This window comes from Paenibacillus sp. RC84, from assembly GCF_041260495.1.
GTDB lineage: Bacteria > Bacillota > Bacilli > Paenibacillales > NBRC-103111 > Paenibacillus_F.
In genome coordinates, this window is sequence record NZ_JBGBYL010000002.1 from 519,042 (window position 1) to 729,889 (window position 210,848).

General features: G+C 55.2%; 207 protein-coding genes, 2 tRNA genes, 1 rRNA gene, 1 other RNA gene, 2 pseudogenes and 1 riboswitch (1 of these 214 only partly in view). Of the genes and pseudogenes, 130 read left to right on the forward strand and 83 right to left on the reverse strand.

The window, feature by feature from the left end; translation table 11 throughout:
- From ABH899_RS06085 to cysK, 4 genes are all read left to right on the forward strand, one after another.
- On the forward strand, nt 1-290 hold the 3' portion of the coding sequence (locus tag ABH899_RS06085; protein WP_369994822.1) for a DinB family protein. The gene continues 193 nt to the left of window position 1, outside the view; 290 of the gene's 483 nt are visible here — the last part of the coding sequence; its start codon lies off the left edge, out of view; the stop codon is at nt 288-290.
- A 25-nt stretch (nt 291-315) separates the two neighbouring features.
- Nucleotides 316-1,641, forward strand: coding sequence for an LLM class flavin-dependent oxidoreductase (locus ABH899_RS06090; RefSeq protein WP_369994824.1), 1,326 nt, complete (start codon nt 316-318; stop codon nt 1,639-1,641).
- A 151-nt stretch (nt 1,642-1,792) separates the two neighbouring features.
- On the forward strand, nt 1,793-2,356 hold the full coding sequence (locus ABH899_RS06095; RefSeq protein WP_218229407.1) for an OsmC family protein: 564 nt from the start codon (nt 1,793-1,795) through the stop codon (nt 2,354-2,356).
- A 37-nt stretch (nt 2,357-2,393) separates the two neighbouring features.
- Entirely contained in the window at nt 2,394-3,359 is a 966-nt protein-coding gene (gene cysK, locus ABH899_RS06100; RefSeq protein ID WP_369994827.1) for a cysteine synthase A, read from the forward strand.
- Between the two features lie 414 nt (nt 3,360-3,773).
- On the opposite strand, the gene ABH899_RS06105 is transcribed toward cysK, so the two are convergent.
- Nucleotides 3,774-5,120 carry an LLM class flavin-dependent oxidoreductase gene (locus ABH899_RS06105; protein ID WP_369994829.1) on the reverse strand — a complete coding sequence of 449 codons (1,347 nt, stop codon included), beginning with the start codon at nt 5,118-5,120 and terminating at the stop codon, nt 3,774-3,776.
- A gap of 277 nt (nt 5,121-5,397) precedes the next feature.
- Here ABH899_RS06105 and ABH899_RS06110 point away from each other — a divergent pair, with 277 nt between their 5' ends.
- The 5 genes from ABH899_RS06110 to ABH899_RS06130 all read left to right on the forward strand — a co-directional run bounded on the left by ABH899_RS06110 (nt 5,398) and on the right by ABH899_RS06130 (nt 9,719).
- Entirely contained in the window at nt 5,398-6,183 is a 786-nt protein-coding gene (locus ABH899_RS06110) for a methionine ABC transporter ATP-binding protein (RefSeq protein WP_369994830.1), read from the forward strand.
- Nucleotides 6,180-6,848, forward strand: coding sequence for a methionine ABC transporter permease (locus ABH899_RS06115; protein WP_218229411.1), 669 nt, complete (start codon nt 6,180-6,182; stop codon nt 6,846-6,848). The genes ABH899_RS06110 and ABH899_RS06115 overlap by 4 nt, the downstream gene beginning before the upstream one ends.
- A gap of 59 nt (nt 6,849-6,907) precedes the next feature.
- Nucleotides 6,908-7,774, forward strand: a complete 867-nt coding sequence (locus tag ABH899_RS06120) for a MetQ/NlpA family ABC transporter substrate-binding protein (RefSeq protein ID WP_369994833.1) — start codon at nt 6,908-6,910, stop codon at nt 7,772-7,774.
- Nucleotides 7,775-8,072: 298 nt separating this feature from the next.
- Nucleotides 8,073-8,543, forward strand: coding sequence for a hypothetical protein (locus tag ABH899_RS06125; protein ID WP_369994836.1), 471 nt, complete (start codon nt 8,073-8,075; stop codon nt 8,541-8,543).
- 120 nt (nt 8,544-8,663) lie between these two features.
- Nucleotides 8,664-9,719 (forward strand): CotH kinase family protein, encoded by a 1,056-nt coding sequence (locus tag ABH899_RS06130; RefSeq protein WP_369994838.1) that lies wholly within the window; start codon nt 8,664-8,666, stop codon nt 9,717-9,719.
- A 14-nt stretch (nt 9,720-9,733) separates the two neighbouring features.
- On the opposite strand, the gene ABH899_RS06135 is transcribed toward ABH899_RS06130, so the two are convergent.
- Nucleotides 9,734-10,744 carry a LacI family DNA-binding transcriptional regulator gene (locus ABH899_RS06135; RefSeq protein ID WP_009675293.1) on the reverse strand — a complete coding sequence of 337 codons (1,011 nt, stop codon included), beginning with the start codon at nt 10,742-10,744 and terminating at the stop codon, nt 9,734-9,736.
- A 132-nt stretch (nt 10,745-10,876) separates the two neighbouring features.
- Between ABH899_RS06135 and fucU the strand changes: the two genes are divergently transcribed.
- The 5 genes from fucU to ABH899_RS06160 all read left to right on the forward strand — a co-directional run bounded on the left by fucU (nt 10,877) and on the right by ABH899_RS06160 (nt 16,088).
- The gene (gene fucU, locus ABH899_RS06140) at nt 10,877-11,302 is read left to right on the forward strand and encodes an L-fucose mutarotase (protein ID WP_369994841.1); all 426 of its coding nucleotides are present in this window, start codon (nt 10,877-10,879) and stop codon (nt 11,300-11,302) included.
- A 64-nt stretch (nt 11,303-11,366) separates the two neighbouring features.
- The gene (locus ABH899_RS06145; RefSeq protein ID WP_369994843.1) at nt 11,367-13,157 is read left to right on the forward strand and encodes an L-fucose isomerase; all 1,791 of its coding nucleotides are present in this window, start codon (nt 11,367-11,369) and stop codon (nt 13,155-13,157) included.
- A 26-nt stretch (nt 13,158-13,183) separates the two neighbouring features.
- The gene (locus ABH899_RS06150; RefSeq protein ID WP_369994846.1) at nt 13,184-14,710 is read left to right on the forward strand and encodes a rhamnulokinase; all 1,527 of its coding nucleotides are present in this window, start codon (nt 13,184-13,186) and stop codon (nt 14,708-14,710) included.
- Nucleotides 14,703-15,365, forward strand: a complete 663-nt coding sequence (locus tag ABH899_RS06155) for a class II aldolase/adducin family protein (RefSeq protein ID WP_369994849.1) — start codon at nt 14,703-14,705, stop codon at nt 15,363-15,365. The genes ABH899_RS06150 and ABH899_RS06155 overlap by 8 nt, the downstream gene beginning before the upstream one ends.
- A gap of 192 nt (nt 15,366-15,557) precedes the next feature.
- Nucleotides 15,558-16,088 (forward strand): DinB family protein, encoded by a 531-nt coding sequence (locus ABH899_RS06160; RefSeq protein ID WP_369994851.1) that lies wholly within the window; start codon nt 15,558-15,560, stop codon nt 16,086-16,088.
- 238 nt (nt 16,089-16,326) lie between these two features.
- Here ABH899_RS06160 and ABH899_RS06165 read toward each other — a convergent pair whose 3' ends face one another.
- From ABH899_RS06165 to ABH899_RS06190, 6 genes are all read right to left on the reverse strand, one after another.
- A complete protein-coding gene (locus ABH899_RS06165; RefSeq protein WP_009671363.1) occupies nt 16,327-16,527 on the reverse strand; it encodes a hypothetical protein in 201 nt (66 codons plus the stop codon).
- Between the two features lies 1 nt (nt 16,528).
- Nucleotides 16,529-17,536 carry a TIR domain-containing protein gene (locus tag ABH899_RS06170; RefSeq protein WP_009671376.1) on the reverse strand — a complete coding sequence of 336 codons (1,008 nt, stop codon included), beginning with the start codon at nt 17,534-17,536 and terminating at the stop codon, nt 16,529-16,531.
- Nucleotides 17,537-17,661: 125 nt separating this feature from the next.
- Nucleotides 17,662-18,213 carry a GNAT family N-acetyltransferase gene (locus ABH899_RS06175; RefSeq protein ID WP_369994855.1) on the reverse strand — a complete coding sequence of 184 codons (552 nt, stop codon included), beginning with the start codon at nt 18,211-18,213 and terminating at the stop codon, nt 17,662-17,664.
- 186 nt (nt 18,214-18,399) lie between these two features.
- Entirely contained in the window at nt 18,400-19,323 is a 924-nt protein-coding gene (locus tag ABH899_RS06180) for a Gfo/Idh/MocA family protein (protein WP_369994858.1), read from the reverse strand.
- Nucleotides 19,324-19,490: 167 nt separating this feature from the next.
- Nucleotides 19,491-20,390 carry an oxygen-dependent tRNA uridine(34) hydroxylase TrhO gene (trhO, locus tag ABH899_RS06185; RefSeq protein WP_369994860.1) on the reverse strand — a complete coding sequence of 300 codons (900 nt, stop codon included), beginning with the start codon at nt 20,388-20,390 and terminating at the stop codon, nt 19,491-19,493.
- Nucleotides 20,391-20,719: 329 nt separating this feature from the next.
- Complete coding sequence (locus ABH899_RS06190) at nt 20,720-22,348, reverse strand: catalase (protein ID WP_369994862.1); 1,629 nt, start codon at nt 22,346-22,348, stop codon at nt 20,720-20,722.
- A gap of 308 nt (nt 22,349-22,656) precedes the next feature.
- Here ABH899_RS06190 and ABH899_RS06195 point away from each other — a divergent pair, with 308 nt between their 5' ends.
- From ABH899_RS06195 to ABH899_RS06205, 3 genes are all read left to right on the forward strand, one after another.
- Nucleotides 22,657-24,378, forward strand: coding sequence for a ribulokinase (locus tag ABH899_RS06195; RefSeq protein ID WP_369994865.1), 1,722 nt, complete (start codon nt 22,657-22,659; stop codon nt 24,376-24,378).
- 166 nt (nt 24,379-24,544) lie between these two features.
- Nucleotides 24,545-24,626, forward strand: a riboswitch (cyclic di-GMP riboswitch).
- A 129-nt stretch (nt 24,627-24,755) separates the two neighbouring features.
- Nucleotides 24,756-27,443 (forward strand): EAL domain-containing protein, encoded by a 2,688-nt coding sequence (locus tag ABH899_RS06200; RefSeq protein WP_369994867.1) that lies wholly within the window; start codon nt 24,756-24,758, stop codon nt 27,441-27,443.
- A 24-nt stretch (nt 27,444-27,467) separates the two neighbouring features.
- Nucleotides 27,468-28,796: an ABC transporter substrate-binding protein gene (locus tag ABH899_RS06205; RefSeq protein WP_369994870.1), complete on the forward strand. Its 1,329-nt coding sequence runs from the start codon at nt 27,468-27,470 to the stop codon at nt 28,794-28,796.
- A gap of 83 nt (nt 28,797-28,879) precedes the next feature.
- On the opposite strand, the gene ABH899_RS06210 is transcribed toward ABH899_RS06205, so the two are convergent.
- Together ABH899_RS06210 and ABH899_RS06215 are read right to left on the reverse strand one after the other, a co-directional pair.
- Entirely contained in the window at nt 28,880-32,863 is a 3,984-nt protein-coding gene (locus tag ABH899_RS06210) for a glycosyl hydrolase family 18 protein (protein ID WP_369994872.1), read from the reverse strand.
- Between the two features lie 520 nt (nt 32,864-33,383).
- On the reverse strand, nt 33,384-35,111 hold the full coding sequence (locus tag ABH899_RS06215) for a methyl-accepting chemotaxis protein (protein WP_369994874.1): 1,728 nt from the start codon (nt 35,109-35,111) through the stop codon (nt 33,384-33,386).
- Between the two features lie 276 nt (nt 35,112-35,387).
- Between ABH899_RS06215 and ABH899_RS06220 the strand changes: the two genes are divergently transcribed.
- The 5 genes from ABH899_RS06220 to phoU all read left to right on the forward strand — a co-directional run bounded on the left by ABH899_RS06220 (nt 35,388) and on the right by phoU (nt 39,743).
- The gene (locus ABH899_RS06220; RefSeq protein ID WP_369994877.1) at nt 35,388-36,284 is read left to right on the forward strand and encodes a phosphate ABC transporter substrate-binding protein; all 897 of its coding nucleotides are present in this window, start codon (nt 35,388-35,390) and stop codon (nt 36,282-36,284) included.
- A 277-nt stretch (nt 36,285-36,561) separates the two neighbouring features.
- Nucleotides 36,562-37,428: a phosphate ABC transporter permease subunit PstC gene (gene pstC / locus ABH899_RS06225; protein WP_009671360.1), complete on the forward strand. Its 867-nt coding sequence runs from the start codon at nt 36,562-36,564 to the stop codon at nt 37,426-37,428.
- Nucleotides 37,425-38,282, forward strand: a complete 858-nt coding sequence (gene pstA, locus ABH899_RS06230; protein WP_009671372.1) for a phosphate ABC transporter permease PstA — start codon at nt 37,425-37,427, stop codon at nt 38,280-38,282. Before pstC ends, pstA begins: the two co-directional genes overlap by 4 nt.
- A 17-nt stretch (nt 38,283-38,299) precedes the next feature.
- Nucleotides 38,300-39,067, forward strand: coding sequence for a phosphate ABC transporter ATP-binding protein PstB (pstB, locus tag ABH899_RS06235; RefSeq protein ID WP_036740494.1), 768 nt, complete (start codon nt 38,300-38,302; stop codon nt 39,065-39,067).
- Nucleotides 39,068-39,083: 16 nt separating this feature from the next.
- On the forward strand, nt 39,084-39,743 hold the full coding sequence (phoU, locus tag ABH899_RS06240) for a phosphate signaling complex protein PhoU (RefSeq protein ID WP_369994880.1): 660 nt from the start codon (nt 39,084-39,086) through the stop codon (nt 39,741-39,743).
- 436 nt (nt 39,744-40,179) lie between these two features.
- Here phoU and ABH899_RS06245 read toward each other — a convergent pair whose 3' ends face one another.
- Nucleotides 40,180-40,929: an HAD family hydrolase gene (locus ABH899_RS06245; protein WP_369994882.1), complete on the reverse strand. Its 750-nt coding sequence runs from the start codon at nt 40,927-40,929 to the stop codon at nt 40,180-40,182.
- Nucleotides 40,930-41,137: 208 nt separating this feature from the next.
- Here ABH899_RS06245 and polA point away from each other — a divergent pair, with 208 nt between their 5' ends.
- The 5 genes from polA to ABH899_RS06270 all read left to right on the forward strand — a co-directional run bounded on the left by polA (nt 41,138) and on the right by ABH899_RS06270 (nt 46,752).
- Nucleotides 41,138-43,804, forward strand: coding sequence for a DNA polymerase I (gene polA / locus ABH899_RS06250; protein WP_369994885.1), 2,667 nt, complete (start codon nt 41,138-41,140; stop codon nt 43,802-43,804).
- Nucleotides 43,805-43,844: 40 nt separating this feature from the next.
- Nucleotides 43,845-44,705, forward strand: coding sequence for a DNA-formamidopyrimidine glycosylase (gene mutM / locus ABH899_RS06255; RefSeq protein WP_009671479.1), 861 nt, complete (start codon nt 43,845-43,847; stop codon nt 44,703-44,705).
- A gap of 63 nt (nt 44,706-44,768) precedes the next feature.
- Nucleotides 44,769-45,536, forward strand: coding sequence for an MntP/YtaF family protein (locus ABH899_RS06260; protein ID WP_369994888.1), 768 nt, complete (start codon nt 44,769-44,771; stop codon nt 45,534-45,536).
- A gap of 44 nt (nt 45,537-45,580) precedes the next feature.
- Entirely contained in the window at nt 45,581-46,174 is a 594-nt protein-coding gene (gene coaE, locus ABH899_RS06265) for a dephospho-CoA kinase (RefSeq protein ID WP_369994890.1), read from the forward strand.
- Nucleotides 46,174-46,752 (forward strand): lytic transglycosylase domain-containing protein, encoded by a 579-nt coding sequence (locus ABH899_RS06270; RefSeq protein ID WP_009671476.1) that lies wholly within the window; start codon nt 46,174-46,176, stop codon nt 46,750-46,752. The genes coaE and ABH899_RS06270 overlap by 1 nt, the downstream gene beginning before the upstream one ends.
- A gap of 72 nt (nt 46,753-46,824) precedes the next feature.
- On the opposite strand, the gene ABH899_RS06275 is transcribed toward ABH899_RS06270, so the two are convergent.
- On the reverse strand, nt 46,825-47,055 hold the full coding sequence (locus ABH899_RS06275; protein ID WP_009671472.1) for an alpha/beta-type small acid-soluble spore protein: 231 nt from the start codon (nt 47,053-47,055) through the stop codon (nt 46,825-46,827).
- A 111-nt stretch (nt 47,056-47,166) separates the two neighbouring features.
- Here ABH899_RS06275 and nrdR point away from each other — a divergent pair, with 111 nt between their 5' ends.
- The 3 genes from nrdR to ABH899_RS06290 all read left to right on the forward strand — a co-directional run bounded on the left by nrdR (nt 47,167) and on the right by ABH899_RS06290 (nt 49,276).
- A complete protein-coding gene (gene nrdR / locus ABH899_RS06280; RefSeq protein ID WP_326056208.1) occupies nt 47,167-47,649 on the forward strand; it encodes a transcriptional regulator NrdR in 483 nt (160 codons plus the stop codon).
- A 187-nt stretch (nt 47,650-47,836) separates the two neighbouring features.
- On the forward strand, nt 47,837-48,448 hold the full coding sequence (locus ABH899_RS06285) for a YuzF family protein (protein ID WP_369994893.1): 612 nt from the start codon (nt 47,837-47,839) through the stop codon (nt 48,446-48,448).
- 180 nt (nt 48,449-48,628) lie between these two features.
- Nucleotides 48,629-49,276, forward strand: coding sequence for an FMN-dependent NADH-azoreductase (locus ABH899_RS06290; RefSeq protein WP_369994896.1), 648 nt, complete (start codon nt 48,629-48,631; stop codon nt 49,274-49,276).
- A 97-nt stretch (nt 49,277-49,373) separates the two neighbouring features.
- On the opposite strand, the gene ABH899_RS06295 is transcribed toward ABH899_RS06290, so the two are convergent.
- Nucleotides 49,374-49,826, reverse strand: a complete 453-nt coding sequence (locus ABH899_RS06295; RefSeq protein ID WP_369994897.1) for a DUF441 domain-containing protein — start codon at nt 49,824-49,826, stop codon at nt 49,374-49,376.
- A 193-nt stretch (nt 49,827-50,019) separates the two neighbouring features.
- Here ABH899_RS06295 and ABH899_RS06300 point away from each other — a divergent pair, with 193 nt between their 5' ends.
- Nucleotides 50,020-50,355, forward strand: a complete 336-nt coding sequence (locus ABH899_RS06300; RefSeq protein WP_369994899.1) for a ribosomal protein L7/L12 — start codon at nt 50,020-50,022, stop codon at nt 50,353-50,355.
- A 93-nt stretch (nt 50,356-50,448) separates the two neighbouring features.
- Here ABH899_RS06300 and ABH899_RS06305 read toward each other — a convergent pair whose 3' ends face one another.
- From ABH899_RS06305 to ABH899_RS06320, 4 genes are all read right to left on the reverse strand, one after another.
- Nucleotides 50,449-51,444 carry an ABC transporter substrate-binding protein gene (locus ABH899_RS06305; protein ID WP_369994902.1) on the reverse strand — a complete coding sequence of 332 codons (996 nt, stop codon included), beginning with the start codon at nt 51,442-51,444 and terminating at the stop codon, nt 50,449-50,451.
- A gap of 100 nt (nt 51,445-51,544) precedes the next feature.
- The gene (locus tag ABH899_RS06310) at nt 51,545-52,375 is read right to left on the reverse strand and encodes a helix-turn-helix domain-containing protein (protein WP_369994905.1); all 831 of its coding nucleotides are present in this window, start codon (nt 52,373-52,375) and stop codon (nt 51,545-51,547) included.
- A 286-nt stretch (nt 52,376-52,661) separates the two neighbouring features.
- Nucleotides 52,662-53,324, reverse strand: coding sequence for a FusB/FusC family EF-G-binding protein (locus ABH899_RS06315; RefSeq protein WP_369994907.1), 663 nt, complete (start codon nt 53,322-53,324; stop codon nt 52,662-52,664).
- 306 nt (nt 53,325-53,630) lie between these two features.
- Nucleotides 53,631-54,065, reverse strand: a complete 435-nt coding sequence (locus tag ABH899_RS06320) for an Lrp/AsnC family transcriptional regulator (protein ID WP_369994909.1) — start codon at nt 54,063-54,065, stop codon at nt 53,631-53,633.
- Nucleotides 54,066-54,211: 146 nt separating this feature from the next.
- Between ABH899_RS06320 and ABH899_RS06325 the strand changes: the two genes are divergently transcribed.
- Both ABH899_RS06325 and ABH899_RS06330 read left to right on the forward strand, forming a co-directional pair.
- Nucleotides 54,212-55,213 carry an oxidoreductase gene (locus ABH899_RS06325; protein ID WP_369994912.1) on the forward strand — a complete coding sequence of 334 codons (1,002 nt, stop codon included), beginning with the start codon at nt 54,212-54,214 and terminating at the stop codon, nt 55,211-55,213.
- Between the two features lie 91 nt (nt 55,214-55,304).
- A pseudogene (locus ABH899_RS06330) lies at nt 55,305-55,714 on the forward strand (Rpn family recombination-promoting nuclease/putative transposase); the annotation flags it as partial.
- A 218-nt stretch (nt 55,715-55,932) separates the two neighbouring features.
- On the opposite strand, the gene ABH899_RS06335 reads toward ABH899_RS06330, so the two are convergent.
- Together ABH899_RS06335 and ABH899_RS06340 are read right to left on the reverse strand one after the other, a co-directional pair.
- Nucleotides 55,933-56,652, reverse strand: a complete 720-nt coding sequence (locus ABH899_RS06335) for an SDR family NAD(P)-dependent oxidoreductase (RefSeq protein ID WP_369994914.1) — start codon at nt 56,650-56,652, stop codon at nt 55,933-55,935.
- Nucleotides 56,653-57,226: 574 nt separating this feature from the next.
- Nucleotides 57,227-57,299 (reverse strand) — tRNA-Ala (locus tag ABH899_RS06340).
- Between the two features lie 191 nt (nt 57,300-57,490).
- Between ABH899_RS06340 and ABH899_RS06345 the strand changes: the two genes are divergently transcribed.
- The 3 genes from ABH899_RS06345 (at nt 57,491) to ABH899_RS06355 (ending at nt 58,837) form a co-directional block, all read left to right on the forward strand.
- A complete protein-coding gene (locus tag ABH899_RS06345; RefSeq protein ID WP_231392164.1) occupies nt 57,491-57,838 on the forward strand; it encodes a hypothetical protein in 348 nt (115 codons plus the stop codon).
- A 66-nt stretch (nt 57,839-57,904) separates the two neighbouring features.
- Nucleotides 57,905-58,408, forward strand: coding sequence for a VanZ family protein (locus ABH899_RS06350; RefSeq protein WP_369994915.1), 504 nt, complete (start codon nt 57,905-57,907; stop codon nt 58,406-58,408).
- 63 nt (nt 58,409-58,471) lie between these two features.
- Entirely contained in the window at nt 58,472-58,837 is a 366-nt protein-coding gene (locus tag ABH899_RS06355) for a hypothetical protein (protein WP_369994917.1), read from the forward strand.
- A 333-nt stretch (nt 58,838-59,170) separates the two neighbouring features.
- On the opposite strand, the gene ABH899_RS06360 is transcribed toward ABH899_RS06355, so the two are convergent.
- A complete protein-coding gene (locus tag ABH899_RS06360) occupies nt 59,171-59,464 on the reverse strand; it encodes a hypothetical protein (RefSeq protein ID WP_009671468.1) in 294 nt (97 codons plus the stop codon).
- 204 nt (nt 59,465-59,668) lie between these two features.
- Here ABH899_RS06360 and ABH899_RS06365 point away from each other — a divergent pair, with 204 nt between their 5' ends.
- The 4 genes from ABH899_RS06365 to ABH899_RS06380 all read left to right on the forward strand — a co-directional run bounded on the left by ABH899_RS06365 (nt 59,669) and on the right by ABH899_RS06380 (nt 61,817).
- Complete coding sequence (locus ABH899_RS06365; protein ID WP_009671460.1) at nt 59,669-60,334, forward strand: tetratricopeptide repeat protein; 666 nt, start codon at nt 59,669-59,671, stop codon at nt 60,332-60,334.
- A 143-nt stretch (nt 60,335-60,477) separates the two neighbouring features.
- Complete coding sequence (locus ABH899_RS06370) at nt 60,478-60,630, forward strand: hypothetical protein (protein ID WP_217560172.1); 153 nt, start codon at nt 60,478-60,480, stop codon at nt 60,628-60,630.
- Between the two features lie 5 nt (nt 60,631-60,635).
- Nucleotides 60,636-61,067, forward strand: coding sequence for a DUF86 domain-containing protein (locus ABH899_RS06375; protein WP_009671461.1), 432 nt, complete (start codon nt 60,636-60,638; stop codon nt 61,065-61,067).
- Nucleotides 61,068-61,178: 111 nt separating this feature from the next.
- Nucleotides 61,179-61,817: a helix-turn-helix transcriptional regulator gene (locus ABH899_RS06380; RefSeq protein ID WP_009671457.1), complete on the forward strand. Its 639-nt coding sequence runs from the start codon at nt 61,179-61,181 to the stop codon at nt 61,815-61,817.
- Between the two features lie 307 nt (nt 61,818-62,124).
- On the opposite strand, the gene ABH899_RS06385 is transcribed toward ABH899_RS06380, so the two are convergent.
- Nucleotides 62,125-62,910, reverse strand: a complete 786-nt coding sequence (locus tag ABH899_RS06385; RefSeq protein ID WP_369994920.1) for an MBL fold metallo-hydrolase — start codon at nt 62,908-62,910, stop codon at nt 62,125-62,127.
- A complete protein-coding gene (locus ABH899_RS06390) occupies nt 62,898-63,557 on the reverse strand; it encodes a bifunctional 4-hydroxy-2-oxoglutarate aldolase/2-dehydro-3-deoxy-phosphogluconate aldolase (protein ID WP_369994921.1) in 660 nt (219 codons plus the stop codon). Before ABH899_RS06390 ends, ABH899_RS06385 begins: the two co-directional genes overlap by 13 nt.
- A 219-nt stretch (nt 63,558-63,776) precedes the next feature.
- Here ABH899_RS06390 and selD point away from each other — a divergent pair, with 219 nt between their 5' ends.
- From selD to ABH899_RS06410, 4 genes are all read left to right on the forward strand, one after another.
- The gene (gene selD, locus ABH899_RS06395; RefSeq protein WP_369994923.1) at nt 63,777-64,838 is read left to right on the forward strand and encodes a selenide, water dikinase SelD; all 1,062 of its coding nucleotides are present in this window, start codon (nt 63,777-63,779) and stop codon (nt 64,836-64,838) included.
- 39 nt (nt 64,839-64,877) lie between these two features.
- Nucleotides 64,878-65,948 (forward strand): tRNA 2-selenouridine(34) synthase MnmH, encoded by a 1,071-nt coding sequence (gene mnmH, locus ABH899_RS06400; RefSeq protein WP_369994926.1) that lies wholly within the window; start codon nt 64,878-64,880, stop codon nt 65,946-65,948.
- A 190-nt stretch (nt 65,949-66,138) separates the two neighbouring features.
- Nucleotides 66,139-66,660: a DUF948 domain-containing protein gene (locus ABH899_RS06405; RefSeq protein WP_369994928.1), complete on the forward strand. Its 522-nt coding sequence runs from the start codon at nt 66,139-66,141 to the stop codon at nt 66,658-66,660.
- A gap of 417 nt (nt 66,661-67,077) precedes the next feature.
- Entirely contained in the window at nt 67,078-67,419 is a 342-nt protein-coding gene (locus tag ABH899_RS06410; protein ID WP_369994930.1) for a YtxH domain-containing protein, read from the forward strand.
- A gap of 139 nt (nt 67,420-67,558) precedes the next feature.
- On the opposite strand, the gene ABH899_RS06415 is transcribed toward ABH899_RS06410, so the two are convergent.
- Nucleotides 67,559-69,184: a response regulator gene (locus ABH899_RS06415; protein ID WP_369994933.1), complete on the reverse strand. Its 1,626-nt coding sequence runs from the start codon at nt 69,182-69,184 to the stop codon at nt 67,559-67,561.
- Nucleotides 69,181-70,998 (reverse strand): cache domain-containing sensor histidine kinase, encoded by a 1,818-nt coding sequence (locus ABH899_RS06420; protein ID WP_369994935.1) that lies wholly within the window; start codon nt 70,996-70,998, stop codon nt 69,181-69,183. Before ABH899_RS06420 ends, ABH899_RS06415 begins: the two co-directional genes overlap by 4 nt.
- Nucleotides 70,999-71,236: 238 nt before the next feature.
- On the opposite strand from ABH899_RS06420, the gene ABH899_RS06425 reads away from it, so the two are divergent.
- The 3 genes from ABH899_RS06425 (at nt 71,237) to ABH899_RS06435 (ending at nt 74,443) form a co-directional block, all read left to right on the forward strand.
- Nucleotides 71,237-72,121: a carbohydrate ABC transporter permease gene (locus tag ABH899_RS06425; RefSeq protein WP_009676744.1), complete on the forward strand. Its 885-nt coding sequence runs from the start codon at nt 71,237-71,239 to the stop codon at nt 72,119-72,121.
- Nucleotides 72,118-72,954 carry a carbohydrate ABC transporter permease gene (locus tag ABH899_RS06430; RefSeq protein ID WP_009676734.1) on the forward strand — a complete coding sequence of 279 codons (837 nt, stop codon included), beginning with the start codon at nt 72,118-72,120 and terminating at the stop codon, nt 72,952-72,954. Before ABH899_RS06425 ends, ABH899_RS06430 begins: the two co-directional genes overlap by 4 nt.
- A 175-nt stretch (nt 72,955-73,129) precedes the next feature.
- Complete coding sequence (locus ABH899_RS06435; protein ID WP_369994939.1) at nt 73,130-74,443, forward strand: ABC transporter substrate-binding protein; 1,314 nt, start codon at nt 73,130-73,132, stop codon at nt 74,441-74,443.
- Nucleotides 74,444-74,688: 245 nt separating this feature from the next.
- Here ABH899_RS06435 and ABH899_RS06440 read toward each other — a convergent pair whose 3' ends face one another.
- Complete coding sequence (locus ABH899_RS06440) at nt 74,689-75,264, reverse strand: GNAT family N-acetyltransferase (RefSeq protein ID WP_369994942.1); 576 nt, start codon at nt 75,262-75,264, stop codon at nt 74,689-74,691.
- A 182-nt stretch (nt 75,265-75,446) separates the two neighbouring features.
- Here ABH899_RS06440 and ABH899_RS06445 point away from each other — a divergent pair, with 182 nt between their 5' ends.
- The gene (locus tag ABH899_RS06445; RefSeq protein ID WP_369994944.1) at nt 75,447-75,788 is read left to right on the forward strand and encodes a hypothetical protein; all 342 of its coding nucleotides are present in this window, start codon (nt 75,447-75,449) and stop codon (nt 75,786-75,788) included.
- On the opposite strand, the gene ABH899_RS06450 is transcribed toward ABH899_RS06445, so the two are convergent.
- Nucleotides 75,770-76,630, reverse strand: a complete 861-nt coding sequence (locus tag ABH899_RS06450) for an AraC family transcriptional regulator (RefSeq protein ID WP_369994947.1) — start codon at nt 76,628-76,630, stop codon at nt 75,770-75,772. The two genes, ABH899_RS06445 and ABH899_RS06450, sit on opposite strands and share 19 nt — an antisense overlap.
- 104 nt (nt 76,631-76,734) lie before the next feature.
- Here ABH899_RS06450 and ABH899_RS06455 point away from each other — a divergent pair, with 104 nt between their 5' ends.
- From ABH899_RS06455 to ABH899_RS06490, 8 genes are all read left to right on the forward strand, one after another.
- Nucleotides 76,735-77,169, forward strand: a complete 435-nt coding sequence (locus tag ABH899_RS06455; protein ID WP_009676729.1) for a disulfide oxidoreductase — start codon at nt 76,735-76,737, stop codon at nt 77,167-77,169.
- 145 nt (nt 77,170-77,314) lie between these two features.
- On the forward strand, nt 77,315-78,616 hold the full coding sequence (gene melA, locus ABH899_RS06460; protein ID WP_369994951.1) for an alpha-glucosidase/alpha-galactosidase: 1,302 nt from the start codon (nt 77,315-77,317) through the stop codon (nt 78,614-78,616).
- A gap of 362 nt (nt 78,617-78,978) precedes the next feature.
- On the forward strand, nt 78,979-80,244 hold the full coding sequence (locus ABH899_RS06465) for an ABC transporter substrate-binding protein (protein ID WP_369994954.1): 1,266 nt from the start codon (nt 78,979-78,981) through the stop codon (nt 80,242-80,244).
- Nucleotides 80,245-80,426: 182 nt separating this feature from the next.
- Nucleotides 80,427-81,371 carry a carbohydrate ABC transporter permease gene (locus ABH899_RS06470; RefSeq protein ID WP_369994957.1) on the forward strand — a complete coding sequence of 315 codons (945 nt, stop codon included), beginning with the start codon at nt 80,427-80,429 and terminating at the stop codon, nt 81,369-81,371.
- The gene (locus tag ABH899_RS06475) at nt 81,372-82,286 is read left to right on the forward strand and encodes a carbohydrate ABC transporter permease (RefSeq protein WP_369994959.1); all 915 of its coding nucleotides are present in this window, start codon (nt 81,372-81,374) and stop codon (nt 82,284-82,286) included.
- 77 nt (nt 82,287-82,363) lie between these two features.
- Entirely contained in the window at nt 82,364-83,212 is an 849-nt protein-coding gene (locus ABH899_RS06480; RefSeq protein WP_369994961.1) for a sugar phosphate isomerase/epimerase family protein, read from the forward strand.
- A gap of 415 nt (nt 83,213-83,627) precedes the next feature.
- The gene (locus tag ABH899_RS06485) at nt 83,628-84,674 is read left to right on the forward strand and encodes a Gfo/Idh/MocA family protein (RefSeq protein ID WP_369994964.1); all 1,047 of its coding nucleotides are present in this window, start codon (nt 83,628-83,630) and stop codon (nt 84,672-84,674) included.
- A 17-nt stretch (nt 84,675-84,691) separates the two neighbouring features.
- On the forward strand, nt 84,692-85,885 hold the full coding sequence (locus ABH899_RS06490) for an acyltransferase family protein (protein WP_369994966.1): 1,194 nt from the start codon (nt 84,692-84,694) through the stop codon (nt 85,883-85,885).
- Between the two features lie 244 nt (nt 85,886-86,129).
- On the opposite strand, the gene ABH899_RS06495 is transcribed toward ABH899_RS06490, so the two are convergent.
- Nucleotides 86,130-87,587, reverse strand: coding sequence for a YcdB/YcdC domain-containing protein (locus ABH899_RS06495; RefSeq protein ID WP_369994968.1), 1,458 nt, complete (start codon nt 87,585-87,587; stop codon nt 86,130-86,132).
- Nucleotides 87,588-87,746: 159 nt separating this feature from the next.
- Between ABH899_RS06495 and ABH899_RS06500 the strand changes: the two genes are divergently transcribed.
- From ABH899_RS06500 to ABH899_RS06520, 5 genes are all read left to right on the forward strand, one after another.
- A complete protein-coding gene (locus ABH899_RS06500; protein WP_369994970.1) occupies nt 87,747-88,790 on the forward strand; it encodes a delta-lactam-biosynthetic de-N-acetylase in 1,044 nt (347 codons plus the stop codon).
- Nucleotides 88,791-88,996: 206 nt separating this feature from the next.
- Nucleotides 88,997-89,806, forward strand: a complete 810-nt coding sequence (gene racE / locus ABH899_RS06505; RefSeq protein WP_009676736.1) for a glutamate racemase — start codon at nt 88,997-88,999, stop codon at nt 89,804-89,806.
- 209 nt (nt 89,807-90,015) lie between these two features.
- Nucleotides 90,016-91,218, forward strand: coding sequence for a M14 family zinc carboxypeptidase (locus tag ABH899_RS06510; protein WP_369994972.1), 1,203 nt, complete (start codon nt 90,016-90,018; stop codon nt 91,216-91,218).
- A 559-nt stretch (nt 91,219-91,777) separates the two neighbouring features.
- Complete coding sequence (locus tag ABH899_RS06515; RefSeq protein WP_009676709.1) at nt 91,778-92,293, forward strand: hypothetical protein; 516 nt, start codon at nt 91,778-91,780, stop codon at nt 92,291-92,293.
- Between the two features lie 210 nt (nt 92,294-92,503).
- Nucleotides 92,504-92,764 (forward strand): hypothetical protein, encoded by a 261-nt coding sequence (locus tag ABH899_RS06520; RefSeq protein ID WP_369994975.1) that lies wholly within the window; start codon nt 92,504-92,506, stop codon nt 92,762-92,764.
- A gap of 248 nt (nt 92,765-93,012) precedes the next feature.
- Here the strand turns inward: ABH899_RS06520 and ABH899_RS06525 are convergent, their stop codons facing one another.
- From ABH899_RS06525 to fosB, 6 genes are all read right to left on the reverse strand, one after another.
- Nucleotides 93,013-93,216 carry a hypothetical protein gene (locus ABH899_RS06525; RefSeq protein WP_042230916.1) on the reverse strand — a complete coding sequence of 68 codons (204 nt, stop codon included), beginning with the start codon at nt 93,214-93,216 and terminating at the stop codon, nt 93,013-93,015.
- 314 nt (nt 93,217-93,530) lie between these two features.
- Nucleotides 93,531-93,710, reverse strand: coding sequence for a hypothetical protein (locus tag ABH899_RS06530; protein ID WP_369994977.1), 180 nt, complete (start codon nt 93,708-93,710; stop codon nt 93,531-93,533).
- Nucleotides 93,711-93,920: 210 nt separating this feature from the next.
- The gene (gene lepB / locus ABH899_RS06535; protein WP_009676743.1) at nt 93,921-94,475 is read right to left on the reverse strand and encodes a signal peptidase I; all 555 of its coding nucleotides are present in this window, start codon (nt 94,473-94,475) and stop codon (nt 93,921-93,923) included.
- Between the two features lie 127 nt (nt 94,476-94,602).
- Nucleotides 94,603-95,709 carry a sporulation integral membrane protein YtvI gene (gene ytvI, locus ABH899_RS06540; protein ID WP_369994980.1) on the reverse strand — a complete coding sequence of 369 codons (1,107 nt, stop codon included), beginning with the start codon at nt 95,707-95,709 and terminating at the stop codon, nt 94,603-94,605.
- 177 nt (nt 95,710-95,886) lie between these two features.
- Nucleotides 95,887-96,633 carry a type I methionyl aminopeptidase gene (map, locus tag ABH899_RS06545; RefSeq protein ID WP_009676742.1) on the reverse strand — a complete coding sequence of 249 codons (747 nt, stop codon included), beginning with the start codon at nt 96,631-96,633 and terminating at the stop codon, nt 95,887-95,889.
- Nucleotides 96,634-96,951: 318 nt separating this feature from the next.
- Nucleotides 96,952-97,386 (reverse strand): metallothiol transferase FosB, encoded by a 435-nt coding sequence (gene fosB / locus ABH899_RS06550; RefSeq protein WP_369994982.1) that lies wholly within the window; start codon nt 97,384-97,386, stop codon nt 96,952-96,954.
- Nucleotides 97,387-97,494: 108 nt separating this feature from the next.
- On the opposite strand from fosB, the gene ABH899_RS06555 reads away from it, so the two are divergent.
- Nucleotides 97,495-97,797 carry a heme biosynthesis protein HemY gene (locus ABH899_RS06555; RefSeq protein ID WP_009676739.1) on the forward strand — a complete coding sequence of 101 codons (303 nt, stop codon included), beginning with the start codon at nt 97,495-97,497 and terminating at the stop codon, nt 97,795-97,797.
- On the forward strand, nt 97,797-98,018 hold the full coding sequence (locus ABH899_RS06560; RefSeq protein WP_009676710.1) for a YuzB family protein: 222 nt from the start codon (nt 97,797-97,799) through the stop codon (nt 98,016-98,018). The genes ABH899_RS06555 and ABH899_RS06560 overlap by 1 nt, the downstream gene beginning before the upstream one ends.
- 63 nt (nt 98,019-98,081) lie before the next feature.
- Here ABH899_RS06560 and ABH899_RS06565 read toward each other — a convergent pair whose 3' ends face one another.
- Nucleotides 98,082-98,987, reverse strand: a complete 906-nt coding sequence (locus ABH899_RS06565; RefSeq protein ID WP_369994984.1) for a TIGR01777 family oxidoreductase — start codon at nt 98,985-98,987, stop codon at nt 98,082-98,084.
- A gap of 235 nt (nt 98,988-99,222) precedes the next feature.
- Here ABH899_RS06565 and ABH899_RS06570 point away from each other — a divergent pair, with 235 nt between their 5' ends.
- From ABH899_RS06570 to ABH899_RS06580, 3 genes are all read left to right on the forward strand, one after another.
- Entirely contained in the window at nt 99,223-100,356 is a 1,134-nt protein-coding gene (locus tag ABH899_RS06570) for a GNAT family N-acetyltransferase (protein ID WP_369994986.1), read from the forward strand.
- A 133-nt stretch (nt 100,357-100,489) separates the two neighbouring features.
- Complete coding sequence (locus tag ABH899_RS06575) at nt 100,490-101,437, forward strand: aminopeptidase (protein WP_369995150.1); 948 nt, start codon at nt 100,490-100,492, stop codon at nt 101,435-101,437.
- Between the two features lie 316 nt (nt 101,438-101,753).
- A complete protein-coding gene (locus tag ABH899_RS06580) occupies nt 101,754-102,983 on the forward strand; it encodes an MDR family MFS transporter (protein ID WP_009674979.1) in 1,230 nt (409 codons plus the stop codon).
- Between the two features lie 154 nt (nt 102,984-103,137).
- Here the strand turns inward: ABH899_RS06580 and ABH899_RS06585 are convergent, their stop codons facing one another.
- Nucleotides 103,138-103,380: a hypothetical protein gene (locus tag ABH899_RS06585; protein ID WP_369994988.1), complete on the reverse strand. Its 243-nt coding sequence runs from the start codon at nt 103,378-103,380 to the stop codon at nt 103,138-103,140.
- 391 nt (nt 103,381-103,771) lie between these two features.
- Nucleotides 103,772-104,932 carry a THUMP domain-containing class I SAM-dependent RNA methyltransferase gene (locus ABH899_RS06590; RefSeq protein WP_369994991.1) on the reverse strand — a complete coding sequence of 387 codons (1,161 nt, stop codon included), beginning with the start codon at nt 104,930-104,932 and terminating at the stop codon, nt 103,772-103,774.
- 276 nt (nt 104,933-105,208) lie between these two features.
- Between ABH899_RS06590 and ABH899_RS06595 the strand changes: the two genes are divergently transcribed.
- Complete coding sequence (locus tag ABH899_RS06595; protein ID WP_369994993.1) at nt 105,209-105,883, forward strand: O-methyltransferase; 675 nt, start codon at nt 105,209-105,211, stop codon at nt 105,881-105,883.
- 233 nt (nt 105,884-106,116) lie between these two features.
- Here the strand turns inward: ABH899_RS06595 and ABH899_RS06600 are convergent, their stop codons facing one another.
- On the reverse strand, nt 106,117-107,328 hold the full coding sequence (locus tag ABH899_RS06600; protein WP_009675017.1) for an MFS transporter: 1,212 nt from the start codon (nt 107,326-107,328) through the stop codon (nt 106,117-106,119).
- A gap of 247 nt (nt 107,329-107,575) precedes the next feature.
- On the opposite strand from ABH899_RS06600, the gene ABH899_RS06605 reads away from it, so the two are divergent.
- The 3 genes from ABH899_RS06605 to ABH899_RS06615 all read left to right on the forward strand — a co-directional run bounded on the left by ABH899_RS06605 (nt 107,576) and on the right by ABH899_RS06615 (nt 110,968).
- Nucleotides 107,576-108,811, forward strand: coding sequence for a spore coat protein (locus tag ABH899_RS06605; RefSeq protein WP_369994997.1), 1,236 nt, complete (start codon nt 107,576-107,578; stop codon nt 108,809-108,811).
- Nucleotides 108,812-108,966: 155 nt separating this feature from the next.
- The gene (locus tag ABH899_RS06610; protein ID WP_369994999.1) at nt 108,967-109,593 is read left to right on the forward strand and encodes a fumarylacetoacetate hydrolase family protein; all 627 of its coding nucleotides are present in this window, start codon (nt 108,967-108,969) and stop codon (nt 109,591-109,593) included.
- Between the two features lie 46 nt (nt 109,594-109,639).
- On the forward strand, nt 109,640-110,968 hold the full coding sequence (locus ABH899_RS06615; protein ID WP_369995002.1) for a CapA family protein: 1,329 nt from the start codon (nt 109,640-109,642) through the stop codon (nt 110,966-110,968).
- Nucleotides 110,969-111,048: 80 nt separating this feature from the next.
- On the opposite strand, the gene ABH899_RS06620 is transcribed toward ABH899_RS06615, so the two are convergent.
- A complete protein-coding gene (locus ABH899_RS06620) occupies nt 111,049-111,381 on the reverse strand; it encodes a hypothetical protein (RefSeq protein WP_009675006.1) in 333 nt (110 codons plus the stop codon).
- Between the two features lie 164 nt (nt 111,382-111,545).
- Here ABH899_RS06620 and ABH899_RS06625 point away from each other — a divergent pair, with 164 nt between their 5' ends.
- Nucleotides 111,546-112,418 carry a DUF92 domain-containing protein gene (locus tag ABH899_RS06625; protein WP_483312615.1) on the forward strand — a complete coding sequence of 291 codons (873 nt, stop codon included), beginning with the start codon at nt 111,546-111,548 and terminating at the stop codon, nt 112,416-112,418.
- Nucleotides 112,419-112,548: 130 nt separating this feature from the next.
- Here the strand turns inward: ABH899_RS06625 and ABH899_RS06630 are convergent, their stop codons facing one another.
- The 5 genes from ABH899_RS06630 to ABH899_RS06650 all read right to left on the reverse strand — a co-directional run bounded on the left by ABH899_RS06630 (nt 112,549) and on the right by ABH899_RS06650 (nt 116,787).
- A complete protein-coding gene (locus ABH899_RS06630) occupies nt 112,549-112,938 on the reverse strand; it encodes a LapA family protein (protein WP_369995005.1) in 390 nt (129 codons plus the stop codon).
- A gap of 80 nt (nt 112,939-113,018) precedes the next feature.
- Nucleotides 113,019-114,809 (reverse strand): oligoendopeptidase F, encoded by a 1,791-nt coding sequence (gene pepF, locus ABH899_RS06635; protein WP_369995155.1) that lies wholly within the window; start codon nt 114,807-114,809, stop codon nt 113,019-113,021.
- A 236-nt stretch (nt 114,810-115,045) separates the two neighbouring features.
- Nucleotides 115,046-115,234 carry a hypothetical protein gene (locus tag ABH899_RS06640; RefSeq protein WP_009675025.1) on the reverse strand — a complete coding sequence of 63 codons (189 nt, stop codon included), beginning with the start codon at nt 115,232-115,234 and terminating at the stop codon, nt 115,046-115,048.
- A gap of 160 nt (nt 115,235-115,394) precedes the next feature.
- A complete protein-coding gene (locus ABH899_RS06645; RefSeq protein ID WP_369995008.1) occupies nt 115,395-116,231 on the reverse strand; it encodes a TerC family protein in 837 nt (278 codons plus the stop codon).
- A gap of 322 nt (nt 116,232-116,553) precedes the next feature.
- Nucleotides 116,554-116,787 (reverse strand): hypothetical protein, encoded by a 234-nt coding sequence (locus ABH899_RS06650; protein WP_036740500.1) that lies wholly within the window; start codon nt 116,785-116,787, stop codon nt 116,554-116,556.
- A 275-nt stretch (nt 116,788-117,062) separates the two neighbouring features.
- On the opposite strand from ABH899_RS06650, the gene ABH899_RS06655 reads away from it, so the two are divergent.
- Together ABH899_RS06655 and ABH899_RS06660 are read left to right on the forward strand one after the other, a co-directional pair.
- Complete coding sequence (locus tag ABH899_RS06655; RefSeq protein ID WP_369995010.1) at nt 117,063-117,779, forward strand: class I SAM-dependent methyltransferase; 717 nt, start codon at nt 117,063-117,065, stop codon at nt 117,777-117,779.
- An 88-nt stretch (nt 117,780-117,867) separates the two neighbouring features.
- Nucleotides 117,868-118,065 carry a cold shock domain-containing protein gene (locus tag ABH899_RS06660; RefSeq protein WP_009675016.1) on the forward strand — a complete coding sequence of 66 codons (198 nt, stop codon included), beginning with the start codon at nt 117,868-117,870 and terminating at the stop codon, nt 118,063-118,065.
- Between the two features lie 111 nt (nt 118,066-118,176).
- Here ABH899_RS06660 and ABH899_RS06665 read toward each other — a convergent pair whose 3' ends face one another.
- The gene (locus ABH899_RS06665) at nt 118,177-118,806 is read right to left on the reverse strand and encodes a TetR/AcrR family transcriptional regulator (protein ID WP_369995013.1); all 630 of its coding nucleotides are present in this window, start codon (nt 118,804-118,806) and stop codon (nt 118,177-118,179) included.
- A gap of 258 nt (nt 118,807-119,064) precedes the next feature.
- On the opposite strand from ABH899_RS06665, the gene ABH899_RS06670 reads away from it, so the two are divergent.
- On the forward strand, nt 119,065-121,308 hold the full coding sequence (locus ABH899_RS06670; RefSeq protein ID WP_369995015.1) for an MMPL family transporter: 2,244 nt from the start codon (nt 119,065-119,067) through the stop codon (nt 121,306-121,308).
- Between the two features lie 91 nt (nt 121,309-121,399).
- Here the strand turns inward: ABH899_RS06670 and ABH899_RS06675 are convergent, their stop codons facing one another.
- From ABH899_RS06675 to ABH899_RS06700, 6 genes are all read right to left on the reverse strand, one after another.
- Nucleotides 121,400-122,224 (reverse strand): GNAT family N-acetyltransferase, encoded by an 825-nt coding sequence (locus ABH899_RS06675; RefSeq protein WP_369995017.1) that lies wholly within the window; start codon nt 122,222-122,224, stop codon nt 121,400-121,402.
- Nucleotides 122,225-122,339: 115 nt separating this feature from the next.
- Nucleotides 122,340-122,987: a nitroreductase family protein gene (locus tag ABH899_RS06680; protein WP_009675022.1), complete on the reverse strand. Its 648-nt coding sequence runs from the start codon at nt 122,985-122,987 to the stop codon at nt 122,340-122,342.
- 143 nt (nt 122,988-123,130) lie between these two features.
- Entirely contained in the window at nt 123,131-124,228 is a 1,098-nt protein-coding gene (locus tag ABH899_RS06685) for an efflux RND transporter periplasmic adaptor subunit (RefSeq protein ID WP_009675005.1), read from the reverse strand.
- A 17-nt stretch (nt 124,229-124,245) separates the two neighbouring features.
- Nucleotides 124,246-125,643: an ABC transporter permease gene (locus ABH899_RS06690; RefSeq protein WP_009675023.1), complete on the reverse strand. Its 1,398-nt coding sequence runs from the start codon at nt 125,641-125,643 to the stop codon at nt 124,246-124,248.
- On the reverse strand, nt 125,640-126,422 hold the full coding sequence (locus ABH899_RS06695; RefSeq protein WP_218229516.1) for an ABC transporter ATP-binding protein: 783 nt from the start codon (nt 126,420-126,422) through the stop codon (nt 125,640-125,642). The genes ABH899_RS06690 and ABH899_RS06695 overlap by 4 nt, the downstream gene beginning before the upstream one ends.
- Nucleotides 126,415-127,617, reverse strand: coding sequence for an MFS transporter (locus tag ABH899_RS06700; protein ID WP_483312612.1), 1,203 nt, complete (start codon nt 127,615-127,617; stop codon nt 126,415-126,417). Before ABH899_RS06700 ends, ABH899_RS06695 begins: the two co-directional genes overlap by 8 nt.
- Nucleotides 127,618-128,029: 412 nt before the next feature.
- Here ABH899_RS06700 and ABH899_RS06705 point away from each other — a divergent pair, with 412 nt between their 5' ends.
- The 4 genes from ABH899_RS06705 to pfkA all read left to right on the forward strand — a co-directional run bounded on the left by ABH899_RS06705 (nt 128,030) and on the right by pfkA (nt 131,224).
- A complete protein-coding gene (locus ABH899_RS06705; protein ID WP_218229521.1) occupies nt 128,030-128,344 on the forward strand; it encodes a hypothetical protein in 315 nt (104 codons plus the stop codon).
- Between the two features lie 176 nt (nt 128,345-128,520).
- Nucleotides 128,521-129,150 (forward strand): hypothetical protein, encoded by a 630-nt coding sequence (locus ABH899_RS06710; protein ID WP_009674988.1) that lies wholly within the window; start codon nt 128,521-128,523, stop codon nt 129,148-129,150.
- A gap of 37 nt (nt 129,151-129,187) precedes the next feature.
- Nucleotides 129,188-130,213 (forward strand): tetraprenyl-beta-curcumene synthase family protein, encoded by a 1,026-nt coding sequence (locus tag ABH899_RS06715; protein WP_138918197.1) that lies wholly within the window; start codon nt 129,188-129,190, stop codon nt 130,211-130,213.
- 42 nt (nt 130,214-130,255) lie between these two features.
- Nucleotides 130,256-131,224, forward strand: coding sequence for a 6-phosphofructokinase (gene pfkA, locus ABH899_RS06720; protein WP_218229523.1), 969 nt, complete (start codon nt 130,256-130,258; stop codon nt 131,222-131,224).
- A gap of 163 nt (nt 131,225-131,387) precedes the next feature.
- Here the strand turns inward: pfkA and ABH899_RS06725 are convergent, their stop codons facing one another.
- Entirely contained in the window at nt 131,388-132,344 is a 957-nt protein-coding gene (locus ABH899_RS06725) for a D-2-hydroxyacid dehydrogenase (protein ID WP_369995022.1), read from the reverse strand.
- Nucleotides 132,345-132,499: 155 nt separating this feature from the next.
- On the opposite strand from ABH899_RS06725, the gene ABH899_RS06730 reads away from it, so the two are divergent.
- From ABH899_RS06730 to ABH899_RS06740, 3 genes are read left to right on the forward strand one after another with little or no spacing between them, the layout of a single operon-like run.
- Entirely contained in the window at nt 132,500-132,724 is a 225-nt protein-coding gene (locus tag ABH899_RS06730) for a DUF3906 family protein (protein WP_084706622.1), read from the forward strand.
- 19 nt (nt 132,725-132,743) lie between these two features.
- Nucleotides 132,744-133,283: an NADPH-dependent FMN reductase gene (locus tag ABH899_RS06735; protein ID WP_369995024.1), complete on the forward strand. Its 540-nt coding sequence runs from the start codon at nt 132,744-132,746 to the stop codon at nt 133,281-133,283.
- A gap of 20 nt (nt 133,284-133,303) precedes the next feature.
- The gene (locus tag ABH899_RS06740; RefSeq protein WP_369995025.1) at nt 133,304-134,200 is read left to right on the forward strand and encodes an aldo/keto reductase; all 897 of its coding nucleotides are present in this window, start codon (nt 133,304-133,306) and stop codon (nt 134,198-134,200) included.
- Between the two features lie 178 nt (nt 134,201-134,378).
- Here the strand turns inward: ABH899_RS06740 and tatA are convergent, their stop codons facing one another.
- The 6 genes from tatA to ABH899_RS06770 form a co-directional block, all read right to left on the reverse strand.
- Nucleotides 134,379-134,600, reverse strand: a complete 222-nt coding sequence (tatA, locus tag ABH899_RS06745; protein WP_103997610.1) for a twin-arginine translocase TatA/TatE family subunit — start codon at nt 134,598-134,600, stop codon at nt 134,379-134,381.
- A gap of 133 nt (nt 134,601-134,733) precedes the next feature.
- Nucleotides 134,734-134,922, reverse strand: coding sequence for a hypothetical protein (locus tag ABH899_RS06750; RefSeq protein WP_369995027.1), 189 nt, complete (start codon nt 134,920-134,922; stop codon nt 134,734-134,736).
- A gap of 157 nt (nt 134,923-135,079) precedes the next feature.
- Nucleotides 135,080-135,901: a YitT family protein gene (locus tag ABH899_RS06755; protein ID WP_009674995.1), complete on the reverse strand. Its 822-nt coding sequence runs from the start codon at nt 135,899-135,901 to the stop codon at nt 135,080-135,082.
- Nucleotides 135,902-136,059: 158 nt separating this feature from the next.
- Nucleotides 136,060-136,476, reverse strand: coding sequence for a DUF2188 domain-containing protein (locus ABH899_RS06760; protein ID WP_369995028.1), 417 nt, complete (start codon nt 136,474-136,476; stop codon nt 136,060-136,062).
- Nucleotides 136,477-136,676: 200 nt separating this feature from the next.
- Nucleotides 136,677-137,390 (reverse strand): DUF4247 domain-containing protein, encoded by a 714-nt coding sequence (locus ABH899_RS06765; RefSeq protein WP_369995031.1) that lies wholly within the window; start codon nt 137,388-137,390, stop codon nt 136,677-136,679.
- Nucleotides 137,391-137,542: 152 nt separating this feature from the next.
- Nucleotides 137,543-138,076 carry a DUF4178 domain-containing protein gene (locus tag ABH899_RS06770; protein ID WP_009674989.1) on the reverse strand — a complete coding sequence of 178 codons (534 nt, stop codon included), beginning with the start codon at nt 138,074-138,076 and terminating at the stop codon, nt 137,543-137,545.
- Between the two features lie 301 nt (nt 138,077-138,377).
- Here ABH899_RS06770 and cshA point away from each other — a divergent pair, with 301 nt between their 5' ends.
- Nucleotides 138,378-139,988 carry a degradosome RNA helicase CshA gene (gene cshA, locus ABH899_RS06775; RefSeq protein WP_369995033.1) on the forward strand — a complete coding sequence of 537 codons (1,611 nt, stop codon included), beginning with the start codon at nt 138,378-138,380 and terminating at the stop codon, nt 139,986-139,988.
- A gap of 92 nt (nt 139,989-140,080) precedes the next feature.
- On the opposite strand, the gene ABH899_RS06780 is transcribed toward cshA, so the two are convergent.
- The gene (locus ABH899_RS06780; protein WP_016423956.1) at nt 140,081-140,173 is read right to left on the reverse strand and encodes a hypothetical protein; all 93 of its coding nucleotides are present in this window, start codon (nt 140,171-140,173) and stop codon (nt 140,081-140,083) included.
- A gap of 140 nt (nt 140,174-140,313) precedes the next feature.
- Here ABH899_RS06780 and ABH899_RS06785 point away from each other — a divergent pair, with 140 nt between their 5' ends.
- The 4 genes from ABH899_RS06785 to ABH899_RS06800 all read left to right on the forward strand — a co-directional run bounded on the left by ABH899_RS06785 (nt 140,314) and on the right by ABH899_RS06800 (nt 142,915).
- Entirely contained in the window at nt 140,314-141,120 is an 807-nt protein-coding gene (locus ABH899_RS06785; protein ID WP_369995035.1) for a YesL family protein, read from the forward strand.
- Nucleotides 141,121-141,228: 108 nt separating this feature from the next.
- A non-coding RNA gene (gene ssrS / locus ABH899_RS06790) (6S RNA) lies at nt 141,229-141,409 on the forward strand.
- 205 nt (nt 141,410-141,614) lie between these two features.
- Complete coding sequence (fsa, locus tag ABH899_RS06795; RefSeq protein WP_009674996.1) at nt 141,615-142,271, forward strand: fructose-6-phosphate aldolase; 657 nt, start codon at nt 141,615-141,617, stop codon at nt 142,269-142,271.
- Nucleotides 142,272-142,504: 233 nt separating this feature from the next.
- Nucleotides 142,505-142,915, forward strand: coding sequence for a DUF1499 domain-containing protein (locus ABH899_RS06800; protein ID WP_009675019.1), 411 nt, complete (start codon nt 142,505-142,507; stop codon nt 142,913-142,915).
- Nucleotides 142,916-143,015: 100 nt separating this feature from the next.
- Here ABH899_RS06800 and tpx read toward each other — a convergent pair whose 3' ends face one another.
- Complete coding sequence (gene tpx, locus ABH899_RS06805; RefSeq protein ID WP_016423958.1) at nt 143,016-143,534, reverse strand: thiol peroxidase; 519 nt, start codon at nt 143,532-143,534, stop codon at nt 143,016-143,018.
- Nucleotides 143,535-143,716: 182 nt separating this feature from the next.
- Between tpx and gltC the strand changes: the two genes are divergently transcribed.
- Entirely contained in the window at nt 143,717-144,640 is a 924-nt protein-coding gene (gene gltC / locus ABH899_RS06810; RefSeq protein WP_369995038.1) for a glutamate biosynthesis transcriptional regulator GltC, read from the forward strand.
- 142 nt (nt 144,641-144,782) lie between these two features.
- On the opposite strand, the gene ABH899_RS06815 is transcribed toward gltC, so the two are convergent.
- Nucleotides 144,783-145,469 (reverse strand): zinc metallopeptidase, encoded by a 687-nt coding sequence (locus ABH899_RS06815; RefSeq protein WP_009674804.1) that lies wholly within the window; start codon nt 145,467-145,469, stop codon nt 144,783-144,785.
- 40 nt (nt 145,470-145,509) lie between these two features.
- Nucleotides 145,510-145,941, reverse strand: coding sequence for a helix-turn-helix domain-containing protein (locus tag ABH899_RS06820; protein WP_009674805.1), 432 nt, complete (start codon nt 145,939-145,941; stop codon nt 145,510-145,512).
- A gap of 307 nt (nt 145,942-146,248) precedes the next feature.
- On the opposite strand from ABH899_RS06820, the gene ABH899_RS06825 reads away from it, so the two are divergent.
- From ABH899_RS06825 to ABH899_RS06835, 3 genes are read left to right on the forward strand one after another with little or no spacing between them, the layout of a single operon-like run.
- Nucleotides 146,249-147,676 (forward strand): ammonium transporter, encoded by a 1,428-nt coding sequence (locus ABH899_RS06825; RefSeq protein ID WP_369995039.1) that lies wholly within the window; start codon nt 146,249-146,251, stop codon nt 147,674-147,676.
- Between the two features lie 38 nt (nt 147,677-147,714).
- Nucleotides 147,715-148,842, forward strand: a complete 1,128-nt coding sequence (locus ABH899_RS06830) for a DUF294 nucleotidyltransferase-like domain-containing protein (RefSeq protein ID WP_369995040.1) — start codon at nt 147,715-147,717, stop codon at nt 148,840-148,842.
- 20 nt (nt 148,843-148,862) lie between these two features.
- Entirely contained in the window at nt 148,863-149,591 is a 729-nt protein-coding gene (locus ABH899_RS06835; protein WP_369995042.1) for an exonuclease domain-containing protein, read from the forward strand.
- Between the two features lie 73 nt (nt 149,592-149,664).
- Here the strand turns inward: ABH899_RS06835 and ABH899_RS06840 are convergent, their stop codons facing one another.
- Nucleotides 149,665-150,330: a Mov34/MPN/PAD-1 family protein gene (locus ABH899_RS06840; RefSeq protein ID WP_369995043.1), complete on the reverse strand. Its 666-nt coding sequence runs from the start codon at nt 150,328-150,330 to the stop codon at nt 149,665-149,667.
- Between the two features lie 39 nt (nt 150,331-150,369).
- A complete protein-coding gene (locus ABH899_RS06845; protein WP_369995045.1) occupies nt 150,370-151,671 on the reverse strand; it encodes an MFS transporter in 1,302 nt (433 codons plus the stop codon).
- A 183-nt stretch (nt 151,672-151,854) separates the two neighbouring features.
- On the opposite strand from ABH899_RS06845, the gene ABH899_RS06850 reads away from it, so the two are divergent.
- Nucleotides 151,855-152,391, forward strand: a complete 537-nt coding sequence (locus tag ABH899_RS06850; protein ID WP_369995047.1) for a TlpA family protein disulfide reductase — start codon at nt 151,855-151,857, stop codon at nt 152,389-152,391.
- 134 nt (nt 152,392-152,525) lie between these two features.
- On the opposite strand, the gene cimA is transcribed toward ABH899_RS06850, so the two are convergent.
- Nucleotides 152,526-154,142: a citramalate synthase gene (gene cimA, locus ABH899_RS06855; protein ID WP_369995048.1), complete on the reverse strand. Its 1,617-nt coding sequence runs from the start codon at nt 154,140-154,142 to the stop codon at nt 152,526-152,528.
- A gap of 257 nt (nt 154,143-154,399) precedes the next feature.
- Between cimA and ABH899_RS06860 the strand changes: the two genes are divergently transcribed.
- The 7 genes from ABH899_RS06860 to ABH899_RS06890 all read left to right on the forward strand — a co-directional run bounded on the left by ABH899_RS06860 (nt 154,400) and on the right by ABH899_RS06890 (nt 161,047).
- Nucleotides 154,400-155,680, forward strand: a complete 1,281-nt coding sequence (locus ABH899_RS06860; RefSeq protein ID WP_369995050.1) for a DNA polymerase IV — start codon at nt 154,400-154,402, stop codon at nt 155,678-155,680.
- Between the two features lie 159 nt (nt 155,681-155,839).
- Nucleotides 155,840-156,076 carry a ferredoxin gene (locus ABH899_RS06865; RefSeq protein ID WP_009674781.1) on the forward strand — a complete coding sequence of 79 codons (237 nt, stop codon included), beginning with the start codon at nt 155,840-155,842 and terminating at the stop codon, nt 156,074-156,076.
- Nucleotides 156,077-156,287: 211 nt separating this feature from the next.
- A complete protein-coding gene (locus tag ABH899_RS06870) occupies nt 156,288-157,790 on the forward strand; it encodes a L,D-transpeptidase (RefSeq protein WP_369995052.1) in 1,503 nt (500 codons plus the stop codon).
- Between the two features lie 395 nt (nt 157,791-158,185).
- Nucleotides 158,186-159,289, forward strand: a complete 1,104-nt coding sequence (locus tag ABH899_RS06875) for a quinone-dependent dihydroorotate dehydrogenase (protein WP_369995054.1) — start codon at nt 158,186-158,188, stop codon at nt 159,287-159,289.
- A gap of 21 nt (nt 159,290-159,310) precedes the next feature.
- Nucleotides 159,311-160,114, forward strand: coding sequence for a GTP diphosphokinase (yjbM, locus tag ABH899_RS06880; protein ID WP_009674739.1), 804 nt, complete (start codon nt 159,311-159,313; stop codon nt 160,112-160,114).
- Between the two features lies 1 nt (nt 160,115).
- Complete coding sequence (locus ABH899_RS06885; RefSeq protein WP_369995057.1) at nt 160,116-160,526, forward strand: DUF309 domain-containing protein; 411 nt, start codon at nt 160,116-160,118, stop codon at nt 160,524-160,526.
- A 197-nt stretch (nt 160,527-160,723) separates the two neighbouring features.
- Nucleotides 160,724-161,047 carry a GNAT family N-acetyltransferase gene (locus tag ABH899_RS06890; RefSeq protein ID WP_369995059.1) on the forward strand — a complete coding sequence of 108 codons (324 nt, stop codon included), beginning with the start codon at nt 160,724-160,726 and terminating at the stop codon, nt 161,045-161,047.
- Between the two features lie 219 nt (nt 161,048-161,266).
- Here the strand turns inward: ABH899_RS06890 and ABH899_RS06895 are convergent, their stop codons facing one another.
- Entirely contained in the window at nt 161,267-162,211 is a 945-nt protein-coding gene (locus ABH899_RS06895; RefSeq protein WP_369995061.1) for a DMT family transporter, read from the reverse strand.
- Nucleotides 162,212-162,348: 137 nt separating this feature from the next.
- On the opposite strand from ABH899_RS06895, the gene ABH899_RS06900 reads away from it, so the two are divergent.
- From ABH899_RS06900 to ABH899_RS06915, 4 genes are all read left to right on the forward strand, one after another.
- Complete coding sequence (locus ABH899_RS06900; protein ID WP_369995062.1) at nt 162,349-163,707, forward strand: aminotransferase-like domain-containing protein; 1,359 nt, start codon at nt 162,349-162,351, stop codon at nt 163,705-163,707.
- Between the two features lie 152 nt (nt 163,708-163,859).
- Complete coding sequence (locus tag ABH899_RS06905) at nt 163,860-164,246, forward strand: GntR family transcriptional regulator (protein WP_009674777.1); 387 nt, start codon at nt 163,860-163,862, stop codon at nt 164,244-164,246.
- Nucleotides 164,243-165,118, forward strand: a complete 876-nt coding sequence (locus tag ABH899_RS06910) for an ABC transporter ATP-binding protein (protein ID WP_369995064.1) — start codon at nt 164,243-164,245, stop codon at nt 165,116-165,118. The genes ABH899_RS06905 and ABH899_RS06910 overlap by 4 nt, the downstream gene beginning before the upstream one ends.
- Nucleotides 165,102-165,725, forward strand: coding sequence for an ABC-2 transporter permease (locus tag ABH899_RS06915; protein WP_369995066.1), 624 nt, complete (start codon nt 165,102-165,104; stop codon nt 165,723-165,725). Before ABH899_RS06910 ends, ABH899_RS06915 begins: the two co-directional genes overlap by 17 nt.
- A 65-nt stretch (nt 165,726-165,790) precedes the next feature.
- On the opposite strand, the gene ABH899_RS06920 is transcribed toward ABH899_RS06915, so the two are convergent.
- Complete coding sequence (locus ABH899_RS06920) at nt 165,791-166,300, reverse strand: thioredoxin family protein (protein ID WP_369995067.1); 510 nt, start codon at nt 166,298-166,300, stop codon at nt 165,791-165,793.
- Between the two features lie 357 nt (nt 166,301-166,657).
- Here ABH899_RS06920 and ABH899_RS06925 point away from each other — a divergent pair, with 357 nt between their 5' ends.
- The 4 genes from ABH899_RS06925 (at nt 166,658) to ABH899_RS06940 (ending at nt 171,224) form a co-directional block, all read left to right on the forward strand.
- On the forward strand, nt 166,658-167,443 hold the full coding sequence (locus ABH899_RS06925; protein WP_369995158.1) for a pseudouridine synthase: 786 nt from the start codon (nt 166,658-166,660) through the stop codon (nt 167,441-167,443).
- 124 nt (nt 167,444-167,567) lie between these two features.
- A complete protein-coding gene (locus tag ABH899_RS06930; protein WP_218229565.1) occupies nt 167,568-168,383 on the forward strand; it encodes a Cof-type HAD-IIB family hydrolase in 816 nt (271 codons plus the stop codon).
- 57 nt (nt 168,384-168,440) lie between these two features.
- Nucleotides 168,441-169,961, forward strand: a complete 1,521-nt coding sequence (locus ABH899_RS06935) for an MDR family MFS transporter (RefSeq protein ID WP_369995070.1) — start codon at nt 168,441-168,443, stop codon at nt 169,959-169,961.
- A gap of 225 nt (nt 169,962-170,186) precedes the next feature.
- A complete protein-coding gene (locus ABH899_RS06940; RefSeq protein ID WP_369995071.1) occupies nt 170,187-171,224 on the forward strand; it encodes a hypothetical protein in 1,038 nt (345 codons plus the stop codon).
- Between the two features lie 135 nt (nt 171,225-171,359).
- On the opposite strand, the gene trxA is transcribed toward ABH899_RS06940, so the two are convergent.
- Both trxA and ABH899_RS06950 read right to left on the reverse strand, forming a co-directional pair.
- On the reverse strand, nt 171,360-171,677 hold the full coding sequence (gene trxA, locus ABH899_RS06945; RefSeq protein ID WP_009674789.1) for a thioredoxin: 318 nt from the start codon (nt 171,675-171,677) through the stop codon (nt 171,360-171,362).
- A gap of 40 nt (nt 171,678-171,717) precedes the next feature.
- Complete coding sequence (locus tag ABH899_RS06950) at nt 171,718-172,350, reverse strand: nitroreductase family protein (RefSeq protein WP_369995073.1); 633 nt, start codon at nt 172,348-172,350, stop codon at nt 171,718-171,720.
- Between the two features lie 357 nt (nt 172,351-172,707).
- On the opposite strand from ABH899_RS06950, the gene ABH899_RS06955 reads away from it, so the two are divergent.
- Entirely contained in the window at nt 172,708-172,977 is a 270-nt protein-coding gene (locus tag ABH899_RS06955) for a hypothetical protein (protein WP_009674730.1), read from the forward strand.
- A 111-nt stretch (nt 172,978-173,088) separates the two neighbouring features.
- Here the strand turns inward: ABH899_RS06955 and ABH899_RS06960 are convergent, their stop codons facing one another.
- Nucleotides 173,089-173,469 (reverse strand): helix-turn-helix domain-containing protein, encoded by a 381-nt coding sequence (locus ABH899_RS06960; RefSeq protein ID WP_369995074.1) that lies wholly within the window; start codon nt 173,467-173,469, stop codon nt 173,089-173,091.
- A 202-nt stretch (nt 173,470-173,671) separates the two neighbouring features.
- Nucleotides 173,672-174,052 carry a helix-turn-helix domain-containing protein gene (locus tag ABH899_RS06965; RefSeq protein WP_369995076.1) on the reverse strand — a complete coding sequence of 127 codons (381 nt, stop codon included), beginning with the start codon at nt 174,050-174,052 and terminating at the stop codon, nt 173,672-173,674.
- Nucleotides 174,053-174,236: 184 nt separating this feature from the next.
- Here ABH899_RS06965 and ABH899_RS06970 point away from each other — a divergent pair, with 184 nt between their 5' ends.
- Nucleotides 174,237-174,443 (forward strand): helix-turn-helix domain-containing protein, encoded by a 207-nt coding sequence (locus ABH899_RS06970; protein WP_009674753.1) that lies wholly within the window; start codon nt 174,237-174,239, stop codon nt 174,441-174,443.
- Between the two features lie 89 nt (nt 174,444-174,532).
- On the opposite strand, the gene ABH899_RS06975 is transcribed toward ABH899_RS06970, so the two are convergent.
- Nucleotides 174,533-175,669, reverse strand: a complete 1,137-nt coding sequence (locus tag ABH899_RS06975) for a GGDEF domain-containing protein (protein WP_369995077.1) — start codon at nt 175,667-175,669, stop codon at nt 174,533-174,535.
- A 268-nt stretch (nt 175,670-175,937) separates the two neighbouring features.
- Here ABH899_RS06975 and ABH899_RS06980 point away from each other — a divergent pair, with 268 nt between their 5' ends.
- Genes ABH899_RS06980 through ABH899_RS06990 form a run of 3 tightly spaced genes read left to right on the forward strand, consistent with a single transcriptional unit; the run spans nt 175,938 to nt 181,910 of the window.
- Entirely contained in the window at nt 175,938-177,062 is a 1,125-nt protein-coding gene (locus tag ABH899_RS06980; RefSeq protein ID WP_009674801.1) for a glycosyltransferase family 4 protein, read from the forward strand.
- Between the two features lie 40 nt (nt 177,063-177,102).
- Nucleotides 177,103-178,548 carry a metallophosphoesterase family protein gene (locus ABH899_RS06985; protein ID WP_369995080.1) on the forward strand — a complete coding sequence of 482 codons (1,446 nt, stop codon included), beginning with the start codon at nt 177,103-177,105 and terminating at the stop codon, nt 178,546-178,548.
- Complete coding sequence (locus ABH899_RS06990; protein WP_369995081.1) at nt 178,545-181,910, forward strand: AAA family ATPase; 3,366 nt, start codon at nt 178,545-178,547, stop codon at nt 181,908-181,910. Before ABH899_RS06985 ends, ABH899_RS06990 begins: the two co-directional genes overlap by 4 nt.
- A gap of 215 nt (nt 181,911-182,125) precedes the next feature.
- Here the strand turns inward: ABH899_RS06990 and pfkB are convergent, their stop codons facing one another.
- Together pfkB and fba are read right to left on the reverse strand one after the other, a co-directional pair.
- Nucleotides 182,126-183,055: a 1-phosphofructokinase gene (pfkB, locus tag ABH899_RS06995; RefSeq protein ID WP_369995082.1), complete on the reverse strand. Its 930-nt coding sequence runs from the start codon at nt 183,053-183,055 to the stop codon at nt 182,126-182,128.
- Nucleotides 183,056-183,080: 25 nt separating this feature from the next.
- Complete coding sequence (gene fba / locus ABH899_RS07000) at nt 183,081-183,950, reverse strand: class II fructose-1,6-bisphosphate aldolase (RefSeq protein WP_369995084.1); 870 nt, start codon at nt 183,948-183,950, stop codon at nt 183,081-183,083.
- Between the two features lie 90 nt (nt 183,951-184,040).
- On the opposite strand from fba, the gene ABH899_RS07005 reads away from it, so the two are divergent.
- The 5 genes from ABH899_RS07005 to ABH899_RS07025 all read left to right on the forward strand — a co-directional run bounded on the left by ABH899_RS07005 (nt 184,041) and on the right by ABH899_RS07025 (nt 188,077).
- Nucleotides 184,041-185,099, forward strand: a complete 1,059-nt coding sequence (locus ABH899_RS07005; RefSeq protein ID WP_369995085.1) for an SIS domain-containing protein — start codon at nt 184,041-184,043, stop codon at nt 185,097-185,099.
- A 24-nt stretch (nt 185,100-185,123) separates the two neighbouring features.
- Nucleotides 185,124-185,912 carry a DeoR/GlpR family DNA-binding transcription regulator gene (locus ABH899_RS07010; protein WP_009674761.1) on the forward strand — a complete coding sequence of 263 codons (789 nt, stop codon included), beginning with the start codon at nt 185,124-185,126 and terminating at the stop codon, nt 185,910-185,912.
- A gap of 18 nt (nt 185,913-185,930) precedes the next feature.
- Nucleotides 185,931-186,905, forward strand: a complete 975-nt coding sequence (locus ABH899_RS07015; RefSeq protein ID WP_009674768.1) for an ROK family protein — start codon at nt 185,931-185,933, stop codon at nt 186,903-186,905.
- 203 nt (nt 186,906-187,108) lie between these two features.
- A complete protein-coding gene (locus ABH899_RS07020) occupies nt 187,109-187,627 on the forward strand; it encodes a hypothetical protein (RefSeq protein WP_369995087.1) in 519 nt (172 codons plus the stop codon).
- Between the two features lie 135 nt (nt 187,628-187,762).
- The gene (locus tag ABH899_RS07025) at nt 187,763-188,077 is read left to right on the forward strand and encodes a hypothetical protein (protein WP_369995089.1); all 315 of its coding nucleotides are present in this window, start codon (nt 187,763-187,765) and stop codon (nt 188,075-188,077) included.
- Here the strand turns inward: ABH899_RS07025 and ABH899_RS07030 are convergent.
- Complete coding sequence (locus ABH899_RS07030; RefSeq protein ID WP_369995090.1) at nt 188,015-189,055, reverse strand: YkvI family membrane protein; 1,041 nt, start codon at nt 189,053-189,055, stop codon at nt 188,015-188,017. The two genes, ABH899_RS07025 and ABH899_RS07030, sit on opposite strands and share 63 nt — an antisense overlap.
- A 109-nt stretch (nt 189,056-189,164) precedes the next feature.
- Here ABH899_RS07030 and ABH899_RS07035 point away from each other — a divergent pair, with 109 nt between their 5' ends.
- Nucleotides 189,165-189,776, forward strand: coding sequence for a DedA family protein (locus tag ABH899_RS07035; RefSeq protein WP_369995093.1), 612 nt, complete (start codon nt 189,165-189,167; stop codon nt 189,774-189,776).
- Between the two features lie 51 nt (nt 189,777-189,827).
- On the opposite strand, the gene ABH899_RS07040 is transcribed toward ABH899_RS07035, so the two are convergent.
- Nucleotides 189,828-190,484: a hypothetical protein gene (locus ABH899_RS07040; RefSeq protein WP_369995094.1), complete on the reverse strand. Its 657-nt coding sequence runs from the start codon at nt 190,482-190,484 to the stop codon at nt 189,828-189,830.
- Between the two features lie 343 nt (nt 190,485-190,827).
- Between ABH899_RS07040 and ABH899_RS07045 the strand changes: the two genes are divergently transcribed.
- On the forward strand, nt 190,828-191,400 hold the full coding sequence (locus ABH899_RS07045) for a xanthine phosphoribosyltransferase (protein ID WP_009674748.1): 573 nt from the start codon (nt 190,828-190,830) through the stop codon (nt 191,398-191,400).
- 99 nt (nt 191,401-191,499) lie between these two features.
- Nucleotides 191,500-191,826, forward strand: a complete 327-nt coding sequence (locus tag ABH899_RS07050; RefSeq protein WP_009674785.1) for a hypothetical protein — start codon at nt 191,500-191,502, stop codon at nt 191,824-191,826.
- Between the two features lie 48 nt (nt 191,827-191,874).
- On the opposite strand, the gene ABH899_RS07055 is transcribed toward ABH899_RS07050, so the two are convergent.
- Nucleotides 191,875-192,186 (reverse strand): hypothetical protein, encoded by a 312-nt coding sequence (locus ABH899_RS07055; protein ID WP_369995095.1) that lies wholly within the window; start codon nt 192,184-192,186, stop codon nt 191,875-191,877.
- Nucleotides 192,187-192,474: 288 nt separating this feature from the next.
- Here ABH899_RS07055 and ABH899_RS07060 point away from each other — a divergent pair, with 288 nt between their 5' ends.
- The 5 genes from ABH899_RS07060 to ABH899_RS07080 all read left to right on the forward strand — a co-directional run bounded on the left by ABH899_RS07060 (nt 192,475) and on the right by ABH899_RS07080 (nt 196,059).
- Nucleotides 192,475-192,723 (forward strand): hypothetical protein, encoded by a 249-nt coding sequence (locus tag ABH899_RS07060; protein WP_369995097.1) that lies wholly within the window; start codon nt 192,475-192,477, stop codon nt 192,721-192,723.
- A 4-nt stretch (nt 192,724-192,727) separates the two neighbouring features.
- The gene (locus ABH899_RS07065; RefSeq protein ID WP_369995098.1) at nt 192,728-193,702 is read left to right on the forward strand and encodes an adenosylcobinamide amidohydrolase; all 975 of its coding nucleotides are present in this window, start codon (nt 192,728-192,730) and stop codon (nt 193,700-193,702) included.
- A gap of 602 nt (nt 193,703-194,304) precedes the next feature.
- Entirely contained in the window at nt 194,305-194,991 is a 687-nt protein-coding gene (locus ABH899_RS07070) for a YidC/Oxa1 family membrane protein insertase (RefSeq protein ID WP_369995100.1), read from the forward strand.
- Nucleotides 194,992-195,152: 161 nt separating this feature from the next.
- A tRNA-Leu gene (locus tag ABH899_RS07075) sits at nt 195,153-195,236 on the forward strand.
- 169 nt (nt 195,237-195,405) lie between these two features.
- Complete coding sequence (locus tag ABH899_RS07080; RefSeq protein WP_009674792.1) at nt 195,406-196,059, forward strand: Bax inhibitor-1/YccA family protein; 654 nt, start codon at nt 195,406-195,408, stop codon at nt 196,057-196,059.
- A 76-nt stretch (nt 196,060-196,135) separates the two neighbouring features.
- Here the strand turns inward: ABH899_RS07080 and ABH899_RS07085 are convergent, their stop codons facing one another.
- Nucleotides 196,136-196,546 (reverse strand): YjdF family protein, encoded by a 411-nt coding sequence (locus ABH899_RS07085; protein ID WP_369995101.1) that lies wholly within the window; start codon nt 196,544-196,546, stop codon nt 196,136-196,138.
- Between the two features lie 281 nt (nt 196,547-196,827).
- On the opposite strand from ABH899_RS07085, the gene ABH899_RS07090 reads away from it, so the two are divergent.
- Nucleotides 196,828-197,028, forward strand: a complete 201-nt coding sequence (locus ABH899_RS07090; protein ID WP_009674750.1) for a YqzE family protein — start codon at nt 196,828-196,830, stop codon at nt 197,026-197,028.
- Nucleotides 197,029-197,133: 105 nt separating this feature from the next.
- Here ABH899_RS07090 and ABH899_RS07095 read toward each other — a convergent pair whose 3' ends face one another.
- The 3 genes from ABH899_RS07095 to ABH899_RS07105 form a co-directional block, all read right to left on the reverse strand.
- On the reverse strand, nt 197,134-198,210 hold the full coding sequence (locus ABH899_RS07095; RefSeq protein WP_369995104.1) for a hypothetical protein: 1,077 nt from the start codon (nt 198,208-198,210) through the stop codon (nt 197,134-197,136).
- A gap of 115 nt (nt 198,211-198,325) precedes the next feature.
- Nucleotides 198,326-199,480: a YqhG family protein gene (locus tag ABH899_RS07100; protein ID WP_369995107.1), complete on the reverse strand. Its 1,155-nt coding sequence runs from the start codon at nt 199,478-199,480 to the stop codon at nt 198,326-198,328.
- On the reverse strand, nt 199,461-201,260 hold the full coding sequence (locus ABH899_RS07105; RefSeq protein ID WP_369995108.1) for a DEAD/DEAH box helicase: 1,800 nt from the start codon (nt 201,258-201,260) through the stop codon (nt 199,461-199,463). Before ABH899_RS07105 ends, ABH899_RS07100 begins: the two co-directional genes overlap by 20 nt.
- Nucleotides 201,261-201,584: 324 nt before the next feature.
- Between ABH899_RS07105 and ABH899_RS07110 the strand changes: the two genes are divergently transcribed.
- Both ABH899_RS07110 and ABH899_RS07115 read left to right on the forward strand, forming a co-directional pair.
- Complete coding sequence (locus ABH899_RS07110; protein WP_369995110.1) at nt 201,585-202,427, forward strand: lipoate--protein ligase family protein; 843 nt, start codon at nt 201,585-201,587, stop codon at nt 202,425-202,427.
- A 29-nt stretch (nt 202,428-202,456) separates the two neighbouring features.
- Nucleotides 202,457-203,275, forward strand: coding sequence for an AAC(3) family N-acetyltransferase (locus ABH899_RS07115; protein WP_369995113.1), 819 nt, complete (start codon nt 202,457-202,459; stop codon nt 203,273-203,275).
- 329 nt (nt 203,276-203,604) lie between these two features.
- Here the strand turns inward: ABH899_RS07115 and dat are convergent, their stop codons facing one another.
- Nucleotides 203,605-204,444, reverse strand: a complete 840-nt coding sequence (gene dat, locus ABH899_RS07120) for a D-amino-acid transaminase (RefSeq protein ID WP_369995114.1) — start codon at nt 204,442-204,444, stop codon at nt 203,605-203,607.
- A 545-nt stretch (nt 204,445-204,989) separates the two neighbouring features.
- Between dat and ABH899_RS07125 the strand changes: the two genes are divergently transcribed.
- A complete protein-coding gene (locus ABH899_RS07125) occupies nt 204,990-207,608 on the forward strand; it encodes an adenosylcobalamin-dependent ribonucleoside-diphosphate reductase (RefSeq protein ID WP_369995117.1) in 2,619 nt (872 codons plus the stop codon).
- A 235-nt stretch (nt 207,609-207,843) separates the two neighbouring features.
- Here the strand turns inward: ABH899_RS07125 and ABH899_RS07130 are convergent, their stop codons facing one another.
- The gene (locus ABH899_RS07130) at nt 207,844-209,166 is read right to left on the reverse strand and encodes a leucine-rich repeat domain-containing protein (protein WP_369995161.1); all 1,323 of its coding nucleotides are present in this window, start codon (nt 209,164-209,166) and stop codon (nt 207,844-207,846) included.
- A gap of 137 nt (nt 209,167-209,303) precedes the next feature.
- The gene (locus ABH899_RS07140) at nt 209,304-209,618 is read right to left on the reverse strand and encodes a hypothetical protein (RefSeq protein ID WP_369995118.1); all 315 of its coding nucleotides are present in this window, start codon (nt 209,616-209,618) and stop codon (nt 209,304-209,306) included.
- 75 nt (nt 209,619-209,693) lie between these two features.
- Here ABH899_RS07140 and ABH899_RS07145 point away from each other — a divergent pair.
- Both ABH899_RS07145 and ABH899_RS07150 read left to right on the forward strand, forming a co-directional pair.
- A pseudogene (locus ABH899_RS07145) lies at nt 209,694-209,957 on the forward strand (12-oxophytodienoate reductase); the annotation flags it as partial.
- A 593-nt stretch (nt 209,958-210,550) separates the two neighbouring features.
- Nucleotides 210,551-210,848 (forward strand): 16S ribosomal RNA (locus tag ABH899_RS07150); the annotation flags it as partial.

Consider the following 210,848-nt stretch of genomic DNA (forward strand, 5'->3'; position numbering starts at 1 on the left):
TTTTGGCGGGCTCGGATAAGACCCTGCCGGGATTCGCCCAGGACCCTTGGGTGGAAGGACAGCGGGCGAATGAAAGCGACGTTTCCGAACTGTTGGACGCTTATGCGGCACTGCTGCACTACAACGCGGTGTTGTTCCGGCGGCTTACGGAGGAAGACTGGAAGAAAACCGGCACCAATTTCAAAGGGGAGACCGTCACCCTGGCGTCTGTCGTGAATGCTTTTACGGCGCACGTGCAAACTCATCTGGCGCAAATCGAACGGATCAAATCACGGGTAGCGGCTGTATAAGAAAAGCGGAAGGGGAGGAACGATTATGAGTAAAAAAAGACAGTTAAAGCTGGGCGCGCTTCTGCATGGGGTCGGCGGTAACCCGGCGATGTGGAGACACCCGGATGCGCAGCCGGACGCGAGCGTGAATATCGAGTTGTACAAAAAATGGGTGCGGAAGGCGGAAGCGGGCAAGTTCGATCTGATCTTCATTGCCGACGGCTTGTATATCAACGAGAAGTCGATCCCGCATTTCCTGAACCGTTTTGAGCCGATTACGATTCTGAGTGCTCTGGCTGCCGTGAGTACACACATCGGCCTCGTCGGAACCCTGTCGACCTCGTACAGCGAACCGTTTACGGTCGCCCGGCAGTTCGCTTCCCTCGACGCCATCAGCGGCGGTCGCGCAGGGTGGAACGTCGTCACTTCACCGCTCGAAGGGTCCGCGTTAAATTATGGCAAATCGCATCCCGAACACGATCTGCGCTACAAAATCGCGGAAGAATACTTGGATGTGACGAAAGGATTGTGGGATTCCTGGGAAGACGACGCTTTCGTACGGGATAAGGAATCCGGCGTATTTTTCGATCCGGAGAAGCTGCACACCTTGAATCACCAGGGCGAATTTTTCTCCGTCCGGGGACCGTTGAACATTGCCCGTTCCAGACAGGGACAGCCGGTTATTTTCCAGGCGGGAGCCTCAGAAGTGGGCAAAAACTATGCGGCTAAAGTGGCGGACGCCATTTTCGCCGGGCACGAAAACCTGGAGGACGCCGTCCGTTTCTACAAGGAAGTGAAGGAGAGGGCCGCTTCGCACGGGCGTTCGCCGGACGAAGTACTTATTTTCCCGGGCATCGGGCCGATTATCGGATCGACCGAGGAGGAAGCGGAACGCAAGTACCAAGAGGTAGCGGACCTGGTGACGATCGAGACGGCGCTCGATTATTTGGGCCGTTTTTTCGAGCATCACGATTTCTCGCAGTATCCTCTGGATGAGCCGTTCCCGGATCTCGGCGATCTTGGCAAGAACAGCTTCCAAAGCGGGACCGACAAAATCAAGCAGGAAGCGAAGGAGAAGAACCTTACGCTTCGTCAGGTAGCTTTGCAGGCCGCAACGCCGAAAGGACGTTTCGTCGGAACGCCCGAGAAGGTCGCGGACCTTATTCAGGAGTATTTCGAAGCGGGCGCCGTGGACGGCTTTATGCTTTCCGCCGCCGTACCGAGCGGGCTGGAGGATTTCGTGGATCATGTGGTGCCGATCCTCCAGCAGCGCGGCATTTTCCGTACGGAGTACGAAAGCGATACGCTCCGGGGCAACCTCGGACTGCCGGTACCGGCCAACCGGTATACGAAACAGCCGGAGACAGTTTGAGCCGGGTTGATAGAGTTTGGCTGCGCTGCTGCGCTGTTGCGTAGAACATGCGCGTGTGGAATCAGTGCCCGTGGGCGGGGAGTCCGCTCGTCGGGCGGTCGGGGCTAGTTAAGGAACGGCAGTTCAATCCATGGGAACGGGAGTGAGCGTTATGAGCCAGTTAAACGATTATTTGGCCGCCAAAAAGAAGTCTCTGGAGGAGCGCGAGGAGGAGCGCAAACGAGTCGCGAATCAGCCGTCGGACGTGCTGAAGGCCAAGGTAAGAGCCAAGGACCGGAGCGGCGTAAGGGAAATCCGTATCCGGAATTTCCAGATTCTTAGCGACAGCCTGCCGGATTTCGCCGGATTCGACCTCGGGCCGAATTCGGCGGAGATTCAGCTGGGCGTTCTCGGAAGCTGCCTGACGCACATCACGCTGATTCAAGCCGCTCTGCGGGGAGTTCCGCTGGAATCGCTGGAAGTGGAGGTCGAAGGCGAGCTGCATAAGTTTGCCGGAAAAGACGGCTACGAGGAGATTCCTTTCTGGCCTCACAATATCCGCTACACCCTGCACATCGAGTCGGCCGCTTCCAAGGAAGAAATCGCCGAGCTTCACCGGGGAGTCGAGGAAGTCTGCCCTATCTTAAATCTGCTTCAAAGACCTCAGGAAATAACGGGCAAGGTCCTGCATTCTTCCGGCAGCGGAGAGGCGGGAGAAGTAACGATCGGAAGCTGACATCACGATCCGGGAGGCGGAGGAGGAGGCGGCTCTCATGTCTGCAAGAGACGGAGAGAAGGTTGAAGGTGCCGGACACGGTCCCGCAATGGCGGGCAGCGTACTGGAGCTGATCGGGGATACTCCGGTCGTCCGTATCCGGCGGCTGTCGGGTGAGAACGACGCCGAGCTTTACGTCAAGCTGGAGTCGTTCAACCCCGGCGGAAGCGTGAAAGATCGTGCGGCCCGGCACATGATCGGGCAGGCCGAACGGGACGGCAGGCTGCTCCCCGGCGGAACGATCATCGAAGTGACCAGCGGAAACACGGGCATCGGCATGGCGATGGTGGCGGCCGTCAAGGGATACAGGCTTATCGTAATCATGTCCGATAACATGTCGGCGGAGCGTACGGGAATTCTGCAAGCGTATGGGGCGGAAGTTGTCCTCTACCCGGCGGAAGAAAAGATCGAAGGCGGCCTCCGCAGGGCGAGGGAGCTGGAAAGGCGTATTCCCGGCAGCTTCGTTCCCGTCCAGTTCGAGAATGCCGGCAACGCCGACGTTCACCGGTTTACGACCGCTTCGGAAATATGGGAGCAGATGCAGGGAAGGCTGGACGCCTTCGTATGTACCTCGGGCACCGGAGGCACGATAACGGGCACGGGGGAGTCGCTTAAATCCAGACTGCCGGATTTGCGTATTTACGTCGTCGAATCGCGCTGTTCGCCTCTACTCTCCGGCGGCGAACCGGGGACTCACCGTATCCCGGGAATCAGTCCCAGCTTTATTCCGCCGGTCCTCAACACGCAGCTCTACGACGAGGTGCTGCAGATCGGGGACGACGACGCGCATGAGACGGCCAGGGAGCTTGCCCGCCGGGAAGGGCTGCTTCTCGGGCCTTCCTCGGGAGCGGCCGTGTGGGCGGGTATACGGATTGCCCGGCAGCTCGGAAGAGGGAAGAAGGTGCTCTGCATCGCTCCGGATACGGGGGAGCGATATTTAAGCACGGGGCTTTGCGATGTTTGAAGCCATGCTTCCGTTTACCTTAGCAGCTACTGCATCGCCGGAAAGCGGGGGCGTGAACGCAGCAAATGACATCACGCCGGGCGAAGCGCCCGGAGAAACACACACGCTCCACCGTAACAGCGAACCGTTTGCGTGCCGATGCGACGGTCATTCAGGCAGCGAATCGCGTACGCGGCAAAGCCGGCATCAAAAGCGTAGCAAAGCAAGCAGCATACGCCCAGCGGGCATAAAGAACACACAACAAGTGCGCACGCGTCAGCGCGAGTATACAAGATCGCAGCGAGCCTGCACGCGCCAAAAGGAGCCCGTGGAATCCGGGCTCCTTTTCTATGTGCTTTTGCGGCGGCACATACCCGCTGCAAAAGCCCGCCACGAAGCAAGCGGCCGCCTTCCGGCACGCTCGCGAGCGCCTGTTTACGGGCGGGATACTTCCTCCCGGGCATAGCGGTTCTCCGGCACGCGCAGACCGAGGTGCTCTCTGAGCGTATCGCCCGCATACTCCGTGCGGAAGAGTCCGCGCTGCTGGAGAAGCGGGACGACTTCCTCCACGAAATCGTGAAGTCCGTCCGGCAGCAGCGGGGCCATCAGCATAAAGCCGTCGGCTGCGTGCTCCGTAAACCACTCTTCGAGCGTATCCGCGATTTTCTCCGGGGTGCCGACCCAGTCTTCCCGGCTGAAGGAGCCCGTAAGAAGGGAGTAGACTTCACGGAGCGTCGGATTCTCCCGGGCAATGACAGACTGGTGCTTCCGGTAATCGGATTTGTCCAGCTCAAGGCGGTCCAGCCCCGCATCGGCGGCACGGGATTCCAGCGTTAAACCCGCGAAATCGACACCCGGGAAATAGTCTTGCAGGAAGCTGAAACCCGTTTCCTCGGAAATATACGACTCGAGCTGCCTGTATTTCTCGTCCGCTTCTTCCTGGGTTCGGCCGATTACCGGAAAAATTCCCTGCAAAATGACGACCTCGTCGGGTGAACGGCCGAAAGAGGCGACTTTGCTTTTGAACGTGTCGTAAAACTCCCTGGCTTCCTGTTTGCTGTACTTGATGGAGAAAATCACTTCCGCCCGCTTGGCGGCGAACTGCTGGCCGGATTCCGAGGTCCCCGCCTGCACCAGCACCGGATACCCCTGTGGGGAACGCGCGATATTCAGCGGCCCCTCGACGGAGAAGAATTCGCCCCGGTGGTTAAGGCGGTGCATTTTACCCGGATGGAAGAAAACACCGCTCTCCTTGTCCTGCACGAAGGCGTCGTCCTCCCAGGAATCCCAGAGCCCCGTCACGACCTCGACGAATTCCTCCGCCCTTTTGTAACGGAAGCCGTGCTCCAGATGATCCTGCGCTCCGAAATTCCGGGCCGTGCTGCCGGACAGATCGCGTGTCGTCACGATATTCCAGCCTGCCCGGCCTTTGCTGATCTGATCGACGGACAGCAGGGAACGCGCCAGATTGAACGGCTCGATGTAGGACGTGGAAGCGGTGGCGACGACGCCGATTTTGGATGTGGCGCCCGCAAGCGCGGTAATGAGCGTAAGCGGTTCGAAACGGTTCAGGATATTCGGATGGGAATCCTCATTGATGGCGAGACTGTCGGCGATAAAAGCGATATCGAACTTGCCGCGTTCGGCCGTTTGGGCGAGCGCTTTGTAATAATCGATGGAGATGCTGGCGCTTCGCTGCGCGTTCGGATGTTTCCACGAGGCGACATGCATTCCGGTGCCCACGAGGTAGGCGGATAGCTTGATTTGTCTGTTGGCTGCCAAGAGGGTTCCTCCTTATAACCTAGTTATTTCATAGGAATAATATGTTAAAGATTAACATCAAGCGCCGGAGGCCGTCAATCCTCGTTTTTTATTCTCAAAAGGCGGTTGACAAGAGGGGAAAGCTGATATAAATTAAACAAAAGACATTGGTTTAGTCGGAAATAACTTCATAAGTCGTTAGTTGACCAGATAGCTGGAAACTAAGCTCTTTACCGGACGGCCGGTAAGATGGGCTTGGTTTTTTTTATTGAAAAAATTTCCGGGCAGGTGTAGGCACATGATTCTCGTAGAAAATCTGACCAAGTCGTACAAAAGCGCCAGCGGTCCCGTAACGGCCCTGGAAAACATCAATCTGCGCATCCAAAAGGGGGATATTTTCGGCATCATCGGATTTAGCGGGGCGGGGAAATCCACATTAATCCGCTGCCTCAACCGGCTGGAGGAGCCCGATTCGGGCACGGTGGAAATCGAGGGGCTGCGCATCACCGATCTGGGCGAGAAGGAACTGCGGATGGCCCGGCGTAAAATCGGCATGATTTTTCAACAGTTTAATCTGCTCGATTCCAAAACCGTTTTCCAGAACGTGGCGTTCCCTCTTAAAGTGGCGGGAGTTCCCAAACCGCTTCTGGCCGAGAGAGTGAGAGAGATTCTGGATCTGGTGCAGCTGGGGGACAAAGAGAACGTCTACCCGTCCCAGCTCAGCGGAGGCCAGAAGCAGCGGGTCGGGATTGCCCGGGCGCTTGTGAACGAACCCGATGTGCTTCTGAGCGATGAAGCGACCTCGGCGCTCGATCCGCAAACGACTTATTCCACGCTGGAGCTGCTCAAAGACATTAACCGCCAGTTGAAATTGACGATTGTATTGATCACGCACGAGCTGGACGTCCTCCAGCACATCTGCCGCAATATGGCGGTCATAGAAAAAGGTAGAATTGTAGAGACCGGAACTGTGGATAAGTTCTTTCTCCAGCCGGAGAGCGATACCGCAAGAAGATTCGTCAGCATTATCGACCATTACCGCAGCAAGCGGACGGTTCTGGAAGGAGCGGGGGCAGGCATATGAGAGACGATTTGGTCGATTTGCTGGTCGAAGGGCTGCAGGAGACGCTTTTCATGGTCGTCTGGTCTTCCCTGTTCGCTTTCCTGCTGGGCAGCGCGCTCGGCATCACTCTGGTGGTTACGGAAAAAGGCGGCATTCTTGCGGCCCCGAAGCTGAATAAAGTGATCGGGGCCGCGATCAATGCGGTACGGTCCCTGCCGTTCATTATTCTGATCGTGCTGCTCCTCCCGCTTGCCAGGCTCATTGTCGGCACGACCCTCGGTCCGACGGCGGCGATTGTGTCCCTCTCGATCGGAGCCGCTCCATTTCTGGGACGGATTATCGAAAACTCGCTGAAAGAAGTCAGCTCCGGCAAAATCGAAGCGGCCAAATCGGTCGGCGCTTCGCCGTGGACCATCATCCTCCGCGTGCTGATTCCGGAGGCGCTTCCGGCCCTGATCCGGGCGGTCACGATCGGCGTCATCGCGATCACGGAATTTACGGCGGTAGCGGGCGCCATCGGCGCGGGAGGCCTCGGCAGCCTCGCCATCCGGTTCGGTTACCAGCGCTTCCGGGAAGATATCCTGATTGCCACCGTTATTCTTATTATTCTGATTGTCCAGATTATCCAGTGGTCCGGCGATTCCATCGCCAAATCGGTCATCCGCAAACGCTACAAGCTGGAATAAACGATCCGTCCGTTTTATCTGTTTTTTATTCATTACATAGAAGAAAGAAGGCGTATTCCATGACACCTACACGATTAAGCGCTATTGCGGCCATTCTGCTCGCTGTCACGTTGACGGCTGCCGGATGCGGAAGCCAAGGCAAAGGAGAGGTTACCGCTTCGGAGAAGACCGGCAGTACGCCGGGAGCGTCCAAAGAACCCGCCAAAGAGGTGAAACTTACCGTAGGAGCGGCGGCCGTTCCGCATGCGGAGATCCTGGAAGTCGTAAAACCGAAATTGAAAGAACAGGGAATCAACCTGGACATTAAAGTGTTCGATGACGAAGGCCAGTTGAATCCGGCTTTGAAAGACAAACAGATCGACGCGAACTACTTTCAGCACGTGCCGTACCTGGATTCGGTCAAGAAAGAGAAAGGCTTTGACTTTGCGGTGACTGCCAAGGTTCATGTGGAACCCATCGGATTTTATTCGAGCAAGCTGAAATCCAAGGACGAGATCAAAGACGGCGCGAAGATCGGTATTCCGAACAATCCCTCCAACGAATACCGGGCGCTGGTCCTCCTGCAGCAGCAGGGTCTTATCAAGCTGAAAGAGGGGCTAACCACCTACGAGGCTACGCCGAAGGATATCGCGGATAATCCGAAAAACCTGAAGTTTTTCGAAACGGACTCCGCCACTCTGCCGAGGGCGCTGCCGGATTTGGACGGTGCGATTATTAATACTAATCTCGTCCTTGAAGCCAAGCTCGATCCCAAATCGGCCTTATTCCGGGAGGATGCCAACTCTCCTTACGCGAATGTGATCGTAGTCCGCAAAGGCGATGAGAGCCGGGACGAAATCAAAAAACTCGATGCGGCGCTTACCGGCCCGGAAGTGAAGAAATTTATCCAGGACAAATACGGCGTTGCCGTTGTCCCGGCTTTTTGAACAAAGCTAAGTCTCCAATCGTATGTCCGAATAAAAGACGCACAGACCGAATTCCGGGCTGGGGCGTCTTTGTGTCTATTAGCTCGATTTTTAAGGCGGATATTTCAAAAACGAGATAAGAGTACACCAATGACCATACCAATCTGCAAGTTAGCTCATATGTATATACTATCTTGATAGCTGGAGGGTAGTTCAAATGAGCGAGTATCCCGATTTATTTGAAAGTTGGTGGGCAAAGGATGAACGAGCTCAGTCGGTTGAAGGTTTAAAAGAATCCCCCGGTTTTCAGGGGGATCGTTTGGACTGGCGTACAACAGGGAATCCGGCAAGGGACAACCGGACAAGGGGAAGCCGTTCCGCAGATCACCGGACTTCGGGTAACCGCACAGGCGGCAGTCGTACCTTAGGCCATCGTACAGCAGGTGGCCGGAGCGATGGAAACGGAAACGAAGGAAACCGCACGCGGGGTAACCGGACGGAAGGGCGGAGAGACCATTACGGCGGGCAGTACCCGCAAAACCTTCCCGGAGGAATCTGGTCGAATCCCTGGAACGCTCCTGCGGATCGACCGGAGGGGGAATTCGCGAGGGAAGATCGCACCGGGGACAGGCATACCGGAGGCAGTCGTACCGAAGGCAGCCGTACGAGAGGAAACCGAATCGAAGGGGGCCGTGCGGGAGGAAACCGCACGTCTGGCCGCCGGACGCACGGGCTCCCCGCACGCCTGGCCACTCCCGTATTCAAAGCGAAACCGACCAGAAAACGTTAGGTTGAACTTTGTCGGTCCGCATTGTGCCGCGGCGCCTGCATTTCGCATAAGGTAACGTAACAAGAACAGCCTATCTTGACGGATAGGCTGTTTTCTTATAGCGAAAGGCGGAGGAATCTGATGTCGCTTCCTCATTTTCAACTAGCAGTCGGCACTGGTGGGGACCGCAAACTGCGGCAAGACGTATGGAGCAGCCGCTTCGTACCGGCGATTTTATCGGACGGGAGCAGCAGCGTGCCTATCCGGATCGGATACCGGGGCGGGCATACCCGCGAATATGCGAAAAAATCGTATGAAATCCGGATGAAGGGAAGGACCTATCATCTGAATGCCGAATACGACGATCCTTCGCTGATCCGCAACGCGCTGTCGTTCCGGTTTTTCCGGATGATCGGCGTGCCGAGTCCGCATACCCGCCATGTCGTACTGACGATCGACGGCAGAAACGAAGGCGTGTATGTGCTGATCGAGGCGGTTAAGCGGTCTTTTTTCCGGCGGAGGGGGATTCTTATGAAGTCTCTCCTGTATGCAAGCAACGACCGTGCGAATTTTTCACTGAAAGATCCGGATACCCGCAGGCGAAAAAAGACCTTGTTTGCCGGCTACGATCTCATTATCGGAACGGGTCAGGACCGGGACAAGATGAAAGCGTTCATCCAATCCATGCATGCGCTTAAAGGAGACCGGCTGAAGGCTTTTCTGGGTAAGCACGTGGATCTCGACAATTATTTGCGGTGGCTGGCCGGGGCCGTGATGACGGGGAATTATGACGGTTTCGAGCATAACTATGCGATTTACGAACATAAACCGACCCGGAGGTACCGGATGATTCCGTGGGATTATGAAGGCACTTGGGGGCGGAATTGTTACGGGAAAAAAGTAACCAGTAATCTCGTGAGGATCACCGGGTATAACGACTTGACCGAAAAAGTACTGGAAAGCAAGGAGGCGCGGCAGCGGTACAAGGCTCTTCTGAAACATCTTACGGACACGGCGTTTACGAAGGACCGGATTATGCCCGTCGTGCATGAGATGCACGAACGCATTGCCCGGGATGTAGATAAGGACCCCGGCCGTCAAAAAAGTCTGTCCCAGTTCCGGTCGGAGCCTGAAGTGATCGAGCAGTATATCGAAGACCGCCGGAAAGACATCCAAGAAGGAATCCGGCTGTTATAAGTCAGTCCGGCGGCTTACCTGTCCCATGTGCGGGTCGAGGAACGGATGAGAAGTTCGGAGGGCAGCATGATTTTGCGGCTTTCGGAACCGGGGCCGCTCTCGATCCGTTCGATCAGAAGCTGCATGCCGAGGGCACCGAACTGATATGCGGGCTGGGAGGCTACGGTCAGAAAAGGATTGACGGTCTCGGCGGGACCGAAATCGTCGAAGCAGACAACCGATACATCTTCCGGAACGGACAAGCCTCTCTGACGGAGTGCCCCGATAATCCCCACGGCGAGCAGGTTGTTGGCCGCGAAAATCGCCGTCGGCGGGGAAGGAAGCGCCAGCAGCGTCTGCAGCGAGGCCTCGTCCTGAAACTCGCGGTAGTTCAGCGACACAACTAGGCTCTCGTCGAGAGGCAGTCCGCCGAGCAGGTGAGCTTCCCGGTAGCCGGTATACCGGAGCCGGGCCGTAGATACATCGGGCGAGCCGTTGACCAGAGCGATGCGCCGATGGCCGAGGCCGATCAGGTGCTCGACCAGTTTTCTCGCCCCTTCCTTGCTGTCGCCGAGGACGACATCCGTTTCGATGCCGGGCACTTCACGGTCCAGAATCACGAACGGAATCCCGTGCTTCTGCAGCTGCCGGAGCTGCTCAAGAGAGGCGTCTCCGGTAGGCGCGAACAGGACGCCGTCCACCCGTGTGGAGAGGATCATCTCCACGTAGTCTTTTTCCTTGCCGTAATCCTCGTCGCTGTTGCCGAAAAGAAGCTTGTAGCCGGAACGCTTCGCCGTATCCTCGGCTCCCCGCGCAATCGTGGTGTAAAAAGGATTCGTAATATCCGTGATCAACAGCGACAACAGCTTCGTTTTTTGCAGAACGAGGCCGCGGGCCATGGAGTTGGGGATATAATTCAGCTCTTCCATCACCTTGCGGACGCGCTTGCGGGTCGCCTCGCTGATTCTTCCGGAGTTATTGATAACTCTGGAAACGGTCATGGCGGAGACATTCGCTTTTTCGGCTATATCATAGATGGTAATCAATCGTTATCACCTTTTCATACTTCAGTGAGTTTATTGTATAAAAGAAAACCGTTGACAGCAAGAGAGGCAGCTGTTAATTTTGTGTTATCGGTAACTCTAACTCTACCTGAATTGCAGAGAGGAGACAAACGGATGCTGAAAGGAATTCCGTCTATTCTTTCGCCGGAGCTTCTGAAAGTGCTGATGGAAATGGGCCATGGGGACGAAATCGTCCTGGGGGACGGCAACTTTCCGGCGGCGAGCCATGCCAAACGTCTGGTTCGCTGCGACGGTCACGGCGTGCCCGAGCTTCTGGAGGCGGTTCTTGCCTTATTCCCGCTCGATACATACGGAGATCAGCCGGTTTCGCTTATGGCGGTCGTTCCGGGCGATCCGGTTCAGCCGGTGATTTGGGAGACGTATGGCGAATTGATCGGAAGGCATTTGCCTGGCGCCCCGATGGGACAACTGGAACGATTCGCTTTCTACGCACGGGCTAAAGAAGCTTATGCCATTGTCGCTACGAGTGAAAGCGCTTTATATGCCAACGTTATTTTGAGAAAAGGTGTCGTTACGTGACGTGTCTGTGAAGGATATTTTTTATGAAGAGGTTTATCGATAACTCAATGAGGAGGAAGATCAAATGAACAACCGTGAACACAGATGGAACCGGCCTTTTCCGAAAATCGGCATCCGTCCGACCATCGACGGACGCCGCAAAGGGGTGCGCGAATCGCTTGAAGAACAGACGATGAACATGGCGAAGGCGGCTGCCGCCCTGCTCAGCGGCAATTTGCGCTACCCCGACGGAACGCCGGTGGAATGCGTCATTGCCGACACCTGTATCGGCGGCGTAGCGGAAGCGGCTGCGGCTGCGGACAAATTCGCCCGGTCGGGCGTGGGCGTATCCGTCACCGTGACTCCTTGCTGGTGCTACGGAACCGAGACGATGGATATGAACGCCTCCATTCCGAATGCCATTTGGGGCTTTAACGGGACGGAACGTCCGGGCGCCGTTTACTTGGCCGCCGTGCTTTCGGCCCATGCGCAGAAAGGAATTCCGGCGTTCGGTATCTACGGCAAGGATGTGCAGGACGCGGGCACGGCCGGGATGCCCGAAGACGTGCGGGAGAAGCTGCTCCGTTTTGCAAGGGCGGCTCTGGCCGTGGCGGTGATGAAAGGAACGTCCTACTTATCGGTCGGCTCCGTTTCCATGGGGATTGCGGGTTCGATCGTCAGCGAGGAGCTGTTCCAGAATTACCTCGGCATGCGCAATGAATACGTGGATATGTCGGAGCTTGTCCGCCGGATGGAAGAAGAGATTTACGACAAGGAGGAGTTCGGGCTCGCTCTCGCCTGGGTGAAGGACAACTGCAAGGAGGGCCCCGACAACAATTCTGCGGCCATTCAAACGTCCCGGGAACGCAAGGACAAGGACTGGGAAACCGTCGTTAAAATGTCCCTGATCGTCCGCGACCTGATGACCGGGAATCCGAAGCTGGCTGAACTCGGTTTCGGCGAGGAAGCGCTGGGGCATAACGCGATTTTGTCCGGCTTCCAGGGGCAGCGCCACTGGACGGATCACTTCCCGAACGGGGATTTCATGGAAGCGATCCTGAACAGCTCCTTCGACTGGAACGGCAGAAGAGCGCCTTATCTCGTGGCGACCGAGAACGACAGCCTGAACGGCGTTGCGATGCTGATGGGATACCTTCTGACGCACACCGCCCAAATTTTCGCCGACGTCCGCACGTACTGGAGCCCCGAATCGGTGAAGCGGGTAACGGGTTATACGCTGGAAGGAGCCGCGGAGCACGGGATTCTCCATCTCATCAATTCCGGCTCGGCTGCACTGGACGGTACGGGGCAACAGTCCCGGGACGGCGCGCCCGCCATGAAGCCTTATTGGGAGATTACGGAGGAAGAGGTGGACAAATGCCTCGGCGAAACGTCCTGGCGGCCCGCGGCCGTGGAGTATTTCCGGGGCGGCGGCTACTCGTCGGATTTCCTGACGAAAGGCGGGATGCCCGTCACGATGACCCGGATCAACTTGGTGAAGGGCCTCGGTCCGGTGCTTCAGCTTGCCGAGGGCTACACCGTCGATCTGCCAGACCACGTGCACGACGCGCTGGATAAGCGGACCGATCCCACATGGCCGACGACCTGGTTCGCGCCGATCCTGACGGGAGAGGGCTCGTTCCGCGACGTGTATTCGGTGATGGACAACTGGGGCTCCAATCACGGCTCTATCAGCTACGGACACATCGGGGCCGACCTCATTACCCTGGCGGCTATGCTGAGAATTCCCGTTTCCATGCACAATGTCGATGACAAGAATCTATTCCGGCCGCGCGTATGGAGCTCTTTCGGGACCCGGGATGAAGAAGCGGCGGACTTCCGCGCGTGCGCAAACTTCGGCCCTTTGTATAAATAAAAGCCGGACAGGGAGGGGGACTTTTCATGGGAGTAGAGAAGAACGGCCTTCACATGCTTGCCGTGGACTTCGGAGCGAGCAGCGGGCGGACGGTGCTCGGCACTTACAACGGATCACGTCTGGCCGTTGAGGAAATCCACCGCTTCTCCAATGATCCCGTCAGACTAGGCGGCAATCTTCACTGGGATTTTCTGCGGCTGTTTCACGAGATGCTCCAGGGCATCCGGGCCTATAAGTCGTTTACGGCGGAGGCCCCCGCTTCGCTTGCCGTAGACACGTGGGGCGTGGATTACGGACTTGTGGACGGCAGGGGCAGGCTGCTCGGGAACCCTTACCACTACCGGGATTCACGGAACGAGCCCGCGATGCGGCGGGTGTTGAACCGGATACCGGAAGAAGAATTGTACCGGCGCACAGGCATCCAGACCCAGTCCATCAACACGCTGTTTCAGCTTGAAGCGGAAGGGGAGGCGGCCTCCCTGGCCGGCGGGGATGTGCGGATGCTGTTTATGCCCGATTTGTTCCGCTACTATCTATGCGGAGACATTTCGGCGGAATACACCATCGCCAGCACGTCCGGCCTGCTCCACCCGCAGCTGCGCGGCTGGGATGAAGAAGTGCTTGCCCTGCTTCCGCATCCGCGGGCGATGTTTCCTTCCATCGTGATGCCGGGAACCGCAGCAGGCAGTCTGCGCGCCGCATTGGCCGAGGAGCTGCAGATGCGCAGCTTCCCGGTCGTGGCGGCAGCTTCCCATGACACGGCCTCGGCCGTAGTGTCCGTCCCGGCGCAAGCCGGCGGCAGCTATGCGTTTATCAGCTGCGGCACCTGGTCGCTGATGGGGGTGGAGACGGAGCGGCCCGTCATCACCGAACAGAGCCGGATTCTCGCCTTCACGAATGAAGGCGGAGCGGACGGCCGCATCCGGCTGCAGAAGAACATCATGGGCCTGTGGCTTTTGCAGGAATGCCGCCGGTATTGGGAGCTGGAAGGCGAGACGCTTACCTATGGGGACATGCAGGCGATGGCGGCGGGAGAAGAAGCGGCTGCTGCCTATGTCGATCCGGAAGACCCCGTGTTCCTGGCGCCGGGGAACATGCCGCAGCGCATCCGCAGCTGGTGCAGGCAGACCGGCCAGCCCGTTCCGCAGACGAAGGCGCAGATGATCCGCTGCATCGTGGAAAGCCTGGCGATGAAATTCAGCCAGACCCTCCACGAAATCGAGGAGCTGCTGGGCCGGAGGCTGGACGCCGTCCATATGGTCGGCGGAGGCATCCGCAACCGGCTGCTCTGCCAGCTGACGGCGAACATCACCGGCCGGTGCGTCATCGCGGGGCCGGTAGAGGCGACCGCCGTCGGCAGCTTGCTTATGCAGGCGAAGGCTCGCGGCGAGCTTCATACCCGGGACGAAATGCGGCAGGTCGTGCTGGCCTCGTTCCCGCCGGATGTGTACTCTCCCGAGGATACCGGCCGGTGGCAGGAAGCTTATGCGCGTTACAGGAAGATCAACGCAAACGCCCATCATTCCGAAAGGAGCGTCAACGGAAATGATTGAACGGAAAATAAGAGAAGAATTGACGAAATACGCCGCCAAAAGCGTGGCGAAAGGTCTGGTAGTCGGCCCCGGAGGCAATATCAGCGCAAGATCCGGAGAGTTTATGTACCTGTCGCCCAGCGGATTTGCGCTGGAAGATATCGAGCCGCATCAGTGGGTGCCGGTCCACATTCCTACCGGTGAAATCGGGGATACCGCCTTCCGGCCTTCATCCGAAGTGCTGATGCATCTGTTCTGCTACCGGGTGAACCCTCTGCTTCAGGCTATCGTGCACACGCATCCCGCCTACTGCATTGCCTTGACGCTCGTGGACGACGAGCTGCCCATGCTTTTTCCGGATCAGGCGGCTCTCGTAGGGGATGTCGCGTTTATCCCTTATGTCGTGCCGACGACGGACAAACTCGCTCATCTGGTGGCGGAGAAGGCGGACCGTTACAGCTCCATGCTGCTTAAAAATCACGGTCTGGTGACCACGGGCAAAAACCTCCGGGAAGCGTATTACCGGACCGAAGTGATGGAAGAGAGCGCGAAAATTTATATGATCGCCAAATCGGTCGGGGAGCCCAGAAGGCTGACGGAAGAGGAATATAAAGAGATTCAGGGGCTGGAGAGCGAAGCTTACCGGGTTCAGCTGCTTCAAAATATGAAGGAGTAAAAGCGAACAGCCGCTTGAAATGCACCCCTTGTTGCGGATATCGGAAAACCACCCCGTGTGTATACCGATCCCTACTCTTGGCGGTGCATTTTTACGGAGATAAGTGAAACTCATTCATAAGAAGGTGAAGAAAACGCGGGAACGCGCTATGATGGAGGGAGAAGGACGTTTTTATACAAGGAGGCGGGACGCATGATTTTTTCCGAACTGGAACCCTTTCTGGATAAAAAAAGACGGGAGCTTCTGGCGGCGCTGGACGCTTTCGGATCGGAAGAACGGCACCTGAGCGAGTACGAAGGCGGCTGGAACCCGGTTCAGATCGTCGAGCACCTGAGCATTGTGGAGGAGCAGGTCATCGCCGAAATCGGAAGGCTGCTGAACGGCGAGGCTGTCCGGCCATCCGAGCCGGAGGAACGGAAGCTGGTGGACATCACGGCGCTGTTCGAGCAAAAAGGGCTGCTCGGCACGCCGAAAAAATCTCCGCCTTCCGCATTGCCTACCGGAAAAGTGGTGTATGAGGACGGGCTGGAACGGCTTGCGGAGGTCCGCGGCAAACTGAAAGCGTTTTTGCCTCGTTTGGCCGCAAGAGAGACGAACCGTCTGGTGTCTCGCCATCCCCTCGGCGTGGAACTGAATGCCTGCCAGTGGCTGCAATTCAGCGCTTTTCACGAGTGGAGTCATATTCACCAGCTGAAACGGATTCGCCGGGCTCATTCCGGTTAGCGGAATAAGGAGTGCCGGATGAGGGGACGGAAAGCCGGCTTCTACGTTTCCGTTTATCCAAACTCAGATGTATCCGTATGCCATCCTCCCATTCTCCGTCCTCCGTACCTCAAAAGCTTCCACACCTCCATACTGCCCGCCGCCCATAGCAGAACATCCGGATACCCGGATACCTGAACAGCAAAAACCCGCCCCTTTCTTGCGAAAGGAAGCGGGTTATTCTCATTCTGTATGGGCGTCAGCCTTGAAGATAGACGGGAGTTTCGTACACGGCTTCTTTCTCCAAAACGAGCTGGAAAGACTGCTCTTTCCCGTCTACGGAAGGACCGATGGAATAAATGGGACCCGAGGAATTCCGTTGGGTCAAGACTTTGCCAGCAGATTTGGCGGAACGACGACGCTTTAATCCGCTGTTCGATCTGTTTCTGACCGGTTTCATCTTATTCCCCTCCCAACAAATCGTTTACCGAACTGATCAGCTGACCGTTCAGGCCGGCTATCTTATTCAACTGCTCCGAACTCAATGTGTCCTGGCCGATCATATGCACGGTCAGCACGTACTTCTTAGCTAAAGGATAACATATCAAATATTCATTTTCAATGGAGGAAGAGTGCAGATTCATCGTGACTCTGTTGTTCAAATGAGCGTCCACCACGAGGATACGCTTGTCTCCGGGGCCCAGATTTTCATTGGCCGTCAAGGGATAAGTCCGGTTCATCGTGCCGATGTTCGAGGTGCCCGCGACCTGCTTGATCCACTCGTCCTGCTCCGCGCTGTGAATCGTGACGCCCTTAACCGTAAACTGGGCCGGACACGTGTAGGAGATCCGGATTCCTTCGCTTAGCGTCTGGAGGGCATTTTCCTCCTCCGGTTTGAAGGGAACCCCCTTTAACAGGGTACGAAAAAGGCGCAGAATGCGTGCGAGCTGGGAGATCGTCGGCTGCTCCGAAAGGCAGCCCAATTCGCGCATCTTTCTTTTGACGGTACTGCAGGCCGCGGCCGTCGCCTGAACCCACTCGTCGGCTTCGGAACGGATTTCGAACGTAAGGGCATTGACCCCGAACAGGTCCGAAGGTGTCCGCAGCCCGCCGACGGCCGTTTCGTTAACGCTTTCAGGAATATGATCCGGCATAAGAAAAAAGACGCGTTCCCTGCCCAGGCGGCTCATAAAAAGCCCCATTTCAAAAATGGTGTTATCCCTGGCCGAGGCATACTGCTTGCCGCGGATTTGAACGACGTCGTCCGTCGATAAGATGAAAAGGGCGAAATCGTTGTTTTGTACCTGTTTATCCAAATCTTCCATGGTATACCGCCCGGGATTGAAGGCGCCGGCAAACCAGGGGTTCACCTGCGCGGCCGGGGAGAGATTCTCCAGCACACCTTCCGCGATAGGAATCGCTTCCCTGGAAGAGCCGATAAACACTTTCGGTTTCCGTTGTTGGTCCATACGTACTCCTTTTTTCCAAAAGTCGCCTGCTTCTTTAAAAATAGCGCAAGGGAGCTCATTTGTCCATGCGGCAGAAGTAGGACGAGGCGGCAGGGAAGCAAAGGGCGGCGATCGACTTCCTTCGACTAGGTGCGCCGATAAGATCTTTGATGAAAATCGGTGATCGACTCAAAAAGAAGCCGGCCGTCGTCCACGAGCTTTCCTTCGGGGCTTAAATTCACATACATCGCCTGATAGCGCTCCGGCACCCAGCTGTATTCGTGGACGTAGTCCGTCCAATGAAACCCGCAGGCTTCCCAGAAACGCCGCCGGCTCCGATGGCCGGGTCCGTCGCCGGCTTCCGCTTCGATCAGTATGCCGCTGAGGCCGCGTTCCGCCCGGGTCCAATTTTTAAGCTCTTCTATAAAAAGCCGGCCGGTGCCTTGTCCGCGGCAGTCCTGACGGACGGCGATGTAGTCGATCAGAAGCGCCCGTATCGACGGGAGCTCTCCCGTAATCGCCATAACGGCGGCCGTATTTTCAACGATCCCGAGATGAAGGAAGCAGAGCTTCCTTTGGAACATCTGACGAATGATCCGGATAGGCTTTCTTCCGTGATCCGGAAAAGCCTCATTGTAGAGGGGCTCCGCTTCCCGCCAAAGCTTTTCATCCCACTGCGCGGTCGTGATGATTTTCATCGGTACCTCCGGTCTGGATTAGTTGGTTAACCTCAAATGCGACAAAAAAACAAAAAGAAAGAGGGCAGCCTCACGGAAACGTAAACGGGTACCCGTACGCGAAACACTTTTGTTGAAGTGTCCAGTGTACGGGTACCCGTTTAACGGGAGGCACTCTTTCTTAGTTTAAGCGAGAACGGGCATTCCTTATCCCCAGGCGGATACTCCGTTCTTTTCAAGCTCTTTCACGATCTCCTCGCAGACGCGGTGGGTTTCGAGGGCATCCCGCGTTGACTGCAGAGGCTGTCCGCCTTCTTTTACCGTTTGGATAAAATGATCGATGATGGCATGGAAACCCCGGCGGTGCAGGACGGGGTCCCAATCGTTGAATTTGTAATGCCGCTCGCCGCCGTCCGCCAGCTCTACCGCGGTATTGAGATCTTTCACCGACCATTTGCGGCCGCCGCCGATCGTTTCCACGGTCTCTTCGCTGCTGCCGCTGTCCCGGTTCATGATGCCGATGGCCGTATAGCCGTCGCCGCTGAGCTGAAGCATCACATGGTACAGCTTGCCGTCCTTCTGATGGGACGTGACGGTAACTTCCCGGACGTCTCCCGGCACAAGATAGCGCAGCGTATCGACGACATGGATGAAATCGTCGAGGATGAACCGGCGCGCAAAGTCGGGGGAGTGGGGGCGGTTTTTTTGCATCAGAATCAGGTTCGGTGATGATTTCTCTTTAACGGAAACGTAGAGAGGAGCGAAACGCCGGTTGAAGCCGACCATCAGAATGAGGCCGTTTTTTTCGGCAAGCTCCGTAAGCTCCAAGGACTCCTCGTATGTATAGGCAATAGGCTTGTCCACATAGACGTGAACGCCGTTTTGCAGAAGCTGCTTCGTTATTTCCGCGTGGGATTCCGTTGAAGAGTGGACGAATGCCGCCCGGATGCCCCGGCTGATCAGATCGCCGACCTCCGTAACGGTTTCGCTTATCCGGTAAGTGGCGGCAAGCTGCTCCAGGGTAGCGGTATTTCGCGTACAGAAGACAAGTTCCACGTCGTTTCTTGCGGTGATCACCGGCAGGTAAGCTTTGCGGGCGATGTCGCCGAGCCCGATAATACCAATGCGCATAAAGTCTCCTCCTCGAATGTTCTTCTTCCATTATAGCGGAACTCCGCGGCTCTTTCCCGCAAAAAGAAAAACCCCCGGCCCCTCCTTGTCGGAAGTAGGCCTGGGGTTCGCTGCGGCGGACGATCACAGCCGCTTTAAGTCAAGCACGCGCCGCCATGTGAAGCTGCTTAACGCGCGGAAAGAACGAGCTCCTCGCATTTGTCCGAGCAGCAGCCGCTGTGCTCCTCTTCGCATTCCGGACAGCAGATGTGCTGGAGATGGCAGAAGTCGTTCGCGCAGTTGATGAACGTGTCGGCAGGCTTGCCGCAGTGATGGCATTTACCCACGACGATATCTTCTTCGGTGTGATTAATCGGCACCGAAATCCGCTCGTCGAAGACATAGCATTTGCCGTCGAAAAGTCTACCTTTCACTTCCGGGTCCTGCCCGTAAGTGACGATGCCGCCTTCGAGCTGCGCGACATCCTTGAAGCCTTCCTTGATCAGGAAGCCGGTCAGCTTCTCGCAGCGGATACCGCCCGTACAGTACGTAAGGATCGTCTTATCCTTCAGATCCGCCATGTTTTCCCGGATCCATTCCGGAAATTCGCGGAACGCTTCCACGTCCGGACGGATCGCGTTGCGGAAATGGCCCAGATCGTACTCATAGTTGCTGCGTCCGTCGAGGACGATCACGTCTTCGTTTTGAAGCTGCTCGTGGAACTCGGCCGGAGACAATCTTTTTCCGCTGATCACGTTAGGGTCCAGCTCTTCGTCATAACGGAAAGTGACCAGCTCTTGTTTGAAGCGGACGAACATTTTTTTGAATGCATGCTCTTCGGCTGGATCGGTTTTGAATACCATATCGGCAAAAAGAGGGTTGGCATGCATGTCCGACATATACTGCTCCGTCTGCTCGACCGTACCGGATACGGTCCCGTTGATGCCTTCCGCGGCAATGAGAATGCGGCCTTTCAGGCCGAGATTTTTGCAGTATTCCCGGTGCTCGTCCGCGAATTCCTCGGGATTTGCGATCGGAACGAATTTATAGTAAAGCAAAATGCGGTAAGGCTGCTTCGTATCGTTCATGGCTAGTACCACCTGTCTGATCTAAGTTTTAGGAGAAAAGGCTGCGTTCAATCAACAACGGTAGAAAAGGGATCGCCCTTTCCTACCGTTATAGAGGAGTAACTTGAGGATTCATGCATCTATTATAGAAGATATCCCGGACTTAGTAAACATTTAGGCTTCCTAAATAGGGGATGGAAAGAGATAGGATATTTTGCGGCGGCGGATATCAGAAGCTTCTATATAATAGTTGTTAGCAAAAATGCAAAATGCAAAATGCAAAATGCAAAACGCAAAAACGGAAAACAGTTCCCTGTTCTCCGTTTTCGGGATGAGCCCGTCAGCCGCTATTAATAGCCGTCCGTTTTGCGGCCGGCTTGTTCCGCTTGCTCGGCGCCTTCCCGGTTTTGAACCGTCTCCATGTGCTCGGACGAGGCAATTGCCTTGCCCAGCTCTTCCGCTACGCGGCGTCCGTATTCCGCATCCGCCTGGGTGAAATAGTTCACCATCTTGTCGCGGATGACAGGCTTGCAGATCTTGAGGTTGTTGACGAGATTGGAGATCAGCTCGTCTTTCTCCCACGGCTCGAACTTCCGGTACGTGTCGCCCGCCTGTCCGAAATCGTTCGGCCGGTCGATTTTCTCGCGGACGAGCTTGGCGTTATAGGCCGGTTCGTGTTCCCGTCCGCGCGGCGGCGCTTCCTGCAGTCCGCCGAGCGAAGAAGGCTCGTAGTTGACGTGAGGATTTTGTCCGGGCGCCCGGTCCACGAAGTAAGTCATCTGGCCGTCGCGTTGGTTCGTCGCGACATGCTTCTTCGGAGCGTTGACGGGCAGCTGCAGGTAGTTGGTCCCGACCCGGTGGCGCTGCGTATCCGAGTAGGAGAAAGTGCGGCCCTGGAGAAGCTTGTCGTCCGAGAAATCCAGGCCGTCCACGAGGACGCCCGTACCGAAAGCCGCCTGTTCGACTTCCGCGAAGTAGTTCTCGGGGTTTTTGTTCAGGACCATTTTGCCGACCGGGAGGAACGGGAACTTCTCGTGGTCCCACAGCTTAGTCGGATCAAGCGGATCGAAATCCAGCTCGGGGTGCTCGTCGTCACTCAGAATCTGAACGCTGAGTTCCCATTCGGGATAGTCGCCGCGTTCGATCGCTTCGTACAGATCCTGGGTAGCGTGGCTGTAGTTTTTACCCTGGATTTCATCCGCTTCGCGCTGGACAAGGTTGCGGATGCCGTTATGGATCGGTTCCCAGTGGTACTTGATCAGCACTCCCACGCCGTCTGTATTGACCCATTTGTACGTATTGACGCCGGACCCCTGCATTTCCCTGTAATTGGCGGGAATCCCCCAAGGCGAGAACAGGAACGTAACCATATGCGTCGCTTCCGGAGAGTTGGAGAGGAAGTCGAACATTCTCTCCATATTTTGAACACCCGAAACCGGGTCCGGGCGGAAGGCGTGAACCATGTCCGGGAATTTGAGCGGATCGCGGATAAAAAAGATTTTCAGGTTGTTGCCGACGAGGTCCCAGTTCCCGTCTTCCGTATAAAATTTGACGGCAAAGCCGCGCGGGTCCCGAAGCGTTTCGGGCGAATGAACACCGTGCACGACTGTGGAGAACCGGACGAATACCGGCGTTTTTTTACCGGCCTCCTGAAAAAGCTTGGCACGGGTATACTTGGCGACCGGTTCATCGCCGACTTTACCGTACGCTTCAAAATAGCCGTGAGCGCCTGCGCCGCGGGCGTGTACAACGCGCTCGGGAATTTTCTCGCGGTCGAAATGGGAAATTTTTTCGAGAAAATGGTAATTTTCCAGGGTGGAAGGACCACGGTTTCCGACGGTGCGGATATTCTGATTATCGGTGATCGGATGCCCTTGCCGGTTGGTCAGCGTCGTTTCCTGCTCGCCTTCGGCGAGTCTTTGGTCGGCAGGGCCGCCGACTCCCGTTACGGCTGTACCGTTGTTAATCTCGTCTTTCATGACTCAATTCCTCCTGCTCTTGTCAGACTGTTTCCATTATTTTCAGAGAGGGCCGAAACTATGCATGAAACGGAAAGGCAGCGGGAGCAAGGAAACTTCCGGCGGATTACCAACCGGCATGCCGCAAAGAGAAATTTTCAGGATCAAACGGAAAAATAGCGGTAATCCTTGGAAATCTCTTATATAATAAAAAGAAAGTCCGACCCGTGAGGGGTAGGTCCGTTTTGTACAGATGAAATGTAAGCGATACCAAAATCATAGAGCTTCGGCAGCGGTTTCCGCGTTCACGCAGAGAGGAGCATCAAAAGATGAGCAAAACATACGCCATCGGCATCGATTACGGGACGGGATCCGGACGAGCCGTGCTCGTCGATCTGGCCGACGGGCGCGAAATCGCCGAGCATGTAACGGTTTATCCGCACGGGGTGATGTGCCGCAAGCTGCCGCACTCCGGAGTCCGGCTGGAACCGGACTGGGCTCTCCAGCATCCCGGAGACTACATGGCCGTGCTTACCGCTTCCGTTCCCGGGGTGATCCGAGCATCCGGCGTGAGTCCGGAGCGCGTGGTCGGGATCGGCGTCGATTTTACGGCCTGCACCATTTTGCCGGTCGACGATAGCGGCGTTCCCCTGTGCTTTCATCCGGAGCTGAAGGAACGTCCCCACGCCTGGGTCAAGCTGTGGAAGCATCACGCGGCGCAGGATGAAGCCGACCGGATAAACGAGATCGCCGCCCTGCGTGGTGAACCGTTCCTGCCGCGGTACGGGGGCAAGCTTTCGTCCGAATGGATGCTTGCGAAAGTCTGGCAAATACTGGGTGAAGCGCCGGACATTTACGAACGGGCCGACCGTTTTCTGGAAGCCGCCGATTGGGTCATTTATCAGATGACCGGGAAAATGACGCGCAGCAGCTGCATGGCCGGATACAAAGCCAACTGGCATAAGCGGGCTGGATATCCGGGCCCCGGGTTTTTAAAAGCCCTTGATCCGCGCCTGGAAAATCTGGCGGAAACGAAGCTGCGCGGCGAAGTATTTCCGCTCGGCACCAAAGCCGGAGAGCTTACCGCGGAGATGGCGGAGAAGATGGGCCTTGCGCCGGGAACGGCCGTCGCCGTCGGTATCATCGACGCCCATGCCGGAGTTCCGGCGCTCGGTGCCGTTACGCCGGGGAAGCTGGTCATGGCGATGGGCACCTCCATCTGCCATCTGCTTCTGGGCGCCGAGGAGAAGCCGGTGGAAGGGATGTGCGGCGTCGTGGAAGACGGCATCATCCCCGGCTGTTTCGGCTACGAAGCGGGGCAATCCGCCGGAGGCGACATCTTCGCCTGGTACGTGAACGAGGCGCTGCCCGGCTATGTCAAGGAAGCGGCCGCCGCGGAGAACACGGATGTTCACGGCTGGCTGGAGAACCGGGCGTCCGCGTACAAGCCGGGTGAAACCGGGCTGTTGGCGCTCGACTGGTGGAACGGGAACCGCTCCGTGCTCGTCGACGCGAATCTGTCCGGTCTGATCGTCGGACTCACGCTGGCTACCAAGCCGGAAGAGATTTACCGGGCCCTCCTTGAAGCGACCGCATTCGGCACGCGGAAAATCGTGGATACTTTTCAAAACAGCGGCCTTGAAGTAAACGAACTGTTTGCGTGCGGAGGGCTTCCGCAGAAAAACCGTCTGCTGATGCAGATTTATGCCGATGTGACGAACCGCGAGATCAAAGTTGCCGCGTCCAGGCAAACACCCGCTCTCGGAGCCGCCATGTTCGGAGCGGTTGCGGCCGGAGCCGACAGAGGCGGATACGCTACCATCGTGGAAGCCGCAGCGCGCATGGCCCGGGTCTCCGAAGATACGTATAAGCCGGATGCGGCGAACGCGGCCGTATACGATAAGCTGTACCGGGAATATACGAAGCTCCACGATTATTTCGGGAGGGATGCGGGCGGGACGATGAAAGAGCTCAAAGCGGTCAAGGAGCAAACGCTCCGGGAGAAAGGCACGGAACGTCACCGGGGGCAAAAGCAGGATCTCCTCCCCTAAGGAAAAGATGGTTTTTATCGGTTAAAAGGCTTAATTTTCCTCATCACTCGGCTAGTATTAAGCTTTTTTAAAAAAACTGCGACTTTTGCCCTATTTTATTCTTGTAAAAAAGAGGAGAAGGACCCAGTGCGTCGAAATTATTAACTAACGAATCTTTAGTTGAATAACTCGATAAAGGCAAACTATCGCGAAAGCATAGGACGCAAAGCCACGGGTCTAAAGCGCAGCTAGACAGCCGGGTTACCGAAGTTGGATGAGTGGAAGTGGAGGCTGCTGTTTTGTAAGCGGTCTTTTATTTTTGCCGGTATCCAGTAAGTAAGTTCGGACATGGGGCAGTGCTCACATTCGTACTTTTCGGCAGAAATGGAGGACAGCGTGTGAAAACTATTCAGTCCCTTTTACAAAATAAAGCCCGCCTAATGCTGGGATACCTGCTCTGTATCGCTTTGGCGCTTCTTTTCGAAGCTAGCAGGCTTCATCTTATCTACGGAATCGCCTTCTCGTTTTCCAGCATCTTTCTCCTGTTTGCCGTATCGTTGTTCGGCGTCCGTCTGGGCCTCCTGGCCGGCGTCATTACCCAACTCTTCTCCTTCTTCTTTCTACACCATCCTACATTCGAATGGATCGGCCTTCTTGAAATTGCCGGGGTCGGACTCCTTAACCGGAAAAAACCGGGGCAGCTGCTTGTCTGGGACAGTATTTACTGGCTGCTGATCGGGCTTCCGCTGATGATCGTCATTTACTACGGTTTCTACAAATTTGTATCGGACGAGCTGATTCTGATGCTCCTGATTGCGCTCTCGAACGGGCTGTTCAATGCGCTAATCGCCGATATTTTGCTGAAGTACCTGCCTCTTTTTCACTGGTTCGGCCTCGTCAAAGAGCGGGAAAGAACCTACTCCTACAGCAAGGTCCTGTTCCACCTGTCGATTATGGCCGTGGCGCTTCCGTCGCTCCTTTATATCGTGATGAACAGCTGGTATTCCGAGAAATTGTCCATCCAGAACTCCAGGCAGCTTGCGGTAAACACGGCCAACAGCATCAACCAGGAGCTAAACCAATGGGGAGCCGAGGATATTCTCGGCATCAGGCTCAAGGGGCGGATACAAGTGGGTTATCTGCAGGAACTGGTGAATAAATACACCTCGGAACAGTTGTTCCGGATCGTCATTACGGACAGGTCCAACAAAGTTTTGGCGGCCGACCGTCAGAGCTACACGCTTAACCAGGTTTACGACTGGAGGGGGGGCAATAATATAGTGGGTCTGGACGACAACTTTTACCAGGTCCTGCCCGCCCGGGAGAGTACGGCTCTGCCCGCTCAACAGTGGAGAGAGGGCAGCTACATCTACGACAATGCGGTCGCCAGGATGCCCCTGCACGTGTACATCGATATACCGATCCGCCATTATCAGATCAGTGTATTCTCGCAGTATTTGTCGCAGCTCTGGTACCTGCTTTTATTCGCGGCAGCCGCAGCCGCCACCGCCTTATATTTAAGCCGCGTTCTGGTCCACGGGCTGTCTAAACTGGCGACCTCCACAACGGACCTGCCGGAAAAATTAAAGCAGATGAAAGAAATCGAGTGGCCGAGCAGCCGTGTTTCGGAGATTACCTCGCTGACCTATAACTTCCGGCAGATGTCGCTGAACCTGCTTAGCATGTTCCATCAAGCGCAGAACATGAACCAGCGCCTGCAGGAGCAGACGGACAAGCTTCGTCTTTCGGAGGAAAAGCTTCATCAGCTCGCTTTTTACGATATCCTTACGGGGCTTCCCAACCGCCTGTATTTCACAACCTACCTGCAGAGCATGCTTTCGGAGGCGGCACACACGCCCAAGCAGGTGGCGGTGATGTTCGCCGATTTAAACCGCTTCAAGCAGATTAACGATACGCTGGGTCACGATATCGGCGATCTGCTGCTCAAAGAGATCGGCGAGAGATTTACCCGCAGCGTTACGGAATCGTGCAAGCTGTTCCGGATCGGCGGAGACGAGTTCGTCATCGTCATTGAAGATGCCGAAGACGCGAAAGCGACGGCCGTGGCGCACAGCATGTTCGCCGCTATGGAGGAACCGGTCCGGCTGATGGAATCGACCCTGTACAGTTCAGTCAGCATCGGCATCAGCATGTTTCCGCGAGACGGCGACACGATGGAGGCCATCGTCAAAAACGCGGATATGGCGATGTATTTCGCCAAATCCATGGGCTCCAGCAACAGCTATCAATTCTATGAAGAAGAGCTGAAAATCCGTTTTTCCGAAGAAATGATGATCGACAACGGTATTCAGGAAGCGCTTGCGAACAATCAGCTCGTTCTGCATTATCAGCCGAAGGTCGATACGGCTTCCGGCGCAATCAGCGGAATCGAGGCGCTGGTGCGCTGGGAGCATCCCGAGCTGGGGCGCATTTCGCCCGATAAATTTATTCCGCTGGCCGAAAGATCGGGAATCATCTACAAAATCGACGAATGGGTATTGAAGGAAGCCTGCCGTCAGAATAAAGCGTGGCAGGATGAGGGGCTTCCCAAAGTTCCGGTTGCCGTGAACATTTCGGCCCTGCATTTTTCCCAGACGAATCTGCTGGATATGATTCACAGCGCGCTGGAAGAATCGGGACTGGAAGAATCCTATCTGACTCTGGAAATTACGGAAGGAGTATTTATCGAGAATGTCGAACAGGTCATCGGAATCATTAGCCGGATCCGGGAGCGGGGTATCCATATTTCGATCGACGATTTCGGGACCGGATACTCTTCCCTTAACCAGCTTCAGCGGCTGCCGATTTCACATGTGAAGCTGGACCGCTCTTTTATCCGGGATATCGGCGGGGAACCCAAAAAAGCCGCCGTGGCCAAGGCGATCATCGAGCTGGCTCACAGCATGAATATGACCGTCGTGGCGGAGGGAGTCGAAACAGCCGAGGAATCGGACTATTTTACTCAGTGCCGGTGCGACGAACTTCAGGGCTACTATTTCAGCAGACCTTTGCCCGCCCTGGAATTTTCCAGACTTCTCCAAAGAGGAAACTATGCCGGACTTTTTGCCGGGGGACATACAGATTAGCTATACGATGGGAGGAAACGAGTTGTGGTCAAACTTACTAAAATCTTCGTGCTGCTGCTCCTGCTCACAGTAACCACCGCGGGCTGCTTCCGGTCCGAGCCGCTCATTCCCGCTTCAACCGCTCCCGCCGAAAAGCCGGCTCCCTCTACGGGCCAAGCGGCCGTTCCGAACCATTTGTCGATATGGACCCATTACGGCGGGATTGAGACCATGGCCGCCAAATTCAAAGAAAGCTACCCGGATCTAAGCGTAGATGTAAAGGTCATTCCTTACGCCGAATATGTGGGAGCTTATCTGCAGGCGCTGGCGGACGGGAAACCGCCGGACGTCATGATGGTCGACAGCAGCGATTTCGGCAATTTCTCCGCGATCGAAGGGCTGGAGGATCTGCTCAAGCCTCCTTATCAGGCGGGAAAATACCGGAACGACTTCAGCCCTTCCCTCTGGGATAGCGGCATGTCGGCGGACGGAATCGAGCTGATTGCCCTTCCGCTTTCCACGGCGCCTACCGTTACCTATTACCGGGAGGACATTATGAAGCAGTACGGGTTTCCTTCGGAGCCCGAGGAGCTTGCCAAGTATATGGAAGACCCCGCAAACTGGCTGAGTATGGCCAAAAAACTGCGCGAGCATAACATTTATTTGACGCAGTGGGTGAACGAAACGGTCCAGCTCTTCGAGCGTTCCGAAGGCATCTTCGACCGCAAACTGAATTTTATGCGGTATAATGAAGCGTTTCACAAAGCGGTGGACATTGCCAAAAAAGTCAACGATTTCGGCTTGGAGGCCCATCTGGACGTATGGGGCGATTTGGGCCGGAAGGCGGTCCAGGACGGAACGATCGCCATGATGTATTTTGGGACATGGGGAGTCGAACAGATTAAAGAATGGGCGCCCGAGACGGCCGGCAAATGGCGCGAAACGAGACTTCCTTTCGGCTTGTACGGCTGGCAGAACAGCACCAATTTCCTTCTCCCTTCGAACGGTGCCAACAAGGAGATGGGCTGGAAATTCATTGAATTCACCGTTACGGAATACAGCAAGGAAGGCCTCAGCGGAGCGGTTCCGGCCTATTTACCCGCCCGCGGCAATGCGAAGGAATTGGCGGCCACGAATCCGTTCCTGGGGGGACAGAAAACCTATGCGCTTCATGAGGATTTGATGACCCGGGTGAGAGAATTTCCTGCCACGCCGCTGGACGTCAAAGCCCAGGAGATCTGGGAGAATGAGATCGCAAGCGGCATTGAGAAAAGACTGTCTACCAAACAGATTATCGCGGACGCACGAGATAAAATCGAACAGTCCCTTTCGAAAGAAAAGCAGATTTTACTGGATACCATGAAGAAAAAATAAAAAACAGCAGCCCGCCCGTCAAAACGGGGCGGAGCTGCTGTTTTTCCGTTACGGTCCGATTAGCATGGCTGCCGAATCAGTTCTTATTTTTTAGTCCAGAGAGCCGGCACGTTGGAAGGCTCCCATCCCTGCAGGGAGGTGTGCGGCTGGCGGCAGATATACGTCGAGCCGTTGTAGGTGACTTCTTCATTAACCTTGTAGCTGACGCCGGCTGCCCATGCGGCAGGACCTCCGGGAGCTGCCGGGTCCGTCGTTGCCTGGATGGAAGCGGCTGCGGATACGTTGCCTGCCGCATCCTTGGCTTTTACGGTGAACGTATAGGCCGTGTTCGCGGTCAGCCCTGTGATGACGGCAGTCGTACCTGTGACGTCCACAGTACTGGTACCGTACGAAACGGTGTAGCCCGTTACGCCGACATTATCCGTTGAAGCGGTCCAGCTGAGGCTGACACTACTCGAAGATTTTGCCGTTACTTTCAGCGCCGTTGGCGCCGTAGGTGCCGAAGTGTCGCCGGAGCCGCCGCCGTTAGCGGTTGTGACGGCCAGCGGAGTGCTTGCCGCGGATACGTTGCCTGCCGCGTCTTTCGCTTTTACGGTAAACGTGTAGGAGGTGTTTGCCGTTAGATTGCCCACGTTAAAGGTCGTGCTTGCCGTATCGGCAATTTTGACCGATCCCTGATAGACTTCGTAGCCGGTTACGCCGATATTATCCGTGGATGCGTTCCACGTAAGCGTGACGCCTGTAGCCGTTACGTTGGAAGAACGGAGATTCCCCGGAACGGAAGGTGCCTGATTATCTCCTGGAGTTCCCGGGCCGAAGCTGTCCAGATAGGCGCGGTGGCTGTTCGAGAACTCGAAGTTGTTGAATTTGTCCCAGTTGATGGACCAGGTCATCAGACCTCTCAGTCCCGGTTGAACGGAACCGCGAAGGGTATAGGAGCCGAAAGCTTTGCCTTTCATCAGATAGTCCAGCGCTTTATGCACTTCGGAGACGCTTGTGAAGCCGCCGCCCGCGTTGCCGTTAGCCGGAAGTCCGACCACGACTTGATCCGGACGGAGCGCCGGGAAGAAGGAGTTCGGATTTTTGGCGATCGGGAAGCCCGTAAGCAGCATGTCGGTCATGGCCACGTGGAAATCGGCTACGCCCATCGTGTGGTACTGATCGTCCAGTCCCGTGATAGGGCCGGAGTTATAGAGCTGAACCTGCAGCCAGTCCAAAATATCGCGTACGCCGTAAATCACCGGCAGGTAAGCCCCGGCACGCGTATCGCAGCCGCTGCAAGTGCCGCCGTAGAAGGAGTAGCCGAGCTGGACGAAAAACGTTTCCGGAGCCATAGTCAGCATGAATTTGTCGCCAAAAGAATCATGCAGCTCGTGGATAGCGGAAATCAGGTTAGTAATGACCGGTGTGGTCGGATTTTTGAAATCGGCATCGCCCGGGTTCAGGTACAGGGAATGGCCCTCGAAATCAATATCCAGGCCGTCGAAGCCGTATTTGGAAATGATGGACTTCATGGAGCTTACAAAATTGCTGCGTGCGCCGGCCGTTGTAAGCTGGACCTGGCCGTTAGCGCCGCCGATGGAAATAATGACTTTCTTGCCTTGGCTTTGCAGATAAGCGACATCGGCTTTAAAATCCGCATCTGTGTAGTTGAAAGGTGTGAATCCGATCGTTCCAGTCGTCGATCCGCCTACAGGCTCGGCGAAGGAAACGTTAATGACATCGAACTTGGGGGAGATATCGCGCAGACGAATGAAACCGGAACCGTTGTCGAAGTTGTGCCAGTAGCCGACGAGCACCTTGGTGCTCGGAGCCAGGGCCGAAGATGTGCTTGCAGCGGAGCTGCCAGGAGCGATGGCGGGTAAAGCCGCGCCTGCGCCTGCGATCAGATTAGAAGCAAGTGCCGCGCCGGCGGAAGAAACAGAAGCGGGAGAACCCGCTCCCGCTCCGCAATCACTGACATATTTCCAGACGCCGTATTGACCGGAAAGATCCGGGCGTTCACCTTGCGTCCACCATTTTGCTTCATAGATTTTGCCGTTGTAGGAGACGCGTTGTGCCGCCGTATACGATTTGCTTGTGTCCCAAGCCGCCGGGCAAACAGCGCCGCCGGAGCCGCTGTCCGTCGTAGCCGACACGGTCGCCGCTGCGGAAAGGTTGCCCGCCGCGTCCTTCGCTTTTACGTTGAACGTATAAGCGGTGCCGGCCGTAAGGCCGCTGATCGTTGCGGTTGTACCGGTGACGTTGACGCTCGTGCTGCCGTAAGATACGGTGTAGCCGGTTACGCCTACGTTGTCGGTGGAAGCCGTCCAGCCGAGTGTTACGCTGGTCGATGTTTTGGCGGTTACGGCCAGATTAGCCGGAGCCGTCGGTGGCGTCGTATCCGTTCCGCCGCCCGAGTTTGCATCGGTGGTAACGGATACGGCGGAGCTTGCCGCGGATACGTTGCCCGCCGCATCCTTCGCTTTTACCGTGAAGGAGTAAGCCGTGCTTGGCGTGAGACCTGTGATTGTTGCGGTAGTCGCCGAAACGTCAATCGTCTTGGTGCCGTAAGTGACGGTGTAGCCGGTCACGCCGACATTGTCCGTCGAAGCGCTCCACGAAAGCGTAACGCTTGTGGACGTTTTAGCCGTCGATGTCAGGTTGGCCGGTACGGAAGGTGCAATCGTATCGCCGACCGGCGCGGAACCCGACAGGTCGGTTGTGACTTTCTTCAGAAGCGTCTTGTTGCGGTCGCCGCTGAATTCCCAGAGCATGCCGCCGCCAAGACCTTTGGACTTGATGAAGCTTGTTTTATACCCGATGGATTCGGCATCGTCGTAAGAGATGAACGTGCCGTTCGAAGCGTTGTACAGGAACGGAACTTTCGCCGTGTTGTTCCAGTAGCGGGTGTATCCGTTTTTGTTGATATAGTTGGCTTCCAGATCGTAGAAGTCGAAAGAGCCTTTCTCCCACGTTCCGGTAGTCGCCAGACCGGCGCACTGCTGGTATTCGCCGTTAGCCGTGTTCTTGCAGCCGCTCCAGCCGCGTCCGTAGAAAGCGAGGCCGAGAACGATTTTGCTTGCCGGTACGCCGGCGTCGAGGTGCCCTTGTACGCCTTTTTCCACATTGAACGTGTCCGCATTCGGTACGCCTGCGGCAATTGCGGCCGGATCGGTATAGAGTGGAGCGTTGTGAGCGCTGACCGTCTGCCAGCCGCCGTTAAAGTCGTACGTCATGATGTTGATCCAATCGAGATACTTGGCAATATTGCCGAGCTCGGTGTTGGCCGCGTAAGTCGGACCTGCGCCGGAAGCAATGGTCAAGAAATATTTTTTGTTGTCCGCCGTGCCTGCGGCATCCAGCTTCTCGCGGATCTTCTGAAGGAGCAGCGTATAGTTCTGCTTATCTTCCGGGCGAGCGGAGTTGCCTGCAAGGCCTCCTCCAACCGGATACTCCCAGTCGAGGTCGACGCCGTCAAACTGATATTTGCGGATAAAGTCGACCGCGGAGTTTGCGAATACTTCACGTGTCGCAGCGCTTGCCGCTACATCGGAGAAACGGTTGGACCAGGACCAGCCGCCTACGGAGATGATCGTCTTGAGGTTCGGGTTGGCCTGTTTCAGCTTGATCAGCTGTTTCAGGTTGCCGCGGACCGGCTCATCCCAAGTATCGCCGGGGAAGCTTTTCTGCGTGTCGATCCAAGGATCGCCCAGAACGACCGTGCCGTTCGGAACGTTAATGTTGGCGCCCGCAGCATCTTGGCAGGCCCACGTTTGCGGATTCGGACCGGTCGGGTCCGGGTTGCCGTGTTTGCCGTTCCAGCAGATATCGGCGAAAGCGTAGTTAATGTGCGTAACTTTCGAAGCATCGATGTCGGCGACGTTGTAATTGCGGCCGTAAGCCGCCCACGAAGGGTAGTAACCCACGATTTTATAAGATTCAGCCGCCGACGCTTTCTGCGCGCTTAAGCCCAGGAACGGGAATAAAGACACAATGAGGGTTACGATCAACAGGATGCGGAGCGCAACCCGGGCCGGTGAGTGGGAACGCCGGGTTTTGGCAGATTGCCGGGATTTCAGGTTCATTAAGTAATGCCTCCTTTTCGGATAGGGGAAATGGTAACGCTTTCATGAATAAGAGTCCACAGAACTTCAACAGCATCCGGATTGTTCCGCATGGGTTGCGGTTCCTGGCTGCATGCACCTCCTTTATGAGATAACCGTCTGAATGGGAGAAGAAGGGTGTAAGGTTGAACGACCGGCCTTGATAGGCTTGGATATAAGCGACAGGCGAACGAGCTTGAAACAGGCGAAAGCACAAGGTTCTTCTTCTCGCGATGAAACCGGTTAACTAATTTCAGTATCAAGGAAAATGGCGGGAAGCAAAAGGGATAACATTAGACGATAAGGGAGAAGTTTCTCTATTTTTCGCCCTTTTCTTACAAGGAACTGACATGAAAGATGAACAAAGGTCAATTAAAATGGAGTGTTTCATGAGCGATAACCGGTTGTCTTGAAAAAATCCGCGGGAGTCGCACAGAAACGTCTCCTCGACATGTAAAAAAGCACCGCCATGACGGGGTGCTCTTGCGATTATTTCCGGCGTTTACGAAGCTTCGCCGATCTTGAACTTGTTGATTTCGCGGTACAGGCTTTCCGCGAGTCCGTTCATCTCGTCGGCCTGCACGGCGATGCTCCGGATGGAGGCGTCGTTCTCGGTCGAAGCCGAGGTGACTTCCTGCACGCCCGCGGACGTCTGCTCGGCAATTTCCGCCATGTGGCGGATGGTGCCGACGAGCTGCGCGCTGCTGTGCAGGGAACGCTCGATGCGGCCGTTGACGAATTGAATCTGATTCGTCACGACTTCCATCGCGCGTTCGATCGCTTCGAACGAGCCGAGCGATTCGCGGACGGTCAGCTCCTGGGCGTCCGCATGGCGCCTCGCGTCCGTGACGCGGGCCTGCATCTCTAGCATCCGGCTCTCGACGGATGCGATCGTACCCGCGGCGCGGCGGGCTTCGTCGCTCGACTGCTGCGCGAGCTGACGCACTTCCGCGGCGATGACGGCGAAGCCGCGCCCGCTGGAGCCGGCGGCGGCCGCCTCGATGGCGGCGTTCAGCGCCAGCAGGTGGGTTCTGGACGCGATCTCGGTAATCGCGTCCAGGATGGTGCCGATGCGGCGGGAATCGCCTGCCAGCGTCGCCATCGCTTCCTGCACCTGCCCGAGCACCCGCCGCGTAGCGCCGCTGGCTTCCTCCAGCGAGTGCACGGAGCGGGAACCCTGCACGGTGACCTCCGCCGCTTCCCGGCTCGCCTGGCTCATCACCGCCGCATACTCGGCGATCTCGCGCGTCTCGCTTTCGAGCCCGGCGACGGAGGTCGACGCGTGCTCGGAATCCGCCGCCTGATCGGAAGCGCCGCGCGCAATGGCGGACATCGCCTGGACGATGTCCGCGTTGGCCGCCGCCGTGTCGGTGGACACCCGGCGGAACGTGACCGACTGCCCGGCCAGCGCCGTCGCGATGCCGCTCGTATGCTCGAGCATGCCGCGGACCTGGGCGGTCATCCGGTCGAAGCTGCGGCTGAGCTCGCCCAGCTCGTCCTGCGTGCGGCTTCCGATTTCATGCCGCAGATCGCCGGACGCCATGCGCGCGACCGCTTCCTGAAGCTTGCGCACCGGAATGAGGAAGGAGCGGATCAGCAGGACGGCGACAACCGCGGAAGCGAGAAGGACGAAGACGGCCGCGGCGACGGTGACGCTCACGGTCTGCGCGATGACTTTCTGGGAGTCGTCGACAGCCGCCTGCGCATCGGCCGAGAAGGCGATATAGAACTTATCGACCAGCTTAAAAATCGTTTCGCGCAGCGTCTGTCCTTCCCCGTAATAATGAAGCATGCTCAGCTCCATCTCTTTGGGGCTGACTTTCTTCTCCTGGACGAGCTTGGCGGCTGCGTCGAAATTGTTTATGTAATCCGCGGAAGCGACGATAAGTCCCCCGCGCCACGCTTTCTCCTCTTCGGTCCGGGCGGTTTCCTTGATGGCGTCGAGAAGACTGCTATACACCTTTCTCTTCTGCTCGTATCTCTCTATATAGGAAGGATCTTTCGAAAGCTCCAGGCCGGAAGCGATAATGCTGAGTTCCTGAACCGTTTCTTTCAGCTCCAGCGCAGTCGTTTTCATGGCGACCCGCTCGTTTTGCAGCGCGATCTGCGCGTTGATTTTACTGATTTGATGAACGAGGAAAAAGGCCATGGCCACAAACAGCAGAATCAGAACCCCGAAGCTGGCGATCAATTTGCGTTTCATTGTACTTAGATAGAAGAAATTCCCCATGTTCACCCTCCGATAGGTCTCTTTGTTTGAAAATTACCTTTATATAGGTCTATAGTCGCTTTAACTATAAGTCTTCAGTATTAGAGAACGTGAAGGATTTTGTAAAACGGGAGTAAAATAGGCTCATTTTGAAGGAGGTTGAGGGGATAGGGGCAGCCCCGTAAAAAGTTTTACATGAAATTTACGTTTGGACGACTTGCAGTTTACATTCGCTTGTTACGATGTCCTAGGAAACACAAAACAAAGAAAGAAACGTCAAAGGAGGACATGTACAACATGTTGAAGTTCATGTCGAAAAAAGGGTTATCCATCTCGCTAGCTGCAGTGCTTACTCTGGGGGTATTGGCTGGCTGCGGAAAGACAGACACAAACGCAGGCGGCGCAGCAACATCGAACAAGCCTGCCGAAACAACGGCGGCTCAAGAAATTTCCGGAACGGTTACGGCTTCCGGTTCCAGCGCTCTTCTCCCGCTCGTGAAAGAAGCGGCGAAGCTGTTCATGGAAAAGAATCCGAAAGTTACGATCAACCCGACGGCCGGCGGTTCCGGCAAAGGTCTTAAAGACGTAGCGGACGGCATTTCGAATATCGGGAACTCCGACGTTGCCGCCGGCGACGAATACAAAGACAAGAACCTGAAAGAACACGTGGTTGCGATCGCTCCGTTCGCACTGATCGTAAATCCTGACGTAGGTATCGAGGGCTTGACGAAACAGCAGGCAGCCGATATTTTCATGGGTAAAATCAAAAACTGGAAAGAAGTAGGCGGCAAAGACGCTCCGATTAACGTCGTTCATCGTCCGGACTCTTCCGGTTCCCGGAAGCTAGTGCAGCAAATCGTCCTTGACGGCAAAGACTTTACTAAAGACGGCGTCGTTCAAGAAAGCACGGGTGCCGTTAAAACAGCCGTAGGCAGCCAATCCGGCTCCGTTGGTTACATTGATACGCCGTACCTGGACAACACCGTTAAAGCTCTGAAATTCGACAACGTCGCTTTCTCCAAAGAAACGATCAAAGACGGCAGCTACAAGCTGTTCGGAACCGAGCGCATGTATACGAAAGGCGAGCCTACCGGCGCGACCAAAGCTTTCCTTGACTACATCATGAGCCCTGATTTCCAAACGAAAAAAGTCGAAGAATTGAAGTTCCTTCCGGCTGACCTTCTGAAAAAATAAAATGATTTACTTCCGTGGGATGTCCTGAAGCTTATCAACTTCGGGGCATCTTTTTTTTTGCCGCAAAATTTACACGGGCTTTACAATTGATTAATTTTGTATTTACAAACAGGGCCTATGATTAAGAAGAATCATTTAGTACTTTGTGCTTACCGACTATGCACGCATTCCGATTGAAGGGGGCTTCCCGTTTGTGAACACTTACGCTCAGCAAACAACGAAGACGAAGGAGCAGAGCCGACAAAACCGCCAAAGCCAGAAAGGACCCACGCGCTGGATGAAACTGCAAAAACGGCAGGACAGCGTGATGAAGCTGCTGTTTGTCGGCAGTGCGGCACTCGTCTCGATTGTCATATTTTCGATTATTTTGTTTGTCGGTGTACAAGGCATGCGCACCTTCTCGGGCGTCAGCCCGATTGAATTCTTCTTTTCGACAGACTGGACGCCAAGCGCGGACAAATACGGAGCGTTTCCGTTCCTGTTCAGTACTTTTCTGTTAACGATGCTCGCCATTGTACTTGCGGTCCCTCTCGCCGTAGCGGGAGCCGTCTTCATGGCGAAGATCGCACCGAAATGGGTGAGAGAGATCATGCGTCCGGCCACGGACCTGTTCGTGGGCATTCCGTCGGTCGTATACGGCCTGATCGGCCTTACGGTCATTGTGCCTTTTATCGGAAAAGTGGTGAACGGGACAGGATACGGTATTTTGCCGGCGGGAATCATCCTCGCGATTATGATTCTGCCGACCATCCTGTCCATCTCGGAGGACGCGATCCGCGCACTGCCTCCGCGGCTGGAAGAAGCGTCGCTGGCGCTCGGAGCCACCCGCTGGCAGACGATTTGGCGCGTGCTGCTTCCCGCGGCCCGGCCGGGGATTTTGACCGGCGTGGTGCTTGGAATCGGAAGGGCCATCGGAGAGACGATGGCGGTATTCATGGTTATCGGGAACTCGCCGCAGATGCCCAAATCGCTGATTGACTCGACCACGGTTCTGACGACGGCAATCGTCAAGGATATGGGGAACACGAACTACGGATCGACCTGGAACAACGCGCTTTATTTGATGGCCTTTGTTCTGTTGATCACTTCGCTGCTGCTGATTCTCATCATCCGTGTCGTATCAAGAAGGAGTGAAGTGAAATGAACAGTAAAACGACTGACCGGATCGCCACGCTGTTCTTCTGGGCAACCGGCATCTTTATCCTGTTGATCCTGGCTTGGTTCCTGATCCGGATTCTCGGTGCGGGACTGCCGCATCTTACATGGGATTTCATCACGGGTAAGCCGGAAGATATCGTGGCCGGCGGGGGCGTCGGACCCCAGCTCTTCAACTCGTTCTATATCTTGTTCCTCTCTCTGCTGTTCTCGCTGCCGATCGGGTTGGGAGCCGGTATCTACCTGGCGGTGTATGCCAAAAAATCACGTTTTACCGAAATTGTCCGCATGTCCGTCGAGACGCTGTCTTCCGTGCCATCCATCGTATTCGGCTTGTTCGGATTTCTCCTCTTCGTGGACTTGATGAATTTTAAAATTTCGATTTTGAGCGGTTCCCTGGCTTTGGCGCTTCTGAATCTGCCGGTTCTTGTCCGGGTCACGGAGGAATCGATCCGTACCGTGCCCGAATCGTACTGGGAAGCGAGTCTTGCGCTCGGTTCGACCAAATGGCAGGCGATCCGCAAAGTGCTGATTCCTTCCGCACTGCCGAGCCTGATCACAGGCATTACGCTCGTAGCCGGACGCGCACTGGGTGAATCGGCCATCCTGATTTATACGTCGGGGCTTTCCGTTTCCCGGCATTTCCCGGATTTCAATCCGCTGACGATGGGCGAGACGCTCTCCACGCACTTATGGTACATCCAGGCGGAAGCCATCGTGCCGGATGCGAAGAAAATCGCGGAAGGCAGCGCGGCGCTCCTTCTTGTAGTCGTTCTGATCTTCAACCTGCTTATCGGCATTCCTAGCCGAATCATCCAAAAAAGACTTACGGGAGGGAAATAACCTTGACAGCTCCTGCCATGACTATTGCGACCGATACAAAAATAAAAGTAAACGGGCTGGATCTTTTTTACGGAGACAACCAGGCCCTTCACAGCATTGATCTGGACATCGCGCCGAATACCGTGTCCGCCCTGATCGGGCCTTCCGGCTGCGGGAAATCGACCTTTCTGCGCACGCTCAACCGGATGAACGATCTGATCGACAGCGTGAGGATTAACGGGACCATTAAGGTGGACGGCCAAGATATTTATTCGCCGGAAAGCGATATCGTGTCTCTGCGCAAACGCGTGGGTATGGTTTTCCAGCGTCCGAATCCGTTCCCGATGAGCATTTACGACAACATTGCTTACGGACCGCGCATCCACGGCCAGAAAAAACGCGCCGTTCTCGACGAAATCGTGGAACGCAGCCTGCGTCAGGCGGCCCTTTGGGACGAAGTGAAGGACCGCCTGAACAAGTCGGCTCTGGGCCTGTCCGGCGGTCAGCAGCAGCGTCTGTGCATCGCCCGCCTGCTGGCGGTCGAGCCGGAAGTGCTGCTGATGGACGAACCGACCTCGGCGCTCGATCCGATTTCCACCTTGAAGGTGGAGGAGCTCACGCAGACGCTGAAGGAGCGTTACACGATCATTATCGTGACGCACAACATGCAGCAGGCCGCGCGTATCTCCGACCGCACGTCTTTCTTCCTCAACGGAATTCTCGTTGAGACCGATCAGACCGACAAGATTTTCACAAATCCGAACGACCAGCGCACCGAAGATTACATCACCGGCCGTTTCGGTTAACTCTAAGGGGGCTTCAATGAATAATCGCCTTAATTTTCAGCATTCGATTGACGATCTGCAGAACGAACTGCTCGATTTAGGCTCCATGGTTGAAAATTCCATTCACCAGGCTGTAGAAGCGCTGACCCGGCTGGATACGGATCTCGCGCGGCGCACGGTCGAGGATGACGACGCGGTAGACGAACTGACGCTTCGCATCGAAGAAATGTGCCTGAAGCTGATCGCGCTGCAGCAGCCTATGGCGGGCGATCTGCGGATTATCGGCACGGCGCTCAGCATAGCGACGGATCTCGAGCGGATCGCCGACCATGCCGTGGACATCGCGAAGATTACGATCCGCCTGTCCGGAGAGACGCTGGCCAAGGAATTGATCGACATTCCCCAGATGGCCGAAATCTCCAAAGAGATGCTCCGCGAGAGCCTGGTCGCTTATATGAACCGCAACATTCATATGGCCGCTTCGCTGGCGGAGAAGGACGATCAGGTGGACAAAATATTCAGCCGCATCATGACCGACGTGATCGGGATGATGAATGCGGATTTCACCCGCAACCGTCAGCTGACGCACCTGATCATGGTAGCCCATTACCTGGAGCGGGTGGCCGACCATGTGACGAACATCGGCGAGAGCGTAATTTACATGGTCACGGGTAAACGAAAAGACTTGAACGTGTAGAACGGCTTCAATGCCGCCTGATACCGGGCCGTACGTATCGGAGAACCCGGCTTGGTAGGTAAGCATGACAAGGATGTAAGAATGCAAGGATGTAAGAATGCAAGGATGTAAACCTGTAAGGATGGCGACGGTGCATTGAAAGTTGCCGTATTCAGCCTGGCGCTACAAAGAAGCGAGAACGGAAAACAGCTTGTCGGGAACTTCCCGGCAGGCTGTTTTTTTGTGATAGGAGTGCAGACGAACAGGCGAAGCGGCACAAGATCAAGAGCAGAAGCAAGCTCCTTAACCCGTAAGATCTTCTCTTGTCCGGACGCGTACGCAAACGTCGTCCGTGCTTGCAAGGCCCATTAAGAAACCGCCCCTCGGGGCGGCTGTGCGCATGATTTTATGAAATTGTTCCTGCCGTTAGTCGAGGGCCGGGCATAATAAGCCGCGGCTAAAGCACATGCACCAGCTGCTTGACGGACCGCACGATAACGACTTTCTGACGACCGACTTTCCGCTGGGAAATCTTTTTCACATGGGGCGGGTAAATCCAGACGGCATCCAGACCGCAGCGGGTGGAGCCGATGATGTCGTTTTTCCACGAGTTGCCGACCATGACGCCCTGGCCCGGGGCTATGCCGGTTTCTTTCAGGGCGGTCCGGTACAAACCCGGATGCGGCTTGCGCGGCCCGTCTTTCGTGGAGCTGAAGAGCAGTTCCTCGGGGAAAAAGGAGGACAGCCGGAGCCGCCCGATGTCCCTCTCCAGTCTTTTGCGGCTGCCGTTGCTGATGACCGCCAGCTTGTAGCGCTCGCCCAGAGACGCCAGCGTTTCTTCGACGCCGGGAAAAAGCCGGACGTAGTTTCCTTCGGTTTCTTCAATTTGCTCAAAAAAACCTTTGGCAAACGTTTCGTTCACCGATATGGGAAAAGCGTCCAGCGCCTTTTCCAGGCAGGCTATCCGCATTTCTTCGCTGGGACGGTGGCCCCGGGGGCGCAGCTTCCGCAGTTTTTGCCACTCCTGCTTATAAATCTGAAGCGCACCTTCGGGGGAAGCCGCCCCGTCTTCCTGTTCCCATCTTCCGGTGTAGTCTCCCAGTACCTCCGTGAATGCCGAATCGAAGCACTGCCTGCGGTCGACCAATGTATTGTTCATATCGAAAAAAACCAATTTCTTGGGAGCCGGAAAAAAAAAGGGACTCATCTCGGTCCTCCTTCCCTCGCCGGACGAAATCCAGCTGAAAACACCGGACGCGCCGGCTTTGCATCGTACTATCAGTCTATGTGCGGAAAGCGGAGAACATCACCGCAAGCCCGGGAGGATAGGCTCAAAAATTACCGGGCTGAAACTTTTTCATATTCGTCCAGCCTGTGCTATCATGAACGTATATGTCCAAAATTCGGGGTGTAAGATGGAAAAATTGATCGTTATTGATGGAAACAGTATTGCGAGCCGCGCCTTTTACGCGCTGCCTCTGCTGAGCAATTCCGCCGGTCTTCATACGAACGCCGTTTACGGATTCACGACCATGCTCCTCAGACTGATTGAAGAAGAAAAACCGACTCATTTTCTCGTGGCTTTCGACGCGGGCAAAGTGACGTTCCGACATAAAGATTACACGGAATACAAAGGCGGACGAGCCAAAACCCCGCCGGAGCTGTCCGAGCAGTTTCCACTTATTAAAGAATTGATGAGCGCTTTCGGCATCCGCCAGTTCGAGCTGGAAGGCTACGAAGCGGACGATATCATCGGCACGCTGACCAAATCGGCGGAGCAGGAAGGCAAGGACGTGCTGGTCGTTACCGGCGACAAGGATATGCTGCAGCTCGTATCGGACCGTGTGACGGTTGCCCTGACCCGCAAAGGCATCAGTGAAGTGGACCGTTACGATCCGGCCGAGATCCAAGCGAAGTACGGCCTCGTTCCGGCCCAGATTATCGATCTCAAGGGTCTGATGGGCGACTCTTCCGACAATATTCCGGGCATTCCCGGAGTAGGCGAGAAAACGGCCCTGAAACTGCTGCACGAGTACGGTTCCGTCGAGTCCGTGCTGGAGCATGCGGACGAGATGAAAGGCAAGATGAAGGAAAAGGTCCGCGACCATGCGGATTCCGCGCGGATGAGCAAGGAAATCGCGACCATTTACCGCGAAGTGCCGATGGATACGGACTGGAGCAGCCTCGCCTTCTCCGGCTTCGAAACGCCTGAGCTTGCGGCCATGTTCCGCAAGCTGGAGTTCAAGTCGCTGCTCGAGAGGCTGGACTTCTCCGGCGCGGGGGGAGCGGACTCCCCTGAAGGGGCGGAGCCCGGCCCCGCGGAAGAGCTGGTTGTCCGCCTGATCGACGCGGACAACATCACGGACCTGACCGGCGCGCTGAAAGACGTAAGCGCGCTGCACGTGGAGGCCGTGGGTGACAATGCCCACACGGCCGAGCTGGTCGGGGCGGCTTTCCACACGCCGGAAGCGGGCTACTACGTGCCCGCGGGCGTGCTCACCGCTCCCGGAGCGGAAGCGCTGCGCGCCTGGCTGGCGGACGAGCGTGCTCCGAAGAGCACGTGGGACCGCCACCGCGCGGAGCTGGTGCTCGCCTGGAACGGCATCACGCTGGCAGGCGTGACGTTCGACGTCATGCTCGCGGCGTATCTGCTCGATCCGACGGAGTCGTCGCTTACGCTCAGCGTCATCGCGGATAAGTACGGCGCGCTTCATGTAGCGCCGGACGAAGCGGTCTTCGGCAAAGGCGCGAAATTCCGCCTGCCGGAGACGGAGGCCGTCGCGGAGCATCTCGTCCGCAAGGCCGACCGCATCTTCCGCCTGGACGTTTCGCTCCGCGAGAAGCTCGAGCAGGCGGATATGAAGCAGCTCTACTATGAGCTGGAGCTTCCGCTCTCGGGTGTGCTCGCGGATATGGAACTGCGCGGCATCAAGGTCGATACGGCCGGGCTGAAGCAGCTGGGCGATGAACTCGCCGTGCAGATCGAGCGGACGATGACGGAGATTTACCGCCACGCCGGCATGGAATTCAATATCAACTCTCCGAAACAGCTGGGAGAAGTGCTGTTCGAGAAGCTCCAGCTTCCCGTCCAGAAGAAAACGAAGACAGGCTACTCTACGGATGCCGAGGTGCTTGAAAAGCTGGCCCCTTACCATGAAATCGTGCAGGGCATTCTCCATTACCGGCAGCTCGCCAAGCTCCAGTCCACGTATGTGGAGGGACTGCTGAAAGAGGTGCGGAAGGAAACAGGCAAGGTTCATACGTACTACAGGCAGACGATCGCGGCCACGGGCCGGCTCAGCAGCCAGTATCCGAACCTGCAGAACATTCCGATCCGGCTGGAGGAAGGGCGCAAAATCCGCAAGGTGTTCGTGCCTTCGGAGCCGGGCTGGTCCATTCTGGCCGCGGATTACTCGCAGATCGAGCTTCGGGTGCTCGCTCACATTTCCGGTGACGAGAATCTCAAGGAAGCTTTTACGAATAATATGGATATTCACACGAAAACGGCCATGGATGTATTCGGCGTAGCCGAATCCGAAGTGGACGCGAATATGCGCCGCTCGGCGAAGGCCGTTAACTTCGGCATCGTTTACGGGATAAGCGATTACGGGCTCTCCCAGAACCTGGCCATTTCCCGTAAGGAAGCGAGCCAGTTTATCGAGCAGTATTTCGCCGTTTTCCAGGGTGTCCGCCAGTATATGGATGACATTGTGAAACTGGCCCGCGAACAGGGCTACGTCACGACACTGCTGCAGCGGCGCCGGTATTTGCCGGAGATTACCGCTTCTAACTTTAACCTCCGTTCTTTCGCGGAAAGAACGGCGATGAATACGCCGATTCAAGGAACGGCGGCCGATATCATCAAGCTGGCCATGGTGCAAATGGACGAGCGTCTTAAAGCGGAAGGCCTGAAAAGCCGGATGCTTCTTCAAGTACATGATGAACTGATTTTCGAAGTTCCGCCCGAAGAGCTCGAAACGATGCGCCGCATCGTGCCCGAGGTCATGGAAGGCGCGCTTGCGCTGGACGTGCCTCTGCTCGCCGAGGTGGATTACGGATCCAACTGGTACGAAGCGAAATAGGGAGATTATGAAAACACAGCATGAACCGAGGTGAAGCGCCATGCCGGAATTACCGGAGGTGGAAACCGTCAGACGGACGCTCAGCCGACTGGTCGTCGGCAAGACGATTCAAGAAGTGGAAGTCCGCCTGAAACGGATTATTCAAAAACCCGAAGAACCGGAGCTATTCGCCGATCTTCTGGAAGGCCAGACGATACAGGGCGTGAGCCGCAGAGGCAAGTTTCTGCGTTTCCTGCTCGATGACGGCGTGTTAGTCTCCCATCTTCGTATGGAAGGCCGCTACGGCCTCTACGAAGCTTCGGACGAGGTGGAACCTCACACGCATGTGATTTTCCGCTTTACGGACGGAACGGAACTGAGATACCGCGATGTGCGGCAGTTCGGCACGATGCATCTTTTCGCAGGAGAGGAAGATCTGAGCAGCAAGCCGCTTCATAAGCTGGGCATCGAGCCGCTGGACGAGTCTTTTACGTTCGAAGCCTTCCGGCAGGCCATCGGCAAGCGGAGTACGAAGATCAAACCGCTGCTGCTCAATCAAGCATACATCGTCGGACTCGGTAATATTTATGTAGACGAGGCGCTTTTTCGGGCCGGAATTCATCCCGAGAGAGAGGCGGCTTCGCTGACCCGCCTTGAACTTCAGAGACTTCACGAAGCGATTGTGCATACCCTCCAAAGCTCGGTCGAGGCCGGGGGCTCTTCCATTAAATCGTACGTAAACGGCCAAGGCGAATCCGGAAATTTCCAGCATTCCCTGAACATTTACGGCCGGAACGGCAAACCCTGCGTTAACTGCGGCAGCTTGATCGAGAAAACCGTCGTCGGCGGCCGGGGCACGCATTTTTGCCTGACATGCCAGCCTCTCAAAAGAAAGCGCAGCGCGCCGAAAAATAAGCTTTAGCACAACTCCTCCTACCCTTCCATATGATAAGTGAGTAGAAAATGCAGGTAGGAGGAATGAGGCGTGCTTCCATTTTTTTCTCTGTTGATTCTGGCTCTGGCCGTCAGTTTGGACGGCTTCGGGGTAGGGATGATGTACGGCTTGCGTAAAATCCGTATCCCGCTTCCGTCCCTGGCGATCATTTCCCTGTGCTCGGGAATCATCATTTACATTTCGATGAGTTTTGGAGTGTGGTTGACGCGGTATTTATCCCCGGACTATGCCGGTATGCTCGGTGCGGTCATTCTGATCGGCATCGGAATCTGGGCGCTGGTTCAGTTTCTGGCACAGAAACAGGGCAATGACGGCGACGGTGATGAAAAGGAACGTACACAGACGGCGAATGCATCGGCGGTACCGGCCAGAACGGCCCGTCTGGAAGCTGTTTTCCAGACGAATCCGGTTGCGGCCCGCCGTCCTGAAGCCACAAGGGCAGAGCCGGAGCGCGAGCCGCGGATGTTTTCGATCGAGATCAAGCGGCTCGGACTCGTGATCCAGATTTTGCGTACGCCTTCCGCAGCCGACGTGGACCGGTCCGGCAATATTTCTTCTTCGGAAGCGACGCTGCTCGGAATCGCGCTGTCCCTTGACGCTTTCGGCGCGGGCATCGGCGCCGCTTTGATCGGGTACACCCCGCTGCTGACATCGGCGGTAATCGCGGTAACGAGCGGGCTGTTTATTTACTTCGGCCTGAAAATCGGCTATACGTATTCCGGGTTCGGCTGGATTCGTAAAGTATCGGTGCTGCCGGGAGTCGTCCTGATCCTGATGGGCATTTCCAAGCTGTTTTAGCTGTTATTCCTTAAAAAATGTGATTGACGTGGGAGTCGAGTGAAATGAATATAGGACTCACGGGAGGTATCGCCTGCGGCAAAAGCACGGTCTCGGCCATGCTTGTCCGCCGCGGTGCGATTCTTATAGACGCCGACCGGATCGCGCGCGAAGTGGTAGAGCCGGGGAGCCCCGTTCTGGCTCAGGTCGCCGCGCATTTCGGACAAGATATGCTGCTGCCGGATGGCTCGCTCCACCGTAAAAGACTGGGCGAGACGGTTTTCGGGAACGAAGAGGCCCGGAAAGCGCTCGAAGATCTTTTGCATCCGTCCATCCGTGCTCTCATGAAAGAAAGAATGGCCGCCGCGGAGCGTGAATTTCCGGACAAGCTTGTCGTGGTGGACGTGCCTTTGCTCTACGAATCGGGACTTCAAAGCATGTTTTCGTCCGTTATGGTCGTTTATGTGCCGAGAGAAGTTCAGTTGAGGAGACTGATGGAGCGGGACGGGCTAAACGCCGAACAGGCGGAATCCCGGCTTGCGGCCCAGTGGCCCATTGAACGAAAAAAAGAGCTCGCGGATAGTTGTATCGACAATTCGGGGACCCTGGAGCAGACGGAGCGGCTTGTCGAGCGGTTCTGGCTTCAAAGGGGGCTGTAATGAAGCTTCTGCGGAAAAAGCGGGTATTCGCCCTGCTGCTGCTCGGATTTGTGTTTCTTCTGTTCAGCAACGGACTTTTTATCGGGCAGATGATCTATCCCATTCACTATCGTGAAGAAATCCGGCAGAATGCCGCACAGTACCAGGTCGATCCGTTTCTGATTGCGGCTATTATCAAAGTGGAGACGAATTTCAACCACGACCGGGAATCCAAAAAAGGAGCCGTCGGCATCATGCAGCTCATGCCCGATACAGCGGAATGGATTCGCGAAACGTCCAATACGAAATCGGCCGATTTCCGCGATCCGAAGCATAATATCCAGCTTGGCTCCTGGTACCTGGCTTGGCTGAACAAGCAGTACAAGGGAAACTGGCTTTATTCCATAGCCGCGTATAACGCGGGTCAGGGAAACGTCAGCAAATGGAAAAACAACGGCGTCTGGGACGGGACGGAAGAAACCATCAAGAAGATCCCGTTCGGCGAAACCCGGCATTATGTACAGAGGGTGCTGTATTATCAGCAGAAATTCAAGAAGCTATACGGCGAGGAATGGAATCAAAGCGCGGGAAGCAAATAAAGAAGCACCGAACCCGGCGGGTGTAGCCGCCGGATCCGATACTTCCATGTGTTGCTTGGTTTCCGCTAGAAGTTAGCGGGATTGGCCTTGACCGGCCAGTTGTTGTTCGGCGATTTGCACCAGTCTACGAGTAATGTGACCCCCGATAGCACCCGTGTCGCGAGTAGCCATGTTACCGTAGTAACCGTCTTGAGGAATCGCAATACCCAGCTCTTGGGCAACTTCATATTTCAGCTGATCCAAAGCTTGGTTAGCTTGTGGAACAACCAGTACGTTGCTGCTGCGAGATTGTCCTGCACCCATTTCTGTTCACCTCCTTGTCGTCGGTAGAACTATTATGTGCGTTTTTGTAAGCTTGATAACAAGCAACATTTGGGAGAAAAAATAAAGAACGGACGAGAGGAGGAATCCCCAATGAAATGCCCGTTTTGCGAGCACAACGGCACGAAAGTACTGGACTCCCGTTCGGCTAACGACAACAAATCGATCCGCCGGCGCAGAGAATGCGAGAAGTGCCAGCGGCGGTTTACGACGTTCGAGATGGTGGAGGAAACGCCTCTTATCGTCATCAAAAAAGACGGCAGCCGCGAGGAATTTAACCGCGACAAAATTTTGCGCGGGTTAATCCGAGCCTGCGAGAAACGTCCGGTGTCCGTGGACCGGCTGGAGCAAATTGTCTCCGAGGTTGAAATGCAGGTCCGCAACATGGCTCACGCGGAAGTGGACAGCATGAGGATCGGAGAACTCGTGATGGAGCAGCTTTATCCGGTCGACGAAGTGGCCTATATCCGCTTTGCGTCCGTGTACAGGCAGTTTAAAGATATCAACATGTTCCTGAAGGAACTGGAGCAAATTCTAGGCAAAACGAATTTGAGCGCATTGAAACCGGACGGTTAGAGGCCGGGACAAGCTTGCAGGGCTTTCTTCTTTAAAAGAGGAAAGCCTTTTTGCCGTATAGTCGCGGTAAAAGGCCCGAATACAGGCATATGCCGCGCAGCCGACGAAAACAGCCGGAAGACAACAGGCATATCTTCGCATCCGCCGCCATATGTTTCAGGGTGGAACGGCCAAAGGAGGCGACGATATGTCGAGTACGCAAGGAAACGGGCAGGGAGTCCCGTGGGGGTTCGGGAAACCCGAAGTTCCCGATTACACGAAAGTGACGCAGGGGCAGGCGCAGCTGCCGGGGTATCCGCTCCAACCGGGGTCTCCGTTCGGCGGCGGGGTCAATCAACCCCCGGGCAATCAGGGTCAGCCGCCGGGAGGGCTGACCGGCGCTTTTCCGCCGCCGGGAGCTTATCCGGGGAGCTTCGGCTCAGCCGACGGCTGGTCCGGACAGGGGGGCTTCCCTCCCGGTTTTCAACCGGGTGGCGGAGGTTTCGCGCCTTTCCCTCAAGGAGGCTTCGGATCGGTCGGCGGAGGAGCGGAGCCGGGGGGCTACGGCGCCCTTGAGGCGGGCGTCCCTTACGGAGGCGGAGGCGTACCGGTCGCGGTGCCGCAGCCTTTTTTCAGCATCGATCCCTATGTGTATCAGACGCTCAAAAGGATTGTCGGCAGAGGCGTCGTGGTAGAAACGGTCCGCGGCAGCAACCGGGGTGTTCTGACGGACGTGAAACCGGATCATGTCGTGGTTCAGGAGGACGGAAAGAAATTTTTTATCCGGACGGCCCAAATCATTTGGGTGATGCCGGAGTAGAACCTTATCGGAGCCTAAGATCCGCCGGATTCCGGCGGTTTTTTGTGTGCATCGAATCAAAAAAATTATATAGCTGCTTTACAAAATAAAGTAGCCGTGATAATATACTTACATAAAGTAAGTTGTTGAATACAAGTTAGCTGATATAAATATTCGAAATCCGACTAGGAGGAAATCAAAATGAACAAATTATTATATATCACGGCGAATCCAAGAGGGGTGGACCGTTCTTTCGGTCTTCAGGTCGGGGAGCATTTTCTGGAGGCGGTGTCGAAAGAAAATCCGGGTCTTCAAGTGGAACGCGTAGATGTGTACGAAGAGCATATTCCCCTTATTGACGCCGATGTCCTGAACGGCTGGGATAAGCTGCGTGCCGGTGAAGCGCTGAACGAAACGGAAGCCGCTGCCATCAACCGGATGAATGAAGTGCTGGAGCAGTTTTTGTCGGCCGACGGCTACGTATTCGTCACTCCGATGTGGAACCTGAGTTACCCGCCGATGCTGAAAGCTTACATCGACAACATCGCGATTGCGGGAAAAACGTTCCGTTATACCGCGAACGGACCCGAAGGGCTCATGACCGGCAAAAAAGTCGTTCATATCCAGGCGCGCGGAGGCATATATTCCGAAGGGCCGGCAGCGGACTTTGAATTTACCGACAAATATCTGCGCGGAATTATGGCGTTCATCGGGATCACGGACTACGAGCATGTCTATGTGGAAGGCATCGCGGCTTACCCGGACAAAGCGGAAGAGCTTGTGCAGGGCGCCAAAACAAGAGCTGCGGAAACAGCCGCTCAGTTTGCGAAAACCCCATCGCGAGTATAAACTTACTCCTTGCGGTGTTCCCATATAAACGCAAAAAACTGCCCCTTTATGAAGGGCAGTTTTTTGCGTTTGGAGTCGGCGGTCCGTCGGTAACGGCTCAGCCTTTGCCGATGAGAAGAGAGAGCAGCCCGGCCGCAATCAGAGGGCCGACGGGAACGCCGCGGAACAGGGCAACGCCGAGCACGGTGCCGATAAGCAGTCCGGCTACCACATTCGGCTGGTTCGTCATGAGTAGGGCGCCCCGGCCGCCCAGGTAAGCAACGGTGATGCCGATCAGCACGGCCAAAAGCGATTTCCAGTGCATAAAGGACTGGAAAATGGTCTGGACGGGCATTTTGCCGCTGGCAATCGGCGTCATGACCCCAATAGTCAAAATGACGACGCCGATTATAAGTCCGTATTTTTCCAAAAAGGGAAAGGCTTGATGTACATTCATCACCCGCAAGAGCAGGAGAACGAGCATGGCAATCGTAACGGTCGAATTGCTGCTGAGCAGCCCGAGAAGGGCCAAACCGAGTAGCAGGATGGAAGGCATGTCCACTTGGACCATCTTCAAATTCCCCTTTAGGTCTTTTTTGTTTCCATTGTAAAGCATTGAAGCCGCGTCAACAAGGAAGGGACCGGTCAGGAAGAATGCCGAAAGCCGAAAGCCGCTGTGAGATCTCCCGAGGTGATATGGTATACTTTTCATATATATGGGCAGGTGATCCAAAACCGGCCCCTGGCGAAAGGAGCATGATTCCATGGAAACGATTGAAATGATAGCGATCGGGGCGCTCGTTCTCGCACTGCTGCTGCTGATTAAAGTATTCAGCCTTCAAAGCCGGGTCAACGCCATCCAATCCGATCTGGAGTGGCTGAAAGGACGGGCGGAAGGCCAGATGATAAACCGGTTAAAGCCGTCGACGGCCGCCCGGTCCGATAAGCCCGCTTCCGAGCAGAGGCCTCTCCTTGACGAAAGAGTGCATCACTTGCTTGCACAAGGCGAAAAAATCAAAGCGATCAAAATAGTGAGAGCGGCACACGGGATCGGATTGAAGGAAGCCAAAGATTATGTGGAGAATCTGGAGCGCGGCTAGCTTACAGTCGTGATCCGCTTGCAGCGCGGCGTCGCGCTTTTTCCCGTAATGGACGAGGACACCAGAAGCCGTAACCCGGGGTCCAGGGGTCGATCAAAATTTTGAAGCATTGTTCAGCAGGCTGTTCGTGACATAATCCAGTTGAGCGCTCAGCGAGTAAAGGTCGGTGTAATAAAACAAGCCGAACGGCGCTTCGATTATACGGCCGGCTTTAACGGCGGGAATTCTGTTCCAGACCGGGTGATCCATAAGATTGTCCATTCCTTCCCAGGTGCTGCGCAGCACGAAATCTCCGATATATTGAGGAATCACTTCCAGAGAGACCGTTTCGCTTTCCACGTCTTTCGCAAGATCGATTTTCTTCTGGATGATCTCCGGAGCTTTCATCCCCAAATAATCGTAGACAATTTGAGAACCGCGCCCGTAATGCTTGCTTTCAATAACCATCATCCCTTTTCTCTCGCCCTCTACGATGGATACAGTCTTATCCAGAATTCCGGCTGCCTGAAGTTTCTCCCTGCTTGCCTTAACCTTGTCGTTAAACGCCTCCATAAACTGATCGGCTTCTTTCTTTTTGCCGAAAATTTCCCCGAGCTTTTGTATCCGTGCCTCTGTTGTTATCTGGTCTGCGGGGATGAAAACAGTTGGGGCGATATCCTTTAATTTTTTGTAGCTGTTTTCAGAGGAGACGATAATCAGATCCGGTTCGAGGGACAACACGGCTTCGGGGTTGGCTTCGTCCCAGTGGCCCAGCGATTGTACACCCTTTAATTGCTCTGAAAAAGCGGCCCCGTCATATATTTCGGATATGCCGACCGGATTAACCCCGAGGGCAACGACATCGCCCAGCATGTACAAAACAACGACACGTTTGGGCTCCGCCGGAACGACTACATCTCCTTTAACCGTTGAAACGGTGCGAGTCTCCGTACTTATCTTATCGGGATAAGGGGAAGCGGATGCCGATACATTCGTCGTTGATGCAGAGGAATTGGATGCCGGGTTTACCCCTCCCGAGCAAGCGCTAAGCAGTAATGTCAAGCTGATCAGTGTTCCGAGGATCAATGATGATTTTTTTATTCTTTTCATAGTAAGAAAGCCTCCGTCGCTATAATGGCAATGATTATCATTATCACTATAACGGCGTAAGTTGAGCAGGCCAATGGACGATCTGGAAATGGCCGATGGATTATCTTGCCTGTTCCTGATAACGAGAGGGAGACAAACCCGTGTATTTCTTGAACAGCCGGCTGAAGTAGTACTCGTCTGAATACCCTACGTGTTCCGCAATTACCCCCAAAGTCTCATCTGTCTCCGAGAGCAGCTTCCTGGCTTCGTTAATGCGGTATTGAATCAAATACTCGATCGGACTCGTTCCGGTTTGTTGTTTGAATTTCATGGACAGATAGCGGGGACTGTATTTGTACTGACGGGCAAGGAGATCTAGAGAAATTACCTCATGGTAATGAGTATGAAGGTACTGGGTTACCATGGACACGAGATCTTTCTGACCGTTGTCGGACTCGGCCGCAATCCTATGATGCATGACTTCATGAACAAATTGATAAAACATTCCTTTAATTTGTAAACTTCCAAGGCTGCCGGAACTTTTCAATGTCCGCTTCATCGACGACATTAAAATGAACAGGGTACGCGGTTCGTCAGGCTCGAATCCGTACTGGATTTCGAACGGGCTCCTCTGCTCCAGCCAATCCCTTAATTTTCTCCAGTTTGTGAACGCTAGCTTAGCTTTGTAGAAAAGCAGGTAAAATTCATATTCTTCCTTTGCTTCGATCTCCAAATTCATTCCTTTGGCACCGTGAAGCAAATAATATTGCCGTGTCCGGTGAACGACGCCATCCAACTGAAGATTCGCGGCCCCCCGGGTTCCGTATATATATGCGCTTGCAGGCAGGCGGTAATCCTCCAGCCGTTCTCCCGGATTCATAACCGTGTGTCTGATATCGAAAATTTTAATTGCGGTTTGATTCCATATGGCCACTTGTTCATCGAATTTCATGACGGGTCTCCTCTGAGGCGCAGCTTTCCAATAGTATAATTGAAAATGATTCTCAATAAAAGAGGAGAGAGACTTAACTTTCTTACTTATCCGGGTAGCGATGGCGTTCCTGCGAAAGAAACGCCATATTGGCAAGCATTCCGCGGGCTTCGGACCGTTTTTCCTTCCCAAACGCCAAGAGCCCGCCAACAGGGCGGGCTCCGGATGTTTATTCCTTCTTGCGTGTCTTTACGCTTCCTTCAGGATGCTTAAGAACAAGACGATCAAAATGGACAGGAGGACTAGGTTAAGATTCAGTATATCCAACTACCTCACGGACAAATTTGTCGAGGGTAGTGACATTCGTGATGTTCTGGTTGCAGACGGTACTGTCTACACACAGATAGTTCCCGATCGCCTTGTAGTAATCGGAAGAGGCCTTGGCCGGTCTTGATTTCGTGACCGCGGTAAACAGCGCGACTTCTTCGTGCTTGTTGCACAGAAAGCAAACGCCTTTGTTCGCCGGTGTATATCGTCCTTCGATGCCGATCAGTTTCCCGTTCAACGGGTAGACGAGAAACAATTTATTCGTCGCGATGTCGGTCCAGCCCAGATAAGTGACATAGCGGTAGTCGATTTCGGACAGGTCGGGAATCTTCAGTTTCTTATTCTTCGGAAAAAGTTTGGCGAGCTGCTTTCCCGTCAGTGCCGGGAACGGCGCCAAGTAAGATTCCAGCGATTCCGGAAAAAGCTTGAAGTCTTCTGCGGTGCGCAATCCCGAAATCTTCTCCAGCAGTTGTTTTTGAAAGCCGTCTGCGTCCGGAAATGCTTCAAGCAGTTTGAACGGAGCGCTGGCTTTTACCGATTCCACGACTTTCGGGTCGGAAACGGTTTCGTGGGTTTTCTGAAGCAGAAGGCTCTGCTTTTTAATGACATTATATTGATGGTTTCTAATGAATGGTTGAATCATGCTCTCAGCCCCTTATTTTTTGTCCAAACTAAAAAATAAGCGCAAAGCCCATTATTAGAAACGATATTAGCTATTCCGGGCGACTATGTTATCGTGAACCGTCCGCCCATGCAAAGTATCGCCCCATAATCAGGCTTCGCATGAGCCGCTTCTTGTACCGGCAAATTGATTTGCCATTTGTACCGACCTCCTTTTACCCGACCATTATAAAGGCACACGGGCATTGCTGCAAGGCCGAAAACAGCTATAAAAAAATTTTGCCCGGGTGAAGGCAATCCTTCCTCTTTTCTGGCGTTTAGCGCAGCATTACAGGTCGCTCTTTACTAGACTTTTATCCTCAAATGCGGTCGAAAGCACAATTAAAGTCGTTGAAAAGCCGAAAGCGCTGCATTCATCGAGAAAACCGGTCAACGATTCCGTCGTTTCGCTCAGCACTTTCATTAAAAAGTTATACTCCCCGCTGATCCTATAGAGATCGACGATCTCAGGAGATTTTTCGCTGAAAGCGGCGAAGCCTTTGCAATCGGTCGTTTTGAACAAAACAAACGCCGTGGTCTGCTTGCCGAGCTTCGGGGGAGAAAGCTTTGCGCGGTAGCCCGTAATAACTCCCTGCTCTTCTAATTTCCGCAGTCTTTCGGTTACGGCCGGCTGTGACATTGCGATCTTCCGGCTCATCTCGGAGACGGGGATCCGGGCATTTTCGTGCATCAAAGATAAAATTTTCGAGTCGATTTGATCCATGGAAGAAGCACCTCATTATTAAAGGGAATGGAAAGCATATAACTTGATAACTTAGTTATTCAAACTGATGTTCCTTAATAATACTATGTGACCCGGGTGAATTTCATTATAAAATGTCATTAATCAATTGCGAAGGAGAATGAGAGATGACAAAGACCTTAAATGACCCGATAACTATCGGCGGAATCACATTAAAAAACCGGCTGATCATGGCGCCGCTGCAGCAGTATAAAGGAACCCCCGAAGCATTTGCAGCCGGACACCACATCGAGCATTACGGGCGCAGAGCGAAGCATGTGGGACTTATCGTTTTGGAATCGACGGCAGTTTCTTCGAATGGAAGACTGTGGGCAAACGATATCGGCATCTATACGGACCGGCACGTGGAGGCGCTGCGGAAAGTGACGGATGCCGTCCATGCGCACGATACCCCGGTCTTTATCCAATTGTCCCACGGGGGAAGAAAATCTTCGCCGGAGGTTACGGCTACATTGGTTGCGCCGAGTGCGATTGCATTCGACGATCAATACGGCATGCCGCAAGAACTGTCGGCAGAGGGCATTCATAACATCATCCAGGAGTACCGTATGGCGGCAAGGCGCAGTGTAGAAGCGGGATTTGACGGAATTGAGCTTCACGCGGCGCATGGGTTTTTGATTCACCAGTTTTTATCGCCTCTGTCGAATGTGCGGACCGATGCCTATGGAGGAAGTTCCGAGAACAGAGCGAGGTTTTTGAAGGAGGTTCTTGCCGCGGTAAGAGGAGAAGTGGGCAGAAACTATCCGGTCATCGTTCGGATTTCGGCCACCGACTACAGCGAGGGCGGACTGATCCCTGAGGAATGGGCACGCATGTTAAAGCCCCTTGAGTCCGAACTGGACGCTATCCATGTGTCTTCGGGCGGGGTTCTCCCGGTGCAGCCCAGCGACGTATACACCGCGTATCAGCTGCCTCATGCGGCAGCGATCAAGCAGCACTTCGAAATTCCGGTCATTGCCGTCGGGAAGATTTATACCCGGAGTCTTGCCGACCGCATCCTTGAGGACGGATTGGCGGACGTTATCGCGATCGGCCGCCCTCTTTTGGAAGATCCGGATTACGCGGAGGGGTTGTTGACGGTGAGGGAGACGGCCGGGAACGCCGGTTAAGCCGGGTTAAAGGGAGCGATTTCCCGAAAAGGAAGCAAGTTCTTCGAACGTTCCATAGTTTCGATCACCAAGGCGCTCTACGGAGTGCCTAGAGAAGGCTGCTCCGGTTGAAGGCGGTCTGATCAACTGGCTGTTGTTCTTGAAGGGTGTGGACAAAACTAATTGGGAGGTCTGAAAATGAATGAACCTACTTTGAAAAAAGCCATGGATACGTTGGAATTTCTGAGCCAGGACCGGGAAGCCCGCCGATTATATGAAGAACGGCAGAAGTATTTGCACGATGAAGCTTCCATGATTGAATGGGCGACGGAAAAAGGCATGGCTAAAGGCATGGCTAAAGGCATGGCCCAAGGTATGGCTGAAGGAATAGCCGAAGGAGAGAAAAAGAAGGCTGTCCAAATTGCAAAAAATATGCTTGCCTTGGGGCTTCAAATTTCAGTCATCGCCAAAGCGAGCGGTCTATCTGAAGATGAAGTTCAATCGTTAAAATCGGTTCAATAGAGCAACGATCACTTAGGGATTCTTCCGCGCGGACTGAATCCGTGGGTTTCGGTCGATGGTAAAACAATAAAAAGCACTCCAGCGAGTGCTTTTTGTCTTATATAGTGCTTAGGGGGATGCCGGGTCTTTGATTAAACGGCTGACGAAGCTAAACTCGGCGCAGCATTCTAGCGGAAGATCGGACGCCGTGCCCTCCACGGAAGTAACTCTGGGCCGTATTATGCATTCAAATCCGTCATTGCTGGAATATGAATTTCTTTAACACAGGAAACCCTAGAGAGGTTGACGACGCATTTTACAATTGAGACAATATCCTGTACAGGAATTCTTGTGCCGCTATATTCAGCAATCGCTTTGTCCGCACCATCCTCATAAGGAATTTCTGCTGCCAGCTCGCCCGGATTCACACAAGTGACCGCAATACCATCCTTCCGAACATGCTCTCGCAGTGCATGAGTAATGCCACGCAGACCGAACTTGGAAGCTACAAATGATACCTGGTTGTTATTCGTATGGTCCAGTCCTGCTGTGGAGCCAATTAGAATAATTTTACCCGCTTCTGATTTGCGAAGATTAGGCAGTGCAGCCTGTATGCAGGTAATTGTTGAAGTTATATTCACATTTATAATGTTGGCAATGTCACTCGTCTCATCCTTGTCAAAAGTATATTGAACCTCAAACCCTTCTTTCTCCCAAATTCCTACGTTATAAACTAGAACATCGATCTTCTCCGTTTGAATGCCGTTTGATATGACTTGCGCGGCATCCGGCTGCGCCAGATCTGCAGCAATCCATATCCGCTTTATGCCATCATTGAGATCCAGACTGCCCGGCCTGCTTCTAGAGACGATCCATACTTGATCACCATGTTCAGGCAAACCTTTCACAAATGCATCTCCTAGACCCTTACTCGCCCCAAAAATAAGATAGCTTCTCATACTGTATCCTTTCCCCATGTTAATCATTCTATTTTAATATCATATTCAAGTGTACTATACTAGCTACGGACTCTCCACTGCTCGCAGGATTGATCCAATGTCAAGGTGGAGCCTAGGGGGATATGCCTCGCAAGCACTCGGCTATCCACCAGGGGATGTCCAAATCTTGATCTAAACGGCTGACGAAGCTAACACGAAGCAGCATTCTAGCGGAAGATTCGGACGCCGTGCTCCTCCACGAAGTAAAGCTCCGAAGCCTATTCACTCGGTCCGTGCGCGCGGACTGAACCCCTGGGGTTCGGCCCCACTGGCTCAAACAACAAAAAAAGCACTCCGAAGAGTGCTTTTTTGTCTTATATGGAGCCTAGGGGGATGTCCAAATCTTGATCTAAACGGCTGACGAAGCTAACTCGGCGCAGCATTCCAGCGGAAGATTCGGACGCCGTGCTCCTCCACGAAGCGAAGCTCCGAAGCGTACTCACTCGTTCCGTCCGCGCGGACTGAACCCCCGGGGTCCGGCCCCGCTGGCTCAAAAAACAAAAAAGCACTCCGAAGAGTGCTTTTTTGTCTTATATGGAGCCTAGGGGGATCGAACCCCTGACCTCATCGCTGCCAGCGATGCGCTCTCCCAGCTGAGCTAAGGCCCCGTATCATACCCGTGATTTGTATTATACATAGATCCGGGGCTCAAAGCAAGACAAGTCTTATTCCGGCCCAAGACACCCGAAAAAGTACTTTTTTTGACGTATTCACCCGGGGAACTTTGTTGTAAGAGGCCGCGTTTTCATGCTACCCTTAGGTCAGTATGCGTTCCGCCGGAACGTAATTTTTGGCAGGAGTGGTTCTATTGTCGAATAATACGCTCTACTGGGTGTTTACGATTCTGGTATTCGGAATCACGCTGGTCATGGGAATCGTCCTGATGCGGCGCACCCGTAAACTATGGCTTTCCTTTGGAATTTCGACTCTTTTCAATACGGTGATGACGGTTTTGGTCTGCCTCTGGTGGGCCCGTATTACGGATGACGCCTACAGTGTGCTGTTTCATAATGCGTTTTTCCTGCTGGGCTACTTCAATGTCATCATTATCGACTTTTTTGCTCTGGTGAGTATCCAAAGAAAGACATCGGGCGAAGGAGCCAAAAAACGCAAAAAAACATACGAAGAAGAATACGGGGACACCTGATTGTCCGACTGCTCGCAGTTGGGGGACAAATTCAGACAGTTCCTGCAAGGAGGCTGGCACAGAGACATGAAGCCCCGTTTACGCACGTATGGCTGGTGGCTGGCCGTGACGCTGGTGTGGATGATATTTATTTTCGCAAAATCCGCCGAGACGTACCAGGAGCAGGATATGCGGCCTTTTTTCCGGGAACTGGTTCAGGAGGATGTGCTCCGGCAGTGGATTCCCCAAGTGGAATTTACTTACGACGGCGGGCTGGTGACGTACAAAAAGCCGTATGATTTCGCCGAATTCATCATCCGTAAAGCTGGCCACGTATCGGAGTTCGCGCTGCTCGCTTTTCTCTGGATCCGCACGCTGCTGGCGATGAAAAGGCCTTTCTGGACCGCATGGCTGGCCGGCGGTTTTCTGGCCGTATTGTATGCCGCATCCGACGAATGGCACCAGAGCTTCGTTCCGGGACGGACAGGGCACGCCATTGACGTAGGAATGGACAGCGTGGGCGTGCTGCTGGTCATGGCCGTTTTCGCGGGAATCCGGCTGATCCGGGCCGGGAACGTTCGCAGCCGATAAAATACGCTCCTCCGGGCATACTACCTGCTAAAGGATACGATGCCAAAGACAGGAGAGAGAGCGATGACCTACATCAAGCACGCCAAAGTAACTCGCATTACAAATCACAAAGACGCCAAAGTAGCCGATGTCGAATTTGCGGTAGAGGGCTTTGACAAGCCGCTGCTGGCCAAGTTCGAAAAGCCTCATGGGGCATTGTCCTCAGGCAGCGCCGGAGAGGCGTCCTTCAAGCTGGGCCCGGTTTATCGCAACGACGCCGATCTGGCGCTGGATTGGTACAACAACAACTTGCATGACGCGTACGAGGACATTACCGCCGAGCTGCTTTCCAGTTCGACCAACATTTACGAGCTGCAAAAAGACCAGCTGGAAGCGAGGCTGCTGGAGCACAGCGACGTCAAGCGTGAACTCGAGGAAGGGACCTTTTAAACATCTCGGTTGACTCCCCTTCAGGTAATAGAGACGTGCGGAACCCGAGGCCGAGGAGTTTGGGCAAGCTCACTCGCCTCATTCCGAGCCCGAGCATCTTGAGCCGTTCAGGAGTTGTGCAGCTGCACAACTCCTTTTCACACTGCGCAGTTCCCGCGCGGTAAGGCCTCGCATGTCGGCGATCATTCACATACGGATGCCGCATGATGCCCGACTCCCGGCCTCTCCGCAGAACCCCGTCCCGTAAAAAAGATCGCTTTTCCGTCCGGAGGACGAAGAAGCGATCTTTTTAATTCCGACACGTCGCGGGAAAAGGAAGCCCTTGGCCGGAGGTTACTTAGTCCCTTTTTCCACTTGAACGGGCAATCCGTACTTAGGCGCAACCTGCTGATACCTCTTGTCCACCGTCTGCCAGCGGAACATGCCGATGAAGAACCCGATAAAGCAGAACACGATAAGCCGGATGGGCAGCCAGATCCCGATCAGTTCGCCGGTCAGCGAGTATTCCAGAAGCGAGACGAGAGCGGTCAGGACAAGTCCAACCGGGAGTGCGAAGTTGAGCATGACGTACATACCCGGACCTTTGCGCCGCATAACACTCCATTTACGCGCTTGTTGTTCATTCATATTCAGACCGAAATCCTTTCTGCGTGAGAATGCTGAGTCTAATTATACTAAAAAGAGGCCGGAAGCACACACCTCCTTCAGGAAAAATGTCCCGGCCTCCGCAGACGGCTGTCACAACAATGTCACACAAACAATTTCATGAGGTTTTTTGGAAATTATGGTACGATAAGTTGCGGAAAGAAAAGGTCGGAAGGAGAGATAGGTTTGCTTGGGAAATTTTTTCTGTTTTCGCTCTTGCTCTATATCACCCGGAGTCCTCTGCTCGCATTGATCATTCTGCTCGTTCTTTTGTATGTCATCGACCGCCGTTTTATCGGTCTTTCACCCAGTCTGCTGCGGCCCTTGAAAAGGAACCGGCGCATCTCGCAGCTGAGGCAGGAGCTGCGTGCGAATCCGCACCACGCTTCCTCGAAGCTGGAACTGGCGCGTCTGCTGATCGACAAACGGAAATACCGCGAGGCGCTTGTCTATTTGCGCGAGGTGGAGCCGGTCATGTCCGAATCGGCGGATGTTTCCTACGAAATCGGCCTGTGTCTGCTGAAAACGGATCAGCTGCAAGAAGGCCTTGCTTACATGACAAAAGCGCTGGAGCTTAACCCCCGCGTCAAATACGGCGATCCCTATCTGCAAATGGGCGAAGCCCTCGCGGAAAGCGAACCCCGGCAGGCCGTGGACATGCTGGAACGTTTCCGCGACGAACAATCTTCTTCGGTGGAAGCTTATTATCGGCTGGGGCTGCTTTACCGCAAGCTCGGCCGTACCGAACAAGCGAAGGAAGCTTTCCGGGAATCCGTCGACGTATACAAATCTCTGCCTAAATACAGCAGGCGCAAACAGCGCCGTTGGGCGATCCTCGCCCGGTTTAAGTGACGGCTCGCGTCAAACGCTTGCAAAAGTTGTTGCCTGAAGCCCGCGGCTTCGCTTGACGGCGGCGCCGGGGGTTGGCTACACTTAGTTGAGAGAAGAAAGCGGCGCAAGCCGACAAGAAAGGTACTGGAACGCAGATGGATCTAATGTACATTGCAGCGGCCGCCGGAGATAGCGGGAAGTCCAAGCTCAGCATGGAATACTTGATGCAGAGCGTACTTCTGGTCATAATCGTCGTGATTATGTTCGTTGTTATGCTGGCCTGGTCGAAATGGAGCAAGAAAAGGAGGCGGAAATAACCGCCATGTATTATGTTAATGTGGATCAAATCAAGCAAAGACTCGCTTTCGTACCTGAACTGCTGACAGGCTGCAGCGAGCTGGAGCAGGCATTCTCAAACGGGGACAAGCGCCTGATCACGTACCTGGCCCAGGAGCGTGTTCTTCATCTGGCGATCGAAACCGTCACGGACGTGGGGAGCCTGATCATTGACGGCTTTCTGATGAGAGACGCGAGCAGCTATGAGGACATTATCGACATTTTGGGAACGGAAAAAGTGTTTTCGGAGGAAACGACAGCGGCCTTGCTGTCGCTGGTGAAACTTCGCAGGCCTCTCGTACAGGAGTACGATACGTTTTCCAGAGAAGGGGTTCACCCTCTGCTGAAAGAACTGCCCGCGATTCTCCCGGATTTCACCCGTTCGGTGGAAGCTTTTATCGAAAAAGAAATGATCTGACACTCGGGGAGAGACGCATCCCGGTGTTTTTATACTTTTATGTTTCATAATTTACTTATGCCAAAGGTTACGATACAATGAGACTATCTAGGCATCAGGCAGGTGATTCTCATGTATCGCGACGCAGAGCTGTCGACCCGCAAAATCGTGTTATCTCTGCTCAGGACCCGGGGCCCTCTCAGTGTAGGGGAACTTGCCAAGGAGCTTGGGATTACGGAGATGGCCGTCAGACGCCATTTAAACACGCTGGATCGAGATGGTTTTATCGAATCAAAGCTGGCACGCCAGGCAATGGGCAGGCCTTTGCATATGTATTCGCTCACGAAAGAAGCGGATGATTTATTTCCCAAGAAATACAATGCGCTGACTCTGGATCTTCTGGAGGAGCTGGTTGCGGAAGAAGGCGAAGGGAAGCTGACGCGGCTTTTTCAAAGGCGTAAAGACAAGCTTTCGGAGCGTTACGGCTCCCGGATGGAAGGCAAGTCTTTCCCGGAGAAGGTCGCCGAACTTGCACGGATTCAGAACGACAACGGCTATATGGTAAGTCTGGAGCAGGGGGAGAACGGGGATTATATTCTGAATGAACATAACTGCCCGATCGCCCAGGTTGCGGACCAATACCAGCAGGCCTGTCAATGTGAGCTTGCCTTGTTCCAGGAACTGCTCGGAACGCCGGTCGAACGCACCGAATGTTTGGCCAAAGGCGGGACCAAGTGCGTGTATCAGATTCGCCGGGCGGAGAGCTTCTGATTTATAGAACCGGCCGCGTTAAAACGAAAAGAAGAAGCCAGCCTTGTCCTAACGGACGTCGGGGCGGGCTTCTTCGTTTTTGCCTGTATGGAGCTGCCGAAGAACTCGGGGGCGGGGCCATGCCTAGGGGCATTCCTTCTACTATCGGGTGCCAGTCCGGAATAATCTAACGGGATGAAGACAGCGGCCAAGCTTCACCGGAGGCTGAGGAGAACACAATGCTGCATAGCAGGAGGGGGAGCGGCCGTATAACCGGCGGCTCGTGCGACATCGCGATTCTTATCCGCACGGAGCGCAGAGCCTGTCGTTAGCCGGAATCGCGGGACAGAGCAATGCGCAGCCCGGCCTGAGCGAACCTGACGCCGGAGGGGAGCGCATAATCCTCCAGCAAGTCGATTCCGTGCGACAGATGCGTGAAAACCGTGCGGGACGGTTGCACTTCCCGCAGCAGCTCAAGCGCTTCCGTCACATCGTAGACGGAGCGGCCGGCCCCTTCCTCCTTGTAGAAGCTCGTGCCGATCACAAGGAGATCAAGACCTCGCATAGGAGCTTTCTCCTGCTCGTTCAAGCCGATGGAATCGGGGCAGTAGACGAAGCTGTAGTCCTCCTTGCGGTCGAATCGCAGGGCAAAGGAAAATCCGTTTGCCCCATGCGTTACCTTCCACAGGCGGATCTCCCAGCCGCCGAAGGAGAAGCCTTCATCGACCGCGATATAATCGAGATTGCGGTCGATCCAGGGAAAGATGGCGCGGATCCGGTCCACGACCTCCGCGGCGGCATACACTTTGCCGCGGATGCCCAGCCAGCGGCATAGATCGGCGTATTCCGGAAGGCCGCCGATATGGTCGTAATGCGCATGGGTAATGAGCACATGGCGCAGGTCTCTAAGGCCGGCCCGCTCCATTTGCAGGCCCCAGTTCGGCCCGCAGTCGAGAAGCAGGCTCCCTTCGGCCGTGCCGGTGTCCAGCAGGGCGGACGAGCGCAGTCTGCGGTTGACCCCGGTTGTGCGGGCTTCCGTGCAGACGGCGCAATCGCAGTAGGCGCGGGGGACGCCCATCGAGTCGCCGGTGCCGAAGAACGTCAGGACGTCCACGCGGCTTCCCTCCACTGGGAGACGGCTTCCGCAAACCGGCGTGCATTCGCGGTGATGACGTCGAAGCGGCCCGCATCAATATCGGCGAGCTTGCACAAGGAGCTGCCTACGCCGGCCGCATAGCAGCCCGCTTGCAAATATTCGCCGATGTTGCCGGCTGTGACGCCGCCGACGGCGACCATAGGCACCCGGTCCAGCGGTCCCATCAATTCGCGTATGTACGTAAGGCCGAGACCGGTGCTCGGGAACACCTTGACGGCCTGCGCGCCGGCTTTCCAGGCCCGGACAATCTCCGTCGGCGTCATTGCGCCGGGGAAGATCGGGATGCCTTGCGAAACCGAATAAGCGATTACGGCCTCGTCGGTGTTCGGAGTGACGAGGAAGGAGGCGCCGGCTTCGGTCGCCTGCCGTGCATCCTCCAGATCGAGAACGGTGCCCGCTCCGATAAACATGCGGCCGCCGAGCCTGCTTCTCAGTTCCCGGATCATGTCCAGTGCCCCGTCCGTATTAAGCGTGACTTCGAGGACGGTAACACCGCCTTCCAGCATCGCTTCCGCCGTGCGGATAATTTGTCCCGGTTTGACACCCCGGAGGATGGCGATAAGTCGGGTGCGTTCCAGTTCCTGGAGTCCCTGTTCACGTTCCACTATCGTTCACTTCGCTTTCGGTTGTTTAAGGGAGAGACTCCCGTATAGCTTCATGTTATCACATGAAAAGGCGCGGCGTCATGACCAACCGGGGGAGGACGAAGGACAAGATTATTTTAAGAAACCGCAAGCTTGGTATACATTATTTTAAGAAACCGCAAGCTTGGTATACAATAGAAGAAGCGTGTCAACCAATTCTGTGTGAAAAGGGTGAACCCCATGAAAGAAGCTCAACCCGTCAAATTAACTTCCCTCTCCAGCAAAGGAGGCTGCGGCTGTAAAATCGGTCCGGCCGATCTGTCCCAAGTTCTGCGGGGAATGCCCGCTCCGCTGCCGAATCCGAACCTGCTAGTCGGTCTGGATACGAGCGACGATGCGGGTGTATATAAACTCAGCGATGATCTGGCTCTCGTGCAGACCGTCGACTTTTTTACTCCGATTGTAGACGATCCTTATTCTTTCGGCCAAGTTGCGGCAGCGAACGCGATCAGCGATATTTACGCCATGGGCGGCAAACCGCTGACTGTGCTGAACATCGTGGCTTTTCCGATCAAAACGCTCGATAAACAGGTGCTTACCGATATTTTGAGAGGGGCGGCCGATAAAGTCCAGGAAGCCGGCGCTACGCTTGTGGGGGGCCATTCCATCGACGATAACGAGCCGAAATTCGGCCTTGCCGTAACGGGGCTGATACATCCGGACCGGGTGCGGACCAATGCGGGAGCGAAGCCCGGGGACAAGCTCATTCTGACGAAGCCGATCGGCGTGGGCATTTTGACGACGTCCATCAAAAAGGATCAGCTCAGCGAGGAAGAAGTGCGGCGCGTCACGTCGGTGATGGCGACGCTCAACAAAACGGCCGCCGAAGTCATGGACGGCTTCGAGGTGCACGCGTGCACGGACGTTACCGGTTTCGGGCTGCTCGGACACGCGTCCGAGGTTGCCAAGGGCAGCGGCGTAGGCGTGCGCATCGGCGCCGATGACGTGCCGTTTCTTCCGCGCGTGCGCGAGCTGGCCGAGGCCGGCTTCGTACCGGGCGGCACGAAGAACAATTTCGCGCACGTACAGGATACGGTCGATTTCGATCCGTCTATCGATCAAATCGGCCAGTGGATGCTGTGCGACGCGGTGACATCCGGCGGGCTGCTCATTTCGGCAGCGGCTGCGGATGCGGACGAGCTGCTGGCCCGGCTGCTCGCCGCAGGCGTCGAAGCGGCGATGATCGGCGAAACGACGGCCGATCATCCGGGACGGATTGCCGTCGCGAAAACCATCCGTTAACAGCCTGTTTTCCGTCAAATCAAAGGAGTGTTTGCAGCAATGTTTCGTGATATTACGGTTGAACAGCTGCTTGAGCTGCAGGAGCAGCGGGGCATCCAGCTGATCGATGTGCGCTCGGAGGGAGAATTCGAAGAATTCACTATCCCCGGAAGCAGAAATATTCCGGTGTTCGACAACGGGGAACGTAAGGAAGTCGGCACCATTTATAAGCAGGTCAGCGTTCAGGCGGCGAAGGAGAAGGGGCTGGAGATTTTTTCGGCCAAGCTGCCGTCATTTATCAAGCAGTTCGAAGAAATTCCCGGCCAGAAGGCCGTCTTCTGCTGGCGCGGGGGCATGCGGAGCAAAACCGCCGCGACGGTGACATCCCTGATGGGGATTCAGATGTACAGGCTGTCGGGCGGCATCCGTTCTTACCGCAAATGGACACATGAAAAGCTGGAAACGTTCGAGTTCAAGCCGGTCTGCGTCGTGATAGGCGGTCCGACCGGGTCGGGCAAAACGGAGCTGCTTCAGAAGCTGAAAGAAGCGGGATATCCGGTGCTGGATCTGGAGACGATGGCGCAGCACCGCGGCTCTATTTTCGGCCAGATCGGACTGCGTCCCAGCAATCAGAAGACGTTCGAGTCGAGGCTGGTCCATGAGCTGATGGAAGTCAATGAACAGCCTTTCGTCCTCATGGAAGCCGAGAGCAAACGCGTCGGGAAGGTCGTCATGCCCGATTTCCTGTTCAATGCCAAGGAAGCGGGAATCCCTCTTTTCCTGGACATTCCGATGGAGCGCCGTGTGGCCAATATCGTGGCGGATTACCAGCCGTTATTGCATAAGGAAGAATGTATCGATGCGTATCAGCTCATTAAAAAGAGGATTCATTCGCCCATTGCGGCTGCCATCGAGCAGTATTTGAAGGAAGACCGGTTCGACGAGGCGGTCGCTCTGATGCTGGAGCATTATTACGACCCCCGCTATGCGCATGCCGCGCAGAACTATGAGCAGGAAACCGTTACCCTGCAGGCCGCGGATACGGACGAAGCTTTCCGTCTCGTTACCGCCCAGCTTAAAGAGCGATTCCCGGGCTATCGCCCCAAAGTTCAGTCATCGAACGCTGTCTGACGTTTAATCGATGCACCCGTTCCTCCCGTTTTATGCGGGATGGACGGGTGTTTTTACGTTTTTCCCCATTTTTCTTCCGGAAGCTGTGTCAAAAACGGGAGATACGCTTATACTGTATTATCCCCTGGGCATTCGTCTAGAAGACAGACAGCCGCAGCGGGGGCACACTAACAGCGGAGGTGGCGAAAGGATGACGTGGATCGAATTGTCCGCGGTCTGTGCGGCAATCGCGTTTGCGGTCCTGGTCTGGCAGGCGGTGCTGGCCCTTCAGGCGTTCCGGCAATCTCTGATCCGGCTGGAGGAAGCGCTCGGACAGTCCCGGCTGAGGCTGGAGGAGACGGCGGACCGGACAGCGGAGCTTCTGCTGGAGACGAGGGAGCTCGCCGCGGAGACACGGTCGCACCTTCGCACCGCCCGGAGTGTTCTGGACGGAGCCGCAAAGTTCGGCGCCGCCCTGCATGAAGGCGCGGAAGCTGTCGGCGGCGCGGCGTCCGCACTGGCGGAGTCGGTTCTGAAGGTACAGCAGGCTGTACATACCCGGCAGAACCGGATTGTGGAAGCCGCCGACTGGACGGCAGCGGGAATCGAGCTGTGGCGCCGGTGGCAGAACAGCAGAAACGAAGCCGCAGCCGGCTCCTCCGCACCTTCGCCGGATACTGACGCTCCGTCCCCGGATCCTCGGGGAAAAGGCGTTTCCCCGGGTGGTCTGTAAAGGCGGCAGAACCGCGGATACGGGCAGCCCGAAGCTGCAAGGCAGTTGCCGTGTGCCGGAAGCTGAAAGCCATAGGCCCGCCCGAAGGCTCGAAGGCGGAAGCCCTGGCTGAAGGCTGAAGTGTCGTGAGCCGTGTGCTGGGAGCCGTGAGCCAAGTGCTGTGCGCCGTGGCTGATAGCCAAGGGCCGAGAGACGAGAGCTGAAAGCGTACGCCGTAAGGCGTAAGCAAGAGAGCGGAAGCCGAAGGTTGAAGCCGTGAGCCGCAGACCAAAGCCGCCAGGCCACCGACGTATCGCCCCCGTTGACGCAAGGGCTAGGCTGCCGATCGGCAGAGAGCGGATGCACCCTGAGGCCGGACTGCATGCAGAAGCTTCGCGGTCCGGAAAGACCCCACCAATTTTAAAGGAGAGATGGTTAATGGCTAACTCGACAAGAACGAAAGATCTGGTATTCGGAGCGTTGTTCGGAAGTGTTGTGGGCGCGGTGACGGCGCTGCTATTCGCTCCCAAGTCGGGCAAGGAGCTGCGTTCGGATATTGCCGTGCAGGCGGCCAACGTGTCGGAGAAAACGCAGGAAATCGCACGCACCGTAGGGGAGAAGACGTCTGAGCTGGTCGGCAAAGCGAAAGAAGTTACGCTCAACGCGGCAGAAGGAATCCGCTCTTTTAAAAGCGGTGAAGGCCAAATTCCCGGCAAGCTGGCGGCGGAGGAAATTGCGGCTTCCGAGGCGGCGCAGGATCTGGTCATTCTCGGGAAATAAAAAAAGCAAAAGAACAGCGGCGGCCCGCTAACGGACCGCCGCTTCTTAATGGAACCAAAGTAAGGATCGATTGCATGGAATGCCGACGGGAACCCAAACCCGGGGGAAGGAGGCACTTGTGCAGACGGCCAGCCGCCCTTTAATCCACTGCCGGACAAGCGTTCCGCTTGCGGAACAGATTCGGGGAGATGCCTTCGTTTTTTTTGAAAGCGCGGCTGAAATATTTCTCGTCCTGATAGCCGACCGCTTCCGCGACCGTATTGATCTTCAGCTCCGGATCGGCCAGCAGCAGCTTGGCTTTGTTAATGCGCAGGCGCGTCACGTAATCCGATAAATTTTCTCCGAATTCTGTCTTGAACGAGCGGGAAATATGGCTTGGGCTGAGATGGAATCTCTCGGACAAATCGTCGAGCAGAATTTGTTCGCGGTAATGAAGCCGCACGTATTTCTCGATGCTGCGGATCACCGAATTCCGGTCGCCCCGCAGAAGAAACTGGGCGATGCCGGTCAGAATGGATTCCATCCGCTTCGTCCAGATGGCCAGGTCCGGCTTTCCGTGCTCGTCAAGCGGCAGGCAGAAAGACAAGTCGTCCGCCGTGCCGAGCTGTTCCTCGCCGTCCTCATCGACCTCGTTCTCCAGCAGCAGCCGGCTGTGCAGGAGGGTAAACTCCTGCCACCACATTTCCAGCTGGCGGGTGTGGATATACGGGAGCTTGCGGATCTGCAGCTCCCACTGCTCCAGCACGCGGCGGATGCCCGCCAAGTCGTTCATCCGGACCGCCAGCGTCAGCTCGTCCTCGCGTGCGGCCAGGGGCGCCTGCAGAGTGCCGAGGGCTTGCCTGCGCACGTGATAGGGATGCAGGAAGATGTCCTGCTCCCGGAGGTTGCGCAGCTGAAGGGCCGTCTCCGCTTCGTGGAACGTGCGCTGAATCCCGGAGGGAAACGGCTGGACCGTTCCGTAGCCGAGGTGGAAGTTCCCGCGCAAGGCGGCGTACAGACCCGCGTTGATCTCTTCCAGGATCGCGCCGGCCTGGTGGAAGCGGTCGAAGAAGAGCAGGACGGCCGCATGACGGTGCCAGTGGCGGAACGCGAGGCCGAGATTGCTTTTGCTCATAAATTCGCTGCATATGTTCGTGACTGCAAACAAGAGCAGATCCATCGCACTCTCGAACTTCGCCTGCAGCCTCGCATCCAGCGGCTGGAGGGAGACGACGGCGGCGAGCACCTGCTTCTGATCCCGGCCGATGCCGAATTCACGCTCCAGCGTTTCCGCGTGAAGGGGATACTGCTCGGGATCGAGCAGCAGCTGGACGAAGCTCTTGTCGGCCAGCATCGGTTTGTACAGGTTCGCTTTCGTCTCCGACTGCAGCCGCTGGGTGCGTTCGTTCTCTTCGCTGCGCCAGGCCGCGACAGCCCGGCCGACCGCTTCCTCCAGCTCCTCTTCGTCGATCGGCTTGAGCAGATAATCGAAGCTGCCGAACTGGAGGGCGCTGCGCACATAAGTGAAATCGTCATAGCCGCTGATGACGATCGCTTTGGTCGGAATGCCGCTCTCGGCGATCCGGCTGAGCACGTCAAGCCCCGTCAGGCCCGGCATCATGATGTCGGTAAAGACAAGCTGGGGCTTCTCGGCTGTCATCAGCCGGATGCCTTCTTCGCCGGATGAAGCCTCCAGCACTTCGGTAATGCCATACTGCTGCCAGTCCACGAGCAGCCGGATCGTCTCCCGGACGTGAGCTTCGTCATCAATGATGAGCGCCTTCATTCAGGTTCACCTTCTTCCTGCATAATCGGTATCGTCAGCAAGACGCGGAAACCGACGTCTTCTCCGCGGTCAATTTCCATGGTGGTCTGTTCCCGGTAATAAAGCTTGAGGCGGGAAAGCACGTTGGCCAGGCCGATATGACTGCCGGGCTCGCTCATTTCCGCCATACAGGCTTCCAGGTCCGCGCGCAGCGCCGTCAGTTCGTTCTCTCCGATGCCGAGTCCGTTATCGGAGACTTCGATGTGAAGCAGGCTGCGGTTACGGGAGGAGCGGCAGACGATGCGGACGATGTTATCGCTCCGGCTGCCGTCGAATCCGTGCTTGAAATAGTTTTCGACAAGCGGCTGGATGACCATTTTTGGCACGAGAATCGATTCCAGACCGGGTTCGAGCTCCATTTCCGCTTCAAACTGGTCGCGGAAACGTTGTTTTTGAAGTTTGATATAGGACTTCGCATAGTCCCATTCGCTTTTTAACGGAACGATCGTTTCTTCCGTTTTCATGCTGTACCGCATCATTTTGCCGAGCGAAGAGATGAGGGAATACACCTCGCGGTCTCCTTTCTGGAGGGAACGGGCGGCGATCGACTGCAGGGCATTATTAATAAAATGCGGGTTAATCTGGGCCTGCAGCGCTTTGAGCTCATTCGTTTTATTCGCGACTTCCAGCTTATATTCCCGGAGAATCAATTCATTGATGGTGTGCATCATCGAACGGAAGCGTCTGGCGAGTATGCCGAGCTCGTCGTCGGCTTTGACCCGGATGTCCACGTTCATGTTCCCGGACTCGATTTTGTTCATATAGCCGATCAGCGCGGAGATGGGGGCCGTCATCCGCAGGGACACATAGATCGTCACGACGGTAGCCAGTCCCAGAAAAATAACGCCGACGAGCGTCCATATGCCGGTAAGCTCCCGCTGGCTTTTGTAAAGAACGGAGTCCGGAACTCCTTTGACGAGAAGCCAGCTGCCTCCGGGCGCATGAATGCTTTCGTAAATATGAATGCCGTTGTAGGAAGCATCCTCCGAACGGAAGTAACCGCGTTCCGCCCGGGCGGCCGATTTCTTAAGCTCCTGAAGCCACGGCACGGGTTTCTTGCCTCCTTCGGGATCGGGATGGGCCTGGTACATAATTTCGCCGGACGGCCCGATAATATAAAGTTCTTCGCTTCCTTTGGTGTAAAGCTCGTCACAGATCGCCTTGATCGTGTCGGGCGAGAAATCCAGGGACAGAGAGCCGAGCGGAATGTTGTCCACGATGTTGGTCAAGGCCGTCTGGTAGGTGAATACGTCTCCGGACGAGTAGATAAAAAATTGCTTGCCGTAGGCGGACATCGGGTGGGGAGGCGCAATCCGGCTTTCTTCCCGGCGGATATCCGGTTTGAACGGCGCGGCTCCCTGGTCGGTCCGCACGAGCCTGTTTTCCGATAAAAGATACGATTTGCGCGCTTGTTCCACATATAAGTAAACTTGCCGCACATCCTGCGACGCATATTTCAGCGTTTGCATGGAGCGCAAAATTTCCTGCTCCGTCAGAAACAGACGCGACTCGGAGAAGAAGTTATCCGTCCGGTTCTCCAGTATTTCCATCATCACGGTATTGTGGTAGAGAAGCTTCATATTCTGCTCGACGCTCTGGAGGTAGGTATCCAGATTGAGCTTTCCCTGGTGAATCAGATTCAGATTGTCCCGGATCGCTTTGTCTTCCAGCTTGGACTGCGTATAGAAGTGAGAGACGAGAATAGAAGTCGCGATCGGCAGGATCGTAGCCGCCAGAATAAAGGCGATCAGCTTGTTGCGGAGTCTGGACCGCATCGCAATTCCCCCTGTCGCTGCTTAGTGGTCGTGCCGGCTTCTTGTCGGCATAGTAAGTGTACATCAGGATGCCGGGCGTGCAAATACACGGGCGAAAGTTTTGCCCCAAGCGCAAAATAGTCCACCAAAGGAGCAATTTAAGGTGTGTTTAACCCCGTTAAACTGCATTACAATCACAGTATAAATCAAAAAAAGACACATTTGAAAGCGATTGCACTCAGAAAGGGGGAGGGAAATCTTGACTACTCGCTCCAAAACGCACGACGGGCTCCAGCAATGGGTATTTGTCGGACCCGCGCTCTTATTCTTCACCCTGATCGTCGTCGTTCCGTTTCTGATGAGCCTTTACTACGCCTTTACGGAATGGAACGGAGTCAGCGAAGGGGTCAAATTTATCGGTTTGGACAACTTCAAACGGATCATTTTCGAAGATACCGATTTCCATAATGCCTTCTGGTTCACCATCCGGTTTTCGGCAGCCATGATTATTTTAACGAATCTGGTCGGGTTTGTCCTGGCTCTGCTCCTGACGAAAGCGTTCAAAACGCGCAACGTTCTGCGGACCGTGTTCTTTATGCCGAACGTTATCGGGGGTCTGCTGCTCGGCTTTATCTGGCAGTTTATCTTCGTAAAAGGCTTTGCCTCGATCGGGGAGATGACGGGAATCTCGTTCTTTAATCTTCCATGGCTGGGCGACGCGCCTACGGCCTTCTGGGGAATCGTCATCGTATCGGTGTGGCAGGGAGCCGGGTACCTGATGGTCATCTACATCGCGGCGCTGGCTAACGTGCCCAAAGACCTGATGGAAGCGGCCACGATCGACGGTGCGGGAAAATGGCAGCTGCTGCGCAGCGTGACGATGCCGCTGATCATGCCGGCCTTTACCGTCTGTCTGTTCCTGACGATCTCCTGGGCGTTCAAAATGTTCGACCTGAACTTGTCCCTGACTAAAGGCGGACCGTTCAACTCCACGGAATCGGTAGCGCTGAACATTTACCAGGAAGCGTTCCGCAATAACCGGCTCGGCCTGGGTACCGCGAAAGCGCTGATCTTCTTCTTCGTGGTCGCTTTGATCTCCCTCATCCAGGTTTCCTACACCAAGCGGAAAGAGGTGGAATCATGAGCAGCGGAAGCAAGTATACGTCGCGGACCTTTATTCTGGAAGTTCTTACGGCTTTACTGGGCATCCTATTCCTTGTCCCGTTCTACTTCGTTCTCGTAAATTCGTTTAAACCGTTCGCGGAGCTGCTGCAAAATACGGCTTCGCTTCCGAAATCGTTCAGCCTGGATAACTACTCCAGAGTCGTGGATATCATCCACTTTCCGCAGGTGATGGGCAACTCGCTGATGATTACGGTGCTGTCGAACATCGGACTCGTTATTTTCGCCTCCATGTCGGCTTACCGGTTCGTCCGCAAGCCCACCAAGTTGAACAACTTGCTGTTCCTGCTGTTCGTAGCGGCCATGGTCATCCCGTTCCAGTCCATTATGATTCCTCTCGTAAAGGTTGCCAACAATCTGGGACTGATGGACAGCCGGCTCGGACTTGTCGTCTGCTACTTCGGCTTCGGGGTCTCCCTGAACGTCTTCTTGTTCCACGGATTTATCAAAAGCATTCCGAAGGAAATCGAGGAATCGGCTACGGTGGACGGCTGCGGATGGTTCAGCATTTTCTGGCGGATCGTATTCCCGCTGCTGAAACCTATCGCGGTAACCGTGATTCTGCTTAACAGCTTGTGGATCTGGAACGATTACCTGCTTCCGTCTCTCGTTCTGACGAACACGAAGCTGCATACGATTCCGCTCGCCACTTACGCGTTCTTCGGCCAGTACACGAAGCAGTGGGACCTCGCGATGGCGGCGCTGACGCTGGGCGTTCTGCCGATCATCATCTTCTTCCTGCTGCTGCAAAAGCACATCATCGAAGGCATCACGGCAGGCTCGGTCAAGGGCTGAGCACACCCGGCTTAACTTCGGCCGGAACCGGTACTTTTCGCCATGGCAACCATTTTTCGCATCACCAGAGAACGGCGATTATCCCGATTACCGGGGTTTACCGCATAGAGCAGCACCGATAGATCAGGCTTATGCAAGCAAACAGGTATGCATTAGAAAAGGGAGGTTTTCTTTCATGACTAGAAATAAAAAATGGATCGCGGTAGGTCTGACCACCGCTCTCGTAGGCGGTTTGCTCGCAGGCTGCGGCAATAAAGACCAGGGACAAGGCGGAGCGTCTCCATCGGGTTCCCCCGCGGCAGGCGGCGAGAAGAAAAACGTCACACTGAAAATGTTCCAGTTTAAAGTGGAAATCGCCGAGGCCCTTTCCAAGCTGATTGCCGAATACGAGAAAGAAACCGGCGTCAAAATCGAGGTTCAGACGGTCGGCGGCGGCGCGGACTACGGCGCGGCGCTGAAAGCGAAATTCAACTCCGGCGATAAGCCCGACATTTTCAACAACGGGGGCAACTCCGATCTGGACGTCTGGCAGGAGCATCTGGAAGATCTGTCCGATCAGCCGTGGGTAAAAGACCTGGCGCAGGGCGCGGGCGATCCGATTTCCAAAGACGGCAAAATTTACGGCATGCCGGTAGGTCTCGAAGGCTACGGCTATATTTACAACAAAGATCTGTTCCAGAAAGCCGGAATCACCGAGCTTCCGAAGACGCTGACACAGCTGGAAGACGCGGCCAAGAAACTGCAGGCGGCAGGCACTACGCCATTCGTGAACGGCTACGGCGAGTGGTGGGTACTCGGCAACCATTTCGTGAACGTTCCGTTTGCGAACCAGCCGGATGCCGACAAATTCATTAAAGGCCTGAACGACGGCTCGCAAAAAATTCCGGGCAATGCCGTGTTCGACAACTGGGTAAAGCTGTTTGACCTGACGCTCAAATACGGCAACAAAAACCCGCTGCAAACCGACTACAACACGCAAGTAACGGAGTTTGCAACCGGCAAAGCCGCTATGACGCAGCAGGGCAACTGGACGCAGGTTCAAATTTCCAAAACGAATCCGAACATCAACATCGGCTTCCTTCCGATGCCGATCTCTGACGATGCCGCCGCGAACGATAAACTGCTCGTGGGCGTGCCGAACAACTGGGTCATCAACAAGAACTCCCCGAATAAGGATGAAGCGAAAAAGTTCCTGAACTGGCTCGTAACGTCCGATATGGGTAAAAAGTATATCACCAACGAATTCAAGTTCATTCCGGCTTTCAAAACCATCTCCGTGGACGAAAAAGTCGTGGGCCCTCTTGCCGCCGACATTATGAAATACGCGAAAGACGGCAAAACGCTTTCCTGGAACTGGTTCAAATTCCCTGGCGGCGAAGCGACTTCCAAGAAGTTCGGCGACACCATGCAGGGTTATGTAGGCAAACAGATCAGCAAGGATCAAATGCTTCAAGACTTCCAGAAAGCTTGGGACAGCTTGAAGAAATAACGGAATATGAGGAAAAGCCCGGCATCCGTTTAAGACGGATGCCGGGCTTTTTTAGCTGCTTTTCGAGAACGGATAAACATGCGATTTTTGCGTTCATGAAATGGAGAAACGAGGAAAATTTTCGCCAGTCGTATACAAGGAAGAGACCTTGGACAAACGCTTGAAACTTGTCCGTTTTTGTATGATAATTGCAGTGGAACTAGAAAAAAATGTATGTTTGTACCGTAGGAACGCTCCATACGGAATCATCCGAAATCTTCACTTGTAAGCGCAAACAAGATGTGATCCTCCCACACGCCGGCGATGTTCAAATACCGCGGGCTGAGGCCGATCCGCACGAAGCCGCACTTCTCCGCCACACGCAGCGAACGCGCGTTGCGTGGGATGATCGCGGCCTGCACCCGGTGCAGGCCGAGGGGGCCGAAGGCGATGCGCAGGCATTCGCGCAGCGCCTCGGTCATCAGGCCGCGGCCGCCGTGCGCCGCGTCGATACTGTAGCCGACGTACGCGTTCTGGAACGGACCGCGGCCGATGTGGCTCAGCCGGGCCGTCCCGATGAGGAGGCCGTCCGGCTGATGGAACACGCCGAAGCTGTAGGCTCGGTCGGTCGCGGATTCGTCCTCGAATCCGCGGATGGCCGCCTGCTGCGCTTCGGCCGTGAAGAACGCTTCGCCGCGCACGGGCTCCCACGGAGCGTGCTCGGCGCGGTTGCGCTGCCGGTAGTCCAGCAGCGCTGGGGCATCCTCCGGCGTTAACAGCCGGAGGTACAGGCGGCCGGTTTCGAAGCGGCCGCCGGGGGAGAGCAGGGAAATGCGATTCATAGGTTTTGGATTCCTTTCCTGTCTGTGTATCTGCTTATATGGGCGCAAAATCGTGTGAGTGAGCAAGGAGTCGGGACGCTGTCGCCCATACCGACCGGTCGGCGTGCGATTCGGGCGAGCCGCTCTGACCGCCCGACAGTACGGACAGAGCGGCCCGCCCGACAATATGGGCAGAGCGGCACGTGCAGCGATTGCGGCATCGGGAGAGCAAGGCGACAGGCGAGCCCCGCGAGGCCGCTCCATCCGCTAGTGCCAAGCCTGGTGAGTTCACCAAGCGCGCTCTTCTGAACGGACGGATCGACCTGACCCTCCCAGCGCTCGGCAAGGGTGGCGTCGTCTGTACGGCGGTCACCCACATGCCCCGCGCTGTGCGGAGCGGCAGGCGTCAAGCCGACCGTGCCGTTAGACGGCCTTTCGCCGCTGCTGCCGTCTGCCGCCGTCTTTTTCCGTACGCCCGGCTCCCGTACGTACGTCCGCCTGTTTTCCGGGCCTCGCTCCGCCTTCTCTACCGCGAGCAGTCGTAGGCAAGCCGGCCGTGCTTGGTGCGGTATTCGGAAGGCGTGCAGCCGAACCATTTCTTGAACTGTTTCGAGAAATAGAGCGGATCCGAGAAGCCTACGGAGTAGGCGATCTGCTCGATTGTCGAGCCCTCCGTCATGAGAAGCTTGGCGCGCTCCATCCGGATTTTGAGCAGAAACTGCGTCGGCGTGAGACCCGTATGCTGCCGGAACAGCTTCGACAAGTACGTCCGGTGGTAGCCCATATGCTGCGCAAGCTGCTCGATGGTCACCGGCTGGGCGTACTGCAGCTGCAGCCACCTCACGGCGCGGTCGATCTGCTGCCGCCCGGCGTCGGTTTCCTCGCCTCCGCGGCGGGGGACATCGGCGTGCGATGCAAGCCGGGCAAGCAGCAGCCGCAGCTCGCCCTCCGCCTGGAGGTCGCAGGCCGGGCCCGCCTCCCGCAGCGCCCGCTCGGCCCGGCGCAGGAAGACGGGCAGGCGGGGAAGCCCCTCCGCATGTACGACCGGCCTTTGCGCCGTAATGCCGAGGCGGATCAGCAGGTCGTCGGCGGAACTGCCTTTGAAGCCGATCCACCTGTAACGCCACGGGTCGCGTTTGTCGGAGGCGTACGTGACGACTTCGCCGGGGAAGATCACGAAGGTGTCGCCCGGTCCGAGGTCGTATTCTTTGCCGAGGCAGCTGAAGCGGCCCTTCCCGGATTCCACGGTGTGAATCAGGTAGTAATCCAGCATCTGCGGACCGACTTCGTGGTACGGAGCGGTTTGGCCGTAACCCGCGAACAGGACGAACAGCTCTCCTTTGCCGTTATAGGGATTGACCGACACAGAGTGAAACGGTTTAAGCATGATAAGCCTCCAATCACGATAGAAGAACGATAGACTTCGGACGCTTCATTTTTTATAATATAACATGCACGTCAAGATTGAGCCGGGAGAGGAGCAAGACCGTATTGAAATCGAACTCGTTTCTAAAAAATAACGCCCTTCACATGGCCTGGGCCATTTCCGTGGTTGCTACGCTCGGCAGCCTCTATTTCTCGGAAATAATGGATTTTACGCCGTGCAAGCTGTGCTGGTACCAGCGTATCCTGATGTACCCGCTTGTGCTGATTCTCGGAATCGCCGCAACGCGCAAGGACAACAAGCAGGTCATTTACGCGCTGCCGTTCTCCGTCTGGGGGATGGGAATTTCCCTCTATCACTATCTTATGCAAAAAACGCCCCTGTTTAAAGAGGCAGCTTCCAAATGCGGCATCGTCGCATGCGATCAGGATTACATCGACTGGCTCGGATTTATTACGATTCCGCTGCTGGCCTTCACGGCTTTTACGCTGATCACCGTTATTCTCGGTCTTCTGTGGGTCCAAATGCGCAAAGAAAGATAAGACTTTCCGTTCGGATTATTTGCCGGTCATTTTCACACTACAAATCTCCATACGAAAGTGGGATGTCTCCATGTGCGGTGCCGCCTTAAGACGGTATAGTGCTAGGTATAGGCATTCCACTTTTTTAGTCGGGAGATGAGAAAAGATGTCCAAAATTACGTTCATGGGCGCAGGCAGCACGGTGTTCGCCAAAAATATTTTAGGGGACTGCATGGTGACGGAGGCGCTGCAGGGCTATGAGCTCGCCTTGTTCGATATTGACGGGGAGCGGCTGCGCGATTCCGAGACGATGCTGAACCATATCAAAAACACCGTAGGCAGCACGTGCCGGATCAAGGCGTACAGCGACCGCAAGGAAGCGCTCCGCGGAGCTAAGGTGGTCATCAACGCGATTCAGGTCGGCGGATACGATCCGTGTACGATTACGGATTTTGAAATTCCGAAGAAGTACGGCCTGCGCCAGACGATTGCCGATACGGTCGGTATCGGCGGGATCTTCCGCAATCTGCGTACGATCCCGGTCGTGCTCGATTTCGCCCGGGACATCCGGGAAGTGTGTCCGGACGCCTGGTTCTTTAACTACACGAATCCGATGGCCGTGCTTACGAACGTGCTCAATACGCACGGCGGCGTTAAAACGGTCGGCCTTTGCCACAGCGTCCAGGCTTGCGTTCCGTATATGTTCCGGCATCTGGGCCTCGACCCCGAAGGCGTCCAGTCCAAAATCGCCGGCATCAACCATATGGCTTGGCTGCTTGAAGTGACCAAGGACGGCAAAGATTTATATCCCGAAATCAAGCGGCTGGCTAAGGAAAAACAGAAAGAAAAACACCACGACATGGTACGTTTCGAGCTTATGTTCCGGTTCGGGTATTATGTAACGGAGTCGTCCGAGCATAATGCGGAGTATCATCCGTATTTCATCAAACGGAATTACCCTGAACTGATTGATGAGTTCAACATCCCGTTGGACGAATATCCCCGCAGATGCGTAAACCAGATCGAGCGTTGGAAAAATCTTCGCGCGGAGCTGGTCAACAACCCGCAGCTTGAGCACAAACGGTCCGGCGAATATGCTTCCTACATGATCGAAGCGATGGAGACGAACGTCCCGTATAAGATGGGGGGCAACGTAATGAATACCGGGCTGATTACGAATCTGCCGAAGGAAGCCTGCGTGGAAGTGCCGTGCCTGGTCGATGCCAGCGGCATTACGCCCACATATATCGGCGATCTGCCTCCTCAGTTGGCGGCGCTGAACCGCACGAATATCAACACCCAGCTGCTGACGATCGAAGCGGCCGTTACACGCAAGAAGGAGCATATTTATCATGCGGCTCTGCTGGACCCCCATACGTCCGCGGAACTCTCGATCGACGATATCGTGGCCCTCTGCGATGAACTGATCGAAGCGCACGGAGACTGGCTACCTGCCTATACATCCTGATAGGAGAGAAGGGACCGAAATTCTTTTCCATGAATTCCGGTCCTTTTTTTCGCGCAAAAAATAGTTTCCGACACACTTTCCGACCATTAGGCAAAAAAAACGCCGCGCACCTCCTCCCGAAGTCCTCCTTTAAGCTCAGCGCCAGATGCCCAGGTACTCATTTCTTTGTGCACCGTTCGACGTTATTTTGAAAATTATTTCCGCCTAAAATTATAATAAAAAAAGTTGTTTCCTTTTCATTTTGGGGGTGCTATGATAACTCCATCTTAAGTTCGAGCGTTGCGAAAAGGAGGCCGAAAACTGCATAAAGGATTCACCATGCTGGAAGGATCACGTTCACTTATTCACGAGGAGGTCCAGGTATGCGTAAATTCACAGCGGGTATGCTGGCTGCCGTAATGGCGTCGGCGGCCGCCCTGTCGGGGTGTTCCGCAGTCGGCGGCGGCGGAAAGACAGAGCTTAACTTCTGGTACGGCTGGACCGGACCGGAAGCCGAAGCGCTGGAGAAACTGATCAAGGAATTTAACGACACCCATGACGGCATCAAAGTGAAAGGCCTCAGCCAGAGTGACTACCAGAAGCAGCTGACCGCCATTACCGGCGGCAATCCCCCCGATATCGCTTCCCAATTCGGCCAGAACGTCGCTTCCTGGGGCGTGAAAGGCGCAATGATTCCCCTAGACGAGTACATCAAGAAAGACCAGGTCGATCTTGCCGATTTTATTCCCTCCGCCCTGTCCACTTCCCAATACGAAGGCAAAACCTATGCGATCCCGGTTGCGATGCATTTCAGCATGCTGTACTACAACAAAGATCTCCTGAAGGAAGCGGGTTTCGACGGCCCGCCCAAAACGATCGCCGAGCTGAAAACGTACGCGGAGAAATTAAGCGTGGTCCAGGAAGGCGGAAGGCTCGACCGGCTGGGTTTATGGCCCGGAGCGGACGCATATACTTTTACGCAAGTGTTCGGCGGCAAGTTCTGGGACCCGGACAAGAAGGAAGTCACGCCGGATGATCCGGGCTTTAAGCAGGCCATTCTGCTTTCCAAAGAGCTGTGGGATAAGTACGGCACGGAAAACCTCGACCGTTTCTCGGCGTCCCTCGGCAAGTATCAGTCTTCGCAGAACCCGTTTTTCTCGGGAAAATACGCGATGGCCCTGGACGGGGAATGGCTGCCGACGTTTATTAAGCAGTATGCGCCGGGTCTGAACTACGGCATCGCGCCCATCCCTTACAGCGAGGATAAACCGGAGCTGAAAAACGCCGGCAGCATCGCCACCAGCGTCTTTTACATCCCCAAGGGCGCCAAGCATCCGGACCAGTCCTGGACGTTCCTGAAGTGGTTGACGGAGAAGCAGCAGATGGTGAAATTCACGGCTGCGCTCGGCAACCTGCCGACCCGGCTTTCGTCGCTCGACGATAAGACGTACGACAGTGTTCCGGGCTTCAAGGAATATACCGAATATGCGAAGAGCCCGAACCTCAAATCGTTTCCGACGCTGCCTTTTATGAACGAATATATGGACGAAATTACGAAAAAGTACAACGACATCCTCCGCGGAAAAGTCGGGGTGGACGAAGGGCTCAAACAGATCAAGGATAAAATCCAGCCGCTGGTCGGGAAATAATTTGCAGATAAATAAGGACTTGCGCCCAATGTTTGCAAGCGCTTACTTGATGTTGATGTTGTTGTGGCGATTGCGCACGATCAAGCTGCCTCCGCCTGTCAGTCCGGGACCGGGGGCAGCGCTATTCCGGCCGCTCCGCCTCCAGACAGGCGGGAGGCCGATTTTCCGAAAGGAGATCCGTCATGAGCGCCGATACGCTGAATGCCCGCGCCGGCCGTCCTGCGCGTTCCCGCAAAGCCAGACGGGATTTCTGGGTCGGTACGGCCTTTGCTCTGCCCTGGATCATCGGGTTTCTCGCGTTTACCGTGTATCCGTTTTTCGGCTCCCTGTATTTCAGCTTTACAAGCTATGATTTATTCAATTCGCCCCAGTGGGTGGGCCTGCAAAATTACATGGAGATTTTAAAAGACGAGACGTTCTACAAATCGCTGCGCAATACGTTCTTTATGGCGTTTATCTCCATGCCGATCGGGCTTCTCAGCTCGCTGCTGATCGCCCTGCTGCTGAACGTCAAGGTAAAGGGGATCGCTTTTTACCGGACGGTCTATTATTTACCGGCGGTGATCCCGGTAGTGGCAAGCGCTATCCTCTGGACGTGGCTGCTTAATCCGGACTACGGGCTGATCAACATGCTGCTGCGGTCGCTGCATCTTCCGGACCCGGCCTGGCTGCTCGATCCGCGTTATACGAAGCCTTCTCTCATCCTGATGGGACTGTGGGGCTCCGGTGCGGGATCGCTCATATTTCTGGCGGCGCTGCAGGGGATTCCCCAGCAGTTTTACGAAGCGGCTTCGATCGACGGGGCAAGCGTGTGGCGCCGGTTCTGGCACATTACGCTGCCGGGGCTCTCTCCGGTCCTCCTCTTTCAGCTCATTATGGGCCTTATCGGGTCGTTTCAGATCTTTACGGAATCGTTCATTCTGACGGGAGGCAACCAGGGCGGCGCTTTGGGGGGACCGGATCATTCCCTGATGTTTTACGCCGTTTATTTGTATCAGACCGCCTTCATGTATCTGAAAATGGGCTACGCGTCCGCCTTGGCCTGGATTCTGTTCGTAATCGTCGTACTCATGACCGTACTCGTGCTGAAAACGTCCGCCCGCTGGGTGTATTACGGAGGTGATTGAATGGCAACTTCCACGAACCTTCAAGGGGGCGGGATGAGCGTATTGCAGAGTACGCCTGCCGGAATGCCCAAGAACAGGCGCAGGCGCCCGCTGCTCGTACTCCGCAGGACGATCCTGCCGCATGCGGCGCTGTCGCTGCTTGGCCTTATTTTCCTGTTTCCGTTCATCTGGCTGCTTCTGACTTCGCTTAAGAACCCGTCGGAAATCTTCCAGGTCCCGCCCGCCTTTTTCCCGGAAAAGTGGCAGTGGAGCAACTACGGGAACGCCATCGGGTCGATTCCGTTCTTCCTGTACATGGGCAATACGCTGCTGCTGTGCGCGGTCAATATCGTCGGTCAGCTTTTCTCTGCGCCGCTTGTGGCCTATTCCATCACGAAAATCCCGTGGCGCGGAAGGGGAATTATTTTTTCGCTCGTCGTGGCGACGATGATTTTGCCGGCCCAAGTTCAGATGATTCCGGTCTATATCATTTTCGCGAAGCTGGGCTGGATCAATACGTTCCTGCCGCTGACGATCGGCAGCTTTTTCGGCGCTCCGTTTTACATTTTCCTGCTGCGCCAGTTTATGATGGGGATTCCGGGCGAGCTGTGCGAGGCGGCCAAAATGGACGGCGCGTCCGAGCTGCGGACGTACGGGCAGATCATCGTTCCGCTGCTGAAGCCGCCGCTGATGACGATTGCCCTGTTCACGTTCGTGGGGACCTACACCGATTTTATGGGGCCGCTCATTTATTTGAACGACAATACGAAATGGACCATTACGGTCGGGCTGCAGGGGTTTCTGCAGGATCACGGCGCTCAATGGGAGCTCCTGATGGCCGCCTCCGCCATTTTTACGATTCCGATGGTCGTCTTGTATTTTTTCGGGCAAAAATATTTTATGAAAGCCGGTTCCACGCTTTCCGGTTTTAAATAAGAGGCCGGGGCCGATTGGTAATGGGCGGCGACTTGCCGATCCGTGCAGAGAAGAATTCAGGAGGAGGAAGAGCGGGGATGAAAATTAGCCTCAGCATGTGGAGCGTTCATGCTTATTGGTACGGGGGAAAATGGGACGTCACCGATTTTCTCCGTTTTGCAGCCGGGACGAAAGCGGAAGGGGTAGAGCTCCTGTCCGTCTTCTGGAAGGACCGGGAGCGTGAGCTGCCCGAGATCGACCGGGTGCTGGATGAGCTGGGACTGGAGGTGGCGTGCTTCTGCGCGTGCAACAACTTCGTAACGGCCGATGCCGCAGAACGGGCCGCCCAGCTCCGGGAAGTGAAGGAAGCCGTCGATATGGCGGTCCATTTCGGAGCGCCCGTCGTGCGGGTTTTCTCCGGAGACCGGCCGGATGAGACGATGCCCGTGGACGAGGGCATGGGCTACGTGCTGGAAGGGCTGAAGGCGGCTGCCGCTTATGCGGAAGAGAAGGGCAAGGTGCTGTGCCTGGAAAATCACGGGCTTTTCGCGGGCCGAAGCGACCAGGTGCTGGAGATCATCCGCGAGGTGGGTTCTCCGGCTCTGCTCAGTACGTTCGACACCGGCAATTTCCTGCTGGTGGGCGAAGACCCTTCTGCAGCCGTACAAAAGCTGCGGGGCCGGGTAGGGCATGTCCACGTCAAGGACTTCCTGCGGACGGAGCCGGGTGCGGAGGGGAGCATAAACGCCCTGGACGGCACGCCCTATGCGGGCCGTATAGCGGGAGAAGGCGACGTGGACCTGCCGTATATTTTCCGGGAGCTGGCGGCGAGCGGGTACGACGGCTGGCTCACGGTCGAGTTCGAAGGACTGGAGGAGCCTGCGGAAGGCTCCGTAAAGGCTCTCGACTACGTGCACGAACAAGTGGAGCTGCTGAAGCGGGAATAGCGAACCGGTGTGAGCGGTGATCTTGCTTGCGATGACAGTGTTCATCGGCCGGTTCAGCGCAGATTCCGACGGACGGCAGGACGGCCTTCCAAATAGGCCAAGGTGAGAAGGAGAGCCGGAAACGGGAGCTGATCGGGCAGAGGATGAAGAAGGCCGACGGTACCTAATCCGGTGGAAGAGTTGAAACGGAAACAGAGGCTGACCGGACGGAAAAGATACCGGCTAGCACCGCCGGCAATGTGCCGGTTGAGCGGGTATCGTAAAAACAGACCGGCCGGACGCCGGACCGCAACGGTCGGCGCAACCATGGCCACGGCCATGCCGGCCTGTTCTGACCGTCAACCAAAAAAGGCGCCTGCGTGCCGTTTACAGCGCGGCTTACCGGGCAGCCCACACGCAAAGGAGCGAAAAGACGATGAGTATTCGCGTTGGAGTCATCGGGACCGGTTCCATTGCCCATATGTTTCACCTGAAGCATTACAAGGATCACCCCGATGTGGAGCTAACGGCCGTGGCCGATATCGACAAGGACAGGGCCGACAGGACGGCCGCCGAATACGGGACCGCTTCGTACGCGTCGGCCGAGGAGATGCTGAACGCCGAGCGGCTCGATGCGGTCAGCATCTGCACGTTCAACGACAGCCATGTGGCGCTGTCGCTGCTCGCGCTGGAGCGCGGCCTCGACGTGCTCGTCGAGAAGCCGATGGCCATGAACCGCGACGAAGCACTGCGGCTCCGCGACAAGGCGGCCGGGAGCGACCGGCTCGTCATGGTCGGCATGAGCCACCGGTACCGTGCGGACGCGCAGGCGCTGCAGGGCATGGTCGCGTCGGGCGGGCTCGGCAGCATCTACTACGCGAAGACCAAGATCCTGCGGCAGCGCGGTGTGCCCGAGGGCTGGTTCACGGACAGCCGCTATTCCGGCGGCGGACCGCTGATGGACATCGGCGTCCATGTGCTGGACCTAGCCTGGTGGATGATGGGCTGTCCCCAGCCCGAATCGGTCACCGGCAAGCTGTTCCGCAAAATCGCCCCTTACTCGACCAAGGGGATAGCGGCTTATACGGCTCATTCCGACATCAACAAGTCGGAGGGCGTCTACGATGTGGAAGATCTGGGCACTGCTTTTATCACGTTCACGAACGGCGCCGTCCTTACCGTCGAAGCAAGCTGGGCTGTCAACGGCAGCCAGGATGACGCCGTTAAGGTGGAGCTTTACGGAACGCAGGGCGGGGGAAGTCTCGAGCCGCTGAGCGTATTCACGGAAGTGAACGCTTTCCCGGTGGAACACAAGCTTTCCGTTCCGTCCGTTGACTACTACCAGGCGGAGATCGCCCATTTTATCGACTGTGTAAAAACCAGAAGCCAGCCGCTCTCGGATGCTGCGCAGGGGTGCGAGGTCGTCGGGATGCTGGAAGCCATCCGGCTTTCCTCGGAGTCCGGTGAGCTGATCCGGCTGTAGCCCGGAGTCAAAACGTCATGAACGAGCCGAAAATTACGTATCTGGACGGATTGCGCGGTGCGGCTGCGCTGGTTGTCGTTTTTGCCCATTTTCTTCAGGTGTTTCTGCCGTCCATGTTCGAAGCTCGGCCGCAGGTGTCCCACTTTGCGTTCGATCAGTGGATTCCGCGTACGCCGCTCAATCTTTTGTTCAACGGCAATTTTGCAGTCTGCCTTTTCTTCGTTTTGAGCGGATTCGTCCTGAGCCGCCGCTTCTTCCGGTACCGCAAACGCTCGATTGTGACGGCCGCACTTCTGAAAAGGTATTTCCGTCTCGCCGTTCCCGCTTTCTGCTCGCTGCTCCTCGCTTTCGCGGTCATGAAGCTGGACTGGAATTTTTACGAGGAGGCGAGGGGGTACACGCGGGCTACGATGCCCGACCCGTACACGACGGTCCCGTCGTTTGCGGCGCTGCTGGAGCAGGGCTTTGTCCATACGTTCTTCGAATATGGCATGGCTTATAACCCCGTACTCTGGACGATGACCTACGAGCTTTTCGGTTCCTTTCTCGTTTACGGTCTGCTGCTGGCCTTCGGCATGTCCCGTTTCCGGTTCATCCTGTATGCCGCAGGGGTATGGCTGTTCCGGGACTCTTACTATCTGGGCTTCGTGCTGGGCATGCTGCTCAGCGATTTATCGGCCGTCTCCGGCCGGAATTTGATTGCGCTGCGTCCCGGAGCCGTCCCTGCGGTATTTGCGCTGCTGGGCCTTTTTCTCGGCTCGGTTCCTTACGTCGGCTGGCAGGGAACCGTCTACGCTTGGCTGCCGCTTGGACCGGACGGCTTCCCCGGAGTCGTCGCCTACCGGACCGCGGGGGCGGCTCTGGTGCTGCTTGCGCTGCTGAACAGCCCGTCGGGGCAGAAGCTGTTCGCCGGCAGACCGATGGCTTATCTCGGCAAGCTGTCCTTTTCGCTCTATCTCGTTCATTTTGCCGTGCTTTGCAGCTTCTCCTGCCTGCTGTTTCTGCGGCTTGACGGCTGGCTGTCTTACGGGCTGAATATCCTCGTGACTACGCTCGTTTCGCTTCCGCTTATCTTTGCGCTCGCCCACCTAATGTACCGGCTGATCGACGAGCCGGTCGTCAGCCTGCTCTCGCGGGTGCGATTCGCAGCGCGCAGCCGCAGGAATACCGATGCCGCCGTAAGACATGCGGGGACGGAAGCGGACCTGTAGCTTGCGGGCGGTATACGCGCCGCAAACCCGAAATCCTGAATCCGGCGTTGACCGCCGCCATGCGGCGTTTAACCGCACCGGCAGCACGGTGAGCGGGTCCGTAAGATGGAACGGCGAAACGGACATCCGCGCATCCGCACATCCGGGCCGATCCCGGCCAAAGCTGAACAGCCGGCTCCCTGAAAGGGAGCCGGCTTTTTGCTATCCAAGTCTTCCTAAGCGAAACGAGGAAGCAGCGGACAGATTACGCCTGGGTCACAAACTCGCCGTTTGCGGCATCGATAAAAGCGATCCGGCTCCGCCCGCTTCCCTTGAGGATGGGCGTATACAGAAGATTGTAGGCGCCTTCGGGCGTTTCGGCGTCATAATCCCGCTCCCACTCCAGCTTGAAGTCCACTGCTTCCACGTAGAGCCGATGAGCTTCGTCTGCATTCAGCTTCGCAGCAGGAGCAAGATTCCGGATTTCTTCCGGATTCCAGTCGGTTCCCGAGAACCGGTCCACATATCCGGTGGAAGCATTCACGCATAGCGTCACGAACTGCAAATAGAGAGGAACGTCTTCATAGCGGAGCTGCCACGTAAAAAAGTACCGGAGCTGGCCTTCCGATTCCGACCCGGCATCCTCGTCGCTTTTTTCCTGTAAATAAAAAGCGAGACCCGGCACTTGCAGCCAGTCATGCATCGCTTTGCGCAGAAAAGCGTCCGCCCGCTCCAAACATTCTTCGTACGAGAGCGCAAGCTTCCCCGGTCGGCGGATCATCCAAATGAAGGAGCGAAGGCGCCCGGTGTCCTTGTCTGCGGTCGCTTTCACCGTGTCTTCCATCCTTCTGCGGAAATAGCCGTCCAGCGAGAGGTCTGCCGGATTTTCCTCCCGATCCGCAGCGTGCCAGACGATTCCTTTGAGGTTCTCGTCCATATCCCTTTCCCTGTCTCTTACGAGGGGATAGGTGGAAATGCCGATGAGCTCTTCAAGACTGCCCAGCGAATCATCGGTCTCCTCCGGCGATAACTCGTACGCCTTGTAAGCCTCGTGTTCCTCTTCCGCCTCAGCATCCGTCCCCTGCGCCAGACCCGTCGCGGCGTCGAAACGCCGGTAGCCGGGTTCCGGCTGATAAACGAGACGGAGCCGGTCGTCGCCGCCCGCATATAATGCCGGGATGAGCTTGACGATCGCAAGACTCATCCGCACGGTTTCGGCTAGCTGCTGCCGGAGCCGTTCCGGCTGCGCCAGAGAGGCGGGGAGAGGAGGCGAGGCCGCCGTCCCTTTGTAGGTGAAACTGGTTACCTCTCCCGATAAGGTAAGCCGCATAAAGGCGCCTGTCTGGGGAAGCGGAAGATCGAGGGCGGTCTGCGCCCATTGGAAGAAAACGCTGCGTTCCCCGAACCGGGACTCCGTCAGGAGAAACCTGTCCGCAGCTTCCGGACGTTGGGAGAGGAAGAAAGACCGTGCCCGTTCCCTCAAAGCCTCCTCGCCGATCGGAGCGGCTTCCTTGCACAGCTCTTCGTCTACGGAGTAGGAGAGCAGCCTGCCGGCCGCATCAAGAGTGACGGAGATTCCGCTCTCCCCGGATGGCTCCTGCCAGACAAACAGGACCTCTGTCTCTCCGTCTTCCGGTTCATGGATGTCCTCGATGATCAAGTTGAAGTGTGCCGGTACGGAACCGGTCACGGCTGCTTTTTGCTTAAGTTCGTCGATAAGCATCGCAATCGCCCCTTTGTCGGCGGGACCCGGCAGGTCCCTGTTTGATGGTGGAACTATTTGTTCCGTTTACGTTTAAAACACAGTTTCGAGCAAGGATTCCTCAGCCTGTTGTCGAAAAGGAAAGATTAGCCTCACATTTTAGGAAATCTAGGTGATACCATGAAAAAAACCGCTGCGGCTTCCGCCGTTCTGCTGCTTTCCGGCATACTGGCCGCCGGATGCGCAGGCAATTCCAACGTATCAAATTCCGGAAGTCCTGTCCAATCTCCGGCGGCGACAGCCGGCGCTTCCGCATCTCCGACTACTGCACCGTCACCGGCTCCTGAAAAAACGCCGGCAGGCAGCCCGAAGCCTTCCGCGTCTCCATCCGCATCGGCTGCGCCGGGAGATTCTCCCGCGCCTTCGTCCGCGGTCAAGGCTTCGCCGTCGGCCGCACCTTCCGCTGCTCCATCGGCAAAACCTTCCGCTTCCCCGGGGACCGCGAAACCGTCTCCGCAGCCGAAGGGCGAAAGCGGCGCCAGCCGTCAGGCTCTGTCGTGGTATTACATGAAAAAGCCGAAAGGCCAGGTGCCGGATTTTCCGAAAGAAACGAAATCCTTTACCGCCAAAGAGAAAGCCGTCTGGGTCGGACAGGGCAAAAACGTTTACCTGACCATAGACAACGGCGGTCCGATGGGGGATACCGCGAAACTTTTGAAGACGCTTAAAGAGAACAACGTGAAGGCGAACTTCTTCATTTCGGGCAACAACGTCAAGGCCCATCCCGATTTTATCAAGCAACTGGTAGCGGATGGCCATCTCGTGGCCAATCATACGATGACGCACAAAGATATGAATACGCTGAGCGATGAGCAGGTGCGTAAAGAAATTACCGATTTCGAGAAGCTGTACAAAAGCATTACCGGACAGGATGTCGTCAAATATTTCCGCTTTCCGTACGGGAAATACAGCACGCATCTGCTCGATCTGACTTCGGATATGGGGTATACCTCCGTTTTCTGGTCGACCGCGATGCGTGACTGGGAACCCCGCGCCAACGGAGCCGAGGATCCTTACAACGATATCATGAACAACCTGCATCCGGGCAATATCATCCTCATGCACCAGGGCTCCAAAGAAAACATGGAAGCGCTGGACCGCATTCTGAAAGACGTGAAAAAGGCCGGCTACTCCTTCGGTCTGGTTAGTGAGATCAAGCGCTGACCCCTGAATGTCAGGAGTTGCCGGATCTCGTCCGGCCCTATTCCCAGCTAGTCCTGCAGCTCCGGGCGCATGCCGCTCCGGAGCTGCTTTCGTTGGCACCGAATCGGAAATCTGGTATGATACCTAGGTACATTTCGGCTTGGGCAATCATATTCTATCCATGTATTTACAAGCAATCATTTCATTCGCAAAGGAAGCGTATAAGTGTGCAGCAAGCGATAGCCATCCTAGACTCCGGAGTCGGAGGTTTAACCGTTGTAAAAGAAGTTATGCGACAGCTTCCGCAGGAGAAAGTGATTTATTTCGGCGATACGGCACGGACGCCTTACGGCCCCAGACCCGCCGATGAAGTTCTCACGTTTACGAATCAACTTGTGGATTATCTGATCCAATTTAACCCTAAAATGATCGTGATCGCCTGCAATACCGCGACGGCGGTCGCGCTGGAGCAAATCCGCGACCGGCTGGATATTCCGGTGCTGGGCGTCATTTCCCCGGGAGCGCGCGCCGCGATCAAGACGACGCGAAGCGGTATTGTCGGCGTAATCGGCACGGAAGGCACGATCCGGAGCAAAGCGTACGAACAAGCGCTGAAAACCATCTCGCCCACGATCCAGGTACACTCGCTGGCCTGCCCGGCCCTGGTACCGCTCGTGGAGCGTGGATTGTACTTTTCCGAGGAAGCGGTCGATACCGTGCGCGATTCCCTCCAGCCGCTGCTCGACAAGCCCATGGATTGTCTCATTCTCGGCTGCACGCACTATCCGTTCCTGACGGAGGCGATTGCCCGTGTGGTCGATCCGGAAGTGACGCTGATCTCTTCCGCGGACGAGACCGCCCGGGAAATCAGCACCATCCTCTATCACCGGGGAATGCTGGCGACGACCAAAGACATTCCGGTACACCAGTTTTTCTGCAGCGGCGATGCCGAGATGTTCCATCACATTACGGGCTCTTGGCTGCGCGAGCAGTTGCTCGGTACCCCGGTTGTGTGGCAAGTGCCGACGTTCGTCTAGTCCGTAACCATTCCGCAATCAAACGACAGGACCGGTAAGTTCCGCCGTATTCTATTCAGAATCGGCAGGAACCCGCCGGTCCTTTTGCATGCCCGGGACATGAAGAAGGGAGAGGGGGCATAGACATATACTCACAACTCGGTACAGGGAAGCAAGTGCGTGAAGGAAAGCGGCTTCTCTTTGCCTTGTCCTGAGGAGGTATGAGTGGTATGCCGTTTCGCCACGTCGTTCAGCAGGGGGAGACACTGCAGCGGATCGCCAGATTGTATGCCGTTAATTCCGTCTCGCTTAAGGCCGCGAACCCGCAGCTGAGTCTTCATGAGTATGTCATTCCCGGACAGATGATCCTGATTCCCGCCAAACTCGATCATCAATATACGGTTCAACCGGGAGACGCCTGGGAAAGCGTGTCGCTGCGCTTCGGATTATCCCGGGAAGAGCTTTGGAAGGCCAATACCTTCTTGGACCCGGCAGTGCTCAGGCCCGGCGTCACGATAGATGTGCCGGCTGTCCGCGACAGGTCCGTGGTCCGGACGGCCGAGGAATACGGGTATCCCGAAATGCTCCGGGATCTGACGCTTCTGAAGGAACGGTACCCGTTTCTGGAGGAAACATGCATTGGGCACAGCGTCCTCGGCCGCAACATTCCCGCTGTGCGCATCGGCACCGGAAGCCGGGAGATCCAAGTCAACGCATCGTTTCACGCCAACGAATGGATCACCTCCCTGGCGGCGGTGAAGTTTCTTGAGGAGTACGCGGAGGCTGTCCGTCAAAGCGGGGACCTTCACGGCTCCGATGCGGCGGCCCTGTTCCGCGAGACGAGCTTATGGATCGTGCCGATGGTGAACCCGGACGGAGTCGAGCTCGTGCTCGGGGGCGTCTACCCGGCGCATCCCCTGTTCGCTTCCCTCCATGAGTGGAACGGAGGGTCGTTTGATTTCCGCCGGTGGAAAGCGAACATCAACGGCGTCGATCTTAACGATCAGTTCCCCGCCTTCTGGGAAGAGGAGCGGTCCCGCCGTGCGGTCACCGGACCCGGACCGCGCGACTATACGGGCGAGGCTCCGCTGACCGAGCCGGAAGCGATAGCCGTGGCCGATTTTACCCGCAGCCGCAGCTTCCGTCACGTCGTCGCCCTGCATACGCAGGGGCGCGAAATTTACTGGAACTACCGGGACTACGAACCGGATGACGCGGAATTTCTGGCCCTGAAGCTGCAGCAGGCAAGCGGCTTCAAGAGCGTAAAGCTGCGGGGCAGCGATGCAGGGTTCAAAGACTGGTTCATCTACGAATTCCGGCGTCCCGGATTCACCGTTGAACTCGGAAGCGGGATCAATCCGCTCCCGCTGGAGCAGTTTCCGGCGCTTTACGAAGAAACCGCCCGGCTGCTTGTCCGGGCTCTCGCCCTGTAAAACGCGCAAAGAAGCCCCCGCCGCCGGTACAAACGTCCAATCCGTCCGAAATCGGTTCCCATATACTGAACCAGGCGTGTGTTAGGGGAGGGAATAAGATGGCGGGAAAAAGCGGAAAAGCAAAAGGCAAGAAGATTGAATCATCCGGCAGGGCACAGTATACGATGAGGATTGTCGAATCCTCCACCTGTGCTTCTTGCAAACAACAGTGCGCAAGGGGACTGCGGTATCTGGAACAGATGTCCCGGCCCGGGGCGCTCGGCACAGGAGTACCCTGCATACTGACGCGCAGAAAACTCACTTGAGTCTAAAAAGCGTGTCGATTTCGGATGAAAAACAAACCGACTGATTCCGAAGACTCAGGCCCGGACATATGTCCGGGCCTTTAAAGGTTTATTTTATATCGTTTAAAATGGTAAAAGATACCTATATAAAGTAATTGTATGAATTATGCATTTTAATGGTAAACTAGTAGAGATTATAGGTATAAAGGTTTTTGAAGTTTAATTAATTTTGTTTTATGATAAAGAGTAAGACCAATCCGAATAGGAGGAATAGTATGTCCGGGATTCTGCCACTCGACCAGTTCAAGGAGTTGGAACGTGAGGAGCAAATACGGTTAATCAATCAGTGGAAAGAAGATTATTCCGTAGGCGAAATAACGTCGGCATGGAAGCTCAACAATGCGGCAACCTACTATACCATTTTGAAAAAACTGAACATCTACAACGATACGGTCAGAACGTCCAACAAGTTTATGGGCTATACAAATTACCGTTCCCAAAGCAGATCATTGGAACGGCCTTCCGAGCCGTCCGACTTCAGGCGCCTCCCCGAATCTGTTCAGGCAGAAAATCGTCCGGCCGTTTCGGCCCCCGCCTTATCGATCTCGGACAACTTCCGCTACAACGTAAACGGAACCTACCCGGCCGAAGAGGTCGCGCAGATTTTGGAGCGGCTCAGCCTGTTTCTTAAAATCCGGAGTCATGTTCCCGTGAACGTGGAATTGAACATCCGGTTCGGCGATTCGGATGCCGTGACAAGCGAGCTGCAATCCGGTGAACCGCACAGTTGAACGCAAAATGTAAAGGGTTTTCAAGGACGGAGCATCGGCTTATGCGAGATGCTCTTTGTTCTTTTCAAGGCGATTACGGGTAAGAGGAGAGTATACGGCAGAAGAAGGATCAAACTGGAACGCAAAAAGCCGTATCGCGTATAGGTTAGTAGGGACTTCCGTTACAGACCGGGACACGGTGCAGATGCCGCACAACCGGTTTACGGGATCATGTCCCACCCTAAGGAGGGAACCCGTGTGAAAAAACTATTGTCACTCCGCCACTGGGGCCATGTATTCAAGCGGGCGGGCAAACTGCTGATGTCTCCGCAAGTACCGATCGGCAGTAAGCTACTCTTTGTAGTCCCGGCGCTGCTGTACTGGGTACTTCCCGATGTCCTGCCGTTTATGCCGATTGACGATATAGCGGTCACGATGATGCTCGCCAGCTGGTTTACGGGCTGGATGGAGCGTAAATATCCGCAGGCTTAGATTAATCAAGCGCCACCGGCCGGGAGGCAAGGCAGCATGATCCGAATATAGAGGGATAGATCCACTCTGGAAGGTCCGGACAGCCCGGTGCCGCATCAAGAACGAATATGTACCGGAGACGTTTGTACGCCGCGATCCGGCGGGTACGGGTTCAACCCCGCGCCCCCCGGCCGCGGCTTTTTTGCATGCTGCCAAAGCGATAAACGGCATGAATAAATCCGGTCCTCGGCAGAAAGGATGAGAATGCCTTACAGGGAACCGGAGTCTCCATGGTGGATGGAGCACTTGTTCTCGATAAACCGGATCTGGTTCTCCAGACGGTTCACTTTCTCGTTATGCACGAGAGAGCCCGGAATCATGCTGATTCTGAGGTCGTTCAGCTCTTCCTTCAACTGGTGCAGGTCCAGACCCGCGTGGGCGCAATCGTAATTGCTTTCGAGATTTTCAATCATCGGTCGCTGCCTCCCTGTTTCAAGGATGAAATGACTTATTTGCTTTTGCCGTTGCCGTTCTTGCGGTCGGAAGTGCGGGTCGTCGTGTTTTGCCGAGCGTGGCCCTGTTGTTTGTGTGACACTGACGTTCACCCCCTGTCCGGTCGGGTTGGTCGTAAGTGAGGCAAGTACACGATGCTTAGTATGCGGCGCGGCGGATTTTATATACGGTTCTCCAGATCTTCATGACCGCTTTTTACCGCTCTTACGAGCCCATAAAAAAGACCCTGAACCGGGCATGTAACCCCTTTCAAGGTCGGCTTTTAAAAAAAGTTTTATTGCGAAACGCCCGAGATCAGACGGTTCTCCAGGCTCTTTTTGACTTTCTTGATGGCCTCGGTTTCCACCTTATGGTCCGAGTGAAACTTTTCTCCGGAGAGCGCCATGGCTTCCTTAACGGTCATTTCAACAAGAATCGTATCGTCCCCTTGGGGAATGTGCAGATTGGCATTCATGTTCTTCACTCCTTGTCAATCAAGATTAAGGGTGCGACTGCTGGTTGTCGGAAGCAATGAATGATGCGGGTGAGAGGCGGAAAGTCTTCAACCTCCGCCTTTTTAATATAACACATGATGTAAGGTCACTCAATAGGCCGCACATCAAAAAAGGAAAAAACAGAGCTTCCGGACAGCCGGAAAACTCTGTTTTTTAGCGAGAAAGCTGATTTAACCGTTGATCTTGATGCCCAGCACGTGATCCAGCGGAACGGGTCCGATATCGCGGCTGTCTTTGCTGTTGTTGCGGTTGTCTCCCATCACGAACACGTGGCCCGCGGGAACGGTAATTTCCTCGTTCGATTCATACAGCATCGTTTCGTTGAGATAGGGTTCGTCCAGAGGCTGCCCGTTGCGGTACACTTTGTTGTCTTTGAACTGGAGCTTATCGCCCGCTTTGCCGATGACGCGTTTGACGTACAGGTTGTCGTCCACTTTCCCGCTCAGCAGTGAAAACAGGGGGTGCTCCATGATGTCGTCCTTAAGCGTACGTTCCCGGTTTACGCGGCTGTCGATAATGACGATGTCCCCGTAGTCCGGCTCGTAGCCCAGCGTATGCGACAATTTGGATACGTAAATACGTTCCTGGTCGGATAGAGTCGGGTCCATCGAATGGCCCAGCACCTTGGTCGGCTGAATACCGAAGATTCCGATTACCAGTGCAATGACGAACGCGATTCCGAGGGAAAGCGCCCAGCCTCCAATTTCTTTTGCCACTTTATTCATCGCAAGTTCCCTGCCTTCCGGTTTACATATCTCTCATGGCTTCAGTATATCACGGCTGTTCACGCCTAGACAAAAAAAGAGGCCGCCGCGGCCTCTTTCTTCTTTAAGCTTGTCTGTAAGGGCCGGGTCAATATTCATCCTCGGGGGTACGGATCCACTTGCGCAGATAGCCCTGGTCGTACAACGCTTTGATCAGAATAATCAGAATCGGGGAAAGAATAACGCCTGCGACTCCGAAAAGGGACAGCGAAATGATCATAAAGGACAGCATCGTAAAAGCGGATACTCCGAGCGACTCGCCGGTAATCTTGGGCTCCAGCACCTGCCGGACGAGAACGACTACGGCCAGCACGACGGTCAGCCAGACGCCCATCATCGTGCTTCCCGCGATAAAGTGGTACACGATCCACGGCACGAACAAGGTCGAGACGCCGAGCAGCGGCAGCACATCGAAGAAAGCGGCCAGCAGCGAAATCGTAAAGGCGTTGTCGACGCCGAGAATCATGAGCGAGACCAGAACCATGACGAACGTGATGGAAATGAGAATGAGCTGGGATTTCAGGTAGCTTACGATGCCCTTGATAACGTTCTCGCGAAGAAAATCGAACGCTTTACGGAACGTTTTGGGCGTCTTTTCGCGGGCGTTCTTTTTCCACCAGTCGATTTCAAGAGAAAGGAAGAAGGCCAGAATGACGCCGACCACAAAATTCAGCATAAACGTAGAAAAAGAAGTAACGAGTCCCATGACGCCGCTGGTCAGGAAATTAAGCAGGGTTTTCAGGAAATTCGTGGCGAAGCTGGTCGCTTTCGTCGCCATCTGATTGGCGATTTCCCTGGATTTCTCGATCACATCGGGAGGAAGCGCCTCGATGCTGTTTTGCAGATCGATCGTGCGTTTTGTAATTTGCTCCTGAAGCATCTGGGTATACTTGGGGAGTACCGTAACCAGATTGTCGATCTGGCTCGTAAACAGAAATCCCGCTCCGGTGAAGACGGCCAGGATGACCAGAACGAACAGCAGCGTCGAAATCGTCGTCGCGAGCATTTTTTTCAGTCCTCTGCGATGGAGGAAGCGGGCAAGAGGCTCGATCATGGCAAAAATGACGAAGGCCCAGAAGATCGGCGTGGCGATCGCGTAAATAAAGCTGAACAATTTCATGAACAGAAAAACAGTGAGGACGATCAGCCCAATGTCCAGGATGGTTTTGTAGTACCGTTTGTAAAACGATATCATAGCATTCCTCCGTAATCGTTATGGCCGCTGGCAGGACGTGTGGGGGATGACTGGGTAGTTGCCGGGCAGGTTTGCCATGCTTTGGCAGGGTATGTAGGTAAAAAATAACCGGGGACGGACAGGTCGCAAGCTTCAGGCATGCTGCCCGTCAGCCTCCCGGCTGCAGGAGAACCGCGGTTACTGCGCAGTCAGAATGAGCGGTCCGTCCTGCGTGATGGCGATGGTGTGCTCATACTGGGCGGACAGGCTTCCGTCCACCGTACGGGCCGTCCAGCCGTCGAGATCCACGGTGGCGAAGTACATGCCCGTATTGAGCATCGGTTCAATCGTCAGCACCATGCCGTCCTTGAGCCTCGTGCCGCGGCCGGCCGGGCCGTAGTGGGGCACCTGCGGCTCCTCGTGCATCTTCTGGCCGATTCCGTGGCCCGTGAAATCACGGACGACCGAGTAGCCGCGTTCTTCCGCGAAGACTTGAATCGCATGCGCGATATCGCCGATCCGGTTGCCGATGACGGCTTGCTCGATGCCTTTGTACAGCGATTCCTTCGTCGTCTCAAGCAGATTGCCGGCTTCCTCGGAAACCGTGCCGACCGCATAGGACCAGGCGGAGTCCGCGAGCCAGCCGTCCAGATTGACGACCATATCGATGGTTACGATATCCCCGTTATTCAGCGGCTCTTTCTTCGGAAAACCGTGGCAGATGACATCGTTCACGGAGGCGCAGGTTGCGTACTGATATCCTTTGTACCCTTTCTGTTCCGGGGTGGCGCCGTTCTCGTGCAGAAATTGTTCCGTGAACTGGTCGATTTCCCAGGTGGTCACACCCGGACGGATCATTTTCGCGATTTCGCGGTGGCATGCCGCCAGCAGTTTGCCGGCGCGGTGCATTTTTTCGATTTCGTCTTTGGTCTTAATCGTTACCATAAGAGCGTACATCTCCTCTGCCGAATGATTTGTATATTTCATCAGTATGACCTTTCGGCAGCTTCTAGTTTCGTTCGGGTCAAAAAAAGACGCCGTTGTGCGCGATTGACATCCCGATAAAGGTCAGCGTAGCTTAAAAAGCTTTCCAAAGCCCGTAAGAAAGCCCAAATTCCATAGTATAAAATAACCGCGTAAAATTCAAATCGGACGGGACGAATTTTCCTTGCCGCAGAATTAGATTATGCTGTGGTCCGTCATGCGGCGCGGCGCCGATGCTCCGGAAGCGGAAGGCATGCGAGTTCGCTCTTACCGGAGCCTTTAATCCGCCGTCGGATCGCCGAAAAACCGCATGTGCCCTTTTTCCGCCCGGTAATAATCCAGCCTGTCCTGAAGCGTGCCGGTGTGAAATTCGAACTTATGTCCGTCCGGGTCTTCGAAATAGAGCGAGCTTTTGTCCCGGCTGTCCCGTTCGCGGCCCGGTAGAAGAGCCCCGCAGGCGGCAAGCTTCGCTTCGAGGGCGGGCAGATCCTTCTCGTCCACCGTAAAAGCGAGATGCGTATAGGACTGGCGGATCTCATTGCGCGGAATCTCCGGCTCGGTGTTCAGGGCAAGCCACAAGCCTCCCAGGTCGAAATAGGCAAGGGAGCGCCCTTGCACCAGCAGTCTGGCCCCTAGCACCTCCCGGTAGAAACGGATCGAGCGCTCCAGATCGGAAACGGAAACTAGTAAATGGTTGATGCCGCGGATTGTCACGGCTTTGCCTCCTCCGGCTTGCGACTTCTTGTTGATTTCAGGCGAAGCTTTCTTTACAATAAAGGTTAAAAGTAAGAATGATAACTTTTCAGGAGATGTGACTACACTATGAACGTCAAAATTTCGCGCAACGCAGCTAAAGTTTTGAAACTCGAACTGGAGAAAGAAGAGAACCAGGGTCTTCTGGTCCGCGTCCAGGTAAGCCACAACCACGGCGATCACGCTCACTATGCGCTTGGTCTCGATACACAAACGGATAACGATGTAGTCGTTTCTACCGATAAGGATGTTGACGTCCTGCTGGAGAAAGATGAGCCGCTGCTCGACGGCATCCGGATCGATTACTTCTACATTCCGCAAGAAGGATTCATGATTACGAATCCGAGCAAGGGCAATCACGGGGATCATTAATGGCTAACGATATCCGGATTTGCGATAAATGCAAGCATATGCGGGTGAAAACGGCGCTGCCTAAGCTTCAGAAGCTTGCATCGGATGCCGAAGTCAAAGTCGGCTGCAAATCATACTGCGGACCTTGCGCCCGCTACGCATTCGTATTTATTAACGGCCGTTACATCAAAGCGCCGACCGAAGACGAAGCAATCGAGCACGCGAAGAAGTTTGTGAAGTAGCCAAAGAAACGGCCCGGGGAACCGGGCCGTTTTTTATTTGGCTGAAGACCCGCTTCCGGTTGTTCAAGCGGGCCTTTCGGCGCCGGTCAGCTCTAGAAGCGCTTCTTCCAGCGTCGGATAGCGGAACTGGAACTCATGCTCCAGCAGCTTGCGGGGAAGAACGCGCTGTCCTTCCAGCAGAAGCATGGAAAGCTCCCCCAGGACAATCTTCAAGGCGAAGGCGGGGACCGGCAGGACATGAGGCCGCCGCAGCACGCTGCCCAGCGTTTGGGCGAATTCCCGGTTGCGGACCGGATGAGGAGCGGTCGCGTTCACGGGACCGGATATATCCTCATTGCGGATACAGGCATCGATCAAAGCGACCATATCCGCGATATGGATCCATGACATCCACTGGCTTCCGCTGCCGATCCGGCCTCCTGCGCCGAATTTGAACGGAAGAGCCATTTTGGGGAAGGCGCCGCCGTCGGTTCCGAGCACGAGACCCGTACGGATTTTGACGATCCGTTCCGCGGGAATTCGGTCGGCGGCTTCCTCCCATTCCTTTACGACTTCAGCCAGGAAATCGTCGGCACGGACGGGACTGAATTCATCGTATGTATGAGTTTCGGATGTGCCGTAAATCGCCATAGCCGAAGCGTTTACGACCACCGGAGGTTTGTTTTGGAGCGCCTTTAGGGCTGAGGCGACAGCCGCCGTCGTTTTCAGGCGGGAAGATAGGATCTGGCGCTTGGCGGTTTCGCTCCAGCGCTGATTAATAGTGGAGCCGGCCAGATTGATCCAGGCGTCTGTGCCTTCAAGATACCGGGGATTATGCTCAATCTCCGACCAGGTTACGGTTTGGACGCCCGCATAAGCATGTCCGGAAGCCGAACGGGAAATGAGAATAAGTTCATCTCCCCGCTTTTTGAAATGGGCAATAAGATGTCCGCCGATAAACCCGGTTCCTCCGCTGATGGCAATTCGCATGAGCTCTCTCCTCCTTCTCTCTAATTTCCATTATATGACGAACCGTTTTTTTCCACAAACCTGCTCAGGGCGGAACTTTTCAGGACCTTTGCGGCCTCCCGCCGGGACGAAGCTAGTACTTTTGAACGCAAAAGCACGGTTTTTCCGGAGGGAGAAGCGGCTCAAAACTGGTTTTTACCGGGCTCTTTCCAGTGGTATAATAGCGATATACATAGGGAAGAGGAGGAAGAGACAGATGATTGCTATCCGAAAATTATCCGAATGTACCCTTGACCAGGCCGTTCAGGTATGGAACGACGGGTTTTCCGGGTACTTTGTCGACATGACGACGAATCCGGGCGCCTATATGACGAGACAGGCGTACGAACAATTATCGCCGCAGCATTCCATTGTCGCTTTTGACGGGGAACAGCCGGTCGGGTTTGTTTTGAACGGAATTCGTATGGCGGGGGGCCGTAAAATTTCCTGGAACGGGGGTACCGGAGTCATTCCGGCGTACAGGGGCCAAGGAGTCGGCCGTAAACTGATCGAAGCCTCGCTGGACATTTACCGCGAAGAAGGCGTCGATACGGCTACGATCGAAGCGTTTGCGGACAATGCCCCGGCGATCGCTCTCTATGAAAGCGTGGGATACGTCACGCGGGACACGGTGCTGGTCCTCCGGAAAGCGGGCGGAGCTGCGGGTGTCGGTCCGTCAGAGGGGACCGGTGAGAGCCGGGGAGCCTTGGGCGATGCGCTGCCTCCGGCGGCCGCAGAGACCGATGCAGCGGCCGTACGCGCGGGCGGGTCTGCCCATGCCTCCGGCGGCTCAGCGGCGCGGCAGGCGGACGCGCCGGAGGAAGGCCGGAGAGGGCATGGCGCCCTGTCGGCAGCGGAAGCAGGGCAGCCGGATGGCGGCCGGTCCGCCGGCAGGGCCAAAGCGGCAGCGGCGCGGCATAACGATGCCGCCGGTCGGTACACGCTGCGCCACGGCACCGCCAGAGACGCCGGCCTCCTGCCGTTCTATCCGGCCCTGGGTGCGTGGCGGGGGCATTGGGCCAGCTTGACGGCGGGAGAGTCGCTGTTTATGCTCGAAGACGGCAAGCCGGCCGGCTACGCCCTGTACATGCGCGTCTACGAAGCTTCGGGCAAACTTGCCGGTGTCACCCTTTACCAGTGTGAAGCCTCGCCGGACAACCGGGACCCCGAGACCGTGCTCAGGACTCTGCTGGAGACCGTCCTGGACGGGTACGGGGAAGCCTCGTTCAGCGCTTCTCATATTCCTTCGAGCCGGACGGATCTGCTCCGCCTGCTGGAGGAGAGAGGGTTTGAAACCGCTCACGAGATGGTCTGGATGACTCGGGACATGACGGAAGAAGGCCGGGCGTGATACGATAGCGGGACAGCTCCGGCCGGCAGGAAGGCTGGCGGCGTCCCGGGTCGAAAGAAGACCTGGCGCCGTCGACCATGTTATTCCGCCGCCGGGCAATCCGAAAGATTTAAAGGAGATTGTAACGATGACTATGGACCGTTCCCTAATCGAGATCAGCAAATCGCTGCTGCAGTCGAGCCTCGGCGTAAAGCCGGGTGAGCTGCTTGTCGTTGTGGCCGACGACTATAAGCAAGAACTTGCCGAGCATGTGCATCAGGCCGGACTGGAGCTGGGGGCGGATGCCTCCCTCGTCGTCATGAAGCACCGTGAGAAATCCGGCGAGGAGCCTCCTGCTCCGGTTGCGGCGGCGATGCGCGAGGCGGATGTGGCCATCTGCCTCACGCAGCACTCGCTGACGCATACGGGCGCGCGCAAGGAAGCGGCGGCCAGCGGCACACGCGTGGCGACGATGCCGACCATCACGGAAGATATGTTCCGTGAAGGGGCGATCTCGGCCGACTACGCCCAAGTGCGCGAGCTGACCGAGCGCGTGACCGCCCGGCTGACCGCCGGGAGCCGGGTTAAGATCGAGAAGGAGCACACGGCGCTCACCTTCTCGATCGCGGGCAGAGCGGGCGTGCCCAGCACGGGCGTCTACCTGAATCCGGGCGAATCGGGCAACCTCCCTTCGGGAGAAGGCTACATCGCCCCGGTGGAAGGGAGCGCTTCGGGCACGCTGCTCGTGGACGGCTCCATTGCCGGGCTCGGCAAGGTAACGTCTCCGCTCACGCTGACCGTGGAGAACGGCCGCCTTGTCGGAGTGGACGGGGAGCAGGGCGAGGCTCTTCTTGCCGTGCTTGGCGACGGAGACGGCCGGCTGCTGGGCGAGTTCGGCATCGGCACGAACGACAAGGCCCGGATCACCGGCGTCGTACTTGAGGACGAGAAGGTGTACGGCACGATCCATGTGGCGTTCGGGAGCAACAATACGTTTGGCGGAACCGTAGCGGCCGGCGTCCACATCGACCTCATGGTGCTCTCACCGCGCGTGTATATCGACGACGAGCTGATTTTGGAAAACGGGCGTCTGCTCGTGTGACCCGGCGCATGGACGGAGCTCTCTCACGAGCCGCCGTTTGTCAGGCGACGCTGCACCGCGTGCCGGGAGCGACGTGGCGTGATTTTGACGATCGTTTATCCGTCCGGCTTAAAATTTGTCCGACCGGCGGAAGAGCTAGAGCTCTCCGTCTTTGATCTTGCTGTCCGTACCGGGCGGCAAGATTTTTTTGTTGTGCTGGACGAATTGTCGTGTATAATAACAAAAATATACAACAATTGACCGAAGGTAAACGAATGCCTTCCTGGTTACCCGGTCGACCGGATACCCGGAAATGTTCGGAAGGAGACTGATTGGCTTGAATCGAATACGGCATTTTTTATCTTCGTATCACCCGCTCGTGCACACGCTTCTGTTCGGTACAGTGATGGCGCGGGCAGCTTCCTCCATGAGTATGCCGTTTCTGGCGCTTTACCTCGTAGCCACAACGGATATGAGCAAAGGGATGATCGGTCTCGTTATCGGCGCAAGCTCGCTGGCGGGAACGGTAGGCGGCTTTATCGGGGGGACGCTCTCGGACCGGATCGGCCGCAAAGCGGTCATGCAGGGGGCGCTGTTTACATGGGCGGCCGTCTTTGTCGGCTTTTCGCTGGTGACGCACCCTCTGCTGTTTCTTCTGCTTAATCTGATCAGCGGCCTGTGCCGTTCGTTCTACGAGCCGGTCTCTCAGGCGCTCATGGCGGATTTGACCGAAAAAGAAAAACGGCTGCAGGTCTACTCGCTCCGCTATCTGGCGATCAATGTCGGAGTGGCGGTAGGTCCCCTGCTGGGTGCGGCCTTCGGGATGGTGAAGGGCTCGCTTCCTTTCCTTCTTACAGGGATTGTGTATCTGTTCTACGGAATCTTCCTTGTCGTTATGATGAGAAAATTCAAGGTTCAGACCGTATCCAAGGAAGTCAAGGAGAGGGTAACGTTCGCAGCCGCATGGAGAGTCGTCCGCAAGGACATGATACTGCGCTACCAGTTGCTGGGCGGGATGATCGGCGCGATCGGCTATTCCCAGATGTCCATTACCCTGTCGCAGTACGTGAACGAAAATTTTGCCCAAGGGGTCAAGCTGTTCGCGGCGATGATGAGCGTCAATGCCGTCACCGTGATCGTGCTCCAGATTCCGTTGTCCAAGCTGGCGGACCGGAAGTCTCCGCTTACGGCGATCGTCGTGGGGAATCTCCTGTTCGCGCTCGGGGACGTCGGCTTCGCGCTTTCGAACCACTGGCTGCTGCTGATCGCTTCGATGGTCGTTTTCACTATCGGGGAGACGCTCAATTTTCCGGCATCCACGATGCTTATGGACAAAATCGCCCCGGACCATATGCGGGGCACGTACTTCGGGGCACAGACCCTTACCAGCCTCGGACATTTTGTCGGCCCGTGGATCGGCGGTCTTCTGCTAGCCTCAATCGGCGGCAATATGTTCTTGGTCATGGCGGTCGTGACGGTCACCAGCTCGTTTTTATATTGGCGGGGGAGTCACCTGCTTACAAAACGGATAGAAGGCGAATACACCTCCGCCACCGGGTCGGTATAGCCGCCAAACAAATGTGTTTCGTTTCCCGGGCTTATCCGACAAAGAAAAAACGGCCTCTTCGCCCGCATACAGGCGGCTGGAGGCCGTTTTTGATTCTTTTTGGTATGGTTCAGAGCGGTGAATGACTGCGATGTTCACTCTTGCTTTCCGGACTTTATCGTACCGTAACGGCCGCTGTTGTAAGCTTCGCTTCGGTCTGCAGGCCCTCATCCGCTTTGGGGCTGACTACGACCGCGAGCAGAAAGGCGAGAACGGAAACGACCACGGCCGTTTTACGGAACAGCGGGTGATGAAGAAAGCGGAACCGCTGGTTCTGGCCTTTCGATTTCGAATGAACGAGAGCTGCGAACATAAGCATAGAGATAAAAAATAAGACAAGCGCCAGAATACCTTGCATAGCGGTTCCCCCTATAAATAATAAAATTGTCAGAAATGATTGGGTACTATTTCCTATGAAAATAGTACCATATCCAAAGGAAAATGGGAAGAATTTATCAAAATTTTATCAAGTTTTTTTGTTTTCGTTCATTATTGTGGGATTTATGAGTATATAGGCCCGGTTTTTCCGGGCTCAAGCTCCACAAATGGCGTTGTCGTGTGCCCGGTATTTACTTTTCGCCCATTACTTGCAGTTCCCGGTTGCGCGGTGTGGCGTCGCATGACGGTTCACCGAAGTTTCTCCGGCTAAATCGGGGCCATGGCAGCCTGCGGACAAAATAAAACCCCGTTTCGTTCAGCTAATGAACGAAACGGGGTTACGGTTAGACCGGACAGGCGCAAATCTGCCGTTATTGTTCGACGGGTTCCGTATTCCGGCGGCGCGGCGGCAGCGGTCCGAAATATTGATACAGCTGGCATTCGATCCGTCCGTTAAACAGCTTGCGGCGCTTGTCGGCCGGACGGGTGAAATAATGCTCCAACTGCTTGCTCGGTGACAGGACGAACGTGCTCCATGTATGAAGCGAACCCGTCAGCTGTCCGAGCTGGCGCAGCACGCGCTCCACTTCCTTCTGTTCGCCGAGCCGTTCGCCGTATGGCGGGTTTGTGATCAGGCAGCCGAAGTCGCTACGCGGCTTCGCTTTGGCTACCGGCTCGACGTAAAACTTCAGCTCCTTGGAAAGGCCGGCCGCTTTGGCGGCCGCCTCGGCGACCTCAATCGCTTTCGGATCGATGTCGGAGCCCGCTATTTCCAGTGGAATGTCGTCATTCAGGGAATCATAGGCTTCTTCCCGGGCCTGCTCCCAGCGATTCTGGCCGATGATGTCCCAATCCTCCGAGGGGAAGGAGCGGCGCAGGCCGGGTGCGATATTCCAGCCCGACATGGCGGCCTCGATCAGAATCGTGCCGGAGCCGCAGAACGGATCGTAGAGCGGGCGGTCCGGCTTCCAGCGGCTCAGGTTTACCAGAGCCGCAGCCATCGTCTCTTTGAGCGGAGCTTCGGTCACAAGCTTCCGATATCCCCGTTTGTGCAGGCTCGGACCCGTCGTATCGATCGTCAGCGTGGCGATGTCGTTAAGGAGAGCGACCTCGATCACATAGCGGGGGCCGTCTTCTTCGAACCATTCCGTCCGGTAGCGTTCTTTCATTTTCTCAACGACGGCTTTTTTCACGATGCCCTGGCAGGCCGGGACGCTGGAAAGCTGTGATTTATGGGAACGGCCCTCTACGGGGAATTCGCCGTATTCGGGAATCCAGGCGGGCCAGTCGAGCGCTTTGGTGCCTTCAAACAAATCATCGAAAGTCCGTGCTTCAAATTGCCCCATTTTGACAAGAATGCGGTCGGCGGTACGCAGCCACAGATTCGTCCGGCAAATCGCCAGTTCGTCCCCGGTGAAGGTAACCCGTCCGTTCTCGACGATTACATCCTCGTAACCGAGCTCTTTGACCTCTCTTGCTACGATCGCTTCCAGCCCCATGGGACAGGTGGCGATCAAATCCAATTTAGCCATGCTTTCATTTCCTTTCGGGTGGTATCCGTGTAATTTCTAAGTATAGGCGAAAGAGGCGCGGGAGACAAATGCCAATGTTGCTGAAATCAGCCTCCGGACGGTTGAACGCGCTTGTTTTTTCATATACAATGACCTCACAGATCAACGCCGTTGCGACGCATGGGGTTCACGCGTCGCAACGGTGCGTTTGGCTTGGCCGATGATCCGGCTGTTCCAGGACTGTCCCGTCCATGGAGGACAGTTTCTGAATACATATACAGAAAAGAGGAATGACCCGTGGAAAAAAGGACGGATCAAACAAACGGGAATTCGGAGAAAGCGGCTCCGGGGCCTGAGGAATACCTGGAAGCTCTTTATGCGGAAGATGAGGCGCTGGGGCTGGTAAAAGAGGCCATTCGGGACAATAACATGCCCGATATTTCGGTCGCTCCCGGCTATGGCCGCCTGCTCACCATGCTCGTGGGAATGACGGGCGCCAAGCGGGTGCTTGAAATCGGAGCCCTTGGCGGCTACAGCGCCATTTGCCTAACCAGAGGGCTTGGCGACGGCGGACAGGTGCTCTCCCTGGAGGTGAACGCCGCCTTCGCGGAAACGGCACGGCAGAACGTGGCCAAGGCCGGCTTCGGGGACAAGATCGGATACCGGGTGGCTGACGCCGTAGAAAGCTTAGCCGCGCTGAAGGAGGAAGGCGCGAAGTTCGACTTCTTTTTTATCGATGCGGATAAAGTGAATTACCCGGCTTACCTGGACTATGCCATCGAGCTGGCCAACCCGGGCGCCATTATCATAGGCGATAATATTCTGATGCGGGGGCGGACGATCGATGCGGCCGTTACGAAGAAATCGGTCGAAGCGATGAGGGAATTCAACCGCCGGTTCGCTTCCGATCCGCGCCTTGAGAGCACAATGCTTCCCGCTTACGACGGGCTTGCGGTGGCGCGGGTGAAATAGGACTCCGGGCTCGCATGTCTTCCGTTGACCACGGTCATGTGACGCCGAGCACCGCGCGCTGGTAGCTTCGCACGGTGCAAATGAGTTACAGACAAGCAACAAAAAGAACGATCCACCCGGACACATCCGGCCGAGGATCGTTCTTTTTTGTTTGGTTGGCGGTTGAAGGCGTCTGACCGCCGAAGCGGTTCCGTCGAGCGCTTTTCTACTCCGCCCATCCGCCCGTTCGGTCTTTACAAGGTTCCGTCTGAAATCTTGTGCTTGCCGAGCAGCGTGCGGTACGACCAGGCCGCGTTAATGGCAAGCATCACGGTCGCGAACAGGAACAGTTCGCGAATGTTCAGGAAGCCGGACAGGGCGCCGCCGATAACCGGTCCCATCATGTTGCCGAGAGCCAGAGCGCTCGTATTGAAGCTGTACGAGCGGCTTTCCATTCCGACCGGCGTGTAGGTCCGGATCAGGGAATTGACCGTCGGCAGAAGCCCGCCGATAAAAATGCCGAGGCAGAACCGGGCCGCCATCAGCTGCCAGACGTTCTGCACAAAAGCCTGCGGAATGAAGAAGATGGCCGCGCCGATAAGCGAGACGAACAGGATGCGCTGCGGGCCGATCCTATCGGACAATTTTCCGAGAAGGGGGGCGGCCACCATGTTCGAGAACCCGGTGATCGAAGCGACAAGTCCCGCGTAGAAGGCGAGTAGTTCTCCCGAGCCGTGGAGCTCCTCGACGAAGAGGGCCATCAGCGGCATGGAGCACTGGATGGAGAACTGGATCACGAACGTGATCGAATATAGCGTCGGCAGCTGTCGAATCGGCCTCAGGTCCTTATAGCCCTGAATGACCGATATTTTCGGCTGCTTTTTGGCTTCGGCCGCATTGAACTTCTCCTTGACCAGCAGCATCGTCACCATCGAAGCGATAAAGAGCATGGCTCCGGTTACATAGAAGATGTACCGGAAGCCGATAAGCTCGGCCAGCAGACCGCCGATAAACGGGCCGAGAATGGAGCCGGCTACGGCACCCGACTGGAGCGTACCCATCGCAAATCCGATATGCTCGCGCGGCGTGTTCGTCGACATGAGAGCGACGGAAGCGGGAGCGTACCCGGAGATCGTGCCGTTAACGAGCCTCAGCAGCAGGAGCACCCACGGGGCATGCGCAAAGCCCATCGTCGTCATGACGGCCGCCATTCCGAAGCCGGAGCGCAGCAGCATCACCTTGCGTCCGTAGCGGTCCGCCATTCCTCCCCAGAACGGCTGGAAGAGGAAGGAAGTGACGAAGTTGCCGGCAAAAATAATGCCTGTCCAAGTTGCGATTTCCTGCGCGTCCTGCAGGCCCATCTCTTTGAGATATAAGGGCAGAAACGGCATGATCATGGTCATGCCTGCCATTACGAAAAACTGTCCGACCCACAAAACCGCCAAGTTTACTCTCCAATTGATCATGCAATTCCCCCATTTCTAGTTGTACATGCTTTGCTTTTGCGCCGTCCTGGAATTCATCCCCTTATTATATCACAAAAAGAAGATATTTTTTCCTTCATCCTCAGGAAGCGGGTTTGCGGATGCGCGCTTCTAGGGTTCTACCTATCTTTAACCCGGTAAGGCGGAGGCGACCGGCTTCCTATGCATAAATTTCCCAAAGAGAGGGAATTGTAAGCATAAAGGAACTTACAAAAGGAGCTGTTTTCCCATGCCATTCGGAGCCCATGAAACGTTAGAGGTCCACGAAGTATTGACCGAAAAAATAAATATGATCCGGCATTTTTCTTTTTACGCCCGGCAGGCCCGGCATCCGCAGGTGAAAGCGATCGCAGGGAATCATCTTCAAGCGGGGGTGCAGCACTATAACGAGCTGGTCGCTTACACGCATGATTACAGCGCCGCGCGCGGACAAGCGCCTTACGGCCAGCCGCCGTTTGTCTCGGTCCATGATATTTTGTACGGCCTGCGCCATCCTGCCCCGGTCTCACCGGAAACGGACGGCTCCTTCAATGACGAGCAGATTTTATCCGCCATGCTCTGCTGCCACAAAAACAACGCGAAAAATCAAATGACGGCCGCGCTGGAAAGTGCCGATCCCAACGTCCGCCGGATGCTTCTCACAGCAGCCGATGCGGCCGCGGATCATGCCTATGAAGTATTTCTGTTCATGAACAGTCAAGGCCAGTACCAGGTTCCGACGCTTCACGATCATACGGCCAAAACCTACCTGCACACCTTCCAGCCGGTTCATGAAGCGGATTTCGGCCAGGCGGCGGGGAACTACGGCCAAGGTTACGGCTACGCCCAGGAATTCGGCCATGCTCCCGACTACGGCCAAAATCACTTGTACGGCTATCCGGGTGCCGGCGGCAGCCAGCCGCATCAGCAAAGCCGCCCGCAGCAAAGTTACCAACCGCAAAACCACCAGCCGGGGGCCTACGGCTACAACGGAGGTTACAGCGCACAGCCGGATAACGGCGGTTACTCCGCATACGGAAGAACGGAAACGGGCTATGCGGATCATTCTTACGGCAGCTCGGCTTACAGAGGACAAGGGCAGCAGCCGGACGCTTATGGCTCCTCACAGCCGTCCTCTTATACGGGAGGCGGCACTTCCGGCTACGGCGCCGCTTACGGATATGAGAGCGCAGGTCAGCAGGCGCTTTACCAGACGCCAAACCCGTCCTACACACAGGCTTCCAATTCCTCGTATCAAGGAGACCGGAATTACACGCCGCAAACTGGTTCGGGAACCCAACAGCACAGCGGCACGCAGCAGCACCAGTCCGGTTACGCTGCATCCGCCGCCGGGACCAGGCAGGCTTCCCACGCCCAGACGTCTGTCAACTCCCAAAGAGGCGGGCAGGAAGAGAAAACGGACGAACCCGACAGCGGGGCGCTGACTTCCAAAGCGGGCGAATCTTCCTCCAATCCGATTCAATAAGCGTTAAGAAGTGTAGCCGCGACAGCCGTGAAACTTCCGATAAAAATCAGTTTAAAACCGGTGTTCTCCTTGAGGCCCCTTAGCGGAACGTTTATAATCGCTAGAGGGCCTTTTTCCATGAATGCCCTTATTCAGAACGGGGAGTTGAGTGACCGATGACGGGAACTGTACGCAACATTTACTGTGTAGGACGCAACTATAAGCTTCATGCCGCCGAACTGGGCAACGACGTGCCGGAAGAGCCGATGATCTTTACGAAACCGACGCATGCGCTTGCCGCAATGGAAGGGGATTTGCTCGAGCTGCCTCAAGGCAAAGGAGAAATTCATTACGAGGGAGAACTCGTTCTTCATATTTCCAAGCCCTATTCGCCGGGAATGACGGTGGATGAGCTTGTCGATTCTTTCGGACTGGGGATTGACTTCACCCTTCGTGACGTTCAAAGCGTCTTGAAGAAAAAAGGCCATCCTTGGCTGGCCGCCAAAGGATTTTTGAACTCCGCCGCTCTGAGTCCGCTTCGCCCGTTTCTGGGTGCCGCAGAACTGGAAAAGACGGAATTCAAGACCGTGCGCAACGGCGAAACCGTCCAACGGGGCAATATCGGGGAGTTGATTTTCCCGCTGCAGACTATCGTCGATTATGTGGCCGCAAACTACGGCCTCGGAGCGGGGGACCTGATTTATACGGGCACGCCTGCCGGCGTCGGAGCCTGCGCGGACGGGGATGTGTTCGAGCTTCTCTGGGGCGCAGAAACCTTTGGATGCTGCACAGTTAAGCTGTAAGGCAGGATAGGATGAACTGTCCTGCCGCGGAAAGTAGAGGGGACCGATGAAGAAACAGAGATTGACCCTTCTTATCGTGTCTGCGATCTTCAGCGCCTTTCTCGTTACAGGATTGCTGCTGGTCAAAATAAAAATGGACGCGGCATCCGTTCCGCCCGCCGCATCGTCTTCGGAACAGCCGGTCACCAAGACGCCCGCAGACAATCAGCCCGCCTCTTCCGCGGTACCGGCTCCGGAAAAATCGCCCGTGCCCGCGGCATCTCCGGTCCCGGATAAAGCGGAGGAGTCGGCGGAGGCTGCAGCAAGCGAACCGACCGGCAATAAAGAAGCCAAACCGGCGGATAAACCGGCGAACCCGGGGGAAGCCAAAGCGACCGAAAAGCCGAAGGGTTCGCAGGACACGGCTCCTGCCGTCCGCAAAAAAGTGGGCGATCATGAAGCCGTTGATCTTATTTTTGCCGGGGACGCACTGATGGATTGGTCCGTGAAGGAAACGATCAAGAAGAAGGGGCCGGATTATCCTTTTCAGTTTGTAAAAGCGGAAGTATCCAAGGCGGATTACGCCTTTGTGAATCTGGAAACGTCGGTGACCGACGCGACCGAGAAGGATGCGAACCAGCTCTATAATTTCAAATCGGACCCTCCGTCCTTGAAAGGCTTAAAAAATGCCGGATTCGATCTCGTTTCCATAGCGAACAATCATGTGCTCGATTTCGGGAGACAGGGTTTTCTGGATACGCTGAATCACCTGAAACAGACGGGGCTCCCTTATATCGGGGGCGGCCGCAACGCCGCGGAAGCGTACAAAGCCAAAACCGTCGAAATTAACGGGGCCAGGATCAAATTTCTTGCCTTTTCCCGGTTTATTCCGACCCGGGACTGGTTTGCGGGTCCCGATACGCCGGGGATTGCTCAGGCTTACGACAAATCCGCCGTTCTGCCGGTCATCCGGCAGGAAAGCAAGGATGCGGACTATGTATTCGTCTATATGCACTGGGGGGTGGAGAAAAACCACAAACCGGAAGAGTGGCAGCGGACCTTCGCCAAAGAAATGATCGATGCCGGGGCCGACGGGATCATCGGGAGCCATGTGCACGTTCTGCAAGGATTCGAATTTTACAAAGGCAAGCCTATCGCGTATTCCATCGGCAATTTTTTATTTCCCGATTATGTGAAAGACGCGAAAGCGGACACCGGACTTCTTAAATTAAAGCTGATCAACGGAAAGATCACGGCAGAATTCAACCCGTATTACATTCAAAAAGATCAGATTGTGAGAAGGGACGCGGCCTACGACAAAAAGCAGATGGATTTTCTCCAGTCCATTTCTTACGGCGTCAAGATACGCGGCAAAGCCATCGAACCCGCTTCCTGAAAGCAGAAAACACACCTCCCGAGCGGGGGTGTGTTTTGCTTGAAAGGGCGATTTTTGCCATAATGGACCTAAGGCAGAATTTAGCGGGAAGCTTCTTCCTCGCGTTCGTTCTGAATCGGGTCGGGAAGTAGGCCTTCTTCCGTGAGGTCCTCGTTGGTTTTCATGCCTTCCATGTCTTTGCCGAGCTGTTTGATTTCATCCATGTTCGGCGCCATCGAGCCGTTCATGACCTCATTGATATCGCGATTCGCGGAATTTTGCTTGGCGTCGTGATATTCATGTTCTTTTACGGATTCGAGATCTTCATTCTCATATTTACGGACGTTATTTTTCTGATTGGTGTAGGGGTTGTGCTTATTTTCATCCGTAATCGGGTTGATGTCCTCGTTCGGTTTGTTTTGGTTGGTTTCCATGATTAAAATCTCCCCTCATAAACGAATGTGTGATACGGGATCTACCCTTATTTTTACCCGAAATACGGAAAACGAAACCCGCGGTTTGCAGCCGCCGGCTTTTGCAGGCAGTGCTTTGCCTTGCTCGGATGATTGAAAGAAGGGGAGATGAGAGAATGTCGGGAATGGATGTGGGGATAGGACTGCTGGGAAGCATCCTGGTGGCGGGGGCCGCTTATTCGAAGCGCTCCCTGACAGCGTCGGGTGCGGCCGCGGCGGTTGTCTTGGGCACGCTGATGTATTCGCTCGGCTCGGCCGCCTGGTTCGGCACCCTGATCGCGTTTTTTGTTGCCTCGACGCTGCTGTCCAAGTACAAGCACAAGCGAAAAGCGGCCATCGAATCGGGCTACGCCAAAAGCGGCAACCGGGACGCCGGACAAGTGGCCGCAAACGGGGGGCTGGGGCTTCTGCTCTGCATCGGCTCGGTGATCGCCCCTCATCCCGCCTGGTGGGCCGCTTTCGTAGGCGTTATGGCCGCCGTCACGGCCGATACCTGGGCCACGGAAATCGGCGGGCTGAGCCGGACCGCTCCCCGCTCCATCCTGACGGGGCGCAAAGTCGCCCCCGGCACGTCCGGCGGGGTCACCGCGCTCGGGCTGCTCGCGACTTGCGCGGGCGGGCTCTTCATCGGCGCGGCGGCGTGGCTGCTGGCCAGGCTGGGGAGCGGCGCCGTCACGGGAGCGTCCGGCCAGCAGGCGGCCGCCGTGCTGACCGCCGGAGCGCAGCATCCGCTGGAGACGCTGCTGCCGCTGCTTGCGGCGGGTCTGGCCGGCGGCCTCGCCGGATCGCTGTCCGATTCGCTGATCGGCGCGAAGTGGCAGGCGATGTACCGCTGCGCCGTGTGCGGCCGCGACATCGAGCGCGGCTCGCACTGCGGCTCGCCCGCCGAGCCGCTGCGGGGCTTCGCCTGGATGACGAACGATGCCGTGAACGTCATCGGTTCGCTCTTCGGCGGCGCCGCGGCGCTTGCGGCGGTCCTGCTCGCAGGCTGGCTGTGAACAGCCTGGGAGCCGCTGCCGGAGTTTCCGGCCGCGGCAGCAAACTCCGGCCCAACGCGCCGAAACATGAAAAAAACCTCCATCCCGGCAGGCCTTAACGCCCGCATGGATGGAGGTTTTTCGTTTTGTCTTACAGCGCGCCGGAGTTGTTCTTGCCGAATTCTTTCTGGACGGGAGATTCCTCGCCCGGCAGACGATCTTCGTAAGAAGCGGAAGCGGCTTCTGCGGCGGCAGTGCCCGGAAGCACTTCCGTATCGGCCGGAACGGCGGATACCTTGAGCTGTTTGCGAAGCTCCTTGATTTCCTTCTGCATCTGTACCTGACGCAAAATGCCGAACAGGCCGACGATAAGTCCGCCGAGAACGGTGGAAATCACGATGACCAGAATGAGGGGCGCGTTCGTTTCCATAAACACGAAATTGACACGAACCTGATCCATGTTCACCACCGCGAAAACCGTCGTAATAAGGGCAAAAATAAGAGCGCCGATCAACAGCCATTGAATACGGTTCGATTTCATGGAAAATCTCTCCTTTAAACCGGCAAAAAGGCCGTGAAACCGTTCATCGGCCTTTAAGCTCGGGGTAAAGTCCGCGTGAATTACTTCGTCAGCTCTTCCATCTGATCAAGCACGGAAGCGAATACGCTCATCGCCTGCTTGATCGGTTCTGGAGTTGACATGTCCACGCCGGCTTTTTTCAGAATGTTGATGGAATAGTCGCTTCCACCGCTCTTCAAGAATCCGAGGTAGCGTTCGACGGCAGGCTGGCCTTCGTCGAGAATCTGTTTGGAGAAACTCGTGGCAGCGGAGAAGCCCGTCGCATATTTATACACATAGAAGCTGTTATAGAAGTGTGGAATACGCGCCCATTCCATTTCGATATCTTTGTCCACTACCATTTCTTTACCATGATAGAGGGTATTCAAATCATAATAGATTTTGCTGAACTCCTGTGCCGTAAGCGATTCGCCTTTTTCCATCTTCTCGTGCGTGATTTTCTCAAACTCGGCGAACATGGTCTGGCGGAATACGGTCGTACGGAACTGATCGGCATAGTAAGTAAGCAGGTACAGCTTCTTCTTAGGATCGTCCGTATGCTTCAGCAGGTAGTCCATCAGAAGCGCTTCGTTGAGCGTGGAAGCCACTTCGGCCAGGAAAATCGTGTACTGGGCGTCCCGGTACGGCTGATTTTCATCCGACAGGTACGAATGGATCGCGTGACCCATTTCATGCGCCAGCGTAAACATGCTGTTCAGGTTCTCTTTGTGATTGAGCAGCACGTACGGGTGCGTGCCGTAAGCGCCCCAGCTGTAGGCGCCGCTGCGCTTGTTCTGGTTTTCGTAAATATCGATCCAGCCGTCCTTGTAGCCTTTTTCCAGCGTTTCCACGTAGGATTTGCCGAGCGGAGCCAGGCTTTCCTTAATCGTTTCTTTCGCTTCGTCGTAGGTGACCTTCATCTTGAGATCGTCTACAAGCGGGACGAACAGGTCGTACATGTGAAGCTCGTCGAGTTTGAGCAGCTTCTTGCGCAGCTTCATGTAGCGCTGGAGAAGCGGAAGCGATTCGTGAATCGTTTCGATCAGATTCGTGTACACTTCCGGTTTGATGTTGTCGCCGAAAAGGGACATCTCAAGAACGGACGGATATTTACGAGCCTGCGAATAAAAAATGTTCTTATTGATGTTGGACGAAAGCGTGGCGGCTATCGTGTTTTTCTGCTTGGCATACGTCTCGTAAACGGCTTTGAAAGCTTGTTCGCGCACCTCGCGGTCCCGGCTTTCGAGGAACTGGATGTAGCTTCCGTGTGTCAGCTCGGCTTCCTCGCCGTTCTCGTTCTTCACCTTCGGAAATTTCATGTCCGCATTGTTGATCATGCCGAAAATGTTGCTCGGAGCGCCGGACATATTGCCGGCCATCGCCAGCAGCGCTTCTTCTTCCTTGGACAGCACGTGAGGCTTCTGGCGGATCATTTCTTCCAGCGTCGTTTTGTATGGCGCCAGATCCTTGTTCTCCACGAGCGCCTTTAACTGCTCCTCGGAGAGGCTGACGATTTCCGGAGAGATGAAAGAGAGCGCCTGGCTCACTTCCACGCTGAGCTTCTGGGCTTTATCCGACAGAGCCTGGTAGGTAGGGTCCGTCATATCCTCGTGGTGCTTCATGTTGGAATACACGTATAGTCTTTCGGTATGTAGAGAAATATCGTCCTCCAGCTCGAAGCATTGCTTCACAGCGGCAGGATCGCTTAACTTGCCATGAAACTGGCCGATTTTGCCCAGCGCTTCTTTCGTTTCGTTGTATTCTTTGTTCCAGGCTTCTTGATTGGCGAAAAGATCCTCCAGCTTCCAGCGGTGCTCGGCCGGGACGTCTTTACGAACGGGAATTTGGTTCATGGGAACCCTCCTGACAGATGATTTCGGATTGGCGGCCGAATGCGCGCCGCTGCCGGGAACCAGCGTGGACGCGAGCAATCCGGCCATAAGGGCGATCGGTAAGAGGCGCATACGGTTTCACGCTCCCCAGACGGATTTTCCCAGTTGACTTTTCGGGAATCCCGTCTAGTATGACCGATCGGAAGATTAATTATCATTATAGGGGAATGCGTTTGGGAAGTAAATTCGCCCGCGTTTTACCCCGCCATTCCTAATTTAAACAGAGATACGACCACCAGCGAAAAAGAACAGACCACCAGGATCAGCGCGAAAATGGCCATCGGCCTGCGCAGCTGCTCCGGTATGCGGTTGCGCGAATAAAGCACAAGCAGCGCGAAAGCGAAGCCCGCGATGATAAAGAGCAGTACATCATTTGAAATCCCCAAAATACGTTCACCTCTTGCCATTAAGCATTTTAACTAGTATGCCATACAACTTCGCCTCATGCGGGCGATTTCCCTCTTTTGCCGGCTGACGCGCAAAACCCGCCGGCCTTTCAGCGGAAAGGGGCGGGTCCGGTAGTTACTCGGTATACGGAGCCGGTCGTCAGCCGGCGGATTTAACGGATTTCGGATCATTGTCCGGTCCGACCTTGACGAAGACGAGACGGCCGCTCGGGTCCGACTGCACGGTGAACCGGTCTTCCGGTGCGATGTTGGCTTGGTGGCCCACATGCTTGGGAAGCGTTAGCTGGCCGCGGTCGTTGATTTTAACGGAATATCCCGACATTTTCACGACATAACCGGTCACGAGCACCCCGACGATAACGACGGCGATAAAGAGCCATTTTACAAGCGGGTTAGCGGAGAAATATCCGTGCATAATGAAATGCTCTTCGGTTAGCATTTTAGCTGCGGTATAGGCGAGCACCCCGGAACCGATGTACATGACAATCGGAAACCGGTCGACGACTTTAATGAAAATGGTGCTTCCCCAGACGACGATCGGCACGCTGACCAGCAGTCCGATAATGACGAGGCCGATATGGCCGTGAGCCGCACCGGCAATCGCAATCACGTTGTCGATGCCCATTGCCGCGTCGGCCGCGATAATGGTAGTGATCGCGGCTCCGACCGTATTTTTAGCCGCGATATTGTCATGATCGCTTTTATCCGTGAGAAGCTTGAGCGCGATCCAGACCAGCAGCAGTCCGCCTACGAAGAGCAGGCCGGGAATTTGAAGTAGATACACAACGAGAACGGTCGCGACTACGCGGATACCGACCGCACCTGCAGTCCCCCAAAGGATGACCCGCTTCTGCAGGTTCTTGGGTACGTTTTTGGCAGCCATCCCGATGACGATGGCGTTGTCTCCCGCTAACACGAGATCGATGATAATGATGTTGAGCAAGGTAAGCAAGGATGCTGTTGAGAACCAGTCCATGATAGTGAGTTCACTCCTTCATCTTAAAATAGGGTTTGCAAGTCAGGGACTTCTAATTCGGCGGCAGCCTACAAAAAAAATGCCTTACCGAATTATCCGGTAAAGGCATTTTTCTCCAGCGAAGAAGAAAAGACCTTTACCAGCGTGCTGGCAAAGGTCTTGCTAACAACTTTCGTTGCCAATAAAGCCGGGGCTGTTGTCCAACCCGAACTGACGACTTTACTGTAGAAGCTACTCCCCTTTGACTGTCCCGTACATTTAGTTTTCTGTGCTCAGTATACCGCGCGTGTCGCAAATCCGTCAAGACATTTGTTCGCCTGTTTCAGACGTTGCGGAAAGCTTCCATCATGGCGTCATATTCTTCGTCGGTTCCTTCGAACGAATCCCGCGGGAATCTTTCCTGAGCCCAATGCATCAAAGCCGGCCGGCTGAGAAAAGTATGGGTGTCTTCGCCCCATTGGTCCGAAATTTCCCTGGCGACAAGCCGGGAACCGTTCACTTCAACCGTAACCATATTCCATTTGTCTCTTTTGAAGATGACATGTTTTTTTATCACGTGTGACATGAGAATTCTCCTTTAATCTGGTTTGAAGGATGAGGGACGAATATAAAGGTAAGAATGCCCCAACCGCTTGCATCTTACTTTAGCATAAGGGATTAAAAATTTCACTAGCTTGAACCGGGCGGAGGTGGTACAATACATTCAATCTTTATGGGAAAAGTTGGATGAGGCAGATAGAGAGCCGCCGTCACTTATCCGTAAAGTCCCGTCCGCAGCGACGGAAAATCAGTTTAGTTGAGATGAGCCGAGAAGAGGAGAGTGCAGTTGGGATGGAGACAAAGCGCTTTTATGAGCAGACGGGTGTCGCTATGACATGCCGTAATTTCGAGGAATACGTCCGGATGTTTGACTTGGAGCCGGAAAAGCTGCGCGGCAAGCGCGTGCTGGATACCGGCGCCGGCGCTTCGGCATTTACGGCCGAGGCTTCCCGCAGGGAAATCAAGGCCAGTGCGGCAGATCCCCTGTATGCGATGGGGCCTTCGGAAATCGAAGGGCTGGGTCTGGAGGAGATCGACCGGTTTATTGCCAAGCTGACGGAGAGAAGGCACATGTACAATTGGGATTTCTACGGGGGGCCCGAGTTATTAAAGAAACTGCGCAAACAATCATTCGCGGATTTCGCCGCCGATTATGCGAATCCCGCTTCCCGCGAAGAGAGATACACGGCGGCTTCGCTGCCGGAGCTTCCGCATTCGGAAGGCGAGTTCGATCTTGTGCTGTGCAGCCACTTCCTGTTTCTGTACGGAGAGCAGTTCAGTCCCGAATTTCACCTTCAGGCGATGAGAGAACTGCTGAGGGTTTGTAAACCAGGCGGAGAAGTGCGGATTTATCCGCTGCTGACATTCGGCGGAGAGCTGTATCCTCAGCTTCCCGAGCTGCTGGCAGAGCTCGCCGGAGAGGGCGTCAGCGCCGTATATAGGCCGACGCGGCTCGCTTTTATCCCGGGTTCGAGGGACTACTTGACTTTGCATAAAGTTGCGGATTGACCCCTTTCTGGCAGTTGAACTGGCAGACAAAGGATGATATAATATCCATATTCGCCATAGATGGCGATACATTTAGGAGGTTGTTCACTTGAAAGGTACAGTTAAATGGTTTAACGCAGAGAAGGGCTATGGCTTCATCCAAGTAGAAGGCGGCGAAGACGTATTCGTTCATTTTTCCGCTATTCAAGGCGATGGATTCAAAACTCTTGACGAAGGCCAAGAAGTAGAATTCGAGATCACGGATGGTAACCGCGGTCCTCAAGCAGCTAACGTCACCAAGTTATAAGATCCAGGGATAACCACCTTCTTATAAATAGTGTCATAGCAAACCAAGACAGCTCCCGATCGAAAGATTGGGAACTGTCTTTTTTGCGGTCTGAATTCGTACCTAACCGGCTCATGCGGGACTGTTGCCGATTCCGTCCCAGAGCATGCTGACGATTTTGTCGGCGGCGAGCCGCTTGTCGGGGTAGGTAAACGTCCCGTCGGGCTGTTTGCTGTGTCCGATCATAAGCAGGGCCATGTAAGATCGTGCCGCGAGCCAGCAATCCGCGGTGCCGATTTCGCCCTTGTCCGAAGCTTCGGCGAACGCGTCGGCCAGTGCTTCCAGAAGCTGATGCTCCGCTTTCCGCATATTTTCCGTCTGCTCGGGAGTGAGGACGGTTTCGATTTTGTTCATAAAGCCTTCGAAATCGAAGCTTGTCGTGGCTTGAAGGTGATTGTAAGTGACTTCCAGCAGCCGTTCCCGGAGAGGAAGGGGCTTCTGGAGAATTTTCAGCGTGGCCGCACGCACCACATTCATAAGCCGGATCGTCGATTCGGTGAGCAGCACGGCTTTGGACGGAAAATAATAATAGACCGACGCTTTGGTGACGCCGCTCGCTCTCGCTATATCGTCCATGGAAACGGCATCATATCCGCTGCGGATAAATTCGTGCATGGCTATCTGGAGAATCCGGTCGGAAACGGGGGCCGCCTGCTCGCTGGAACGGGGCCTTCCGGGAGATTTTCGGGAAGTGGATGACATTGGCAGTGTTCCTTTCAAAACGGGAATCTGAGAAGCTCATTAAAGAGTAGTATACCACAAACCGGGACCTGACCTTTCTTAAAGCAACCGTGGCAGGGGACTCGCAATTCCAAAAAACAGGCAGGAAAAAAGGAAACGGAAAATTTCTGGTTGATTAATTAACTAACCAGTATATATAATTATAACGAAAATGAATGTTTTTCGTCTATAGAGGGCACGTACAGCTTTACTATCCGGATAAAAGGAGAGAACGTCTCAATGAAATCATCGTCCTTTATGGAGGGAATGCTTTCCCGTGTTGCGGGTCCCAGAAGCAAATGGGTTACGGTAGCAGTCTGGATCGTGCTGACCGTTCTGCTCAGCGCTCTGTGGCCGGGCGTCAACAGTCAGGAAAATAACGCGGCGGACCAGCTTCCCGCGGATTCGCTCTCCGTGCAGGCCGCGGCGCTCGAGAAAGAGCAGTTTCCCGCAAGCGGCGGGGTCCCGGCGCTGGTGGTCTTTTACCGGCAGGCCGGACTGACCGAAGGTGATCTTGGCGCCCTGCAGAAAATAGCGGGCCGGCTGACGGAAACGCCGCTTCCGGAGCAGGCTTCGGTAGCTCCTTTTGACAAGCTGCCTTTACCGGCTCTGAAGCAGTCCGTGAGCAAAGACGGGACCACCATCGTGCTGCCGGTCTCGTTTAAAGAAAAAACGGAAACCAAGGTGCTCAAGGAAAGTGCGGCAAAGCTCAAAGAGATATCCGCCGCCGTGACGGGAAGCGATCCTTTTGCGGTTAAAGACCTGAAAGGGGAAGGCCTGATCGCGCGCATTACCGGTCCAGTCGGAATTTCCATGGATGCGAACGATTTGTTCAAAGGAGCGGATTTCTCGCTGCTGATGGCGACGGTCATTCTCGTGCTCGTGCTGCTGATTCTGCTTTACCGGTCGCCCGTTATGGCGATTGTGCCGCTTGTCGGGGTGGCCTTCGCTTACGGCGTTATTTCGCCGATACTCGGAAAGCTGGCGCAGCTTGGCTGGATCGTGGTGGATGCGCAGTCTATTTCTATTATGACGGTGCTGCTTTTCGGAGCGGGAACGGACTATTGCCTGTTTTTTGCAACCCGGTACCGGACGGCGCTTCTGGAGCACGAGAATAAGCACCTCGCCGTGAAAGAAGCGCTGCTCGGTTCGGGCGGTGCGATCGGGATGAGCGGGCTGACGGTTATCGTTTCGATGCTGGCGCTGCTTTTCGCCAAATACGGGGCCAACCACCGGTTTGCCATCCCGTTCTCTCTGGCCGTGTTTATCATGGCCGCAGCGAGCGTAACGCTAGTGCCGGCGATTCTGGGCATTCTGGGACGTAAGTCTTTCTATCCGTTTGCTCCGCTTACGCCGGAACAGAGAGTCGTGAAGGAAGCGAAGCGGGGAAAACCCGTCCGCGGACAGCGGGCCGTCGGTCGTATGAGCGAAACTTTGGGGCGGATGGTGACGGAAAAGCCGAAGACGATTCTGGTCGTAAGCCTTGTTGCGCTGATTGCACTGGCGGGGGTTTCGTCGCAGATCAAATATACCTTTAATCTGCTTTCCTCTTTTCCGGAAACGATGCCGTCCAGAGAAGGGTTTACGCTCCTTTCGGAACACTATTCTCCGGGGACTCTGGCTCCGGCCAAAGTGATGGTGGACACGGAAGGGAATAAGGTGGACGCTGGAGCCAGACTGAAGGCACTCTCTTTTGTGGACTCCGTCTCGGAACCTGTAAAAGGGAAAACGAATCCCGACATCGTAGCTTACGATGTGCTGTTCAAGGATGATCCGTTCGAGCTGGAATCGATTCATCACATTCCGGATCTGTATGCGGCGGCGGAAGCTTCCCTTCAAGATGCGGGAGTTGCGAACGCCGGCTCCCATGTGAGGGTGTCGGGACAAACCGCCGAGCAGTACGACACCGAGAATGTGACGAGCAAGGACACGAAGGTGGTTATCCCGATTGTAATCGGGATCATCGCGCTGCTGCTTCTCGTCTATCTCCGTTCGCTCGTTGCGATGGTCTATCTGATGGCCACCGTTCTGCTGTCTTACTTCTCGGCTCTTGGAGCCGGCTGGCTTATTTTGCACACGTTCTTCGGAACCGAAGCGATTCAGGGGCTGATTCCGCTTTACGCGTTCGTGTTCCTGGTCGCTTTGGGCGAAGATTATAATATTTTCATGGTGTCGGGGATATGGAAAGCAAGCAAAACGCACAAGCTGAAAGAAGCGATCCGGCTTGGCGTGAGCTCGACGAGCAGCGTGATCACTTCGGCCGGACTGATTCTGGCAGGCACGTTTGCGGTACTGTCCGTGCTGCCGATTCAGGTGCTCGTGCAGTTCGGCGTGATCTGTGCGGTCGGCGTTCTGCTGGACACATTCATCGTCCGTCCGTTCCTTGTGCCGACGATCACGCTTCTGCTCGGCAGAGCGGCCTTCTGGCCGGGCAAGCCGGGAACGCCGGCGGACGAGCGGAGCGCACCGCGGCCGGGAAATTGACACAAAAAAGGAGAGCAGCGGCATTAGCCGTTCCGCTCTCCTTTTTTGTGTACCGCGCCAGGGCTACCGCGCCAGGGCTACCGCGCCAGGGCTACTCGCCCAAAGCGCTCCAGACGGCGCGCGTATAAGCGAGCCTCATGCCGGCGCGCTCCATGTTGTTCTGGCTCACGCTGCCGAAGGCGGCCTGTGCGGCCACTAGCCGGCAGCCTCGTTTGGCCGCCTCATGCATGCGTACCTGCAGCATAGCGCTGTGCAGGCCGCGGCCCCTGTGCTGCGGCATCGTCGCGGCCAGGGTGAATGAGGCGATGTCGCCGTCGATGTGCATCACACTGACTCCGGCCGGCTCGTCGTTTACATAGCCCACGTATATATGCCATCCCGGCCGGTTAAGCAGAACGATGTTGTTGTCGATGAAATGCTGCTTTGCGCTAATATCCATCCCTGTTCCCACGCAGTGCAGTTCCCCGTATAGGTCGAACCGGTCTGCCGACGTGATCGGCTCAATCCGGATGTGAGGCGGAAGCATGGGAGCGATAGGTTCCGGCAGGCCGTACATATAAGCATGAAAGCTTTCCTGATAAAAGCCTTGTCGTGCCAGCGCGTATGTAACGGACTTGTCCGCTTTGCCGGGAGTGAGCTCGAACGTGCAGGAACGGCCGTATTCCGCGTAAAAACGGAGAATCGCCCCGAGTTCTCCGACATCACCGGAACTCAGGCCCCTGACGGTATTGAACAAGGGCCAGGGCATATGCTCCGTGCAAACCGCGCTTGTATGACCGAACCGCACCGTGTGAACGCCCATCGGGTTGCCTTCGCGGCTGCCGATGGCTTCTATGCGTGAAGTCCAGAAAGCTGTTTCCGCCTGCTCCAGGCGCTTTACAAGTTCTTGTGTAAGTACGGGTAATTGTGCCATCATACCGCCTCCTGAAGTTCATTACGGGGTGAACATAAAAAGAAAACGTGAAAAGAAAGCCTCCCGGTTTCCGGCTTGGAAAGGGGAGGCTTTGAAAGTTTACTTGCGTTTGGACCGGTCAGTTGATGATTTCGAGTATCTCATCCACTTCTTTACGGGCCAGCTTGCCCGGACGCTCCTGCGGATGACCGAGGGCGATGACCATGTTGACCTGCGCTTCTTCCGGAATCGGGAGAAGCTCGCGGAGCCTGTGCTGGGCAAGGAGGACCGGTCCGGTCATGGGACAAGTCGCCAAGCCGCGCGCATGAGCGGCAAGCATCAGGTTCTGGGCGGCGAGGCAGGAGCTCTTGATGCCTTCTTCATCCCAGACGGAGTTTTCCACAAGCTTGATCGGGTCGAAAATGCGCTCGCGGAATTTGGACTCGTAAGGGGTGGCCAGGCAAATAATCAGCACGGGCGCGCCTGAGAACGCGGTCGCATACGGTCCGAAAGACTTGACGAGAAGGCGGCCTTCACGGGATAAGCCGCGTTCTTCGGCATCGGCCGCCCTTTTGTGAAGTTCTTCCCACGTAACGTCTTCGATCGTTTTGATGAGGTCGCCGTTCATGACGGCAATAAATTTCCATGTTTGTGAGTTTGTATCGCTCGGTGCGTATCTGGCGCAGTCAATCAGTTCGCGTACGTCCTCAACCGAGACAGGGTCTTCCGTGAATTTCCGGACGCTCCGTCTTTCGAGCACGACGGATTTGAAATCTTCATAGTTCATGCGTACAGTCCCTACTTTCCGCTGGTTCCTGGATACTGTCCTTAAGACTTGGTACTAATATCTTCTCCTAATTATAGTCCAAATCCGGCAGTTTGCATAGGGAAAGCCGATGACGGACAAGCGGTCCTTTCCGCCCGGAATGGTTACTGGAGGACGACGGTATCTCCTTCGTTCAAGCCGCTGACCACTTCGGTTTTATCGGCGGTTTCCATGCCGATTGTAATTTCTTTGCGCTCCACGCCGCCCGGTGTTTCAAGCATGACGAAATGCTTGTCTTTATCACGCTGTACGGCAAGGGTAGGAACGACAAGAGCGTCGGCCTTGCGGGCCGTTTCAATGGTGCCCGTTAAACTGAGTCCGGCAATAAGCCTGTCGTTGGGTTCCAAAGAGACGATGACTTCAAACTGGGCTGTGGCGGAGGTGGCCGCTTCCGTTCCCGATTTGGCGAATTTGGACACTTGTTTGACTTTGCCTTTCAGCGGAACGTCGGCAAGAGCATTGATCTTGACTTGGACCGGCATATCCGGCTTGATTTGAAAAACATCGAATTCTCCCACATAGCAGAGCAGCTCAAGCTTGGACAAATCGACAATTTTGCCGATCCGGTTATTGGCCTGAAGGGCCTGCGGAATTTTGGAAGAATCCTCGAAAAGAAAAATGCCGCTTTCCGGTGCTTTAAAATTCGCTTTGGCGAGCATTTTCTGTTTTTCTCCCAGCTGGTTCTGGGCCGTCTCGCGGTTCATGGTATTGAGCTGGGCCTGGACTTTGGCGCTTTCGGCATCGACATAGCGTTTCTTGGCGTCCGATTCCGACATGCCGTCGCCGGATTCGCCGGAACCTGCCGGAGCTTGGGCGGAACGTTCCTGGAATTTGGCGAGCTGCGCTTCCAGGTCCTGTTTTTTCAGGTTGGCCTGCATCTGAACGACTTCGGCATCGATGGCCGCACTGTCGAGGACGAAAAGAGAGTCGCCCTTTTTCACTTGAGCGCCTTCGGTTACGTTCCACTTCACGATATCCCCGCTGAACGGGGCGTGTACCCAGGTCTCTTTTTCATAAGATGATTTGCCTTTCACTTCAATGGAGCCGACCAGCTCTTCGCGGGTCACTTTGAAAGAAAGGGGATTGTTCATCGCCATATCGGCGGGATTAGGACCTGTTTGAGGATGGCTTTTTATGTATAAAAACGCGCTGATTCCTATGACGACAACCGCCGCCGCCAGTGCCCAAATTTTTTTCTTCATCGTTACCGTTTTCACTCCTATTCGCGTTTGATAGCTGTCAGGGCGTCGGTTTTGGACGCTTTCACAGCGGGATAGATACCTGAGAGAACCCCTGTCATGATGGCAAAGAAGAGACCGACGGGAAGAATCCAGGTGGATATAAACAAGATTTGGGAGTCTTCGCCCGCAGAATTTTTGCCCATCATGAAGGTTAGAGCGTTAATACCCCAGACGACCCAGTAGGACAGGAGAATGCCGAGAATTCCGCCCAGCAGCCCCAAGAGCGCCGACTCTACGATGAACATGTTGCGGATTTGCCTCAGATTCGCTCCAAGCACCTTCATGATGCCGATTTGACGTCGTCTCTGGTAGGTGGACATCGTCATGGCGACCACAATGGAAATGGAGGCGATGAACAGGACGAACAGTCCTACGCCGAGAAAGACGACCCGGATGATGACGAATTCTCCCTGCATTCTCTCTTCCTGATGAAGGTTGTTCTGGGTATTCAGGCGAAGCTTCTGAATCTGCTTGTCGACGGTTTCGATATGGCTCGAGTTCTCGACTTTAACCAGTACCTCCGAGTAGGATTCGCCCGCTCCCATCCGCTTGGCGGTTTCGCTGTCCGGCGGTGCCGAAGCTTTAATGGCTTCGCGGATTTGTTTGGCAAGAGCGTGGGAAATGTATCCCTTTTTGTCATACATAACCATGTTGCTGGGCACACTTTCCCCTTTTTTCAGGACGCCGGCGACCCGTACAGGGATTTGCGCCTGCGCTTTGCCTTTCGATGCGCTTGGGTGTTCCAGCGTCAGCGTAATCTTCTTCTGATAAAGAGATGTAGGGATTTTATCGAATTCCCGGAACGTTTCCCAGAGGGTCGGATCGTTCTGGTTCGCCCGCATTTGACGATCCCGGTTCTTCATGGTTTCCTCGTCGAGAAGACCCATGGTGGCACCGGGATTCAGAATAATCGTGTTTTCGATATCGGAAGGGCCGCCCTGCTGGAACTCGTGTCCGAACTTTTCGAGCGTATCCAGATCCGTGGCGACCAGCTCGAAACTGCCGATTTTGCCGTCGTCGAGCTTAAAGAAGAAGTGACCGACCTGCTGAAAGCTGGCGACGGCTTTGACGTGCGGCAGCGTCCGGATCAGATCGAGCTTCTGATTTGTAATGGAACCGGCAGCGGAGCCGGATTTGTCCGATGCGGAGCCCTCTGACCCCTGGTCTTGGCTCTGGTCGTTGCGGATCGTAATCTCATCGGTTTTCAGGTATGCTTTCATCTGCTGCTCGCTGTAATGAGAAGCGGATTCCCCTACGGCCAGGGCGACAACGATAGCGGCGGAACCGATGGAAATCCCGAGCGCACATAGAGCGGTGACGACTTTCCGTCGTTTGAGCTGATCCCAGCCGAGCCCCATGTAATCGCGCATCTTCATGGACGCTCACCTCCGGCTTGTCCGGCATGGAGGGGGGGCTCCGGCGCGATTGCAGGAGGAGCTTCATGGGCCAAGGCCGCCGCCGTCTCATCCTCACCGTGCAGGTAATCGCTGTCTTCGGCGAGCCGTCCGTCTTTCAGCTGAATGACCCGCTGCGTTCTGGCCGCCACTTCGCGTTCATGCGTGACGATGATGAACGTAAGCTGAAGCGTGCGGTTCAATTCGAGCAGCAGGTCGATGATCTCCTTCTCGGTCTTGGTGTCCAGATTCCCCGTAGGTTCGTCCGCGAAGACGACGGGAGGACGGGTGATCAGCGAACGCGCGATCGATACGCGCTGCTGTTGTCCGCCGGACAGTTGGGAGGGGAAGAGTTCCGTCTTCTCCGCCAGTCCGACCTGCGTAAGCAGACTCATGGCGCGCTCGCGCCGTTCGCCGGGCTTGACGCTTTGAAAGACGAGCGGAAGCTCGACGTTCTCCCGGACGGTTAAATGCGAGATGAGCTCATAGGATTGAAAAATAAATCCGATATGATGGCGCCGGAATTCGGCGAGCTTGTTTTCGCTCATGCGCTCGATCGGCTGTCCGTCGATCAGAATGCTGCCCTCCGTCGGCTTCATCAGTCCGGCCATCAGGTTGAGCAGTGTGGATTTACCGGAGCCGGAGCTTCCGAGCAGGGCTACGATTTCTCCTTTGTTCACGGTAAAATTGATGTCTTTCAACACCTGGGACTGTTCCGTACCGCTTAGAAAGGTATGCGAAAGCCCGCTTACCTCAAGCATGCGAATCCTCCTTTTTCGTTGAAATAGCAGTTAATCTGGCTTCCAGCGCGTTCAGACGGGCATGGAATACGAGGAAACCGGCCGCAGCCGCAACGGCAAGCCCGGATCCGATTCCGTAGAGGACCGTGCTTCCGTAATCCGCATAGATCAGGCCGCCGAATCTTCCGCTGATGATCCCGGCAAGGCCGGACCACGTAACGGCGAAAATAGCCTGGCCGGACGCTCTGTACTCATCCGGAATGATCTGGGCGAGGTAGCGCAGAGCCGTGACGAAGAAAATGCCGAAGGTCACGCTGTGCATAGTCTGCGCGAGCAGAACCCAGCCGGTATGATCCGACAGGCTGACGATCAGGAAGCGGATGGCGTACATAAATCCGGCAATGGCCAGAAGCGGCAGCTCTTTGTAGCGGTTCCCGTATTTGCCCAGCAGAAAAAACACCGGAATTTCGCTTAGTGACGAAAGCATCATCGCCGTGCCGACCGTCATGTCCGAGGCCCCCAGCTCGCGCAGATGCAGAGCCAGAAAGCCGTCATTGATCCGGTGCGAAATCGACATGATAAGGACGAGCAGAAGGAAGATCAGCAGCCGGGGGGAGCCGATCACTTTTCCCATGCCCTTAAAGTCCATTTTGCTGTAAGCAACCCGTGTATCGACCAGGCCGAAGGTGAAAATCAGCCCGATGACAATAACCGCTATACTTATAGACGAAGTAAGGCCGATATTAGTTTCTTTTATAAGGAGCCCGAAAAAAAGCGCCGAGAAAGCAAAGCCGATGGAGCCGAATATCCGGAAGGAGGAATAGCTCTTTCCCGTCTGGCTGGCATGCAGCAGGAGCTGGCTGTCGTTCAGGGATTGGGCGGGCTGCTGGAAGAAGTAAAACCCGGCCATCAAGGCGTAAAGCACGGTAAAGGAATCGGTTCCGAACATGGAGACGACAAAAACGAGCTGTCCGATATACAGGGTGATCATAATCGGCTTGATCTTCTGCAGCCGGTCGCTCGCGAATCCCCAGGCGAGGTTGGCAAAGATGCTGACCATCGGCCCGATGGAGTACAGCAGTCCGATTTCGGCTTTGGAATAGCCGCGCGAATCGAAGTAAAGAGGGAAAAATGAGGCGATTATGGCCATCATCATATAATAGGAAAACGTAAATCCCCGCAAGACGAAATCATTTTGTTTTTTCAAGGCGACCACCTGTCTTCGTTGTTCTGTAAAAAACGGAGGACGCCGTAAGGGCGTCCCCTATTCTTTCCATCCAGTATACGGAGGCCGCTGGCGGTGGCGCAATTGAGCATTTCACCGCTATCGGCAGTCGTTTGGAGAATAGGGGCGGCTGCTTATCCCGGTTGCTCCTATATGAACAAATCCGGTGCCATATCCCGGCACAGTGGCGTTATGGACCGTCCGATAGCCGTAAGGTCCTGTATGGACGCTCCGAAACCATGACAAAAGTCATATCCCGGTATAATTGGGATGGAGTAGGATGCGGGTAACGGCAGGGTGCAAGTTACCGTTAACTTGTAGTGGAAAGGTTACGGCGCCTCGTGATACATTAGAAGATAAGATTGTTAGACATCGCGCCGGATTAAGCCGAAGGGGGTGCCTTGTGACCTGCCGTTTTATTTTTGACGAGCGATTGGGAATCCCGGTCCCCGAGTTCGATAAGGAGTGGGAAGAGTACTCTCTAAGAGAAAGAGAGTCCATTCTGTTTCAATGGGAACAAATACGAGGGACGATCCCGGACCGGATCAAGCAGCTTGAAGGACAGATTATCGCCAAGCAGAACAAGTTGAACGTCGAGGACGATTTTCCGGCTTCCTGCGCGCTTAATTCGCAGATTGCCGATCTGGCCAGCGCCATCAACGACCTTCATCTCTGGTTCCGGACGAATCAGGAAGTGGAAAGCAAGATACATGGTTAACGGCAGAGGGTTCCTTCCGGTGATTCTCTCTCTGCGCGGATACGCACGTATTCTTCCTGCGGCAGAACTGCCGGAGGAGACAAGGTGTAAAAGCTCCGCAATTCTGGTAAGATAGAAAGAAAAATTGAGATTGGATCTGAAGCGCCAGGTCTGAGCCGCAGGAAGGAGTGCTCGAGGTGCCAACAGAAAATGAGAAACCGTCTTGGATCAGACTGATCGTCAAGCCTTTGCTCGGAAGGCAGCCTTCGCTGTATCCGATCGAAGAATGGGATTCGCTGATCGATGTCCGGATCGACAAACTTCAGGTTTCCGCATTAAGCGGAGACAATCCAGATAAAGAACCTTATGCACTGGCGCTAAAATCGGGACTCTATCTGTTAAATGAGAGTCTTGACAACAGTCATGAAATTTCCCAGTCCATTACAAATGAAACCGGAAGCTATTGGCACGGGCTGATGCACCGGATGGAAGGCGACTACAGCAATGCGAAGTATTGGCTGCAGGACGCGGGCAACCATCCGATTCATACCGACCTGGTCAACGAGGTCCGGTCCTTTCTGGACCGCCAGCCGGGGCTCCGGGCGATAGAGCATGAAGCGATGAAAGCGAAGATTGACGTTCTCGTTACTTCTCCAGAGTGGAATTCCTCCGTATTTGCGGATGCCGTCGAGCTTCAGGTAACCCTGCTGCAAAATCCGGACATTGAAGCTTGGCTCACCCATATCCAATACCTGGAGTTCAAACTGCTGCTTGCCTACTGCTATCGCCAGTGTTATGGAGGAGAACTCGTTGAACTTGCCGAATAAACCATCTTTAAACGTTCCCCGGGGGCCTCTGGGCCTTATGTACCGGGTATACAAATATGTGCTTCCGGGCGTTAAACGGGAATTGGAGGGCTGGCGCCGCGAAGCGGAGCGGATTCCGGACGAGGAGCTGCGGACGCAGGCGATTGCCAGCATGACATCCAAACAGTTTCACTGTCAGGGCGGCGCCATCTATGCGGTAATCAATTTACCGATGAGGCAGGTGCTCATTTCGCTGATTGTCGCGTTCCAGACCATCAGCGACTACTTGGACAATCTGTGCGACCGCAGCACTTCACTGGACCCGCAGGATTTTCGGATGCTGCATCAATCCATGTTGGACGCGGTCGACCCGGCGGCTCCCCTTCACGATTATTACGCCTATCGTCTTGAGAAAGAAGACAACGGCTATCTGGTCAAACTCGTACAGACCTGCCAGAAAAGCATTGCCGAGCTTCCTTCGTACGGGCTGGCGGCCGATGCGGTCCGCTCGCTTGTGGGGCTCTATTGTGATTTGCAGGTGTACAAACATATTCGCCCGGAACTTCGCGAACAAGCCCTGCTGGACTGGTGGGCGGAACATAGCGCGAACTACCCCGATTTGACTTGGAACGAATTTTCGGCGGCAACCGGCTCGACGCTCGGCATGTTCATGCTGTTCGCGGCGGCTTCGGACCGCAATTTGGACCGTCGGCGGGTGGAGGGGATTAAAAGCGCCTATTTCCCTTACGTATGCGGGCTTCATATTCTGCTGGATTATCTCATCGACCAGGAAGAAGACCGTGTCGGCGGAGATTTGAATTTTTGTTTTTACTACGCGGATATGGATGAAACGATCCGGCGGATCGCTTATGTGGCCGAACAGGCCAAGGAAGGCACTTCGAAACTGGAAGACGCCGCTTTCCACCGCATGGTGATTGAAGGACTGCTTGCCCTTTATTTGTCCGACCCCAAAGTGAAAGACCAGCCGGTTGTCCGGCAAATATCCCGTAATCTTATGAAAGACAGTACGATCAGCCGTTTGTTTTTCTGGATAAACAGTCTTGTGATCCGCAAAACGTCCTGATCTCTCATTATATTGCTCATAGATAAGCAAGGAGGAACTTTAATGACAGCAGTAAAATCTATCGCAGTTCTTACGAGCGGCGGCGACTCCCAAGGGATGAACGCAGCCGTACGCGCCGTTGTTCGCAGCGCACTTTATCACGGTGTGAAGGTATTCGGTGTCCAACGCGGCTACCAGGGGCTGATTAATAACGATATTACGGAAATGGATCTAAGAAGCGTAGGAGATATTATCCAGCGTGGAGGAACGATCCTGCAGACGGCCCGCTCCAAAGAATTCACGACGCCGGAAGGCCAGCAGCTCGGAGCGGAGAATCTCCGCAACAGAGGCATTGACGGCCTGATCGTTATCGGCGGAGACGGCTCTTATCAAGGGGCTAACAAGCTGAGCAAGCTCGGAATCAAGACCATGGGTCTTCCAGGCACCATTGACAACGACATTGCCTTCACCGATTTCACCATCGGATTCGACACGGCTGTCAGCATCGTCGTGGACGCGATTAACAAGCTCCGCGATACGATGACTTCGCATGAGCGCTCCTCGGTGGTCGAAGTGATGGGCCGTCACTGCGGCGAAATCGCCCTGTACGCGGGACTCGCCAGCGGCGCCGAGACAATCCTCGTGCCGGAAGTTCCTCACGACTGCAAGGAAATCGCGAAACGGATGAGCGACAACTTTGCCCACGGCAAGCGTCACAGCATTATTCTCGTTGCGGAAGGCGCCGGCAAAGGGGATGATATCGCCCGCCAGATCATGGAGCATAACGGAATCGATGCCCGCGTGACCGTTCTCGGCCACATTCAGCGCGGCGGAACGCCGACTCATACGGACCGCATTCTGGCAAGCCGCCTTGGAGACTTCGCCGTGCGCAGACTCATCGAGGGCGACTCCGGCAAATCCTGCGGCGTGATCAAAGGCGAACTCGTTGCGACGGATATCGATCTTGTCGTGAACACGAAGCGTCCGTTCAACATGGAATTGTATAACCTTGCGCTTCGCTTGTCGCAGTAACCCTGCGAGGCAGGTGACCGGTACGCCGGAACTAGCCAGTACACAAAAGCCTTCCTTCTCCACGGCCTCAGCGGGCATATGGAGGAGGAAGGCTTTTGTGATAGATGCGGCCGCACCGAGTCCCGTCCTATCCGACAGCAGACCCGGCGTAAAACGGCGCTTATTAATAACCGTGGTCCGGATCGATCCGGTTCATCAGCGGTTTATTTTCGATAAAACGGCGGATATTCGGAAATAAAATTTCCGCACACCGCTCTACATATTTCGGCGTATTTCCCGCGATATGAGGCGTAAGAGCAGCCTGCTCCATTCCCCAGAGGGGGGAATCCGCAGGAAGCGGCTCTTCCCGGAATACGTCCAGCGCCGCACCGGCAAGGGTGCCTTTCCGCAGCGCCTCGATCAGAGCCGTTTCGTCGATCACGCTGCCGCGGGCCATATTGACGAGAAACGCCGACGGCTTCATAAGGGCCAGCTCTTCGGCCCGGATCAGGTTTTCCGTCTCGCGCGTGGCGGGGACGATCACGACGACAAAATCGGATTCGCGCAGGAGAGAGTGAAGGCCGCTCTTTCCTTTTCGCATGTCGTCGAAATGTTCCCTGTCCCGGCCGGAGCGGCTGTAGCCGACCACCTTCATATCGAACGCTTTCGCCTTCCGGGCTACTTCCGAACCTATCGCTCCCGTGCCGATAAGGCCGAGCGTCTGGCCGTGAAGCTCTGCGGTACGAATCCGGTGATTCCATTCTTTGCGGCTCTGGCTCTCCATAAGCGTACGTGCACGGCGGACGAAGTCCAGCATGACGGACAGCGCATATTCACTCATTTGGATGGAGTGGACACCGCTCATGTTGGTTACCTGGATGCCTTTCTCGTCCAATTGGCGAAGAGGCAGCTTGTCGACACCGGCCGAGAGGCTTTGGAACCAGCGCAGCTTGGGCAGCAGAGGGAGCCAGTCGTCTTGAAACGCTCCGGAAGTAAGAAGAATGTCCGTGGAAGCGAGCCGGTCTCCCGCCTCTTCTGCAGTCGGAAATTGCGCCAGAGAGACGGCGTCTTTTAAATCTTCAGGCAGATGATCCTGCAAATACGTCAAGTCCATTTTCGTTAAGGCCGTTATATTCAGCATAGGGGTCAGCTCCTTTTTCTATATATTAAACAAAAGAGGAAGAGAAAGAAAACAAGCGAGAGCAGCCAAGGATCATCTAGGCAAATCCTTGACAATTTGGTAACATAAAGGGAATCTTGCAGAGATGCCGAGTATATCGGTGGGAGAAGGAGGGAATGAAGGTGTTCTTATACAAAGTAGAGCTGGAGCTTAAAGAAAGTCTGGCTTATCTGATTGTTGTGGCCGAAACGGACGCTAAGGCGTTCGATGCGGTAGAAGGTCATCTTGTCCGCCATTTCACAGTGGCGCCTGAAGTCGTGCAAACGACGATCATTGAGAAAAAACGGGTGGGAAACGGCGCGGGGTACGTAATCGAATCCGCCGTCGAGAGTCCGGTTTAAGAAAAGGAGAAACGGAAGAATGAAAATCGTAATTATTAGCGGAAGCAACCGCGAAGGGGCAAGCACAACCCTTTTAAGCGCCTATGTCGGACAAGTATTGACGGAAAAAGGGGCGGAAGTGACCCTGGTCGACCTGTACAAACAGCCTGTCCCGCTTTATAGCCCGGATCCGAGCGTAGTCGAGGACGAGAATCTAGTCCATATGAAAAAAACGGTCATGGAGGCGGACGGCATCGTTCTGGCTACGCCGGAATACCATGGCGCCATGAGCGGCGTACTGAAAAACGCGCTCGATCACATGGACGCCCAGTACGTGGACGGCAAAGTCGTGCTGTCGATGAGTTCCGCGGGCGGCGCTGTCGGAGTCAGCTCGCTGCAGCAGCTTCAGACGGTTGTCCGCAACCTTCACGGCGTTAACTGCCCGGAATGGATTTCCATCGGGGGCGCAGGCCGGACGTTTAACGAACAGGGCGAGCCGGAAACGCTCCAAATCCGCGAGCGTATTCTTAGAACGGTCACTTACTTCCTGTCGATGACAGAGACTTTCCGTAAAGGTTGAAAGGAGAGTCAGGCATCGGGATGGAAAAGAGGATTTTGGGCCGGACAGGCCTGCAGGTAAGCCCGCTTGGATTCGGAGGCGCCGAAATCGGCTACCAGGGCATTGACCCGGGAACGGTGGAAAATCTGCTGGGCCGAGCGCTGGACGCGGGACTTACCGTTATCGATACAGGAGAATGTTACAAAGATTCCGAAGAATTAATCGGAAAAGCTGTCTCGCACCGCCGGGCGGAATTCAGCCTGTTTACCAAAATCGGCCACAGCGCCGGTTTTCAAGAAGAAGACTGGGATTTGGGGATGCTTGAGAAAAGCATCGACCGCAGCCTGAAACGTCTGAAAACCGACTATGTGGATTTGCTTCAACTGCACAGCTGCCCGGAGGAGATTTTGCGCCGGGGGGAAGTGATCGGGCTTCTTGAGAAGTTCAAGAAGCAGGGCAAAACCCGCTTCATCGGATGCAGCGGAGACGGGCAAGCCGCCCTGTACGCCGTCCGGACGGGGGTGTTCGACACGCTTCAGACGTCGCTCAGCATAGCCGATCAGGAGGCGATCGAGCTGACGATTCCCGAAGCCCGTCAGCGGGGGATGGGCGTCATCGCGAAGAGGCCCCTTGCTAACGCCGCCTGGCGGACGGGAGAGAAGCCTGCCGACAGCTATCACCACGAGTATTGGGAGCGCTTGAAGCAACTGCGGTACCATTTTCTGAACGAATCCGTACCGGAAGCCATCGCTTATGCGCTCCGGTTCACCCTGTCGGTGCCCGGTGTCCATACGGCCATCGTGGGAACGACGCGTCCGGGACGCTGGGAAGAGAATGCGGCATTCCTCTCCCGGGGGCCGCTGCCGATCGAAGCGATTGCCGAAATCAGAGGACGCTGGCAGCAGGCGTCCCGGGGGAACTGGCCGGGATTGCGCTGAAACAGAGCCGGCGTGCTTCGTCCGGATGGTTCAATCCGCAAGAGCTTTTCGCAATACAGAACAGACCGGCTAGAGAACTCTCTCGCCGGTCTGTTCTGTATTTTACAGCTTATGTTCAAATAAAAAAGACCCTGCATGCATCACGCGGAGTCTTCTGTGTATAAAGGGGCGTATGAAATTATTTCCGCGCTTCTTCTTCAACGGAAGAATTAGTGTTGACTTCTTTACGCGCCGGAGCCGCTTGGTTCGGTTCGTCGGAAACAAGACCGTTAGTCGCGTCTTTGAATTCTCTGAACATACGTCCGAAGCCGCGTCCCAGTTCAGGCAGTTTGCTTGGTCCGAATAGCAGTAAAGCAACTAGAACAACGAGCAGTAAATGCCATGGAGAGAAAAAATTCATTACATGTACCTCCAATTCGATGCCGGCATGCAACCAGGCTATTCAATCGTGACCTTATCATACCATGTAATGGGACACCAATCCAGTTCATTTGCTACTTTTTTGTGAACATAGCTGCAAAAAAGACGCCCTCCTACTGGAGGAAGGCGTCTTTGCGGTTCTCGTTTATGCTAAACTGTACAATTTCAATCACATCTTCCTGATCCAGGGACTGCATTCCGTTCACGAGGACGATTTCGGAATTGAGTTCCGTACGCGTTAAAAACGTATAAAGCTCAGGGGTGTAAGTCTTCACGATATGAGACAGTTTTACGGTTTCCATTTCCATCATCCTTCCTATCCGGATTTGATGAGAAAGCTAAGCGGAAATATTACTCGTAAACCGAAAATGAAGCCAAGCTGATGCCTTCTTTCATTATACCATAAAGAGCGGCGGGTTGCATTGGCACATCGTGGAGGACTCCCGATTAAATCCGGTGCTATTGACGGCGGAATTCACCGAAGACACCGACCGTTTCGACCACGTTCACGAACGCTTTAGGATCGGTTTCTTTAATGATTTTCTGCAGGCCGACCAGTTCGTAACGCGTCGTTACCGTCATCAGCAGACTCTGCTCCTGATTCGTATAAGCTCCTTCCGTACGGATAACGGTCACCCCGCGCGGAATCACGAGAAGCTTCTCCAGAAGCGCCTCTCTCTGCTTCGTCACGATGAAGGCGGTCACTTTGATATGGCGGATATGAATCGTATCGATCACCTTGCCGGCAATATAAATGGATAGCATCGAAAAGAGGGCGAGGTCCCAGTTGTTTTTAAAATAACCGAGCAGAAAAATAACGCCGCCGTTCAAAGCGAACAGCATCTGGCCGAGAGGAAAATCGCGCTTGCGCGTCAGAATGGACCCCACGATGTCGAACCCGCCCGTGGAGCCGCCCGCCCGCATCGTGATGCCGGCGCCGATTCCGACAAGCACGCCGCCGAATACGGCTCCGAGTATAGGCTCTTGCACAAGCTCACGGACCGGTATGATCTGCATGAACCAGGTTGTGGCGATAACGGAGCCGACGCTGATAATGATGAACCGGCGTCCAATAATGACAAGCCCCCAGATGATCAAGGGCAGGTTCAGGACGAAGTATAAAATGGAAATATTCATGTTCGTCAAGTATCCGATTACCATCGCAATACCGGATACTCCGCCGCTCAGGAGTTCGTGCGGAATAAGAAACATGTTAAAGCCGAACGCGACGAGTGCCGCGCCGAGTATTACAACCGCGATGGAAATCGCTTTTTTGTCCACACGATCACCTCAAGAAGTAGTATGCAGATTAAAAGTACCACTCATCCGGGATAAACATCAAGAGGAATTGACCGGAGGACAATAAAAAAACGGACCTTTTCGAAAATAAACCTGTCATTCTTCCGCTCAGGTTACTTTCAGCCGGTCCGTTTGTGGGGTTAAGAGTAATTGTGCGAGTTCTGAACGGTGCCGTCCTTCCGGTGGATGACGGCTCTCGTGTTGGCGTCTGAAGCAAGCTTGTCGGCTTTTTTGACCGCATCGCTTTTCGTGTCCGCTTCATAACGGGGCTTATCTTCTCCCTCGGCTTTAACGGCCCAGCCGTCGCCGTCCGGTACGACATGGAGCGGTGAGGAGGGAGAGGAAGAAGCCCGGCGTTCCGTACCGCTTTTGCCGCCGCTCCGGTGATCGGGATGTTTTTCTTCCCATTCCTCCGCCTTCGCGGTAGCAATCGCGATCGCGCGGCCTTCCTCGTATCCGTCGTCCAGCAGGGCGTTGGCGATTTCAACGGCTTTATCGCGGACCCGCTCGGGCAAATTTTTCATTGAGGGCGGATAGTCGTTCTTGGTCCAAGGCATGATCGTTCCTCCTTCCGGGTTGCGGTTCTGCTGCTCGTTCGTTGTTCTTTTACCCGAAACGCGGAAGAATTAAGCAGGAGCGGCCTATGTAAAAAGCCGTGCGGCCGTTCAACGAACGGACGCACGGCTCGCCAGTTCCCGGCATAGCGCGGGTACCGGCTCGTATTGCAAGGGAAGGGGGGCGGCCGCCGGCAACCGGCTTACCGCCGCCTTTTGAACGATCCGGAACGGCCGCTTGTTCCGGGTTTTGTCCCGATCCCGCGCTTTGTGCGCCCGGGATTGGTGATCTCGCTGCGGCGGTCGCCGGCTCCCGTTCCGGCCCCGATCCCGCCGGTAGTGCCGGACGGGCTGCCCGGAGTACGGAACGACCCTTCGCGGTCCGACGTTACGGGCGGCTTGGTCGTGCCCGTACCCGTACCCATGCCGGGCGAATAACCCCCGGGCGTCCCCCGGTAGGTCGGGGTAGAGCGGTAGCCGCGGTAATCGCCGACCCCGCGGCTGTTGAAAAACCCGCCGCCGAGGACGGATTGAAGCATGGCTACGGTCAGGAAGGTCTGCAGGAAGGAGGGCGAGTAATGCTCCCTGGCATATTGGATTGAATCCACCTGGACCAGGGTGTTCGCCGGGTTTTGATCGTCCCGCTGCAGGTTGATGACCTTGTCGGGATAGAGCAGAAACATCTGATCCTGCGATTCCTTGCTGATTTCGCGCGGTTTCTCCCGGTCGGCGAGTTCCTTGGCCACGGCCGGGACGTCTTTATTCTCGGCGGTGTATACTTTCGATAAATTGCTGCCCGATCCGTCGGCGCTGGTGAGATTATACTCTTGCCGGACGAAATCGCTGGCGTTGGGGGCGCAGCCCGTGAGCAGAACAAATACTAGCAGGCCGGAAATCCATGATGTCCATCTGTTCAAGCGGAAGGCACCTCCTGAAGGCTGAAGGGGGAATCAAAAACAGAAGCCTCCGTTTGAACTGGAGAAGCCGCACAGACAGTCTGTGCGGCCGTCTGCAGCCTCAGCGCCGTTCGCCGCCGGAATGAACAAACCGGTTTTCCGCCCGCCGGACGTTAAAGCGTCGCCCGCATAAATTTAACCTGCGAGGCCGGTGTGCGTTCGCCCTGCATGGCGACGAATTTGCCGTCCTGCCACTGCAGGAAGAAATAGCGGTCGTCGGGTCCGAAGTATCTCCAGATCATGACTTCGTCGCCGCTGCGGAAATCGGTGCTGCCTTCCGTACGGGTCACATCGCTGCGGTGATGCTCCAGTTCGAACGTGTCTTCTCCGTCAAGCTCGAGCCGGGAAGGCACGTCGTTCGGGTCGTCGAGCGCTCCCTCCATAAAATCGCAGAGGAAGCACTCGTAAGAACGGCCTTTCTCGATCAGCAGGCAGCGGACATCTTTGCCGCTTTGAAGATAGTACGCATACCGGTGAGGCTCGAAACCGCGGTCGAAATAAATCACTTTCCCGGAAACGACGTACTCCTCAAGATCGACGTTGACGATATCGCCGACGCGGGATTCCTCGAAGGGGTTCGCTTGTCTGACCGGTTCCTGCTGTTTATTGCTGCGGATAATGTTGCCTACGCGTTTGAATATAGACATAAAGGGACGCTCCTTACGTTTAATCTGGTGTTCTTCTGTCCATTATATACGATGAAAAGCGATTAAGGTTTCGATGGCTGACCCTCTTCTTCCCTGCACATGGGCAAATAGTCACTGGAAAAGCTTGAGTATAATATGTTATACTAGTCGAGATATTCTTAAGGGCGGCTCTACGAATTAGGATAAGGGCAATTCGGGATAGGGTTTCCGCACGGATGAACGGATATTAAGGAAGAAAAGTCGTGCTTAAGGGTATATAAAAGAAGAGAGATCTTCATCGGATAAAAGGAGAATGAACGGATTGAAAAATTTTTCAGAATTTGATTTAGATGCAAAAGTAATCAAAGCTATTACAGAAATGGGTTTCGAAGAATCGACCCCGATTCAGGAGAAAACGATTCCGCTTGCGATTGAAGGACACGATCTGATCGGCCAGGCGCAGACCGGTACGGGTAAAACGGCCGCTTTCGGTATTCCTCTCGTAAGCAAAATCGAGCCAAGCGAAGACAAGATCGTTGCACTTATCATGTGCCCGACCCGCGAACTTGCCATCCAGGTTGCGGAAGAAGTGAGCAAACTCGGACGCTTCAAAGGCATCCGCTCCCTGCCGATCTACGGCGGACAAGATATCGGCAAGCAAATCCGCGCGCTGAAGAAAAGACCTCAGATCATCATCGGTACGCCGGGACGTCTGCTTGACCACATCAACCGTAAAACGATCAAGCTCGAAGACGTTAAAACCGTCGTACTCGACGAAGCGGATGAAATGCTCGACATGGGCTTCATGGATGACATCCAGTCCATCCTGAGCCTTGTACCGGCAGAACGCCACACCATGCTCTTCTCGGCAACCATGCCTCCTAACATCCAGAAGCTGGCTCAACAGTTCCTGACGAACCCTCAGCATGTATCGGTTATTCCTAAGCACGTAAGCGCTCCGCTTATCGATCAAGCTTACGTCGAAGTGCATGAGAAGCAGAAATTCGAAGCGCTTAGCCGTCTCATCGACATGGAATCCCCGGAACTGGCGATCGTGTTCGGACGTACGAAGCGCCGTGTAGACGAGCTGGCGGAAGCCCTGCAGAAGCGCGGTTATGCCGCAGAAGGCCTGCACGGCGACTTGTCCCAGAATCAGCGTGACAACGTGATGCGCAAATTCCGTGACGGCAGCATCGAAGTGCTTGTCGCTACGGACGTAGCGGCGCGAGGTCTCGACGTTTCCGGCGTCACGCACGTCGTTAACTTCGACCTTCCGCAGGATCCGGAAAGCTACGTTCACCGGATCGGCCGTACGGGCCGCGCGGGCAAAGAAGGAACGGCTTGGACGTTCGTAACGCCGCGTGAGATCGATCACCTGCACTTCATCGAGAAAGTGACCCGTCACCGCATTCCTAAGAAGCCTATGCCGAGCCCGGCCGAGGCTATGGAAGGCAAGCAGAAGGTAACGGCTGAACGCATCATCAACCTGCTGCAAGAAGAGAAGCACAACGAATTCAAAGGCGTAGCTATCCAGCTCCTTGAGGAATACGATTCCGTCAACCTGCTGGCAGCGGCACTTCAGCTTCTTACCGGCGGTGAGAAGAAGGAAGTATCCGTTGAGCTGACTCCGGAAGATCCGATCCGTGCTAAGAAACGCCGCGTCGATGTTCGCAGCTCCGGACGCAAGTTCAACTATGGCAGCGACCGCAGAGGCGACGGCCGTTCCGGCGGAGGCTACGGCTCCCGCTCCGGCCAAGGCGGATCGCGCTACGGTTCTTCTTCCTCCTCCCGCGGAAGAGACGGCGGACGCGATTACCGCGACCGTGACCGTGACAGTCGTTCCGGTGGCGGCTACGGCTCCCGCAGCGGCGGTTCCGATTACAATCGTGACCGTTCCAGCAGCACCCGCCGCAGTGAAGATTCCAACGCTTAATGGATTCGAATATCAAAATGACGACCCGACGGGTCGTCATTTTTTTTGGAGATTCGTGTTAAATTAGTTCCTACGGATCTGTTAAGGAAGGATTAGTAGAGGAAAGAACGAGAGATGATAACCAGCAGAATGAAAAGTACCAGAATCGCACCTGTCGAAGTAAAAGCGCCGCCTACACCAGACATGTAATCTCCTCCTCGTAAAAAAATTTGAAGATTTATTACCTTAATAGAATATGCCTGCGGGGAAGAAAAGAAAGGGCCGCTACCTATGCTCTACAAAATAGGCTATAATAAGAATAACATCAACAGAGGGGGACAAGGGTTTGGAATTTAGAGGACTAATGGGCGGCTTTTACCGGATTTCCGAATGGATCATGAGGCTGTCCGCCATTAATTTGCTGTGGATCCTTTGCAGCATTCCGTTTTTCTTTTTTGCATTAGCCGGGCTTACTTCGGGCCAAGCGGATATAATGATGCAATCGCTCGTTTTAATGGGAATATTGGCACCGTTTACACTGTTTCCTTCTACGGCTGCGATGTTCACTGTAGCCCGTAAGTGGGTGACCGGGGATGAGGATGTGCCCCTGTTCAAAACCTTCTTCCGCGGCTATAAAGAAAACTTTTTGCAGAGTATGATCGGAGGCATCGCCTTCGTCTTATTTGCTCTGATTTTGTTCGTGAGCTACCGTTTTTATGCGGGTCTCGACAGCGCGCTTTCCCTTCTTTCGTACATGTTCTTGGCCATGGGAATCCTGCTGATCGGCGCCTTTTTCAATTTTTTCTGTATCATGTCCCATCTTCATATGAAGGTTTTTCAAATTATCAAAAACGCCATCCTGCTGACGATCGGCAACCCCGTGACTAGCGTGATGACGATTATCGGGAACGTGGCGATCGTGATCATCAGTTTCCGTTTCAGTTTCCTGCTCGTATTCTTCGCGGGCAGCGTCAGCGCGACCTTTTCGTTCTGGCAGTTCAACCGGAGCTTCGAGAAAATCAAACGCAAGCAGGAGGCTATGGAAGAGGCTGAACGCGAGCGGGAGCAGGAAGAGAACGGGCAGGCGGCTGAGCTGGATGCGGCGTCCGTCCGTGAAGACGATTCGACAAAGAAAGAGTCTGAGAAACTGTAGCTCTGGTCTCTTTTTCAGCGGCGTTCTGAAGCGATAGACCTATTCTTACAAAAGACAGTCGATTCCAGTTGAATCCGGTTCGCGATTGTCTTATAATAGGGATACAACAAAATCCTGCGATGTACGTTTCGGTTTCTTTTGTTTTAAACCAATGATTGTTTCTCGGGAGATCCATATTGAAGCGCGGCTGACATGCCCCCGAAAAGGGACTTCAAAAACGTTTCTGCGATCACCCACCTGCTAAAGCAGGTTTGAAACTATTAAACCGGACGGCATTTGCGGGTTTTCTTATGTAATCATGGATTTTATAAGTATAAAAAAAGACACAGCTCCGTAAACGGGGCTGTTTTTATTTTGTCCGAAAGAGGGTAATTTAAAGAGAGGCTACAGGCACGGACCCTTTTTGTATTAGAACCCATTTTATGCTATGGTAAAAAAGTGGAATGTGAATGTACATAGAGATCAAAAATTTTGCCGAAAGTGGTGGATCGTGTATGAAGCTGTTTCTTGATACGGCCAATGTAAACGAGATTAAAGAAGCGCACGAGCTGGGGGTTATTTCCGGAATTACGACAAATCCGTCTCTGATTGCCAAAGAGGGACGAGATTTCTTTGAGACCCTCAAAGAAATTGTAGGCATCGTAGGCGATCTGCCGATCAGTGCCGAAGTTGTCGCCACGGACGTGGAAGGAATGGTCCAGCAAGGCGAGAAACTTGCCAAAATCGGCAGCGGGATTGTCATTAAGGTGCCGATGACTGCGGACGGCCTTAAGGCGACGAAGCGTTTCAGCGACCAAGGCATTAAAACAAACGTGACCCTTGTATTCAGTTCCACACAAGCGCTTCTGGCGGCACGAGCGGGAGCGACCTATGTATCTCCGTTCATCGGACGGCTCGACGATATTAACCAGGTGGGCATGCATCTGATTGAAGAAGTGAGTCAAATTATTTCGGTACACGAGCTGCCGACACAAATTATCGCAGCCAGCGTGCGTCATTCTACGCATGTGATCGAGGCCGCTCTTCTAGGCTCTCATATCGCTACGGTGCCGTTCAAAGTAATCGAAGCCATGATGAAGCATCCGCTGACCGATGCCGGCGTGGAACGGTTTATGAAAGACTGGGAAAGCGCCAACCAGAAAACGTTCTAAAGATAATCCGGGGCGCACATTTAGAGTGAACGGAACCCCTTGAATTAGAGGAGCCTCTCTGCGGAGAGGCTTTTTATTCATAGAAATGCGTAAGGATGGATGAAATTGGTTATTTAGCCGCTGTTTAATAAAATGACCAGGGATTTATGCCCGGTTTTTACCGTTCTCCTCTTTTGCTTCCCTGCAAAGAATGGTAAGATTGTTTTTAGTGTGGTTTGACAAGCAGTTTGGATATGCTTCATGAAGGGGGAACGACTTTGAAACGAACGTTAGTCGGTTTGCTTCGCAGTTTCGAGACAACCGGTGAGAAAGCCAAAGATCCGGAATTAAAAACCCGTTACTACAAATTATCCAAAGACCAGGTGTGGGAAGAAACCGTCGGGATGATCAAAAAAACACCCGGCTACAAACTCCTTCACGAAGTGAAAAATGTCGGAGAGATTGTGGTGGAAAAACGTACGGCTCTCGGACGTACTCAGGATATTACAATTACTTTGTTTGCGGTTAATCCGACGACAACGGCTATTGATATTTATTCGGCTTCCCGTGGGAACATGGGGGATCTCGGTTCCAATTACCGGACCATTCTGGACATTTACAAGCAGCTGGACAAAAAGCTGGCGGCTTACAAAATCAGCCGCTAACGCTTGGGCTTCTTGCGGGCAGCTTCACAGGCATAAAAAAACAGCAGAGGATTCGATGAGCGCATCGATTCCTGTGCTGTTTTCTTTTTATGCCGGAGTTTTATACGAGCTTTTTAACCGCTTCGATCGCGGCCTCGTAGTTCGGGTGCTCCGTCATTTCACCGAGATACTCCACGTATTGGATCTTGTCATTGGCATCAATGACGAAGATGGAACGCATGTCGAGCTGGAGTTCTTGAATAAGAACGCCGTAAGCTTGTCCGAAGGACTTCGCTTTGTAATCGGAAAGCAGGACGACTTGATCGATGCCTGCGGCGCCGCACCAGCGGGCTTGCGCGAACGGAAGATCAACGCTGACAGTCAGAACGGCAACGTTATCGCCGAGTTTGGCGGCTTCTTCGTTAAAACGGCGGGTTTGAGCGTCGCATACGCCCGTATCGATGGAAGGGACCACGCTGATCAGTTTCACCTTGCCGGCATAATCGGAAAGGGAAACTTCGTTCAGGAGGTCTTTATTCAGTTTGAAATCCGGTGCTGCATCGCCCGCTTTAAGCTCGGGACCGACGAGTGTGATCGGGTTGCCCTTAAAAGTGGCTGCACCCTTGCGTTCTTGAGACATATGTATTCCTCCTTATCGATTATCCGAAAGAACTGGAAATTCCAGCCCTCCCTATTATACCCTCGCGTTAAAGGGGTTGTCCAATACACTCTTTAAACATATGGAGCCCGGAAACGGTTCTCCGGAGCATTTAAATCGGCTATAATAGGTAGAGATAGCAGAACTTACTAATGGAGGAATCTGTGGAGTTACGACAACTGCAGTATTTCGTGAAAGTGGCTAAAAAGCAGCATATGACACAAGCGGCCGAAGAGCTTCGCGTGGCCCAGTCTGCCGTAAGCCGGCAAATCCGCCATTTGGAGGAGGAGCTTGGTGTTCGTCTGTTTGTCCAGAAAGGCCGCAATCTGCAGCTGACTCCCGCCGGGAGTCTGTTTCTGAGCCGTGCGGAACATATTTTGACCGACTTGGAACGCGCGGTGGGCGAAGTACGGGAATTCCTGGACCCCGAAGCCGGGGAGATCCGGGTCGGTTTTCCCCATAGTGTGTCCGTTTCCATTCTTCCGGCGTTTATATCCTGCTTCAAGAAAGAGCATCCCAACGTTAAATTCCGGTTAAAGCAAGGAACTTACACCAGTCTCATCCGTGACGTTACGGAAGGCGAAATCGATCTGGCGATCATATCGCCGTGTCCGGAGACGCACGAGCTCGTCAAGGGAGAAGTCATGCTCACGGAGGAGCTGTTAGCGGTGCTTCCGCCTAACCATGCGCTGGCCGGCTGTAAAAGCATCCGGCTGGAGCAGCTTAAGGAGGAGCCGTTTGTCATGTTCGGCGAACAGTATTCCCTTCGTCCGATCGTCATGAACGCCTGCCTGAAGGCAGGATTTGTGCCGAAGATCGAATTCGAAGGAGACGAAACGGATACGATCCGCGGGCTTGTCGCAGCGGGGATGGGGGTCAGTCTTCTTCCCGAGCTGGCGCTGCGCTATACGACGCATATCGAGCCGTGCGTGGTGAAGGTCGATCCGAAAGTGACGCGCACCGTGGGAGTCATCCGCCGGAGGGACGAGAAGCTTCCGCTCGTGACTGAGCTTTTTGGCCGGTTTCTAATGGAATTTCAGCCCTCTGCGGACCCTGGCAGGACTACGGACGGATTAAACGGGCATTAGCTGGATAACGGTGCCAGTAAGCGCTCCGTCATACATAAGCTGTCGTTTTTCGTGCATATACAGAAAAAAAGCTTTCGTCTATTGTAGACGAAAGCTTATTGCGGTTACAGCATCTGCTGCGTCCGGGTTGAATACGACCGTTTTAATCGTTCGAACGGCTGTTGAAAATCATGACGTACTTAACGAGCTCAAGCAGCGAGATAAGAGCCGCAGCCACATAAGTCAAGGCAGCCGCGTTAAGCACTTTCGCTACACCCTGCTCTTCTTCGTTGGTGATAAAGCCGCCTGCAATCATGAGCTCACGGGCCCGGTTGCTGGCATTGAATTCGACCGGCAGAGTCACGAGCTGGAATAGCACCGCGGCGGAGAAGAAGACAATTCCCAGCAGAAGCAGAATATCAAACTGCTGAAAAATAAGGCCGGCGATAAGTAGAAGCGGAGCGACGCCGGAAGCGAAGTTTACGACCGGGAACATCTTGTGGCGCGCAACAAGCATCGGATAATGGACTTGGTGCTGGATCGCGTGTCCCACTTCGTGACAAGCGACCGAAACGGCCGAGATGGTGCTCTCGTAGTAGACAGGCTCGGAAAGACGTACCGTTCTGGAGATCGGATCGTAATGATCCGTGAGAGCTCCGGGAACCGGCTCGATCGGAACATCGTACAGCCCTTCCGCATCAAGCATGCGGCGTGCCGCCTCGTATCCGGTCATACCGGATTGAACGGGTACCTGGGACCAGCGGTTGAACGTGCCGCGGACCCGGAATGAAGCCCACATGGATAAGCCGAAGGCAATGAGAATAAGAAAATCCATAGGATGAAAAAACATAACTGCAGACCTCCATAGTCAAGATAGTCGTGGGGATCCGTTACGTAAAGGGACCTTTGCCGAGCAAATAGAGCAGTGCCTCGACGCATGCGGCGGTAGGCTGGGTAATCAGATTATAAATCTTTTTGAGCTGATTCGGTTTTAGCTGCTGAATCATAGGATCAAGTTCCTTGATTTCTTTCTGCAGTTGGCCGAGCAGCACCTGATAGGATGTCAGCTTATCGGTCACATGTTCGTCGTGGGCCGCTTTATCCAGCTTCAGCATTGTTGTACGGATTTCTTCCAACGTATATTTCTCTTTTTTCATCTCTTCAATACGTTTGAGCCGCAGCAAGGTTTCATCCGAATACAGGCGGTAATTGGTGTCCGATCTTTTCTCGGGATGAATCAGGCCCAGCTTGGTGTAATAATCGATCGTCCTGGGGCTGACTCCGGCCAACCGGGACAACTCTCCGATTCTATGAAGCTTCATATCCCCATGATTTTGCCCCTCCTTTAAAAGTTGTTGTTCGCACGTGTTTACCTCAGCCTAATGATACCCGATCCTAAACCGTACAGTCAAACGTAATGCTTTTGACATTTTGATGAACAAGTCTACATATGACATATACATTACATTATATGATAAATATATCGTGGAGATCTAAAAAAAGTTGATTTTTTGAATAAAAAACATCCGAAAAGTGAACGAAACCTATTGTTTTTTCGCAAAACGTTCGCGTATAATGACACTAATCAATTATCTTGTAAAGAAACCTAACATGAAGGAGCTGGTATGAATGATTAAAAAGACACTGATCGGGTTAGCGCTGCTCAGTATGGTTTTCCCGGCTTTGGCGTTTGCGGAAGTTCCGACACCTGAGCAACTGCAAGCCGCGATCAACTCGGTATGGGTGCTGGTCGCCGCTATGCTGGTCGTCTTTATGCAGGCCGGTTTCGCTTTGCTTGAAGCAGGCTCAACCCGGATGAAAAATGCCGGCCACGTGGCGGGTAAAACCATTCTGACTTTCGGAATTTGCGCCATCGCATTCTGGGCGTTCGGTTTCGGGCTTGCTTTCGGAGACGGGGCCGGATTGTTCAACAACAATCTGTTCGGCTTGTCCGGCTTTTTCATGGACGGAGTCAACGCCGACGCCTTCGTTTCCTTGAGCGCTTCGGATGTCCCGATCACGATTAAGTTTTTGTTCCAACTGGCGTTTGCGGGTGTATCGCTGGCAATCGCGTGGGGAGGCTTCGCCGAACGCGCCAAGCTCCCGGTGTACTTTATTTTCGGACTGCTTTTCACCGTAGTGATTTATCCGATCGTGGCTCACTGGGTATGGGGCGGCGGCTGGCTGTCCAAAATCGGCATGCAGGACTTTGCGGGCTCCACGGTTGTGCATCTGCAAGGGGCAACAGCGGCATTTGTGGCAACCATCCTCTTGAAGCCGCGCATCGGCAAATTCAATAAAGACGGCTCGCCGAATAAAATTCCGGGCCACAATCAAGTGCTGTCCGTGCTGGGTGTCATCATCATCTGGATCGGGTGGTTCGGTTTTAACCCGGGGAGTACACTGAGCGCAATGGGAGACGGTTTCTTCGGCTATATCGCCTTGACGACAAACTTGGCCGCGGCGGCAGGCGGCGTGGCCGCTATGGCGGTCTCCTGGATTTACTTCGGAAAATCCGACATTCCAAGCATGCTTAACGGCGTACTTGCCGCGCTTGTCGCGATCACGGCTTCCTGCGCTTTCGTTACGCCTCTGGCATCGATCGCCATCGGGGCCATCGCTGGAGGGGTCACTTTCTTCACGGCGATCTGGTTTGAGAAGAAAGGGATCGACGATCCGGTCTACGCTTTCTCCGTGCATGGCATCGCCGGGATTTGGGGCACATTGTCCACAGGCTTCTTCGCTACGCCGGAGCTGGCCAAAACGGTCAATGTAGGCGGAGCGGGCTTGTTCTACGGCGGCGGTTTCCACCAGCTGTGGGTGCAGTTTATCGGAGTAGCGGGCGCACTTGTCTTCGTTCTTGTTATTTCCTTCATCGTCCTCTACCTGATTAAAGTTACGACGGGTCTGCGCGTGACGGAAGAAGAAGAAATCATGGGGCTGGATCTCGCCGAGCACGGCACTTACGGGTATCCGGAGCAAATGAATCACGCGATCGAAGCGCACACTTCGGCAAAGCAGTCCAATGAAGGCGGTCGCTCGGTGCCGGTTTCGTGACCGCGCCCCGGACTGGTCTCATCTAAGGAGATGCCGTCATGGAACCGATAGTAGGCTCGGCTTGGCAACTGCTTCGCACAAGGATCAACCGTGCCGCCGGATCGGATGAACTGGCCCTGATCCGCGCGGATATGCAGGATTTGTTCCGGAGGGAACTCGGCGGGGAAACGGCGGCCTTGCTGTACGAAGAACTCAATTTTACACACGATACCATGATCCGGAAAATGATTTCCTTGGCGGAAAAGCGCCTGGCAGCGGAAGGAGCGGGGGAGCCGCCGCTCCCTTACGCATTCCTGCTTATGGGAAGCGGCGGCCGGGAGGAACAGACGCCGTGGAGCGACCAGGACAACGGACTGGTTTACGAAAATCCCCCGGAAGGCGCGGAAGCGGCGGCGGACGGATATTTCAGCAAGCTGGCCCAGCGAATCCGCCAAGGTCTGGAGCTGGCAGGTTATCCACCGTGCACGGGGAGGGTGCTGGCCGAGAACCAGCTGTGGAGAAGAAGCGAAGCGGGGTGGAAAGATCAGCTTAACGGCTGGTTTGCGGAGCCCGCCTGGGAGAACGCGCGCTATTTGCTTATCGCGGCCGACCTGAGGTGCGTATACGGCAGCGAAGCTCTTACGGACCGGATCAAGCAGGCCTTCCACGAGAGCATAGCGCTCAACCGCGGGCTGCTCCTGCCGCTTCTGGCTAACACCCTGCACCATAAAGTGTCCCTGGGACTGCTGGGGCGTCTGGTGACGGAACGGTACGGGCCTTACGCGGGCGGCGTGGATATCAAATACGGACTTTATATCCCGCTTGTAAATGCGGTCCGTCTTCTGGCTCTGGAAAACGGCATTTCCGATTCTTCCACCCTTAAAAGAATCGATGCGCTCATCGACCGCGGAGCCGTTACGGTTGAGTTCGGCACGGCTTGCCGGGAAGTGTTTCTGCACTCATTGAAGATGAGATTAAACACGCCTTTTTACAGGGAAAACGGACACTTCGCGACTGCGGGTATACTGCCTGCCGGAATGCTGACCCGCAAATGCCGGGCGGAACTGAAAAGCGGCCTTAAATTCGGAAAACGGCTTCAGCGGCAGGTCATCCGCCAGGTGCGGGGTTCCGTCAAGAAAGGCAGAGACGCTTCCTCCGCCAAACTGCGTGAGCATACGGGACAATAGGACCGGAAAGGAGTAAAACGATGAAAGAGAGCGGCCCCGACGGCGGTATGTGGAGGCTTTACAAGATGGGCGGCTTGACCCCGGCGATTACATCCATGTTTAACCCGCGCAACGCCCAGCAGATGGCGTTTATCCGTCAGCTTCTGAAGGATCAGCGCAGACATTCGCTGCTGGACACTCGCCTGCACAATCTCAAAGTCGTTGTTTTTGATCTGGAAACAACGGGCTTCTCATCGACGGCGGACGAGATTATTTCGATCGGCGCCGTGTCTATGGCCGGGGACAAGCTCGAAGACAAGACGTTTTACACCCTTGTGAATCCGAATCGCCCGATTCCTCCTCATATCGAGGAGCTGACCGGAATCCGGACGGAAGAGGCGGCCGAAGCTCCGGACTTGATTACGGCCCTGCGTGAATTTTTCGAGTTTGTAGGGGCAAGGGTTTTGCTGGCGCACGGCTCGGCCCATGACAAAGCGTTTTTGAATGCGGCGCTCTGGAAAACTTCGAAAGTCAGCCTCTCCCACCGGGTGCTGGATTCGATGATGGTAGCCAAATGGCTGATGCCCCGGCGCAAAGACTATACCCTCGATTCTCTGCTTGAGCTGTACGAGATTCCGGTGCTGAGAAGACACCACGCCCTGGACGATTCTTTGATGACCGCCGAGCTGTGGAAGAAGCTTCTGGAAGAAATCGGTGAAATGGGCGTGGATACGCTCGGAGATCTTTACGCGCTTCTCAGTAAAGCCTAGGGCTCGCAGAAAGCGATATGAAAAAGCAAGCAGGAATGCGGGAAGCCGCGGGTACCTGCTTGCTTTTTTCGGTTCATAGCGCTTCGATACAAAGCGGGATTTTACGGAGCCTCGTGAGACTTGTCACCTGATTTGGCCGATTAGACAACGGAGCGGATGCTGCACGCTGCGAGGTCCGATCGGTCCGGGTGTCCCTGTCGGAGGGATCAACCGATCCGGGCTGCTCCGTATCCTCAGTCGTGAGGGCCTTATCGGCGGAATCCGCCGATTCGGACGGTCCGAGTGCAGCGCCGCTCTCTTGCGGTTCCCCCCACGCGTATACCGCTGTTTCGGGAACGGAACGCTTCAGGGAGACGATCCAGAAGGAGGGCAGTTCCGGCCACAACCGTAAGACCGAGATGTCCTCGCAAGACGGCGAAGCGGCCGTACGCGGGTGGGAGTGGAACAGTCCCAGCAGCACGGGACCCGTTAATGAAGACCGCGCGGGCCGTTCGCTTGGGGCTTTTCCGCCTCCTAAGTGATGCATAATATCGGAGGGGGAAATGCGGAAAGAACGGGTGGGGCAAGTCGAAACATTCGGAACCCATACGAAAGAGGAGACATAGGCGGTCTCCTTCCGAATCCTTCCGTAAACGAATCCGCACGCCTCTTCATCCTGAAAGCTGCTAAACCGAGCCAGCCATTCCGTGTACAAAGACCGGCTTACGTTGATTTCAGTTAACCGTTTCGCGTTTATCATGCGCTAATTATAACGGAATCCTTTACCGCACTCAACGGATCAGCTGATTTTTCCCTGCGGTTTAACAAGAAAAAACACAAGGACGAGCGTCAAACCCGCCAGAGAGGATACGGTTATAAAAATGAGCCGGTCGGATTTATCCATCAGCCAGCCGAAGATGGGTGGACCGAAGGCCACGCCGATGAACCGAAGGCTGTTATAGATGGACGTGATCATACCGCGTTCGCTTTTTTCCACGGAGCCGGTGATCATCGTGTTGAGACAGGGGAGAAGCAGCCCGGTGCCTATGGCGCTTAAGGTAAGCAGGCCGATAAAAAAATACAGATTTTGAAAGGCGAATATCGTGGATGCCAGCGACAGCGTCATAACTAAAAGGCCGATGTTGATCAGCCAGCGCATCACGGTGCCGTTTTTCTTGATCAGGGCTCCGGTTGTGTAGGAGGTAATGACCATGCCCAGAAGCGGGATCGCCAGGACAAGCCCTTTTTTGACGCCGTCTATGTGGTAAGGGGGTTCCTCCAATATGTTGGACAGATAAAACAGGACACCGAACAGGATAAAAAGCGCAAGAGAACCCGCGAAAAAGGAAGTGATCAGCCAGCGTCCTTTCTTTTTCAGAATGGTTCCGATTTTGTGGAGGTAAGGCTTCAGCTTCGTCGGTTCCTTTTTGGTTTTGGGTTCGTTAATGAGAAACATCATGGCCAGCAGAGCCAGAAGACAAAAGATCGGAAAGGCGAAAAAAGGCATATACCAGACAATAACAGCAAGCAGGGAGCCGATGATGGGACTGAGCACCTTACCCAACCCGTTGGAAGCTTCCGTCAAGCCGAGAGCCTTGCTTTCCGTCCCCCCTTTATACAAATCCCCGACGAGAGCCATCGCGATTGGGGCCGTGCCTGCTGCGCCGATACCTTGAATGGCTCTGGCTATAATAAGGATCATATAGGATTTCCAGATGGCCCCGAACGCCGCCAAAACCCCGGCCGCCCCATATATAATAAGAGACGGGATGATCACCGATTTCCTTGTAAACCGGTCGGACAAGTAACCGGAGATAGGGATGATCAGACCTGCGGTAATCGAAAACAGTGAGATGACCAGACTGCTCTGAAACTTGGTGATGCCCAGCTCCGTCTCCAATTGCGGGAGAATAGGGACCAGCATCGAGTTGCCGAGTACCAGCACGAGCGGTACCGTCGCAATGGCCATAAATTCAAGAAGCCGGCCTTTGCCTCCGCCTTTTTTGCCGCCTTCAGCCGTCTGTTCGGCGGTAAACTGGTAGTCGTCGTCCTGATCACTCTCGAAAATGATGTCAAGCCCTCGGGATTTCGATTTTTCCATGTGGTTGACCTCTCTTCTGACTTGGTACGGATAGGGTTTCCTCGGGGCGGAAGATCATACTTTTTAAAGCGTTCATAATGTTGGAATCGGATAAAGATGGGGATACTGACCGTGTATGTACCTGATTTTGAGCTTCCCGTGTGATAGAATAAAAAGCGAATGATGCGGAAATGAGGGCTGAAATTGAAACGGAATGCAGCGATTCTGGCCATCGTGCTTCTTCTGGCCGCGGCTATATTTGTCCAGATCGGCAAAAAAGACGAAAAACAAACGGCTGCGCCTACCCAAACGGGCCCCCGTCCGGGAATGTTTGTCCCTTCTTTCAGCCTGCCGGATTTGGACGGTAAGCCCTATCAGGTCGGAGGCGCGCGCGATAAGCCGCTTATTTTGAATTTCTGGGCGTCCTGGTGCGGTCCATGCAAGATGGAAGTGCCGGATTTGATTGATCTTCAGACAAAATACGGGGACAAAGTGGACCTGGTGGCAATAAATGTAACGAGTCAGGATGACGAGCAAAAGGCGAGGGCCTTCGCCAAGGAGTATGGCATCAATTTTCCGGTGCTGCTGGATGAACCCGGTAAAGTCTCGGAATCGTTCAAGTTTCTGGCGATCCCGACGAGCTTCCTTGTGGACAAGAACGGAGTCGTGCAGGAAGTGGTAAACCTTCTTCCGAAGGCGGAGTGGGAAAAGAAAATCAAGGCTTTGATCAAGGGCCGCTAGAAGGTTCTGTAGTTTCGCGTCTAGCCTGCCCGATTTTCGGTGACATGTAAAAAGCCCCGTTTCGAGTCCGTGTGTAAAGGCCAGGCTGCCCACACGGAAGAAACGGGGCTTATCTTTTTGTAAGGAAAAATAAATTAATGGTTCACTAGACCGACCGGTCTTGGATCAAGCGATTCTCTCTCGATGCAGGGTTTGCCGATCAGGGCATACCGGAAGCTGTCGACGAGCGCATGCCAGCTGGCTTCGATAATATTGGAGGAAACCCCTACGGTATTCCATTCGTTCTCGAAATTGCGGGATTCGATGAGGACGCGGACTTTGGAAGCGGTCGCTCCTTTGTCGTCAAGCACGCGTACCTTATAGTCGGACAGGTGCATTCTGTGAATGTCCGGATAGAAAGGCAGCAGAGCTTTACGCAGCGCGTTATCGAGCGCATTGACAGGTCCGTCGCCTTCCGCGGCGGTATACATGGATTCGCCGTGCACGTTCACCTTGACGAAAGCTTCGGAGCTGACCGGACGATCCGCCGACTTTTCCACGAAAATTTTGAACGATTCCAGCACGAACGGCTCCTGCAGCTCGCCGGAAGCTTCCCGCATCATCAGCTCAAGCGAAGCATCCGCGCCTTCGAACTGGTAACCCTCATGCTCAAGGTCTTTGATGCGCGAAATGATTTCTTTCGCTTTGCCGTCCTGCTGTTCCAGATTGAGGCCGAGCTCGGCCGCTTTCGACACGAGATTGCTCTGCCCCGCCAGTTCCGAAACGAGTACGCGCTGCTTGTTGCCGACCTTCTCGGGAACGATATGCTCGTACGTGCTCGCATGCTTGAGGATAGCGGACACGTGGATGCCGCCTTTGTGGGCGAAAGCCGCGCTGCCGACATACGGCTGGTTCATCGGCATGTGCATGTTCGCGATCTCGCTGACGTAACGGGCGACGGGCCCCAGCGATTCCAACTGCTCATCCGAAATGCAGGCGAAGCCGAGCTTCAGCTGCAGATTCGGAATGACGGAGCACAGATTCGCATTGCCGCAGCGCTCGCCGTATCCGTTCATCGTGCCCTGTACCTGGCGGGCGCCGGCTCTCACGGCTGCCAGGGAATTGGCGACGCCCAGCTCGCAGTCGTTGTGGGCGTGGATGCCCACGGGCGTCGTGATCTGTTTCTTGACTTCCGAAACGATCTCGAAAATTTCCTCCGGCATCGATCCGCCGTTCGTATCGCACAGCACGATCCAGTCCGCGCCGGCTTCCTGCGCCTGGCGGATTGTCTGGAGGGCGTAGTCAGGGTTGTTTTTGTAGCCGTCAAAAAAATGCTCGCCGTCGTAAATGACTTCAAGACCGCAGCTTTTCAGATACCGTACGGAATCGAAAATCATCGCGAGGTTTTCTTCGAGTGTCGTCTGAATGGCGGTGTGAACGTGAAAATCCCACGATTTTCCGAAAATCGTCGCGACTTTAACGCCGGACGCCACCAGCGTCGTCAGATTGGGATCTTCTTCGGCTTTGGTGTTCTTGCGGCGGGTGCTGCCGAATGCCGTTACTTTCGCATGCTTAAGATTCAGTTCCTGAACACGGTTAAAAAATTCAATGTCTTTGCCGTTGCTTCCGGGCCAGCCGCCTTCTATATAATGAACGCCCAGCTCGTCGAGCTTCTGGGCAATTTTCAGTTTGTCCTCCACGGACAGGCTGATTCCTTCGCCCTGGGTTCCGTCACGAAGCGTAGTGTCAAAGATTTTGATTGAATCGGACATTTCGGTGCTCCCCCTCTAAACGTGTGGCTGTTCATTTTTCGAATGTTTTCTCGAATGTATAATGCACGATTATACCATAATTTCAACCATAAAGAATGAATTTTCGCAAATTTTGGACGATAGCCGTTCTTGATTCCTCAAGCGGACAGGAATAGACTAAGAATTAGAAGGAATAAAGAGGATAAAGCGCCGAACGACCGCTTTTCGATACGCTATACGGGACCTCGCGCGCCCGCAGGAAGGAGGAAGCCGGGATAATGGCACAGGAAGGGTATCCCAAGAACGGAAGAGTCATTTTACATATCGATATGAACGCGTTTTACTGTTCCGTACACGAAGTCGTGGAGCCCGAGCTGTACCGGGGCAAGCCGATCGCGGTGTCGGGCAGCGTGGAACAGCGCAAAGGCATCATCGTAACCTCCTCCTATCCCGCCAGGGCGCGCGGAGTCAAGACGGGAATGCTCGTCCGGCAGGCGATGAGGCTTTGTCCGGAGCTTGTGCTCATCAAGCCGAACTTCGATTTGTACCGGCAGTTTTCCCGCGGCTTCCGCCGTATAGTCTATGATTATTCGCCGATGGTCGAGACCATGTCCATCGATGAATGTTATGTGGACATAACGGGTTCCAAGCAGTTCGGAACCCCGCTTCAGATCGCGGAGGAGATTCAGACCCGGATACGCGAAGAGCTGGGTCTGCCCTGTTCGGTCGGCGTGGCGCCGAACAAGCTTCTGGCCAAGATGGCTTCGGATATGAAAAAGCCCAACGGATTGTTCGTGCTTCGTCTGCGGGATGTGCCGAAGGTCCTCTGGGACAGACCCTGCGGAGAATTGTACGGCATCGGCAGAAAAACGGCCGAGAAGCTGCAGAAGCTGCAGATTCACACGATCGGCCAACTGGCGGCTGCCGACGAGGGGCTTCTCCGCAAGTCGTTCGGCATAAGCGGCCCCGCTCTCAAGCAGGCCGCCAACGGCATCTCTCGTTCGGAGGTTAACCCGGAGCGCGAGCCGAACAAGTCGGTCGGCCACACGACGACGCTTCCTTACAATTACACGGACCGCAAGGAAGTGTTCCGTGTCTTCTTGAATCTGGCCGATCAGGTCGGGCGCCGGCTCAGACATCAGAAGCTGATGGCTTCGACCGTGCAAATTACGATCCGGGACCCCGATATGAAGACGATCACAAGGAATGTGACGCTGCCCGTGCCGACCGACCATCACGAAGATCTGTACAAGGCCGCGTGCGAGCTGTTCGAGCGGCATTGGGCGCCGGAAAAGCCGATCCGCCTACTCGGCATCACGGGCCAGAACTTGACGCCGAAGGAGGATGCCGCGATTCAGCTCGATCTGTTCAGTTACGAGCAGCAGCCGAAGAAGGACAAACTGAGCGAGATCATGGACGCGCTCCGGGATAAATTCGGAGAAGATGCGGTACTTACCGCGGGGATGATCGGCGACAATCCGTCGGGGCTTATCCGCAACCGCAAACGGAGGGGAACTTCTTTGCAGAAAGACCCGGACGGAGATTCATTCCCGTTATAAAAGCCGGAAGCCGAATAACATCCGGCCCGGAATGAAATCTTAAAGGGGAAGAGCCGGACACCGCATGGCGGCTGGCTTTCCACTTGTACTTTCCGTTGAACTTTCGAATACTTTATATTATAGTGGACAATGGAGGACTATTAGAGGAGGAATTCATATATGGCTAAGTATACATGGGTGGAAAAAGACACCTGCATTGCGTGCGGAGCTTGCGGCGCAACTGCTCCAGATATTTACGACTACGATGATGAGGGTATTGCGGAAGTGATTTACGAAAACGACGGTAACCACGGCGTGACCGAAATTCCGGAAGATCTGTACGACGATCTGCAGGATGCGCAAGACGGCTGCCCGACCGATTCGATCAAAGTGGCCGATACTCCTTTCAATATGTAAGATTTCTTTCTTTATACAAATAAAGCCTTGTTTCCCTATCGGAAACAGGGCTTTATTTGTCTATTATTGTCGGATTAACTCGGATTACCCCGGATAAAAGAAAATAAGAGAGAAAAACAGACAGGATTTGAACGAAATTCAACAGAGCAGCTTCTTCTGCCGATAAAAGGAAAAGAAACACCGGTAATCCTTGAAGCAGGCGGTGAAAAAAGTGAGCACAGAAAAACCGGACGAGAAACTGGCCCGATTTTTGCGGCACAATCCCATTGAAGACCGGGTTTATCTGAAGGAATATGTCCGGGATCATCCGGACCAGCGAATGGCGTGGTATTTGCTCGGCAGGGAATATGCGGCCCGGGGAGACCGGGGGAAAGCCGCTTACTGCTACGCGCAGTCCGGCGAAATCTATGAAGCGTTCGAGAAGCGGAAAATAACCGTCGACTGGTCGGCGCTCGATTCCTCCGTTCCCTGGCCGCAGGAGCTGAAGACGGCGGCCAAGCGGAGCCGCCGCAGGAAAGCCGCGCTTACGGCGGCCCTGCTGGCGCTGATCGCGCTGCTGCCCGCTCCGGCGGGACCGGCAGCGGGAGACGGACGCCCCGGCGGAAGCGCCGGAGCATCGGCGGACCTCCCGGCGGCTGAGGAAGGGCCGCGCGTCTATTTGACGGCGGACGGCGCTTCCTCCGCCGGGAAAGAGACGTCCGCGAGCGGAGCGCTCGAACGGATGCTGCTGCGCGACAGGCCGGCAGGCGGCGAAGCCGTCCTCCTGTCCGCACAGGGCGCGGACGGACCGGGCGGCGGCTGGATCGCCTGGCACAGGCCGCTGAAGCCGCTCCTGTCGGTCGCAAGCGGCGGGCCCGGCGAAGCGGCGGCGATCGCCTATTTCGACGCCGCCGCCTGCAACTGCCGCCCGGACGATCCGGGCCGCTTCGCGGAGCCGGCGGGAGCCTGGCGGCAGCGCCAGGAGCAGCTCCTCGTGCTCCGTTCGGCGCTGGAGGCTTACCGCACGGCAAGCGGGAAGCTGCCGGAGCGACCGGAGGAGCTGCTGCGGCCGTATCCCGACAACGTGATGTCGGGATTGACGCCGTACATGCGGGAAGCGTTCCCGCTTGTACGGGAGGCCGCCGCCGCGGGCGCGAACGGGCAGGCGCCAGCCGGGACAGGCGGCGCGGACACGGCCCCCGGCGCCAAGCCGTCCGCCGCTTCCGCGGCCGCGGAGGAGGCGCTCAGCGAGCCGCTGGCGATCCTCATCGACACCAAGCTGCACCGGCTGGCGCTGGTGAGCGGACGGACCGTCGTGAGGAGCTACGAGGTCGGTCTCGGTGGGGCGCGGACCCCGCTCGGCGAATTCGCCGTATCCGAGAAAGTCCGCAATCCCAAGGGACGGACGAAAGGCGAGTTCGGCACGCGCGGGATGACACTCTCCGATACGGACTATGCGATCCACGGGACCAGACACCCGTCCTCGATCGGCAAGGACGAATCGCTGGGCTGTATCCGGATGAGGCAGGAAGACGTGGAGGAGCTGTTCGACATGGCTCCGAAAGGCACGAAGGTCACCATAGGAAGCGGGCTGCTCCCGGCGGGGCTCGTCGGTGACGGGTCCGGCGGCGACAGCGGCGCATCCGGGGCAGGATTCGGCCCGAAGGGAGCTTTTAAGCTTCCTTCGGAGGTACAGGAGACCAATCCCGGTAAAGTATACCGCTGGCTGGATTAAGTCCCCGTCCGTTAAGGACGGGATGCGAGAGCGCCTTCCCTGCTATGTGCGGGGCGGGCGCTTTTTTTACGTCCGGTTAGAGACCTCTCCGTCCGACGCGTTACGAGACGAAGGCCTGCCGTTTAAATCCGTTTTTTTAAAACCGATTAAAACGATCCGGTTTATCGTAATAGGTTCTGTCGCAAGAAGCGGTCAAAATAAGCAAACATTTGTACGGAATTCATGATAAAGCGAACAATTTTTGTGTTATAATATATTTCGTTCGTGTTTAATGTGGATTAAAGGGGATTATACGTCCCGATCACGGGGCTCTGTACGGATAAAAATCTTTGCATTCTCGCGTGGAACGCGATAAACTGACAGATGAGAGTACTGAGGAACGGAGTGTCAACTGCATGGTATACAAGAAGATCGCTAAGCCGGTCCTGTTTCGCATGGACGCGGAGAAGGCTCACCATTTGACGATTAACGGACTTAAAACGGCTGCCAAGATCCCGGGAATGTCGTCCGTTATCGGCGCCGCATGGGGGTTCGGTCATGCCCCCGAACTTCATAGCACGCTCTGGGGAATCGCGTTCCCGAATCCGGTGGGACTTGCCGCCGGACTGGATAAGAACGCCCAGGCGGTGGAAGGGTTCTCCCGGATGGGTTTCGGTTTTATGGAAGTGGGGACCGTTACCCCCAAACCGCAGAGCGGCAACGACAAGCCGCGGCTTTTCCGGCTTCCGGAGGATGAAGCCCTGATCAACCGGATGGGCTTCAACAACATCGGCGCGGAGGCGATGGCGCAAAATTTAAGCCGCCTCGGCAGCCGTCCGATCCCCGTAGCCGTCAACATCGGCAAGAACAAAACGACGCCCAACGAGCAGGCGGAAGAAGATTACCGCTCCTGCATCCGGACCTTGTACGGGCACGGGGACTTTTTCGTGGTCAATATCTCTTCACCGAATACCCCCGATCTGCGTAATTTGCAGCATGGCAATGATTTGCAGAGATTGCTTCATGCGGTCATGGGCGAGATGAAGAATCAGCACGAGCGGACCGGCGGCGCGGCCAAGCCGGTTCTCGTCAAAATTGCGCCCGACCTGACCGACACCGAGCTGGAAAATACGATTGCCGTCATCGGCGGAAGCGGGGTTTCCGGGATTATCGTTTCGAATACGACGCTTGGACGCGACGGATTAAGTCATCCCAACCGGGATCAGGCAGGGGGCCTGAGCGGACGTCCGCTGACATCTCGTTCGACCGAGCTTATTTCGCGCGTGTACCGAATGACGGAGGGACGCATCCCGATTATCGGGTCCGGCGGAATTTTCACCGCGCAGGATGCCTATGACAAAATCCGTGCGGGAGCGAGCCTCGTCGAAGTGTATACGGCGCTTATATACGAAGGCCCGGGCCTTTTGAAGAAATTGAATGAAGGTTTGTCGACCCTGCTTAAAAAAGACGGCTTTACCCATATTTCCGAGGCGATCGGGGCAGATCAACGTCGACTTTGACCGGAAGTGGAGGCAGTTCTTATGGATGGAAGAGATTGGAAAAAATTTCTGTTTCCTTATGAACAGACCGTAGAGGAACTCAAAATTAAATTCAAAACGCTTCGGGCGGAACTCAAAAACCGCGAGGAATATTCTCCGATCGAATTCGTGACCGGGCGTGTCAAAAAAATCTCGAGCATTTTGGATAAAGCCAAGAAGTTGAACGTATCCATGGACGATCTTGAAACCGGCATCGAAGATATCGCGGGCATCCGCATCATGTGCCAGTTCGTTGAAGATATCGAAACATTGCGCGAGCTGATCCACCAGCGTAAGGATATGAAAGTGCTCTACGAGAAAGATTATATCGCCAACAAGAAGGAAAGCGGCTACCGCAGCTTTCATATGATTATCGAATACCCGGTGCAGACTTCTCTGGGGATGAAAAAGGTGCTCGGCGAAATTCAGCTGCGTACGCTGGCGATGAATTTCTGGGCGACTATCGAGCATTCCCTGAATTATAAATACAAGGAAAGCATGCTGCCGGAGGAGGTCCGCACGAGACTGAGCCGGGCGGCCGAAGCCGCTTACCTGCTGGATCAGGAAATGTCCAATATCCGCGGGGAAATCGTGGAAGCGCAGAAGCTGTTCGAAGACAATTCGAATCTGGTTACCGTCATTCTGAACTGCATCCAGGTGCTGTATTTCTATCATCGCGTCCGGGAAGCCGTCCAGTTCCAGATGCGCTTCAACGAAATTTTCGAAAAGGACGATACACGGGCCATGCGCGAGCTCCAGGAGGAAATCCAGGAAGCCATCAAACGGGCGAAAAAAGGGGCGCGCTGATTTGCGTCCTTACGATCCTCTGTACCTCGCTTTTTTATACGAGTTCAATGTAAACCGGGATTATTACGAATGCCATGAAGTGATGGAGACCCTCTGGCTGGAAGAAGGCCGGAAGCCGTTTTACCAGGGGCTGCTGCAGATTGCCGTCGGGCTGTATCATCATCTTAACGCTAACGTATCGGGAGCCGTTAAATTGATGGAATCGGGGATCGCGAAGCTGCAGGGGTACCCGGACAGGCTGCTCGGAATAGACGTGGCTCTTCTGCTGCGGGATGCGGAAGCGTATCTGGTCAAGCTCCGGAATAACGGGGTGCGGCCTTTCGAGCCTTATCCGCTGGAAATTCGCATCGTGGATGAGGATCTGGCGGGACAGGTCCGGCAAATTCAAGGCGAGCGGCGGACCGAATCATAGACGGAACGGCAGGGAAGGAACCGGCAGGCATATGGCCCGGCCGGTTTTTTTGCAGGCAGGGGCAGGGACAAGAGATAAGCGCGGGCGGGAAAACGGTGTTCGCCTGTACAATACGGTACATAAGAATAAGATGAGGGAGTGGCAGGAATGGCGGATTATCAAAGCAGGCCTTTATCACCGGACGATTTGGACGTTATTTGCGGGCTGCCGCAGAATGCGGGGGAATTGCCGCTTACGCCAATCTGTACGACTGCGTACGGGAGAAGGAATGCTGGCTCGGAAACGTGATTGTGGCGCCCGAGTACCGGGGAAAAGGGGCATCCTCTTTCCTGATCCGGACGATGATGGACAGGGCGAAGCGGGAGCTCGGTGTTCCGTTTCTGAATCTCGTCTGTCACAACACGAATACGCCCGCGCTGCTGCTGTACGCGAAGCTCGGCTTCTGTCCTTTTGACGTGTCGGAGAAGACGGGACCGGACGGGAAGCGTCTGGCCGGCATCCATATGCGCGCCTCTCTTTGAGGCACTGTTTCGCGGCGAGAAGCGGGTGCCCCGCAGCCGGTGCGGGAAGCAGACAGCCGGGAATAGGGCGAACGATAAAAAGGCCGTGAATGTCACGGCCTTTTCGTTGTACCTGCGGAATAGGCGTCAGGCATTATAGTTGAGCGGATGCGCATACTCGAAGCTGGACGCGGAGATAGATTGTCAAACGCGGCGGCTTTTTGCTGCTCAAAATTCCCTTCACGCATCCAGCCTCCGTTCCGGCTGCCGGGAAGTTTTGCGGGGAGACGACGGCAGGCATACGCCGACCACTCCGGCAATCATAAGGGCGGCTCCGATCAAATGGAAATAGGCCAGTTTCTCATGCAGGATGATGACGCCGGCTGCCATGGTAACGATCGTTGCCAGCTGGCTGAAAATGCTGATTTTGAACGCCTCCATTTTGGAAAGGGCGTAATTGGACAGAAATGAACTCGCAAGGGAGGACAGCACGCCCAGAAAAAGGACCGAGACGATGAACGAAAGGTCGCCGAAAGGTTCGAAATAGAGTGGAAGCGTGCCTTGAACGGTGCTTCGGATGACCGCAAATCCGTTGAACGCGATGAAGCCGAAAAGCAGCGAAACAAACGTCAAGTCGAGCGGTGTATAGTTCCGGCTTAATTTTCTCGCGAGCACGCTGTATCCGGCGGAGGAAAGAGCGGAGAGCAGGATCAGGAACAGTCCGGCTCCGTTCATCGTACGAAAGTCCAATCCCTTCATGGCGAAAATATAAACACCGCCTGCCACAGAAAGGGCGATGAACAGATTTTGCCGCAGGCCGGTCCGTTCCTTCAGCACAACCGAAGCGAGCATCATAGTGAAAACGGGGGCTGCGGCTTGAATGATTCCCGCCTCGGAAGCCGACGCCTGTACCAGGCCGAAGGTCTGGAAAGCAAAAAACAGAACGGGATACAGCACGGCCATCGGCAGGATGGCTAAATAATCCCGCTTCCGGATGTTCAGCCGGGTTTTGCTGAGAGCGAGGAAGACGAGCAGCGCGGCCAGGGAAATCGTAAACCTGTGCGCCAGGAGGTCGAACGGCCCTGTGGAAACGAGGGCGGTTTTAACGAATATGAACGAGAAGCCGATGATCAAGGCGTATAGTACGGCGGATAGGTAAGCTTTGGTAAGAGGTGCTGCTTTCATGGCGATCTATTCCTTTGAGCCTGCATGCAAAGCGGTTTATTAAGGTCCTTGTTTAGATTTTAAGGGGACGGGCGGCTGTGCTACAATAGGAGAAAACGTTAACTGTACCGGTACAGATTGGCCGGAGAGGTGTATTCATGCGCAAATATGAAGGAATTTTAACCGATCTGGAGCAGCAGATCGCGGACCGCCGCTACAAGGAGGGCAGCAAACTGCCCTCCATCCGGCAGTTGTCGGAAAGCTACGGGGTTAACAAAAGCACCGTTATCCGGGCAATGGAGGAATTGGAGAGCAGGCATCTGGTCTATTCCATCGCCAAGAGCGGGTACTACGTCGTCCAATCGTCGCCGGATACCGCCCCGGACTCGCCGGAAGTCATCGACTTTGCCGTCTCCGCTCCGGACCCGGCCTTTTTTCCTTATCTGGATTTCCAGCACTGCATGAACAAAGCGATCGATACGTACAAAAACGATTTGTTTGTGTACGGCACTCCTCAAGGGCTGCCCGCACTGCTCATGATGATGCAGAAGCTGCTTGCGGATTATCAGGTGTTTACGCGCGTCAGCAGCCTGTTTGTCGTGTCCGGGGTGCAGCAGGCGCTGGCCATTCTGGCCGGGCTTCCTTTTCCGAACGGAAAAACGAAGGTGCTGATCGAGCAGCCCGGCTATCACCTGTTCATCGAACAGCTCGTGACTCACGGAGTCCCGGTCATGGGAATCCGGCGTTCGCTGGAAGGGATCGATCTGGACGAACTGGAGCGGATTTTCCGCACGGAGCCGATCAAGTTCTTTTATACGATCCCGAGGTTTCATGCGCCGCTCGGGTGCTCTTACCGCACGGATGTGAAGAAGAAAATCGCGGCCCTTGCCCGCAAATACGATGTCTACGTGGTGGAAGACGACTATCTGGCCGACTTGGAGCCGGACGGGAAAGCCGATCCGGTCCATGCTTACGATGAGGGCAAGCGCGTGATTTATTTGAAAAGTTTCTCCAAAATCATGTTCCCCGGCCTTCGTATCGGTATTGCGGTTGTTCCCGGCAGTCTTGTGGACCTCTTCAGCCTGTATAAGCGCATCGCCGACATTGACAGCTCGATGATTTCCCAAGGCGCGCTGGAGATCTACCTGAAAAGCGGGATGTTCGAACGGCACAAGCATAAAATCAAAGCCGCCTACGCGACCAGGTCGTTGCTTCTCCGGCAAATGCTTGCGGAGCATGGGCCGCTTGCCGGCGGCGCAGTACAAGGGGCAATGGAAAGCGAAGAGCTCTCCCCCGTCCATACCCACCTTATACTGAGCCCTTCTGTATCCCAGCCGGAGCTGGCCAGGCGGCTGCGTAAAAAATCGGTGGTGATCGAACCGATCGACAAGCACTATCTGCCGGGCTTTCCCCGGGACAATTATTTGAAGCTGAATGTCTCCCAAGTCGGGGACGAACAAATTCGGAGGGGAGTCCGGCTTCTCATGGAGGAGCTGGGAAGATACGGAGACCGCTGAAGCCTCGAGGGAAGGCGGTTGAACAAATAACGGAGGCTGCTCCAAGCGGTCTGCCGTTTTTTTTATGGGCAAAATCGGATTGACAACATTGTATATAGTGTATATAGTATGCATATACAATATGAACAAAGCTAACGCGAAGCGGGTGAACTATGAACATTATTCTTTCGCAGAGTTCAGGCGAGCCGATCTACGAGCAGATCAGACAGCAGATTCAGCGACAAATTCTGCAGGGAGAGCTGCTTCCGGGAGAAAGCCTGCCGTCGATCCGGCAGCTGGCCAAAGATCTGCAAATCAGCGTGATTACGACCAAGAGAGCTTACGAGGAGCTGGAGAAGGAAGGGCTGATCGACTCGGTCGTCGGCAAAGGCTCCTTCGTCTCCGGTCTGAATCGGGAATATATCCGGGAACAGCAGCTGAAGCAGTTTGAAGCGAAATTGTCGGAAGCCGTCCGGGAAGCCAGGCAGTTGGGAATAACCGTGGATGAAACGATCGAAACCGTCAAAGCGCTGTATGAAGAGGAGGAAGACATCCGATGAACGCCGTGGAATTTAAGCATATTTCCAAAGCCTATTCAAACTTCAACATTCAAGACCTGTCCTTTGCGGTTCCGAAAGGATACATTACAGGACTGATCGGTCCTAACGGTGCGGGCAAAAGCACCCTGATCAAAATTTTGCTCCATCTCGCTATTCCGGAGCAGGGGCGTGTCTTCATAGAAGGAATGGAGATGCCTCAGCGGGAGAAGGAAATCAAGGAAAGGATCGGTTTCGTGTCGGACGAAAGTCATTTCTACGAGCATTTGACTGTCCGCCAGACCGGAAGGCTGCTCGCTTCTTTTTACCGGAATTGGAACGAGGCGCAGTTTCAAACCTATCTGGAGCGCTTCGAGCTTCCGGCCGTGAAGAAGATTTCGGACTTATCCAAAGGCATGAAGATGAAATTCGGTCTGGCTGCGGCTCTGTCCCACGGGGCCAAACTCCTCGTGATGGACGAACCGACTGCAGGACTCGATCCCGTCTTCCGGCGCGAACTGCTCGATCTGCTGGCGGATTTGATGCAGGATGAGCAGCATACGATTCTGTTCTCCACTCACATTACGACGGACTTGGACCGCGTCGCGGATTACATCGCCTTCATGAACCGGGGAAAGCTCGTTTTCAGCGAGAGCAAGGAGAACGTTCAGGAACGGTACGCGATTGTCAAAGGCGGGACGGAGCTTCTGGATGCGGACATCCGCAAGCAGTTCGTTTCCGTCCGGGAAACGTCCGTAGGCTTCGAAGGCCTTGTTTACAACCGGCCGCAGGCCGAGAAGTTGTTCGGAGGCTATGCGGTCATCGAGCCCGCGACGCTGGAAGATATTATGGTCTATACGGTCAAAGGAGGGTACAGTCATGGTGGCACTGCTTAGCAAAGATTTTCGCGTGATGAGAAAAGAGCTCTGGTGGATGGCCATCTATGTGGTTTTCTTTGCCGTCTCTTTCTCCAACTCCCGGATGGGCGGAGTAGTGGTCCAGCTTGTTCCCTCCATCATGCTCTTATTTATTTCCGCGAATCATGACGTGAAGAACCGCAATTTCATCCTGCTGGGCAGCCTTCCCGTGCGGCGTTCGGACATCGTGGGCGCCAGGTATGTGAGCGTGCTCCTGTTCGGTGTACTGGGAACGGGGATCGGTTTTATCGTAAGCACAGTAACGTCGATGATACGAGGGACGGGCGGCGCGTCCGCCTTCTCCTGGGGAACCTCCGGGATTCTCGGCGTCATGCTGCTCGTGTATGCGGCGATTTACCTTCCGCTGCATTACTGGCTGGGAGACAAGTACCTGCAGGTTATCAGCGTTATCATGATGATTCTGCTGTTCGCGTCGACTTCCATGCTGGGCTTTCTTGTGGGCGCCACGGACAAATGGGGGCTTCCTTCCCCGACGGCAGTCGCGGTTATCGCGGCGGCGGGAGCTGCGGCATTTCTCGTTTCTTATCTGATTTCACTCGGAATCATGAAAAAGAAAGATTTTTGACCCGCAGTCACGGGGAGCGGGAATAAACCAAAGAAGCAGCGGATAAGCTCCGCTGCTTCTTTGGTTTATTTGCCATTATGCTTGAGGAAAAATTCTTCGAATTTCGCAGGCGTATTGCCTTCGGTTCCGCCGTTTTCCGGCACGCCGCCGACCATGCGTTCTACCTCTACGCCGTCTTTGTAGTATACGAGTGTAGGCGTGAATTCAATGTTGTATTTTTTCCAGCCGTCCTGGAATTCAAGCAGGTTAAACTGCTTCACGTCGATGCCAAGCTTTTTTTGCAGCGGGACAAGGACGGGCGTCGTTACTTTACAGTGCGGACAATCCGCGCCGTAGTAGTACAGGAAGAAGCTTTCTTTGTTCGCGATGCGTTTGTCAAGCTCTTCGGGTTTGATCAGATTCTGGTAGTTCGGGTCTTCGAGCAGTTTCTGCGTGGCCGGTTTCAGCTTGGAAGCCGATACGCCGTAAAGCTTGTTGGCCGCTTCGTCATTGCCCTTGTTGGAAGATTTCGTGACCACGAAGATCGCGGCGAAAAGGACAACGATAATGCCTAAATAAATCGCTAATTTTTTCATAATTCACTCCTTAAGTGGTTACTTGTTTAGCTAGAATAATTTCGAGACGAAAGAGCGCAAATCCTGCTTGTTCTTCGTGAAAAAGTGAGAAAATCGTGAAAGATTGCCTGTTTTTTTGTCAGACCGAAGGTGCAAGCAGGCACGGAATAGTCTATAATACGGGGAGCCGCACTAAATTCCGCCCGGTATGCTCTACACAAACGCTTCGACCGAAACCCCGATTCGCATAAAAGGCAGTCCACCTAACATGCCCTGGCCCCGGATCTCGGAGGCAAGAGGGCTTTTATTCATAGGGAGGAAAAGCAGGAAATAGAGGCAGGCTCCATAAAAGATTGGCCGGAAGGAGGCGGAAGCGCGATTAAAAGAAAAACACAACGGCTCGATAAGGTGCTCGCCCATCTCGGCTACGGTTCACGTTCCGATTTGAAAAAGACGGTCAAAAACGGCTTGATCGAAGTGAACGGCATCCGGGTCAAAGACAGCGGGATGCAGGTGAACCCGGAGCAGGACGAGATCACCGTAAGCGGAGAAAAGATCGTTTACCGGGAATTCGTCTACCTTCTTCTGAATAAACCGCAGGGCGTCGTTTCCGCTACGGAAGACAACCGGGACCGCACGGTCGTGGATCTGCTCGGCGAGGCTTATGCGCCCTTTGACGTATTTCCCGTCGGCAGGCTGGATAAAGATACGGAAGGGCTCCTGCTGCTTACGAACGACGGCAAGCTGGCCCACAATCTGCTTTCTCCGCGCAAGCATGTGCCGAAGACGTACTACGCCAAGGTGGAAGGCTTAGCCGGAGAAGCCGACAAGCAGGCGTTTGAAGCGGGCGTCGAGCTGGATGACGGGTACGTGACGATGCCGGCGCAGCTTCGCGTTCTGACATGCGATACAACCGCCGATCCGCCGCGTTCGGAGATTGAGCTGACCATCCAGGAAGGAAAGTTTCACCAAGTGAAACGGATGTTCCAGGCAGTCGGCAAGCGGGTCGTTTATTTGAAACGCGTCTCGATGGGACCGCTCCAACTGGACCCGGCTCTGGGACTGGGCGAATACCGGGAACTGACCCGGGAGGAACTGGAGCTGCTCCAGGGCAAGCCTTCTTTTGATTCTGGCCCCGATGTCGACAACGATTTACATAAGTGAGACGAAGCTTAGGCAGCGTACACAAGGCAATGCACAAGACAGTGCATAAGGCTGTGCACAGGACAGTGCATAAGGCAAGAGAGACAAAACCAGATCCTAACGGAGTGGAAAGGAGACCTGCCCCATGACTTACAAACTGATCGCCCTGGATGTTGACGGCACGCTTCTGAACGACGACTATCTCCTTACCGAACGGACCCGGGAAACCGTACGCCGTGTGCATGAGCAGGGAAGCTCTATCGTGCTCTGCACGGGCCGCGGGCCCGCAAGCGCCATTCCGGTTCTGGAGGAACTGGGACTGGAAGGAACGGTCATTACGCACAACGGCGGCGCCACCGTTCAGTCTCCCGGGCTGGAACTGATTCATCAGTATGCGTTCCGGGTGAGCCAAATCGCCGCTATGATCGCATACTGCCGCGAGCATGAGGTGCACTTCGACGTGTGCGCCCCGTTTGATATGTACCTGGAGCGTTTAACCGAGGTCGAACAGGCGATGTACAAGAAGTTTTTCGTCACTCCGCATCTCGTTGCGGATGTTACGGCTTTGACGGTCCCGCTCGTCAAGTTTACGCTTTACAGCGCGGACCCGGCCGTCATGGACACGGTGGAGCGGGACTGGTCGCTTTCCCGGCTGTACGGCGATCTCCGCATGATCCGCAGCGGGGATCATTTTATCGACGTGATGCACGCCGATGCCACGAAGGGCAACGCACTGCGCAGCTTATGCGCAAGTCTCGACGTCCGTCCGGACGAGGTGCTTGCCATCGGCAACTACTTCAACGACCTGGAGATGATCTCTTTCGCGGGTCTCGGAATCGCGATGGCCAATTCTCCGGCAGGCGTTCTGGAGCAGGCGGACCAAATAACCGCCTCCAACAATGAAGACGGCGTGGCGCAAGCGCTGGAAACGCACGTCTTGCAAACGGTCCGCCGGGATTGAGCGAATTGAACGGTCATCCCGTGCGGTCCCCTAAAAAAAGAAAAGGCGGTGCTGCCAATGGCTCGGTCCGGTAACACCGACAAAACGAAAGTCCTGCTGGCGATCATGGTCGTGACCTTCCTGTCTTCCATCGAAGGCACGATCGTGTCGACCGCCATTCCCCGCATCGTCGGCGATTTGGGCGGTCTGGACTTGATGAGCTGGGTCATATCCATTTACCTGCTCACCACGGCGGTTTCTACCCCGATATTCGGCAAGTTGTCCGATTTGTACGGACGCAAGAAAATTTTTATGATCGGAACCGGTTTGTTCCTGATCGGCTCGACCTTGTGCGGAATCGCGCAATCCATGGAAATGATGATCTTCTTCCGGGCGGTCCAGGGGATCGGCGCCGGCGCCATTCTTCCCGTTACGATGATTATCGTCGGAGACATTTACTCGTTCGAAGAACGCGCGAAAATCCAGGGCTGGATCAGCGGAATCTGGGGGCTTTCGGGCATTCTCGGGCCGCTGGCCGGCGGTCTGATGGTCGATTATGTGTCGTGGAGATGGATTTTCTATTTTAACATTCCGTTCGGCATTATCTCCATGCTGCTTATTTCCGCCTATCTGCACGAAAAGCTGGAGAAAACGAAGCGGCCGATCGATTATCCGGGCATTGTGACGTTCACGGTCAGCATGACGGCTCTGATCTATGCCCTGCTCAGCGGCGGGGTTCAGTATGCCTGGGGCTCGCCTGTCATTCTCGGTCTGCTGGTCGTCTCCGTCGTCTTCCTGTTTATTTTTATCGCCGTCGAAAAAAGATCGCCGGAGCCGATGCTGCCGCTTGACCTGTTCAAGGACCGGCTCCTTACGCTCATCAACTCGTCGGGCTTCATTCTCAGCGCCATCCTCGTGGCGGTCACGATCTATCTGCCGCTCTGGGTGCAGAGCGTGAACGGCGGCGGGGCGACCGGCTCGGGCTTCGCGCTGATTCCGCTCTCCATCTGCTGGACGGTCGGCGCTGCCCTGGCGGGAAGAGGCTTTGTCCGTCTCGGCGTAAGATCCGCCGTCCTCATCGGCGTGGGAGGAATTACGGCGGGTTCCGTCGCCTTGGCTCTAATGACGTCCGCAACCCCGGGGTGGGCGCTTGAAGTGTACACGGCGCTGTTCGGGATCGGCTTCGGCTTCGCCTTCACGGCGTACACGATCACGATGCAGTCCGCCGTAGGCTGGAAGCTGCGCGGAGCCGCCATGTCTTCGCATACGTTCATCCGTACGCTCGGCCAGACGCTGGGGATCGCGGTGTTCGGGATGCTGTACAACACCTCGCTGCATACATATCAGCAGGCTCATCCCGATCAGGTCGGAGGCATCGACCTCAACAAAGCGTTGGACGCCCACGGACGTTCCGCGTTCTCGCCGGAAACGATGGCAGGCATCCGCGAGCTGTTCGCGTTTAGTCTCAGCCGCATCTTCTGGTCTCTGCTCGTTCTTGCGGCCATCGGCATCGTGCTCACGTTGCTTCTGCCGAAACGGTTCAAGGTCGAAGAGGAGCCTGAGCTGGCGGCGGAACCGGAGCCGTCCCGGCAGTCCTGACGGATTGAACGCAGGCAATTAACGCTGCATCCATGAAAAAAAGCTTACCCGTCCGCATTTGCAGACTCCGGGTAAGCCTTTTTTTGTTATGGGCCCGCCTCCCGTTTGTCACATATTTTTCCGGCGATCCGGGTACGCTAGGAGCAGAATCTTCCGGGTAAGCATTTTTGGCCTGGCCAGAATGTGCTGCATCGTCCGGAAATACCGATAAGGGAGGCAGAGCAAATGGCCCAGCTAGTACTAAGACCCGACCTGAAAACGGCGGGCGGAGAAGTGACGGAAATCTTGGTGGACGGCCGTTTTGCCGGAATTATCAGTTTGGTGTACCGCGAAGGGGACCGGATGACCGGGGGCATTCAGCTTGAAGATGCCGTACTATCCCCTGCCGGCAAAAGAGAAGTGGACGCATTCGTGCGCAACCATATCCAATGGCTGGTCGATGCGATGAACATCCGGGAATGCGACGTTGTGCTGACGTATGGCAGCTATGACCATATCATCGGGACTCCGCTGCTTCCGGACGAATCCCCGGCGGTGGACTATGCGGACGATGAAACGACGGCGGAGTGGGTCGGTGACGAATCCGTATACGGAGACTACGAGGAAGATGAGCTCGATGACATCTCCATGGAAGAGGACGCTTACGACGCGGAACCGGATTACGAGCTGGTGCTTCTGGAGGATTCGCGCGGGCGGGTGGAGTACCAGCTTTTCGATCCGGGTTCCCGCCTGGTGGCGGAAGCGTCATGCCGGATCTACGGCAGCGAAGCCGTATGTATGCTCGACTGGGTATTCGACCCGCTTGAGGAAGAGATGGAGCTCGCATCGAACCTGATTGTCGCCGATTTTCAGGAAGAAGAGACCGAGAACTTTTTGTTCCACAGCCGTTTTGACGGGGAAATTGTGGATTCGATCGAAATCTCGCTGGAAGAGGCGGATGAGCTGAGCGAACTGGACAGCGGCGAAGAGGAGTACTCGGTCATTCTGGCAAGAGATGACGGCGATACGCTGACCTATGAGATTTACGAGCAGGAATACGGCGGTATTCCGATCGGAACGGCCACTATTGACGTAAGCGAGGATCAGTTGACCGGCTTTATCGACTTCCGCCAAACCGACGATTCCCGCCAGCGGCAGGAAATTGCCCGGCTGCTGATGGAGGAGCTGGACAAGGAGCAGGATTACGATTCGCTGCATCTGTCCATGCTTTACCGCAACAAGCTGATCGATGAACTGTTGTTCGAAAATGTTACGATTCAATAACACGATAAGGCGGAGCCGGAGCTCCGCGTTTTTTCCGTAAAAAAGAGCGGTCCGATTCGCCGGATGACGAAAAGGACCGCTCTTTTTGTTTTGTGCCGGGCTTTGGGGGAAAGGGACAGGGAAGTTTCCGGACAATTACTGGTTTTGGTTAACCAGTTCTTTCAGCGTCTGAAGCGATTGAACGCCTACCATCGTTTTGACTTCGCCGCCGTTTTTGAACAGCTTCAAAGTAGGAATGCTCATCACGCCGAACTTCGAGGCCGTTTCCGGATTGTCGTCGACGTTGATCTTGGCGATCGTTACCGCTTCGCCGGCTTCTTCCGTCAGCTGGTCCAGGATCGGGCTCTGCATTTTGCAGGGACCGCACCACGGCGCCCAGAAATCGACGAGAACAAGGTTGTTGTTATCCAGCGTTTCTTGGAAAGTTTGATCGGATACATTTAGCAAAGACATAGGAATCCCTCCGTGTGTGAAATTTTAGGGTAAGACCAGGTTAGAACGAATTTTTAACGATAGCCTGCTCCAGCGGGAAGCGGCCCGACGCATAAGCCGGTTTCGCCGCTTTGCCGACGGAGATCAGCAGAGTGGGAATGTAGCGCTCCGGAATATTGAATTCCTGCACGAGCGCGGCCGGATTGAAGCCGCCCATCGGGCACGTATCGTAGCCGAGCGCTTTCGCCGCGAGCATGAGCTGCATGGATGCGAACGAGGCGTTGCGGATCGCTTCATCGCGGGGAATGCTTCCGCCGCTTGCATAGGCGCCATTAATTTGCGACACGAGCGTGTCTTTGATTTCCGGCGTCAAGAACCCGCTCTCTACGGCAGCGCCGTAGATCGTCTCGGCGTTCAGGTTCGCCTGCAGGTCGCCCAGGACGGCGACGACAAAGGAGCTTTCCACGACCTGCTTCTGGTTGCTTGCGATGGGGAGCAGACGCTGCTTGGCGGCAGGGTCGTCGATCACGAGGAATTTCCAGTGCTGCAGATTCCAGGAGGACGGCGCCTGGTTAGCCGCGTTCAGGATAAGCTCCTTATGCTCCTCGGGAAACACAAAATCCGGATCGTACGATTTTACGGAGTGACGCTCCGCGATGACTTTCAGAGTTTCGGGAAAAAGCTGTTGGGTCATAAATATCCTCCTTTCGGCGGTTCGCAAAGTTATAGGTAATGTGTGCGGTTTTGCGGAAAACATGTCTCGTTTCCGGTAGTTCCGCGTAGTCAATTTTTTCAGGCCGAACGATTTCTCGGTCGTCGGGTAAAAAAAGCGGGCCGCCGGCCGTTCGGCAGAAAAGGGAGAACTCGGTCAGGCCCGCGGCAGAAGGACGGATATCCGGGCATAACGGATGCCGTCTGGGTGGACTAAACTGTAACTAAATAAGTTACGCTATATCTAGTATAATAAATATTACAGTTAAAACTGTCAAGAGTAACTTTTCACATTCGACAATTTCAGTCATAATCGGAAGTGGAAGGAAGTGGAACTTGAATGAGTGTCCTGCAAAATGAACTGACGCACCTTATCTTTCTGGCGGAGGTCGTAATCGCAAGCCGCAAAAAAGAAGTGATGGAAGATACGCTGCAGTGTCTGCTGTATATTATCAAGTCGCTGCCCGAAGTTGAAGTGCCGGACAGTGTTGCAGAACAGATCGCTCATTTGACGGAACGTATCGAAGAGAAGCTGCGGCAGGAGAATGAACGGATTCAGGAGATACAGGGAAACCTCGGCCGTCTGGCCAAACCGAATTCAATCGCGTAGCCGGCCCGGATTAACATACATCAAGAAACAACCCGCAGGGATGAGTCAGCTCCCGCGGGTTGTTCCGTTTGCTTATGTAAGGCAGGCTTACAGGGTGCCGGCCGGCCGTTCTTATTCGTTGCGGCTGTTCCGTTCTTTCCAGAAGAGGGCGCTGAGCATGCGCTCGACCCATTTTTTGTCCTGCTCCGTCAGTTCGATACCGTCGAAGATAAGTTCGTTGTCATGAAGAAACCGGCGCAAATTGACCGGAGCCTTGAGCTTGTCCCCGCCGCTCTCCGGTTCGTCTAAATATCCGGCGATTTTCATCAGTTCGGCGTAAGGGATGTTCAAGCCTTCGGACAGCTTCATCAGCACATCCGGAGACGGGATATTGCGGTTGCCGTTCTCAAGCTGGGAAATATAAGCGGCCGATACGCCGGAACGGTCTGCCAGTTCGCGGATCGTATAGCCTTTCAGCTTGCGGAGATCTTTGAGCTTGTCATAGAAATACATTGCAGCACCCGCATTTCTTGGTAAACATTAGTTAACATGTTTATCATAGCAGGGAATATGTGGTTTTTCAAAGGGGAACTTTGGCCGCGCGGCCAAAAAAGATTAACAGGCACGAGTAACAACCCGCAGGGATGAGTCAGCTCCCGCGGGTTGTTCCGTTTGCTTATGTAAGGCAGGATTGCAGGAGGGCGGCCGGCCGTTCTTATCCGTTGCGGCTGTTCCGTTCTTTCCAGAAGAGGGCGCTGAGCATGCGCTCGACCCATTCTTTGTCCTGCTCCGTCAGTTCCATGCCGTCGAAGATGAGATCGTTGTCATGAAGAAACCGGCGCAAATTGACCGGAGCCTTGGGCTTGTCCCCGTCGCTCTCCGGTTCGTCGAGATATCCGGCGATTTTCATCAGTTCGGCGTAAGGAATATTCAAGCCTTCGGACAGCTTCATCAGCACATCCGGAGACGGGATATTGCGGTTGCCGTTCTCAAGCTGGGAAATATAAGCGGCCGATACGCCGGAACGGTCTGCCAGTTCACGGATCGTGTAGCCTTTCAGCTTGCGGAGATCTTTGAGCTTGTCATAGAAATACATCGCAGCACCCGCATTTCTTGGTAAACATTAGTTAACATGCTTATCATAGCAGGGAAAATGTGGTTTTTCAATCGGGGGTAAAAGAAAGAAGAGATAACGTCAACTATAGTAAATATTTATGTTTACAATAGTAAATCATAATGCTACCATGGAATTAATTAGGAAATGGGGGCTATGATTTTTTATGAGGATTATCGCCAAATCGGAAGAATTCATCCGCAGAAGAATGACGCTGGGACTGACCCAGCGGGAGCTCGCCAGACAGACGGGATTAAGCCACGCTTACATCAGCTTGCTGGAGCGGTCGATGAAGTCGGTCGGTCCCGGGGCCGCGAAGCGTCTGAGCATCGTTCTCGGAAAGCAGGTCGAGGAGTTGTTCCACATTCAGTGAGCAAAAGGTGCGGTCCCGCCAGAGGCCGCGCCTTTTTGTCATCACTGCTGTGTAGTCATTTGCTGCCGGAAGACCGGGCAGGGGATAAGTCAAGCGCCGAATTTGACGACCTTGTTCTTCCCGGTTGTTTTGGCCTTGTACATCGCTTCGTCCGCCTGTTTGATCAGCTTGTCTCCCGTGAGGCCTTTCTTGTAGGTGCTGAAACCCATGCTGACGGTGACGATGGTTTCTTCTTCGATGCGCTTGCGTATTCTCTCCGCGAGCTCGGCGGGTTTGACATCGGGATCGGTAAGCAGAATGACCAGCTCCTCGCCGCCGTAACGCCCCACGATACCGCTTTCGTCCGCTTCCTGGCGCATGATGCTCGCCACCTGCTTGAGCATCTCGTCTCCCATGTGGTGGCCCTTGGTATCGTTGAGCTTTTTGAAATTGTCTATGTCGCTGAACAGGACCGAAACGTTCAAATTCAGCCGGATATACTGCGAAACTCTTTTATCGAAGTATTTGCGGTTATACACTTTGGTCAGGCCGTCGGTGATCGAGGACTGGTAAATCGCCTGCATGAGCTCGACTACCCGATCGAACAGCAGGAAGAAAAGAATCGTCGCATAGATGACCGGAATAAACCATTCCGCCAGCATCAGCCATTTCTGCTCCCCTTGAAACAGGTACAGATTGACCATATGTGCCGTTTGTCTGGCGAAATACAGCGTCATCACGGCCTGAAATTTACCTTGTTGTCCGATCAGAGGCGTAATGGTGTAAGCGCATAAAAAGATCAGCACGAACATGTACAGCTCCAGCGGCAAGTCGGCCAGCAGCGCAGCCTGCTCGGGACTTCCTCCGGACGGCGGGTAAAAATGAAAAGCGGAAACGCCCAGAGCGACCGCGATCAAGCCGTAAAAATATAAATAATGACGCCGCCGCGTCGGATTATACAGCTGATAAACGCCCAGATTGATCAGGACGAAGGTGACGGCCTGCAGCAGATCGTCCGCGAAGCCCGACATGCCCTGCAGCTGGCCCGAGGCCTGCCAGTAAAGCCGGAGAAGGTTATGCACGAGCATGAGGATGAGCGAGACGGTCATCGAGAGATAGCCTTTTTTTCTGCGTGTATAGTAAAGCCTTCCCGAGATGAAAATCATCAGGGCAAGAATGACTAGCATCATGGAGCTGGCCGTCTCCGGACCCCATGTTTCAATCGGATCGTTCCACAAGTTCAACATTCCTCCGAGGTTATCCGTTCCCTTTTGGGGGGCCGGACTCAAATGTACGTTCGCATTTTCAGGCGATTTCATTATAGCAAAATAGGGCGGGGACAAGAACAACTTTTTTCGGAAAAGTACCGGCAGACGGAAACGCCGTCCCCACCGGCAGGGACGTGTTCTCTTTTCTATTAGCCGGGCAGAAGGTACAATAAGAAGAGGCTGAGCGTATGATGCTGAAGCCGGATTTGCGCCGCGCAAGCGGACGGAGGATCAGGAGTGTGCACCGATGAACATTTTGCAAGCGTTATTCTTCCCCCCGGAGCAGCCGGGCGGGGTTTCTTCCATGGTCCCGTATATTACCGAAAAGTTTAATAAAAGAGGCTGGGACATGGAACTGTTTTCCCTTCCCAGAAGGGTCAGGGGCAAGGGAACCGAGCCCGTTACCTTCAATACGTTCGATTGGACCCGTTACGCGGGAAACCCGATCGTGGACAAATATATCCAAACCTACAAAGACTACGTATGGTGGACGAAGCTTCGTATCCGTAAGAGCTACGATCTGATTCACGCCCATCACCCGATTGCCGCGCTCGCGATCAAGGAAGTATTTCCCGATACGACGGTCATCGTAACCGTTCACTCCAGCTATGAGGGAGAGCTTCTGCTGAACGGAAAAATAGAGGAAGGCGGTCCCGAGCAGCTTTTTCTGACGTCGATTTACGGCGAAATGGAAGCGCGGCTGGATCAGATTTTAACGGTTTCGAACTCTTTCAAAGGATATATAAGCGAATTTATCCAGGACCCCGACCGGATCGGGGTTATCCCGAACGGCTACGACGAGAAGCGCTTCCGGCCGATTTCCCACGAGAACGAAGTGGCCCAGCTCATTACGGTGTGCCGCCTGGTTCCGGCGAAAGGGCTCGAAACGCTGCTTCAGGCCTGCGCGATGCTCAAAGAACGGGGACATCCTTTCGTCCTGCATATTATCGGCGACGGACCTTCCCGAACAGAGCTCGAGGAATTGGCGAAGGAGCTGAACTTATATGAGGAGATTATTTTTTACGGGTACATGCTGCACCCGGAGGAGTTTATGCCCTTCTTCGACGTTTTCGTCCTTCCTTCCAAAGCCGAGGCATTCGGCTCCGTATTTGCGGAGGCGGCTCTCTGCCTTCTGGCACTAGTAGGCACGAATGTCGGAGGGGTTGCGGAGCAGATCGAGAACGGACGCAACGGGCTGCTGGTCGAGCCGGGTGATGCGCCGGCGCTCAGCCAGGCGCTGGAGAAAGTCGTGGTCGATCCGACCTACCGGTATCAGTTGGCCCGTGCGGCTTCGGAGAAAGCGAAGAAATCGTACTCGCTCAACAGGGTCATCCGGCAGCTGCGCGGAGTGTACGAGAGGTACGGCAAATGAAGAGTTTCATCGCTTTAGGCCAAACGAAGGGGGTGAACGGATGAAGGCGCTGAAATTTCTGCATGCCGCCGACCTTCACCTCGACAGCCCGTTCAAAGGGATGAACGCGGTCCCCGAGCGGATCCGGGATGTAATCCGGGAATCGACCTTCGGAGCGTTAGGCCGGCTCGTCCGGCTGGCGGTCCGGGAGAAGGTCGATTTCGCTGTTTTCAGCGGCGATATCTATGACGCCGGCGACCGCTCGCTCCGGGCTCAGCTGCGCTTCCGCAGCGCCCTTGCCGAGCTGGACCGGGCGGGAATCCCCGCCCTGGTTATCCACGGCAATCACGATCCGCTGGACGGACGGGGAGCGGACCTGGAATGGCCGGCGGGAGCTTATGTATATCCGTCGGACAGGGTCGAGAAGGTTCGGATCGTGAAGGAAGACCGGGGGCTTATCGCCGAAGTTCACGGCATCTCGTACGCGTCCGCCGCCGTAACGGAGAACCTCGCCCTGCGTTTCCGGGGCGGGGACGCTTCGGTTTTCCAAGTGGCTCTGCTTCACACGAATGTCGACGGACGCCCGGGATACGACAACTATGCCCCCTGCAGCAAATCGGATCTTATGGGGCGGGGAATCGACTATTGGGCCCTAGGCCACATACATACAAGAGAAATCGTCATGGATCAGAAACCCGCCGCCGTGTACCCCGGTAACATACAGGGCAGAAGCATAAGGGAGTGCGGCCCGCGCGGGTGCTACATCGTGGCTGTGGATGAGAACGGGAGCACCGCGCTGGATTTTCACGCCCTGGACGGGGTGCGCTGGCAGCAGGAGACTCTTTCTATCGCGGGCATCGGCACGGAACAGGAACTGCAGGAAAGCCTGCAGGATCTGCTGGCCCGGCTAAGGGAGAAAGCCGAAGGCAGGCCGACCGTCGCCCGGATCTTCCTGGAAGGCCGGGGACCGCTTCATTTGAAGCTGCAGACTGGGAGTACCCTTTCCGACCTGCTCCGTGAGCTGCGCGAGAGCGAGCTGCTGGCTCTGGCGGGACGTTCGGCTGCCGGATACGACAGGGGCGGCACCGGTGCAGGCGCCGAACATACGCAAGCTCCCCATTCGGTAAACGACAATAAGGAAGAGGGGACGGGCTCTTACCCCAAGGCTCCCCCCTCAGGCGGCGTCTTCCGCAGTGCGGCGGACGTTTCGTTCGTCTGGATCGAATCCATAGAAGCCCGGACGGGGCAGGATATCGACTTTGAACTGCTTCTCCGGGAGGAAAGCTTCATAGGCGACCTCCTCCGGCTGGCGGAAGAACTGGCTGCGGATGAAGGGAAGCTGCGAGAATTCGCCGATGAGGCGCTCGGTTCCCTCCTTGCCCAGAACGGAGCTTCCAGGCTGTTCGGAGGAGCGGACGGGCTTCTCGAAGACACGGGAGATTGGCTGGAGGCGGCGCGTGAACTCGCCGTCGATCAGCTGATGCCGGACGGGAGGCGGGGCAAATGATCATCCGCGAAATAAGAGTCCGGGGGTTCGGTTCCCTGCAGAACCGGACTTACCGGTTCGAATCGCCCGTTACCGTGCTGTACGGCCCCAATGAGGCGGGCAAAAGTACCCTGCTCGGTTTTATCCGCGCCGTCCTGTTCGGGTTTCCGACGCGGGCGCAGGCCCCCGACAGGTATGAGCCCGATGGCGGGGGATCGCACGGCGGCGCGCTGCTGCTGGAGGACAAGCAGGGCCGGACCGTCCTGATCGAACGCTACGCGGATCACGGCGGTCCCGGACGTCCCCCCGCAGCCGGCTCCGTTAAAGTAACGCTCGAAGGAGGCGCGGAAGGCGGTGAAGAACTGCTCCGTCATCTGCTCGGAGGACTGTCCGCGGAGCTTTTTCGGAGCTTGTTCGCCTTCGGGCTGGGCGAGCTTCAGGAGCTGCGGACCCTGCAGGGGGACGACATCGGCGGCTACCTCTACGGAGCGGGCTTCGGCGTGAGCGGAAGCGCCGTAGTGGAAGCGGAGCGCAAGCTTGCCTCAAGAGCGGATGCTTTGTTCCGGCCAAGGGGACGGACCCAGGAGCTGAACCGCAGCATCCGGGCCTATGAAGAACTCCGTTCCAGCCGGAACCGTTCCGCCGACGAGATCAGCCGGTACGAAGAGGCGACGGCGGAGTGGAAGCGGCTTGGAGAGCGGCTGAACGAGCTGGATGCCGCGCGGACGGAGACGACCGCCGAGCTGGAATGGACCCGGCGCTGCGGGAAGGCCTTCGAGCCGTGGCTGAAACTGCGGCGGATTCAGGCGGAAATAGCGGAAATCCCGGAAATTCCCGGATTTCCGCTGCATGCCGCCGAGCGATATGAAGCCATCCGTCAGGAACGGGACGATTTCGAGAATGAGCGGCGTCAATACGAGGAAGAGAGCGCCGCGCTTCTGCGGGCGGTCGAAGCCCTGCCCGTCCGCGAAGAGCTGCTCGAAGGCGCGGCCGAACTCGCCGCCCTTGAAGAGGAAGCGGGGGCGTACCGCAGCGGGCAGCTTGCGGCGGCCTCCGCGGAGACGGAGAAAGCTCAGCTGAACGAAGCGCTGGCGGCTCTCTTGCGGCAGCTCGACGAGCAGTGGACGCGGCAGGATCTGGCCGATTTCCCCGTTTCGGTCGGCATGAAAGAGCAGATCCGGGAAGCACGGGATTCCTTCGCGAAATGGGACGGAGAGAGGGCGCTGCTCGACAGCGAGCTGAGCCGGGTATTTGGCCGTCTGGAGGAACAGCAGAGCGAGCTCGCCGAGCGCCAGCTCGAATGGAGCGAATGGCTGACGCTGTCGGGGCTCCGGGAAGATGCGCCGGGTGCGCGGACAGCCGCCGAATCGGGTCTGCTTCGGCGGTTATCTTCCGATTACGCGCAGTGGAGACTGCTGAAGAGCGAGGAAGAACAGAGAGACCGGATCCGGGAGGAAGAACGCCGCAGGCAGGAGGAATTCGAAGCCTGGTCGGACCAAAGGCGGAGCGACTCCGACCGTACAAGGAAGAAGACCGCTTACGCTGCGGGAGCGATCGCGGTTCTTCTGCCGGCGGCGCTGCTCTTAAGCGGTCAGGCGGCTGCGGCTGCGGCCGTATTTGTTGTGCTGGCGGTGGGTACGGCCTGGCTGATATTCGGTTCTCCGGATAGAGCCCGGGGAAACAGGCACAGCCGGGGTCCCCTGATGCCGGAAGCCCGGACGGAGGGGAGAGGGCGTGCCCGCCGTGGAAGAGCGGCCTCCTCCGGTGATTGGTTGTCTGCTGCCGCGCAATCGGGCGAAGCGGATCACCGGGCAGACGGAGAGGATGCCGGGCTGGAGGCAGACAAGGCGGCTCTCCGGCAGCGGCTTCAGCAGAATCTGGCGCTTCTTCTGAGCAGCCGCGGAGCGGGAAGCCGTGAAGCGGCCGCCGCCCGCGCGAACGGCTCTTCCGATGAAACCTCCGCTCCCGGACGCATGCCTCTGCCGTCTTGGCCGGAGACGCTGAGCTGGCTGGAGCGGGAGCTGGAAAGCTGGCTGACCGGCACCGATTTGTGGGCGCAGCACCGCTCCGAATTGGAGCGGCGGAGGGCCAAGCTTGAAGAACTGAAGCAGAGCATTCAGTCGCTGGAGAAGCAGCAGGCGGCGGTTTCCTCCCGGATGCGTTCGCTGGAAGAACGCGCTGCGTCCGGTCAGGAGCGCTGGAGCGCCTGGCTTCGCGAACGCAAGCTGAGGCCGCACCTGTCTCCCGAAGCGGCGCTGGAATCGCTGCAGCTGATCGCCCGCGGGCATGACCTGCTTCAGCGCCTTGCCGGCTGCGAGTCCAAGCTGGCCTCCCTGCAGGCCTCTTCCGCCGCGTTCGAAGCGCGGACGGTCCGGCTGCTGGGCGAAGCCGAAGCGGCGGACCCGCTGCCGGGACTCCGGCGCCGCGCCGAGCGGCTTGCGGAGCAGCAGGGGCTGCTCGCACGGCGCGAGCGCCTTGCGGCCGAAGCCGCGGAGGCCCGGCGCCGGGAGACGGCTGCCGCGCAGAAGGCGCGTCAAGCGGCGGAGCGCCTGCAAGTGCTTCTGAGCGAGGCGCAGGCCGCCGGCGAAGAGGAGCTTCTCCGGCAGGCGGCTCTCCAGGAGCGCCTTGCCCAGCTCGCGGCCGAAGCGCGGCTCCTCTCCGGCGCGCTGGATGCGCATGCCGGCGTCGCTCGGCGTGAGCGGCTCGACGCGGCGCTGTCCGGCGCCGACGAGGGGAGCCTCGCTTCGCGCGAGGAGGAGCTCGCAGGCAGCCTAAGCGGCCTGGAGGCCGAGGCGAACCGCTTGCGCGACAGGCGCGGCCGCCTGGCCGGCGAGCTGGAGAAGCTCGAAGGCGGGAGCGAGCGCGGCGAGCTGCTCCAGCGCACCGAGGAGCAGCTCGCCGAGGTGCGCGAGCTCGGCGGCAAATACGCGGTGCTCGCGATGGCCGCCCTGCTCGTGAAGCGGACGCGCGAGCGCTGTGAACGCGAACGCCAGCCGGGCGTGCTCCGCCGCGCTTCGGCCTGCTTTGCGGCCATGACGGGCGGCCGGTTTACGCAGGTGGTCGCGCCGTTCGGGCAGCAGCGGCTTTATGCCGTCCGGTCGGACGGACGCCAGGTGGACTCATCGAGACTGAGCCGCGGAACCGCGGAGCAGCTTTACTTGTCGATGAGATTCGCGCTCGTTGAAGAATTTACCGGCGGAGCTTCCCTGCCGCTCGTTTTTGACGATATATTCGTCAATTTCGATAGAGAGCGGATGGAAGGGGCGCTGCGGATTATCGGGCAGCTCGGCGGAAAGCGGCAGGTTCTACTGTTTACTTGTCACGAGCATGTAAGAGATGCGGTGACAGGGATTTCTCCCGCAGCAGGCGTGCTCCATGTTTAATAGACAGTCCAAAGACCCTCCTTATTAAAGGAAGGGTCTTTTGGCGTTCATCGTATAGGTCCTTATAAGAAAATGTTCTATAAAACAGGCATGTTCTCCGCGTTGCAAGAGAACATGCCTGTTTTTTGCGAGTGCGACGGTGCCGTGTGTTCCGGCGCCAAGCATGAAGACTCGGTCTCCCGTCGTCCATCGTCTTTTCGTCGATCCCGCCCGTGTCAGTAATCCGTCACGGTGACGGACCGGAAGATCCGCTCGACATCTTCAGCGGCGACGACCCCCGCCTGCATCTGCAGGGCGTTGGCGCTCCCGCATGCCGCGCCGAAGCGGGCCGCGTCCTCGTCGGTGCTTCCCCGGCGCAGAGCCGTGACCATGCCGGCCACCATCGCGTCGCCGCTGCCGACCGGGTTCACGGCCCGGATCGCCGGGATGGCGACCCGCCGTACGCGGCCGCTGCTGCCCGCGAGGGCTCCCCGCGCGCCGAGCGAGACGACGACGTGCCGGATTCCGCGCTGCATCAGTTCCCGGATGCAGGCGGCCAGATCGTCGTCGGAGGAGGCGGGCCTGCCGAGCAGGCGCACGATTTCATGCTCATTGGGCTTAATGAGCAGAGGCTTCGCTTCGAGCCCGGCAGCAAGAGCGTCGCCGCTCGCGTCCAGGACGGCCTCGGCGCCGGCTTCTTTTGCGAGCGTGATCAGCTCCGCATAGAGCGAGGGAGGGCAGCCGAGCGGCAGGCTGCCGGAGAAGCACACATGCGTGGACCTGCCCGCGAGCGCCTTCACCTTCTCCTTCAGGGTAAGAAGGGAGTTTTCCGCGATGGCGGGTCCGGGCTCCAGCAGCTCCGTCTGCGTGCCGTTGTCCGCATCCAGAACGGTCAGGCAGAGGCGGGATTCTCCCGGGACTTCCGTGAAGTCATGGGGAATGCCCTCCGTGTCCAGACCGCTGCGGATAAACTGTCCGTTGAAGCCCGCCACGAAGCCGGCGGCCGTAACGGGCTCGCCGAGCAGACGGGCCACCCGGGCGACATTGATCCCTTTGCCGCCGGGTACGGCGATCATGTCCGTTACGCGGGAAACCCGGTCCATTTCGAAGCTTTTTACGCGGTACGTTTTGTCGATTGCCGCATTGAGGGTCACGGTGGTAATCATCCGGGTTCTCCTGTCTTGACTGAAATTAAATGAAATCTTTGGCGCGGCCTACGCAGCCGGTAAGCCGCATTTTCGCCTGGGCCAGCTCTTTAACGGCGGCCTTGGCCGGAACCATATATTTGCGCGGGTCGTTTTCATCCGGGTTCGCTTGGAACACTTTCTTGATGGCATCGGAGAAGGCGATGCGCAGCTCCGTGGCGACATTCATCTTGGCCATGCCGAGCGATACGCAGCGTTTGACCTGTTCTTCCGGTATGCCGGAGCCGCCGTGCAGAACAAGGGGGAGGCTCACTTTGCGGTAGATTTCTTCCAGCTTGCCGAAAGCGATTCTCGGTTCGCCCTTGTATATGCCGTGAGCCGTTCCGATGGCCGGGGCAAGCGTCGGCACACCGGTAAGCTCCACGAAGCGGACGCATTCGTCCGGATCGGCGAGGAGCGCATCCTCGTCGGCTACGACGATGTCGTCTTCGACGCCGCCCACTTTGCCGAGTTCCGCTTCCACGTTCACGCCGGCTGCACGGGCGACTTTCACGACTTCCTGCGTCTGCCGGACGTTCTCTTCGAACGGATGCATGGAAGCGTCAATCATGACCGATGTATAGCCTTCCCGGATGCATTGTACGATAAGCCCGTAATCCGTGCAATGATCGAGATGAAGCGCGATCGGAACGGAAGACCGTTTGGCGGCAGCTGCTGCGGCCGCAACGATATAGTCGGGTCCCAGGTGTTTCACCGTTCCGACGGTAGTTTGCAGAATCAGAGGAGCCTGAAGTTCCTCGGCCGCCTCGACGACGGCTTGCAGCATTTCCAGCGTATGCACGTTAAAGGCCGTGATGCCGTAGCCGTTCTGACGAGCCGCTTGAAGCAGGTGTGTAGAAGAAATCAAATGAGCCATTTGAAAAACCCCCTCGTATAAAATGATTGAAACGATCAAAATAATGATTTATAATGTCATTAAGTTGATTATAAGGGAGGAAATTAGAAGATGTCAAACGTTCAAGGCCAATTAACGTATACCGAAATCAGTGCCCAGTCCGCCGCTCTGCAGGCCGCATGGGATCAGCTTCAGAAGCAGTCCGACTGGGTGAACCGTTATATAGGAAACGATCAATACGAGGAAGTCGTTTTTATCGGATCGGGCTCTTCCTACTACCAGTCGATCACGATGGCGGCGACATTCCGCAAATGGACCGGACGCAGCGCATCCGCGCAGCCTTCCTCCGATATTTTCCTGCTGCGCGACGCCACACTTCCGAGAGGGAAGAAGCTTCTGATTGTAGGCGTGTCGCGTTCGGGTGAATCCCACGAGGTGCTTCTTGCGCTTGATTCCGTCAAAAATGCGGCTCATATCGATACGTGCGGCATCACCTGCCACGAGACGAGCAAATTGTTCGGGATGACGGAATGTCTGCTTTCGCCGCTGGGCAAAGAGAAGAGCACGGTGATGAGCAAATCGCTCAGCTCCATGACCTTTATGATGCAGGCCGCAATCGCTATGGCGGCGGGCGGCGAGGCATACTTACAAGAGCTTAAAACTGTGTTAGAATTAGACGAAGAACTGGTCAAAGCCTCGGATACGAGCATCAAAGAATGGGTGTCGGCGCACAACTTCAACAAAACGGTCTATCTCGGACTCGGCGCACTCGGAGGTTTGGCGCTGGAAGCCTGCCTCAAGCTGAAGGAAATGACGTATACGTGGACGGAAGCGTACGGCACGCTTGAGTTCAGACACGGTCCCAAATCCATCGTCGACTCGGGTACGCTTGTCTGCTTCCTGCTTTCGCAGTCCGCTCGCGATTATGAGCTGAAGGTAGCCAGAGAGCTGAAGGAATACGGGGCGACGATCCTCCTTCTGACCGCGGAGCGCGGGGAAGACACGGAGTTTGCGGATCTGGTTCTGGAACTCGGCGGAGCCGCGCTCAGCGATGAAGCGCGCAGCGTATTGTATTTGCCCGCTGTCCAGTACAACGGCTATTACAACGCGATAAAGCGCGGGCTGAATCCGGACGATCCGCGCAACCTGACTCAGTTCGTCGAAATTTAACCTTGTGACGGAGTGAAAGTTGAAATGAATGACACGACTCCTTCCAAAGGAGATCTCAGGCGCCAGCAGATTATGACGATCCTCAAGCAGCAGGGGCGCATTACCATTGGGGAGATCATCGAGCATTTTCAATGTTCGGAAGCGACGGCAAGACGCGATTTGGACCTTCTGGAGAAAAAAGGCGAGGTTGTCCGCACCATCGGCGGGGCCCTGTTCGAAGGCCTCACGGCTGTCCGCGAAACCTCGTTCGCCGAGAAGAAGCAGCAGCTCTGGCTGGAGAAAGAAGCGATCGCCCGCAGGGCGGCCGGCCTTATCGAGGAAGGGGACAGCGTCTGCCTGACGGGCGGCACGACAACCTTCCTCATCGCCCGCGAACTGAAGCAGCGCCAGGGGATTACGGTCGTGACCAATGCCGTGAATATCGCCATGGAACTGGCCGACAGCGAAGGCCTGCAGGTGGTCGTCGTCGGCGGCGTCATGCGCAGCAAGAGCTTCGAGCTCAGCGGGCCGCTGGCCGAGAAGACGATCGAGCATCTCAACATCGAGAAGCTCTTTCTCGGAGTGGACGGTGTTTCCGCGGACAAAGGCATCACGACGTTTTCGGAGCTCGAAGCCCAGACCGCCCGTCTGTTGATAAGCCGCACCCAGCATACGATAGCAGTGTTTGACCATACCAAGGTGGGGAAAGCCTCCTTGTTCTCCATAGCTCCGCTTGCGGACGTAAACGTGTGTGTGACAGACGCGAGGTTGGAACCCGACATGGAGAAGGTTCTTGAGCAGCACGGCATTACCACTTTGTATGCGAACGCATAAGGGAAAGGACGGACGGGAATGAGCTTTTTCGTCGGCGTGGATCTCGGAGGAACGAATATTGTATGCGGGTTGTTGGATGAGGAATTCAATGTCCTGGTCAAAAGCAAACAGCCTACGGAAGCGGCCAAAGGCAGCGACTATGTGCTGGAAAAGATTGCGGTTATGGTGGAAACGATGCTCAGGGAGCAGAATATTGCGCCCGGGCAGCTGAAAGCGGTAGGAATCGGAACGCCGGGCTTTATCGACCCGGTTCGCGGAGTGTGCGTGTTCGCCAGCAACCTCCGCTGGAACGAGGTGCCGGTATCCGACCAGCTCGGAGCAAGACTGGGCGTACCGGTCTTCATTGACAACGACGTCCGTATGTATGTCTACGGCGAAGCCATGAAGGGACCGGGCCGCGGGTACGAGCATGTGCTCGGGATTACGCTCGGGACCGGCATGTCGGCCGGACTGGTCAATAACGGCCAGCTGTATTACGGCGGCGGCTTCATGGCCGGCGAAATCGGTCATATCCGCGTCGACGATGCGGAAACGACGCCATGCGGCTGCGGACTCGTCGGCTGTCTCGAAACGATCGCATCCGCGACGGGGATCGTCCGCCAGGTCAAGGAAGCGCTTGCGGCAGGACGCGAGAGCATCCTGGGCCAGTGGTTCCCCGGAGAAGAAGCGGCCTCCGTTACGGCTGCGGATGTTTCCCGCGCGTATGACGAAGGCGACCGGCTGGCGATCGAAGTCATGAACCATACGGGCAAGCTGCTGGGCCGCGGGCTCTCGTATGCCGTAACCATGTACAGCCCGGACGCGCTGATTATCGGCGGCGGAGCCTCCCTGGCCGGCGAGCGGCTGTTCAAGCCTATGCGCGAAGAACTGCAGAAGTCGGTTTACAAAGGATATTGGGAGCGCCTCACCATCCACCCCGGCACCCTTATCGACGACGGCGGCGTAATCGGCAGCGCGGCATTTGCCGCAAACCGTGCGGCCGGGATCGTATAAGCCTTTTTTCGGAACCTTTCTAGGCTTATCTAGGTATAAAGTCATTATTTTTGCATGTAAAAAACAGGAAAGACCTTTCCCTATGTCGAATAGGACGGAAAGGTCTTTTTTTTGGCTGTAAAGCACAACTTGTCCGGCGTAACAGTCGTCTAATAGAAGACCGGGGACAAAAGAGGTTCTACAGGAACTGGGGGGACAGACATTTGTCTGAGAAAAAACCGGCAAAACCCGGAGACCGGGAGATTACCTATCAAGTCGGGCGTCGCAAAGGCCGTATCCGCACGGCAAAAGCGAAGGCCCCCGCGCAGGACGAGAAGCTTCCGGAACCGAAGCGGGAGCCTGTCAAATCGAAAAAATCTGCATCGGAACGAAAAAAAGCGAAGACAGAGGCCGAGCGTGCGTACTCCCGATCCCGGCAGGTTGAAGGGATGGAGGCCGCAAAATCGTCTGAGTATATAGAACATCCAAGCAATCCTTCTCCTGCGGCTGGTTCCGGCGAAAGCGCGAATCGGGCCCCAGACCCGCCAGACCCTGCCGTTCGGACGAACCCGGAAGAGAAAGCGACACCCATTTCCGGGGAAAGCAGCCGCCTTATGGAGCTGCTGTGGCGGTCATCACCGCTGCCCGGTTGGCGGGCGGCGACAATGATAACCTGGGTACTGTCTGCCGCGGCAGCGGCGTGTACCCTCTGGGTCGTGTCCAGGCTCTTAACATTCGGCTGACAGCCTTGCGCAAGGGAGAGGATTTCCATTCAACTGTTTACAATTCTGGCCGTTTTTACAGCCTTTTTCGGGCTTCTTGTAACCGCCGCTTCCGTTTATACCGCCTGGGTCCTTCACCGGATGTGGCAAAGGGATATGCGGGGCGCTGCTCCCGAACAGCATGCGGCAAAATTTTTGCAGCGGATTACCCCGCTTGATTATGCGCAGTTTGCTCTCATGGCGATCGGAATCATCATGCTACTTGCCGATCTTGTTGCGGTGCTGCGCGATGCGAAAGCTTTTCCCGATTATCACATCGGTTATTTGCTTTGCGGATTTTTATTTGTATTTCTGGGTATGCTGATGAGCTTCAACCGTCTGCTTTTGACGGTGCGGGCGTGGCGTTCCTCAGGCGGAGCGGTTTCTCCACATCATCACGGCCAGCCACACCGAGCTGACAAGGCCGAATAACGGATAAAGCGCCGACAGAAGCGGCTTAAAGCCGATCAGGCTGACGATATAGCTGAGCGCGATAAGCAGGAGAAGAACGGTCCTGCGGCCGAGGCCCGTCCGCTGCTGCAGCTGAAGAGTCAGCCCATAGGTATTGGAAAGATAGGTCGTAAAGATTTCTCCATAGATGACAAGCAGATACACAAAAGGGATGACGGTTCCCATCCCGTCCATAATCCGGGCCATCGGAATGCCGAACTGGCGGATTCCCGGCATCTGTGCGCTCAGCGCATAGTGCGCGGCGAACAGTAGAAGACCGATTCCGAGCCCGCCCAGCAGTGCGCCCCGGAAAAGTACGCGCCGGTCTTTGATCTGGGCGCCGAGCGGAACGAGAACCGCTTGGGCGGTGGCCAGGTTGAAGCCGACGTAGAGCAGGGGCGCGGTCCAGACACTGAGCGGCGAATGGTCGGTACCGAGGGTCAGCCATGCCTGCGAAGTGGGAAGCTTATTCGTGTAGAGCACCAGAATAAGACTGAACGTGGCCATTATCGGCACGACGACCGTGTTCACCGCCATAATCGCACCGATGCCGCGTGTAATTACGGCATAGGACAGGACAACGGTGACGAGCAGTCCGCTCTGGAAGGGCAGAGACAAGTGCTCGGAGAAAACCGTTCCTCCGCCGGCGAGCATGACCGAAGAGATGCCGAAAAGAACGAACAAAGTGAACAGAGAGATCCATCTGCCGATTTTCGGGCCGAATAAAGCGATATTCAAATCTTCGTACGACTCCGCCCGGACATCGTGCGCCATGAGCATCATTTTGATGCCGAGCCATACAAACAAGACGCTCGCGAGCGCGATGGTTAAGGAAGCCGCCGCGCCGTAGCGGGTAAAAAACTGCAGGATCTCCTGACCCGACGCAAAGCCCGCTCCCACGACCGTCCCGACATACGTAAAAGCAACCTGTGCGGTTTGCGTCCATGTTTTAGAAGCCATTTTTCTCACCCTTCACGTTTCGTACTAGTACAAGGTATGTTTCGGACCGGACGGGCATGACAGCAACATAAGAAACGCGCAGGAACAACCCCGTTAGGAGTGTTATGTAGTGAAAGAAACGATATTTGAGCTGATTTCCAATTACGGGTATACGGCTCTTTACGCTTTGCTTGCCGCCGGCATTGTCGGCCTGCCGATCCCCGATGAGACGCTGATGACGTTTGTCGGCTCGCTTACGATGGACACCGGTCCGTTGAATTTTACGCATTCGCTTATCGTCTCCTATCTGGGAACGATGACGGGGATGCTGATTTCCTACACGGTCGGACTTCGGCTCGGCAAGCCCTTCCTGTACAAAATAGGAAAGTGGGTCCGCATCAAACAGGAGCGCATCACCCGCACGGAGCTGTGGTTTCAGAAATACGGCATGTGGGCTGTCTTTTTCGGGTATTTCGTTCCGGGACTCAGACATTTCACCTGTTATCTGGCCGGAGTCAGCGGGATTTCCCTTTGGCGCTATCTGCTTTTTGCCGGATCGGGCGCTCTGCTGTGGTGCTGTACGTTTCTTTCGCTCGGACATTTTATCGGGGCCAATTTTGAGGCGGTTCTGCACGGTTTCCACACTTACCTCGGTATCTGCATCATGTGGCTCGCCGTCGCAGCCGCAGTCGGTTTTCTTATTTTCTATCTAGTCCGCAGAAAAAGAAAAAAGAACAGTTAAAAACCCGCAAGCCTTAGGGCTGCGGGTTTTTAACTGTCCGTATACCGGCGTTTAGCTGGCCGGGAACAATTTGATGGATTGGATCGTGTGATTGTCGGGATCAAGGTCCAGCTTCAATACGGTATTCTGGGCTTTGTAGGTCAGCACGTAATCCGTACGGTTGTTCGGCTTGCCCAGAACGTCCGCGGCATCGTCGGCGGTTTGTCCGAGACGCAGCCCGCCAAGGCCCGGATCGATATCGGCCGATTGGATCTGGACGAATTCGAGGCGGTCGAACACGTTGAAGCCGACGGTGAAAGACCCGTATTCGTAGACCGTGACGGACTGGGGATCCTCGTCCATGACGAACACGTTCTTCGCTTTTCCGAAGAGATTCAGCACCTCGTCTTTAGGCGTGCCCAGCGTGACGCCCATCAAGGCCGGATTGTTGACCCGGTATGTGTTCTCCGGAGTCACTACGGGCTTGGCCTTGACCGGCCCTTCCGTATTTTCGTTGGAAGAAACGGCGGCCGAACGATCGGGAGCCGGTGTCTGCCCGGCTGCACCGGAAGGCGAAGGCTGCGCGTTTCCGTTAGGCTCTGCCTGATTTGCGGAGGGACCGGCAGTTTCTTTCCCCCAAAACGTATGTACAGCTTCACAGCCTGCCGCCGCCGGCAGAACGGAGATCAGAAGACCGATCATCGCTGCTCTGCGGAGTTTGTTCTTCATTGCAATCGTTCCTTTCTTCTGCCGCTCCGGTTTCGGACGCGAAGCGACATTCCTTATCATAAGCCCTGGGGACGATTCGTTCAAATTTCATATTAGCCTGGATGGGGTGAAATTAGAGACTGGCGTTCGTTCAAACGGCTCCGTCATCTGCCGTGCACGGCTTAAGCCGTCTTTTCTTGCTTTGCCGCCGGCAAGGAGGGCGGCATTAAATGCCTGTTATTTATACAGACTCGTAAAAGGGCCGAAAAGTTCCGGGAGAAAGGGCCTAAGGCGCAAAATGGGACTTGAAACCTATGTTTGGCTTGTGGTACGTTAACACATATTCAAAGGTGGAGGAGAAGCTATGGAACTGTTGAAACAACGTATCTTAGAAGCCGGAAGCGTCGTTTCCGACCAAGTCGTTAAATTGGATGCCATCTTGAATCATCAAGTTGACCCTGCATTGATTAAGGAAATGGGCAGGGAATTCGCCCGGCGTTTTGTAGAAAGCTCACCTACCAAAGTGCTGACTGTCGAATCATCCGGAATCCCGCTCTCTTTTGCCGTAGCAAGCGAGCTGGGCGTCCCGTTTATTTTCGCGAGACGTAAAAAGTCGGTGACCATGGGCGAGGATACGTATTGTGAACGTGTACCGTCCTTCACCAAAGGAATCGTGACGGATATTATGGTTTCTTCCCAATATATAACCGCAAACGACCGGATTTTAATCATAGACGACATTATTGCCAACGGCGATGCGGCCAGAGGGCTGATCCGGATTGTCGAACGCGCGGGAGCCGAACTGGTCGGCGTCGGGATCGCCGTAGAGAAGGCGTTTCAAGCCGGAGGCCGCGCGATCCGGGAGCAGGGAATCCGTACGGAGTCCCTCGTGACGATAACGTCTCTCGAACAAGGACACATCGTGTTCGCCGATTAACCGTTATTTTATGAAAACATTTTCATTCTGCTTCAATACTTTCCTGGACGGGGTAAATTCGATATAATAGAGGAAGGTATCTGGAGAGGAGGGATCGCTATGGGAAATGAGCAAATTCCAGCCGAATATTTGCTGGAGAAGCTGTCCGAAGCGAAGAACCATTTCGAACGCGCCCTAGACTGCAAACACACCGAGTTTGATGATTTGTACCCGTATATGATTGAACACCCTCAATTTTTCTGGTATAAACGATACGTGGCATGGTCTGAACTTCTTACGGTGGTCAAATTCTTCACGGAACTTTCCGTTCCATGGGAGTCCCAGTTTACGGTTCAGCAGGTCGATTATATCAAGAAACGCGTTATGTCGAGCAAAGTGTTGGATTGCTGGTTTGAAAATACGGATTCCAAAGAACACGTCGGCTGATGTGTTCCTCATAAGCAAGACCTGCCGGGCTTCCCGGCAGGTCTTTTTTTAATTCAGCACATTCATTTCTTCGATATGCTTGCGGGTCTCTTCCGTCCCCAGATTGTAAAGCGTCTGGTAAATCTGCTTGAGATCATAGTCGTAGGCGTCGTTTTCTTTGTCCTTGTGATATTCCTTAAAAGGCAGGAGAGCCCGGAAATGCGTTGCCTCGTCCGATTCGTCCATCACCTCGAAAAGTTCGGCCAACTTGTCGATTTCCTCATCCGTTGCCTTGATTTCAAAATCAAAGTTGATTTCATCCGCTTCGTCGACGATTTCTTTGGAACCTACGCTGACGTAATATGTTTTTTTGCCGTCCATCGCTCTTCGCTCCCTTCGTATAAGCCTGACCGCAGGTTTTACCCTTTCCTCTTAAAAGGATTGCCCAACTAGCCGGCTTCTAAAACTCCCGCAGTCCACAGATTTTATTACCCGGTGCCCGAAAAAAATGAATCAGCGTATTCCGTCCGCACTTCGGGCTCTCTTGGCTTGCCGCCGTGTTTTGTGTATGCTAGTAGGGATGCCGGTTATGCCTTGCAGGCAAGCGGGCCGAAAAACCGATAGATACAATTGCCCAGGAAATGTTTTGGAGCAAAAGGAGGGCTTGTCATGATCAGCGACGAGCAGTTAGACCAATACCGGATTGACGGCACCCTGCTTAGAATCGTCAGGGATGCGGATCCGCGCAACGATATAAGAGGCTACGTGGTGGCTTGGAACGAGTCGTCCGTCGCTATTCGTAAACGCAGCCGGAAGCTGGTGCAGCTGGACAGAAAGTACGTTTATCAGCCGTATACGGAGAGCCGTCCCGCTGAGTATACGCTGCCAAGGGAAACTAGCGAGGGCGAGGAGGCCTGATCCGTTGAACACTCAAGAAACGCTCATTCAGACGGTAAGCCGCCCGGCTGCATTAATTACCGCAGCCGTGAAAGAAGGCGCGGTAGGGAGCTATCTGCTGCTGGAAGCACCGTCGCCTTTGAGGACGTTAAGCTCCGCGCCGTGGGGCGGCGGTTTCGGTTATCACCGGACGATCATCAACCGGAAGGTAGACAAAACGTATGCCTGCGGAGATCCGGTGACGGAAATGAACGGGTTCCTGGAGGCGGCAGGTCTGAACAGGGAGGAAACGGCCTGCCTGCTGACCTCCGTACATATGAGCGGCCTTGGCGAAAGTCATCTTCGACTGGACGTTCCCGTCCCCGTGCCGGTAGGAGCCGACGACCAAGCTTCGCGAAACTTTCTCGATACGTCTGACAGTAAGTTGGATGTTTCCTCCGAAGCCGATCGGGAAGCGCAAAGCTTTTTCGAAGCATTTGACGGAAGACTGGACACTCGAGGGACGGAGAAAGCAAGCCTCTCCGCAGCAGCAGACAGGGATTCGGCGAATCCCGTGAACGGCATCGGCACGGCGGAACCCACTGCCACTGCCGCTTCCGCGGCGGACACGGGAATAGCCGTCAGTGCCTGGGTCACCGTCGGCTATTCCAACAAAGCGCGTGCCGGACGCGGGCTTCCGGCTTCGGCGCTTTTTCCCGGCACGATTAATATTATCGTGGCCGTGGAGGGCGAGTTGACCGATGAAGCCATGGTCAACGCCGTCATTACCGCCACCGAGGCGAAGGCGGCGGCATTGCAGGACCTCGGCGTAGCGTTGGACGACGGAAGCGGGGCGACGGGCACGACGACGGACGCCGTGCTGATCGCCTCCACGCAGAGAGGTCGGCTCCACCGCTACGCCGGAACGGCCACTTACCTCGGCCATATGATCGGCCGGTCCGTTTATGAAGCCGCCATGCAGTCCGGCCTGGCTTACAAGAAGGCTCTGGCGCTCCCGTAAGGTGAGACACCGGTGTACACAGCTGCCAGCGCATGGCCCGGTTTCTTATAACGGTGGTGACCTGTAGATCCTTCACAGTACACATCAACCCTCGGTGTGGCGGTTTGTGTGGTACGCCTCTTAATAACAGTGCAGCGCCTCCTTCCTATAGGATGGCGCTGTTTCTTTTTGTACGATCATGATAGAGAAAACGTTGGAATAAGCATGGAGTAAGCTTGAACGCCTTACAGTGAATCCGCCCGGAGTTTTCTGAAACCGTTGAACACCCCAGTCGTATCATCATGAAGGAGAGGGGGAATTGCCATCGAGTGGAGTTTGGACATACCGGTGCTATTTTTGGCGCTCGGTTTTACGTGCTGGTGGCTGGGCGAATGGATTTCGCTGATCCCTCTCAAAGCCGAGGAATTTCCCGTTCCCACTGTCACATCCGACAAAAGGAATTCGCCGGTTCTTATCCGGCACATCGGGTTCGGCATTTTCAGAATCCGGCGGAAAGTTCCCGTCAGGAGCGATCATCATTCCGACGAACCGGATTCCTCCCGTTTAACGCGGTACAGATTATTGTCGGTATTGCCGCTATCAAAAAACGGGAGGAATCCTTTATGTCACTTTTACAACCCTTTATCTCTTCGCTGGACCGTATTCTGAACGTATTAGCCGCCTTTACGAATGATTGGGGGCTGGCCATCCTGCTGCTTGCCCTGCTTGTGCGCAGCCTGCTATTCCGGGTAAATCTGCTTAGTGCCCGGCAGCAAGTGAGACAGATTCGTATGCAGCCGGCCATCCGGCAGCTCCGGGAGCAGTATGCGAACCAGTCCGGCAAGCTGGGCGAGGAGATGCTCCGGCTGTATTCCCGCTATGGCATCAAACCTGGACTCGCGTTTGCGGTGGGATTGATCCAGATGCCGATTTTTATGAGCCTTTATCCGTATTTTTCTCTGCACGGCGCTCAGATGACCTCTATGCTAATCCCATGGATGCCGTCACTGGGCGTTCCCGATCCGGCGCACGCGCTGCCTGTGTTGTACGGCATTATAGGATGGCTGGGAATGCTGATCAGCCTCGTTCCCGATCCGGCGGCGTCGCAGCCGGCGCTGCTCAGGGCGGGAATGCCCCTTGTCATCATGGGCGTTTCATTAACGGTGATGTGGCGCTCCCCGGCGGCTCTTGTCCTTTACTGGGCGGGCAGCGGTATCGTTACGATACTGGAACGCCTATTCTTCCGCTCGTCATACGGTCAAAAACTGCTTCACAAAGGAATTCCGGTCCCGGAACCGGTAAAGGATTAGAAACGCGTCCAGTCCAGATAAGGCAAGGGGAAGCCGTTACGGCTTTCCCTTGTATTATTTTGGGTATATGTATGGAGATGGCGCGTCTCAAAAAAAGATTAGAAATATGTTTGACAAACGTTTTGCCGCATGATATATTTAATCTCGTTCTTACAAAGCACGCGGTCGTGGCGGAATTGGCAGACGCGCTAGATTCAGGTTCTAGTGGTGTAACAGCCGTGGAGGTTCGAGTCCTCTCGACCGCATCAGCAATACAGGAAAGCCACTGGCTACCGGTCAACCGGAGCAGGTGGCTTTTTTGTTTTTTATTAAAAAATCCTTCTTTAAAAATGAAACGAATGCCTGGCCTTTTTCGTATAATCATTTATAAATAAGTGGAAAATGGGTAGTATTTAAAAAGGAGTGTGTTGTAATTTGGAAAGAACGATGACGTATTCCCACCAAGGATCGCTTTCTCACATCTTGCGGACATTTGCGCTTTCTCTGCTGATCTCGTTCGTAGGCATGCTGGTGGGTGCCATGATCGTACCGCCGTCGATCATCCCGCTGTTTATTGTCGTTGAGCTCGTGATGATCGTGGCGGCCATTGTAGTCCGGATGCGCGGCAAAAACATCGGCTACGGGTTCCTGTACGCCTTTACGGCTATCTCGGGCGTAACCATGTACCCGGTTATTATGTCGTACGGTTCGATAATCGGTGCCAATCTCGTGTCCGGGGCATTTCTGGCCACAGCCGTTATATTCGGGGGACTTGCCTGGTACGCGGCCCGTTCCGAGAAGGACTTCAGTTTCCTGGGAGGCTTCCTGTTCGCGGCAACGATCGGCCTCGTGCTGATGGGCGTGCTATCTTTGTTCGTCAACTTCGGTTCGACGCTGAATCTGCTCTTGTCCGTTGGCGGCATTCTGATCTTCAGCGGCTGGGTGCTCTATGATGTCGCTCAATATCGCGAAGGCGTGGCAGCGGAAGAAGTGCCGCTCGCCGCAATGAATTTGTATCTCGACTTTATTAACCTTTTCCTGTATATTCTGCGTTTTATCGCTTCGATTGTCGGCATCAGCCGCGATTGATGCAGCCTCGAATTACAGGATGATCAAAAAACCGGCTGACGCCCTGAAGCGTCAGCCGGTTTTTTTGTGCGCCATTTCAGCGGCCGCGGTGTTTGTCTTTGGCTTTCTGACGGGCAATCTCGCGCTTGCGGGCCGCGTCTGCCTCGCGTTCTTCCCTGGATAACGTTGTCCGCACTTTTTTGCGGTACTCGAGATCCGCTCGGATGGCTGCCTGGGCCATCGTGGAAGGGCCCTTTTGCGCTAGCTCCCTGGAAGCCAGCCGTGCAAGCCGCTTCGGATTGATTTTCCGATCAGTTACGGGAGCGGCACGAACGCCTTTGCCGACACTTTCAAGCAAGCGGAGCAGATCGTGCAGAACAAAGTCCAGCACTTCCCCGTCAAGGGGCTCCGTTCCGAATAGGTGCCTGGCTGCATGCAGGCTGCCGCTTCTTTCGTCCTCCGCAATTCCAATCCAGTACTGCCCGTCGTAAAAAACCGTTAATTTCATGTTTTTTCCCCTCCGTTTAAGTAAACAGAACGCCGGACATCCCGAGGGGGAAGGCTACGACATGTTAACAGACTTAATCAGGCTTAAATCTGCAGCATGCATCCGGACTACCAACCGGACTGTGATTTTACGCTCCACTTTTCATTATAGGAGGGGAAGGAACGATTGGAAAGAGTCATGACCGGGAATGTGCGAATGGCCGGTTTTACGCAAAGGCAGTCGGGGAAATACTAAGAGTTAAAGCAGAGCGCACTCTTAATGCGGAAAGGAAGGGCTGACAAATGGCAAAAGGCGGAGAAGAACTCGTGAAATATATAACGGAACAAGTGGTTCACTATATAGAAACCCCAAGGCAAGTACGAAAGGAAGCGCGCGTCAGGCACAAAGAAACCAGAGAAAGCTGGTCGGTCCACTGGTTCGGGATGATCCCCCTGTCCATCTCCATGATCATAAAGGCCGTAAGGCGCCGGAGCAAAAACTGAATGTTTAACTCGCAAGGCCGAAATTGAAGCGATTGGTCAAAAAAAGAAGCTTCCTCGGGTTCACGGCGGAAACGGTAAACCGTTCCGGGACCCGGGGAAGCTTTTCTATGGGAAAGAGGAGGAGATACCGTCAGTCGGGTAAAACTGTCCGAGCGAAACCGCTTCGTCCAGGAGAACAAAGCGTCTGCCTTCCTGCTCGAAGGCGATAAAAGCGGCACCGCCGGTCCAGCGCAGAGCGCCGGTTACGGGAAGCGGCAGCGTAAGTCTGCCCCCGAAACATTCACAGACGAAAGTCAAGGACTTGCCGGCCGCAAGGTAGGGCGTCAATTCTTCATAAGAACGGATAGGGAGCGCGTTTCGGGTCAGCCAGGCTATCTCTTCATAAGGATCGGACGGCATGACCTCAAGCGGCGTTCCGGGTGTATGTTCAAAGGCTGCGCCATGCAGCCCGAGCAAACTTGAATCACTTGCGGGCGAATAATTTTGAAAGGTCCGGATTTCGCCGGTTTTGGCATCGACGAGGATACGATTGTTCCCGGCGGGAACGGTCCAAACCGCATGGAAGGCATCCGTATAAAGACGGCGCAGCCTTGTTTCCGCGGAGTCCAGCCAAGCTTGATAGGACATGGATGCAGGAATGATGGCGTGCTGCACCAAGGTGCGGTACAGCGTGCGGGTGCTGAACAGGGGATGTTCGCCTGTTCCGTATTCGATGAGCTGCAGAGTACCGTTTTCGGCGGCGGACACGATCAGATAGCCTGTCTCGCGGCCGTTATCCGTCAGCAGGACGATCCAGCCGTGGGTACCCGGACCGAGAGGAGCGACCGTCCACTTGGCGCGGTTCCAACCTTCGAAACCTTTCCGTCCGGCAAGACTGTCGATCCAACGTACGATGTGTTCGTTCAGTACGGTACCGGTGTTGGACGCTCCGGGAGCATCTGACGGTTCATTTGCCGTAAAATCCGCCAGAACCTCGGCTGGTCTGATTCCGGGAAGGATCGTGTACCTTTTATCCAATGACGCTCGTCCGGCTTCCTGCTTCATGCGTGTTGCCGAGCCGGGAAGGGACACTTGAGCTTTTGGAGAGAAGAGTTGTTCACCCTGCGAGAACGAAGGGGGCCCGGCAGCGAGCCAGACAACGAGCGCCAGTAGCGCTGCCGTCCATACAGCTGTGCGGTTCATTTGTTCACCTGCCTGCCGTTCATTCTATAAATCTAGTGTAAGGGAATCCTTGCAAAAAGTTTGTTAAAACGTGTAGGCGGGACCATAGGAACTTTTAGCGACTTTCGTCGCATCTTCACCTTTCGTCCGCCCTTAAATGAAATAATCCGCAATTGATGACGGATACATGCACTCTCGGCCGGTATTGCCAGTCTACTTCCGCCTGCCGGGCCGCATAGCGGATCTCCAGTTCTTCGCGGGCTTCCGGCTCGGCTGCCGCGAGCATGCCTTCGTAATACAACCGGACGAGCTGATGTTCTTCGGCCAGCACCTGGTTGGCACGGTCCGCCCAGCGGTGGTCGGTGCGGCGGATTTTGTGCTCCAGGTAATCTTCCAGGATCGAGGCGGCCCTCGAAAGGGTCAGATTATCGCCGAGCAGATGAATGTTGGCCGGCAGTTTCGGTGCGAGCTTCCTCGTCAGCATGGAGGGATGAAACTCTTCGCGGATTTCTCCCGTGGTCATTTGAATGGCCAAGGAATGAACCTCGCTGCGTTTCATATCGCAGGCATACTCCACCTTGTAGTTCACATTCATCCAACTGCAGTAGGTGAGGGGAGCGGAGCGCCCCGGCTGAGAACTGCTGGCGGCTTGCGGCGGAGCCTCGAACAGCCGGGTAAACCGGCCGTTGTTCAAGACCGTCGCGAAGAGCTGCTGCAGGCGGCGGCTGCCGAAGGTAACCTCGTCGCGGGGGACGCGGCCGACCGGCGGAGCGGGGGCCGTGCCGAAGTACCGCCCGAGGATGCTGTCCGCGGAGCGGATCGCTTCGGGCGGACTTCCGCCGCTTCCGGCCGCAGGAGCGGCGCCTCCCGGGACGGTGCCGGCAGGCGCCCCCGGCCCTGCTGCGCATGCCGCGAGCGTGCCCTGCGGGCTCAGTGTCCCGCTGCTGCCCGCGGGAACAGTGCCGCCTCCGGCCGCCTGGCCACCGCCGCCCGCAGCGCCAGGGGCCGCGGAGACGGCACCGGCGGCAGCCCCCGGACCGGCCGGTACGGGACGATCCGCCGCCGCGGCTGCCGCGTCCCCTTCCGGATCGAAAACGAAACGGTAGGTCATCGTTTCGGGTTCGACTCCGGTGCGCTCGACGAAGCTCCAATAGTAGGAGCGGCCGGTGAGTTCTTTATCCGCCTCCGGAGAGAGGTTCACGATGACGGCGTGCTTCGTTTTTTCGATAATGCGGCAGTTGTACGCTTCCAGAAACCGCATAACAAAGCGTTCAACCTGGGCGGTATTCATGGTTCACCCCGACATTCTGCCCGATGGCGCTTAGTATGGAACCGATTTTGGCTTTCCTTTCGTTTTCCGGTTCAAGCTCCTCCCGGATGCCGGTAAGCGAATCCCCGAGCCGGTCGATCTGACGGCGCATGTCTTCATCGGAACGAGATTCCATCATCATTTTAAATAGGGAGCTTTCCAGCGAGGCCGATTTTTTTTCCAGACGTTCCAGAATCGAATCGAGTTCGCCGATGACCAGCTCGAACATGTTTATTTTTTCGTGCAGCAGATTCAAAATGTGCTCTTCGATCGTATTGCGGGTAGAGAGATTGTAGATTCTTACGTCGTCCGTCTGGCCCAGCCGGTGAACCCGTCCGATCCGCTGCTCCACCCGCATGGGATTCCAGGGCAAATCGAAATTGATCATATGATGGCAGAACTGGAGATTGATTCCCTCGCCGCCGGCTTCGGTTGCGACAAGCACTTGGGCGCGGGTACGGAAAAGGTCCATCATCCAATCTTTTTTGCCCCGGTTCATTCCCCCGCGATAGGGGACGGCCGTAATTTTGTTCTCTCTTAAATAGTTCAGCAAATATTCCTGGGACGCCCGGTATTCGGTGAATATGATGACCTTGTCATCAATCTCCCGGATCAGATTCAAGACGGTTTCGGCTTTCGTGTTAGCCTGGATGCTGCGGATTCGCTCGACCAGCTCCCATATCTTGGTCCGGACCGGAGAGTTTTCTTCCGTCTTTTTGAACATGTTGACTAAGGTTATAAAAACGGCGTCCCGGGAGCTGCACACTTCTCTTTGAAGGGTGACAAGCGCCAGCGTATTGCTCGGTTGGCTCTGATTTTGTTCATACTGGCTGCGGATAAAATCCGTGACGCCATCGTAAAGCGCCTGTTCCTCGGGTGAAAGCGTAAGCGTGATATTTTTCACGATTCGTTTCTTGAACTCGACATTTCCGTCGCCGCGCCGGTTGCGGATCATAATTTTGGAAAGCTCCTGTTGGAGAATGCCTTCGTTTTTCGGGATTCTTTTGGCCATGACAAAGTTGGCTTGAAAATTCGTCTGCGCCCCGAGCTGCCCCGGCTTCAGAAGATTAATCAGATTGTACAGTTCTTTAAGATCGTTCTGTACGGGCGTAGCGGTAAGCAGCAGGCAGTATTTTTTACGCAGCTCTCCGACGAACTGGTAATTCGTTGTTTTTTTGTTTTTGAGTTTATGGGCTTCGTCCACGATAAGCATGTCGTAATCCAGACCGAGCACGATCTCCCGGTGCGGGTCCCGCTTGGCGGTGTCCATGGAAGCGACAATCACGTCGCACGTCTGCCACATGTACGATTTTTTCTGGGCGGCTGCCGCGATCCCGAATTTCTGATTCAGCTCCCGGACCCACTGCAGGACAAGCGAAGCGGGTACCAGAATGAGCGCTTTGCGCACAAGTCCGCGGATCATATATTCTTTTAAAATAAGTCCGGCTTCGATCGTTTTGCCGAGTCCGACTTCGTCGGCCAGAATAGCCCGCCCGCGCATGTCGTACAGCACTTTCTTGGCCGTATCGATCTGATGGCTCATGGGCTCGATTCCGTTCACGTGCTTCAGGCACAGAAGCTCGTCGAAGGAGTGGATCAGGCTCGACTTTTCCGCCTCGTAAGCAAGCTGGTACAAGGTCCAATTATCCCAGGGGCCGTTGCGGACGACACGCGACTCCCAGTCCAGGAACCATTCCCGATCCGTGTGCATGCTCAGCCCTTCATGAATCGGGCGGATGTGCTCCGTTGTCTGGTTGTTCATCTAGGCTCTGCCTCCTTCTCGAAAATGGGCCGTATCCCGACCCGTCTGCCCGTCATCCGCTTGCTGCTGCCGTTATGAGCGGTCCGGCGTATGCAATCTGCAACTTTGTAACTAGTATGATCCAAAGAAGGAGGTTTCATAACGCAGCCGCATTGCCGGGACTTCTTCGACTTGTACCGCCATAGACATCCTTGCCGGGAGCTCTATCGAATGTTATCGGAAGCGCTCCTGTGCTATGATAAAGGAATGAACGTGCACTCAAAACCGATACGGGCGGGCCGGGCTTTCCGCGCCTGCCGTTCTTGATAAGAAGGGAAGAGGAACATGACAACATGGCGTTATATGCATACAGGCAACCGGACGGCGGCTGAGAACATGGCGATCGACGAAGCGATTCTCATCGCGCACAGCGAAGGCAGGGTTCCTCCGACGGTCCGTTTTTACGGCTGGGGGCCGGCGGCTCTCTCCATCGGTTATTTTCAGAAAGCGCAGAAGGAGATCGATCTGAACAAAGTCGCCGGCCAAGGTCTCGGATTCGTACGCCGTCCGACGGGCGGCCGGGCGGTTCTGCACGATGCCGAGCTTACATACAGCATCATCGTCTCGGAGCGCTATCCGGGAATCCCGACGAGCGTAACGGAAGCTTACCGGGTCCTAAGCGAAGGGCTGCTGCTCGGATTCCGGAAGCTGGGGCTGGCGGCCGAGATGGTGAACCTGGCAACCGAAGAAGAGAAGCGGAAATACGAATCGCTCGGCTCGGCGGCCTGCTTCGATTCCCCTTCGTGGTACGAGCTTGTCGTGGAAGGCCGCAAAGTCGCCGGAAGCGCGCAGGTTAGGCAGAAGAATGTCGTGCTTCAGCACGGTTCTATTTTGCTGGAACTGGACGTCGAGCAGTTGTTCGGCCTGCTGCTTTTCTCCAACGAGCGGATTGCCGAGCGGATGAAGCAGAGCTTTGTGCAGAAAGCGGTCGCGATTAACGATTTGCTCCGAACTGCCGGGCTTGCCCCCGTGACACTCGGAGACGTGGAAACCGCATTCCGCGCCGGTGTAGCCGAAGGCATGGGTATTGAGCTTGAAGACGGAGTGTTGACTCCGTACGAGCTGGAGCTTGCGGAAAAGCTGGCGCGCGAAAAGTACAGTTCCGACGAATGGAATTTGAAGCGGTAGCGGTAATTTTGGGGTGAGGTGAACGTACCATGTCGATCGACACGATTATAGAACGAACGGGGAAACGGCCGCATACGGCGGAAAGCCTTGCGGAGGATCTCAGAAGACTCGGTGTGAAGGAAGGGATGACTCTCTTGGTCCATTCCTCTCTAAGTTCCCTCGGTTGGGTTTGCGGGGGCACACAGGCGGTCATAACCGCTCTCCGGGACGCATTGGGAAGCGGGGGCACGCTGATGATGCCGACACACAGTGGCGACTTGTCGGAGCCATCGGCTTGGAGCAATCCGCCCGTTCCGCAGGAGTGGTGGGACGTGATCCGAAGCACGATGCCGGCCTATAAAGCGGAGGAGACCCGGACGTTTTTTATGGGAGCCTTGCCGGAAGCATTCAGAACTTACCCGGGGGTTATGCGGAGCAGCCACCCCCAGGTTTCGTTTGCGGCGATCGGACCGCAGGCGCAGAAACTGACCGGTGATCATTCCCTCGCTTACGGGCTCGGGGAGGGTTCCCCGCTAGCCCGTCTGTACGAGCTGGACGGTCATGTGCTGCTGCTAGGCATCGGTCACGGCTCCAACACGTCCATCCATTTGGCGGAATACCGGGCGGAGTATGCGTCGAAGAAGGAAGTCGCGAACGGGGCGCCTGTTCTTGATGGAGACGGGGTCCGTCAGTGGGTGGAGTTTCCGGATGTCGGAATCGACTCGGACGATTTCGACCGGGCGGGTGCGGATTTCGAAGCCCGGCACTCGGTAGTCATCCGCGGAAAAGTAGGCTCGGCTGACACGGCCTTGATGCCGCAGCGTCCGCTTGTCGATTATGCGGCGGAATGGATGAGGCAGCACCGGTAGCGAAAGGATGGCGGCCGCCCCTTGGTTTGCTCCCGTATATGCGGGTGTGTGGCTGACCGCCGTCATGCGAGGCTGAGCACGCGACTGCGCGCTGGGAGCCTCGCACGGTGCGGAATACCGAACGTGCGCAGCGGGGGACGGCTCGTGCGCACCGCCGGGTTAACCGGTGCGGGTGCGAACCGGAGCCGAGCCGCGGGAGCCGGGCACGTACCGGATGCGGGTGGCCCCCGCATACCGGTTCCCGCCTTCGGCGGCCCCGCTGCCGCGGTAAAAAGGCCTCCAAACCCACTCTAGAGTGGGTTTGGAGGCCTTTTTTGCTGTCCGCCGGATTAGCGGCTTCCGGCCGGGATCGCCGCCTCGAAGGCCTGCTGGAGCCGCCGGGTAACGGGACCGGGCTTGCCGTCTCCGATAGGCCGGCTGTCCACCAGCACGACCGGCATAACTTCGGAGCCTGTGCTGGTGATGAAGACTTCATCGGCCGAGGCGAGTTCCTCGGCCCGAAAAGCTTCTTCACGCACGGCGATGCCCAGATCTTCCGCGAGCCGGAGAACGAGCGAGCGGGTGACGCCCCGCAGGATATGATGATCGGCGGGATGAGTTTTCACGATCCCGTCTTTGACGATCATCACGTTGGACGCGCTGGCTTCGGTGATGACGCCGCCTCGGTTGAAAATAACTTCGCCCGCGCCGCCGTCAAGGGCCTCCTGCTTCAGCAGCACGTTCGGGAGCAGGTTCAGCGATTTGATATCGCACCGGTGCCAGCGGATATCCTCCCGGACGATGGCGAAAATCCCGTTTTCCAGATCTTTCAGCGGACGCAAAAACGGGGAGCACCAGCCCGTCACGACCGGCTCCGCCGCATCCGGGAACGGATGGGAACGCGGAGCGACACCGCGGGTGATCTGAACGTAAGCGAGGCCATCGGGGATGCCGGCCGCCTCCGTGAGCCGGTTCAGCAGATTCTCCAGCTCTTCGAGCGGATAAGGAAGGCCGATCCGGACTTCAGCCATACTGCGGTTGAAACGTTCCATATGTTTCTCTACTTCAAATAGCCGGCCGTCGTAAATGCGGAACACCTCGTAGACGCCGTCCCCGAAATAATAGCCCCGGTCAAGGGGAGAAACGCGGACTTCTTCGTCCGGTACAAGTTGATTTCCGAAAAGCATCATCGGGCAAGTTCTCCTTTAAGCTATCTTTCTACTACCAAAATAAGCGCTTGTGTTGGCAAGCGTGTCTGGACGCAGCCGATTGAAAGTAAAAAGGTTGTAGGGGATAATACGAAAAATTACCCAACTGGCGAACGTCCGTTTCTTTTTTGGGCGGATCTGTTTATAGTATATAGGGGAAAGAATGCCTTACACAAATGAGCCGATGGTCTGTATGCACGGAAATCGGCTGCAGCGATTTTTACAAAAAATTACCCGTGGGGCACTGCGGCTCTTACTCTTTTACAGGTTCGGAATGTCGAAAATTGTCGTTTTTTATAAATGTTTTGCGAACGAAATAAAGAGCAAGGCGAAGAAAAAGTGAGAAAACAAGCACCTGCTTTTTGTTATCCCGTTGAATTCATTCGCAGTTTATTCGTAACACAACATCTAGTGTTGTATAATCTTTTATGGACACTATATATAGTGCTTACGTACATACCGCGAATTTCGCGCAGTGGTGCGGGTTCCCGGGTGCAGGTACATTGATTTGGGAGGGTGTTGCCGTTTTGAAGACGATGCAGCGGAAAAGTTTGGAAGGTTTGAGCGAAAAAATCTTTTTGGATCGTTATGCGTTAAAAGATGCGGACACGAACAATACGAAAGTCGGAGACGTGGTGCTTGTCCTGACCAAGGACGACCCGAAATTTCCGGCCAAGGAAGTCGGGGAAATCACCGCGCGAGATGGGCGCAATGTGACCGTTAAGCTGCGCAGCGGCGAAACGATCGAGTCGAACATCGACAGACTGACTCTTAATATAGAAAAAACGCCGGATGAGCTGTGGGACCGCCTGGCCAAGGCAATGGCTTCCGTAGAAGCGACGCCGGAAAAACAGAAGGAATGGACGGAAAAATTCCGTTACATTCTGGACGACTGGAAGCTTGTTCCGGGAGGCCGCATTGCCGCAGGCGCGGATGCCAGCGATGAACTGACGCTGTTCAACTGCTATGTCATTCCGTCTCCGCATGACAGCCGCGGCGGTATTATGGCCACCTTGTCCGAGATGACGGAAATTATGTCCCGCGGGGGCGGGGTCGGAATTAATCTTTCGTCTCTTCGCCCGCGTCGCGCAATCGTTAAAGGCGTTAACGGCTCTTCCAGCGGTTCCGTGTCATGGGGAGGCCTCTTCAGCTATACGACGGGCTTGATCGAGCAGGGCGGCAGCCGTCGCGGTGCGCTGATGCTTATGATCAATGACTGGCACCCCGATCTGCTTGATTTTATCACCGTTAAATCTACGATGGGCCAGATTACGAACGCGAACCTCTCCGTTTGCGTAAGCAACGGCTTTATGAAAGCGGTGAAGGAGGATCTGGATTGGGATCTCGTGTTCCCGGATACGACGGACCCCGAATACGACGAAGTTTGGAACGGCGATCTCAATGAGTGGAAAAAGCTCGGAAAAGCCGTAAAAGTGTACCGCACGGTCAAAGCCCGCGAAGTTTGGCACACGATCATCGAGTCCGCATGGCGCTCCGCGGAGCCGGGCGTCGTGTTTATGGAGTACTACAACCAGATGTCCAACAGCTGGTACTTCAACCCGATCATCTGTACCAATCCTTGCGGAGAGCAGGGGCTTCCGGCTTGGGGTGTATGCAACTTGTCCGCCGTTAACCTGTCCAAGTTTTACGATGAGGAGAATGACGATGTCGCCTGGGACGAGCTGGGCAAAACCGTCCGTTACTCCACGCGTTTTCTGGACAACGTCATCGACAAGACGCCATACCACTTCGAGGAAAACCGCGAGAACCAGCAGGGCGAACGCCGTGTCGGACTTGGAACGATGGGGCTGGCCGAGCTGATGATCAAGCTTCGCATCCGTTACGGAAGCCCGGAATCTCTCGAATTCCTGGATAAAATCTATGGTTTCATGGCACGCGAAGCTTACTTGGCTTCTTCTGAAATTGCCGGCGAGAAAGGTTCTTTCAAGCACTTCGACACCGAGAAATTCCTGCAGAGCGGCTTTATGAAAAACATGCACGAGGTTTATCCGGAAGTGACGGAATCCGTCCGCAAGAACGGTATGCGCAACGTGACGGTCATTACGCAGGCACCGACGGGAAGCACGGGAACGATGGTGGGAACTTCCACCGGTATCGAGCCTTATTTCGCCTTTGAATATTTCCGCCAAAGCCGCCTCGGTTACGACAAGCAATTCGTGCCGATTGCGCAGGAATGGAAGGATGCCAACAAGGACCAGGACCTGCCGGATTATTTCGTGACGGCCATGAGTCTGTCGGCGGAAGATCATATCCGCGCTCAAGCCGCTATCCAGCGCTGGGTAGACAGCTCCATTTCCAAGACGGCGAACTGCCCGGCCGATTTCACGGTCGAAGAAACCGAACGGCTGTATGAGCTTGCCTTCGATCTGGGATGCAAAGGCGTGACCATCTACCGCGACGGCAGCCGTGACGTACAGGTACTCAGCACCGGAACGGACAAGGACAAGAAGGACGAAAAGAAAGCCGAAGCGGCCGTTCCTGCGCCTGAAGTTCCGACAGAAGCACCGTCTGTGGCGGTTGCGGCGGAACCGGTCGTCCAAGCGGATGCGATTTCCGGGAACGTCTTCGATAAAGAATATAAACGCCGTCCGCAAATTCTGCGCGGCGCTACCTATAAAATCAATACGCCGTTCGGTATGGCGTACATTACAATCAACGACATGAACGGCTCGCCGAGCGAAATTTTCCTCAACGTGGGAAAAGCGGGCTCGGACGTTTTCGCCATGGCGGAAGCGCTCGGCCGCGTCTGCTCCTTGTTCCTGCGCTACGGCGATCACGGGAACAAAGTGAACCTGCTGATCAAGCATCTCAAAGGCATCGGCGGTTCCGGGGCCATCGGCTTCGGCGCCAACCGTGTCGAGTCCATCGCCGATGCGGTCGCCAAAGCGCTTGAGATGCATGAAGAGGCGATGGCCGGCGAAACGGGTGCGGAGGCTTACGTAACCGCCACGAAAGAAGTCGTGCATGAAGCGCCGGATGCACTTAGCGATGCTGCACCTCTCGCAGGTGCTGCGCCTGCCGGGTTGACTTCGCTTGACTTGTGCCCGTCCTGCGGCTCCGCTTCGCTCGTGAACAGTGAAGGCTGTAAGAACTGTACGAACTGCGGATACAGCCGTTGTTCGTAAGAATGATTGAAGTTTCGTTTACTTTATAAGAGACAAAGGCAAGATTAGGTGAAAGAACATCCTAATCTTGCCTTTTTTTTTTGAATACCTATCTATATCCAAGGGTTTATAGGGTTGCCTAATGAACAAAAACCGAGAGGGTGAGCGCTACTAACACTTTCGGTTTTTTCTTAACAAGTATCCGTATTTTCTTTGTTTCTTGGATATTCCGATCATTGTAAGTCCCTTGATCAGACTATTGTCTGATATCAACTGTTTTTGTAGGTGAGTCCCAAATTACTTTTGCTCCAAGTGTCTCACTTACCATTCTTGCAGGTACAAAAGCAGATCCGTTAACGACCGTTACGGCAGATTCCAAGAATACTTCTTTGCCGTTTACTATGGCTTTATTCGAGCCGATTTTTAATTGTAAAGAGATATCTGATTTTTGAGCCGTCACGGTTTCCGTGTTACTATCCCAGGATACATTAGCGCCTAGAGCTTCAAAGATTTTTCTCATAGGAACATGGATAGAACCAGATATGTTTTGCGGAGATTCGTCTTCCGTATAATCTTGAACTTCATCATTGATCCTTACATAAATCCGTTCACCGTAAGATACAGCCGCTCCATTTAATGCTCTGACTTTGAGTTTGCTGACGGATCCTTCATTTAATGGGTTATTGGCCAAATAAATTTCCCAAAGATCGGTTTGATTATCCAGAGGACATATATCTCGGATTTGATTATTGACCAATGAAATCTTTCTTGGAGTTAATTGAGATAGTGCGGATATATCCGAAAGAGCATTGCCATCCAGATACAAGACATCTAACATGTTCAGCGATTTAATCGGACTAAGATCAGTAAGTTGGTTATTACTTAAATCAAGTTGGTAGATACCATTCTGAGCTTCTATTCCACGTAGATCACTAATTAAGTTTCCGTCCAGAGAGAGCAAGACGAGTGGAGGCAGGCTCTTTAGAAATTGAAGAGAAGCAATTCCGTTTGATCCTAAATAAAGAGAACGTAATTCAGGTAAGTTCCCCAAAGATTCCGGATCGGATATGGAGTTGCCATTAAGCGATAACAACCATAAATTTGGTAATTGAACAATGGGCTTAATATCTGAAATCCGATTATGATTGAGCCTCAATAACTCGAGTTTATTCGCATGAGACAAGGGAGAAACATCTGAAATCTGATTATTCGAAAGATCAAGATCCTGTAGCTTGCCAAGTTTCCGAAGGCTGCTTATATCGGTTATTTGATTGTTTTCAAGCTGCAGCCATTTCAGATCCGGATGATTTTCAAGAAAGCTTATAGTGGAAATATGAAGAGAACCGATACTTAACAAAGTAAGCTTAGGAAAATGTTTAAGGACACTTAAATCTTGAACCGGATTTCCAGTCAATTCGAGGCTAGTCAAATGCGATAAGCTTTTTAGAGGGTTAATGTCTTTAACCCGGTTGTATTTAAGACCAACGAATTCAAGTTTGGACAGATTGCTTAAAGGTGAAATATCTGAAATTTGATTTTCTTGTAAATTAGTAGAAGATAAATTTTTGAAATTGCGCATGGGGGATATATCCTGAATTTGATTCGTATAAGCGTCAAAGGCGGATAAGTTTTCAAGATTATCTATAGGATTAATATTTTGTATCTGATTTTCAGATAGGTTAAGTACTTTTAAGTTGCTAAGATTTTTAAGAGGGCTTATGTCGGAATGGCGTATTCTAAGCCGTTTAGCGTCGTAATGCCCTGCCAATCCGCAGGACCTATTTTTTTGAGGTTTTCCATGTCCCCGACCGTTAATGGGCCTTCATTTTTATTGAGTTCATGTCTAATGACTTTTTCAAGTGCCGAATCCTCAATCTTAACTTCAGGGGATTCTGCAGAAGATTTTATAGGCAAAAATAAAACCAATACAAATACCATACTAAATGAGAAAGTGATAAACCCAGCTTTTTTCAAATAATTCCCTCCAGTATTTAAAACACCATGTTCTTTTACCTGCTGCAAAATTTCCAACTAAATACAACCCGGTTCATAATTTCTAGTTGTGCACGCCTATCTCCTTCTGCAAAGAAAATTAAACACTCTTTATGGGTGAAGAAACTGAACGGAAAACCCAGAATAACTGTTAGTTCTGTAGGAGACGATGAATTTGTAAGTCTCTATACCGAAGGCAAAGGAGTAGGAATCCAAGATATTCATGAGCTTCTGAAGAGGCTGGACAACAATGAATTTGATTTGGTTGCCGTTGGAAGGGCACTTTTGGCCGACCCCGCAGGGGCTCGGAAAATACGTGAAGGGCGGGTGGATGAAATCCGTCCTTTTATTCCGGACTCTCTTCATACTTTGTTTTAACATGGAAGCGCTGCGACACACGAGCGAAACCGTTATTCCACTGACAGATGTCTTCGGGCTCCTTTTTCATTTTGGTGCTATCTCGTAAAAGTTCTTATCTAAGGGATGTGAAGTGGATCTGATTTTGCTGCTGGATGCGGAAAAAACGTTTTATGGACCCTATTACAAAGATTGATTGTTGAATGCACATTTTCTGGGGACATTATTTTAGACAATATGCCAGCAAAAGAGTTAAGAGAAAAGAGTCTGGAACAAGGCTCTTTTCCGCTTCCACAAAATGGTTGTTGCAAAAGACGTCGGATGCTGGTAAAGTTACTTCTTGCCGGCAACAACGAAACACGCCGCGAAAAAAGAAATTCAAAAAAAGCTTGCATAACTGAGCGCGACTGTGTTATAGTATAAAAGTTGTCGCTGAGACAAGCGCTAACGACGAAGGTCGCAAGGCCTTACGAGATTGTCCTTTGAAAACTGAACAACGAGTGATTGAAGCGTCTCAAGTAATTGAGACATTAATGAGAAGAAATTCTCGTCAGCAACGAATTTTTGAGCTTAATCAGCTTGAGATAAACCGCTGGCTTTTGGCCGGCACAACTTTATCGGAGAGTTTGATCCTGGCTCAGGACGAACGCTGGCGGCGTGCCTAATACATGCAAGTCGAGCGGACTTGATGAGAAGCTTGCTTCTCTGAGAGTTAGCGGCGGACGGGTGAGTAACACGTAGGCAACCTGCCTGTAAGATCGGGATAACTACCGGAAACGGTAGCTAAGACCGGATAATCGATTTCTCCGCATGGGGAGATCGTGAAACACGGAGCAATCTGTGGCTTACGGATGGGCCTGCGGCGCATTAGCTAGTTGGTGAGGTAACGGCTCACCAAGGCGACGATGCGTA

Excerpts from the sequence above, each read along its gene's own strand:
- ABH899_RS06725 (WP_369995022.1), bottom strand. The coding sequence starts at position 132,344 with ATGCTGAATATAACGGCCTTAACGAAAATGGACTTGACGTATTTGCAG.
- coaE (WP_369994890.1), top strand. The coding sequence starts at position 45,581 with ATGAATATAGGACTCACGGGAGGTATCGCCTGCGGCAAAAGCACGGTC.
- ABH899_RS06630 (WP_369995005.1), bottom strand. The coding sequence starts at position 112,938 with ATGAAATCGAACCGTATTCAATGGCTGTTGATCGGCGCTCTTATTTTT.
- cimA (WP_369995048.1), bottom strand. The coding sequence starts at position 154,142 with ATGTCCGATTCAATCAAAATCTTTGACACTACGCTTCGTGACGGAACC.
- ABH899_RS06895 (WP_369995061.1), bottom strand. The coding sequence starts at position 162,211 with ATGAAAGCAGCACCTCTTACCAAAGCTTACCTATCCGCCGTACTATAC.
- ABH899_RS06695 (WP_218229516.1), bottom strand. The coding sequence starts at position 126,422 with ATGCTTGAGGTAAGCGGGCTTTCGCATACCTTTCTAAGCGGTACGGAA.
- ABH899_RS06845 (WP_369995045.1), bottom strand. The coding sequence starts at position 151,671 with ATGGAAAAATCGAAATCCCGAGGGCTTGACATCATTTTCGAGAGTGAT.
- ABH899_RS06170 (WP_009671376.1), bottom strand. The coding sequence starts at position 17,536 with ATGGACCAACAACGGAAACCGAAAGTGTTTATCGGCTCTTCCAGGGAA.
- ABH899_RS06960 (WP_369995074.1), bottom strand. The coding sequence starts at position 173,469 with ATGTATTTCTATGACAAGCTCAAAGATCTCCGCAAGCTGAAAGGCTAT.
- ABH899_RS06305 (WP_369994902.1), bottom strand. The coding sequence starts at position 51,444 with ATGAAAAGAATAAAAAAATCATCATTGATCCTCGGAACACTGATCAGC.
- ABH899_RS06275 (WP_009671472.1), bottom strand. The coding sequence starts at position 47,055 with ATGGGTGCAGGACAATCTCGCAGCAGCAACGTACTGGTTGTTCCACAA.
- ABH899_RS06380 (WP_009671457.1), top strand. The coding sequence starts at position 61,179 with ATGTATCGCGACGCAGAGCTGTCGACCCGCAAAATCGTGTTATCTCTG.
- ABH899_RS06500 (WP_369994970.1), top strand. The coding sequence starts at position 87,747 with ATGAAAAAAACCGCTGCGGCTTCCGCCGTTCTGCTGCTTTCCGGCATA.
- ABH899_RS06670 (WP_369995015.1), top strand. The coding sequence starts at position 119,065 with ATGAAATCATCGTCCTTTATGGAGGGAATGCTTTCCCGTGTTGCGGGT.
- ABH899_RS07100 (WP_369995107.1), bottom strand. The coding sequence starts at position 199,480 with ATGAATACCGCCCAGGTTGAACGCTTTGTTATGCGGTTTCTGGAAGCG.
- ABH899_RS06530 (WP_369994977.1), bottom strand. The coding sequence starts at position 93,710 with ATGAATGCCAATCTGCACATTCCCCAAGGGGACGATACGATTCTTGTT.
- pepF (WP_369995155.1), bottom strand. The coding sequence starts at position 114,809 with ATGAACCAAATTCCCGTTCGTAAAGACGTCCCGGCCGAGCACCGCTGG.
- ABH899_RS07095 (WP_369995104.1), bottom strand. The coding sequence starts at position 198,210 with ATGAACCGCACAGCTGTATGGACGGCAGCGCTACTGGCGCTCGTTGTC.
- trhO (WP_369994860.1), bottom strand. The coding sequence starts at position 20,390 with ATGAACGATACGAAGCAGCCTTACCGCATTTTGCTTTACTATAAATTC.
- ABH899_RS06690 (WP_009675023.1), bottom strand. The coding sequence starts at position 125,643 with ATGAAGATGCGCGATTACATGGGGCTCGGCTGGGATCAGCTCAAACGA.
- ABH899_RS06090 (WP_369994824.1), top strand. The coding sequence starts at position 316 with ATGAGTAAAAAAAGACAGTTAAAGCTGGGCGCGCTTCTGCATGGGGTC.
- ABH899_RS06430 (WP_009676734.1), top strand. The coding sequence starts at position 72,118 with ATGAGCAGCGGAAGCAAGTATACGTCGCGGACCTTTATTCTGGAAGTT.
- ABH899_RS06560 (WP_009676710.1), top strand. The coding sequence starts at position 97,797 with ATGGCTAACGATATCCGGATTTGCGATAAATGCAAGCATATGCGGGTG.
- ABH899_RS07105 (WP_369995108.1), bottom strand. The coding sequence starts at position 201,260 with ATGAACAACCAGACAACGGAGCACATCCGCCCGATTCATGAAGGGCTG.
- ABH899_RS07130 (WP_369995161.1), bottom strand. The coding sequence starts at position 209,166 with ATGCGCAATTTCAAAAATTTATCTTCTACTAATTTACAAGAAAATCAA.
- ABH899_RS06905 (WP_009674777.1), top strand. The coding sequence starts at position 163,860 with ATGAACATTATTCTTTCGCAGAGTTCAGGCGAGCCGATCTACGAGCAG.
- ABH899_RS07070 (WP_369995100.1), top strand. The coding sequence starts at position 194,305 with ATGTCACTTTTACAACCCTTTATCTCTTCGCTGGACCGTATTCTGAAC.
- ABH899_RS06350 (WP_369994915.1), top strand. The coding sequence starts at position 57,905 with ATGAAGCCCCGTTTACGCACGTATGGCTGGTGGCTGGCCGTGACGCTG.
- pstA (WP_009671372.1), top strand. The coding sequence starts at position 37,425 with ATGAACAGTAAAACGACTGACCGGATCGCCACGCTGTTCTTCTGGGCA.
- ABH899_RS07015 (WP_009674768.1), top strand. The coding sequence starts at position 185,931 with ATGAGCTTTTTCGTCGGCGTGGATCTCGGAGGAACGAATATTGTATGC.
- pstC (WP_009671360.1), top strand. The coding sequence starts at position 36,562 with ATGAAACTGCAAAAACGGCAGGACAGCGTGATGAAGCTGCTGTTTGTC.
- ABH899_RS07115 (WP_369995113.1), top strand. The coding sequence starts at position 202,457 with ATGTCGATCGACACGATTATAGAACGAACGGGGAAACGGCCGCATACG.
- ABH899_RS06830 (WP_369995040.1), top strand. The coding sequence starts at position 147,715 with ATGGAACCGATAGTAGGCTCGGCTTGGCAACTGCTTCGCACAAGGATC.
- ABH899_RS06510 (WP_369994972.1), top strand. The coding sequence starts at position 90,016 with ATGCCGTTTCGCCACGTCGTTCAGCAGGGGGAGACACTGCAGCGGATC.
- ABH899_RS06965 (WP_369995076.1), bottom strand. The coding sequence starts at position 174,052 with ATGTATTTCTATGACAAGCTCAAAGATCTCCGCAAGCTGAAAGGCTAC.
- nrdR (WP_326056208.1), top strand. The coding sequence starts at position 47,167 with ATGAAATGCCCGTTTTGCGAGCACAACGGCACGAAAGTACTGGACTCC.
- ABH899_RS06360 (WP_009671468.1), bottom strand. The coding sequence starts at position 59,464 with ATGAATGAACAACAAGCGCGTAAATGGAGTGTTATGCGGCGCAAAGGT.
- ABH899_RS06290 (WP_369994896.1), top strand. The coding sequence starts at position 48,629 with ATGAACAAATTATTATATATCACGGCGAATCCAAGAGGGGTGGACCGT.
- ABH899_RS06310 (WP_369994905.1), bottom strand. The coding sequence starts at position 52,375 with ATGAAATTCGATGAACAAGTGGCCATATGGAATCAAACCGCAATTAAA.
- ABH899_RS06490 (WP_369994966.1), top strand. The coding sequence starts at position 84,692 with ATGAACGAGCCGAAAATTACGTATCTGGACGGATTGCGCGGTGCGGCT.
- ABH899_RS06325 (WP_369994912.1), top strand. The coding sequence starts at position 54,212 with ATGACAAAGACCTTAAATGACCCGATAACTATCGGCGGAATCACATTA.
- ABH899_RS06605 (WP_369994997.1), top strand. The coding sequence starts at position 107,576 with ATGCCATTCGGAGCCCATGAAACGTTAGAGGTCCACGAAGTATTGACC.
- ABH899_RS06405 (WP_369994928.1), top strand. The coding sequence starts at position 66,139 with ATGACGTGGATCGAATTGTCCGCGGTCTGTGCGGCAATCGCGTTTGCG.
- pstB (WP_036740494.1), top strand. The coding sequence starts at position 38,300 with ATGACTATTGCGACCGATACAAAAATAAAAGTAAACGGGCTGGATCTT.
- ABH899_RS06600 (WP_009675017.1), bottom strand. The coding sequence starts at position 107,328 with ATGATCAATTGGAGAGTAAACTTGGCGGTTTTGTGGGTCGGACAGTTT.
- ABH899_RS06675 (WP_369995017.1), bottom strand. The coding sequence starts at position 122,224 with ATGATGGCACAATTACCCGTACTTACACAAGAACTTGTAAAGCGCCTG.
- fucU (WP_369994841.1), top strand. The coding sequence starts at position 10,877 with ATGCTGAAAGGAATTCCGTCTATTCTTTCGCCGGAGCTTCTGAAAGTG.
- ABH899_RS06130 (WP_369994838.1), top strand. The coding sequence starts at position 8,664 with ATGTCGCTTCCTCATTTTCAACTAGCAGTCGGCACTGGTGGGGACCGC.
- ABH899_RS06220 (WP_369994877.1), top strand. The coding sequence starts at position 35,388 with ATGTTGAAGTTCATGTCGAAAAAAGGGTTATCCATCTCGCTAGCTGCA.
- mnmH (WP_369994926.1), top strand. The coding sequence starts at position 64,878 with ATGTTTCGTGATATTACGGTTGAACAGCTGCTTGAGCTGCAGGAGCAG.
- ABH899_RS06685 (WP_009675005.1), bottom strand. The coding sequence starts at position 124,228 with ATGAAGAAAAAAATTTGGGCACTGGCGGCGGCGGTTGTCGTCATAGGA.
- ABH899_RS06295 (WP_369994897.1), bottom strand. The coding sequence starts at position 49,826 with ATGGTCCAAGTGGACATGCCTTCCATCCTGCTACTCGGTTTGGCCCTT.
- pfkA (WP_218229523.1), top strand. The coding sequence starts at position 130,256 with ATGACAGCAGTAAAATCTATCGCAGTTCTTACGAGCGGCGGCGACTCC.
- ABH899_RS06665 (WP_369995013.1), bottom strand. The coding sequence starts at position 118,806 with ATGTCATCCACTTCCCGAAAATCTCCCGGAAGGCCCCGTTCCAGCGAG.
- ABH899_RS06520 (WP_369994975.1), top strand. The coding sequence starts at position 92,504 with ATGTCCCACCCTAAGGAGGGAACCCGTGTGAAAAAACTATTGTCACTC.
- ABH899_RS06940 (WP_369995071.1), top strand. The coding sequence starts at position 170,187 with ATGGCCCAGCTAGTACTAAGACCCGACCTGAAAACGGCGGGCGGAGAA.
- ABH899_RS06300 (WP_369994899.1), top strand. The coding sequence starts at position 50,020 with ATGGAAACGATTGAAATGATAGCGATCGGGGCGCTCGTTCTCGCACTG.
- ABH899_RS06315 (WP_369994907.1), bottom strand. The coding sequence starts at position 53,324 with ATGATTCAACCATTCATTAGAAACCATCAATATAATGTCATTAAAAAG.
- ABH899_RS06485 (WP_369994964.1), top strand. The coding sequence starts at position 83,628 with ATGAGTATTCGCGTTGGAGTCATCGGGACCGGTTCCATTGCCCATATG.
- ABH899_RS06570 (WP_369994986.1), top strand. The coding sequence starts at position 99,223 with ATGATTGCTATCCGAAAATTATCCGAATGTACCCTTGACCAGGCCGTT.
- ABH899_RS06175 (WP_369994855.1), bottom strand. The coding sequence starts at position 18,213 with ATGAAAATCATCACGACCGCGCAGTGGGATGAAAAGCTTTGGCGGGAA.
- ytvI (WP_369994980.1), bottom strand. The coding sequence starts at position 95,709 with ATGATATCGTTTTACAAACGGTACTACAAAACCATCCTGGACATTGGG.
- ABH899_RS07025 (WP_369995089.1), top strand. The coding sequence starts at position 187,763 with ATGCGGGGCGCTGCTCCCGAACAGCATGCGGCAAAATTTTTGCAGCGG.
- mutM (WP_009671479.1), top strand. The coding sequence starts at position 43,845 with ATGCCGGAATTACCGGAGGTGGAAACCGTCAGACGGACGCTCAGCCGA.
- ABH899_RS06970 (WP_009674753.1), top strand. The coding sequence starts at position 174,237 with ATGAGGATTATCGCCAAATCGGAAGAATTCATCCGCAGAAGAATGACG.
- ABH899_RS06515 (WP_009676709.1), top strand. The coding sequence starts at position 91,778 with ATGTCCGGGATTCTGCCACTCGACCAGTTCAAGGAGTTGGAACGTGAG.
- ABH899_RS06750 (WP_369995027.1), bottom strand. The coding sequence starts at position 134,922 with ATGGAAACCGTAAAACTGTCTCATATCGTGAAGACTTACACCCCTGAG.
- ABH899_RS06195 (WP_369994865.1), top strand. The coding sequence starts at position 22,657 with ATGAGCAAAACATACGCCATCGGCATCGATTACGGGACGGGATCCGGA.
- ABH899_RS06160 (WP_369994851.1), top strand. The coding sequence starts at position 15,558 with ATGATTTTTTCCGAACTGGAACCCTTTCTGGATAAAAAAAGACGGGAG.
- ABH899_RS06215 (WP_369994874.1), bottom strand. The coding sequence starts at position 35,111 with ATGGGGAATTTCTTCTATCTAAGTACAATGAAACGCAAATTGATCGCC.
- ABH899_RS06815 (WP_009674804.1), bottom strand. The coding sequence starts at position 145,469 with ATGTTTTTTCATCCTATGGATTTTCTTATTCTCATTGCCTTCGGCTTA.
- ABH899_RS06980 (WP_009674801.1), top strand. The coding sequence starts at position 175,938 with ATGAACATTTTGCAAGCGTTATTCTTCCCCCCGGAGCAGCCGGGCGGG.
- ABH899_RS06480 (WP_369994961.1), top strand. The coding sequence starts at position 82,364 with ATGAAAATTAGCCTCAGCATGTGGAGCGTTCATGCTTATTGGTACGGG.
- ABH899_RS06565 (WP_369994984.1), bottom strand. The coding sequence starts at position 98,987 with ATGCGAATTGCCATCAGCGGAGGAACCGGGTTTATCGGCGGACATCTT.
- ABH899_RS06655 (WP_369995010.1), top strand. The coding sequence starts at position 117,063 with ATGGAGACAAAGCGCTTTTATGAGCAGACGGGTGTCGCTATGACATGC.
- ABH899_RS06110 (WP_369994830.1), top strand. The coding sequence starts at position 5,398 with ATGATTCTCGTAGAAAATCTGACCAAGTCGTACAAAAGCGCCAGCGGT.
- ABH899_RS06440 (WP_369994942.1), bottom strand. The coding sequence starts at position 75,264 with ATGAATCGCATTTCCCTGCTCTCCCCCGGCGGCCGCTTCGAAACCGGC.
- ABH899_RS06825 (WP_369995039.1), top strand. The coding sequence starts at position 146,249 with ATGATTAAAAAGACACTGATCGGGTTAGCGCTGCTCAGTATGGTTTTC.
- ABH899_RS07090 (WP_009674750.1), top strand. The coding sequence starts at position 196,828 with ATGGCAAAAGGCGGAGAAGAACTCGTGAAATATATAACGGAACAAGTG.
- ABH899_RS06590 (WP_369994991.1), bottom strand. The coding sequence starts at position 104,932 with ATGGCTAAATTGGATTTGATCGCCACCTGTCCCATGGGGCTGGAAGCG.
- ABH899_RS07060 (WP_369995097.1), top strand. The coding sequence starts at position 192,475 with ATGATCAGCGACGAGCAGTTAGACCAATACCGGATTGACGGCACCCTG.
- ABH899_RS06150 (WP_369994846.1), top strand. The coding sequence starts at position 13,184 with ATGGGAGTAGAGAAGAACGGCCTTCACATGCTTGCCGTGGACTTCGGA.
- ABH899_RS06115 (WP_218229411.1), top strand. The coding sequence starts at position 6,180 with ATGAGAGACGATTTGGTCGATTTGCTGGTCGAAGGGCTGCAGGAGACG.
- trxA (WP_009674789.1), bottom strand. The coding sequence starts at position 171,677 with ATGTCTTTGCTAAATGTATCCGATCAAACTTTCCAAGAAACGCTGGAT.
- tatA (WP_103997610.1), bottom strand. The coding sequence starts at position 134,600 with ATGAATTTTTTCTCTCCATGGCATTTACTGCTCGTTGTTCTAGTTGCT.
- ABH899_RS06920 (WP_369995067.1), bottom strand. The coding sequence starts at position 166,300 with ATGAAAAAATTAGCGATTTATTTAGGCATTATCGTTGTCCTTTTCGCC.
- ABH899_RS06245 (WP_369994882.1), bottom strand. The coding sequence starts at position 40,929 with ATGAGTCCCTTTTTTTTTCCGGCTCCCAAGAAATTGGTTTTTTTCGAT.
- ABH899_RS06465 (WP_369994954.1), top strand. The coding sequence starts at position 78,979 with ATGCGTAAATTCACAGCGGGTATGCTGGCTGCCGTAATGGCGTCGGCG.
- ABH899_RS06585 (WP_369994988.1), bottom strand. The coding sequence starts at position 103,380 with ATGCAAGGTATTCTGGCGCTTGTCTTATTTTTTATCTCTATGCTTATG.
- ABH899_RS06730 (WP_084706622.1), top strand. The coding sequence starts at position 132,500 with ATGAAGGTGTTCTTATACAAAGTAGAGCTGGAGCTTAAAGAAAGTCTG.
- ABH899_RS06145 (WP_369994843.1), top strand. The coding sequence starts at position 11,367 with ATGAACAACCGTGAACACAGATGGAACCGGCCTTTTCCGAAAATCGGC.
- ABH899_RS06410 (WP_369994930.1), top strand. The coding sequence starts at position 67,078 with ATGGCTAACTCGACAAGAACGAAAGATCTGGTATTCGGAGCGTTGTTC.
- ABH899_RS06165 (WP_009671363.1), bottom strand. The coding sequence starts at position 16,527 with ATGAAACCGGTCAGAAACAGATCGAACAGCGGATTAAAGCGTCGTCGT.
- ABH899_RS06525 (WP_042230916.1), bottom strand. The coding sequence starts at position 93,216 with ATGATTGAAAATCTCGAAAGCAATTACGATTGCGCCCACGCGGGTCTG.
- ABH899_RS06120 (WP_369994833.1), top strand. The coding sequence starts at position 6,908 with ATGACACCTACACGATTAAGCGCTATTGCGGCCATTCTGCTCGCTGTC.
- ABH899_RS06820 (WP_009674805.1), bottom strand. The coding sequence starts at position 145,941 with ATGAAGCTTCATAGAATCGGAGAGTTGTCCCGGTTGGCCGGAGTCAGC.
- ABH899_RS06615 (WP_369995002.1), top strand. The coding sequence starts at position 109,640 with ATGAAGAAACAGAGATTGACCCTTCTTATCGTGTCTGCGATCTTCAGC.
- ABH899_RS07055 (WP_369995095.1), bottom strand. The coding sequence starts at position 192,186 with ATGGACGGCAAAAAAACATATTACGTCAGCGTAGGTTCCAAAGAAATC.
- ABH899_RS06935 (WP_369995070.1), top strand. The coding sequence starts at position 168,441 with ATGGCTCGGTCCGGTAACACCGACAAAACGAAAGTCCTGCTGGCGATC.
- ABH899_RS06370 (WP_217560172.1), top strand. The coding sequence starts at position 60,478 with ATGTACATTGCAGCGGCCGCCGGAGATAGCGGGAAGTCCAAGCTCAGC.
- map (WP_009676742.1), bottom strand. The coding sequence starts at position 96,633 with ATGGTAACGATTAAGACCAAAGACGAAATCGAAAAAATGCACCGCGCC.
- ABH899_RS06435 (WP_369994939.1), top strand. The coding sequence starts at position 73,130 with ATGACTAGAAATAAAAAATGGATCGCGGTAGGTCTGACCACCGCTCTC.
- ABH899_RS06860 (WP_369995050.1), top strand. The coding sequence starts at position 154,400 with ATGGCACAGGAAGGGTATCCCAAGAACGGAAGAGTCATTTTACATATC.
- ABH899_RS06875 (WP_369995054.1), top strand. The coding sequence starts at position 158,186 with ATGGTATACAAGAAGATCGCTAAGCCGGTCCTGTTTCGCATGGACGCG.
- ABH899_RS07085 (WP_369995101.1), bottom strand. The coding sequence starts at position 196,546 with ATGAAATTAACGGTTTTTTACGACGGGCAGTACTGGATTGGAATTGCG.
- ABH899_RS06610 (WP_369994999.1), top strand. The coding sequence starts at position 108,967 with ATGACGGGAACTGTACGCAACATTTACTGTGTAGGACGCAACTATAAG.
- polA (WP_369994885.1), top strand. The coding sequence starts at position 41,138 with ATGGAAAAATTGATCGTTATTGATGGAAACAGTATTGCGAGCCGCGCC.
- ABH899_RS07030 (WP_369995090.1), bottom strand. The coding sequence starts at position 189,055 with ATGGCTTCTAAAACATGGACGCAAACCGCACAGGTTGCTTTTACGTAT.
- ABH899_RS06990 (WP_369995081.1), top strand. The coding sequence starts at position 178,545 with ATGATCATCCGCGAAATAAGAGTCCGGGGGTTCGGTTCCCTGCAGAAC.
- lepB (WP_009676743.1), bottom strand. The coding sequence starts at position 94,475 with ATGAATAAAGTGGCAAAAGAAATTGGAGGCTGGGCGCTTTCCCTCGGA.
- tpx (WP_016423958.1), bottom strand. The coding sequence starts at position 143,534 with ATGTCTCAAGAACGCAAGGGTGCAGCCACTTTTAAGGGCAACCCGATC.
- ABH899_RS06985 (WP_369995080.1), top strand. The coding sequence starts at position 177,103 with ATGAAGGCGCTGAAATTTCTGCATGCCGCCGACCTTCACCTCGACAGC.
- ABH899_RS06475 (WP_369994959.1), top strand. The coding sequence starts at position 81,372 with ATGGCAACTTCCACGAACCTTCAAGGGGGCGGGATGAGCGTATTGCAG.
- selD (WP_369994923.1), top strand. The coding sequence starts at position 63,777 with ATGAAAGAAGCTCAACCCGTCAAATTAACTTCCCTCTCCAGCAAAGGA.
- ABH899_RS07005 (WP_369995085.1), top strand. The coding sequence starts at position 184,041 with ATGTCAAACGTTCAAGGCCAATTAACGTATACCGAAATCAGTGCCCAG.
- cysK (WP_369994827.1), top strand. The coding sequence starts at position 2,394 with ATGTCTGCAAGAGACGGAGAGAAGGTTGAAGGTGCCGGACACGGTCCC.
- ABH899_RS06840 (WP_369995043.1), bottom strand. The coding sequence starts at position 150,330 with ATGATAAACGCGAAACGGTTAACTGAAATCAACGTAAGCCGGTCTTTG.
- phoU (WP_369994880.1), top strand. The coding sequence starts at position 39,084 with ATGAATAATCGCCTTAATTTTCAGCATTCGATTGACGATCTGCAGAAC.
- ABH899_RS06680 (WP_009675022.1), bottom strand. The coding sequence starts at position 122,987 with ATGAACTATGAAGATTTCAAATCCGTCGTGCTCGAAAGACGGAGCGTC.
- ABH899_RS06930 (WP_218229565.1), top strand. The coding sequence starts at position 167,568 with ATGACTTACAAACTGATCGCCCTGGATGTTGACGGCACGCTTCTGAAC.
- ABH899_RS06780 (WP_016423956.1), bottom strand. The coding sequence starts at position 140,173 with ATGTCTGGTGTAGGCGGCGCTTTTACTTCGACAGGTGCGATTCTGGTA.
- ABH899_RS06190 (WP_369994862.1), bottom strand. The coding sequence starts at position 22,348 with ATGAAAGACGAGATTAACAACGGTACAGCCGTAACGGGAGTCGGCGGC.
- ABH899_RS06180 (WP_369994858.1), bottom strand. The coding sequence starts at position 19,323 with ATGCGCATTGGTATTATCGGGCTCGGCGACATCGCCCGCAAAGCTTAC.
- pfkB (WP_369995082.1), bottom strand. The coding sequence starts at position 183,055 with ATGATTACCACCGTGACCCTCAATGCGGCAATCGACAAAACGTACCGC.
- ABH899_RS06770 (WP_009674989.1), bottom strand. The coding sequence starts at position 138,076 with ATGTCTATATTCAAACGCGTAGGCAACATTATCCGCAGCAATAAACAG.
- ABH899_RS06955 (WP_009674730.1), top strand. The coding sequence starts at position 172,708 with ATGAGTGTCCTGCAAAATGAACTGACGCACCTTATCTTTCTGGCGGAG.
- ABH899_RS06740 (WP_369995025.1), top strand. The coding sequence starts at position 133,304 with ATGGAAAAGAGGATTTTGGGCCGGACAGGCCTGCAGGTAAGCCCGCTT.
- ABH899_RS06415 (WP_369994933.1), bottom strand. The coding sequence starts at position 69,184 with ATGAAGGCGCTCATCATTGATGACGAAGCTCACGTCCGGGAGACGATC.
- ABH899_RS06835 (WP_369995042.1), top strand. The coding sequence starts at position 148,863 with ATGAAAGAGAGCGGCCCCGACGGCGGTATGTGGAGGCTTTACAAGATG.
- ABH899_RS06915 (WP_369995066.1), top strand. The coding sequence starts at position 165,102 with ATGGTGGCACTGCTTAGCAAAGATTTTCGCGTGATGAGAAAAGAGCTC.
- fba (WP_369995084.1), bottom strand. The coding sequence starts at position 183,950 with ATGGCTCATTTGATTTCTTCTACACACCTGCTTCAAGCGGCTCGTCAG.
- ABH899_RS06155 (WP_369994849.1), top strand. The coding sequence starts at position 14,703 with ATGATTGAACGGAAAATAAGAGAAGAATTGACGAAATACGCCGCCAAA.
- ABH899_RS06555 (WP_009676739.1), top strand. The coding sequence starts at position 97,495 with ATGAACGTCAAAATTTCGCGCAACGCAGCTAAAGTTTTGAAACTCGAA.
- fsa (WP_009674996.1), top strand. The coding sequence starts at position 141,615 with ATGAAGCTGTTTCTTGATACGGCCAATGTAAACGAGATTAAAGAAGCG.
- ABH899_RS06470 (WP_369994957.1), top strand. The coding sequence starts at position 80,427 with ATGAGCGCCGATACGCTGAATGCCCGCGCCGGCCGTCCTGCGCGTTCC.
- yjbM (WP_009674739.1), top strand. The coding sequence starts at position 159,311 with ATGGATGGAAGAGATTGGAAAAAATTTCTGTTTCCTTATGAACAGACC.
- ABH899_RS06335 (WP_369994914.1), bottom strand. The coding sequence starts at position 56,652 with ATGAGAAGCTATCTTATTTTTGGGGCGAGTAAGGGTCTAGGAGATGCA.
- ABH899_RS06910 (WP_369995064.1), top strand. The coding sequence starts at position 164,243 with ATGAACGCCGTGGAATTTAAGCATATTTCCAAAGCCTATTCAAACTTC.
- ABH899_RS06285 (WP_369994893.1), top strand. The coding sequence starts at position 47,837 with ATGTCGAGTACGCAAGGAAACGGGCAGGGAGTCCCGTGGGGGTTCGGG.
- ABH899_RS06735 (WP_369995024.1), top strand. The coding sequence starts at position 132,744 with ATGAAAATCGTAATTATTAGCGGAAGCAACCGCGAAGGGGCAAGCACA.
- ABH899_RS07010 (WP_009674761.1), top strand. The coding sequence starts at position 185,124 with ATGAATGACACGACTCCTTCCAAAGGAGATCTCAGGCGCCAGCAGATT.
- ABH899_RS07050 (WP_009674785.1), top strand. The coding sequence starts at position 191,500 with ATGGGAAATGAGCAAATTCCAGCCGAATATTTGCTGGAGAAGCTGTCC.
- ABH899_RS06760 (WP_369995028.1), bottom strand. The coding sequence starts at position 136,476 with ATGCCTTGGACCAAGAACGACTATCCGCCCTCAATGAAAAATTTGCCC.
- ABH899_RS06900 (WP_369995062.1), top strand. The coding sequence starts at position 162,349 with ATGCGCAAATATGAAGGAATTTTAACCGATCTGGAGCAGCAGATCGCG.
- ABH899_RS06975 (WP_369995077.1), bottom strand. The coding sequence starts at position 175,669 with ATGTTGAACTTGTGGAACGATCCGATTGAAACATGGGGTCCGGAGACG.
- ABH899_RS06320 (WP_369994909.1), bottom strand. The coding sequence starts at position 54,065 with ATGGATCAAATCGACTCGAAAATTTTATCTTTGATGCACGAAAATGCC.
- melA (WP_369994951.1), top strand. The coding sequence starts at position 77,315 with ATGTCCAAAATTACGTTCATGGGCGCAGGCAGCACGGTGTTCGCCAAA.
- ABH899_RS06355 (WP_369994917.1), top strand. The coding sequence starts at position 58,472 with ATGACCTACATCAAGCACGCCAAAGTAACTCGCATTACAAATCACAAA.
- ABH899_RS06210 (WP_369994872.1), bottom strand. The coding sequence starts at position 32,863 with ATGAACCTGAAATCCCGGCAATCTGCCAAAACCCGGCGTTCCCACTCA.
- ABH899_RS06620 (WP_009675006.1), bottom strand. The coding sequence starts at position 111,381 with ATGGAAACCAACCAAAACAAACCGAACGAGGACATCAACCCGATTACG.
- ABH899_RS06420 (WP_369994935.1), bottom strand. The coding sequence starts at position 70,998 with ATGCGGTCCAGACTCCGCAACAAGCTGATCGCCTTTATTCTGGCGGCT.
- ABH899_RS06375 (WP_009671461.1), top strand. The coding sequence starts at position 60,636 with ATGTATTATGTTAATGTGGATCAAATCAAGCAAAGACTCGCTTTCGTA.
- ABH899_RS06270 (WP_009671476.1), top strand. The coding sequence starts at position 46,174 with ATGAAGCTTCTGCGGAAAAAGCGGGTATTCGCCCTGCTGCTGCTCGGA.
- ABH899_RS06625 (WP_483312615.1), top strand. The coding sequence starts at position 111,546 with ATGGATGTGGGGATAGGACTGCTGGGAAGCATCCTGGTGGCGGGGGCC.
- ABH899_RS06450 (WP_369994947.1), bottom strand. The coding sequence starts at position 76,630 with ATGCTTAAACCGTTTCACTCTGTGTCGGTCAATCCCTATAACGGCAAA.
- ABH899_RS06645 (WP_369995008.1), bottom strand. The coding sequence starts at position 116,231 with ATGGACTGGTTCTCAACAGCATCCTTGCTTACCTTGCTCAACATCATT.
- ABH899_RS06095 (WP_218229407.1), top strand. The coding sequence starts at position 1,793 with ATGAGCCAGTTAAACGATTATTTGGCCGCCAAAAAGAAGTCTCTGGAG.
- ABH899_RS06800 (WP_009675019.1), top strand. The coding sequence starts at position 142,505 with ATGCTTCATGAAGGGGGAACGACTTTGAAACGAACGTTAGTCGGTTTG.
- ABH899_RS06715 (WP_138918197.1), top strand. The coding sequence starts at position 129,188 with ATGTACCGGGTATACAAATATGTGCTTCCGGGCGTTAAACGGGAATTG.
- ABH899_RS06950 (WP_369995073.1), bottom strand. The coding sequence starts at position 172,350 with ATGACCCAACAGCTTTTTCCCGAAACTCTGAAAGTCATCGCGGAGCGT.
- ABH899_RS07110 (WP_369995110.1), top strand. The coding sequence starts at position 201,585 with ATGACAACATGGCGTTATATGCATACAGGCAACCGGACGGCGGCTGAG.
- ABH899_RS07045 (WP_009674748.1), top strand. The coding sequence starts at position 190,828 with ATGGAACTGTTGAAACAACGTATCTTAGAAGCCGGAAGCGTCGTTTCC.
- dat (WP_369995114.1), bottom strand. The coding sequence starts at position 204,444 with ATGATGCTTTTCGGAAATCAACTTGTACCGGACGAAGAAGTCCGCGTT.
- ABH899_RS07040 (WP_369995094.1), bottom strand. The coding sequence starts at position 190,484 with ATGAAGAACAAACTCCGCAGAGCAGCGATGATCGGTCTTCTGATCTCC.
- ABH899_RS06575 (WP_369995150.1), top strand. The coding sequence starts at position 100,490 with ATGGACCGTTCCCTAATCGAGATCAGCAAATCGCTGCTGCAGTCGAGC.
- ABH899_RS06865 (WP_009674781.1), top strand. The coding sequence starts at position 155,840 with ATGGCTAAGTATACATGGGTGGAAAAAGACACCTGCATTGCGTGCGGA.
- ABH899_RS06495 (WP_369994968.1), bottom strand. The coding sequence starts at position 87,587 with ATGCTTATCGACGAACTTAAGCAAAAAGCAGCCGTGACCGGTTCCGTA.